At 64.6% G+C, this 228,353-nt stretch carries 198 protein-coding genes, 1 tRNA gene, 3 pseudogenes and 1 riboswitch (2 of these 203 cut by a window edge); of the genes and pseudogenes, 108 read left to right on the forward strand and 94 right to left on the reverse strand.

Annotation, left to right across the window (positions count from 1 at the left end):
* From P6U28_RS33475 to P6U28_RS33490, 4 genes are all read right to left on the reverse strand, one after another.
* On the reverse strand, positions 1-1,987 hold the 5' portion of the coding sequence (locus P6U28_RS33475) for a PAS-domain containing protein (protein WP_407120560.1). The gene continues 881 nt to the left of window position 1, outside the view; 1,987 of the gene's 2,868 nt are visible here — the first part of the coding sequence; it begins with the start codon at positions 1,985-1,987; its stop codon lies off the left edge, out of view.
* A 210-nt stretch (positions 1,988-2,197) separates the two neighbouring features.
* Positions 2,198-3,073: an acyl-CoA acyltransferase gene (locus tag P6U28_RS33480; protein WP_122406201.1), complete on the reverse strand. Its 876-nt coding sequence runs from the start codon at positions 3,071-3,073 to the stop codon at positions 2,198-2,200.
* 41 nt (positions 3,074-3,114) lie between these two features.
* Entirely contained in the window at positions 3,115-4,095 is a 981-nt protein-coding gene (locus P6U28_RS33485; protein WP_407120561.1) for an amino acid--[acyl-carrier-protein] ligase, read from the reverse strand.
* Positions 4,096-4,152: 57 nt separating this feature from the next.
* Positions 4,153-5,370, reverse strand: a complete 1,218-nt coding sequence (locus P6U28_RS33490; protein WP_122406199.1) for an acyl-CoA dehydrogenase family protein — start codon at positions 5,368-5,370, stop codon at positions 4,153-4,155.
* Between the two features lie 359 nt (positions 5,371-5,729).
* Here P6U28_RS33490 and P6U28_RS33495 point away from each other — a divergent pair, with 359 nt between their 5' ends.
* The 3 genes from P6U28_RS33495 to mtnA all read left to right on the forward strand — a co-directional run bounded on the left by P6U28_RS33495 (position 5,730) and on the right by mtnA (position 8,141).
* On the forward strand, positions 5,730-6,002 hold the full coding sequence (locus P6U28_RS33495; RefSeq protein WP_407120562.1) for a phosphopantetheine-binding protein: 273 nt from the start codon (positions 5,730-5,732) through the stop codon (positions 6,000-6,002).
* Positions 6,003-6,140: 138 nt separating this feature from the next.
* On the forward strand, positions 6,141-7,016 hold the full coding sequence (locus P6U28_RS33500) for an S-methyl-5'-thioadenosine phosphorylase (protein ID WP_407120563.1): 876 nt from the start codon (positions 6,141-6,143) through the stop codon (positions 7,014-7,016).
* 18 nt (positions 7,017-7,034) lie between these two features.
* Positions 7,035-8,141, forward strand: coding sequence for an S-methyl-5-thioribose-1-phosphate isomerase (mtnA, locus tag P6U28_RS33505; RefSeq protein WP_407120564.1), 1,107 nt, complete (start codon positions 7,035-7,037; stop codon positions 8,139-8,141).
* Positions 8,142-8,261: 120 nt separating this feature from the next.
* On the opposite strand, the gene P6U28_RS33510 is transcribed toward mtnA, so the two are convergent.
* On the reverse strand, positions 8,262-8,897 hold the full coding sequence (locus tag P6U28_RS33510) for an HAD-IA family hydrolase (RefSeq protein ID WP_407120565.1): 636 nt from the start codon (positions 8,895-8,897) through the stop codon (positions 8,262-8,264).
* A 109-nt stretch (positions 8,898-9,006) separates the two neighbouring features.
* Between P6U28_RS33510 and P6U28_RS33515 the strand changes: the two genes are divergently transcribed.
* Together P6U28_RS33515 and P6U28_RS33520 are read left to right on the forward strand one after the other, a co-directional pair.
* The gene (locus P6U28_RS33515) at positions 9,007-9,765 is read left to right on the forward strand and encodes a S1 family peptidase (RefSeq protein ID WP_407120566.1); all 759 of its coding nucleotides are present in this window, start codon (positions 9,007-9,009) and stop codon (positions 9,763-9,765) included.
* Positions 9,766-9,890: 125 nt separating this feature from the next.
* Positions 9,891-11,393, forward strand: coding sequence for a flavin-containing monooxygenase (locus P6U28_RS33520; RefSeq protein ID WP_407120567.1), 1,503 nt, complete (start codon positions 9,891-9,893; stop codon positions 11,391-11,393).
* A gap of 129 nt (positions 11,394-11,522) precedes the next feature.
* Here P6U28_RS33520 and P6U28_RS33525 read toward each other — a convergent pair whose 3' ends face one another.
* Positions 11,523-12,449, reverse strand: coding sequence for a response regulator (locus tag P6U28_RS33525; protein ID WP_407120568.1), 927 nt, complete (start codon positions 12,447-12,449; stop codon positions 11,523-11,525).
* Complete coding sequence (locus P6U28_RS33530) at positions 12,433-15,804, reverse strand: ATP-binding protein (RefSeq protein WP_129142286.1); 3,372 nt, start codon at positions 15,802-15,804, stop codon at positions 12,433-12,435. Before P6U28_RS33530 ends, P6U28_RS33525 begins: the two co-directional genes overlap by 17 nt.
* Before the next feature lie 169 nt (positions 15,805-15,973).
* On the opposite strand from P6U28_RS33530, the gene urtA reads away from it, so the two are divergent.
* The 8 genes from urtA to P6U28_RS33570 all read left to right on the forward strand — a co-directional run bounded on the left by urtA (position 15,974) and on the right by P6U28_RS33570 (position 24,129).
* Complete coding sequence (urtA, locus tag P6U28_RS33535) at positions 15,974-17,233, forward strand: urea ABC transporter substrate-binding protein (protein ID WP_407120569.1); 1,260 nt, start codon at positions 15,974-15,976, stop codon at positions 17,231-17,233.
* A gap of 131 nt (positions 17,234-17,364) precedes the next feature.
* Positions 17,365-18,291, forward strand: coding sequence for an urea ABC transporter permease subunit UrtB (gene urtB, locus P6U28_RS33540; protein ID WP_122406190.1), 927 nt, complete (start codon positions 17,365-17,367; stop codon positions 18,289-18,291).
* Between the two features lie 13 nt (positions 18,292-18,304).
* Positions 18,305-19,447 carry an urea ABC transporter permease subunit UrtC gene (gene urtC, locus P6U28_RS33545; RefSeq protein WP_407120570.1) on the forward strand — a complete coding sequence of 381 codons (1,143 nt, stop codon included), beginning with the start codon at positions 18,305-18,307 and terminating at the stop codon, positions 19,445-19,447.
* Positions 19,448-19,620: 173 nt separating this feature from the next.
* On the forward strand, positions 19,621-20,376 hold the full coding sequence (gene urtD, locus P6U28_RS33550; protein WP_027575221.1) for an urea ABC transporter ATP-binding protein UrtD: 756 nt from the start codon (positions 19,621-19,623) through the stop codon (positions 20,374-20,376).
* Between the two features lie 242 nt (positions 20,377-20,618).
* Positions 20,619-21,308: an urea ABC transporter ATP-binding subunit UrtE gene (gene urtE / locus P6U28_RS33555; RefSeq protein WP_122406189.1), complete on the forward strand. Its 690-nt coding sequence runs from the start codon at positions 20,619-20,621 to the stop codon at positions 21,306-21,308.
* Positions 21,309-21,337: 29 nt separating this feature from the next.
* On the forward strand, positions 21,338-22,567 hold the full coding sequence (gene fmdA, locus P6U28_RS33560) for a formamidase (protein WP_407120571.1): 1,230 nt from the start codon (positions 21,338-21,340) through the stop codon (positions 22,565-22,567).
* 104 nt (positions 22,568-22,671) lie between these two features.
* Positions 22,672-23,049 carry an FmdB family zinc ribbon protein gene (locus P6U28_RS33565; protein WP_407120572.1) on the forward strand — a complete coding sequence of 126 codons (378 nt, stop codon included), beginning with the start codon at positions 22,672-22,674 and terminating at the stop codon, positions 23,047-23,049.
* A gap of 39 nt (positions 23,050-23,088) precedes the next feature.
* Positions 23,089-24,129 carry an aliphatic amidase gene (locus tag P6U28_RS33570; RefSeq protein WP_407120573.1) on the forward strand — a complete coding sequence of 347 codons (1,041 nt, stop codon included), beginning with the start codon at positions 23,089-23,091 and terminating at the stop codon, positions 24,127-24,129.
* Between the two features lie 66 nt (positions 24,130-24,195).
* Here the strand turns inward: P6U28_RS33570 and P6U28_RS33575 are convergent, their stop codons facing one another.
* The 4 genes from P6U28_RS33575 to P6U28_RS33590 form a co-directional block, all read right to left on the reverse strand.
* A complete protein-coding gene (locus tag P6U28_RS33575) occupies positions 24,196-25,023 on the reverse strand; it encodes an MlaD family protein (RefSeq protein WP_407120574.1) in 828 nt (275 codons plus the stop codon).
* A 181-nt stretch (positions 25,024-25,204) separates the two neighbouring features.
* A complete protein-coding gene (locus tag P6U28_RS33580) occupies positions 25,205-27,421 on the reverse strand; it encodes an acetate--CoA ligase family protein (protein ID WP_407120575.1) in 2,217 nt (738 codons plus the stop codon).
* A 140-nt stretch (positions 27,422-27,561) separates the two neighbouring features.
* Positions 27,562-28,131, reverse strand: coding sequence for a class GN sortase (locus P6U28_RS33585; protein ID WP_122406184.1), 570 nt, complete (start codon positions 28,129-28,131; stop codon positions 27,562-27,564).
* Between the two features lie 129 nt (positions 28,132-28,260).
* Positions 28,261-30,525: a marine proteobacterial sortase target protein gene (locus P6U28_RS33590; protein WP_407120576.1), complete on the reverse strand. Its 2,265-nt coding sequence runs from the start codon at positions 30,523-30,525 to the stop codon at positions 28,261-28,263.
* A gap of 187 nt (positions 30,526-30,712) precedes the next feature.
* Between P6U28_RS33590 and P6U28_RS33595 the strand changes: the two genes are divergently transcribed.
* Positions 30,713-31,474, forward strand: coding sequence for a helix-turn-helix transcriptional regulator (locus tag P6U28_RS33595; RefSeq protein WP_162500514.1), 762 nt, complete (start codon positions 30,713-30,715; stop codon positions 31,472-31,474).
* Between the two features lie 183 nt (positions 31,475-31,657).
* Here P6U28_RS33595 and P6U28_RS33600 read toward each other — a convergent pair whose 3' ends face one another.
* Both P6U28_RS33600 and P6U28_RS33605 read right to left on the reverse strand, forming a co-directional pair.
* Positions 31,658-32,881, reverse strand: coding sequence for an ABC transporter substrate-binding protein (locus P6U28_RS33600; protein ID WP_407120577.1), 1,224 nt, complete (start codon positions 32,879-32,881; stop codon positions 31,658-31,660).
* 72 nt (positions 32,882-32,953) lie between these two features.
* The gene (locus P6U28_RS33605; protein ID WP_407120578.1) at positions 32,954-34,504 is read right to left on the reverse strand and encodes an acyl-CoA synthetase; all 1,551 of its coding nucleotides are present in this window, start codon (positions 34,502-34,504) and stop codon (positions 32,954-32,956) included.
* 268 nt (positions 34,505-34,772) lie between these two features.
* Here P6U28_RS33605 and P6U28_RS33610 point away from each other — a divergent pair, with 268 nt between their 5' ends.
* The 7 genes from P6U28_RS33610 (at position 34,773) to P6U28_RS33640 (ending at position 43,645) form a co-directional block, all read left to right on the forward strand.
* On the forward strand, positions 34,773-35,909 hold the full coding sequence (locus P6U28_RS33610; RefSeq protein ID WP_407120579.1) for an acyl-CoA dehydrogenase family protein: 1,137 nt from the start codon (positions 34,773-34,775) through the stop codon (positions 35,907-35,909).
* Positions 35,910-36,049: 140 nt separating this feature from the next.
* A complete protein-coding gene (locus P6U28_RS33615) occupies positions 36,050-37,213 on the forward strand; it encodes an acyl-CoA dehydrogenase family protein (RefSeq protein ID WP_407120580.1) in 1,164 nt (387 codons plus the stop codon).
* Positions 37,213-37,866, forward strand: coding sequence for a glutathione S-transferase family protein (locus tag P6U28_RS33620; protein WP_122406177.1), 654 nt, complete (start codon positions 37,213-37,215; stop codon positions 37,864-37,866). Before P6U28_RS33615 ends, P6U28_RS33620 begins: the two co-directional genes overlap by 1 nt.
* Positions 37,867-38,074: 208 nt before the next feature.
* Positions 38,075-38,875, forward strand: coding sequence for a helix-turn-helix domain-containing protein (locus P6U28_RS33625; protein WP_407120581.1), 801 nt, complete (start codon positions 38,075-38,077; stop codon positions 38,873-38,875).
* A gap of 199 nt (positions 38,876-39,074) precedes the next feature.
* Positions 39,075-39,941, forward strand: coding sequence for a 3-keto-5-aminohexanoate cleavage protein (locus tag P6U28_RS33630; protein WP_122406175.1), 867 nt, complete (start codon positions 39,075-39,077; stop codon positions 39,939-39,941).
* 114 nt (positions 39,942-40,055) lie between these two features.
* Positions 40,056-41,672, forward strand: a complete 1,617-nt coding sequence (locus P6U28_RS33635; RefSeq protein WP_407120582.1) for an acyl-CoA carboxylase subunit beta — start codon at positions 40,056-40,058, stop codon at positions 41,670-41,672.
* Positions 41,669-43,645, forward strand: coding sequence for an acetyl-CoA carboxylase biotin carboxylase subunit (locus tag P6U28_RS33640; RefSeq protein WP_407120583.1), 1,977 nt, complete (start codon positions 41,669-41,671; stop codon positions 43,643-43,645). The genes P6U28_RS33635 and P6U28_RS33640 overlap by 4 nt, the downstream gene beginning before the upstream one ends.
* 149 nt (positions 43,646-43,794) lie before the next feature.
* Here P6U28_RS33640 and P6U28_RS33645 read toward each other — a convergent pair whose 3' ends face one another.
* From P6U28_RS33645 to P6U28_RS33675, 7 genes are all read right to left on the reverse strand, one after another.
* Positions 43,795-44,781, reverse strand: a complete 987-nt coding sequence (locus tag P6U28_RS33645) for an ABC transporter ATP-binding protein (protein WP_407120584.1) — start codon at positions 44,779-44,781, stop codon at positions 43,795-43,797.
* A complete protein-coding gene (locus P6U28_RS33650; protein WP_407120585.1) occupies positions 44,778-45,785 on the reverse strand; it encodes an ABC transporter ATP-binding protein in 1,008 nt (335 codons plus the stop codon). Before P6U28_RS33650 ends, P6U28_RS33645 begins: the two co-directional genes overlap by 4 nt.
* Positions 45,785-46,678 (reverse strand): ABC transporter permease, encoded by an 894-nt coding sequence (locus tag P6U28_RS33655; RefSeq protein ID WP_122406170.1) that lies wholly within the window; start codon positions 46,676-46,678, stop codon positions 45,785-45,787. Before P6U28_RS33655 ends, P6U28_RS33650 begins: the two co-directional genes overlap by 1 nt.
* 9 nt (positions 46,679-46,687) lie before the next feature.
* Positions 46,688-47,635, reverse strand: coding sequence for an ABC transporter permease (locus P6U28_RS33660; protein ID WP_122406169.1), 948 nt, complete (start codon positions 47,633-47,635; stop codon positions 46,688-46,690).
* Positions 47,636-47,673: 38 nt separating this feature from the next.
* Positions 47,674-49,272: an ABC transporter substrate-binding protein gene (locus tag P6U28_RS33665; RefSeq protein WP_407120586.1), complete on the reverse strand. Its 1,599-nt coding sequence runs from the start codon at positions 49,270-49,272 to the stop codon at positions 47,674-47,676.
* 281 nt (positions 49,273-49,553) lie between these two features.
* Positions 49,554-51,104 (reverse strand): AMP-binding protein, encoded by a 1,551-nt coding sequence (locus P6U28_RS33670; protein WP_407120587.1) that lies wholly within the window; start codon positions 51,102-51,104, stop codon positions 49,554-49,556.
* 17 nt (positions 51,105-51,121) lie between these two features.
* Entirely contained in the window at positions 51,122-52,276 is a 1,155-nt protein-coding gene (locus P6U28_RS33675; protein ID WP_407120588.1) for an iron-containing alcohol dehydrogenase, read from the reverse strand.
* Positions 52,277-52,588: 312 nt separating this feature from the next.
* Between P6U28_RS33675 and P6U28_RS33680 the strand changes: the two genes are divergently transcribed.
* The 3 genes from P6U28_RS33680 (at position 52,589) to P6U28_RS33690 (ending at position 58,447) form a co-directional block, all read left to right on the forward strand.
* The gene (locus P6U28_RS33680) at positions 52,589-53,788 is read left to right on the forward strand and encodes an efflux RND transporter periplasmic adaptor subunit (RefSeq protein ID WP_164936711.1); all 1,200 of its coding nucleotides are present in this window, start codon (positions 52,589-52,591) and stop codon (positions 53,786-53,788) included.
* Positions 53,785-56,943, forward strand: coding sequence for an efflux RND transporter permease subunit (locus P6U28_RS33685; RefSeq protein ID WP_122406166.1), 3,159 nt, complete (start codon positions 53,785-53,787; stop codon positions 56,941-56,943). Before P6U28_RS33680 ends, P6U28_RS33685 begins: the two co-directional genes overlap by 4 nt.
* A gap of 313 nt (positions 56,944-57,256) precedes the next feature.
* On the forward strand, positions 57,257-58,447 hold the full coding sequence (locus P6U28_RS33690; protein WP_407120589.1) for an ABC transporter substrate-binding protein: 1,191 nt from the start codon (positions 57,257-57,259) through the stop codon (positions 58,445-58,447).
* A gap of 98 nt (positions 58,448-58,545) precedes the next feature.
* On the opposite strand, the gene P6U28_RS33695 is transcribed toward P6U28_RS33690, so the two are convergent.
* Genes P6U28_RS33695 through P6U28_RS33710 form a run of 4 tightly spaced genes read right to left on the reverse strand, consistent with a single transcriptional unit; the run spans position 58,546 to position 63,147 of the window.
* Positions 58,546-58,935, reverse strand: coding sequence for an MAPEG family protein (locus P6U28_RS33695; RefSeq protein WP_407120590.1), 390 nt, complete (start codon positions 58,933-58,935; stop codon positions 58,546-58,548).
* 27 nt (positions 58,936-58,962) lie between these two features.
* Entirely contained in the window at positions 58,963-60,045 is a 1,083-nt protein-coding gene (locus P6U28_RS33700; protein ID WP_407120591.1) for a lipocalin-like domain-containing protein, read from the reverse strand.
* Positions 60,035-62,497 carry an ABC transporter permease gene (locus P6U28_RS33705; protein ID WP_407120592.1) on the reverse strand — a complete coding sequence of 821 codons (2,463 nt, stop codon included), beginning with the start codon at positions 62,495-62,497 and terminating at the stop codon, positions 60,035-60,037. The genes P6U28_RS33700 and P6U28_RS33705 overlap by 11 nt, the downstream gene beginning before the upstream one ends.
* Positions 62,494-63,147 carry an ABC transporter ATP-binding protein gene (locus P6U28_RS33710; protein ID WP_122406161.1) on the reverse strand — a complete coding sequence of 218 codons (654 nt, stop codon included), beginning with the start codon at positions 63,145-63,147 and terminating at the stop codon, positions 62,494-62,496. Before P6U28_RS33710 ends, P6U28_RS33705 begins: the two co-directional genes overlap by 4 nt.
* Positions 63,148-63,290: 143 nt before the next feature.
* Between P6U28_RS33710 and P6U28_RS33715 the strand changes: the two genes are divergently transcribed.
* Together P6U28_RS33715 and P6U28_RS33720 are read left to right on the forward strand one after the other, a co-directional pair.
* Positions 63,291-64,616: an MFS transporter gene (locus P6U28_RS33715; protein WP_122406160.1), complete on the forward strand. Its 1,326-nt coding sequence runs from the start codon at positions 63,291-63,293 to the stop codon at positions 64,614-64,616.
* Between the two features lie 125 nt (positions 64,617-64,741).
* The gene (locus tag P6U28_RS33720; RefSeq protein WP_122405414.1) at positions 64,742-65,824 is read left to right on the forward strand and encodes an ISAs1 family transposase; all 1,083 of its coding nucleotides are present in this window, start codon (positions 64,742-64,744) and stop codon (positions 65,822-65,824) included.
* Positions 65,825-65,859: 35 nt separating this feature from the next.
* On the opposite strand, the gene P6U28_RS33725 is transcribed toward P6U28_RS33720, so the two are convergent.
* The 11 genes from P6U28_RS33725 to soxX all read right to left on the reverse strand — a co-directional run bounded on the left by P6U28_RS33725 (position 65,860) and on the right by soxX (position 75,157).
* The gene (locus P6U28_RS33725) at positions 65,860-67,575 is read right to left on the reverse strand and encodes an amidohydrolase family protein (protein WP_407120593.1); all 1,716 of its coding nucleotides are present in this window, start codon (positions 67,573-67,575) and stop codon (positions 65,860-65,862) included.
* Positions 67,576-67,683: 108 nt separating this feature from the next.
* Positions 67,684-68,898: an MFS transporter gene (locus P6U28_RS33730; protein ID WP_407120594.1), complete on the reverse strand. Its 1,215-nt coding sequence runs from the start codon at positions 68,896-68,898 to the stop codon at positions 67,684-67,686.
* Between the two features lie 131 nt (positions 68,899-69,029).
* Positions 69,030-69,200, reverse strand: coding sequence for a hypothetical protein (locus tag P6U28_RS33735; RefSeq protein WP_164936710.1), 171 nt, complete (start codon positions 69,198-69,200; stop codon positions 69,030-69,032).
* Positions 69,201-69,288: 88 nt separating this feature from the next.
* The gene (locus P6U28_RS33740; protein ID WP_122406156.1) at positions 69,289-70,326 is read right to left on the reverse strand and encodes an MBL fold metallo-hydrolase; all 1,038 of its coding nucleotides are present in this window, start codon (positions 70,324-70,326) and stop codon (positions 69,289-69,291) included.
* 209 nt (positions 70,327-70,535) lie between these two features.
* Positions 70,536-70,988 (reverse strand): hypothetical protein, encoded by a 453-nt coding sequence (locus tag P6U28_RS33745; protein WP_407120595.1) that lies wholly within the window; start codon positions 70,986-70,988, stop codon positions 70,536-70,538.
* The gene (soxB, locus tag P6U28_RS33750) at positions 70,985-72,736 is read right to left on the reverse strand and encodes a thiosulfohydrolase SoxB (RefSeq protein ID WP_122406154.1); all 1,752 of its coding nucleotides are present in this window, start codon (positions 72,734-72,736) and stop codon (positions 70,985-70,987) included. The genes P6U28_RS33745 and soxB overlap by 4 nt, the downstream gene beginning before the upstream one ends.
* A 54-nt stretch (positions 72,737-72,790) precedes the next feature.
* Positions 72,791-73,096, reverse strand: a complete 306-nt coding sequence (locus P6U28_RS33755; protein ID WP_407120596.1) for a hypothetical protein — start codon at positions 73,094-73,096, stop codon at positions 72,791-72,793.
* A complete protein-coding gene (gene soxA / locus P6U28_RS33760) occupies positions 73,093-73,956 on the reverse strand; it encodes a sulfur oxidation c-type cytochrome SoxA (RefSeq protein WP_162500510.1) in 864 nt (287 codons plus the stop codon). The genes P6U28_RS33755 and soxA overlap by 4 nt, the downstream gene beginning before the upstream one ends.
* Positions 73,956-74,267: a thiosulfate oxidation carrier complex protein SoxZ gene (gene soxZ, locus P6U28_RS33765; protein WP_027577526.1), complete on the reverse strand. Its 312-nt coding sequence runs from the start codon at positions 74,265-74,267 to the stop codon at positions 73,956-73,958. Before soxZ ends, soxA begins: the two co-directional genes overlap by 1 nt.
* 15 nt (positions 74,268-74,282) lie before the next feature.
* Positions 74,283-74,774 (reverse strand): thiosulfate oxidation carrier protein SoxY, encoded by a 492-nt coding sequence (soxY, locus tag P6U28_RS33770; protein WP_122406150.1) that lies wholly within the window; start codon positions 74,772-74,774, stop codon positions 74,283-74,285.
* A 26-nt stretch (positions 74,775-74,800) separates the two neighbouring features.
* Positions 74,801-75,157: a sulfur oxidation c-type cytochrome SoxX gene (gene soxX / locus P6U28_RS33775; RefSeq protein ID WP_129142385.1), complete on the reverse strand. Its 357-nt coding sequence runs from the start codon at positions 75,155-75,157 to the stop codon at positions 74,801-74,803.
* A 227-nt stretch (positions 75,158-75,384) separates the two neighbouring features.
* Between soxX and P6U28_RS33780 the strand changes: the two genes are divergently transcribed.
* Complete coding sequence (locus tag P6U28_RS33780) at positions 75,385-76,056, forward strand: DUF938 domain-containing protein (RefSeq protein WP_407120597.1); 672 nt, start codon at positions 75,385-75,387, stop codon at positions 76,054-76,056.
* Positions 76,057-76,282: 226 nt separating this feature from the next.
* On the opposite strand, the gene P6U28_RS33785 is transcribed toward P6U28_RS33780, so the two are convergent.
* Positions 76,283-78,352: a prolyl oligopeptidase family serine peptidase gene (locus tag P6U28_RS33785; RefSeq protein WP_407120598.1), complete on the reverse strand. Its 2,070-nt coding sequence runs from the start codon at positions 78,350-78,352 to the stop codon at positions 76,283-76,285.
* 185 nt (positions 78,353-78,537) lie between these two features.
* Between P6U28_RS33785 and P6U28_RS33790 the strand changes: the two genes are divergently transcribed.
* Both P6U28_RS33790 and P6U28_RS33795 read left to right on the forward strand, forming a co-directional pair.
* A complete protein-coding gene (locus P6U28_RS33790; protein ID WP_407120599.1) occupies positions 78,538-79,785 on the forward strand; it encodes an MFS transporter in 1,248 nt (415 codons plus the stop codon).
* A 125-nt stretch (positions 79,786-79,910) separates the two neighbouring features.
* Positions 79,911-81,146, forward strand: coding sequence for an MFS transporter (locus P6U28_RS33795; protein ID WP_407120600.1), 1,236 nt, complete (start codon positions 79,911-79,913; stop codon positions 81,144-81,146).
* A gap of 129 nt (positions 81,147-81,275) precedes the next feature.
* On the opposite strand, the gene P6U28_RS33800 is transcribed toward P6U28_RS33795, so the two are convergent.
* Positions 81,276-81,770, reverse strand: coding sequence for a VOC family protein (locus P6U28_RS33800; protein WP_407120601.1), 495 nt, complete (start codon positions 81,768-81,770; stop codon positions 81,276-81,278).
* An 88-nt stretch (positions 81,771-81,858) separates the two neighbouring features.
* Entirely contained in the window at positions 81,859-82,404 is a 546-nt protein-coding gene (locus tag P6U28_RS33805; RefSeq protein ID WP_122406143.1) for a carboxymuconolactone decarboxylase family protein, read from the reverse strand.
* Between the two features lie 137 nt (positions 82,405-82,541).
* Between P6U28_RS33805 and P6U28_RS33810 the strand changes: the two genes are divergently transcribed.
* On the forward strand, positions 82,542-83,741 hold the full coding sequence (locus tag P6U28_RS33810; protein ID WP_407120602.1) for an acyl-CoA dehydrogenase family protein: 1,200 nt from the start codon (positions 82,542-82,544) through the stop codon (positions 83,739-83,741).
* Positions 83,742-83,891: 150 nt separating this feature from the next.
* Entirely contained in the window at positions 83,892-85,031 is a 1,140-nt protein-coding gene (locus P6U28_RS33815) for an acyl-CoA dehydrogenase family protein (protein ID WP_407120603.1), read from the forward strand.
* 196 nt (positions 85,032-85,227) lie between these two features.
* On the opposite strand, the gene P6U28_RS33820 is transcribed toward P6U28_RS33815, so the two are convergent.
* From P6U28_RS33820 to P6U28_RS33865, 10 genes are all read right to left on the reverse strand, one after another.
* Positions 85,228-86,265, reverse strand: a complete 1,038-nt coding sequence (locus tag P6U28_RS33820) for an amino acid ABC transporter substrate-binding protein (RefSeq protein WP_407120604.1) — start codon at positions 86,263-86,265, stop codon at positions 85,228-85,230.
* A gap of 85 nt (positions 86,266-86,350) precedes the next feature.
* A complete protein-coding gene (locus tag P6U28_RS33825) occupies positions 86,351-86,944 on the reverse strand; it encodes a L,D-transpeptidase (RefSeq protein WP_407120605.1) in 594 nt (197 codons plus the stop codon).
* Positions 86,945-87,353: 409 nt separating this feature from the next.
* Positions 87,354-88,328: a hypothetical protein gene (locus tag P6U28_RS33830; protein WP_407120606.1), complete on the reverse strand. Its 975-nt coding sequence runs from the start codon at positions 88,326-88,328 to the stop codon at positions 87,354-87,356.
* Positions 88,329-88,431: 103 nt separating this feature from the next.
* The gene (locus tag P6U28_RS33835) at positions 88,432-88,995 is read right to left on the reverse strand and encodes a redoxin domain-containing protein (protein WP_407120607.1); all 564 of its coding nucleotides are present in this window, start codon (positions 88,993-88,995) and stop codon (positions 88,432-88,434) included.
* A 30-nt stretch (positions 88,996-89,025) separates the two neighbouring features.
* A complete protein-coding gene (locus P6U28_RS33840; RefSeq protein WP_407120608.1) occupies positions 89,026-89,724 on the reverse strand; it encodes a cytochrome c biogenesis CcdA family protein in 699 nt (232 codons plus the stop codon).
* A gap of 407 nt (positions 89,725-90,131) precedes the next feature.
* Positions 90,132-90,743 (reverse strand): sigma-70 family RNA polymerase sigma factor, encoded by a 612-nt coding sequence (locus P6U28_RS33845; RefSeq protein WP_122406135.1) that lies wholly within the window; start codon positions 90,741-90,743, stop codon positions 90,132-90,134.
* Positions 90,744-91,234: 491 nt separating this feature from the next.
* A complete protein-coding gene (locus P6U28_RS33850) occupies positions 91,235-91,972 on the reverse strand; it encodes a response regulator (protein ID WP_122406134.1) in 738 nt (245 codons plus the stop codon).
* A gap of 24 nt (positions 91,973-91,996) precedes the next feature.
* Entirely contained in the window at positions 91,997-93,742 is a 1,746-nt protein-coding gene (locus tag P6U28_RS33855) for a DUF3369 domain-containing protein (RefSeq protein ID WP_122406133.1), read from the reverse strand.
* Entirely contained in the window at positions 93,712-95,790 is a 2,079-nt protein-coding gene (locus tag P6U28_RS33860; protein ID WP_244607841.1) for an ATP-binding protein, read from the reverse strand. Before P6U28_RS33860 ends, P6U28_RS33855 begins: the two co-directional genes overlap by 31 nt.
* A 6-nt stretch (positions 95,791-95,796) precedes the next feature.
* The gene (locus P6U28_RS33865) at positions 95,797-96,792 is read right to left on the reverse strand and encodes a TRAP transporter substrate-binding protein (RefSeq protein ID WP_407120609.1); all 996 of its coding nucleotides are present in this window, start codon (positions 96,790-96,792) and stop codon (positions 95,797-95,799) included.
* Between the two features lie 201 nt (positions 96,793-96,993).
* Between P6U28_RS33865 and ugpB the strand changes: the two genes are divergently transcribed.
* The 10 genes from ugpB (at position 96,994) to P6U28_RS33915 (ending at position 107,980) form a co-directional block, all read left to right on the forward strand.
* Positions 96,994-98,319: a sn-glycerol-3-phosphate ABC transporter substrate-binding protein UgpB gene (gene ugpB, locus P6U28_RS33870; protein ID WP_407120610.1), complete on the forward strand. Its 1,326-nt coding sequence runs from the start codon at positions 96,994-96,996 to the stop codon at positions 98,317-98,319.
* Positions 98,320-98,416: 97 nt separating this feature from the next.
* On the forward strand, positions 98,417-99,364 hold the full coding sequence (locus P6U28_RS33875) for an aminoglycoside phosphotransferase family protein (RefSeq protein ID WP_407120611.1): 948 nt from the start codon (positions 98,417-98,419) through the stop codon (positions 99,362-99,364).
* 377 nt (positions 99,365-99,741) lie between these two features.
* Positions 99,742-101,364, forward strand: a complete 1,623-nt coding sequence (locus P6U28_RS33880; protein WP_129142245.1) for an ABC transporter substrate-binding protein — start codon at positions 99,742-99,744, stop codon at positions 101,362-101,364.
* A gap of 98 nt (positions 101,365-101,462) precedes the next feature.
* Positions 101,463-102,476, forward strand: a complete 1,014-nt coding sequence (locus tag P6U28_RS33885; RefSeq protein ID WP_122406129.1) for an ABC transporter permease — start codon at positions 101,463-101,465, stop codon at positions 102,474-102,476.
* 3 nt (positions 102,477-102,479) lie between these two features.
* Positions 102,480-103,379: an ABC transporter permease gene (locus P6U28_RS33890; protein ID WP_122406128.1), complete on the forward strand. Its 900-nt coding sequence runs from the start codon at positions 102,480-102,482 to the stop codon at positions 103,377-103,379.
* A 106-nt stretch (positions 103,380-103,485) separates the two neighbouring features.
* Positions 103,486-105,252, forward strand: coding sequence for a dipeptide ABC transporter ATP-binding protein (locus P6U28_RS33895; protein WP_407120612.1), 1,767 nt, complete (start codon positions 103,486-103,488; stop codon positions 105,250-105,252).
* A 19-nt stretch (positions 105,253-105,271) separates the two neighbouring features.
* Entirely contained in the window at positions 105,272-105,451 is a 180-nt protein-coding gene (locus tag P6U28_RS33900; RefSeq protein ID WP_407120613.1) for a DUF4089 domain-containing protein, read from the forward strand.
* A gap of 7 nt (positions 105,452-105,458) precedes the next feature.
* Positions 105,459-106,853, forward strand: a complete 1,395-nt coding sequence (locus P6U28_RS33905; protein ID WP_174221616.1) for an AtzE family amidohydrolase — start codon at positions 105,459-105,461, stop codon at positions 106,851-106,853.
* 12 nt (positions 106,854-106,865) lie between these two features.
* Positions 106,866-107,261, forward strand: a complete 396-nt coding sequence (hpxZ, locus tag P6U28_RS33910) for an oxalurate catabolism protein HpxZ (RefSeq protein ID WP_122406125.1) — start codon at positions 106,866-106,868, stop codon at positions 107,259-107,261.
* The gene (locus P6U28_RS33915; RefSeq protein ID WP_122406124.1) at positions 107,258-107,980 is read left to right on the forward strand and encodes a GntR family transcriptional regulator; all 723 of its coding nucleotides are present in this window, start codon (positions 107,258-107,260) and stop codon (positions 107,978-107,980) included. The genes hpxZ and P6U28_RS33915 overlap by 4 nt, the downstream gene beginning before the upstream one ends.
* Before the next feature lie 125 nt (positions 107,981-108,105).
* Here P6U28_RS33915 and atzF read toward each other — a convergent pair whose 3' ends face one another.
* Both atzF and P6U28_RS33925 read right to left on the reverse strand, forming a co-directional pair.
* Positions 108,106-109,911, reverse strand: a complete 1,806-nt coding sequence (atzF, locus tag P6U28_RS33920) for an allophanate hydrolase (RefSeq protein ID WP_407123136.1) — start codon at positions 109,909-109,911, stop codon at positions 108,106-108,108.
* 193 nt (positions 109,912-110,104) lie between these two features.
* On the reverse strand, positions 110,105-110,611 hold the full coding sequence (locus P6U28_RS33925; protein ID WP_407120614.1) for a MarR family winged helix-turn-helix transcriptional regulator: 507 nt from the start codon (positions 110,609-110,611) through the stop codon (positions 110,105-110,107).
* A 138-nt stretch (positions 110,612-110,749) separates the two neighbouring features.
* On the opposite strand from P6U28_RS33925, the gene P6U28_RS33930 reads away from it, so the two are divergent.
* Positions 110,750-112,606 (forward strand): feruloyl-CoA synthase, encoded by a 1,857-nt coding sequence (locus P6U28_RS33930; RefSeq protein ID WP_407120615.1) that lies wholly within the window; start codon positions 110,750-110,752, stop codon positions 112,604-112,606.
* Between the two features lie 368 nt (positions 112,607-112,974).
* Here P6U28_RS33930 and P6U28_RS33935 read toward each other — a convergent pair whose 3' ends face one another.
* Positions 112,975-113,481, reverse strand: a complete 507-nt coding sequence (locus P6U28_RS33935; protein ID WP_122406120.1) for a MarR family winged helix-turn-helix transcriptional regulator — start codon at positions 113,479-113,481, stop codon at positions 112,975-112,977.
* A gap of 83 nt (positions 113,482-113,564) precedes the next feature.
* On the opposite strand from P6U28_RS33935, the gene P6U28_RS33940 reads away from it, so the two are divergent.
* From P6U28_RS33940 to P6U28_RS33950, 3 genes are read left to right on the forward strand one after another with little or no spacing between them, the layout of a single operon-like run.
* Positions 113,565-114,773 (forward strand): cytochrome P450, encoded by a 1,209-nt coding sequence (locus P6U28_RS33940; protein WP_122406119.1) that lies wholly within the window; start codon positions 113,565-113,567, stop codon positions 114,771-114,773.
* 12 nt (positions 114,774-114,785) lie between these two features.
* Positions 114,786-115,109, forward strand: a complete 324-nt coding sequence (locus P6U28_RS33945) for a 2Fe-2S iron-sulfur cluster-binding protein (protein WP_122406118.1) — start codon at positions 114,786-114,788, stop codon at positions 115,107-115,109.
* A gap of 58 nt (positions 115,110-115,167) precedes the next feature.
* The gene (locus tag P6U28_RS33950) at positions 115,168-116,379 is read left to right on the forward strand and encodes an ABC transporter substrate-binding protein (RefSeq protein ID WP_407123137.1); all 1,212 of its coding nucleotides are present in this window, start codon (positions 115,168-115,170) and stop codon (positions 116,377-116,379) included.
* A gap of 63 nt (positions 116,380-116,442) precedes the next feature.
* Here P6U28_RS33950 and P6U28_RS33955 read toward each other — a convergent pair whose 3' ends face one another.
* Complete coding sequence (locus P6U28_RS33955; RefSeq protein ID WP_129146134.1) at positions 116,443-117,705, reverse strand: NAD(P)/FAD-dependent oxidoreductase; 1,263 nt, start codon at positions 117,703-117,705, stop codon at positions 116,443-116,445.
* Positions 117,706-118,025: 320 nt separating this feature from the next.
* Here P6U28_RS33955 and P6U28_RS33960 point away from each other — a divergent pair, with 320 nt between their 5' ends.
* Positions 118,026-119,198, forward strand: coding sequence for an ABC transporter substrate-binding protein (locus P6U28_RS33960; protein ID WP_407120616.1), 1,173 nt, complete (start codon positions 118,026-118,028; stop codon positions 119,196-119,198).
* Positions 119,199-119,509: 311 nt separating this feature from the next.
* Here the strand turns inward: P6U28_RS33960 and P6U28_RS33965 are convergent, their stop codons facing one another.
* The 9 genes from P6U28_RS33965 to P6U28_RS34005 all read right to left on the reverse strand — a co-directional run bounded on the left by P6U28_RS33965 (position 119,510) and on the right by P6U28_RS34005 (position 128,707).
* Positions 119,510-121,381 (reverse strand): bifunctional sugar phosphate isomerase/epimerase/4-hydroxyphenylpyruvate dioxygenase family protein, encoded by a 1,872-nt coding sequence (locus P6U28_RS33965; RefSeq protein WP_407120617.1) that lies wholly within the window; start codon positions 121,379-121,381, stop codon positions 119,510-119,512.
* Complete coding sequence (locus tag P6U28_RS33970; protein ID WP_122406114.1) at positions 121,378-122,115, reverse strand: ABC transporter ATP-binding protein; 738 nt, start codon at positions 122,113-122,115, stop codon at positions 121,378-121,380. Before P6U28_RS33970 ends, P6U28_RS33965 begins: the two co-directional genes overlap by 4 nt.
* 9 nt (positions 122,116-122,124) lie before the next feature.
* Positions 122,125-122,868, reverse strand: a complete 744-nt coding sequence (locus tag P6U28_RS33975; protein ID WP_122406113.1) for an ABC transporter ATP-binding protein — start codon at positions 122,866-122,868, stop codon at positions 122,125-122,127.
* Positions 122,865-123,863, reverse strand: a complete 999-nt coding sequence (locus P6U28_RS33980; protein WP_122406112.1) for a branched-chain amino acid ABC transporter permease — start codon at positions 123,861-123,863, stop codon at positions 122,865-122,867. The genes P6U28_RS33975 and P6U28_RS33980 overlap by 4 nt, the downstream gene beginning before the upstream one ends.
* Entirely contained in the window at positions 123,860-124,735 is an 876-nt protein-coding gene (locus P6U28_RS33985) for a branched-chain amino acid ABC transporter permease (RefSeq protein WP_122406111.1), read from the reverse strand. Before P6U28_RS33985 ends, P6U28_RS33980 begins: the two co-directional genes overlap by 4 nt.
* Positions 124,736-124,973: 238 nt before the next feature.
* Entirely contained in the window at positions 124,974-126,104 is a 1,131-nt protein-coding gene (locus P6U28_RS33990; RefSeq protein WP_407120618.1) for an ABC transporter substrate-binding protein, read from the reverse strand.
* A gap of 55 nt (positions 126,105-126,159) precedes the next feature.
* The gene (locus P6U28_RS33995; RefSeq protein ID WP_122406109.1) at positions 126,160-127,038 is read right to left on the reverse strand and encodes a shikimate dehydrogenase; all 879 of its coding nucleotides are present in this window, start codon (positions 127,036-127,038) and stop codon (positions 126,160-126,162) included.
* 132 nt (positions 127,039-127,170) lie between these two features.
* On the reverse strand, positions 127,171-128,109 hold the full coding sequence (locus P6U28_RS34000) for a LysR family transcriptional regulator (protein WP_122406985.1): 939 nt from the start codon (positions 128,107-128,109) through the stop codon (positions 127,171-127,173).
* A 421-nt stretch (positions 128,110-128,530) separates the two neighbouring features.
* A complete protein-coding gene (locus P6U28_RS34005; RefSeq protein ID WP_122406108.1) occupies positions 128,531-128,707 on the reverse strand; it encodes a hypothetical protein in 177 nt (58 codons plus the stop codon).
* A 173-nt stretch (positions 128,708-128,880) separates the two neighbouring features.
* Between P6U28_RS34005 and P6U28_RS34010 the strand changes: the two genes are divergently transcribed.
* The 7 genes from P6U28_RS34010 (at position 128,881) to P6U28_RS34040 (ending at position 134,315) form a co-directional block, all read left to right on the forward strand.
* Positions 128,881-129,618: a LuxR family transcriptional regulator gene (locus P6U28_RS34010; RefSeq protein WP_129145917.1), complete on the forward strand. Its 738-nt coding sequence runs from the start codon at positions 128,881-128,883 to the stop codon at positions 129,616-129,618.
* An 85-nt stretch (positions 129,619-129,703) separates the two neighbouring features.
* The gene (locus P6U28_RS34015) at positions 129,704-130,360 is read left to right on the forward strand and encodes an acyl-homoserine-lactone synthase (RefSeq protein WP_164937227.1); all 657 of its coding nucleotides are present in this window, start codon (positions 129,704-129,706) and stop codon (positions 130,358-130,360) included.
* Position 130,361: 1 nt separating this feature from the next.
* Positions 130,362-130,580: a hypothetical protein gene (locus P6U28_RS34020; RefSeq protein WP_122406105.1), complete on the forward strand. Its 219-nt coding sequence runs from the start codon at positions 130,362-130,364 to the stop codon at positions 130,578-130,580.
* A 393-nt stretch (positions 130,581-130,973) separates the two neighbouring features.
* The gene (locus tag P6U28_RS34025; protein ID WP_122406104.1) at positions 130,974-131,891 is read left to right on the forward strand and encodes a branched-chain amino acid ABC transporter permease; all 918 of its coding nucleotides are present in this window, start codon (positions 130,974-130,976) and stop codon (positions 131,889-131,891) included.
* Between the two features lie 13 nt (positions 131,892-131,904).
* The gene (locus P6U28_RS34030) at positions 131,905-132,849 is read left to right on the forward strand and encodes a branched-chain amino acid ABC transporter permease (protein ID WP_122406103.1); all 945 of its coding nucleotides are present in this window, start codon (positions 131,905-131,907) and stop codon (positions 132,847-132,849) included.
* Positions 132,842-133,609, forward strand: coding sequence for an ABC transporter ATP-binding protein (locus P6U28_RS34035; RefSeq protein ID WP_129145919.1), 768 nt, complete (start codon positions 132,842-132,844; stop codon positions 133,607-133,609). The genes P6U28_RS34030 and P6U28_RS34035 overlap by 8 nt, the downstream gene beginning before the upstream one ends.
* A complete protein-coding gene (locus P6U28_RS34040; RefSeq protein ID WP_129145920.1) occupies positions 133,602-134,315 on the forward strand; it encodes an ABC transporter ATP-binding protein in 714 nt (237 codons plus the stop codon). Before P6U28_RS34035 ends, P6U28_RS34040 begins: the two co-directional genes overlap by 8 nt.
* Positions 134,316-134,500: 185 nt before the next feature.
* Here P6U28_RS34040 and P6U28_RS34045 read toward each other — a convergent pair whose 3' ends face one another.
* The 3 genes from P6U28_RS34045 to P6U28_RS34055 all read right to left on the reverse strand — a co-directional run bounded on the left by P6U28_RS34045 (position 134,501) and on the right by P6U28_RS34055 (position 137,686).
* Positions 134,501-134,629 (reverse strand): hypothetical protein, encoded by a 129-nt coding sequence (locus P6U28_RS34045; RefSeq protein WP_283810522.1) that lies wholly within the window; start codon positions 134,627-134,629, stop codon positions 134,501-134,503.
* 116 nt (positions 134,630-134,745) lie between these two features.
* Entirely contained in the window at positions 134,746-136,182 is a 1,437-nt protein-coding gene (locus P6U28_RS34050) for a glutamine synthetase family protein (protein ID WP_129145921.1), read from the reverse strand.
* Between the two features lie 145 nt (positions 136,183-136,327).
* A complete protein-coding gene (locus P6U28_RS34055; protein WP_129145922.1) occupies positions 136,328-137,686 on the reverse strand; it encodes an aromatic ring-hydroxylating dioxygenase subunit alpha in 1,359 nt (452 codons plus the stop codon).
* A gap of 110 nt (positions 137,687-137,796) precedes the next feature.
* Between P6U28_RS34055 and P6U28_RS34060 the strand changes: the two genes are divergently transcribed.
* Both P6U28_RS34060 and P6U28_RS34065 read left to right on the forward strand, forming a co-directional pair.
* A complete protein-coding gene (locus P6U28_RS34060) occupies positions 137,797-138,582 on the forward strand; it encodes an IclR family transcriptional regulator C-terminal domain-containing protein (protein ID WP_122406098.1) in 786 nt (261 codons plus the stop codon).
* A 64-nt stretch (positions 138,583-138,646) separates the two neighbouring features.
* Complete coding sequence (locus P6U28_RS34065; RefSeq protein ID WP_122406097.1) at positions 138,647-138,979, forward strand: PRC-barrel domain-containing protein; 333 nt, start codon at positions 138,647-138,649, stop codon at positions 138,977-138,979.
* Between the two features lie 188 nt (positions 138,980-139,167).
* Here the strand turns inward: P6U28_RS34065 and P6U28_RS34070 are convergent, their stop codons facing one another.
* Together P6U28_RS34070 and P6U28_RS34075 are read right to left on the reverse strand one after the other, a co-directional pair.
* On the reverse strand, positions 139,168-139,563 hold the full coding sequence (locus P6U28_RS34070; RefSeq protein ID WP_129145923.1) for a group II truncated hemoglobin: 396 nt from the start codon (positions 139,561-139,563) through the stop codon (positions 139,168-139,170).
* A gap of 2 nt (positions 139,564-139,565) precedes the next feature.
* Positions 139,566-140,474, reverse strand: a complete 909-nt coding sequence (locus P6U28_RS34075) for a helix-turn-helix transcriptional regulator (RefSeq protein WP_129145924.1) — start codon at positions 140,472-140,474, stop codon at positions 139,566-139,568.
* 121 nt (positions 140,475-140,595) lie between these two features.
* Between P6U28_RS34075 and P6U28_RS34080 the strand changes: the two genes are divergently transcribed.
* From P6U28_RS34080 to boxB, 5 genes are all read left to right on the forward strand, one after another.
* Entirely contained in the window at positions 140,596-142,137 is a 1,542-nt protein-coding gene (locus tag P6U28_RS34080) for a benzoate-CoA ligase family protein (RefSeq protein WP_407120619.1), read from the forward strand.
* A gap of 303 nt (positions 142,138-142,440) precedes the next feature.
* A complete protein-coding gene (locus P6U28_RS34085; RefSeq protein ID WP_122405414.1) occupies positions 142,441-143,523 on the forward strand; it encodes an ISAs1 family transposase in 1,083 nt (360 codons plus the stop codon).
* A 58-nt stretch (positions 143,524-143,581) separates the two neighbouring features.
* Entirely contained in the window at positions 143,582-144,394 is an 813-nt protein-coding gene (locus tag P6U28_RS34090; protein ID WP_407120620.1) for an alpha/beta fold hydrolase, read from the forward strand.
* Positions 144,395-144,531: 137 nt separating this feature from the next.
* On the forward strand, positions 144,532-146,220 hold the full coding sequence (boxC, locus tag P6U28_RS34095; protein WP_122406094.1) for a 2,3-epoxybenzoyl-CoA dihydrolase: 1,689 nt from the start codon (positions 144,532-144,534) through the stop codon (positions 146,218-146,220).
* A 151-nt stretch (positions 146,221-146,371) separates the two neighbouring features.
* On the forward strand, positions 146,372-147,823 hold the full coding sequence (gene boxB, locus P6U28_RS34100; protein WP_407120621.1) for a benzoyl-CoA 2,3-epoxidase subunit BoxB: 1,452 nt from the start codon (positions 146,372-146,374) through the stop codon (positions 147,821-147,823).
* Between the two features lie 181 nt (positions 147,824-148,004).
* Here boxB and P6U28_RS34105 read toward each other — a convergent pair whose 3' ends face one another.
* A complete protein-coding gene (locus P6U28_RS34105; protein ID WP_407120622.1) occupies positions 148,005-148,805 on the reverse strand; it encodes an SDR family oxidoreductase in 801 nt (266 codons plus the stop codon).
* Positions 148,806-148,987: 182 nt separating this feature from the next.
* Positions 148,988-150,046 (reverse strand): polysaccharide deacetylase family protein, encoded by a 1,059-nt coding sequence (locus P6U28_RS34110; RefSeq protein ID WP_209296200.1) that lies wholly within the window; start codon positions 150,044-150,046, stop codon positions 148,988-148,990.
* A gap of 168 nt (positions 150,047-150,214) precedes the next feature.
* On the opposite strand from P6U28_RS34110, the gene P6U28_RS34115 reads away from it, so the two are divergent.
* The 10 genes from P6U28_RS34115 to phoB all read left to right on the forward strand — a co-directional run bounded on the left by P6U28_RS34115 (position 150,215) and on the right by phoB (position 160,146).
* Complete coding sequence (locus P6U28_RS34115) at positions 150,215-151,609, forward strand: OmpA family protein (protein WP_129145927.1); 1,395 nt, start codon at positions 150,215-150,217, stop codon at positions 151,607-151,609.
* Between the two features lie 2 nt (positions 151,610-151,611).
* Positions 151,612-151,914, forward strand: coding sequence for a hypothetical protein (locus tag P6U28_RS34120; protein WP_162500501.1), 303 nt, complete (start codon positions 151,612-151,614; stop codon positions 151,912-151,914).
* Positions 151,915-152,313: 399 nt separating this feature from the next.
* Positions 152,314-153,369, forward strand: coding sequence for a lysylphosphatidylglycerol synthase domain-containing protein (locus tag P6U28_RS34125; RefSeq protein ID WP_122406088.1), 1,056 nt, complete (start codon positions 152,314-152,316; stop codon positions 153,367-153,369).
* 46 nt (positions 153,370-153,415) lie between these two features.
* Entirely contained in the window at positions 153,416-154,714 is a 1,299-nt protein-coding gene (locus P6U28_RS34130; RefSeq protein WP_122406087.1) for an ATP-binding protein, read from the forward strand.
* 144 nt (positions 154,715-154,858) lie between these two features.
* A complete protein-coding gene (pstS, locus tag P6U28_RS34135) occupies positions 154,859-155,872 on the forward strand; it encodes a phosphate ABC transporter substrate-binding protein PstS (protein WP_129145928.1) in 1,014 nt (337 codons plus the stop codon).
* Positions 155,873-156,040: 168 nt separating this feature from the next.
* A complete protein-coding gene (gene pstC, locus P6U28_RS34140; protein ID WP_164937228.1) occupies positions 156,041-157,030 on the forward strand; it encodes a phosphate ABC transporter permease subunit PstC in 990 nt (329 codons plus the stop codon).
* A gap of 1 nt (position 157,031) precedes the next feature.
* Positions 157,032-157,877: a phosphate ABC transporter permease PstA gene (gene pstA, locus P6U28_RS34145; RefSeq protein WP_129145930.1), complete on the forward strand. Its 846-nt coding sequence runs from the start codon at positions 157,032-157,034 to the stop codon at positions 157,875-157,877.
* Positions 157,874-158,695 (forward strand): phosphate ABC transporter ATP-binding protein PstB, encoded by an 822-nt coding sequence (pstB, locus tag P6U28_RS34150; protein WP_122406084.1) that lies wholly within the window; start codon positions 157,874-157,876, stop codon positions 158,693-158,695. Before pstA ends, pstB begins: the two co-directional genes overlap by 4 nt.
* Positions 158,696-158,706: 11 nt before the next feature.
* A complete protein-coding gene (gene phoU, locus P6U28_RS34155) occupies positions 158,707-159,423 on the forward strand; it encodes a phosphate signaling complex protein PhoU (RefSeq protein ID WP_122406083.1) in 717 nt (238 codons plus the stop codon).
* A 15-nt stretch (positions 159,424-159,438) separates the two neighbouring features.
* Entirely contained in the window at positions 159,439-160,146 is a 708-nt protein-coding gene (gene phoB, locus P6U28_RS34160) for a phosphate regulon transcriptional regulator PhoB (protein WP_008143479.1), read from the forward strand.
* A gap of 260 nt (positions 160,147-160,406) precedes the next feature.
* Here the strand turns inward: phoB and P6U28_RS34165 are convergent, their stop codons facing one another.
* Complete coding sequence (locus tag P6U28_RS34165) at positions 160,407-160,919, reverse strand: GcrA family cell cycle regulator (RefSeq protein WP_122406082.1); 513 nt, start codon at positions 160,917-160,919, stop codon at positions 160,407-160,409.
* A gap of 461 nt (positions 160,920-161,380) precedes the next feature.
* Here P6U28_RS34165 and P6U28_RS34170 point away from each other — a divergent pair, with 461 nt between their 5' ends.
* From P6U28_RS34170 to P6U28_RS34190, 5 genes are all read left to right on the forward strand, one after another.
* The gene (locus P6U28_RS34170; protein WP_407120624.1) at positions 161,381-162,589 is read left to right on the forward strand and encodes an aspartate aminotransferase family protein; all 1,209 of its coding nucleotides are present in this window, start codon (positions 161,381-161,383) and stop codon (positions 162,587-162,589) included.
* The gene (argF, locus tag P6U28_RS34175; protein WP_122406080.1) at positions 162,589-163,512 is read left to right on the forward strand and encodes an ornithine carbamoyltransferase; all 924 of its coding nucleotides are present in this window, start codon (positions 162,589-162,591) and stop codon (positions 163,510-163,512) included. Before P6U28_RS34170 ends, argF begins: the two co-directional genes overlap by 1 nt.
* 248 nt (positions 163,513-163,760) lie before the next feature.
* A complete protein-coding gene (locus P6U28_RS34180; RefSeq protein ID WP_129145932.1) occupies positions 163,761-164,768 on the forward strand; it encodes an Hsp33 family molecular chaperone in 1,008 nt (335 codons plus the stop codon).
* Positions 164,769-165,418: 650 nt separating this feature from the next.
* Positions 165,419-166,519, forward strand: coding sequence for an IS4 family transposase (locus P6U28_RS34185; protein ID WP_407120625.1), 1,101 nt, complete (start codon positions 165,419-165,421; stop codon positions 166,517-166,519).
* Between the two features lie 385 nt (positions 166,520-166,904).
* Positions 166,905-167,864: an IS110 family transposase gene (locus P6U28_RS34190; protein WP_122406484.1), complete on the forward strand. Its 960-nt coding sequence runs from the start codon at positions 166,905-166,907 to the stop codon at positions 167,862-167,864.
* Between the two features lie 533 nt (positions 167,865-168,397).
* On the opposite strand, the gene apaG is transcribed toward P6U28_RS34190, so the two are convergent.
* Positions 168,398-168,790: a Co2+/Mg2+ efflux protein ApaG gene (apaG, locus tag P6U28_RS34195; RefSeq protein ID WP_025033430.1), complete on the reverse strand. Its 393-nt coding sequence runs from the start codon at positions 168,788-168,790 to the stop codon at positions 168,398-168,400.
* 197 nt (positions 168,791-168,987) lie between these two features.
* Between apaG and P6U28_RS34200 the strand changes: the two genes are divergently transcribed.
* Genes P6U28_RS34200 through P6U28_RS34210 form a run of 3 tightly spaced genes read left to right on the forward strand, consistent with a single transcriptional unit; the run spans position 168,988 to position 172,028 of the window.
* Positions 168,988-170,244, forward strand: a complete 1,257-nt coding sequence (locus tag P6U28_RS34200; protein WP_122406076.1) for an OpgC domain-containing protein — start codon at positions 168,988-168,990, stop codon at positions 170,242-170,244.
* Complete coding sequence (locus P6U28_RS34205; protein WP_122406075.1) at positions 170,244-171,023, forward strand: SGNH/GDSL hydrolase family protein; 780 nt, start codon at positions 170,244-170,246, stop codon at positions 171,021-171,023. The genes P6U28_RS34200 and P6U28_RS34205 overlap by 1 nt, the downstream gene beginning before the upstream one ends.
* Before the next feature lie 12 nt (positions 171,024-171,035).
* Positions 171,036-172,028 (forward strand): SGNH/GDSL hydrolase family protein, encoded by a 993-nt coding sequence (locus tag P6U28_RS34210; RefSeq protein ID WP_122406074.1) that lies wholly within the window; start codon positions 171,036-171,038, stop codon positions 172,026-172,028.
* A 115-nt stretch (positions 172,029-172,143) separates the two neighbouring features.
* On the opposite strand, the gene P6U28_RS34215 is transcribed toward P6U28_RS34210, so the two are convergent.
* Positions 172,144-173,331 carry an O-succinylhomoserine sulfhydrylase gene (locus P6U28_RS34215; protein WP_162500500.1) on the reverse strand — a complete coding sequence of 396 codons (1,188 nt, stop codon included), beginning with the start codon at positions 173,329-173,331 and terminating at the stop codon, positions 172,144-172,146.
* Positions 173,332-173,404: 73 nt separating this feature from the next.
* A riboswitch (SAM riboswitch) is annotated at positions 173,405-173,484 on the reverse strand.
* Positions 173,485-173,564: 80 nt separating this feature from the next.
* On the opposite strand from P6U28_RS34215, the gene P6U28_RS34220 reads away from it, so the two are divergent.
* The 3 genes from P6U28_RS34220 (at position 173,565) to P6U28_RS34230 (ending at position 176,955) form a co-directional block, all read left to right on the forward strand.
* Entirely contained in the window at positions 173,565-174,701 is a 1,137-nt protein-coding gene (locus P6U28_RS34220; protein WP_129146290.1) for a 2'-deoxycytidine 5'-triphosphate deaminase, read from the forward strand.
* 103 nt (positions 174,702-174,804) lie between these two features.
* Positions 174,805-175,218 carry a PAS domain S-box protein gene (locus tag P6U28_RS34225; RefSeq protein ID WP_129146289.1) on the forward strand — a complete coding sequence of 138 codons (414 nt, stop codon included), beginning with the start codon at positions 174,805-174,807 and terminating at the stop codon, positions 175,216-175,218.
* A 294-nt stretch (positions 175,219-175,512) separates the two neighbouring features.
* Positions 175,513-176,955 carry an MATE family efflux transporter gene (locus tag P6U28_RS34230; RefSeq protein WP_407120626.1) on the forward strand — a complete coding sequence of 481 codons (1,443 nt, stop codon included), beginning with the start codon at positions 175,513-175,515 and terminating at the stop codon, positions 176,953-176,955.
* Between the two features lie 21 nt (positions 176,956-176,976).
* Here P6U28_RS34230 and P6U28_RS34235 read toward each other — a convergent pair whose 3' ends face one another.
* From P6U28_RS34235 to P6U28_RS34250, 4 genes are all read right to left on the reverse strand, one after another.
* A complete protein-coding gene (locus P6U28_RS34235) occupies positions 176,977-177,378 on the reverse strand; it encodes an SRPBCC family protein (RefSeq protein ID WP_129146287.1) in 402 nt (133 codons plus the stop codon).
* Positions 177,379-177,525: 147 nt separating this feature from the next.
* Positions 177,526-177,885 (reverse strand): VOC family protein, encoded by a 360-nt coding sequence (locus P6U28_RS34240; protein WP_162500498.1) that lies wholly within the window; start codon positions 177,883-177,885, stop codon positions 177,526-177,528.
* A gap of 56 nt (positions 177,886-177,941) precedes the next feature.
* Positions 177,942-178,781: a helix-turn-helix transcriptional regulator gene (locus P6U28_RS34245; RefSeq protein WP_407120627.1), complete on the reverse strand. Its 840-nt coding sequence runs from the start codon at positions 178,779-178,781 to the stop codon at positions 177,942-177,944.
* A 9-nt stretch (positions 178,782-178,790) separates the two neighbouring features.
* Entirely contained in the window at positions 178,791-179,369 is a 579-nt protein-coding gene (locus P6U28_RS34250; protein WP_407120628.1) for a methylated-DNA--[protein]-cysteine S-methyltransferase, read from the reverse strand.
* 175 nt (positions 179,370-179,544) lie between these two features.
* Here P6U28_RS34250 and P6U28_RS34255 point away from each other — a divergent pair.
* The 11 genes from P6U28_RS34255 to P6U28_RS34305 all read left to right on the forward strand — a co-directional run bounded on the left by P6U28_RS34255 (position 179,545) and on the right by P6U28_RS34305 (position 189,784).
* A tRNA-Gly gene (locus P6U28_RS34255) sits at positions 179,545-179,618 on the forward strand.
* Positions 179,619-179,792: 174 nt separating this feature from the next.
* Positions 179,793-180,374, forward strand: a complete 582-nt coding sequence (locus P6U28_RS34260) for a helix-turn-helix domain-containing protein (protein ID WP_129145881.1) — start codon at positions 179,793-179,795, stop codon at positions 180,372-180,374.
* A gap of 17 nt (positions 180,375-180,391) precedes the next feature.
* The gene (locus tag P6U28_RS34265) at positions 180,392-180,865 is read left to right on the forward strand and encodes a GNAT family N-acetyltransferase (protein ID WP_164937225.1); all 474 of its coding nucleotides are present in this window, start codon (positions 180,392-180,394) and stop codon (positions 180,863-180,865) included.
* Between the two features lie 180 nt (positions 180,866-181,045).
* The gene (locus P6U28_RS34270) at positions 181,046-182,101 is read left to right on the forward strand and encodes a LacI family DNA-binding transcriptional regulator (protein ID WP_407120629.1); all 1,056 of its coding nucleotides are present in this window, start codon (positions 181,046-181,048) and stop codon (positions 182,099-182,101) included.
* A gap of 82 nt (positions 182,102-182,183) precedes the next feature.
* Complete coding sequence (gene xylB, locus P6U28_RS34275; protein WP_129145879.1) at positions 182,184-183,638, forward strand: xylulokinase; 1,455 nt, start codon at positions 182,184-182,186, stop codon at positions 183,636-183,638.
* Complete coding sequence (gene xylA, locus P6U28_RS34280) at positions 183,639-184,961, forward strand: xylose isomerase (RefSeq protein ID WP_407120630.1); 1,323 nt, start codon at positions 183,639-183,641, stop codon at positions 184,959-184,961.
* Positions 184,962-184,973: 12 nt separating this feature from the next.
* Positions 184,974-185,732, forward strand: coding sequence for an ATP-binding cassette domain-containing protein (locus tag P6U28_RS34285; RefSeq protein WP_407120631.1), 759 nt, complete (start codon positions 184,974-184,976; stop codon positions 185,730-185,732).
* Entirely contained in the window at positions 185,732-186,814 is a 1,083-nt protein-coding gene (locus P6U28_RS34290) for an ABC transporter permease (RefSeq protein WP_164937224.1), read from the forward strand. Before P6U28_RS34285 ends, P6U28_RS34290 begins: the two co-directional genes overlap by 1 nt.
* Before the next feature lie 93 nt (positions 186,815-186,907).
* The gene (locus tag P6U28_RS34295; protein WP_162500496.1) at positions 186,908-187,840 is read left to right on the forward strand and encodes a sugar-binding protein; all 933 of its coding nucleotides are present in this window, start codon (positions 186,908-186,910) and stop codon (positions 187,838-187,840) included.
* A gap of 105 nt (positions 187,841-187,945) precedes the next feature.
* On the forward strand, positions 187,946-188,923 hold the full coding sequence (locus P6U28_RS34300; protein WP_209295268.1) for an aldo/keto reductase: 978 nt from the start codon (positions 187,946-187,948) through the stop codon (positions 188,921-188,923).
* Between the two features lie 3 nt (positions 188,924-188,926).
* Positions 188,927-189,784: an amidohydrolase gene (locus P6U28_RS34305; protein WP_209295267.1), complete on the forward strand. Its 858-nt coding sequence runs from the start codon at positions 188,927-188,929 to the stop codon at positions 189,782-189,784.
* 216 nt (positions 189,785-190,000) lie between these two features.
* Here P6U28_RS34305 and P6U28_RS34310 read toward each other — a convergent pair whose 3' ends face one another.
* Complete coding sequence (locus tag P6U28_RS34310; protein ID WP_407120633.1) at positions 190,001-191,230, reverse strand: ABC transporter substrate-binding protein; 1,230 nt, start codon at positions 191,228-191,230, stop codon at positions 190,001-190,003.
* Positions 191,231-191,346: 116 nt separating this feature from the next.
* On the reverse strand, positions 191,347-192,273 hold the full coding sequence (locus P6U28_RS34315; RefSeq protein ID WP_129145874.1) for a class I SAM-dependent methyltransferase: 927 nt from the start codon (positions 192,271-192,273) through the stop codon (positions 191,347-191,349).
* Positions 192,274-192,469: 196 nt separating this feature from the next.
* Here P6U28_RS34315 and P6U28_RS34320 point away from each other — a divergent pair, with 196 nt between their 5' ends.
* The 5 genes from P6U28_RS34320 to P6U28_RS34340 all read left to right on the forward strand — a co-directional run bounded on the left by P6U28_RS34320 (position 192,470) and on the right by P6U28_RS34340 (position 197,769).
* On the forward strand, positions 192,470-193,507 hold the full coding sequence (locus tag P6U28_RS34320) for a ligase-associated DNA damage response exonuclease (RefSeq protein WP_129145883.1): 1,038 nt from the start codon (positions 192,470-192,472) through the stop codon (positions 193,505-193,507).
* The gene (locus P6U28_RS34325) at positions 193,504-195,165 is read left to right on the forward strand and encodes an ATP-dependent DNA ligase (protein ID WP_209295265.1); all 1,662 of its coding nucleotides are present in this window, start codon (positions 193,504-193,506) and stop codon (positions 195,163-195,165) included. The genes P6U28_RS34320 and P6U28_RS34325 overlap by 4 nt, the downstream gene beginning before the upstream one ends.
* 210 nt (positions 195,166-195,375) lie before the next feature.
* Positions 195,376-195,681: a DUF6460 domain-containing protein gene (locus P6U28_RS34330; protein WP_122406050.1), complete on the forward strand. Its 306-nt coding sequence runs from the start codon at positions 195,376-195,378 to the stop codon at positions 195,679-195,681.
* Between the two features lie 26 nt (positions 195,682-195,707).
* Positions 195,708-196,442, forward strand: coding sequence for an MBL fold metallo-hydrolase (locus P6U28_RS34335; RefSeq protein ID WP_122406049.1), 735 nt, complete (start codon positions 195,708-195,710; stop codon positions 196,440-196,442).
* A gap of 1 nt (position 196,443) precedes the next feature.
* Complete coding sequence (locus P6U28_RS34340) at positions 196,444-197,769, forward strand: MATE family efflux transporter (protein ID WP_209295263.1); 1,326 nt, start codon at positions 196,444-196,446, stop codon at positions 197,767-197,769.
* A 130-nt stretch (positions 197,770-197,899) separates the two neighbouring features.
* On the opposite strand, the gene P6U28_RS34345 is transcribed toward P6U28_RS34340, so the two are convergent.
* A complete protein-coding gene (locus P6U28_RS34345; RefSeq protein ID WP_407120634.1) occupies positions 197,900-198,997 on the reverse strand; it encodes a quinone-dependent dihydroorotate dehydrogenase in 1,098 nt (365 codons plus the stop codon).
* Positions 198,994-199,338 carry a DUF952 domain-containing protein gene (locus tag P6U28_RS34350; protein WP_122406046.1) on the reverse strand — a complete coding sequence of 115 codons (345 nt, stop codon included), beginning with the start codon at positions 199,336-199,338 and terminating at the stop codon, positions 198,994-198,996. The genes P6U28_RS34345 and P6U28_RS34350 overlap by 4 nt, the downstream gene beginning before the upstream one ends.
* A 295-nt stretch (positions 199,339-199,633) precedes the next feature.
* Between P6U28_RS34350 and P6U28_RS34355 the strand changes: the two genes are divergently transcribed.
* Entirely contained in the window at positions 199,634-200,290 is a 657-nt protein-coding gene (locus tag P6U28_RS34355; protein WP_122406045.1) for a helix-turn-helix transcriptional regulator, read from the forward strand.
* Positions 200,291-200,767: 477 nt separating this feature from the next.
* The gene (locus P6U28_RS34360) at positions 200,768-201,715 is read left to right on the forward strand and encodes a 2-dehydropantoate 2-reductase (RefSeq protein ID WP_122406044.1); all 948 of its coding nucleotides are present in this window, start codon (positions 200,768-200,770) and stop codon (positions 201,713-201,715) included.
* 111 nt (positions 201,716-201,826) lie between these two features.
* On the opposite strand, the gene P6U28_RS34365 is transcribed toward P6U28_RS34360, so the two are convergent.
* The 5 genes from P6U28_RS34365 to P6U28_RS34385 all read right to left on the reverse strand — a co-directional run bounded on the left by P6U28_RS34365 (position 201,827) and on the right by P6U28_RS34385 (position 206,191).
* The gene (locus P6U28_RS34365; RefSeq protein ID WP_407120635.1) at positions 201,827-203,470 is read right to left on the reverse strand and encodes a lysine--tRNA ligase; all 1,644 of its coding nucleotides are present in this window, start codon (positions 203,468-203,470) and stop codon (positions 201,827-201,829) included.
* 184 nt (positions 203,471-203,654) lie between these two features.
* A complete protein-coding gene (locus tag P6U28_RS34370; protein WP_407120636.1) occupies positions 203,655-204,587 on the reverse strand; it encodes a transporter substrate-binding domain-containing protein in 933 nt (310 codons plus the stop codon).
* Positions 204,588-204,749: 162 nt separating this feature from the next.
* The gene (locus tag P6U28_RS34375) at positions 204,750-205,340 is read right to left on the reverse strand and encodes an SCO family protein (protein WP_122406043.1); all 591 of its coding nucleotides are present in this window, start codon (positions 205,338-205,340) and stop codon (positions 204,750-204,752) included.
* 24 nt (positions 205,341-205,364) lie between these two features.
* On the reverse strand, positions 205,365-205,559 hold the full coding sequence (locus P6U28_RS34380; RefSeq protein ID WP_122406042.1) for a hypothetical protein: 195 nt from the start codon (positions 205,557-205,559) through the stop codon (positions 205,365-205,367).
* Positions 205,560-205,669: 110 nt separating this feature from the next.
* The gene (locus tag P6U28_RS34385; RefSeq protein WP_162500495.1) at positions 205,670-206,191 is read right to left on the reverse strand and encodes a hypothetical protein; all 522 of its coding nucleotides are present in this window, start codon (positions 206,189-206,191) and stop codon (positions 205,670-205,672) included.
* 265 nt (positions 206,192-206,456) lie between these two features.
* Between P6U28_RS34385 and P6U28_RS34390 the strand changes: the two are divergent.
* A pseudogene (locus P6U28_RS34390) lies at positions 206,457-208,104 on the forward strand (FAD-binding dehydrogenase).
* Between the two features lie 37 nt (positions 208,105-208,141).
* Here P6U28_RS34390 and P6U28_RS34395 read toward each other — a convergent pair.
* The 4 genes from P6U28_RS34395 to P6U28_RS34410 form a co-directional block, all read right to left on the reverse strand.
* Complete coding sequence (locus P6U28_RS34395; RefSeq protein WP_122406040.1) at positions 208,142-208,447, reverse strand: hypothetical protein; 306 nt, start codon at positions 208,445-208,447, stop codon at positions 208,142-208,144.
* 44 nt (positions 208,448-208,491) lie between these two features.
* Positions 208,492-210,597, reverse strand: a complete 2,106-nt coding sequence (locus tag P6U28_RS34400; RefSeq protein ID WP_407120637.1) for a methyl-accepting chemotaxis protein — start codon at positions 210,595-210,597, stop codon at positions 208,492-208,494.
* A gap of 210 nt (positions 210,598-210,807) precedes the next feature.
* Positions 210,808-211,095: a hypothetical protein gene (locus P6U28_RS34405; RefSeq protein ID WP_407120638.1), complete on the reverse strand. Its 288-nt coding sequence runs from the start codon at positions 211,093-211,095 to the stop codon at positions 210,808-210,810.
* The gene (locus P6U28_RS34410) at positions 211,092-212,096 is read right to left on the reverse strand and encodes a PAS domain-containing protein (protein ID WP_407120639.1); all 1,005 of its coding nucleotides are present in this window, start codon (positions 212,094-212,096) and stop codon (positions 211,092-211,094) included. The genes P6U28_RS34405 and P6U28_RS34410 overlap by 4 nt, the downstream gene beginning before the upstream one ends.
* A 206-nt stretch (positions 212,097-212,302) precedes the next feature.
* Here P6U28_RS34410 and P6U28_RS34415 point away from each other — a divergent pair, with 206 nt between their 5' ends.
* From P6U28_RS34415 to P6U28_RS34440, 6 genes are all read left to right on the forward strand, one after another.
* Positions 212,303-213,226 carry a PHB depolymerase family esterase gene (locus P6U28_RS34415; RefSeq protein ID WP_129145882.1) on the forward strand — a complete coding sequence of 308 codons (924 nt, stop codon included), beginning with the start codon at positions 212,303-212,305 and terminating at the stop codon, positions 213,224-213,226.
* A gap of 96 nt (positions 213,227-213,322) precedes the next feature.
* Positions 213,323-213,673, forward strand: coding sequence for a RidA family protein (locus P6U28_RS34420; RefSeq protein ID WP_027575148.1), 351 nt, complete (start codon positions 213,323-213,325; stop codon positions 213,671-213,673).
* A gap of 111 nt (positions 213,674-213,784) precedes the next feature.
* Positions 213,785-214,150 (forward strand): nuclear transport factor 2 family protein, encoded by a 366-nt coding sequence (locus P6U28_RS34425; protein ID WP_407120640.1) that lies wholly within the window; start codon positions 213,785-213,787, stop codon positions 214,148-214,150.
* Positions 214,151-214,226: 76 nt separating this feature from the next.
* Positions 214,227-216,803, forward strand: coding sequence for a ligase-associated DNA damage response DEXH box helicase (locus P6U28_RS34430; RefSeq protein ID WP_407120641.1), 2,577 nt, complete (start codon positions 214,227-214,229; stop codon positions 216,801-216,803).
* A gap of 154 nt (positions 216,804-216,957) precedes the next feature.
* On the forward strand, positions 216,958-217,656 hold the full coding sequence (gene pdeM / locus P6U28_RS34435; protein WP_407120642.1) for a ligase-associated DNA damage response endonuclease PdeM: 699 nt from the start codon (positions 216,958-216,960) through the stop codon (positions 217,654-217,656).
* 118 nt (positions 217,657-217,774) lie between these two features.
* Positions 217,775-218,206: a hypothetical protein gene (locus tag P6U28_RS34440; RefSeq protein WP_122406034.1), complete on the forward strand. Its 432-nt coding sequence runs from the start codon at positions 217,775-217,777 to the stop codon at positions 218,204-218,206.
* A 119-nt stretch (positions 218,207-218,325) separates the two neighbouring features.
* Here the strand turns inward: P6U28_RS34440 and P6U28_RS34445 are convergent, their stop codons facing one another.
* Both P6U28_RS34445 and pyrE read right to left on the reverse strand, forming a co-directional pair.
* Positions 218,326-219,108: a DUF2865 domain-containing protein gene (locus P6U28_RS34445; protein ID WP_407120643.1), complete on the reverse strand. Its 783-nt coding sequence runs from the start codon at positions 219,106-219,108 to the stop codon at positions 218,326-218,328.
* A gap of 247 nt (positions 219,109-219,355) precedes the next feature.
* Positions 219,356-219,919: an orotate phosphoribosyltransferase gene (pyrE, locus tag P6U28_RS34450; protein ID WP_027575142.1), complete on the reverse strand. Its 564-nt coding sequence runs from the start codon at positions 219,917-219,919 to the stop codon at positions 219,356-219,358.
* Between the two features lie 171 nt (positions 219,920-220,090).
* Between pyrE and P6U28_RS34455 the strand changes: the two genes are divergently transcribed.
* Entirely contained in the window at positions 220,091-220,717 is a 627-nt protein-coding gene (locus tag P6U28_RS34455; RefSeq protein WP_129146441.1) for a glutathione S-transferase family protein, read from the forward strand.
* Positions 220,718-220,885: 168 nt separating this feature from the next.
* Here P6U28_RS34455 and P6U28_RS34460 read toward each other — a convergent pair.
* The 4 genes and pseudogenes from P6U28_RS34460 to P6U28_RS34475 all read right to left on the reverse strand — a co-directional run.
* Positions 220,886-221,967: pseudogene (locus tag P6U28_RS34460) on the reverse strand (ISAs1 family transposase).
* Between the two features lie 115 nt (positions 221,968-222,082).
* Positions 222,083-222,718 (reverse strand): LysE family translocator, encoded by a 636-nt coding sequence (locus P6U28_RS34465; RefSeq protein ID WP_407120644.1) that lies wholly within the window; start codon positions 222,716-222,718, stop codon positions 222,083-222,085.
* A 214-nt stretch (positions 222,719-222,932) separates the two neighbouring features.
* Positions 222,933-226,037, reverse strand: coding sequence for a DNA polymerase I (polA, locus tag P6U28_RS34470; RefSeq protein WP_407120645.1), 3,105 nt, complete (start codon positions 226,035-226,037; stop codon positions 222,933-222,935).
* A 201-nt stretch (positions 226,038-226,238) separates the two neighbouring features.
* Positions 226,239-227,297, reverse strand: a pseudogene (locus tag P6U28_RS34475) (acyltransferase family protein); the annotation flags it as partial.
* 193 nt (positions 227,298-227,490) lie between these two features.
* On the opposite strand from P6U28_RS34475, the gene P6U28_RS34480 reads away from it, so the two are divergent.
* Positions 227,491-228,353, forward strand: partial view of a UDP-glucose dehydrogenase family protein gene (locus P6U28_RS34480; RefSeq protein ID WP_407120646.1) — the 5' portion only. It continues 454 nt past the right edge of the window; 863 of the gene's 1,317 nt are visible here — the first part of the coding sequence; its start codon is at positions 227,491-227,493; its stop codon lies off the right edge, out of view.

Here is a 228,353-nt window from a genome sequence, read left to right on the forward strand (position 1 = left end):
CGAGCCCGTGGTCGGGTGCAATCGCGATGCCGACGGAGACGCCGACATGGATCGGCTGGCTTTCCAGCGGCGGGGGATGACCGATGATGTCGACCAGGCGACGGGCGAGCTCCTCAGCCGATTGCGGTTGCGGCCCACGCTGGAGCACGGCGAATTCGTCACCGCCGAGCCGCGCGACGGTGTCGTGTTCGCCGACATTCTCCTTGAGGCGCGCCGCGACCCAGCGCAGCAGGCGATCGCCTGCGGCGTGGCCGAGGCGGTCGTTGACGGTCTTGAAATTGTCCAGGTCGAAGCACAGCACGGCCATGGCGCCGCCGGCGATCGCAACCTGGTTCAGTCCCTCGCCCATCTTCTCGTGAAACAGCGTGCGGTTGGGCAGGTCGGTGAGCGAATCGTGCCGCGCCATGTGCGCCACCCGGGCCTGGGCCTTGTGACGCTCGGTGACGTCCTCGTAGGTGACGACCCAGCCGCCATGCTCCATCCGCTTGTGATTGAGCTTGATGATGCGGCCGTCGCTCAAATGGCGGTGCAGCGTGTGCTCGCCCTCGCGCAGCCTCTCGACATAGTCGGCATAGAGCTTGGCGCCGGTCGTGCTCGGATGATTGCCGAGCTCGCAGCTGTGCTCCATGATCTCCCGCATCGAGACGCCGGGCTTCACCATCTCCGGCGACAGTCCGTACATCTCGATATAACGGCGATTGCAGACGATCACGCGCAGGCTCGCATCGAGCATGCACAGGCCCTGGCTCATGTTGTTCAGTGCGGCATCGAAGCGGCGATATTGTTCGCGCAGCTGCTCGATCGCACGCTCGCGCTCGGTAATGTCCTCATAGGTGGCGACGAAGCCGCCCTCGCGGAGCGCGCAATAGCGGACCGAGATCACGGTGCCGTTGGACATGTGCCGGCGGATCGGCGAGGCGTCCCGCTTTTCGATCCTGCTCCTGGCGACTTCCACCAGCTGCTGCGGAGTGCATTCGGAAGAGAATGCGCCGCTCCCCATCGAGCGCTCGATCAGCTCGGAGAGGTGTGTGCCGGGCCTGGTCTCGTCCAGCGACAGAAGGTAGATCTTGCGGTAGGTGGTGTTGCAGACGCGAAGGCGCATGTCGCTGTCGAAGAAGGCGAGCCCGTGCGCCATGTTCTCCAGCGCCGCGTCGAGCATGACATTCTGCTGCCGCAGCGTCTCCTCGTATTGCAGGCGCTCGGTGACGTCTTCGTGCACCGTCACCCAGCCGCCGTCGGGCAGGAACCGGGAGACGGCCTGCACCATTCGTCCGTCATAGCGCATCACCAGCAGCGTTTTCGCCCGCCGCGTGCGTACGTCCTCCAGCCTGGCGTCATGGAATTTATCGGGTGAGGTGCCTGGCAGATTGCCGCGCGACATCCAGTGCTCGATCACCGCAGAATGCGAGGCCCCCGGCTTCACGATTCCGGGATCGAGGTTATAGAGCCGCAGGACGCGATCGTTGCAGACGACGACGCGACTTTCAGCGTCATACATGATGAGGCCGTGCGACATGTTGGCGAGCGCGTGCTGGCTGCGCTCGGTCTGGACGCGCAATTCCGCCTCGAGTCGGGCGAGGCGAGTGACATCGTCGCAGATCGTCATCCAGCCGCCGCCGGGAAGCGGCTTGAGCGCGAGTGCCATGACGAGCCCGCTGGCAAGCCGCTGCTCGGTGCGGAACGGCTTGCCCGCGGAGATCTGGTCGATCCGCGCCGAGTACAGCGCGTCGAGCTCGTCCGCCGGGAAGTTGCCGCGCGAAGCGCTATGCGCAAGCACCTCACGATAGCTGGTGCCGATCCGCACGATCTCGGCCGACATGTCGAACAGGCTGAGGTAGCGCTGGTTCACCAGCACGATCCGGTTGTCGGCATCATAGACGCAGACGCCCTGCTCCATGTGGTCGAGCGCAAGCTGGCTCAGCGCGACCAGGGCCTCCGGGCCCTGCTCGCTGCGTGCACCAGGCTCGTTGTCGCGGGTCGACATCATGGGGTCGGCGGGACCTCGGCAGGCCAAAGACTTAACGCAACCTATTTCGGCCGCCGAGGGTAGCGAAGAGCCCGGAAAATTCCCTTAATCGCAGTAGTTTACGGAGGGTGACTGACGCTGGAGAGCGTGTCCTCATTGCAGAGGTGCCTGCGAGAGTTAGTCGTGAGGGCGCAACATATCAGGTGTCCGGCGTATGGGCTGAGCGTTCCTCTACGGCCCGTACAACACGAGCTCCGTGTCCGTGAGATCGCCGAGCTGTGGCCGGTGCGGGCCCTTGAAGTATTTGCGGCCGCGCCGCTCGGTATGAATGCCGACGAGGCCGGGAATCGGCTCATTGGAATCGACGGCCACCGAAATCTTGCCGAGCCGCAGCAGCAACCGGCCGATGCGGCCGGCGCATTCGGCATATTCGGCGGCACTCCGGCAATAGATCAGCTTCATCGCCGGCGGTGCGATGAAACCGCGGCGCATCCGCACCGGTTGCAGGATGAAGGGGAACGTTCCCTTCGGCGTGCGGCAGACGAGGCTGAGGCAATTGTAGCGCGCATGCCGCGTCAGGAGCTCGGTCTCCATTTCCGAAAGCCCCTCGATCTCCTTGGCATGCGGCGCGATGACCTCGATCTCGCTCCAGCGCGGCGCACGCGCCAGCGCAGGGACCGAGAAGAATATGCCGCGGCAATAGGCGCGAAAGCCCTGCGTCTCGATGATCGGCCAGGTCCATGGCGCCGGACTGATGTTGAAATAAGTGACGTCCTTGTGCCGCTGGGCGATCTTGGTCAGCAGCGGGGCGTAGTTGCGATAGGCCGGGTCGACATACCAGCTCGACAAATTGCACCGGATGGCGGTCTCTTCGCCGATCTTCCGCGCGGTATAGATCAAGAGCAGCACGCCGACCGGCGTGCCGTCGTCGTCGAGCATGTAGCCAAAGCGCGGATAACCGTCCGGCACGGGTCGGAAGGCCTGCCGGCGCAGGCCCTGAATCCAGTATTCGCGTGAGCGGCCGACGAAGCCGCGCGTCAGCAAGTCCGCGACCTTGTCGACGTCGGACTCGGTGATTTCGCGGCATCGAACCTTGGTATGGATCACACTCGTCTTGCCCGTAGAAATGGTCGGCCTCGTGAGTTGCGTTAGCGCCAGCCTTCGCCGTGGGCGCCTGCCGCAACATGCGGCTGCAGGCCCAGGACGTCCCGTACCTTGGCGGGCCAGGCTGAAAGATCGGTGCCGTGGGTGTGGAACATGGCGACGGCGAGGCGATCCATGCCGAAGGCAACGCAGCCGGTATGGGCCGGCTCGCCATTGGCGTCCTGGATTCCCCAGGTCGTGCCGAAATGCTCGCGATGATAGTTGAAGCTCATGCAGGCAGTCGGCTGTTCCTCCGAGCGCAGCGGAATGAGGAGCTCGAACTTGAGCTGTTGCTGCTTCTGGCTCACCGCCTTCATCTGGCCGACCCGGCCGAAGAACGGATCGCTGGCATAGTCGACGCGGAAGGTGAGGCCGAGGTCGCGGGCGATGGCCTGCGCGCGCACCATCCAGCGCTCGCGGAAATCGGCGACGTCGTCGGGCGTGCCGATGCAGACATATTCGCGCATCCGGAACGATTGCAGCCGATCGAGATGTTTCGACGGCTCACGGCGGAAGCAGTCGGCGGCGACGTCGAAGCGCAGGCCGCCCTTCGGCAATTGGCCACGGCTCGCCGCGATCGGGTAGACGGGATAGCAGGCGGCCGGAGACAGCACGAGGTCGGCGGGCGACAGTGACGTCGTCCAGTCGCCGCCGGCATCGAAGCGGCTGACCGCGGCGTTGATCTCGCGCTCGGTGCCATGCAGGCCGCAGACGCAGCCGAGCAGGTTCGGGAAGCTCTTGAGATAGCCGGATTTTTCCAGCTGCGCGCGGCTCATCACCGGCGGGAAGCGCATCACTTCGGTACCGGCTTCGCGATGGCTGGTGATCAACCCGGCGAGCTTCTCGACGATGCCCTCATAGAGCGCGGTGCGGGCATAGACGCCATCGGCGCCCATGCGGTGGAACAGCTTGTCGGCGAGATGATCGAGCGGATCGATCACTTGCGGCGCAGTATCGGGCGAATTGGGGAGGACGGCAATATTCATGGGATCGATGTCCTGCTATCTCGAAATTGTTCTTGTTGGTCTGGTCGCGAAGGCACGTCAGTCATGAAGGCTCGATGGCACCCCGCTCATCAGCGTCGAGGTGGCGGCGTTGGCCAGAATGCGGTCGTTGTTGATCATGATCGGCGACGACAGCACGTCGCGGAGGTGCCGGCCCATGGTGAACTCGCCGTCGTTGCGGTAGCCGGAAAGGCCCGCGGTGCGCATAGCATGCATCACGGTCTCGACCGCGAGCTCGGAGGCCTGCACCTTCAGCAGCGTGATGGAGGACTGGAAGTCGAGCGAGCCGAGCGCCCGCTCGTCATGCTCGGCGCTGGCGAAGGCGTCGATGTTGGCGGCAATCAGCGCGCGCAGCTTGGCCAGCGACATCTTGGCGGCGGTGAAATGCGCCGCGGCCGGGGGCATCTGGCCGCCGGAAGAGCGCGCAGCCTTACGGATGAAAGCCTGCGCGCGGGTCACGGCCGCAGCGGCAATGCCGGCCCAGGCCGACGACCAGCACAGATGCGCGAACGGCGTCATGGTCTGGGCGTGGATCTTGTCATAGGATTCCGGAAAGACGCGGTCGGCGGGGCAGTCGACCCTCAGCTCGAACCCGGTCGAGCAGGTGCCGCGCATGCCGAGCGTTTCCCAGCCGAGCGTCCGCTTCAGCGAATAGTCGTCCTTGGCGAGAGCCAGCAGCACCTGGTCGGAGGCGGCGGCATCGGTGGCGCGGCGGGCGATGGTGACGAGGCCGTCGGCTTCGGCACCATAGGAGATCACGGTGGCGTCGCGCACGAGCGAGACGGTGTCGCCGGCATGGTCGACCGCGGCAGCGCTGGCGCGGATGTTGCCGCCATTCTGGCCCTCGGTAGTGGAAGAGGCGAGCAGCCACTGGTCGCGGGCGACCCGGCGCATCATGGTCTCCATCCAGGGAATGCCATGGCCGTGCCTGACGACGCAGGCGACCTTGGTCTGGTGCATCGCGTAGATCATCGCCGTCGAAGCGCAGGCGCGCCCGAGCGTGTAGCAGATGTCGGTGACGTCATAGATCGAGGCGCCGAAGCCGCCGAACTCGACCGGAACCATCACGCCGAGCAGCTTTTGCTCGCGTGCGACGTCGAAAGCCTTGTGCGGGAAGCGGGCGTCGCGATCGACGCCGTCTGCGTCGGCTGCGGCCGCTGCGGCGGTCCGCGCGGCACGCTCGATCAGGGAGGGACCCTGCTCGAGAAATCCGGTCTGCATCTCGTCGACAGTGAGGACTGCTTCACGCACGTTCATACTCGTCCGCCTCCGGTTTGCCGTTCGAGATCGCCGGCATCATTCGCGATGCCGCTTGAAGCGATCCTCCGGCCATCTTTGCTTGTGAGACGAGGCTACGGATTTAATTCAAATTCGTCGATGAAATAGAGGGTAAACAAAACCCAATTCCGAACGAACAGTTAAGGTCCGGTTGTTTGCATCACCTGATTTTCCAGCATCGTGTTAGGATTCCGGAAGAAGCCTGAATTTCGGACAATCTGAGTCATCGTTTACTAAGAAGCGCGAAGTATTGCTGCCGCCCATTGCAGGACCGGCAGACCGTGCCCATCGTGGCCGGCAGTCCGATCCGCCTCCGATAGACAGATGGGAATTTGCCGATGCAGGCCTCCGATACCGATTTGCGCAACCGCATCATCAAGCTGGTGAAGGGCATCCTCGAACAGAACTCGCTTGCCGCTGACGTCACGCCACAGGCGAAGCTCGTCGATATCGGCCTGACCTCGATGGACATGGTCAATCTGATGCTCGGCGTCGAGGCCGAGTTCGATTTCACCATCCCGCAGTCCGAGATCACGCCGGAGAATTTCCTGTCGGTCGAGACGCTGGAGCGGATGGTCGCGACCCAGCTGCAGCCGGCAACGGCGGCTTAAGTCGAGCGCACGGCTCCTTCCACGGCGTCGTCCGCGCTCCTCACGCGACCGCCGTCACCCCTCCACCCCCGTTCCAAATCCGCCGCAAAACTGGCATAGCTTAACCATGTCACATTTGGTGGACAGGGTGGAGCAGGCATGACGCGGGCGGTATTGGGTATCATCGGGGGCTCGGGCATCTACGACCTGCCGGGCCTCGAGGGTGCTCGCGAAGAGGTGATCAAGAGCCCTTGGGGCGAGCCCTCTGCGCCCCTGCGGCGTGGCTCCATCGCCGGCCTGCCGGTGGTGTTCCTGCCGCGGCATGACAGGGGTCACCGGCTCTCCCCCTCCGACATCAACTACCGTGCCAACATCGACGTGCTGAAGCGCGCCGGCGTCACGGACTTGATCTCGCTGTCGGCCTGCGGCTCCTTCAAAGAGGAACTTCCGCCGGGCACCTTCGTTCTCGTCGACCAGTTCGTCGACCGCACCCACAAGCGCGAGAGCTCGTTCTTCGGCCGCGGCTGCGTCGCGCATGTATCGATGGCACACCCGGTCTCGCCGCGGCTGCGCATCCATCTTGCCGCGGCGGCTGAGGCCGAGGGCATCGCGATCGCGCGCGGCGGCACCTATGTCTGCATGGAAGGGCCGCAATTCTCCACTTACGCGGAAAGCATGACCTACAAGACGCTCGGCTATTCCGTGATCGGCATGACCAACATGCCCGAGGCGAAGCTCGCGCGTGAGGCGGAGATTTGTTACGCCACCGTCGCAATGGTGACGGATTTCGACTGCTGGCATCCCGATCATGACGCCGTCACCGTTCAGGACATCATCCGCGTGCTGAACTCGAACGCCGACAAGGCGAAGGCGCTGGTGGCGCGGCTAGCCAAGGATTTCCCGCGCGAGCACGAGCCGTGCCCGATCGGTTCGGACCGCGCGCTCGACACCGCGCTGATCACGGCGCCCGAGGCGCGCGATCCCGAGCTTCTGAAGAAGCTCGACGCGGTGGCAGGACGCGTGCTGCGGGCGTGATACGAAAGGCAGAATGCCATGAAGGTCGACGGCAAGCATTTCCGCAGCATCTGGCGCGAGCGTGACGGCTGGTCGGTCGGTGCGATCGACCAGCGCCGGCTGCCGCATGAATTCGTCATTGCGAGGCTGACGGCGTGTGAAGACGCGGCAGTTGCCATTCGTGACATGCTGGTGCGCGGCGCGCCGCTGATCGGCGCCACCGCCGCTTACGGCATGGCGCTCGCCATGCGCGAGGATGCCTCGGATGAGGGCCTGAAGCGCGCTTATGACACGCTCGTCGTGGCGCGGCCCACCGCGATCAATCTGAAATGGGCCCTGGACGAGATGCGCGCGGCGCTCGCGCCGATCGATCCGGTGGAACGGGCGGAAGCGGCCTATGCGCGCGCCGATGAGATCGTCGAGCAGGACGTCGAGATCAACCGTGGCATCGCCGGCAACGGTCTGAAGTTGATCGAGGCGATCGCGGCGAAGAAGCCGGGCGAAGTGGTCAACGTGCTGACCCATTGCAACGCCGGCTGGCTCGCTACCGTCGATTGGGGCACGGCGACGGCGCCGATCTATCTTGCACATGAGCGCGGCATCAAGGTCCATGTCTGGGTCGACGAGACCCGGCCGCGCAACCAGGGCGCCTCGCTCACGGCCTGGGAGCTCGGCCATCACGGCGTGCCGCACACGGTGATCCCGGACAATACCGGCGGACACCTGATGCAGCACGGTATGGTCGATCTCGCCATTGTCGGCACCGACCGCGTCGCCGCCAATGGCGACGTCTGCAACAAGATCGGCACCTATCTCAAGGCGCTTGCCGCGCATGACAATGGCGTGCCCTTCTACGTCGCGCTGCCGTCGCCGACGATCGACTTCGCCGTCCATGACGGCATCCGTGACATTCCGATCGAGCAGCGCAGTGGCGTTGAAGTCACCGACATGACCGGCCGCACCGCAGACGGAAGGCTGGAGACGGTACGCATCGTGCCGGAGAACTCGTCGGTCGCGAATTACGCCTTCGACGTGACCCCGGCGCGGCTTGTCACCGGCCTGATTACCGAGCGCGGTGTGCTGAAGCCGGATCGTGACTCGCTGGCCGCAGCGTTCCCGGAGCGGATCGCGGCTGCGGCGGAGTAGATTTGGTTGGTCGATATCTCGCCACCGCCGTCATCGCGAGCGTAGCGAAGCAATCCAGAATCTTTCCGCGGAGACAGCCCGGATTGCTTCGCTGCGCTCGCAGGGACGGAGTATGACGCGCTATCTCAGCTTCAGCCCCGTCGCCTTCTCGAGATCCGCGATCGCCTGCGCCCCACTCGTCACCTTGATCGTCGTCATGCCCATTTCGCGCGCTGGCTTCAAATTCACGCCGAGATCGTCGAGATAGACGCAATTGTTCGGATCGACCTTCAGCGTCTCGACCATCATCCGGTAGATGCGCGGGTCAGGCTTGCGTAGGCCGATCTTGGCGGATTCGATGACGTGGTCGAACAGCACCATCACCTCGGCGATGTAAAGTGAGCGTCCGGTCATGCTGCCAATTGCGTTAGCCGGCAAATTGTTGGTGATGCAGCCGGTCTTGAATTGTGCCTTGATCCGCTTCAACGCCTCGACCATCTCCGGCCGCAGATCGCCCTGGAGCAGCGGCAGCACGTCGCGTCCGCGCACTTCTGCGCCAAGCGCGCGGGACTCCTCGGCGAACAAGTGATCGAAGGTTTCGATATCGACCTCGGCCCGCTCGAACCTGGCCCAGGCGTTCTCCAGGTGATTGGCTGCGTTCGTGCGCCGGATGATGTCGGCGGGCAGGCCACGTTCGGTCTCGAACCGCGTGAACGCCTCGAATGGTGAGCTCGTCAGCACGCCGCCAAAATCAAAGACCACAGCCTCGATCGCCAATGTCCTGCCCTCGTCAATTCCTTTCCAAGAGGGCTAGCATGCGTTATCGGCAAGAGCCAGTCCGAAGCTGTCCCCCTCCTCACCGATGCTGACGCCAAAGCGTGTTCCCATGAAGAAGCTTGCCACGTTCATCACAGCGGCGCTGCTGCTCGCCACACCCGCCCACGCCATCGTCGGTGGCGGCACGCCGCAAGCCGACGGCATTGCGCGCGCCATCGTTACCATCGTCGGCTCGCGCGGCAATTTCTGCACCGGCAGCCTGATCGCGCCAAAAGTAGTGTTGACGGTGGCCCACTGCGTGCAGCCCGGCGCCGACTACAAGATCGTCGAGCGTAGCGCCGATGGTCAGCCGCAATTGCTGAATGTCCGTACCGTCGCGATCCATCCGAATTTCAACATGCAGGCGATGCAGGCGCATCGCGCCACCGCCGACGTGGCGCTGCTGCAACTGGATATTCCACTCAAGGGAAAATCCACGGTGACCGTCGGCATGCCGACGATTCCAATCCAGGTCGGCAGCCGCTTCGTGATCGCCGGTATTGGCGTCACGGTGCGGGGCGACGGCAAGAGCGGCGGCACGACGCGCGTTGCCGGCCTCGTTACGACCGGCCAGCCCGGCACGCTCCAGATTCGCCTGGTCGATCCCGTAACCAACGGTGTTCGCGACGGAATTGGCGCCTGCACCGGCGATTCCGGCGGCCCCGTGTTCGAGGACAAGCCGAATGGTCCCGTGCTCGTCGGTCTCATCAGCTGGTCGACAGGGCCGAACGGCGCCGCAGGTTGCGGCGGATTGACCGGCGTGACGCCGCTGACGCTCTATCGCGACTGGATTTTGCAGACCGCGCGGAGCTGGGGTGCGGCGCTGTGATTTGACCTCGACTTGATCTATGTCATTTTGAAGCGGAAGCGCGATGGGCGACCATGCCCGTCGCGGAGGAAACGGGTCGCCCGATCAAAGGCGGCCACAAAAACAAGCAAGGCATAGAAGCAACAATGAATGTCGCTGTTCGCAGTCACGCCACCACCAAGCAGGCCTCGGAACATTTCGACGTGCTGATCGTCGGCGCCGGCATCTCCGGCATCGGCAGCGCCTATCATATCGAAAAGCAGCTGCCGGGTACGAGCTACGTCATCCTCGAAACGCAGGCGACGTTCGGCGGCACCTGGAGCACGCATCGCTATCCCGGCATCCGCTCGGACAGCGACCTCCACACCTTCGGCTACAGCTTCAAGCCCTGGGTTGGCCCGCCCATCGCGACCGCCGAGGAGATTCTCTCCTACATGAAAGAGGTGATCGACGACAACGATATCGCCCGTCACATCCGCTACAAGCACAAGATCAATTCCGCGAGCTGGTCGAGCGAGCAGAATCTCTGGACCATCGAGGCGACGACCACCGATACGGGCGAGGCAAAGACCTTTACCGCAAACTTCCTCTGGATGTGCCAGGGCTATTACCGCCATTCGGAGGGCTATACGCCGGAATGGAAGGGAATGGACCGCTTCAAGGGTCGCATCGTCCATCCCCAGACCTGGCCGGATGATATCGATCTCGCGGGCAAGAAGGTGGTTGTGATCGGCTCGGGCGCGACCGCGGCGACGCTGGTGCCGAACATCGCGGACAGTTGCGCGCACGTCACCATGCTGCAGCGCTCGCCAACCTATTTCCGCCTTGGCCGCAACGCCATCGAGATCGCGGAAGAGCTGCGCCGGCTTCAGGTTGACGAAACCTGGATCCATGAGATCGTGCGGCGGAAGATCTTGTTCGAGCAGGATGCGTTTACGAAGCTCTGCGTGTCCAAGCCTGAGCAGGTCAAGAAGGAGCTGATCGGCCAGATCAGCGCAGTCCTCGGTCCCGACTACGACGTCGAGACCCACTTCACGCCAAGATACCGGCCGTGGCGGCAGCGCATCGCCTTCGTGCCGGATGCCGATCTGTTCAAGGGCATCGCCAGCGGCAAGGCTTCGGTCGTGACCGACGAGATCGAATGCTTCGTCGAGAACGGCGTCCAGCTCAAATCGGGCAAGCTGCTGGAGGCCGATATCATCATCACCGCGACCGGCTTCAATCTTGCCGCGCTCGGCGACATCGCCTTCGAGATCGACGGCAAGCCGCTTGCCTTCGGCGACACCGTCACCTATCGCGGCATGATGTTCACGGGCGTGCCGAACATGGTCTGGGTGTTCGGCTACTTCCGCGCCAGCTGGACGCTGCGCGTCGACCTCGTCGCCGATTTCGTCTGTCGGCTGCTCGGACACATGAAGGCCAAGGGCAAGAAGAAGGTCGAGGTGAGGCTGCGTCCCGAAGACCACAACATGCCGATCCTGCCCTGGATCGATCCGGAAAACTTCAACCCCGGCTACATGATGCGCAACATGAACCTGCTGCCCAAGCGCGGCGACAAGCCGGAATGGCAGCACAGCCAGGATTACTGGACCGAGAAGGACGAGATCCCGAAGACGGACCTGGATGATAAGGCGTTTGTTTACGGGTGAGGTCGTTCGTAGGCGTGGGGTGAGGGCGGCGACGCTAACCCCACACCCAACTGTCGTCCCGGGGCGCGAAGCGAGCCCGGGCGACACCGTTTACTGGGGTAGCGGCGTTCCAACTCAGTCGCAGCACACTCACGAATTCCGTCGCGTCGCATTCGCGGCAATCGCCGCAGCCGCGGTCCGGTTCTCCACGCCGAGCTTGGAGTAGATCTGCTCCAGATGCTTGTCGACCGTGCGCGGGCTGAGGCCCAAGATTTGCGCGATGTCGCGGTTGGTCTTGCCCTTGCTGAGCCAGGCCAGCACCTCTCCCTCCCGCGTGGTGAGGCCGAGCTCGCTGGTGAATTCGGGGGGCAGCGCGGTGCCGGACTCCCTGGAGAGCCGCAGCAGGAACTCGTTCGGCGCGGTCTCGCCCATGTAGAAGAGCCGAAGTTTCGGATTGTCGGGCAAGGAAGCTCCTTGAGACTTCGAGCTGCCCTTGGCTTTGGCCTGCTCCAGCCATTGCAGCAGCGATGGCGGCAGGATGAAGTCCTCGGCCTGTGCGCCCTGATGATCCGACAGCAGCTTCTGCGCCTGCGGCGTCGCCCAGAGCACGGTGCCCTGGCGATTGACGGCGAATAGGAAGCGGCCGGAGACGTCGAGTGCGGCGCGTGCGCTCTGGGTCAGCCGGGCATTGCCGAGATGGACGCGGATGCGCGCCAGCATCTCCTCGATCACGATCGGCTTGGTCACGTAGTCGACGCCGCCGGCTTCCAGTCCACGAACGATGTGCTCGGTCTCCGCAAGACCTGTCATGAAGATCACAGGGACGTTGGCGAGACCCGCATCGCGCTTGAGCCGGCGGCAGGTCTCGAAGCCGTCGATGCCCGGCATCACGGCATCGAGCAGCACGATGTCGGGCGTGATCTGATCGATGATGCGCATCGCCGCGGCGCCGTCGAGCGCCACCATCACCGTCATGCCGGCGCCGTCGAGCGCGTCGGTGAGCAGCCGCAGCGTCTCCGGGGAATCATCGACAACGAGCGCGACGTCGCGCTTCTTTGGTTCAATGCTCATAAGCATGCAACGTCTTCAATGTAGCCATGTACTGGTCGAGATCGAAGCGATCGACCAGCGACCGCATCTGCGCGACGAAGTCGGCATGTTCAGGATGCTCGCTGCCGATCTCGTCCAGCTTCAACTGGATGCCCTTGACGTAGCCGATCTGGCCTAGCCCGATCAGCGCCTCGATGTGCCGCAGCGGCGGCTTTGATCCGGTCTCGGGATGCCAGAACGGCACCGCGACCTCGTCCGAATCGTATTGCCATTCGAGCTTCAGGAGCTGGCGGATCGTCTCCAGCAGCCGCGGGATGTCGATCGGCTTCATCAGGTAGCCGTCATGGAAGGGTTGTGCAAGCGGCGCACCGTGGGCCTCGATCGCGCTTGCCGACACCATCAGGATGCGCGCTTGGTGATGTCCGTTCGCGCGCAGGGCCTCGGCGACAGCCCAGCCGTCCATGGCAGGCATCGAGATATCGAGCAGGAATAGATCGGGCCGGCAATGCTGTGCCAGCGCCAGGCAGCCCGCGCCGTCGGGTGCGCTTAGCAGGATGAAGCCGAGCGGTGTCAGCACCTCGCGCAGGAGGTCGCGATGCACGGGATCATCGTCGGTGACGAGGATGGTCTTGCGCGCGCCGTGATAGCCGGAGACCGGCGCCTCCACTGGCGCGATGCGCTGGGGATTGGCGACCTCCGAGAGCAGGATCTTGACCTTGAACGTTGAGCCGGTGCCGACCGTGCTCGTAACCTTGATATCGCCGCCCATCACGCCGGCAAGGAGGCGACTGATGGTCAGGCCGAGGCCGGTGCCGGTCTGCGGCTGCGCGACGCCGAGCGCGCCGCGTTCGAACGGCGCGAAGATGCGCTCGAGATCGTCGCCCTGGATGCCGGGGCCGGTGTCGATCACCTCGAACTCGGCAACGGGGCTGCGATAGTGCACGACGAACTGCACGCTGCCGGTCTGGGTGAATTTTATGGCATTGGAAAGCAAATTGATCAGCACCTGGCGCAGCCGCTTCTCGTCGGCATAGACGACGACCGGCAGATGCGCCGGCCGCCTGAACACGAAGTCGATGCCTTTGGCGGCAGCCTGGAGACGGAACATGCCGACGAGCTGGTCCAGGAATTCGCTCAAGCGCACCTCGTCGCGCGACAGATATAGCCGCCCCGCCTCGATCTTGGAGATGTCCAGGATACCGTCGATCAGGCCGGACAGGTGATCGGCGCTGCGGCGGACGACGCGGACCTGGTCGCGCGGCTTCGGGCCCAGCGTCGTATCCTGCTCGAGCAGCTGGGCATAGCCGCTGATCGCATTCAGCGGCGAGCGCAGCTCGTGGCTCAGGCCCACCACGTAGCGGCTCTTGGCCAGATTGGCGGATTCGGCGACCTCCTTAGCACGCTGCAGTTCGGCGTCGGTGCGCTTGTGCGCGTCGATCTCCTGGATCAGCAGCGCAGTCTGACGCCGCGTCTCGGCCTCGGCGGCGCGGCGGCTCTGCTGCGCCAGCACGAACAGCCAGGCCACCACGCCGATGATGATGCTGAGCGAGAAGAATACCTTCCACAGCACGTTCGAGACCAGCATGTTTTCACCATGCACGCTGGCCGAGGTCTGGAGATAGATCAGTCCGAGCACCAGCGCGACGAGGCCGGCGGAGACCACGAAGACGCCGATATAGTGGCCGAACTGCGAGTTGATCCGCGCATAGATCGGCTGCGGCAGAATTCTGCCGAGTGCGTCGGCGAACTGCACTTGCGCACGCCCGTGTGGCTTGCAGAGATCGTGGCAGCGGGCGTCGAGCGAGCAGCACAGCGAGCAGATCGGGCCGGCATAGGCGGGGCAGGAGGTGGTGTCTTCAGGCTCGAAGCTGTGCTCGCAGATACAGCACTGGATCGCCTCGATATTGGCCCAGCTTCTCTTCGGTTTGCGCGCGATATAGAATTTTCCGTCCGTCAGCCAGGCGATCACAGGCGCGGTGACGAAGGCGACCGTGAGCGCGACGAAGGCGGCGAGCGCCTTCATGGTCGGGCCGAACAGGCCGTAGAACGCCGCGATCGAGACGATGATCGCGAGCGTCATCGCGCCGACACCGACCGGATTGATGTCGTAGAGATGCGCCCGCTTGAATTCCATCTGCGGCGGACGCAGGCCGAGCGGCTTGTTGACCACGAGGTCCGACACCAGCGCGCCAACCCAGGCGATCGCGACGTTGGAGTAGAGCGCCAGCGTCTGCTCCAGCGCCTTGTAGACGCCGATCTCCATCAGAAGCAGCGCCACCATCACGTTGAACACCAGCCAGACCACGCGGCCGGGATGGCTATGGGTCAGGCGCGAGAAGAAATTCGACCAGGCGATCGAACCCGCATAGGCGTTGGTGACGTTGATCTTGATCTGCGACAGGATCACGAAGATGCCGGTCAGGGCCAGTACGAGGTCCGGCTCGGACAGCACGTAGCGAAAGGCGACGAGATACATATGCGCGGGCTCGGCGGCCTCTTCGGCCGGCACGCCATGACTCAGTGCAAAGAACGCGAGGAACGAGCCGGCCAGGAGCTTCAGCGCGCCGAGCACGATCCAGCCCGGCCCCGCGCTCATCAGCGCGATCCACCACGATGCCCTGGAGGCGCGGCGGTCGCGCGGCAGAAACCTGAGGAAATCGACCTGCTCGCCGATCTGCGCCACCAGCGAGAACACCACGGAGGATGCCACGCCGAACAGCAACAGGTCGAAATGCCCGTTGAGGTCGCCGTGTTCACCGGAAAACTTGCGCCATTCCGTGAACGAGTGGGGATTGGCCCAGGCGATCGCGACAAAGGGCAGGATGTGCAGGATGATCCAGAGCGGCTGCGTCCAGAGCTGGAAGCGGCTGATCAGTGTGATGCCGTAGGTTACGAGCGGGATGATCGCCACCGCGCTGATGAGGTAGCCGATCGGGCGCGGAATGCCCAAGCACATCTCCAGTGCGGTCGCCAGGATCACCGCCTCCACCGCGAAGAAGATGAAAGTAAAGGACGCGTAGATCAGCGACGTCACGGTCGAGCCGATATAGCCGAAGCCGGCGCCGCGGGTGAGGAGGTCGATGTCGATGCCGCATTTGGCGGCATGATAGGCAATCGGCACGCCGCAGCAGAAGATGATGGCGGAGACGACGAGGATCGCGGCCGCGGCGTTGGTGACGCCGTAATTCAGCGTGATGGTGCCGCCGATCGCCTCCAGCACCAGGAAGGAGATCGCGCCGATTGCGGTGTTGGCGACGCGGGCGGCAGACCACCGCCGCGCGCTCTTGGCGGTGAAGCGCAGCGCGTAGTCTTCCAGCGTCTGGTTGGCGACCCATTGGTTGTACTGGCGCCTGACGCGGTCTATTCGCTGCCGCCCTGCCACCTAACCCTACTCCCGATACGGACCCGGACCCCTCGCAAATTCCGTACCAAAAGCCTACGTCGGCATTTTGCGGTGCAGTATACGCGATCTTGCGTATGCTTGGGCTGCATAAATTCGAGCCATCCTCACGGGCACCAATCGCGTGTTCTCGAACAAAAGTGGGGTGCTCATGTCAGACGAAGCAAACAAGGGCCTGTTGTCGCCGCTGCGGCGCAAATTGTTGATGGGAATGGCGGCCGTGCCGGCCATCACGATGCTGCCGCGGGCGTCCTTTGCGCAGGCGCCGGCGACCTCGGCGGTCAACACCACGGGTCTGGCAGTTACCGACACCGAAGTGACGGTTGGCATCCTGCATTCGGCGACCGGCACCATGGCGATCTCCGAGACCGGCTCGATCCAGGCCGAAAAGCTCGCGATCGAGCAGATCAACGCGGCGGGCGGCGTGCTCGGCCGCAAGATCAAGTTCATCCAGGAGGACGGCGCATCGGACTGGCCGACTTTCGCCGAGAAGGCGAAGAAGCTGCTTGTGAACGACAAGGTTGCGGCCATCATGGGCTGCTGGACCTCGGCCTCCCGCAAGGCGGTGCTGCCGGTGGTCGAGCAGTATAACGGCATGCTCTACTACCCGACCTTCTACGAAGGCCTCGAGCAATCCAAGAACGTGATCTACACCGGCCAGGAAGCGACCCAGCAGATTCTCGCCGGCCTGAACTGGATCGCCAAGGAGAAGGGCGCCAAGTCGTTCTTCTTCATCGGCTCGGACTACATCTGGCCGCGCACCTCCAACAAGATCGCCCGCAAGCACGTCGAGAACGTGCTCAAGGGCAAGGTCGTCGGCGAGGAATACTATGCGCTCGGCTCGACCCAGTTCAACTCGGTCATCAACAAGATCAAGCTGACCAAGCCCGACGTGATCTTCACCGACGTCGTCGGCGGCTCCAACGTCGCCTTCTACAAGCAGCTCAAGGCGGCCGGCGTCGATCTCGCCAAGCAGCCGCTGCTCACGATTTCGGTGACCGAGGATGAGATCGACGGCATCGGCGGTGAGAACATCGCGGGCGCCTATGCCTGCATGAAGTACTTCCAGTCCCTCGACAATCCCAACAACAAGGCTTTCGTGTCGGTGTTCAAGAAGATGTGGGGCGAGAAGACCGTGATCGGAGACGTCACCCAGGCTGCCTATCTCGGCCCATGGCTGTGGAAGCTGACGGTCGAGAAGGCCGGCTCCTTCGACGTCGACAAGATCGCCGCTGCCTCGCCGGGCGTCGAGTTCAAGGGAGCTCCGGAAGGCTACGTGCGCGTCCACGAGAATCATCACCTCTGGTCGAAGACCCGGGTGGGACGCGCCAAGCTCGATGGCCAGTTCGAGCTGATCTACGAGACCGCCGATCTCGTCGAGCCGGATCCGTTCCCCAAGGGCTATCAGTAAGAGCCGCGGCGTTCGCCGCACTTTCCCCCAAGGCAAAACCGCTCCCTGGCGTGGACCGCAAGTCCATGCCTCAAGCCCCCGCGTCGCGAATCTGCTCGCGACGCGGGACCCTTTCCCGACGGAGGACATAGATGTTCGGCGACTATTCGATTGGCGACCTCGGCTCGATCTTCGTCATGCAGGGGTTTGCCGGACTGATCCTGTTCTCCGTCTACGTTCTGATGGCGCTCGGGCTCGCGATCATCTTCGGCCAGATGGGCGTCATCAACATGGCCCACGGCGAGTTCATGATCCTCGGGGCCTACGTCACCTGGATGACGTCAAATCTCTTCCAGACCTATTTGCCGAGTCTGTTCAGTGGTTACTTCTTCCTCGCCATGATCCTCGCTTTTCTCGCCTCCGGTGCGTTGGGGATGGTGGTGGAATGGGTGCTGATACGGCACCTCTACAAGCGCCCGCTCGATACGCTGCTTGCGACCTGGGGCCTCAGCCTGATGCTGCAGCAGGCCTATCGCTCCGTTTTCGGCGCGCGCGAGGTGGGTGTCGAGCTGCCGCAATGGATGCTCGGCTCGCTGCACGTGACCGACAGCATCGAGGTGCCGATCAACGGCGTCTTCGTGATGGGGCTCACGGTGCTGATCACCATCTCCGTCGCCTACGTTCTCTACATGTCGCGCTGGGGCCGCCAGGTGCGCGCGGTCGTGCAGAACCGCGTCATGGCCGGTGCAGTCGGCATCAACACCGAGAAGGTCGATCGCTTCACGTTCGGCCTCGGCTGCGGCATCGCGGGCGTCGCCGGCAGCGCCTTCACCATGATCGGCTCGACCGGGCCGACGTCGGGGCAGCTCTACATCGTCGATACGTTCCTGGTCGTCGTGTTCGGCGGCGCGGCGAGCCTGCTCGGCACCATCGCTTCGGCCTTCTCGATCTCGCAGACGCAATCCACCCTCGAGTTCTTCATGTCGGGCTCGATGGCCAAGGTGCTGACGCTGCTCGCGGTCGTCGGCATCCTGATGCTGCGCCCGCAGGGTCTCTTCGCCCTCAAGGTCCGGAAATAACGAGAGGCAAGTCATGATCATCAACTCACGCTTCTTCAACCGATCCGAGCTCATGGGCTTCATTGCCTTGGCCGCCGTGTTGTTCGTGATCCTGCCCCTGACGCTGGACGTGTTCCGCCTCAACCTGGTCGCAAAATACCTGACCTACGCCTTTGTCGCGATCGGTCTCGTGCTGTGCTGGGGATATGGCGGCATCTTGAGCCTGGGGCAGGGCGTGTTCTTCGGCCTCGGCGGCTATTGCATGGCGATGTTCCTCAAGCTCGAGGCCTCGAGCGTCGAGAACACCAAGATCCAGTCGACGCCCGGCATTCCCGATTTCATGGACTGGAATCAGATCACGGCGCTGCCGTTCTTCTGGCAGCCGTTTCACAGCCTGACCTTCACCATCCTCGCCATCATCCTGGTGCCCGGCCTGTTCGCCCTGATCATCGGCACCGCGATGTTCAAGCGCCGCGTCGGCGGCACCTATTTCGCGATCATCACCCAGGCCGTCGCCGCCATCCTCACCATCCTGATCGTGGGTCAACAGGGCTATACCGGCGGCATCAACGGCATGACCGATCTGCGCACGCTCAAGGGCTGGGACATCCGGCCCGACCACGCCAAGATCATCCTGTACTTCGTCGAGGTGGTGCTGCTGTTCGCCTGCATCGGCATCGCGCAATTCATCCGCCTGACCAAGCTCGGCCGCATTCTGGTGGCGATGCGCGAACAGGAGGACCGCGTCCGCTTCTCCGGCTACAGCGTCGCCAATTTCAAGATCTTTGCCTTCTGCATGGCTGCGATCTTCGCCGCGATCGGCGGCGCCATGTTCGCGCTCAATGTCGGCTTCATGTCGCCGTCCTTCGTCGGCATCGTGCCATCGATCGAGATGGTGATCTACACCGCCGTCGGCGGGCGGATGTCGATCTTCGGCGCGATCTGGGGCGCCATCCTGGTGAATTTCGCCAAGACCAGCCTGTCGGAATCTTTTCCGCAACTCTGGCTGTTCGGCCTCGGCGCGCTGTTCATCGCCGTCGTTCTCGCCTTCCCGAACGGTCTGTCCGGGCTCTGGGCCGATTACGTGCAGCCGCGCATCGATCAGCTGTTCGGCTCGCGCAGGGCGAAGGCGGGCTGGAACGACAACTCCGTCGCCGACGGCGCGCCGGCAGAGTGAGGAGGTAGATCATGCTCATCGGTCATCCCGATGCCGATGCCACGCTGGCAGTGAGGAGGTAGATCATGCTCATCGGTCATCCCGATGCCGATGCCACGCTGGCAGTGAGGAGGTAGATCATGCTCATCGGTCATCCCGATGCCGATGCCACCCTGGCAGTGAGGAGGTAGATCATGCTCATCGGTCATCAGCCCAAGGAATTCCTGCTCGCGGTTTCCGGACTGACCGTCTCGTTCGACGGCTTCAAGGCAGTCAACGATCTCTCCTTCTACGTCGAGGAGAACGAGATCCGCGTCATCATCGGTCCCAACGGGGCGGGCAAGACCACTGTGCTTGACCTGATCTGCGGCAAGACCAAGGCAACGTCGGGTTCAATTCAGTTTCGTGGCAAGGAGCTCACGAAAATGAGAGAAAACGAGATCGTGCAGACCGGTGTCGGGCGCAAGTTCCAGACGCCGTCGGTGTTCGAGGACCTCACCGTTTTCGAGAATCTCGAGATCTCGTTTCCGCGCGGCCGCACCGTGTTCGGCTCGCTGACCTTTCAGCGTGATCAGCTGGTGAAGGACCGGGTCGAAGAGGTCGCGGAGATGATCTTCCTGAAGGACAAGCTCAATACCTATGCCGACGAGCTCAGCCATGGCCAGAAGCAGTGGCTCGAGATCGGCATGCTGCTGATCCAGGATCCGGACCTGTTGATGCTCGACGAGCCCGTCGCCGGCATGAGCGTGTCCGAACGCGCCAAGACCGCCGAGCTGCTCAACCGCATCATCAAGAATCGCTCGGTGCTGGTGATCGAGCACGACATGAAATTCGTCGAAGACATCGCCCACAAGGTCACCGTGCTGCACCAGGGCCAGATCCTCTCGGAGGGGACGATGGAGAAGGTGAAGAACGATCCCAAGGTCGTTGAAGTCTATCTGGGACACTGACGATGGCGAGTAAGGGCCAAGCACGCGGGGCGATCTCCGTCCACCTCTCCCACAGGGAGAGGTCGAATGGCGCAGCCATTCGGGTGAGGGGCTTCGCTCCCTCGATGGACCTGCGCCCCCTCACCCGGCGCTACGCCAAGGCCGAAGCTTCGCTTCGGCGTTTTGAAGCATGGCCGCGAAGAGCGGCCTATGCCTCTCCCCGTCGGGCAGAGGTGAAGAAGCACCGAGTCTAGGAGCCAACGATGCTGGCAATTTCAGATCTTCACGTCGCCTACGGCCAGAGCGAGGTGCTGCACGGGCTCAACGTCAAGGTCGCGCCGAACGAGATCGTCGCGATCATGGGCCGCAACGGCATGGGCAAGACCACGCTGATGAAATCGCTGATGGGCATCCTGCCGGCCAAAAGCGGTTCGGTGACCATGGATGGCGCCGAGCTCGGCGGTCTCAAGAGCTACGAGCGCGTCGCCAAGGGCCTCGCCTATGTGCCGCAGGGTCGCATGATCTTCTCCACCATGACGGTGAAGGAGAACATCGAGACCGGCCTCGTCGTCTGCGGCGGCTCCGAGGTGCCAAGCGACATCTACGAATTGTTTCCGGTGCTGCTGGAGATGAAGGGCCGCCGCGGCGGCAATCTCTCCGGCGGCCAGCAGCAGCAGCTCGCGATCGCGCGCGCGCTTGCGACCAAGCCGAAGGTGCTGCTGCTGGATGAACCGACCGAGGGCATCCAGCCGTCGATCATCAAGGAGATGGCGCGCACGCTCAAGCGCATCCGCGACGAGAAGGGGCTCTCGATCGTGGTGTCCGAGCAGGTCCTGAGCTTCGCGCTCGATATCGCCGACCGCGTGCTGGTGATCGAGAACGGCGAGATCGTGCGCGACGATCCGTGCGACGCCGTCGATGCCGCGCAGGTCTCGAAATATCTGTCCGTCTAACCAACCGCAAGTAGAAGGGGAGCATCTCGATGCCAGAGACACTGATCAAGGTCGATCTCACCAAATCGGCCTATGAAAACGACATGGTGCACAACCGCTGGCACCCCGACATTCCGATCGTGGCCTGGGTCAATCCCGGCGACGACTTCATCATCGAGACCTATGATTGGACCGGCGGCTTCATCAAGAACAACGATTCCGCCGACGACGTGCGCGACATCGACCTGTCGATCGTGCACTTCCTCTCCGGCCCGATCGGCGTCAAGGGCGCCGAGCCCGGCGATCTCCTTGTCGTCGACCTGCTCGACGTCGGCCCGCTCAAGGAGAGCCTTTGGGGCTTCAACGGCTTCTTCTCCAAGCAGAACGGCGGCGGATTCCTCACCGACCACTTCCCGCTGGCGCAGAAGTCGATCTGGGACATCAAGGGCCTCTACACCTCCTCGCGCCATGTGCCAGGCGTAAATTTTGCTGGCCTGATCCATCCCGGCCTGATCGGCTGTCTGCCCGATCCGAAGATGCTCGAGACCTGGAACAAGCGCGAGGCCGAGCTGATCTCGACCAATCCGACCCGCGTGCCCGGTTTGGCTAACCCGCCGTTCGCGGCGACCGCCCATGGCGGCCGTGCCAAGGGTGACGTCAAGGCCAAGATCGGATCGGAAGGTGCGCGCACTGTGCCGCCGCGCGAGCATGGCGGCAATTGCGACATCAAGGATCTCTCCCGCGGTTCGAAGATCTATTTCCCGGTCTACGTGCCCGGCGCAGGTCTTTCGATGGGCGACCTGCACTTCAGCCAGGGCGACGGCGAGATCACCTTCTGCGGCGCCATCGAGATGGCCGGCTGGCTGCACCTGAAGGTCGAGGTGATCAAGGACGGCATGTCGAAATACGGCATCAAGAACCCGATCTTCAAGCCGTCGCCGATCACGCCCAACTACAAAGACTATCTGATCTTCGAAGGCATCTCGGTGGATGAAGCCGGCAAGCAGCATTATCTCGACGTTCACATCGCCTACCGCCAGGCCTGCCTCAACGCGATCGAATACCTGAAGAAGTTCGGCTACTCCGGCGCCCAGGCCTATTCGATCCTCGGCACCGCGCCGTGCCAGGGCCACATCTCCGGCGTGGTCGACGTGCCCAACGCCTGCGCCACGCTATGGCTGCCGACCGAGATCTTCGACTTCGACGTGATGCCGTCGGCGGCCGGGCCCATCAAGCACATCACTGGCGACATCCAGATGCCGATCTCGCCGGACAAATGATGCCGCGCTCCCTCTCCCCGTTCTTGCGGGGAGAGGGTCGGGATGAGGGCTGCCTTCGCATGAGCGCAGCAGCGAGCTCCGTTGAACACGTTAGGGATGATGCGATGCCCGTCTATGAATATCTCTGTGACGACTGCGGACCTTTCAAGGACCTCCGCCCGATGGCGGAATGCGATGATCCGCAAAGCTGCCCGCATTGCGAGAGCATGGCCCCGCGGGTGATCCTGACGGCGCCGAACTTCTTCTGCATGCCCGCGGAGAAGCGCAAGGCGCATGCCGTCAACGAGCGCAGCACGCACGCACCGCAGACGCTGGCGCAATACAGGGCCTCGCACGGCCCCGGCTGCGGCTGCTGCTCGTCGGGCAAGACGGTGAAGGACAAGAGCCCGACGGACAGGAAAAAGCCGGCGCGGCTGATGACCCAGACCAGGAGCGGCGCCAAGGGCTTTCCGACCGCGCGGCCCTGGATGATCAGCCACTAACCCCACGCCTCACGCCAATAAAAGACAGGAGCGCTCAACATGCTTCACGGCGACATTTCCAGCAGCAACGACACGGTCGGTGTCGCGGTGGTCAACTACAAGATGCCGCGCCTGCACACCAAGGCCGAGGTGCTCGATAACGCCCGCAAGATCGCCGACATGATCGTCGGCATGAAGGTCGGCCTGCCCGGCATGGATCTCGTGATCTTTCCGGAATATTCCACGCAAGGAATCATGTACGACTCCAAGGAGATGTACGAGACCGCGTCCGTGGTGCCGGGCGAGGAAACCGCGATCTTCGCCGAGGCCTGCCGCAAGGCCAAGGTGTGGGGTGTATTCTCGCTCACCGGCGAGCGCCACGAGGAGCATCCGCACAAGGCGCCCTACAACACCCTGATCCTGATGAACGACAAGGGCGAGATCGTGCAGAAGTACCGCAAGATCATGCCCTGGGTGCCGATCGAAGGCTGGTATCCCGGCAATTGCACCTATGTCTCCGAGGGTCCGAAAGGCCTCAAGGTCAGCCTGATCATCTGCGACGATGGCAATTATCCGGAGATCTGGCGCGACTGCGCTATGAAGGGCGCCGAGCTGATCGTGCGCTGCCAGGGCTATATGTATCCGGCCAAGGAGCAGCAGGTCATGATCTCGAAGGCGATGGCGTGGGCCAACAACGTCTATGTCGCGGTCGCCAATGCTGCCGGCTTCGACGGCGTCTATTCCTATTTCGGCCACTCCGCGATCATCGGCTTCGACGGTCGTACGCTCGGCGAGTGCGGCGAGGAGGATTATGGCATCCAGTACGCCCAGCTGTCGAAACATCTGATCCGCGACGCGCGCCGCAACGGCCAGTCGCAAAACCATCTCTACAAGCTGGTCCACCGCGGCTACACCGGCATGATCAATTCCGGCGACAGCCCGCGCGGTGTCGCGGCGTGCCCGTATGACTTCTACAAGAATTGGATTAGGGATCCCGAAGGCACGCGGGACATGGTCGAGGCGATGACCCGCTCGACGCCGGGGACGGACGAGTGCCCGATCGAAGGCATCCCGAATGGAGCGTCCCCGAGCAATTACTGAGTCAGTGCTGGTGCACGTCACCCGCTCGTGACGCCGAAAAGGAACTCGTGCACCACGTGTCGGAGATTACCGCTTCTGCTCCGTGGGTCTGCGCGGTGGGCGCGGGGCCGTAGCTGCCGGCACGCCGCTCATCTTGTTGGCGGCCTCGCTGACGTCGAGCAGCGAGCGGCGGATGTCTTCGAGGTAGGTCGCCGACTTCTTCTTCATGGTGCCGGCAAGCTCGTGCAGCTCCCTGATTCTCTCGAACAGCTCGTCGGCCTTGCCGTCGACGAAGCCCGGCACCACGCCCTCGATCTTTGCGACCGCCTTGTCGAATCCCGCAAAGGCGCTGTCGACCTTGGCCATGACCGAATCGATCTGAGCAGCCTTGCTCCTGAGATCGGCGGTGGTGGTCTCGAACGTACGCAGGCCCTCCTTGATCGCGGGGGCGTTGTTCACGATGGCACGGTCGACGCTGTGCAGGGTTTCGACGATGGATTCGGCATCGCTGAGATCAGCGGTCAGCACGGGGATGCCGTCTGCGTCGAGCGGCACCGGCGGCGCAGAGGGGGCGCCGCCGATCAGTGAGATGGCAGCAATGCCGGTGAGGCCCTGGAACTCGATGCCTGCCACGGTGTCCTTGCGGATCGGCGCGGTGTTGTCGAGCGCGACGAGCGCCACGATCCTGCGGGGATTATCCAGCTTGATCGACAGGATCTGGCCGGCGGGCACGCCGTCGAAATTGACCGGCCCACCGCGGCGCAGTCCGCTGGCGGAGCCGCCTTCGAACACCACGCGCAACTGGCTGCGGCTCTGGATCGTGCGCCATTTCTGCACGCCGAGCAGGCCGCCGAACGCCACGGCGATCGCCGCCAGCGTCGCCGTTCCGATCACAAGATTGCTCGCGCGTGCCATGCAGGAGCGATTCTACGGCCAAACCGGGGAAGTTGGAAGGAGCCCGCAATGGTACATCGGGCGGGTTAACGACTTGTCCGCCGAAGCGCGAGGAGCGAAGCCGAAATCGTGATCCGCTAACGCCGCGTGTGTGGATGGACCTGATTGGCGGATCACGCTGCCGCTAACCCGACCGCCCCCTTCAGTGCCCGGCCGCGCGTCTTGCCGCGGCGTTGTTGAGCACGATCAGCGCATCGACCGCGACGCCCGTCCTGGTGTTGATCAGGAACGGGTTGATGTCGACCGAGGCGATCCGGTCGCCGGCATCCGCGATCAAATTGGACAGCCCGACCAGCGCCTTCACCGCCGACGCCTCATGCAAAGCCGGCCTGCCGCGATAGCCGCGCATCTTGATCCCGGCCTTGGTGCGGCCGATCAGCAGCCGCGCCTCGGCCTCATCCAGCGGCGCGCCGGCGAGCGCGACGTCCTTCATCAGCTCGATGTCGATGCCACCGGTGCCGAACAGCACCACCGGCCCCATCTCGGCATCGAGCGAAGCGCCGACCACGAGCTCGAGCTCGGCCTTGACCTGCTGTGCGATCAGGATGCCATCGAGTTTCGGCTTGCCCTTCAGCTTCTTGACCCGTGCGGTGATGTCGGCGAACGCCTTCTTCACCTCGGCCGCGCTGTTGAGATCCAGCACCACACCGCCGATGTCGGACTTGTGCAGGATCTCTGCACTGACGACCTTTGCCACGACCGGAAATCCGATCTGCGTGGCAATCGTCGCGGCTTCCGCCGCGGTCTGTGCGATCGCCTCCTTCGAGATCGGGATGCCGTAGACCTTCAGCAGCTTCTTCGAGGCGACCTCGTCGAGTGCGGCGCCAGTCGCCGATCTCAATGCCTTCTCCAGCACGGCACGCGCGGCGGGTTTAGAGCTGGAGACGATGTCGGGCACCTCCTTGCGCAACTTCGCGTAGTCGAGCAGCGACTTGATCGCGGTCACCGCGCGGTCCATGCCCTGCATGACCGCAAGATGGGGCAGGGATTTGCGCAGGCTCTTGGTGAATGCGGTGAAGCCGATCGACATCGCACTGACATAGATCACGGGCTTTGCGGCCCGGCTCGCCATCTCGTTGACGATGCGCAAATTCCGCTCGCGCAGCTCGTGCGGCACCTTCGGCAGCTCGGCATCGATGATGACGATGTCGATATCGGGATCGTCGATCATCAGCTTGATCGATTTCATGTAGACGGAGGGATCGACGACGGCGGCAAAGCCGGCGTCGAGCGGATTGCCGACGATCGAGCCCGGCCCGAGCATTTTTGCCAGCTCCGAGCTGACATGCGGGCTTAGCGGCGCGAAGTTCAGGCCTTCCTTGTAGAAGGCGTCGATCAGCATGCCGCGTTTGCCGCCGGACAGCGTCACGGCCGCGAGCCGGTCACCTTTCGGCACGGCAGAATGAACGAAACATTCGGTGGTCTCGATCAGCTCGTCGAGGCCCCCAACCCTGATCACGCCTTCGCGTGTGGCGATCGCGTCAAACGTCTCGATCGAGCCCGCCAGCGCGCCGGTATGGGCCATCGCCGCGGCGCGGCCACCCTCTGATACCCCGAGCTTGAGCGCGATCACGGGCTTGCTGGCGGCGCGCGCCGCCTTGCAGGCATCGCGGAACGCCCTGGTGTTGCGCACGCCTTCGAGGTAGACCACGATCACCCTGATGCTCGGATCCTCGGCGAAATAGCGCATGAGGTCGGGCGTCTCGAGTCCGGCCTCGTTGCCTGTCGTCACCATGTAGCCGACCCCGACGCCGCGATCCTCCAGCGCCTGGCGGATCGCCATGACGATGGCGCCGGATTGGCCTGCGATCGCCACCGCGCCTTGCTCCATGGTGACGATGCGGTCGTCGATATTGGTGAAGAGCTTCTCGCCGGCGCTCAAGTTGCCGAGGCAGTTCGGGCCGGTGACGGCGAGGCCCGTCTCGCGGATCGCGGCCTGCAATTCGGCGGCGAGCCTCTGGCTTTCGTCATCCTGCAGCTCGCTGAAGCCTGAGGTGACGATGGTGGCCGAGCGCGCGCCCGCCGCGGCAGCATCGCGGATCACCTGCACGGCGAAGCGCGCCGGTACCAGCACCAGGACGTGGTCGGGCTTTTCCGGAAGGCTCGCGAAATCCTTGTAGCAGGTAACGCCCCAGATGATCTCGCGTTTGGCGTTGACCGGATAGAGCCCGCCCTCGAAGCCGTATTTGACCAGATTGTTCCAGATGCGCTCGGCATAATTGCCGGGCTTATCGGTCGCGCCCACCAACACGATGTTGTGCGGGTGCAGCATTGCGTGGATTCCCTTGACGATGTCGCTGGCATCTGGCGGCGGAGACCATACGCGGGACGCGGACGCAGCAGACACACGGGCTTCCATGGCGTGACCTCACCTGTTGTTGTTCTTTGGTGGCGCGTCACTCTGTTCTATGGCGAGTCCTTCGGAGTGGCAACCGTGTGGCTGGTATGCCGTGTGGTGGAATGAAGTGCGCATCGGTGTGTGTCAGTCCGATCGGCGATCTATCTGTCGGCTCCAATCAATGTCGCATGCAGGACGTAGCGTTCGGGACCAGAGGTCACGGCGTCGAACGGCCAGCAGGTCGCGAGGACAAGCCCGAAACCTTGTGCCGCGGCGTCGATACCCGATGCATCGAAGCGGACCACGGCCGACGAATCCGCGCGATAGCGAAAATGTCGACCGTCGCTGCGCGTGACGTCGATGACGTCACCCATGGCAACATTCCGCAGGAAGCGGAAATGAGTGTCGCGATGCGCGGCATAGACAGCAGTTCCGCGTTCGCCAGCATCAGCCGTGTGCTGGACATGGCCGGGCCCGAAAGCAAGCGCCTGTCCGCTCGCGCCTTCCAGCACGATGGCGCTGGCGCCGATCCGCTTGACCTCGATGCGCGCCACCGGCCAGGTGTCGGCCCACGACCATGGCTTCACCGCCTGGCCCGTCGCAATGCTCCTGTCGAATGCCTGCTCCAGCAACACCTGCGCCAACCACGCCTTGGCATGGATATAGGCGCCGTCGCCGAACAGGATGAGGCCGATCAGCGCCAATAGCAGGGGAGAGATGAGGCGGGGCATTGTGTTTCGTCTCCCGTCATTGCTTCGTCGCTTCGCTCCTCGCAATGACGATCAAAAAAGGCGCGCGCGGCCGTTGTACGGGACGGGCAGCCGCGCGCGCTAACAGAGGAGTTCGGGGATGCTCCTCTCTCAAGCGGCGTCGGTGAGCAAGGACCGGCGCCGTTTGAACACGAACAGGGTCAGGGCGAGCACGATCAGGATCAGGCCTGCAATCATCTTCAGCTCGGCCGAGGTTGCAGTCTTGGGCAGGCGGATCGCATCGGGTGCGGCGGGTGTCGGCCGTCGTGCCGCCGGCTGATCGCGCGCATCGGCATGACGTTCGCGCAGCTGCGTCGGCGTCGGATGCGGCCGTTCGCCGAACACTTTCTCGAAGTCCCAGCCGGCCGGAAGATTGATCGGCAGGTCGCTGAGCTTGAGCGGTTCGCCCTCAGGACGGCTCGGTGTCTCGTCGACCGCGACGAGGCTGGTCAGTCGCGTGACGATCTGATGATCGAGCGCCAGCGCCAGGATCGCCTTGTCGGCTTCCTCTGGCGTCATCTCGCGCAAGGTGCGCGCCACTTCGGCATCGCTGATCTTGCGCTTGGCCCAGAGCTTTGACAGGCCCTTGCCCTCGGCGGCGTTTTGCAGCGGCAGCGTCACCGACCACGGACGGTCGCCGACGCGGCCCTTGATCTCGAGCGAGCCCGCGAGCTTGTCGAGCCTGGCCGCCAGCACCAAGGGCTCGTCGCGATAGACGTCCGGAATGATCGCCGGGGTGACGTCGGCTTTGGTGTCGGAGAATTTTGCGCTGAGACCGGTCACCGCCGGATTTTCCAGCTTGGCGAAGAGGCCGCGCATGCGCTCCTCCACCTGCTCGACGGAGCCGATATGGGTGAAGGCACCGCGGCCGAGCTCGGCGGCACGGGTCATCAGATAGGTGTTGGGCGCCGACCCGATGCCGACCATGAACACGCGCGAGCGACCGCGCATCGTCGTGATCGCATCGAATAGTTGCTGTTCGTTGCCGATCGCGCCGTCGGTCAGGAACACGACCTGGCGAACCATATTGGTATCGCCGAGCTCGTCGGTCAGCGCCGCGCGCATCGCCGGCACCATCTCGGTGCCGCCGCGCGCCTGCAACGCGCCGACGAACGAGGTCGCCTCGCCGACATGGGTGGCATCCGCCGGCACGGAGGCCGGAAACAGCACGTCCATGGTGTCGTCGAAGCGGATCACGTTGAACCGATCATTCGGCTGCAGGCGGCGGAGCGCATAGAGCAGGCTCGCCTTCGCCTGGACGATGGAGGTGCCACCCATCGAACCGGAATTGTCGATCACGAACACGACCTCGCGCGGCAGCGGCTTCTGCGTCGCCTGCTCGGCGCTCGGCGGGGTGACGAAGGCGAGCACGTAGTCGGCATCGCCGACATGCTCGCGGAACAGGCCGACCGACGGTGCCTTCTCCGGGGTCGGCTTCCAGGTCAGCTCGAAATCGCGGTCGGCAGGGACAGCGCCATCAGCAAGCGTGACGATGCGCGTCGTGTTGTCCGGGCTCTCGATCTTAACGTTATGATGGTGGCTCTTGACCTCGCCGAGCGCAAAGCCGGCGTTCAGGCGCACCGTGATGCTGGTCGGGTTGACCGGCGCGTTCCTGGCAGGATCCAGCACCGGCGGCGAGATGCGGTCGCGATCCGGCACGGGATCCGATGTCGTCGCGCCCCAGCCCGAGCCGTCCTTGCGGAAGTCGACGCTCTGCACGATCGGCGCTGGATTGTAGCGCGGAGCGACCAACAGCGGCAGGCGCAGCGAATACTCATTGCCGGATTGATGCACCGGCTCCTGATATTCGATCTGCACCAGCACGGTCTCGCCGGGGCCGATATTGGCGACCGAGTTGGTGAAGATGTTGGGCCGCTCCTGCTCGGTCAGCGCGGCCTTCCGGCCGGCGCGGCGCGCCTCCTCGTAGATCACGCGCGCCTGCTGCCGCTCCTTGATGTCGCCGACGATGACGCGGTCGCCGACCACCATCTTGAGCGTGTCGACGGCGCCATCGGTCGCGAGCGGATAGACATAGGTGGCTTCGACACAATCCTTGGTCGGGTTGCGAAACACCTGGGTGACGCGCGCGCGCAGCGTCGGGCCCGATACCGTGATATCGAGGTCCGTGCCAAGGCGGATCGCCTCGGCATAGGCGCCGTCTTCCTTCAGCAGCAGGCTGCCGGATCTCGCGTCGCCGGGCTGGAGCAGGCCGGCCTGTTCGGTCGTTGCCGACCAGCTCGTCCCGAAGCTCACCAGCAGCGCCAGGACGGCGACCAGCATCACTGCGATGCTCTGTGCGAGAAGGAACAGTCCGACCTTGATGAGCCGGCTCAACAGGGGGTGTTCGTCGCTCTCCGCCGTGTCGTAGGTGTCCATTTGGCTTGCTCCCGAAGCGTGTTTGCTGGCTCTCAACATCCGCCGGCAGGGCACCTTTTCGCGAGCAGAATGATCGGCAATGTTCCGCCCCGGCCGGCCCGGACTTGCTTCCGCCGGGGTGGCCATGTGCGGTTTTGTGCTGCTTTGTCCGCCCTGCTAGGATGGGACTCTCAAGGCAGGGTTGACGATGCAGACGCAGGCCGACAAGCAGCTTTCAGACGAGCAGAGCCGCGAGATCGCGGAAACCATTCGCGAGGAGCTGGCCAGACGCCGGATCTCCCGGCAGGCGCTGGCGGAGCAGGCCAAGCTTAGTCTGTCGACGCTGGAGAAAGTTTTAGGCGGCCGCCGGCCGTTCACGCTGGCAACGACGGTCCGTCTGGAGCAAGCGCTGGGCGTGTCCTTGCGCAAGAACGCCGTCGTCGTGACGCCTCCCGCCGAAAACGATGTCGCGCCCGACAGCCTCGGCTCCTATGCGCATCGCGCCGTCACCTGGCTCGAGGACGTCTACGTCACCCTGCGGCCCTCCTTCGGCGACAAGGATGCGATCTTCGCCTATCGCACCGAGATCGTCTGGGAGCCGAAGGTCTCGTCGCTGGTCTTCCGCGAGGGCGATCGGACCGATGCCGCCTATGAGCACACCGGCGAGGTCGCCGTGCCCCATCAGTCCGGCTTCATCTACCTCGTCATCATCAAGCACGGCCAGCATCGCGTGATCACGGTGTCGCGCCCGACGGTTTCCGGCGAGATGTACGGCATCATCTCGACGCTCCGCGCCGGCCCCGGCTCGCAGTTGACGCCGATCGCTGCACCCATCGCCTATGTACCGATCAGGAACGTTGCGAAGCCGTCCCTCGGGCGGGTCGCGTCCGGCGATGCCAACTATGAGCTGTACCGAAAGCACCTGCGCCGCACGGTGGATGAGCCGTTCGCGCTGTTCCTGCCGGCATAACCTCGCCTCGACCTCGCTCACTTGAAAAGATAGCGGCCTTTTCGGCCGCTATCTGGCAGGGGGCGTATTCAACCGGTCCGGACTAAAGCGCGATGAGATTTGGATGAATCGTCATCGCGCTTTAGCTTGTTGTTTACGCATGATCTTTCCGGAAAACCGCTTCGCACTTTTCCGGATCATGCTTTAGCCTCCGATTTCGGCGCTGATGATGTCGCCGAATAGCTCCCATTGACCAGCCTTGAACCGGATCATCTTGAGCTGCTCGATCGGCGCGAAGTCGTTGGCGCTGGTATTGATCTTGATGCCCGGGATGAGCGTATCGGGCGCAAAGTCCTTCAGGTTCGCGGCCTGCTTCATCACGTTCTCCCGCGTCAGATTGTCCCCGCACTGCTTCAAGGTCTGCACCAGGGTCTGAGCAGCGGCATAGCCGTAGACGAGATTGGTGTCGGAGACGTTGGCGCCCGGCATGTACTTGTCGATGAAGGCGAGGAATTTCTTCATGCCTTCATCATCCTTCCATTGCGGGTCTGATGCGTCCTTCAGATAGGTCGCCGACAGCACGCCTTCCGACGCGTCGAGCCCCGCGGGTTTCATCACCGCGCCGATCGAGATCGACACGTCGGTCATCACGTGCATCGGCTTCCATTCGAGCTCGGCGATCTTCTTGATCGCCTGTGCCGCGAATTTCGGCGTCGAGATGTTGACGAACACGTTGGCGCCGGTGCCCTTCAGCTTGACGATGTGGGAATCGATCGAGGGCTCGGTGGTCTCATAGCTCTCCTCCGCCACGATCAGCGAAGATGCCTTCTCGCCAAAGATCTCCTTGATGCCGGCGACGTAGTCCTTGCCGAAATCGTCGTTGGCATAGAAGATGGCGACCTTGGCATCCGGCTTCGCCTGCAGGATATATTTCGCGAAGATCCGCGCCTCGACCCGATAGCTCGGCTGGAAGCCCATGGTCCAGGGAAAGTTCTTCGGGTCGTTCCATTTGCTGGCGCCGGTGGCGAGGAAGAGCTGCGGCACCTTCTTGGCATTCTGATATTTCTGCACGGCGGTCTGGGTCGGCGTGCCCAGCGCGTTGAACACCAGGAACACCTCGTCACTCTCGATCAGCTTGCGGACCTGCTCCACGGTCTTGGGCGGCGAATAGCCGTCATCGTAGGAGATCCAGTTGATCTTGCGGCCGTTGATGCCGCCCTGGTCGTTGATCATCTTGAAATAAGCTTCCTCGGTCTTGCCGATGACGCCGTAGGCGGAAGCAGGGCCCGAATAGGCCTCGACATTGCCGATCTTGATCTCGGTGTCGCTGGCACCGGTGTCGTACTTCTTCTGCGCAGAGGCGCTCTGAACCGAGAGCAAGGTCAGGGCCGTCGCCGCGGCGAGTAAGGCGATTTTCTTGTTCTTCATGGAAATACCTTCGCTTTTGTGGGGTGGGGCAGGCACTTCAAAAAAGAAAAGCGCTCGTGAGGGGCGCTTCTTTCAGGCGTTGGCGACTTTCTTGTCGACTTCGGAAGTCATCGAGAACTGCTTGCGCAAGGTCGGCTTGTGGATCTTGCCGGTGGCGTTGCGCGGCAGCGCATCGACGAAGCGGATCTGGCGCGGGCATTTGAAGCGCGCCAGATTGGCCGCACAATGCGCAAAGACGTCGGCCTCGGTCAGCTTCTGGCCGGGCTTGAGCGCGACGATGGCAAGGCCCACCTCGCCCCATTGCACGTCGGGAATACCGATCACGGCGGCTTCCGCGATCGCGGTGAGCTGGTGCAGGACGTTCTCGACCTCAGCCGGATAGACGTTCTCGCCGCCCGAGATGTACATGTCCTTCCAGCGGTCGACGATGTAGTAAAAACCCTCATCGTCGACGCGCGTGGCATCGCCCGTATGCAGCCAGCCATCGGTGAAGGATGTCTTGTTCGCCTCCGGCCTGTTCCAGTAGCCCGGCGTGATGTTCGGCCCCCGGACCCAGAGCTCGCCAAGCTCGCCGACATCGGCGTCGCTGCCATCGGGGCGGACGACGCGCACCTCGGTGTGCAGTACCGGCTTGCCGGCGGAGCCGGCCTTGCGCGCCGCATCCTCTCGGTCGAGCACCAGCACGGCCGGCGAGGTCTCGGTCATGCCATAGCCCTGCTGCAGCGCGACGCCGCGTGCCTCCCAGACTTTCAACAACGGCACCGGCATCGGTGCGCCGCCGACACCGCCGACGATCAGCCGGCTGAGATCGGTAGTCGCGAAGGCCGGATGCTGCGCCATGAACTGATAGATCGCGGGCACGCCGAAGAACACGTTGATGCCCTGCGCGGGATCGTTGATTAGGCCGAGCGCCGTGCCGGGATCGAATGCGCGCATGATCATCACGGTCCCGCCTGCGTGCAGGACCGGATTGGTGTAGCAATTCAGGCCGCCGGTGTGGAACAACGGCAGCACGGTGAGCAGCACCGAGGACGGACCGATGCAGGCGGGGCCGCCGAGATTGACGCAATTCCAGAACGTCATGCCATGGGTGATGGTCGCGCCCTTCGGATGTCCGGTCGTGCCCGAGGTGTACATGATGGTCGAGATATCATCGAGCGTGACCTCCTCGGCGCGGCCCAGCGGCTTTGCGGCGGCGATGCCGGCCTCATAGGTGCCGCCCGGACCAAGCAGCAGGTTCGTCGTAACCCCGCAAAGCTTCGCCACGCTCTGCGCGGTCTCGGCCAGATCAATATCGTGGATCATCACCTTCGGCGCGCAATCGCCGGTGATGAACTGAAGCTCGGGAACGGTGAGGCGGGTGTTCAGCGGCACGAAGATGGCACCCAACCGGCCACAAGCGAACTGCACCTCCAGCGTATCGGTCGTGTTTAACGCCAGCACTGCGACGCGATCGCCGCGCGAGACGTTGAGCGTGTGGCGCAGGAACGAGGCGAGGCGCGAGACACGGGCATCCAGCTGCGAATAGGTGAAGCGTCGCTCGCTCGCGAGATCGATGAGCGCGACCTTGTTCGGCGCGCGGCGTCCATGATGGGCGATCCAGTCGTAGTAACGAATGGCCAAGAATTCCTCCCTCGGGCGGTCTTGTGCGCCCTCTTTTCTTTGTTGCCCATGCACCATGCCCGGCGTGGCCCTGGGGGCCAGCCGGAGTCTGTGCAGCAACTTTTTTGCGCCAGAGTTGGCCTGCGAGCGGCGAAAATCGTCTTGCGTTGAGTGGCTAGGTTGCTGCCTTGCCCGGAGCGCCGGCTCCAGTCAGCCACTCCGCGCAAGTGAGCTGCCAAGGTTCCGGCCATGGTTGTCGGGACGATTCCCTCCACTAGGCACCTGTGCGATGAAGAGTCCGTTCTATACCGCCGAGCATGACGCCTTCCGCGGCGTCATGCGCCGCTTCGTCGAGAAGGAGATCACGCCCTTCGCCCACGAGTGGGACGAGGCCGGCGAATTCCCGCGCGCGCTCTACCACAAAGCGGCCGAGATCGGTCTGTTGGGGCTCGGATTTCCCGAGGAATATGGCGGGATCGCCGCCGACCAGTTCATGAAGATCGTGGCCAGCCAAGAGCTGGCGCAAGCCGGCGCCGGCGGTATCAGCGCCAGCTTGATGAGCCATACGATTGGATCGCCGCCGATCGCGCGTGCGGCGCGGCCCGAGGTGAAGGCACGTGTGCTGCCGCAGGTGCTGTCAGGCGAGAAGATCTCCGCGCTTGCGATCACCGAGCCGGGCGGCGGCTCGGACGTTGCAAACCTCCGGACGCGGGCGCGCCGCGACGGCGATCACTACGTCGTGAGCGGCGAGAAGACGTTCATCACCTCCGGGATGCGCGCCGATTACCTGACTGTTGCCGTGCGCACCGGCGGCGAGGGCGCCGGCGGCGTCAGCCTGCTCCTGATCGAGGGCGACACGCCCGGCCTGTCGCGGGCGAAGCTGAAGAAGATGGGCTGGTGGGCCTCCGACACCGCGACCTTGCATTTCGACGAATGCCGCGTACCGGCCGAGAACCTGATCGGCGAGGAGGGGCACGGCTTCAAGATCATCATGCAGAATTTCAACAGCGAGCGCATGGGCATGGCGGCGAGCTGCACCGCCTTCGCGCGTGTCTGCCTCGACGAGGCGATCGCCTATGCCAAGGAGCGCAACACCTTCGGCAAGCCGCTCGCGCAGCACCAGGTCATCAGGCACAAGATCGTCGACATGGCGCAGAAGGTCGCCGCTTCCCAAGCGATGCTGGAAATGCTGGCCTGGCGGCTCGAGCAGGGCGAAAGCCCGGTCGCCGAAATCTGCATGATGAAGAACCAGGCGACGCAGACCATGGCGTTCTGCGCCTCCGAGGCCGTGCAGATCTTCGGCGGCGCCGGCTTCATGCGCGGCATCAAGGCCGAGCGCATCTACCGCGAGGTCAAGGTCAACGCCATCGGCGGCGGCACCGAGGAGATCATGAAGGATCTGGCGTCGAGGCAGATGGGGTTATGACGCTCACCGTCATTCCGGGGCGACGCGAAGCGTCGAACTATGGTGCGCTCTTGCGCACCTGCGAATCTCGATCTTGTAGGACCTAGTCTCTGGATTCCGGGTTCGCGCTTCGCGCGCCCCGGAATGACAAAGGGGAAAGAATGCTATTCACCGCCGACCACGACGACATCCGCCGTTCCCTGCAAAAATTCATCGCGAACGAGATCAATCCTCATGTCGACGAATGGGAGAAGGCCGACATCTTCCCGGCGCACGAGCTGTTCAAGAAGATGGGTAGCCTCGGCTTCCTCGGCCTGAACAAGCCGGTCGAGTTCGGCGGTTCCGGCCTCGACTACTCCTACGCCCTGATGATGGCCGAGGAGCTCGGCGCCATCACCTGCGGCGGCGTGCCGATGGCGATCGGGGTGCAGACCGATATGGCGACGCCCGCGCTGGCGCGGTTCGGCTCGGACGAGGTGCGGCGCGAGTTTCTGGCGGCGTCGATCTCGGGCGATTTCGTCGCCTGCATCGGCGTTTCCGAGCCGGGCGCCGGCTCCGACGTCGCCTCGATCAAGACTCAGGCGCGTTCCGACGGCGACGATTACGTCATCAATGGCGGCAAGATGTGGATCACCAACGGCACGCAGGCCGACTGGATCTGCCTGCTCGCTAACACCGGCGACGGGCCGGTTCACCGCAACAAGTCTCTGATCTGCGTCCCCATGAAGAGCAAGGGCGTCACTGTCGCGCGAAAGCTCGACAAGATGGGCATGCGCTCGTCCGACACCGCGCAGATCTTCTTCGATAATGTCCGCGTGCCCAAGCGCAACCGGATCGGTGAGGAGGGCAAAGGCTTCACCTACCAGATGATCCAGTTCCAGGAGGAGCGGCTCTGGGGTGCCGCGGCCTGCCTGAAGGCGCACGAATACATCATCGATCAGACCATAGAGTACACCCGCAATCGCCAGGCTTTCGGCAAGTCGATCCTCGACAACCAGGTCGTCCATTTCAAGCTTGCGGAGATGCAGACCGAGGTCGACCTGCTGCGCGCGCTGATCTATCGCGCGGGCGAGCAGCTGGTCGCGGGCGAGGACGTGACGCGGCTCGCGACCATGGCCAAGCTGAAGGCTGGCCGGCTCGGCCGCGAGCTCACCGACGCCTGCTTGCAATATTGGGGCGGAATGGGCTTTACCAACGAGACGCCGGTCAGCCGCGCCTATCGCGACAGCCGCCTGACCTCGATCGGCGGTGGTGCCGACGAGGTCATGCTGATGGTCCTGTGCAAGATGATGGGCACGCTGCCCGGCAGCAAAGGAAGTGCTTGATGATCACACTCTACCACTGCGACGCCGCGCGCTCGTTCCGCCCGCTCTGGATGCTGGAGGAGATGGGGCTGCCCTATGAATTGAAGATGCTGCCGTTCCCGCCGCGGGTGTTCGCCAAGGATTATCTTGCGCTCAATCCGCTCGGGACCATCCCCTTCCTGATCGACGGCGAGACGCGGATGACCGAATCCTCCGGCATCTGCCATTATCTCGGCATCACATACGGCCCGACGCCGCTGATGGTGGGACCGGAAGATCCCGCCTATGGCACGTTCCTGAACTGGATGTATTTCAGCGACGCCACGTTAACCTTCCCGCAAACGCTGGTGCTCAGATACACCCAACTCGAACCGGAGGAGCGCCGCAACCCGCAGGTCGCCACCGATTACGCAAAATGGTTCCTGGGCAGACTGCGCGCGGTCGAGGCCGCCACGGCCAATGCCGAAAACTTGTGCGCGGGCCGCTTCACTGCCGCTGACATTGTCATCGGTTATGCGCTGCGCCTCGCCGACAGCATCGGTCTCGCCAAGGATTTTGGGCCAAATGTCGCGGCCTATTGGGCGCGCCTGCAGCAGCGCGACGGCTTCAGGCGCGCGGTTGCTGCTGAGCAAAAGGCCGGAAACGAGCAGAATGTTGCACCACGCGTGCGTTGAGATTGTCGTTCCGGGGCGATGCGAAGCATCGAACTCCGGTGCGCCGTTGCGCCTGAGAATCCTCGAGGTTCCGGGTTCGGTCCAATGGACCGCCCCGGAACGACGGCGCTGTTTCCATGACAGCGCTATCCTATCGTGACAGCGCCCAAATTTCCGCTAAGGTGACCTCCGTCCGCAGCGGCCAGAGAGCCGCGCGAGGAGGACCCCAATGGAAGATAAAGGTCGCGAATCCGACCATCTGATGCTGATCACGCCGGAGCGGGTATTCTATGCCGGCCTACTGGGCCGCCCCCGCAAGAGGACGCCTGGCTGCTGCCACGTCTATGTGGCGGTGAAGGGCAATCTGCACCTGACGATCGACGACGTCCTCGCCACCGGCGAACTGCTCGTCACCCTGCCGAACCAGCGGCATTCCATTGCCAGCGACTACCGCACCGTGATCAGCGTGACCCTCGAGCCGGAAAGCATGCCGGATGGCGTGATCGAGGCTTTGGCCGCACGGCTGACCGGACCCGATCGGGCCGGTTATGCCCGCAAGATCCTTGCCGCCTACGCGTTGCTGCGCCGGCGCCGCTACGGCGACATCACCACCGCCGAATTCGACGAGATGTGCTTTGGCGAAGCGTTGCCGCGCCGCGTGCTCGATCCGCGTGTGATGCGCGCCGTCGCCCGCATCGAGCGCTTCTCCGGCGAGCCGGTGACGGCGGATACCTGCGCAGCCGAAGCAGGCCTCTCCGCCTCGCGCTTCCTGCATCTGTTCAAGGAGGAGACCGGCATCTCGTTCCGCTCGTTCCGTGCCTGGAAGCGTGCGCGGCATCTGCTGCACTTCGCCAACCAGGACCTCAACCTCGCCCATCTCGCGCAGGACATCGGCTATCCCGACAGCACCCATTTCAGCCATTCGATCCGCCGCTTCTACGGCCTGAAGCCGCGCGCGATCTTCGTCGGCTCGCGCGACCTCGCGATCTACCGCAGCACCGAGACGGTGCGGATGGCGGAGGCAAGCTAGCGCTGCTCTCGTAGGATGGGCAAAGCGGAAGCATGCCCATCATCTTTTCCAAACACCGAAATGTGGTGGGCACGGCGCAAGAGCGCCTTTGCCCGCCCTGCGAGTCCTCGTTTTTTCCAGCTTCTCCGCGCAAGAAGCCGCATGTCGCGCGTCACATGATCGCAACCGTTGAATTCCCAACGTGCGAGACACTTTTGGCATGAGCGACAAGGCCGTCATCACCTGCGCGCTGAACGGCGTGCTCACCGATCCGAAGCAGCACAACGTGCCCGTGACGCCCGAACAGATGGCGCGCGAGGCCAAGGCTGCCTTCGAGGCCGGCGCGTCCATCATGCATATCCATCTGCGCCAGCAGGCGCCGGGCAAGGGACATCTGCCGTCCTGGGAGGTCGCGGTCAGCAAGGAGATTCAGCATGCGATCCGCGAGGCCTGTCCCGGCGTCATCATCAACCACACCTCGGGCGTATCAGGGCCGAACTACTCCGGCGCGCTCGACTGTATCCGTGAGACAAAACCGGAGATCGCCGCCTGCAACGCCGGTTCGCTGAACTATCTGAAGGTGAAGGCCGACAACACCTGGGCCTGGCCGCCGATGATGTTCGACAACGCGGTCGAGAAGGTGAAGGACTATCTCGACGTCATGAACGCGGTCGGGACCATCCCCGAGTTCGAATGTTTCGACGTTGGTATTGTCCGCTGTGTCGGCATGTACACCCAGGTCGGCATGTACAAGGGCCCGCTCGAATATAATTTCGTGATGGGTGTGGCGTCCGGTATGCCTGCCGATCCCGAGTTGCTGCCGATCCTGATCAAGCTGAAGCACCCTGAGGCGCATTGGCAGGTCACCGCCATCGGCCGCGAAGAGATCTGGCCGCTGCATCAGCGCTGCGCCGAGCTCGGCGGTCACTTGCGCACCGGGCTGGAAGACACCTTCTATCTCGCCGACGGCAAGAAGGTGACGTCGAACGGTCAGCTCATCGAAGCGGTCGCCGCCTGTGCGCGGCGCGCCGGCCGCGATATCGCCAGCCCGGCCGAGGCGCGGAAGATCTTTGGGACGAACAGGTAGGTATCGCCTCACCCGTCATTGCGAGCGAAGCGAAGCAATCCAGAATCTCTCCGTGGAAATAGTCTGGATTTGCTTCGTCGCTTCGCTCCTCGCAATGACGAGCAGGATAGAGTCATGTCCATTCTCGAAAACACCATTTCCCCCGGCGGCGCCGCCTACCTCGCCAACCGCGACGGCATGCTTGCGCTGATCGACCGCATGCGCGCGCTGGAACAGCGCACTCGGGCCGCATCGGCTGCAGCGAAGGACCGCTTCCACAAGCGCGGCCAGTTGCTGCCGCGCGAGCGCGTCGCGCTGGTGCTCGATCCCGGTGCGCCCTTCATCGAGCTGTCGACACTCGCCGGCTACATGTTCGACGTGCCGGATCCCAACAAGAGCGTGCCCGGCGGCGGCGTCATCGCCGGCATCGGCTTCGTCTCGGGCATCCGCTGCATGGTCAGCGCCAGTGATTCCGGCATCGACGCCGGCGCGCTGCAGCCTTACGGCCTCGACAAGACACTGCGGGTGCAGGAGCTCGCGCTGGAGAACAAGCTGCCTTATGTCCAGCTCGTCGAAAGTGCCGGCGCCAATCTGCTGCGCTACCGCGTCGAGGATTTTGTCCGCGGCGGCAACATCTTTCGCAATCTGGCACGGCTGTCGGCGGCAGGGCTGCCGGTCGTCACCGTCACGCACGGCTCCTCCACCGCGGGCGGTGCCTATCAGACCGGCCTATCCGATTACATCGTCATGGTGCGTGGCCGTACCCGTGCCTTCCTTGCCGGGCCACCGCTGCTGAAAGCCGCGACCGGCGAGATCGCGACCGAGGAGGAGCTCGGCGGCGCCGAGATGCATACGCAAATCTCCGGCCTCGGCGATTATCTCGCCGAGGACGACCGCGATGCCTTGCGCATTGCCCGCGAGATCATGGCGGCGATGGAATGGGAGCGGCCGGGCAGGGCGGCTCCAGAGTTCAAGCCGCCGCGCTACGATCAGGACGAGCTGCTCGGCATCATGCCGATGGACCACAAGCGGCCGGTCGACATGAAGCAGGTGATCGCCCGCATCGTCGACGATTCCGATTTCACCGAGATGGCGCCGAATTATGGCCCGGCTACGGTCTGCGGCCACGCCCGCATCGGGGGGCAGGCGATCGGCATCATCACCAACAACGGGCCGCTCGATCCCGCCGGTGCCAACAAGGCGACGCATTTCATCCAGGCCTGCTGCCAGACCCGCACGCCGCTGCTCTATCTCAACAACACCACCGGCTACATGGTGGGCAGATCTTATGAAGAAGCCGGCATGATCAAGCACGGCTCGAAGATGATCCAGGCCGTGACCTCGGCGACGGTGCCGCAGATCACCATCTATTGCGGCGCCTCGTTCGGCGCCGGCAATTACGGCATGTGCGGCCGCGGTTTCCATCCGCGCTTCTGCTTTTCCTGGCCCAATGCCAAGACCGCAGTGATGGGCGGCGAGCAGGCCGCCGAAACCATGGCGATCGTGACGGAAGCCGCCGCAGCCCGGCGCGGCAAGCCGATCGAAAAGGACAGGCTCGACGCCATGAAGGCCGAGATCATCGGCGTGTTCGACGGCCAGATGGACGTGTTCTCGACCAGCGCGCGCGTGCTCGACGACGGTGTGATCGATCCGCGCGATACCCGCGCGGTATTGTCGGAGGTGCTCGCGGTCTGCCGCGAAGGCGACGCACGCACGCCCCAGCGCATGCAATTCTCGGTGGCCCGCCCATGAGGAACGGATCAGTGCTGCACCGCCCGTTCTTCAAGGTTTTGGTCGCCAATCGCGGCGAGATCGCATTGCGCGTGATGCGCAGTGCGCGGCGCTTGGGCTTGAGCGTCGTCGCGGTCTACTCGGATGCCGATCGCGATGCCCTCCACGTGCACCAGGCCGACCAGGCCGTGCGCATCGGTGAAGCCTTGCCGGTGCAATCCTATCTCAACATCCCCGCGATCATTGCCGCGGCGAAGGCGAGCGGCGCCGATGCCGTTCACCCCGGCTACGGCTTCCTCGCCGAGAACGAGGAGTTCGCGCGCGCCTGCAAGGATGCCGGCCTCGTCTTCATCGGCCCTTCGCCGCAGGCGATCGAGGCGATGGGCAACAAGGCCGGCGCCAAGGAGATCATGAAGAAGGCCGGCGTACCCATCGTCCCCGGCTATCAGGGCACTGAGCAGGGCGACGAAGTCATGCTCGCGGAAGCCGGAAAGATCGGCTTCCCTGTGATGATCAAGGCGGTCGCGGGTGGCGGCGGCCGCGGCATGCGGCTAGTCACCGATGCGGCCTCGTTTCCCGATGCGCTGCGCAGTGCGCGTTCCGAGGCGAAGGCGGCGTTCGGCGATCCCACCGTGATCCTCGAACGCGCCATCCAGAATCCCCGACACATCGAGATCCAGGTGTTCGGCGACAGCCACGGCAATGCGATCCATCTCGGCGAGCGCGACTGCTCGGTGCAGCGTCGCCACCAGAAGCTGATCGAGGAGGCGCCGTCTCCCGCCGTCACGCCCGAGCTGCGCGCGAAGATGGGCGACGTCGCTGTCGCCGCGGTGAAGGCGTTGCGCTACGAGGGCGCCGGCACGCTGGAGTTTCTGCTCGATGCACGCGGCGAGTTCTATTTCATGGAGATGAATACGCGCCTGCAGGTCGAGCATCCCGTGACCGAGGCGATCACCCGGCTCGATCTCGTCGAACTGCAGCTGCGCATCGCGCGCGGCGAGCCGTTGCCCGTGAAGCAGCAGGACATCCGCTTCGAAGGCCATGCCATCGAGGTCCGCCTCTGCTCGGAAGATGCCGCGCAAGATTTCATGCCGCAGTCCGGCCGCATGGCGCGCTGGCAGGTGCCCGACGGTATCCGTGTCGAGCACGCGCTTCAATCGGGCTCGGAGATTCCACCGTTCTACGATTCCATGATCGCCAAGGTGATCAGCCACGGCACCACGCGCGAGGAGGCGAGGGGGCGGCTGATCGTCGGCCTGGAGCAGCTCACCGCGTTTGGCGTGACCACCAACCAGGCGTTCCTGATGTCCTGCCTGCGTCATCCCGGCTTCGCCAAAGGCGAGGCGACGACGGCCTTCATCAGTGCGCATCGCGACGAGCTGCTGACAGCGCGCGCGAACGCGGCATTCGACGTGGCGCTGGCGGGCCTGCTGCTCTACGTCACCAACCCACGCGCGCCGTCGCGGCAGGGCGGGCGGAGTCTCGCGGCCACCTTTCCGCTGCCGGCGAAAATCGAGATCGCCGGCGAGAGATACGAGCTCGAAGTCACGCGCGAGCGCGATGGCAGCTACAGTGTCGTCGTCGATGGACGTCAGGACAGGTTCGAGATCGATCAGCTCGATCCCGATTCCATCCGCTTCCGCCACGACGGCGTGATGGACGGCGCAAGATTCCTGCGCGATGGCGATCGCCTCTACGTCCAGCACCGCGGCATCCCGCTGGCGATCACCGATCTCACCCTCGCCGCGCCGAAGGCGGCCGCAGCCAATGGCGGCGATGGCAAGGTCCGCGCGGCCATGAACGGCCGCGTCGTCGCCGTGCTGGTCAAGCCCGGCGACCGCGTCACCGCGGGCCAGCCGGTGTTGACCCTGGAAGCGATGAAGATGGAGCACGTCCACAAGGCCGGCATCGACGGCGTCGTCGCCGCGATCGACGTCACCGAGGGTGAGCAGGTGACCACGGGCAGGATCGTGGTGGAGATCGAGGCGGGCTGATGCCAAGCTCGTCATTGCGAGCGTAGCGACGCAATCCAGAATCCCTCCGCGGTAACGGTCTGGATTTGCTTCGCTGCGCTCACAATGACGATGGGGCGAGATGCTGCCTCAAACTCCGCTCTGACAAGGGGCGGGGGACGACAGTGGAGCTATTGGCTCCGACCCGTCCCCTCGTTCAGCAAGCACGCCACCTGATGCCCGTCGCCCGCGTCGACCAGCGCCGGCCGCTCCGTCTTGCACCGCTCCATCGCAAACCGGCAGCGGGTGTGAAACGCGCAGCCGGAGGGCGGGTTGACCGGGCTGGGCACATCGCCATCGACCAGCGGCGTGAGCTTTTTCGCTAGCGGGTTGGCGATCGGCACCGAGGCGAGCAGGGCCTGCGTGTAGGGATGCCTGGGATTGCGGAACAGCTCGTCCTTGTCGGCGATCTCGACGATGCGGCCGAGATACATCACGGCGACGCGGTGGCTGATATGCGCCACCACGGCAAGATCGTGCGCAATGAAGAGATAGGAGAAACCGTGCTGGCGCTGCAGGTCGATCAGGAGATTGATCACCTGCGCCTGGATCGAGACGTCGAGCGCGGAGACCGGCTCGTCGCAGACGATCAGGCGCGGCTCGAGCGCGAGCGCGCGTGCGATGCAGATGCGCTGGCGCTGGCCGCCGGAGAATTGATGCGGGAAATTGCGCATCTGGTCGGGCCGCAACCCCACCTGCTCGAACAGCCTTGCGACCCGTGTCTCCAGCGCCTTGCCGCTCGCAAGCCCGTGCACGGCCAGCGGCTCCCCGACGATATCGCCTGCAGTCATGCGCGGATTGAGCGAGGCGAACGGGTCCTGGAACACGATCTGCATCGAGCGGCGATGCGGACGCAGCGCGGTCTTCGATAGATGGGTGATGTCCTCGCCGTCGAGGCGGATCTGGCCAGAGGTCGGCTCGACCAGCCGCAGCACGCTGCGCGCCACCGTGGACTTGCCGCAGCCGGATTCGCCGACGAGACCCAGCGTCTCGCCGATTCCAAGCGCGAACGAGACGCCGTCGACGGCATGCACGGTGCCGACTTGCCGCCGCAGCACGCCGGCGCGCACGGGGTAGTGCTTTTTGAGATCGGTGACTTCGAGCAGCGTCGCGGTCATGCCACCTCCGCGACTTCTTCCGCGCGCCAGCAGGCGGCGAGATGGCCGCCACCCCAGTCCGCCAAGGGTGGATATTCGGCCTCGCAACGTTTGATGGCGAGCTTGCAGCGCGGCGCGAAAGCGCAGCCCTTCGGCAGCCGCACCAGCGATGGCACCGTGCCGGGAATTTCGTTCAGCCGCGCCTGCGCAGGGACACCGGATGCGGGGACGGCCGGGATCGAGGCCATCAGCCCGCGCGTATAGGGATGCTTCGGCGAGGCGAACAGCGCTTCGACACTGGCCTCCTCAACCTTTCGCCCGGCATACATCACGATCACGCGCTGCGCGGTCTGCGCAACGACGCCGAGATCGTGCGTGATCAGCACGAGGCCGGTGCCGAGCTCCTTCTGGAGGTCGAGCATCAGCGCCAGGATCTGCGCCTGGATGGTGACGTCGAGCGCGGTGGTCGGCTCGTCCGCGATCAGCAGCGCCGGCCGGCACGCCAGCGCCATCGCGATCATCGCCCTCTGGCGCATCCCGCCGGAGAGCTGGTGCGGATACTCCCGCGAGCGCCGCGCCGGCTCGGGGATGCGCACCAGCCGCAGCATCTCGACCGCGATGTTCTGGGCCTCTTTCGCCGAGATGTTCCGGTGCAGCCGCACGGCTTCGACGATCTGGTCGCCGATCCGCATCACCGGATTGAGCGAGGTCATCGGCTCCTGGAAGATCATGGAGATGCGGTTGCCCCTGACCCTGCGCATCTGCGTTTCATCCAGCGCCAGCAGGTCGGTGCCTTCGAGCGAGACGGAGCCTCCGACGATGCGGCCGGGCGGATCGGGCACGAGCCGCATCAGCGAGAGCGCGGTCACGCTCTTGCCGCAGCCGGACTCGCCGACGATCGCCAGCGTCTCGCCGCGCTTCACGCTGAAGGAGAGATCGTCGACGGCCTTGAAGAGGCCGGAGTTGGTGAAGAACACCGTCTTCAGGTTCTTCACCTCGAGCACGAGATCGGATTTGTCCGCCATCAGCCGCGCTGCCTCGGATCCAGGATGTCGCGCAGGGCATCACCGAACAGATTGGCGCCGAATACGGCGAGGCTGATCGCGATGCCTGGGAAGATCACGAGCCACGGCGCGGTGCGGACATATTCGGCGGCGGATTCGGAGAGCATGCGCCCCCATGACGGATAGGGTTCGGGAATGCCGAGGCCCAGGAAGGACAGCGAGGCTTCGGTGAGGATGGTCGAGCCGAGCTGCGCCGTCGCCAGCACGATCAGCGGCGCCAGCGTGTTCGGCAGCACGTGGCGCAGCGCGATCCGCATCTCGCTCATCCCGATCGACTTTGCGGCTTCGACGAAGGGCTGCTCGCGCAGCGCCAGCGTGTTGGCGCGGATGACGCGCGCGACCGTCGGGATCAGCGGAATGGCGATGGCGATGATCACATTGGGCAGCGAGGGGCCGAGCGCCGCCGTCATGACCAGGGCCAGCACCAGCAGCGGCAGAGCCTGGAGAACGTCGGAGACGCGCTGGAACACGAGATCGACCCAGCCCGAGAGATAGCCCGAGGTGAGGCCGACGATCACGCCGATGGTGCCGCCGAGCGCGGTCGAACCGAGCCCGACCGCGAGCGAGATCCGCGCGCCGTGAATGATGCGGCTGAACACGTCGCGGCCGAAGGAATCGGTGCCCATCCAGTGCGCCAGGCTCGGGCGGGCCAGCGCGCGGGCCGAATCGACCGTCAGGGGATCGTAGCGTGCGATGAAGTCGGCGAAGATTGCCGTCAGCACGAACACCGTCATGATAACGAGCCCGGCCGCGCCCAGCACATGCCGCTGCGCCATGAACAGCACGCGCCGCCAGCCGCCGGTTGCATGCGCGCCGGCCCGCCTCAGTTCGAGATCATAGTCGATCGCGGCCAAGCTGATCTCCTATTCCGAGTACCGGATCCGCGGGTCGAACACCGCATAGAGCATGTCGACGGTGAAGTTCGCGAACACCACCACGACGGCGATGAACATCACGAGGTTCTGCACGATCGGATAATCGCGCCAGCGGATCGCCTCCACCAGGAATCGCGCGACACCGGGGATATTGAACACGGTCTCGGTGACGATCAGGCCGCCGATCAGGAACGCCGCCTCGATGCCGATCACGGTGATCACGGGCAGGATCGCGTTCTTGAGCGCGTGGTGATAGTTCACGGCCGCATCGGAGGCGCCCTTGGCGCGCGCGGTGCGGATATAGTCCTGCCGCAGCACCTCCAGCATCGAGGAGCGCGTGATGCGCATGGTCAGTGCCGCGCTGCGGAAGCCGACGGCGGCGGCCGGCACGGCATAGGTCGCGAACGCCTCGAGCCAGGTCTTCGGATTCGGGTTGAAGATCGGCATCTGGCCGAACATCGCCACCGACGCGGTGAGGATCAGAAGGCCGAGCCAGAACGAGGGCAGCGACAAGCCGCTGAGGCTGACGACGCGCAGCGCGTAGTCGAGCTTTGTGCCCTGCTTCACGGCACTGATGACGCCGAGCGGAATGCCGATGGATGCCGAGAACAGCAGCGCCAGCCCGGCGAGCCGCGCGGTGATCGGGATCCGTGGCAGGATCTCCTGAAGCGCCGGCTTTTCGGAGACATAGGAGTAGCCGAGATCGCCGCGCAGCAAGCCGCCGATCCAGTGCAGATACTGCGCAACCAATGGCTGGTCGATGCCGAGCTGTTTCTCGAGCTCGGCCTTGTCGGCCGGATCGACATAGCCGGCGGCGGCGAACAGGATATCGACGATGTTGCCGGGCACAATGCGCAGCAGGAAGAAGATGACGACCGAGATCCCGAACAGGGTCACGAGCATCAGGAACAGGCGCCGCACCAGATAGGCAAACATCACGTGCCTCCGTCGAGCCGCTGATCTTTAGCCTGACGCTACTTGTCGAGCCACACATCCTCGTAGCGGAAGCCGTTGTAGGAGCTGTTCGACATGATCGTGACGCCCTTGACATAGGGCTGCCAGCAGGTGCCGGCCCGTGCATGGAAGATGATCGGGCGGGCGACATCCTCCTGCAGCTTCTTGTCGATATCCCACACCAGTGGCTTGCGCTTGCTGACGTCGGTCTCTTGCGACTGCACGTCGAACAGCTTCTCGATCTCCTTGTTGCAGTAATTGGTGTAGTTCCGTTCCGAGCCGCAGGAATAGTTCTCGTAGAACGATTGGTCGGGATCGTCGACGGAACTGCCGGTCAGATTGAGGCCGAGCATGTAGTCCTTGCGCGCGACTTTCGGAAACCAGTTTGCGGTTTCCACGACATCGAGCTCGCCGTCGATATAGATGCTCTTGAGCTGGTCGATCAGGATCACCGCGGGGTCGCGATATTCCGCGAGATTGCGCGTCGAGACCTTCACCGCGAGATGCTTGTCCGGACCGTAGCCCGCCTTCTGCATCAGTTTCTTGGCTTCCTCGCGGTTCGCGTTGACGTCGGGCCCATAGCCCGGAATGGTCTGGAGCTTGTCCTTGGGCATGCCCCAGATGCCCTGCGGTGGCGGCAGCATGGTGCCGCCGATGTCGGCCTGGCCCTCGAACAGAATGTCGACGAACGCCTTGCGGTCGAGCGCAAGCGCCATCGCCCGGCGGATATCGATGTTGTCGAACGGAGGCGAGGTCGAATTGACGATGATGTTGGTGGAAACGTTGGTTGGCTCGACGACGCAGGTCGCGTTCGGCGCCTGCGACTTGATGTCCTTCAGCAGCGGGATCGTGATGTGCGTCGGAAAGGTCATGTCGAACTTGCCGGCGACGAAAGCGAGGATCGCGGTCGAGCGGTTCGTGATGATCGTGTACTCGATGCCGTCGAGATAAGGCAGGCCCTTCTTCCAGTAGTCCGGATTTCGCGTCAGCTTGATCGATTCATTGGCCTTGAACTCGACGAATTTGAACGGTCCGGTTCCGATCGGATGAGTGCGCATCTCCGCCGGCGAGACGTGACAGGGGTAGATCGGCGTGTAACCGGACGCGAGCATCGCCAGCAGCGAGGGTTGCGGCCGCTTCAGGTCGAAGGAAATCTCGAAATCGCCGCTCGTGGTGACCTCGTTGACTTCGCTGTACCAGGCCTTGCGCGGATTCTGCCGCAGCTTCTGCTGCGATTTGCCCATCAGGAGATCGAAGGTGCATTTAACGTCGGCCGACGTGAATGGCTTGCCGTCATGCCATTTCACGCCCTGGCGCAGTTTGAACGTCAGCTTCCTGTTGTCGCTGCTCCAGGACCAGCTTTCGGCGAGCTCCGGCCGGAGCGTATCAGGACTGTTCTGCGCGATGTGCTGATCGTAGATGACGAGGTTGTTGAACACGCCCATGAACGGCACGTTGACCGAGTAGGTCGCGCCCTCGAGGATGGATGCGTTGGCCGGACTGTCGCGGTGATACATCCGCAGGATACCGCCCTGCTTGGGCTCGCCGGCGCGCGTGGCGGTCGAGGCCGTCAGCACAGATAGCGCCGCCATTGCGGCGAGCGCCCACACGCTCCGCATGCTCATCCTCCCTGGACCTCGGCCTTTTGCGACCTGTTTGTCAGACGATAGCGAGGCAGATGGAGCGAGGCAACGGGCAAGGCTCTTTGCGGCCTTGGCAATTTGGATGACGTAAGGCCGCAGGCTTCTTCACACTTTCACAATGTGCGAGTGCAGGTGCGAAGTAGCGGTTCCCGCGCTGACGTTATGTGCAGTCCTATCCCCATGCTCCGCCGTCCTCCCGGATCGGCGCGCGCTTGAGGCGCGCTTCTCCGGGACGACAGTGGAGCTTGCGGCGCCCCTCACACGATCCGCGACGCCTTGTTCCCCCAGTACCGGTCCCTGAGCAGCCGCTTGTACAGCTTGCCCGTCGGCAGCCGCGGCAGTTCCTTCTCGAAATCGACTGAGCGCGGCACCTTCTGTCGCGACAACGATTTTGCACAGAACGCGATCAGCTCTTCGGCGAGAGCCGGCCCCGGCACCACGCCCGGCATCGGCTGCACCACCGCCTTCACCTCTTCGCCGAGATCGGCATTGGGCACGCCGAACACCGCGGCGTCGGCGACCTTCGCGTGGGTGATCAGCAGGTTCTCGCATTCCTGCGGATAGATGTTCACCCCGCCGGAGATGATCATGAAGGTCGCGCGATCGGTGAGGTAGAGGAAGCCGTCCTTGTCGACATAGCCGACGTCGCCAACCGTGCTCATGCTGCCGTCGGCCGAGCGCGCCTCCCTGGTTTTCTCGGGATCGTTGAAATATTCGAACGGCGAGGCGGTCTTGAACCAGACCTGGCCCGGGGTGCCGACCGGGCACTCCCGCATGTTCTCGTCGAGAATGTGGAGGTCGCCGAGCAGCACCTTGCCGACGGTGCCGCGATGAGCGAGCCATTCCTCGCTGTTGCAGGCGGTGAAGCCGAGGCCCTCGGTGGCGCCGTAATATTCGTGGATGATCGGTCCCCACCATTTGATCATGTCGTCCTTGACCAGGGCCGGGCAGGGCGCCGCGGCGTGGATCGCGATCTCCAGCGAGGACAGGTCGTAGCGGCCACGCACCTCCTCCGGCAATTTCAGCATGCGCGAGAACATCGTCGGCACCAGCTGCGTGTGGGTGATGCCCCATTGCTCGACGAGCTGGAGGTAACGTTCTGGATCGAAACTCTCCATGACGATGACGGTCCCGCCCATGCGGATCGTGAGGTTCACTGCGGCCTGCGGCGCGGAGTGATAGAGCGGCGCCGGCGACAGATAGACCATGCCCTCGCGGTAGTGCCAAAGCTTGGTCAGAAAATCGAACAGCGGCAGATTGTGCTTCGGCGGCTCTTCCGGAAGGGGCCGTAAAATGCCCTTCGGCCGTCCGGTCGTACCGGATGAATAGAGCATGGCGGTACCGAGCCATTCATCCGCGATCGGTGTTGTCGGCATGTCCGCGGTCACGTCCGCAAGTCCGACGATACGTTCGCTCTCGCCCGGACCATCGGCGACGATGCAGAGCTTGACGTCGGGGCAGGCCTGAATCGCCTCACGCGCGATTGCGAGCTTGGCCAGCGACGTGATCAAAATCTTCGACTGGCTGTTGACGAGGAGATAGGCGAGTTCGCCCGGCGTCAGGAAGGAGTTGATGCAGGTGTAGTAGAGCCCGGAGCGCTCACCCGCGCCGCAGGCCTCCAGGTAGCGCGAATTGTTCTCCATGAAGATCGAGTAGTGATTGAGCCGCTTCAAGCCGTGCTTGCGGAACAGATGCGCCAGGCGATTGCTGCGTGCCTCGAGCTCGCGATAGGTGACGGTCTCGCCCGTCGCCGCCATGATGAATGCGGGCTGCAGCGGGCGCAGGCGGGCGTGGCGACCAGTGTACATCTATCCTCCGGCTTGGATCATGCGGCGAGAAGCAGGATTTCTTTGATGTCGGCGGGCCCTGTGATCTTGCGCGGGTTGCGCGGAATCCAGTTCGTTCGCATGGCCTGTTCGGCGATTGTCTCGAAATGCTCCGGCAAGACGCGCATCTCGGCGAGGCTGCGCGGCATTCCGAGTGAGCGGATGAAGGCATCGAGCACGTCGGCGGCATCGCGGCCGGGATAGCCCATCGCGGCGGCGACGATCACCTGGCGCTCGGCATTGTCGCGCGCGTTCCAGCGCATCACCGCCGGCAGCATGATGCAGGAGGTGTAGCCGTGCGGCACGCCGAAGGCGGCCCCCAGCACGTAGCCGATACCGTGGCTCGCACCCATCGGCACACCCGCTGCGAGCGCGCCCATCGACAGCCAGGTTCCGATCTGCGCATCCATGCGGGCGTCGAGATCGGCAGGGTCCGCCTTCACCCGCGGCAGTGCATCGGCGAGCATGGCAAGGCCCTTGACCGATTGCGCGTCGGCATAAGGGTGGGTCTCGCGCGAGCAGATCGCTTCGACGCAATGGTCGACGGCGCGGATGCCGGTCGACAGGAACAGCCATTCCGGCGTGTGCACGGTCATGCGTGGGTCGAGGATGGTCGCGCGCGGCACCATGAGCGGATGCCGCAGCATCTGCTTCACGTTGCTGCTGCGGTCGGTGACGCCGGCAATCGATGAGAACTCGCCGCCGGCGATGGTGGTCGGCACGCTGATCTGGCGCACTGTCGGCGCGTTCATCTCGGGTGCGACGCCCTTGTGCACGCGGATTCGTTCGATGCCGTCGATGTCGTCAATGTCGTTGGCAAGACAGAGCTGCACCGCCTTGGCGCCGTCGGTGATCGAGCCGCCGCCGACGGTGACGATCAGGTCGGCGCCCGCCTCACGCGCTGCATTGGTTGCCGCGATCACCGCCTCGCGCGGCGTGTGCGCCGGCATGGCGTCGAACAGGCCGGCACAGCGCTCGCCGAGCGCGTCCTTGATTTTCGTGATCTCGCCGGTCTGACGGTTCAGCGTCCCTGAGACCATCAGGAAGGCGCGGCGGGTTCCCAGCCGGTCCATCTGCGCGACGATCGCGCCGGCCGCAGGATGGCCGAACACGACCTCTTCGATCGCGCCAAAAACGACACGTCCCTGGTGCACGCCCGTCCTCCCCGGACAATTCGTCTTGTTTTGTAAGGGACAGTCTAGCCGAGCCCGCCGCGTCCGTCATGCGCGAACACGCTGGCGGCTCCTTCTCCCTCTCCCCGCACGCGGCCGCACGCGGGGAGAGGCGAAGAATGCTGCGCGTGCGCGACCACCCCTTCCTCTGTCAACCCACCAACCGGCCAGGGCATCTGGCCGGGCATTGTGCGTGCAGTGGTCTTGAAGAGTTCATCTTTGCCACCCATGTTGTGGCCCCCGCAGGTGGAGGCGTACCCTGCTTTTTCCGCGGCTTTTATGCGAGGACCTGGGATGAGCGGACCGGACGGAAGCGAGCAGTTTGTCAAAAAGCACGATTTCGTTCAGCTCAGCGCCATTGCCGGGCTTCTCACCGCAGCCTTCGCCCTCGCCGGCTGCGACAAGCCGGCATCGCAGGCAGCTGCCCCGCCGCCTCCGCCGGTGACGGTGGCCCAGCCTGTCAAGCGCACCGTCACCGATTGGGACGAGTTCACCGGGCGCTTCGAGGCGGTCGAGGAGGTGCAGGTGCGCCCGCGCGTCGGCGGCTTCGTCAATTCCGTCGAATTCCAGGACGGCGCCATCGTGCGTCAGGGCGACCTGCTCTACGTGATCGACCCGCGTCCGTTCGAGGCGGTGGCCGCGCAGGCGGACGGCCAGCTCTCCGACGCTCGCGCCAAGGTAGAGCTTGCCAAGCGCGAGCTCGATCGCGGCCTCAACCTGGTGCAGACCAGCGCGGTCTCCGAGCAGGTCGTCGACCAGCGCCGCCAGGCCTTGCAAGCCGCGCACGCTGCCGAAGTGCAGGCCGAAGGTGCGCTGAAGGCCGCCAAGCTCAACATCGAGTTCACGCATGTGACCGCGCCGCTCACCGGCCGCGTCAGCCGCCATCTCGTCAGCCCGGGCAATCTCGTGCAGGGCAGCGACAACGGCGCCTCGACACTGCTGACCTCGATCGTGACGCTCGATCCAATCTACATCTATTTCGACATGGATGAAGCGACCTACATCAAATACAGCAAGCTGTGGTTCGAAGGAAGGCGCCCGAGCTCGCGCGACACCGCGAACCCGGTGCAGGTGACGCTCGCCGGCGAGACCAAGCCCTCGCATGAAGGCACCATCAACTTCCTCGACAACCGCCTCGATGTCTCCACCGGCACGCTGCGCAGCCGCGCCGTCATCAAGAACACCGATCTGTCGATCCTGCCGGGTCAGTTCGGCCGCGTCCGCCTGATCGGCAGCGCGCCCTACGAGGCGTTGCTGATCCCCGATGTCGCTGTTGCAACCGACCAGTCCCGCAAGATGGTGTTCGTGGTCAAGCCTGATGACACGGTGGAAGCGCGCCCCGTGGTGCTGGGACCGCTCGACGACGGCCTGCGCGTGATCCGCGAAGGGCTGAAGGCTGATGACCGCGTCATCGTCAACGGCATCCAGCGCGCCCGCGTCGGCGCCAAGGTCGCTCCCCAGACCGCGCAAGCTCCGGCCGGTGGCAAGTCATGAATCTCGGCCGTCTCTCCATCAACCAGCCCATTTTGGCGATGGTGCTGTCGATCGTGCTCTTGATCGTCGGCGCGCTCGCCTACACGACGCTGCCGGTCTCCGAATATCCGCAAGTGGTGCCGCCGACCGTCGTCGTCACCACGCAATATCCCGGCGCCTCGGCGCAGACCGTGTCCGATACCGTCGCCGCTCCCATCGAGCAGGAGATCAACGGTGTCGAGGACATGCTGTATCTCTACAGCCAGGCGACCTCGAACGGCCAGCTCACCATCACCGTCACCTTCAAGCTCGGCACCGACCTCGACAAGGCGCAGGTGTTGGTGCAGAACCGTGTCGCGATCGCGCAGCCGCGACTGCCCGAGGAGGTCCAGCGCAACGGCGTCACCACGCGCAAGAACTCGCCCGACATCCTGATGGTCGTATTCATGCTGTCGCCCGACGACACGTTCGACCAGCTCTACATCTCCAATTATGCGTTGCTCCAGGTTCGCGACCAGCTTTTGCGCATCGACGGTGTCGGCGACATCCAGATCTTCGGCGCGCGCGATTATTCGATGCGGCTGTGGCTCGACCCTGATCGAATCGCAAATCTCGGCCTGACCTCGACCGAGGTGCTGGCGGCCATCCGCGCCCAGAACGTGCAGATTGCGGGCGGACAGATCGCCGAGCCGCCTATCGTTGACCGCGCCTTCCAGCCGAACCTCGTCTTCACGGGACGGCTGAAGGACCAGAAGCAGTTCGAGGACATCCTGATCAAGGCCGGTTCCGACGGGCGAACGGTGCGGCTGCGCGACGTCGCACGCATCGAGCTCGGCGCGCTGGCCTATTCCACCAACAGCTTCCTGCTGCGCAAATCGGCGGTCGCCATGCTGGTGACGCAGCGGCCCGGGTCGAATGCGCTCGCGACGGCGAAGCACATCTCCGACACCATGACGAAGCTGAAGGAGAGCTTCCCGAAGGGTCTCGACTATAATATCGGCTACAATCCGACCGAGTTCATCGCCCAGTCGGTTCATGAGCTGATCAAGACGATCTACGAGGCGATGCTGCTCGTGGTCGTCGTGGTGCTGGTGTTCCTGCAGGGATGGCGGCCCGCGATCATTCCGATCATCGCGATCCCGGTCTCGCTGGTCGGCACCTTCGCGGTGATGGCGGCGCTTGGATTCTCCATCAACAATCTGACCCTGTTCGGCCTCGTGCTCGCGGTCGGCATTGTGGTCGACGACGCCATCGTGGTGGTCGAGAATGTCGAACGCCATCTCGAGCACGGCCTGAGCCGGCGCGATGCGGCGCTGAAGACCATGGAGGAGGTTGGCGGCGCGCTGGTTTCGATCGCGCTGGTGCTGTGCGCGGTGTTCGTCCCGACCGCGTTCCTCGGCGGCATCTCAGGGCAGTTCTTCCAGCAGTTCGCCGTCACCATTGCCGTTGCGACCGCGATCTCCTGCTTCTGCTCGCTGACGTTGTCACCGGCGCTGGCCTCGCAGATCCTCACCCCGCATGAAGAGAAGCGGCCGCCGGCGGCCTGGAACGTCATCGCGCGGGCATGGGGCGCCTTCACCGGCCTGTTCAACCGAGTGTTCGACCGGCTCTCGCATGGCTATGCCGGCCTCGCCAATTTCGTGATCCGGCATTCGGTGGTGATGCTCCTGATCTATGTGGTGCTGATCGGCAGCGCCGGCTGGCTGATCGTGACCACGCCGCAGGGCTTCATCCCGGCGCAGGACCGCGGCTACGTCATCGTATCGGTGCAATTGCCGGGCGCGGCCTCGCTGGCGCGCACCACGGAAATCGTGCGCGAGATCGAGCGCATCTCACTGGATACGCCCGGCATCGTCCGCGTCGCTGCCTTCGCCGGCTTCTCCGGCGCCACGCGTACGCAGGCCGGCAATGCGGCGGCTCTGTTCCCGGTGTTCGATGAGCCGGAGGTGCGGCTGAAGAAGGGGCTGTCCGCGAACGCCATCACGGCCGAGCTGCGCAAGCGTCTGTCCGCGATCCAAGGTGCATTCATCATCGTGATTCCGCCGCCGGCCGTGCCCGGCATCGGCACCGGCGGCGGCTTCACCATCCGCGTTCAGGACCGCCAGGGTCGAGGGCCGGAAATGCTCGCAGCCGCGACCGACGAGCTGGTTGCTGCCGCGCGCAAGGCGCCGACCCTGACCTCGGTGTTCTCGCCGTTCACGGCGAACACGCCGCAGCTCTTCGTCGACATCGATCGCACCAAGGCGCAGAAGCTGGGCGTGCCCATCGCCAACATCAACGACACCATCCAGACCTATTTCGGATCGACCTATGTCAACGACTTCAACCTGTTCGGCCGCACCTATCACGTCACCGCGCAGGCCGATTTCCCGTTCCGAAAGGAACCGAGTGACCTTGCGCGCCTGCGCACGCGCAATGCTTCCGGCGACATGGTGATGCTCGGCAGCGTGGTCGAGTTCAAGGACGTCTCTGGTCCCGACCGCGTCGCGCGCTACAATCTCTATGCGGCGTCCGAGCTCCAGGGTGAGCCGGCGCCGGGCGTAAGCTCGACCACCGCGCTCAATACCATCAAGAAGCTCGCCGACGACACCCTGCCGAGCGGCTTCACCTTCGAATGGACGGACCTGTCCTATCAGCAGGTCACTGGCGGAAATGCCGGTCTCTACGTCTTTCCGATCTGCGTGCTGTTCGTCTATCTCGTGCTCGCCGCGCAATATGGCAGCTGGACGCTGCCGTTCGCGGTGATCCTGATCGTGCCGATGTGCCTGCTCGCCGCCACCATCGGCGTGCGTATCATGGGCCAGGACGTCAACATCCTCACCCAGATCGGTTTCGTCGTGCTGGTGGGATTGGCGGCAAAGAACGCGATCCTGATCGTCGAATTTGCGCGCGACATCGAGCTCGAAGGCAAGCCACGGCTCGAGGCGGTGATCGAAGCCTGCCGCCTGCGCTTGCGGCCGATCCTGATGACCTCCTTCGCCTTCATCCTCGGCGTGCTGCCGCTGGTGATCTCGACCGGCTCCGGCTCGGAGATGCGGCAGGCCGTGGGCGTTGCCGTGTTCTTCGGCATGCTCGGCGTCACCCTGTTCGGGCTTCTGTTCACGCCGATCTTCTATGTCGTGGTGCGGAACCTAGCGGAAGGACGGCGCGACAAGAAGCCGGAGGTGGTAGCCTGACGTCGGCCTTTAGCCAATGGTGCATCCTCGATCACGGTGTCGTCCCGGACAAGCGCGAGCGGCGCATATCCGGGACCCATACCCCCAGGGAGTGGTTGTGGGCGCGAGGCGGTAACCACGAGTCTTCGTCAAACTGGATCCTGTGGCTATGGGCCCTGGATCAGCGCTCCGCTTCGTTGCGCTTGTCGGGGACGACATCGATTTTGCGGCGCGCCCTTCATACTAACGACCAACATGCAATGGATGGGCAGGCGTGGGGTTCTTCACTACTATCCGCGCGATTTCACAACAGAAGACTGTCGGGAGATAACATATGAAATCAGCACTTTTGGCGGCCGCTGCGTCTGCCTTGTTGTTGGCGGTGCCGGCCTCCGCGCAAGGCGTCAAGATCGGCATCCTCAATGACCAGTCCGGCGTCTATGCCGATTACGGCGGAAAATGGTCGGTCGAAGCGGCCAAGATGGCGATCGAGGACTTCGGCGGCGAGGTGCTCGGCCATAAGATCGAGCTCGTCACCGCCGACCACCAGAACAAGCCGGATCTGGCGACCTCGATCGCGCGTCGCTGGTACGACGTCGAGAACGTCGACATGATCACGGAGCTGACGACTTCATCGGTCGCGCTTGCGATCCACGAGCTCTCCAAGGAAAAGAAGAAGATCGACATCGTCGTCGGCGCCGCGACCTCGCGGCTGACGGGCGATGCCTGCCAGCCCTACGGCTTCCACTGGGCCTATGACACCCGCGCGCTCGCGGTCGGCACCGGTGGTGCGCTGACGAAAGCCGGCGGCGACACCTGGTTCTTCCTCACCGCCGACTACGCCTTCGGTTATGCGCTGGAGAAGGACACCAGCGAGATCGTCACCGCCAACGGCGGCAAGGTGCTCGGCTCGGTGCGCGTGCCGCTCAATTCGTCGGACTTCTCCTCGTTCCTGCTGCAGGCGCAGAGCTCGAAGGCGAAGATCGTGGGCCTTGCCAATGCCGGCCTCGACACCACCAACTCGATCAAGCAGGCGTCCGAGTTCGGCATCGTCTCCGGCGGCCAGAAGCTCGCGGGCCTGTTGATGACGCTCGCCGAGGTCAACGGCCTCGGGCTTCAGGCCGCGCAAGGCCTGGTGCTGACCGAAGGCTATTACTGGGATCTCAACGACAAGGCCCGCAATCTCGGCGAACGCTTCTTCAAGCGCACCGGGCGGATGCCGAGCATGATCCACTCCGGCACCTATTCGGCGACGCTGAGCTACCTGAAGGCCGTCAAGGCCGCCGGCACCAAGGATCCGGATGCCGTCGCCAAGAAGCTGAAGGAGCTTCCGGTCGACGACGACTTTGCGCAGGGCGGCAAGGTGCTCGAGAACGGCCGCATGGTCCACGACATGTATCTGTTCGAGGTCAAGAAGCCCTCGGAATCGAAGAAGCCCTGGGATTACTACAAGCTGCTGGCCACCGTCCCCGGCGACAAGGCCTTCTTCACCGCGAAGGAAAGCGGCTGCCCGCTGACGAAGTGAAGCTCTCGTGTCCCGGACGCGCAGCAGCGCAAGACGCTGCTGCGCGGAGCCGGAATCCACGCCTTTCCGGCCATGGAGGCCTGACTGGGTCCCGTGCTTCACTTCACCAGCCGCAACACCACCGCCCCGATCGCCCCAACCCATAGCGCAATGGCAGCAAGCGCCTGGATCGCAAAGCCCGGGCCGCGTTTTGCGGCGGCCTGCGAATAGCCGATGAAATAGATGACGCGGCCGACGATCCAGACCGCGCCGAGTCCGGCTGCGATGGCGTCGCTGATGTAGATCGCGAACAGCCAGAGCGCGGGCAGGAGAATGGGCATCCATTCCAACGTGTTCATCTGGATGCGGAAGGCCCGTTCGAAATCCGGATGGCCCGACATCGCCGGTACCTTGACGCCGGTCTTGTCGCGCGAGCGCGAGACGTTGATGGCGGTGAAGAAATAAAACGCGATCGCCAGCAGGGTGACGAGGGCGGTGAGATGATACATCGCTGGTTCCTTCGAGGAGATCGCGCCTCAATATCCGGTCAGCTCGAGATAGCCAACGCCGTCATGTGTCCCGGCAAGGCTGATCGGTCCTTCCCAGTATGAAAATCCGGTCCCCATCCAGGCCCCGGGATTGAGCGGCTTGCAAAGGATCGAGAATGATCGCGAGGGAATTGCGATCTGCCATTCCACCGGCAACTTGCGCCCCGCAACGTCCGCGGTGGCCTTCGGCATCATCTGGATGTCGCCGCCCGCGATCATCTGCGTGTTGCCGCCGGCGCTGATCCAGTTGCCGAACGGATAATCCTTGCCGTCCTTCTGCCGCAGCCGGTACAGCATCAGCTTGTCGCCGGATGAAAGATGCAGCGAGAGCCAGTCCCAGCCGGTCTGGTCGGCATCGAGCGGCTGGCTGCTCCATTCCCTGTCCATCCAGGCCTGGCCCGAGACATCGACCGCCTTGTCGTCGATGGCGAGCGTGCCGCGCGCGCGATAGAACGGCTGGCTGTAATAGTAGGACGCCTGCCCGCGCTCCGACTTGCGGCTGTAGCCGCCATCCCCCTGCAACACCACTGGGCGCTCGGCTTCGAGCGTCAGCGCATAGCTGAAATCGGTGCCGGAGGCCCTCAGCGTCGACGGCGCCAAGGTGCGATCGTCGGTGCGCTCGAGACTCTTCATCTCCCAATCGTCGATCCAGGCATCGAACGGTTTGGCCGTCACGCCGGCCTGCCCGACGCCGCCGCGCGAAAATGTTTCGGCGAAGCGGTGAGTGTCGGCGCGTGTCACCGCGGCATGCGCCATCCACACCTGTTGATTGGCCCAGCCTTCGCGTTGCGGGCCCGGCTGCGCCGCCTGGCGGAACAGCGTCCATTGCAGACCACAGGCGGCGCCGCTGCTGTCTGTGAGGTTGGCCGTGAGATACCACCACTCGATGCGAAACTCCGGATGCGGCCCGTGATCGGCGGGGAAGGTGAATGTCCTTCCCGGCGTCACCTTCGCGAAGCCGTCGGCGGTCTCGCCGAGTCCGGCATAGCCTTGCGCGCCTGCGCGACGCGCGAGAGCGAGGGCGGCAATGCCGCCGGCGAATGTACGCCGCGAGATTGCTTCAGCGCTCATTGGCAAACACCTTGACGAGATTCGCCGGCTGCATCCGCGCCAGCCGCACCATCGGCAGCAGCGCCGCAAACAGCGAGGCCAGCAGCGCGACCGCGACCAGCTCGATCAGCTGCAGTGGAAACACATGGAACGGCAGCCGCCAGCCAAATGCTTTCACGTTCACGATTTCGATCAGGCACCACGCCACCAACAGGCCGAGCGGCACGGCCAGCACCGCCGTGAACAGCGCGACCGACAGCGTCTGGGTCAACTCGATCGCGGCCAAGCGCGGCCGCGTCAGGCCGATCGCCCACAGCGGCGCGAGCTGCGGCAGGCGGGAATTCGCCAGCGTCAAAAGGCTGGTGAGCAGCGCGATGCCGGCGACGCCGAGCGTGAACGCGTTCAGCGCCGACGTCACCGCAAAGGTGCGGTTGAAGATGCGGATCGATTCCGCCCTCACCGTCGCCTGGTCGGCGACGCTGCGATCGTCGAGCGCGAACTCCTTCTGCAGGGCCGCGATCAGGGCGGGGATGTTCTCCTTCGCGACGATGAGGCCGATCCGCGTCTGCGGCGTCTGCGGGAACTGCCGGATAAGTGCGGCGACATTCACCGTGAGCTGCCCCTTGGGGTTGCCGTAATCGGCATAGATGCCGACGATGTCGAGCTCCCAGCTCCCGCCCGGCGCCGGCACCTCGACGACGTCACCGATCCGCACATTCAGCCGGCGGCTCAATTGCTCGCTGATGAAGGCGGCATTCCCGGGCACCAGCTGCGTCCAGGCGCGCGGCGCAGTTTCCAAGAGGGGCCAGCGCTCGCGATACAGCGCGTGATCGGGCAGGCCAAGCAACTCCACCGATTGGCCCTGGATTTGCGCCTCGGCGCGTCCGCCCGAGAGGATCGCCTGAACATCGCTGCGATCCTTCAGCCAATTGCGGATCGCGACGGCTTGCGCATTGTCGGACGCGCTGATGTAGACGTCGGCGGCGAGCCGCCCGTTGAGCCAGCCGATGAAGGTGCGGCTGAACGTCTCCACCATGGTGGACACCCCGACATTGACCGCGAGCGCGAGCAGCAGCGCCATCAGCGCGAGCGACAATCCGGAAAGCTGTTGCCGGCTGTCGGCCCAGAACCACAGCGCAAGCGGGCCTCGCGCAACGCGCTGGCCGGCGAGCAGGATGATGTCGAGGAAGGCCGGCAGGATCAGCGCCGCACCCAACATCAGCGCCGCAAGCACGCCGAACCCTGCGATCAGCGACTGTCCGTAGTGGAGCAGCAGCAGTGCGACCGCGAACACGGCGCAGGCCGCACAGCTCTGCAGGACCAGCCAGCGGCGTTGCCGCTGTTGCCAGGCGCGCGGCTGCGCGGTCGCCAGCACCGGCATCCTGATCGCCTTGATCAGGCTGGTGGCGGCCGCAACAAGTGCGCCGGCAACGCTGATGCCGATGCCGGCAACCCACCATTCGGGTCGCAGGCTGAGCTGTCCCGGAATCCGTGCGCCATAGAGCCCGCGCAGCGAGGCGGCGACATCGGGCAACAATGCGGCTGCGATGACATAGCCGCAAACGAGCCCGATCAGGCCTGCGACCAGCGCCAGTGCCACCAGCTCGATCACCAGCACCGTGTTGACCAGCCGCGCCGAGGCGCCGCAGGCCCGCAAGGTCCGCAGCATCGGCAACCGCTGCTCGAAGGCGAGGCCGACGGCCGAGTTGACGATGAACAGGCCGACGAAGAACGACAGCAGGCCGAACGCCGTCAGATTGAGATGGAAGCTGTCGGTGAGACGCTCCAGCTCCGTCTCGGCGGTCGGCTCGATCAACTGCAACCGCTCGCCAACGAGGCTCGCGAGCGGCGCCGGCTTGCCTTTCGGCTTGCCGATCAGCAGCCGCGATATCTGGTCCGGCTTGTTCAGCAATCGCTGTGCCACGCCGATATCGACCACCAGCACGTCGGGCGCGAGCTGCGGCTGTACGCGTAGCGGCGGCAGCTTTGCGCCGCTGCTGATCGGCGGTGACGCGCCTTCGGTTTCCTGCAAGTCGCTCAACGTCTCCCGTGCCACCAAGGTCTGGCCGGGCGGTGCCACAAAGCTGCTCAGATCCGAGGCGCCGAGGCGCGGCGCGTTGCCGACAGCGACTGGCAGCGTCACCGGCTCGATCCCGAGCAGCCGCACCGAGCGTCCGTTGATCTGGATCCTGCCCTCCAGCGCCGGTGACACCGGCCACCCGGCGCGGCGCAGCTTTACGAACAGCTCTTGCGGAAAGGTTGCCGCATTGGGAGCGACCAGCATCGCGGTGCGCACGCCGCCGAACGTCGCCGCCGCGCGGTCATAGGCGCTGCGGGCCTGCTGGTTGATGGCCTGCACGCCGCTCCACAGCGCGGTCGCCGCGATCAGTCCGATCAGCAGAGTCGCGAACTGCATCCCGTGCCGCCGCCAATGGCTCAGGAGCACCGCCAGCACCCACAGCGCGCGCCTCATGCGATTCGTCCTGCATGCAAGGTGAGATGACGGTCGAGCGTCGCGGCCAGATGCAGGCTGTGCGTCACCATCAGGAAGCCGCAGCCGGTGCGCGCCACGAGGTCGCGCGTCAGCGCCAGCACGTCCTCGGCGGTGGCTTCATCGAGGTTGCCGGTCGGCTCGTCCGCCAGCAGCAGCGAGGGCTTTGTCGCCAGCGCCCGGCCGATCGCGACCCGCTGCTGCTGGCCGCCTGATATTTGCTCTGGATAGCGTTTGAGCAGGCTGCCGAGTCCGAGCCGCTCGACAAGCTCCTTGGTCCAGGCTGCATCGTGACGCCCGGCGATCCGCGCCTGGAAGGCGAGATTGTCCGCCACCGAGAGGCTCGGGATCAGGTTGAATTGCTGAAAAACCAGGCCGATGCGGTCGCGCCGCAAGCTGGCACGTCCCGCATCCGACAGCTTGGTGACCTCGATCTCCTCCAGCCGGATCGTGCCGCCATCGGCGGCATCGAGTCCCGCGATCAGGTGCAACAAGGTGCTCTTGCCGCTGCCGGACTCGCCGGTCAGCGCGACGCGTTCGCCAGCCTTGAGGTCGAGATCGACGCCGCGCAGCACATGGACCGGCTCGCCGGCCGCGGAGAAGGTCTTGGAAAGATTTCGGATGCTCAGCACGATGAATGGCGCCGGACGGAATTAACGGAATTGCTGCGTAGCACACCTGCCGGGGAAATGCTGGTTGCGTTGGTCTCGAAGCCGTTGTTAGCTTCCAAGATGGCCAAATCAAAAAAGTGCCAAAAAGACATACGGGGAGATTCATGAGCGCTCAGGGAACGCCGGCGGCGGCGGGCAAGACGACGAGGACGCCAAAGGGCGCCTGGACCATCACCTTTCTCCTGTTCCTCTTCATGCTGGTGAACTTCGCCGACAAGATCGTCGTGGGTCTTGCCGGCGTGCCGATCATGACTGATCTGAAGCTCACGCCGGAGCAATTCGGCCTGCTCGGCTCCTCCTTCTTCTTCTTGTTCTCGATCGCCGCCATCGTGGTCGGCTTCATCGTCAACAAGGTGCCGACGCGCTGGGTGCTGTTGTCGCTCGCGGTGGTCTGGGCGCTGGCGCAATTTCCGATGGTCGGCACCGTCTCGTTCACCACGCTCCTGATCTGCCGCATCGTGCTGGGCGCCGGCGAAGGCCCGGCCTTCTCGGTCGCCGCGCACGCGATCTACAAATGGTTCCCCGACGAGAAGCGCACGCTGCCGACCGCGATCCTGTCGCAGGGTTCGGCGTTCGGCGTCATCCTCGCGGTGCCGGCGCTGAACTGGATCATCGTCAACCATTCCTGGCACTATGCCTTCGGCGCGCTCGGTGTGGTCGGCCTGATCTGGGTTGCGGCCTGGCTCGCGCTCGGCAAGGAAGGGCCGCTGGAGGACACGCAAACCTCGGCCGTGACCGAACCGAAGATCCCCTATTTGCAGCTGCTCACCTCGCGCACCTTCATCGGATGCGTCGCCGCAACCTTCGGCGCCTATTGGGCGCTGTCGCTCGGCCTGACCTGGTTCACGCCGTTCATCGTCAAGGGGCTCGGCTTCTCGCAGAGCCAGGCTGGCTTCATATCGATCCTGCCCTGGGTGTTCGGCGCCACCATCGTCATTCTCACCGGCTGGATCTCGCAGGTGATGATGGCGCGCGGTTACAACACCCGCGTGGCGCGCGGCGTTCTCGGCTCGGTGCCGCTGGTGATCGGCGGGCTCATCCTGGCGATGATGCCGCATGTCCAGGGCGCGGGCCTCCAGATCGCGCTGCTCGTGGTCGGCTCGGGCCTGTGTGGGGCGATCTATGTGGTCTGCCCGCCCATGCTCGGCGAGTTCACCCCGACGTCGCAGCGCGGCGCGATTCTCGCGATCTACGGTGCGCTCTATACGCTTGCCGGCATCATCGCCCCGGCCGTGATGGGGACGGTGATCCAGCGTGCCGGCAGCACGATCGACGGCTACATGACCGGCTTCACCATCAATGCCGTGATCATGGTCTGCTCCGGTCTGCTCGGTCTTCTGCTGCTCTGGCCCAACACCGAGCGCGCCAGGCTGACGCGCGCCGCCGCTGCGCAGGCCAACGCGCTGAAGGGCGCGGTATCGCCGACGTAATAGTAGGTGCTGTTTTTTACCCTCCCCCTCCAGGGTAGGGGAATCGCATATGGTGCTGGCAGGGTGTTGCCAAGCGGTTGGAACTGGATTCTTTGGGTGTCTCTCGATTCCAGAGGGAGACCTGAATGCGCAAGCTCAAGCGCCTGTTTCGACCGCTCAAGGACCCGCGCGCCAGCAACACCCGACATGATCTTGTGGAGATCCTCGTCATCGCCTTGGCGGCGACGCTGGCTGGCGCCAAGACCTGCACCGAGTTCGAGTTCTTTGGCCAAGGCCGCGAGGAGCTGTTGCGGCGCTTCCTGGAGCTCAGGCACGGCATTCCGAGCCACGATACGTTCAGCAACGTCTTCCGTGCGCTGGATCCGAAGGGGCTGGAAGCGGTTTTGCGCAAATTCAGCAAGGGCTTCGGCATCAAGGGGGTGGTCAGCATCGACGGCAAGGCGCTGCGCGGGGCCTACACGCGGGGCCGGCAGGCCACGCCGCTGCATATGGTCAATGTCTGGGCCGCAGGCACTCGCATGGCGCTGGCTCAGAGAAAGGCTCCCAACCGCAACGAGGTTGCCGGGGCTCTCGAAGTTCTCGCGCTGCTCGATCTGGACGGGGCTCTTGTCACCGCCGACGCCTTGCATTGCCGGCCCGATACCGCGCAGGCCATCCTCGATCGGAAGGGGCACTACGTGTTAGCCATCAAGAGTAACCGTGGCCGGCTCTTCAAGGCCGCCAAGACGTTGGTCGATACAGCCCGAAAGCCCGCGCGAGCGAGTCAACGAAGAGCCACTGCCCACGGTCGCGCCGAGCGCCGGCAGGCCATCGTCGCGCCGGCTCCTCAGTTGGCGAAGCAATACGACTTCCCCGCTATCGCCGCAGTCGGTCGCATCGACAGCTGGCGCGCAAACTCTGGCAAGACCGCCAAGCATACGGTCCGATACTTCCTCGCCTCGCGCCTGCTGTCGGCCAAAAAGCTGCTCGAGGTCGTGCGTGCTCACTGGAGCATCGAGAACAACCTGCACTGGGTTCTCGACGTTCTGTTCGACGAAGATGCCTGCCGCAGCCGCAAAGATCACGCCGCCGAAAATCTCGCCCTCATCCGCAAGCTGGCCATCAATACCCTGCAGGCAACGCCCGGTCCTGCCCGCATCAGCCACAAAATGCTCCAAGCCAGATGGAATAATGACTTCCTTCTCTCCGCCCTCGCCCATATGCGATAGCCCTACCCTCCAGGGGAGGGTAGCGGCAGCCACCGCTACTGCACCCCCTGCGCGCCCCGGATCAATTTCCCCGGCCGGCGCCCGGTGGCCTTGCCGTGTCGCCGCGTCACCACGCCCGACACGATGGTCGCCTCATAGCCGTCGACATCCTGCAACAGCCGCCGCCCGCCGACCGGCAGGTCGTAATGCACCTTCGGCGGATGCAGATGCAGGCGGTCGTAGTCGATCACGTTGACGTCGGCTTTATAGCCCGGAGCAATAAGTCCGCGATCGGCGAGGCCGACCGACAACGCGGTCTTGCGCGACTGCGCCGCGACCACGAACGGGATCGTGAGCTTCTCGCCGCGCTTGCGGTCGCGCGTCCAGTGCGTCAGCAGATAAGTCGGAAAGCTCGCATCGCAGATGATGCCGCAATGCGCGCCGCCGTCGGACAGACCCGGCACCGATTGCGGGTCGAGCAGCATCTCGCGCGTCGCGTCGAGATTGCCGTCGGAATAGTTGAGGAAGGGCACGTAGAGCATGCCGCGCCCTTCGTCCGACAGCATCGCGTCATAGGCTAGCTCCTCCGGCTGACGCCCCTGTTTGCGCGCCTGCGGTCCCAGCGCGTTCTCCGGCGGCTGCTCGTAGTCGGGGGGATCGCCGAGCAGGAACATCTTGTCGTAGTTGGGCCGGAAGAACAGCGGATCGTCGGTCGCGGTCGCCGTCTCGCCCAGGATCGCCTTGCGCACATCCGGCTGGCGCAGCCGCGCCAAACGCTCCTGCAGCGGCAGATGCGCGATCGCCTTGTAGCTCGGATGGGTCAGGAACGGATTGCGCGACAGCTCGAGCCCGAGCAGCAGGCCGACCGGGCGTGCCGCGATCTGCGCGGTGATGGAGAGGCCGCGCTTGGCCGCGGCATTGATCTCATCCAGCGTCTGGCGCCAGCGCTGCGGCGCCTTGTCGTTCTGCGTGATCGAGAATGAGATCGCGCACTTGGTGACGTCCGCCACCCGCAGCATCATCGGCAGGTCCTCGTGGATGGTGGAGAGGTCGAGCACGAACTGCAGCACGCTGCGCCCCTGCCGATGCATCGCATCGGCAATCGCGGTGAGCTCGTCCTCGCCGGCCTTCAGCGTCGGCGTGAAGTCGCCGGTCGATGTGCGGTGGTTGAGCGTGCGCGAGGTCGAGAATCCGAGCGCGCCCGAGCGCACCGCCTCGCCCGCGAGCTTCGCCATCGCCGCATTGTCCTCCGCGGTCGAGGGATCCCGGCGCGCGCCGCGTTCGCCCATGACATAGACCCGCAGCGCGGCATGCGGCAGCTGCGCGCCGACGTCGATGTCGAAATCGCGCTTGGCGAGCCAGTCCATGTAGTCCGGAAAGCTCTCCCACGCCCAGGGAATGCCGGCGCTCAGCACCGGCTCCGGAATGTCCTCGACGCCCTCCATGAGCTGGATCAGGCGGGTGTGGTCATCAGGCTTGCACGGCGCAAAGCCGACGCCGCAATTGCCCATGATCGCGGTGGTGACGCCGTTCTGCGAAGACGGCGTGAGGTCCTGGCTCCAGGTGACCTGGCCGTCGTAGTGGGTGTGCACGTCGACGAAGCCCGGCGTCACGAGCTTTCCGCGTGCATCGATCTCTTCGCGGCCCTTGGCGGAAATCTTCCCGACCTCGCTGATTCTCCCGCCGCTGATGGCGACGTCAGCCTCGAACAACTCGCCGCCGTGGCCATCCGCGACGGTGCCGCCGCGGATCACGAGATCAGCATTGCTCATGATGTTTCTTCCCGTCTTGTCGTTTGTTGTTTTCGAAATTCTCTCCACTCGTCGTCCCGGACAAGCGCGCCCTCAGGCGCGCGCCGATCCCGTAACCAGCCGCTTTCGCTACTCACGAACCGCCTTCGCCGGCTTCCGTTCCGTGAACGGCGACAGCACCACCGTCGCCACCATGAAAATCACGGACGCCCCGAACACCCAGTGCGGCGCGCTTTGATCCATGATCCAGCCGAACAGCAGCGGGCTGACGATGCCGCCGAGATTGAATCCGGTCGAGACGATGCCGAAGGCGCGGCCCGCGGCGCCCGCGGGCGCCGCATTGCGCACCAGCATGTCGCGCGACGGCGCGATCACGCCGGAGAGGAAGCCTGCGATTGCCATCGTGGCAGTCAGGGCCCAGCCCGGCAGCGTCACCAGCGCGATCAGCAGCACGATGGCCGCATTCGCGGCAAAGCAGGCCGCCGCGACATAGCCGTGACGTTCGGTGTGATCGGCGAGAAAGCCGCCGGCGAGCACGCCCGCGGCACTGGCGGCGAGGAACGCGGTCAGTGCGACATTGGCGATCGAATAAGACGTGCCGTATCCGCTCATCAGCGCCACCACGCCGAAATTGTTGATGCCGGCGACCGACAGGCTGAGCAGCATGAACAGCGCGGTCAGCGTGATCAGCGCCGGCGTGATCACCGCCTGCTTCGGCGCGCTCTCGCCACCCGGCTTTGTCTTGTGCGCGCCGGCCTCGGGAATGCCCATGGCGATCAGCAGCACCGCCACCACGATGGCGATCGCGCCCGACGCGACCAGCGCGCCGACGCCGCCCCACAGCGTGACCAGCGCGGCGACGATCGCCGGCGTCACCGCGCCACCGAGATAGCCGGCAAAGGTGTGCACCGAGAAGGCGCGCCCCATCCGCGCCTCGTCCATGTGCTCGGCCAGAATGGCGTAATCGGCGGGATGATAGACGCTGTTGGCGAGGCCCAGCAGCACGGCGCAGGCGATCAGCGCGAAGTAGCTGAGGTGCAAGCCGAGCAGGATCAGCGCGCAGCCGCCGAGGGTCAGCCCGATCAGCAAGATCTTGCGCGCGCCAAAATGGTCGACGAGATAGCCCGTCGGCGCCTGAGTGAGGCCCGAAACGACGGCGAGCGCGGTCAGCGAGAAGCCGAGCTCGACATAGCCGACGCCGAGCTTCTCCTTCAGGAACGGAAACAGCATCGGCAGGACCAGCAAATGAAAATGGCTGACCCAGTGCGCGATCGAGATTCCGGTCAGCGTGCGCAGCGCACTGTCCGCCTTGCCTTGCTGCGGTGCGGCGAGAACGTCGACCATTGCAGTTCCGTTTCACTCCCGATGGACGCGCAAACTATCGGGGAGGGCGGTTATTTGTCCATGAACGCAGGCGCATGGCAGGTAGTGCGGGCGGGGGAGTGAGGGGCGTCGGTGGAGTGTGGCGCTACCCCTCACAACGGCTCGTCGTCAGGGCCATATCGATCGCGCTTTGGCGTTGCGATGTCGCCGTCTTCGTATTCGTCGTCGTCGCTCTCGCGCCGGCGCGAGGGCTTCTTTGCCTTGTCTTGCGCCTGCTTCGGCGGCGCGCTCGGCTTGGCGGTCGTATTCCCGGTCTTGGCCATGGCTGGTCCCGGATGGTGATGCTGCATCCGAATCTATCCGCCAGATATGTGCGGTTGCTGACTTAACTCAAGGCCCGCGACGAGGCCGTCACTGCACCACCGGCCCGCCCGCCTTCTTCCAGGCATCGATGCCGCCGGCGATATGGGCGGTGTTGAGAAGTCCCGCTTCCTTCGCGGCCGCCACCGCCATCGCAGAGCGTTCGCCGAAGGCGCAGAAGAACACCACGCGGCGTCCCGTCGCGGCCGCGACCTCGCGCAGCATGCCGCCGGGCTTCAGGCTCTCCTCGACCGACGGGTAGGGCGTGTGCAGCGCACCTTCGAGCATGCCGTGCTTCAGCCGCTCGTTGGTCTCGCGCAAGTCCACCAGCAGGATGTCGGGCCGGCCGAGGCTGCGGATCGCCTCGATTGCGCTGAGCGCGCGGCCCTCCTTCTCCAGCTCCTCCTGATGCAGGCCGACATGCATGTTGGCGGGGACCGCCACGTCCATCATCTTCGGATTGGGCAGCTTCAGGTTCGCCATCAGCTCGATATATTCGTCGACCGAACGCACCTGGAGCCGCGGGTTGTAGCGCTTCTCCTCGCCGATGGTGGAGACGGTGTCGCCCTTGTAGTCATGCGCGGGGAACACCATCGTCTCGTCCGGCAGCTTGAGCAGGCGGTTGAAGATCGAATCGTATTGGGCGCGCGACGAGCCGTTCTGGAAATCGGTGCGGCCGGTGCCGCGGATCAGCAGCGTATCGCCGGTGAAGACGCGGTCGCCCATCAGATATGAGTAGGAATCGTCGGTGTGGCCCGGCGTGTACATCACGTCGAGCGACAGGCCCTCGATCGTCAGCTTGTCGCCGTCGGCCACCCGCATCGCCACCACGTCGGCCTTGGTCTGGTCGCCCATCACTGTCATGCAATGGGTGCGATCGCGCAGCTCGCCGAGGCCGGTGACGTGGTCGGCATGCAGATGGGTGTCGACCGCCTTGACCAGCTTGAGGTCGAGCTCGCGCAGCAATTGGCAGTAGCGGTCGACCTTCTCCAGCACAGGATCGAGAATGAGCGCCTCGCCGCCGGGGCGGCTGGCGAGCAGATAGCTATAGGTGCCTGAAACGCTGTCGAAGAGCTGGCGGAAGATCATGGCAGAGACCCCGGCGTGGAACTGGTTTCCAAAGATTCTACTACGCTCCGGGTCGAAAAGAGAAGTAATTCACTGCACTGGCGGTAATAGTGGAAAATTGCTATCGCACGGCCTAGCCCGTCATCCGCGGCGGCTCGCAGAGCCGAACCCGGAATATCGAGATTCCGGGTTCGATGCTTCGCATCGCCCCCGGAATGACAGGTAGGGACCTACGGCCGCACCACCGTATACCCATTCTCCGCCAGGAACAGGATCTGCCCAACCCCGACCTGCACCGGCGTGGCCGCTTGGATGAACTCCGGCCGCTTGCCCGTCTCCCGCGCGATCGTATCCACCGTGTTGAGGCAGATGTCGAAGCGCACGCCCTGCGCGATCAGGCTCTCGACCTGCTTGCGCCGCTCACTGCCGGCAAGAAGCAGGTCGATGCCGGGACCGAATGCCACCACCTCGATCGCGATCTTGTCGGGATCGTAGGCCTTGAGCAGATTGTTGGCGACGCTCAGCACCAGCGCCTGCTTCTTCGCATCGCCGTCGGAGAGTTGTAGCACGACCTTGTGCTCGGCGAACGGCTTGTCCTGCAGCGGGATCTGTTGCGCAAGAGCGGGCGGGGCCCAGGCGAGCAGTGCCAGCATCATTGCGGATAAGAGCTGCGACCGCATCATCCCTGTCCTGCAATGCCTGGATTGCCCTCGACGCCTTTCAAGGTCACACCGGAGCCGAGTCGCTCCTGCAACATCCGCCCCGAGCGCAGATATTTGCCGAGGACGTCCCACACCGGGGCGCCTTGCTGGCCATTGACCGACGCCCAGCCCGCGACCTTGTAGCGGTGGCCGGCGCTGAGCGCCCTGCCGTCGCCAAGCTTCAGCTCCGAGATGCGGCTACCGATCGCAGCGTCCGGCGTGCAGGTGTAGCTGAGCCCGCCGGCGCGCACCATGTCGCCGCCCTGCTGGTAATAGGGATCGGCGTTGAAGAGGTTGTCGCAGACGTCTTCCAGCATGTCCTTGATCTGAGCCCCCGTCATATCCTGCACATAGGTCTCGGGGTAGGTGATCGCGGTCTCCGCCAGCACATCCTCCATGGTCAGCGCCTGGCCCGACAGCGCGGTGACGCCCCAGCGGAAGCCCGGCGACAGCGCGATCTCGGCATCGAGCTCGGTGCGCAGCGCGGCGCAGATCAGTTCGTCCATGGGTCCGGAGAAATTACCGCGGCGGTAGAGCAGGCGATCCGGCGTTGCGATCTTCTCCGACCAGTCGCTCACATGCGGCGCCCGCAGCCGGCCGATCAGCTCGGCCATTCCAGGATCGGGCTTCAGCAACTCGGAATAGACAGGCAGCAGATGATAGTGGATGTCGCTGACCTTGCCCTTGTCGAGTGCAAGATCGAGCACGGCCAAAAATTTCCCGTTGGAGCCGGCATTGGTGACGAGCGTGGTGCCGGCCGCATTCTTCACCGCAATCGGCTGCGGTACGGCATCATGGGTGTGGCCGCCGAGGATGACGTCGATGCCGGTGACGCGGCTCGCGAGCTTGAGGTCGACATCCATGCCGTTGTGCGACAGCAGAATGACGGCGTCGACCTTGTCGGTGCCGCGCAAGGCATCGACATGCTTCTGCAACTCCTCCTCGCGGATGCCGAAGCTCCAATCCGGCGTGAATCTCTTGGGATGCGCGATCGGAACGTAGGGGAAGGCTTGGCCGACGATCGCGACGCGATGCCCGCCGATTTCCTTGATCATCGAAGGCTTGAACACGCGTCCCGTGGCCTTGTCGAAGGCGGGGGCGTCGTTGAACGCGGCTTCCTCGGTCAGGAACACGTTCTGCGCCAGGAATTCGCCCTTGAAGCGCTCGAGATTGTCGCGCAGCGCCTGCTCGCCATAGGTGAATTCCCAATGCCCGGTCATCGCCTCGATGCCGAGCAGATTGGCGACCTCGACCATGTCGCGGCCCTGCATCAGGTTGGCGAGGCCCGTGCCCTGCCAGAGATCGCCGCCGTCGACGAGCATCGAACGCTTCTCGCCGACATCGGCGCGCAAGCGATCGACCAGCGTCTTCAGATGGGCGAAGCCGCCGAGCTTGCCGAACCGGCCTGCGGACTTTTCGAATTCGATGCAGGTGAAGGCATAGGCATCCGCGCTGTCGGGGCGGATGCCGAACCGCTCCAGGAAGGCGCGGCCGACCAGATGCGGCGGCCGTCCCGCCATCTCGCCGATGCCGATATTGACGCTGGGCTCGCGGAAATAGACCGGATTGAGCTGCGCATGCGTGTCGGTGAGGTGCAGGATCCGCGCATTGCCGAACCGCTCGACGTCGTAGATGCTGGCGGCTTCAGTGCCACGGGCCAGCCGGGGCAGGCCGAGCGTTGCGGCCGCAAGGCCTGCACTCTTCAGGAAGTCGCGGCGGCGGATCGCCATTCAGAAATTCTCCGCGCCTCTCGTGATCGCTGGATTGTTCCACTCGGGAGCAGTCTAGCGGATTTCCATCGCCTTCCAGGCTTCTTTTTCGGTCTTCGCCTGGAAGATGGAGGCCTGCGCCAGCGCCTCGGCCTCCTTGGCTGCGGCGACAGCACGGTCGAAATCGCCGCCGTCGGCAGCCTTCTTCGCTGCCGCCAGCGCAGAGACGGTCACGGTCCACTGATTGCGCAAGCCGGCCGCCTCCTTGGAGGCGGCTTCGGCGGCGGCATAGGCCGCCTTGTAATCCGCCTCATCTGCCGCGCGCGCGGATGGCGCAAAGCTGAGCGTGAGCAGCATGGCGAGAGCAAGTGACCGCTTCATGGCCGTGCTCCCGGGCCTGAGATCGGCAATCCGTTGGCGACGTAGGACAGAAAATATTCGACGTCGCGATATTCATCCGATTGCGGCTCCAGCGGAACCGCGCGGGTCTGACTGTTGCAGGTGACGAAGCGGCGGCTGGTGGTGCCCATGCCGCTCCATTCCGAGCGGTAGATCGGCATCGCGTTGAGGATGCCGAGCGCCGGTGCCAGGGTCTCGGCGCGGATACGTTCGCCCGGGCTCTGCACATGGCAGCTCGCGCATGAGAAATTCATCTGGCCGCGCCGCGTGTAGAAATAGCGCTTGCCGTTCTCGAACGCCGCAAGGGCACGCGGATCATCGGGTATCTTGATGTCCATCGGTTTGCCGCGCGAAGTGTACGCCATATAGGCGGTGAGCGAGGCCATCTCGTCCTTGACGTAGGAATAGGGTGCCTCGCCATTGGCTTCGCGGCAGCGGTTGAGCGCGAGCTCGAGCGTGATGACCTTGCCTTCCTTGGTGTCGAAGTACGGATAATTCTGGCGGATGCCGATGCCGCCGTTCGGGAAGCAGTCGGCGTAGGTCTTGCCGTTCTTGAACGGGGTCGAGAACATCTCCTTGCCGGCATCGAGCGCGAACTCGTAAGGCGGGAATTCTTCCTTCTCCTGCCACTGCCGCTTCATGTCCTCGTTCATCGAATAAGGACCGTTGACGAAATCCTCGTGCTTCACGTCCGGAAACTTCTGGAAGAAGAAGTTCTGGAACGCCTTGGCGTCGGCAACGGGGTCGACCTTGTCGGCCGCGACGACGCGCGTTGCGGCGAAAGCAAGCGCCGCGAGTGCGACGAATGCCGAGCCGAGCAGAATCGTAGCGCGCTGTTTCATCACGCGATCTTCGCGGTGGTCGTGTCGGAGCCACCCTTGTTGTCGGTCCAGGAGATCTTGAGCTCGTCGCCCTTCTTGGCGCCCTTGAAGCTGAACTTGACGTAGGGGTCCTTGGAAACCGCAGTGCCCCAATTGGCGACGAAGACGTCCTTGCCGTTACACTCGAACTTCAGCTCCTGGATGAAATGCGCGGGGATCAGCTCGCCCTTGGAATCCTTGACCAGGCCCGTGTCCATGGGGTGCTGGATCAGCGCCTGCACCTCGGTGATGTCGCCGTTGGACGTTGCGCGTACGCGAATGCTTGATGCCATGTCGAACTGCCTCGCTTAACCGCCGCAACCGCCGACGGTGACCTTGACCTCTTTGGTCGCGCTGTAGAGCTTGCCGTCGGCTTCCACGATCGCCACCAATTTGGTGGTCCTGGCCATCTTCAGCCGGTTGGCGACGGCAGGGATCGTGCCATCGGGAATCTTGTAACTTGCCGCGAGCGCGAACGGGTTCTCGGCCACGAAGAAGGAGATCGAGGTCACCTTGTCCAGCGTCGTCGTCACCGAGATCGGCACGACGCCGCCGTTCTCCGCGATCTCGGGCGCATCCAGCTTGACCTTGTCCGACGGTGTGGCGGTCTTGCCGTAGAGCACCTTGATCGCGTCCGCCTCGCTCTTCTGCCTGAAGGCCTCTTCCGGATATTTGTCGTTCGCCGCCGCACGCGCGGGCGCCGCGCCGAACGGCAGATTGCCGAGGCCGAGCAGCGCGACGGAGGCTGCGCCCTGAAGGATCAGGCGCCGCGTCGGATGAGGGCCGGTGGTCGTGGTCATCTCAAATCTCCTGGGCGGCCGGCCCGTTACAGGGTCTGCAGGAAATCAACGATCGCGTTGATTTCCTGTTCGGTCAAAATCCGGTTCCGGCCGAACGGCGGCATCATGGTTTGCGGATTGCGCTTGGTCTCGTCGAAGATGATCGCAACCAGCTCGTTGCGATCGGGGTATTTGGCCTTAATGTCCTTCAGCTCCGGCCCGATCGTTCCGGGCAGGTCGCCGCCTTTGATGACGTGACAGGTCAGGCAATTGCCCTTGCCGCGGTCGAAAGCGAGTTTCTGGCCCTCAGTCACGGTGGATTGTGCCCCCGCCGGGGCCACGGCCGCGCCGGCGAGGAGGGCCAGCGCAACAAGCAGGGCGGGCTTGCAAGGAAAGACGGTCAAGGCTTCGTCCCGAGCGTTATGTCGATGATCTCGTTTGCGGAATTGTTCAAAAGCACAAAGGGCATCGCCTGACAATCAAGACTATGCAGGCGGCAAAATGGGATTAATATCCCCCGCATTGCAACCGTTGAGATAGTTCATTCATCACATCGTCTGGGATTGGCAAATTATTCTCGGGCGTTTGCCCCTAGGGCCGTGTTCTGTTTCACATTTTCTGGGGACGTCATTTGGCTGAATACGTCGTTGAATTTGGCAGGGACGGCGGACGGGTCGAGCCGGATGGCCGGCTCGATGCGCCGGCTTTCCATCGCAATCACGAACCGATCTGGGCGGCGCTGGAAAAGCATCTTGCCGGCACGACCGGCGACGTTGTGGAACTCGGCAGTGGAACCGGCCAGCACGTGGTTCATTTCGCCCGCCACACACCCGGCCTGATCTGGTGGCCGAGCGACCTCAACCAGCGCCACCTCAAGAGCATCGAAGCCTGGCGCGTGCATGCGGGCCTGCCGAACATCCGCTCACCCCTGCGGATCGACCTCACCGATCCCGACTGGTGCCCGGAGATGAAAAGCGGGCAGGGACCGACCAGCCTCGCAGCCGTGTTCTGCGCCAACGTCATCCACATCGCGCCCTGGGCCGTGGCCGAAGGCCTGTTCGCCGGCGCCGGCCGCTATCTGCGCCCCGACGGCAAGCTGTTCCTCTACGGCCCCTTCAAGCGCGACGGCAAGCACACTGCGATCAGCAATGCGGTGTTCGACACCTCCTTGCGCGAAGGCAATCCCGACTGGGGCGTGCGCGACATCAGCGACGTCGAGAAGTTGGCGAACGCGGTGGCCCTTCGCCTGGTCGAGACGATCGAGATGCCCGCGAACAATCTGACGCTGGTGTTTTCGCGCTAAGCCGCGACGGCGGTGCGCTCCCTCCCCCGCTCGCTCGCGGGTGAGGGCGGAGGAAAGGGTGACTCCGCAACGGGATACTCCCTAGAGCAGAAAACCCTCACCCGCCCTGCGGGGACGATGCTTCGCATCGCCCGAGCACGCTGATCTGTCCCGCAAACCAATCGGGAGAGGTGGACGGCCCGCTGGACTTGCGTCGGTCAAATCAGTCGGTCAAATCAAGAGGCTGTCACGCCGCGCCATCCCTCCATCCGATCCTCTCCTTCAAGAACCGGAAGCCGAGCACCTCGAAGCTCGCGCGCTCCTTGTTGTCCTTGCCGTAGCCGTGGCCGCCGGCTGCCGGCTCGTAGAACCAGGCCTCATAGCCCATCGCCTGGAGCTTTGCCGCCATCTTGCGGGCATGGCCGGGATGAACGCGGTCATCGCGCCGCGTTGTGGCGATCAGGATCGGCGGATAGGCCTGGCCGGCCTTCACGTTGTGATAGGCCGAGTAGGTCTTCAGCCATTCCCACTCCTCCGCCTTGTCGGGATCGCCATATTCCGCGATCCAGCTCGCGCCGGCGAGCAACTTCGTGTAGCGGCGCATGTCGATCAGCGGGATGGTGCAGAACAGCGCGCCGAAGCGCTCAGGGTACCGCACCAGCATGTTGGTGATGAGGATGCCGCCGTTGGATCCGCCCTGCGCGGCGATGCGCTTCGCACTCGTCACGCCGCGGCGCACGAGATCGGCGGCCACGGCCGCGAAATCATCGTGCGAGAGCTTCTTGCCGGCGAGCCGGCCGGCATCGTGCCAGCGCGTGCCGAACTCGCCGCCGCCGCGCAGATTCGCCTGCACCGTCGTGCCGCCGCGCTCCAGCCATAGCCTGCCGAGCGAAGCGTTGTAATACGGCTTCACGGCAAGTCCGAAGCCGCCATAGGCGCTCATATAGACCGGCGCATCCCCGGTCTCCGCAGCGGGGCCGGTCTGGACATAGGGAATGCGCTCGCCGTCGACGGAGATCGCCTCGTGCTGGGTCACCACGAGACCGTCGGCATTGAATGTCTTCGGCGCCTGCTTCAGCACAACAGGGCTTGCGACGCCGCGTTCGAGCAGCAGCAGCGAGGGCGGCGTGAGCGGGTCCTGCACATTGGCGAGCAGGTCGCCGTTGCTCTCGGATGCATGCCGATCGAGCGGCCAGACATCGACGACGCCGATCTCGGGCAGACCGGGAAGCGTCTCGCGGCTCCAGCCCGCAGCCGATGGCGTGCAGATCTCGAAGCACGGCTTGAGCTCGTCGAGAATAGATAGCACCAGCTTGCCGGCGGCCCAGAACAAGCCTTGTAGCGCGCGCCGCGGTGCGGGCTCGAACAGCACCGCGAAATCGCGACTGCCGGCCAGGAAGGCCGAGAGCGAGATGCCGAGCACGGTGTCGGTGGCATAGGTCCGGCCTCCGATGGTCCAGTCCTTGCGCAGCTTCATCGCGAACCAGTCGCGATGCGCCTGCATCCAGATCCCGGTCGGCAGATCGAGCTTCGTCATGTTACCGGCCGCATCGCGCAGCCATATGCCATAGTTGAAGAAGTCGATCTGGTCGACGATCCACACCCGTGGCGCCGCACCGGTGTCGTCGGCTACACCGGAGATCGCCATGTGATCAGCGGTGGTCTCGATGATCACCTCGGCCTGATCGACCGGCTGACCTCGCCGCCACAGGCGGACGGTCCGAGAGTATCCCGAGCTCGTCGCCATGCTCTCGCCATGGGCGCTCGACAGCAGCAGCGTGTCGGAATCGAGCCAGTCGACGCCGCCCTTCGCTTCCGGCAATGCAAAGCCGTTCGTCACGAAACTCTTCGTGGTGAGGTCGAACTCCCGCAAGGTAACGGCGTCACTGCCGCCGCGCGACAGGCTGAGGATCGCCCGCGAGCTTCCCGGCATCGTGACGATGGAGCTCAGCAGCCAGTCTTCACCTTCGCTTCTCGCGAGCTGGTCGATGTCCAGCATGGTGTCCCATGCCGGATCGGCTTTGCGAAATTCCGCCAGCGAAGTCCGCCGCCACAGGCCGCGTGGGTTGGCGGCATCCTTCCAGAGATTGTGCAGATCGGAGCCGCGCCGGCTGACATAGGGGATGTTGTCGGGACGATCATAGATCGCCGCGAGAATGTCGCGGTCGCGCGCGAAGGCCGCGCCGCCGAACGCGGCGAGCGTGAGTTGATTCTGCCGCTCGACGAAATCGAGCGCCTGTCTGCCTTCGATCTCTTCCAGCCACAGCCAGGGATCGTCCTCGGGAGCGCTGAGCGTGGGCCTGTCGTCGACGGTCATGAACGAAACTCCAACAAGTCGCCGCGGATAGGATTTGATCGAGCGCAAGCCGTCAAGAGCGCGGTCCGCTATCATCCCACCGATTGCGTCAGCGGCATGGCCCGCGTCCGTTTGCGCCGGTTGCCCGCCCTTGCGCGTCCCTCCATAGTGCCGGGAATCAACAGAGCCCTTGGGCGGAAATGCCGATGCTTGATGTGACCGCTGCCGACGAGATTGCCGACGACGCGCGCGTGCGCAGCAATGTGGTGCGCCTTGCCGCGGCGCAGGCGCTGACCGGCGCCAACTCGGCCGTGATCTTCGCCACCGGCGCGATCGTCGGCGCCACGCTCGCCCCGGACATCTCGTTCGCGACCGTGCCGATCTCGATGTATGTGGTCGGGCTTGCCGCCGGCACGCTGCCGACCGGCGCGATCTCGCGCCGCTTCGGCCGCCGCGTGGCCTTCGTCATCGGCACGGGCCTCGGCACGCTCACGGGCCTTGCCGGCTCGTTCGCCATCCTGCACGGCTCCTTCGCGCTGTTTTGCCTCGCGACCTTCCTCGGCGGCCTCTACGGTGCCGTGGCGCAGTCCTATCGCTTCGCCGCCGCCGATGGCGCCAGCACGGCCTACCGCCCCAAGGCAGTGTCCTGGGTGATGGCCGGCGGCGTGTTCGCCGGCGTGCTTGGTCCGCAGCTCGTGCAATGGACCATGGACGTCTGGCAGCCCTATCTGTTCGCCTTCAGCTTCCTGGTGCAGGCCGCGGTGGCGCTGGTCGCCACGGGCATCGTCGCCGGCGTCGATATGCCAAAACCCGGGCCGGCCGATCTGCATGGCGGGCGGCCGCTGCTCACGATCGTGAGCCAGCCGCGCTTCGTCGCGGCGGCGCTGTGCGGCGTCATCTCCTATCCCATGATGAATCTGGTGATGACCTCGGCGCCGCTCGCCATGAAGCTGTGCGGCTTGTCCGTCTCCGATTCCAATTTCGGCATTCAATGGCACATCGTCGCCATGTACGGGCCGAGCTTCTTCACCGGTGCGCTGATCGCCCGCTTCGGTGCGCCTGTGATCGTGGCCGCCGGCCTGCTGCTGGAAGCCGGCGCCGCCGGCATCGGCCTCTCCGGCCTCACTGCGATGCATTTCTGGGCGACGCTGATCGTGCTCGGCATCGGGTGGAATTTCTCCTTCATCGGCGCCTCCGCGCTGGTGCTGGAGACGCATCGGCCGCAGGAGCGCAACAAGGTGCAGGCCTTCAACGATTTCCTGGTGTTCGGCATGATGGCGATCGGCTCGTTCTCTTCGGGCCAGCTGCTCGCCAATTACGGCTGGTCGGCCGTGAACATGGTGGTGTTCCCGCCGGTCGTGCTCGGGCTTATCGTGCTCTCGCTGGTCTCCTGGGCCCGCCGCCGCAAGGCGCGGTTGGACGCAGCCATGGGTGAGTTTCCGGATGCGGTGTGAACTGGCAGGAGGTTGTCAGCAGCGCCGATGGTTCGAGCTGCGTCGAAGTGATTTTCTGAAGCGAGCTATTAATTGAATGCGTCATGGCCGGCTTGTCCCGGCCATCCACGTCGTGGGCGCCGCGCATGCTCGACAATTCTCAACAGCCTCGAACCGACGAATCCTTCCTCCGCTACGAAGGCTGGCGCATCGTCGCCGTGTGCTTCCTGCTCGCGACCTTCGGCTGGGGGCTCGGCTTCTACGGCCAGAGCGTCTACGTCGCCGAGCTCCAGCGCGCCCGCGGCTGGCCGACCTCGCTGATCTCCGCAGGGACGACGTTCTTCTATCTGTTCGGCGCGCTGCTGGTGGTGTTCGTCGGCGAAGCCGTGCGGAAATACGGCCCGCGCCTCTGCCTGATTGCCGGCACGCTGGCGATGGCGGCGGCTGCGGTTGCGATCGGCGCGGTGCGCGAGCCCTGGCAGCTGTACCTCGCCAATGCCGTGCTCGCCTTCGGCTGGGCCGGCACCAGTCTCGCCATGATCACCAACACGATCAGCCTGTGGTTCGACGACAAGCGCGGCATGGCGATCAGCCTGGCGCTGAACGGCGCCAGTTTTGGCGGCATCGCCGGCGTGCCCTTGCTGGTGAGCTTGATCGGTCAACTCGGTTTCGCCAGTGCGATGTATGCCGCCGCGGGCGCCATGCTGATGCTGCTCGTGCCGGTGATCCTGCTCGCCGTTGGTTCGCCGCCGGGTCATCATGGCGGGCTCGCGGCAGGGAAAGAGATGCCGCAGTCCTCGACGGAGATCCGCAAGGCTGCGCTGCGCGACATCAGTTTCCTCACCGTCACGATCGCCTTTGCGCTGGTGCTGTTCGCGCAAGTCGGCTTCATCGTGCACCTGATCTCGTTCCTCGATCCCGTGATCGGCCGCGAGCGCGCTGCGGTTGCACTAGCCGTGCTGACCGCGATGGCGGTGGTCGGCCGCGTGCTGTTCTCGCTGGTGATCGACCGCCTCAACCAGCGCCTTGCCTCGGCGCTGTCGTTCCTGAGTCAGGCGGCGGCGCTGTGCGCCGTCATCAACCTGCACAATGATTATGTGCTGATCGCCGCCTGCGCGGTGTTCGGCTTCTCCGTCGGCAATCTCATCACGCTGCCATCGCTGATCGTGCAGCAGGAGTTCGACACCGCCTCGTTCGGCGTGCTGATCAGCCTCAACACCGCGATCAACCAGGTCACCTACGCCTTCGGCCCCGGCGTGGTCGGAGCCTTGCGTGATTGGTCCGGTGGCTACACGCTGCCGTTCTATCTCTGCTTCGTGCTGGAGGTGGCGGCTGCGGCGCTGATCTTGGTGCGGGGTAAGCCGAGAGCGAAGCTCACGTAGGGCGCGACGGCCGTTCAACAATCTCCGTCATTGCGAGGAGCCCTGGCGACGAAGCAATCCAGGCCGTCTCGGCGGTGACAGTCTGGATTGCTTCGCCGCGCTCGCAATGACGCGTGGAGGGAGCGCAGGTCACCCCTCTCGCTGCCTCAGCAAATCCTCCACATCCAGCCGCTTGGTGACCATCGCGAGCTTCCCATCCGGCCCGAACGGCCATTGCTCCCTGGGCTTGTCCCAATACAGCTCCACCCCGTTCTGATCCGGATCGCGCAAGTACAGCGCCTCGCTGACGCCGTGGTCGCTGGCGCCGTCCAGCGCAATGCCGGCCGTCAGCACCCGGTGCAGCGCATCCGCCAGCGCAGGCCGGGTCGGATAGAGAATCGCGGTGTGATAGAGCCCCGTCGTGCCCGGCGGTGGCGGCGAGCCGCCCTTGCTCTCCCAGGTGTTGAGCCCGATGTGATGATGATAGCCGCCCGCCGAGATGAAGGCCGCGCCGGAGCCCATGCGCTGCATCAGCTCGAAGCCGAGCACGCCGCAATAGAGGCCGAGCGCGCGATCGAGGTCGGCGACCTTGAGATGAACGTGGCCGATCCTGGTGCCGGCATGGATGGCTTGGTTCTGCGGCATGTGAATGCTCCGTTGAAAACATGCACATAAGGCGGGCTCCTAGATGGTGCTACCGCCGATCCCGAAACCCAGCGTTTCCGGATCAGAACTAAGCCAGCTCCGACACCTCACCGTCGGGCAGGCCGAACTCGAACGTGTTCAGCGTCATCGACACCAGCGTGTAATAGCCGCACAGCCCGATCACCTCGACGACGCCGCGCTCGCCGAGCAGCTTCACCGCCGCGTCGTAGAGTCCCTTCTCGACGCCGTGCCCCTCATGCAGCGACTTCGCGACGTCGTAGATCATCTGTCCCTGGGGATCGTCGAAATCAGGCGTGCGGCGGTCGCGGATGGCGTCGATGATGTCGGGGTTCAGCCCGCCCGCGAGCGCGAGGCGCTTGTGCGCGTACCATTCGTAATGCGCGGTCCAGTGCCGCGCCGTCACCAGGATCGCGATCTCCGAAAGCTTGGCGGGGAAGATCGTGTCGAAGCGCAGCACCTCGCCCAGCCGCGTGGCGTGACGGGCCATCTCCGGACTGTTGAGCCAGGCCATCATCGGCGCCGGCGGCTTGCCGCGCTTGCCGGCAATCGACTCGTCATAGGTCTGCCGCTGGCTCTCGTTCATTTCGCCAGGCGAAAGAAGCTTCAGGCGCATTGTCGTTTCCTCTTTGTTTTCAAGCCGCCATGCCCTCGACTATAGCGGAATGCACGCCTGCGGAAGTGGTTGAATTCCACGGTGCGATGGCCCAGAGTCGCGCACAACAAGTCGATTTTTGAGTGATGGAAACGACCATGAGCGAAACTGAATCCGCCGAACTCGAACGATTTCGCAACGAGACGCGCGCCTGGCTGGAAGCCAACTGCCCGCCGGAGATGCGCAAGCCTGCCACGTCGGATGCCGACGTGTTCTGGGGCGGGCGCAATGCAAAATTCTCGTCCGAGCCGCAGCGCATCTGGTTCGAGCGCATGCGCGACAAGGGCTGGACCGTGCCTGATTGGCCGAAGGAGTACGGCGGCGGTGGCCTCAGAGCCGCCGAGCACAAGGTGCTGCGCGCCGAGATGGCGCGGATCGGTGCCCGCCCGCCGCTGTCGAGCTTCGGCATCTGGATGCTCGGGCCGGCGCTCCTGAAATATGGCAATGACGCGCAGAAGAAGGAGCACCTGCCGAAGATTGCCGCGGGCGAGATCCGCTGGTGCCAGGGCTATTCCGAGCCGAATGCCGGCTCCGATCTCGCCTCGCTCCAGACCCGGGCCGAGAGCGACGGCGACGACTTCATCATCAACGGGCAGAAGATCTGGACGTCCTATGCCAACTACGCCGACTGGATCTTCTGCCTGGTCCGCACCGATCCCACGGCCAAGAAGCACGACGGCATCAGCTTCATCCTGTTCGACATGACCTCGAAGGGCGTCTCGACCAAGCCGATCCTGTTGATCTCCGGCTACTCGCCGTTCTGCGAGACCTTCTTCGACAATGTCCGCGTGCCGAAGTCGCACGTGGTCGGCATAGTCAACCGCGGCTGGGACGTCGCGAAATATCTGCTCCAGCACGAGCGCGCGATGATCTCAGGCATGGGCGAGCGCGGCGTCGGGCGGCCGCTCGGCCAGATCGCGGCCGACTCGGTCGGCACCGATGGCCAAGGCAGGCTCGACGACGCCATGCTGCGCGGCCAGATCGCGCGCTTCGATGTCGATGAGGCCGCGCTCGCGGCCTGCGCCGAGCGCGCGGTCGATCTCGCCAAGGCCGGGCAGGCGCATCCGGCGTTCTCCTCGGCGATGAAATATTACGGCACCGAGCTCAACAAGCGCCGCTACGAGATCCTGATGTCGGCCGGCGGCGTCGATGCGCTGGAATGGGAGAGCGAGCGCTCCAAGCAGGGCGCGCGCCCGCGCGCCTGGCTGCGCACCAAGGCCAACTCGATCGAAGGCGGCACGTCCGAGGTCATGCTCGGCATCGTCGCCAAGCGCATCCTGGATCTGCCGGGGGCCTAATTCCACCGTCGTTCCGGGGCGGTCCGCAGGACCGAACCCGGAACCTCGAGATTCTCCGGAGCGCAATTGCGCTCCGTGGTTTGCGTCCTCGACCGCCCCGGAACGACAGCAACAATTACACATTCCGCCAAACGCTAGAGAACTTTGCACATGGCCCTCGTCCTCACCGAAGAACAATCGATGCTCCGCGACAGCGCGCGCGGGCTCATCAGCGACAAGGCGCCGGTGTCGCATCTGCGCCACTTGCGCGACAGCAAGGACCCCATCGGGTTCTCCAAGGAGTTTTGGCACTCCTTCGCCGAGATGGGTTTTGCCGGCCTGCTCGTGCCGGAAGAATTCGGCGGCAGCGGCCTCGGCTATGTCGAAGCCGGCGTCGTGATGGAGGAGATCGGCCGCACCCTGATGCCGTCGCCCTTCCTCGCCACCAGCGTGGTCGCGGCCTCGGCGCTCAATCGCGGCGGCAATGCCGCGCAGAAATCGGAATATCTGCCGAAGATCGCCAGCGGCTCGCTGCTCGCGACGCTCGCGATCGACGAGGGCGCCAAGCATCGCCCGCTCCAGACCAGCCTTCAGGCCGTGCGCGCCGGCAACGGCTTCAAGCTCTCGGGCGCCAAGGCTCTGGTGGTCGATGGCCATGTCGCCGACCTCCTCATCGTTGCCGCGCGCACCGCGGGTAGCGCCGGCGAGCGCGAAGGGTTGACGCTGTTCCTGGTCGATCCCAAGGCCAAAGGCGTCGCGATCGAGCGCACCATCATGGTCGATGCGCACAACGCGGCGCGGATCGAATTCGCCAATGTCGAGGTCAATGCCGACAGCGTGCTCGGCGAGATCGATCAGGGCTCGGCCCTGCTCGATGGCGTGCTCGATATCGGCCGTGGCGCGGTCGCCTCCGAGATGGTCGGCCTCAGCGATGAAGTATTTCACCGCACCGTCGAGTACCTCAAGAGCCGAAAGCAGTTTGGCAAGCTGATCGGCGAATTCCAGGCGCTGCAGCACCGCGCCGCCGAACTCTATGTCGACATCGAGATCACCCGCGCCGCGGTGATGAAGGCACTGCAGGCATTGGACGCTGACGTTGCGAAAGCCACTTCAGCCGTCGCCGTGGCAAAAGCCCGCGCCGGCACCACCGCAACGCGCGCGGTGCAGGAAGGGGTGCAGATGCACGGCGGCATGGGCATGACCGACCAGTTCGACATCGGCTTCTTCATGAAGCGCGCAAGGGTGTGCGAGGAACTGTTCGGCGATGCGAACTACCACACCGAGCAGCTGGCGCGCGCGCGGGGGTATTGAGACAGTCGGATGTGAGGCGCGAGCGCGTGCCTCACGTGCAGGTGGTGGATAGCGCTTGCCCTGAGCCGTCATGGCCGGGCTTGTCCCGGCCATCCACGTTCTTTGGTGCCTCGGAAACGTGGATGCCCGGAACGAGCCCGGGCATGACGATTGAGAGGCCAGCCTTCGCTCGCAATGACAGTGGCGAGTCCGCCCCTTACCTCATCGGCGGTGCGTACTGCACCCCGCCCGCATTCCAAAGCTGGTTCATGCCGCGCGGGATCTTCAGCTTGGACTTCTCGCCGATATTGCGCTCGTACATCTCGCCGTAATTGCCGACATGACGGATGATGCGCGCGGCCCAGTCCTTGGTGAGGCCGAGCTGCTCGCCGTAATTGCCCTCGGTGCCGACCAGGCGCATCACTTCCGGCTTCTTCGACTTCAGGGCCTCGTCGATGTTCTCCGAGGTGACCCCGAGTTCCTCGGCGTTGATCATCGCATACAGCGTCCACTTCACGATCATCATCCAATCGTCGTCACGCTGGCGCACGACGGGGGCGAGCGGCTCCTTCGAGATCATGTCCGGCAGGATCATGTGCTCGCCGGGCTTGGACAGGTTGAGCCTGAGCGCGTAGAGCTGCGAGACGTCGGCGCTGAACGTGTCGCACTTGCCGGTGTCGTAGGCCTTCACCACGTCGGCGAGGTTTTCGAGCTTCACCTCTTCGTATTTCATGTTGTTGGCGCGGAAGTAATCGGCAACGTTGAGTGCGGTCGTGGTGCCGGCCTGCACGCAGACCTTGCTGCCGCTCAGATCCAGCGACGTCTCCTTGTTGCGCGAGCGGGGCAGCATGAAGCCCGCGCCGTCGTAATAGGCGACGGCGGGGAAGTAGAGGTCGTAGTCGAGCTCGCGCGCCATGCTCCAGGTCGAGTTGCGCGAGAGGATGTCCACCTTCCGGCTCTGCAATTCCTTGAAGCGCTCGCTGGCGTCGAGCGGAATGAACTTCGCCTTGCCCGGGTCGTTGAAGATCGCCGCGGCGACCGCGCGGCAGAAATCGACGTCGAAGCCGGTCCAGTTGCCTTTGTCGTCGGGGATCGAGAAGCCCGGCAGGCCCTTGTTGACGCCGCACAGCACCTCGCCGCGGCGAACAGTCCGCTTCAGGGTGCGGGTGTCGTAGAATTCATAGATGATGGCGAGGACGCCGACCAGCACGGCGACCGCGAGCCCGATCAGCAGGCCGCCTCGAAAAGTGCGCATGATGTCTCTCTCGAAATAATCGGGAAAAGGAAATTGGAGGAGGGGGCGGAGCATGACCGGAGCGATCATGCTCGAACCGTAGCCCTTAAAGCTCGGGCTTCTGCCGGATCACGACCTTGGTTCCGACAGGGACGCGATCGTAGAGGTCGGCGACGTCGTTGTTGACGAGACGGAAGCAGCCCGAGGACACCTTGGTGCCGATCGTGTCGGGACGGTTGGTGCCGTGGATGCGGTAGACCGTAGTGCCCAGATACATGGCGCGGGCGCCCAGCGGATTGCCGGGACCACCGGCCATGAAGCGCGGCAAATAGGGCTGGCGCTGGATCATCTCCGGCGGCGGCGTCCAGTCCGGCCACTCCTTCTTGTTGGTGATGGTCACCAGCCCTTGCCACTGAAAGCCATCGCGGCCGACGCCGATGCCATAGCGGATCGCGCGCCCGCCGGGCTGCACCAGATAGAGGTGCCGTTCGGCGGTCGAGACGATGATGGTGCCCGGTGCTTCCGTGGTGCGGAAGTAGACCACCTGCTTCTGCCATTCCGGATCAAGCTGGTAGGAATCGTCCGCGATCAGGCCCGGCTCGTCGCCGTGGTCCGGCTGCTGGGCGAAGGCGTGCGGCGTGGACAGGACCAGTCCGATCGCAGCCATGAAAATCCCGGTCAGGCGACGAAAATCCGACATTTCAAGCTCTCCCCGCTGCCACAGTGCAAATCATTCGGAACCATCAAACCTGAGGGGCAAGTTCATGGCAAGTTGATGACGCGCTGTCCTGCCATGTCGCGAGAATGGTTTGGTTTTTTGACGGGGCCGGAGCAATGCCACAAACGGGGGATGGCGCGAAAAGCAGTGCCCGCGGTATCCGCGCCGGGTGGGGCAGCCGAAATGCATTCGCAGATGCCGTCACCCGGACTTCCACGTTCTTCGTGCGGCGGGTCAAGGCGTGGATGGCCGGGACGAGCCCGGCCATGACGATGCCGAGGCAGTCGGCCCTAAAGCGCAATGAGATTTGGATGAATCGTCATCGCGCTTTAGCTTGTTGTTTACGCATGATCTTTCCGGAAAACCGCTTCGCACTTTTCCGGATCATGCTTTAGATCTTATTGCTCTCCGCCGCGATCCCCAGCCGCCGCACGATCTCCGTTCCCACAGCGCGGGCCTCGATCCGGGAGCCGATCCGCGGGCTGCGAAACCGCCGTCCCGAGCGCAGGCGGATCGTCACGATGCAATGTTCGTCCTCGGACCGCCCGCGGCGCTCCACGGTGATCGTCTTCACGTCATGCCCCTCGATATGGTCCGCACGCGGCGTGCCGTCGCCCCACAGGCGCTCGACGCGGATGTCGCCCTCGCGGATGATCCAGAACGCGCCAGTGACGAGGTTGGCGTAGCGATGCACGGCGAACGCCGCAATCACGCCGAGCGGCAGCAGCAGGATATCGACATGGGTGGGCGGCCATCCGCGCCAGAGCTTGTAGGCGTAGGGCACGGCGGACAACGCGACGGCGACCAGCGACGCGATCCTGATGTCGCGTGCGGAAAACGCCTCCAGCGGCTCGCCGAGATGCATCTCGGGATTGCTGGCATCGAGCGGATTGACGGGCTCCTCGACATTGGGAACCTCGAACTGCGCGGCGATCCGGGCGACGGTGTCGCGAACATGGGTGACGTCGGCGATCGGCGGAGACGTCAGGCGTTCTCCGGAGGCCAGCGTGAAGACGAGTTGAAAGCGGGCCTTCACTCTCTTGCTGCCGGGGACCTGCAACCCCGTGATGTCGTCTTTGGCCACGATGCGCGTGCGCAGCTTTCCGAACGGACTTTGCCGCCCGATCAGGATCTCGTTCGGCGTGATGATCCACACCACGGCCGGCGCCAGCATGATGCCGACGACGAATCCCGCGCCGACCAGGAGCGCGACCACCGAGATGAAGATCTCCAGAATGTCCTGGGTGAACAGGCCCGGCGTGAAGCAGAGTGCGACGGCGACCGCAAAGCCGGACATGACCAGCCGCTGCGCGATCGAAGAGCCTTCACGAAGGCGAATGTCGCTATGGCTGGGCGTGTCGTCCATTGCTGGCGGCTGATTGCGTCGCTTGCGAAACTCCACGGACGGGTCCGTGGAGTCAAGCAACAAGGGCGACAACTGAAACCCGCCGCGCGCTGGCCGTGCGGCGTCAGCTATTGACGTTCAGCAGCCGTGCCACGGTGCGGTCGATCTGCTCATAGCTGCCTTCGCCGGCGTGCTGGAACACGATCTTGCCGCCCTGGTCGATGATGTATTGTGCCGGCCAGTATTGGTTGCGATAGGCGTTCCAGGTCCTGGAATCGTTGTCCTGCGCCACCGGATAGGTGATGCCGTGGCGCTTCAGCGCGGCCTGCACGTTGGCGGCCGAGCGCTCGAACGGGAATTCCGGCGTGTGCACGCCGACCACGACGAGGCCCTTGTCCTTGTACTTGGCATAGAGCTCGGTGACGTGCGGCAGCGTGTTGACGCAGTTGACGCAGCCATAGGTCCAGAAGTCGACCAGGACGACCTTGCCGCGGAGATCGGCGATGCTGAGCGGCTTCGAGTTGAACCAGTTGCTGATGCCGGTGAAGTCGGGCGCGGTCTGTTGGCTCGCGGCAGCGGTGACCATGGGTGTGGCACGCGCAGCCTCGTCGCAGATGCCGGGGATGACGGCGCCGGTGACGGTGATGCCGATCAATGCGGCGCTTACGGCGAGCAGTTTGACAGTCATGGACGAGTCCTCCGGTGAAAATGAGGGTGATCACAAGCCGATCTGGCCGGTGGGATAGAAGCCGGTGAGCCACGCCACGATCAGCGTGTCGTACTGGAAATAGGCCGCAACGGCGAAGCCGATCACGACGATTCCAAAGCCCTGTTGCAGCTGTGGCGAGATCCGCGCGAGGCTGCGCACGCGCGTCGTCGCGGCCTGTCCGCCATAGGCGATTGCCAGCATCGGGATCGCCGCGCCGATGGCGTAGGCGACCAGCAGCGTGCCGGCCCAGGCAACATCCTTCGACGTCGCCACCAGCGTCAGGATCGAGCCGAGCACCGGCCCGGCGCAGGGTGTCCAGACCAGACCCAGCGTGGTGCCGAGCACGAGCCCGCCGAGCGCGCCCTCGCGCTGCGCGCCGCTCGAACTGCCGAGAGCGAGCCAGCCATTGAGCCGGATCGACAGCCATTCGAACGGCGCGGGCCACAGCATCAACAGGCCGAAGCCGAGCAGCAGGATGGATGCGGCTTCGCGCAGCACGTTCGGATCGAAGTCGAACAGGTGCGTGATCGCGCCGAGCAGCAGTGCGACTGCGGAGAACGAAATGACGAAGCCGAGCGCGATCATCGCCGGTCGCAGATGTCCCGCGCGCCCGATCGAGGCGCCGAGCAGGATCGGCAGCACCGGCAATGTGCAGGGCGCGGCGATGGTGAGGATGCCGGCGAGGACAGCGAAGATCAGTGCGAGCATGAGGCACTCGTGGATGAGGTCACGAGGGCAGTTCGTCCGTCGCGCGTCGATCGTTACGCCGCGTCACGGCTTCGTGACGGGGGCGGAATTTGCCGAGCCCGGCATGTCCGGCCTGTCCCGGGCATCCACGTTCTTTGTCGCGCAGGAAGGCGTGGATGGCCGGGTCAAGCCCGGCCATGACGATGCGGAGGCGTCCGGGCGCCCCAAATACAAAACGACCCGGACGGGGCATCGTCCGGGTCGTTGGAGGTCTTGGGAGGTTTAACGAAACCGTATGCGAGCTTTATAGGGGGGAAGTTTTTCCGCCTGATGTTGTCGTTTGTTTCAATTGTTTCGTCGGCGGTAACGTTTCCGTGTCCCGGTAGAACCCAAGCTATGGTCCTATCCTCTTGAGATATATCTGAACTTCAGGCCGCGAAGCGATCGACGCCGGCGCCCTTGAGCAAGTCGGCCAGTTGCTTGCGGGCGTAGAACATCCGCGTCTTCACCGTGCTCTGGGGGATGCCGATGATCTGGCCGACCTCCTCCACCGACTTCTCGTGGTAGTAGACGAGATTGATGATCTCCCGATGCGCGGGCGACAGCTTCTGCACGCAGGCGCGCAGGATGGCGCTGGTGTCGCTGCGATCGAGCGAGGTCTCGGGCGTATCGTGATCGTCGGGAATCTGGCGGACGTCTTCCTGGTCGATGTCCTCGAAGCGGCGCTGGCGCATCGCGGTCAGCGCCTTGAAGCGGGCGATCGAGAGCAGCCAGGTCGACACCTGCGAGCGGCCCTGGAATTGGCCGGCGGTCCGCCACACGTCCAAAAACACCTGGCTGACCAGGTCTTCCGCCGTGGTGGCGTCGCGCACGATGCGCAGGATGAAGCGGTACACCCGCACATTATGCCGGCAATAAAGCATGTGCATGGCGGTACGGTTGCCGTCGGCGATGCTTTCGAGGAGCATGTCGTCCGAAGTCGCCTGAGCGGCAATGATGCTCTGGCTGGCCTGGGCGTTGATGGCGATGACGTTCCGCATGGACTTGGCTCCCCGTACCGCCGCAACCGAGCGGCGTTTCCTTCGGTGAAAGTGTTAATGAGCCAACGTTTCGGGACGTCTGCACGAAAAGCGGAAAATGGTTTCGTGCGCCGCCAAATTGTTTCGTCGCAAATGGGTCGACGAAACATTCGGGGCAAAAAGTCGTGGAATTTCAATATACGGGAAATACGGGGCGGAGGTTTTGATGCCGGCGCAGGCGCCGGGAACGTATTTCGGAGGATTGCGTTTGGTGGCGCGGCACCCATGCCGTGCTCGCGGAGGGGAAGCGCCGGTCCAGGGCGTTTGATCGGGTCAAAGCGGCACCGTGCGGGCGGTGGGTCTGCTGCCTGAAATGCCTGATGGAGCGTGGCGCCGATGCCATTTGCTCCGTCATTGCGAGCGCAGCGAAGCAAATCCAGAGCCTTTCCGCGGACGGACTCTGGATTGCTTTGCTGCGCTCACAATGACGGTTTGGAGCCGGCGGTGCCGCCCTACGCCTTCTCGCCCTGGGGCGAGAACAGATAGCCGCCGCCGCGGATGGTGCGAATCACGGCCGGTTTTGCCGGATCTGGCTCGATCTTGCGGCGGATGCGCATGATGCGCAGATCCACCGCGCGGTCGAAGGCTTCGGCGTCGCGCGCATTGGCGAGCTCCAACAGGCGCTCGCGCGACAGCACGCGCTTCGGATTGGCCGCGAACACCTTGAGCAGCCCGAATTCGGACGCCGTCAGCGGATGCTCGTTGCCCTCGTCGTCGCGCAAGGCCTGCGCTTCGAGATCGAGCCATTTGGTGCCGAAGCGAACCAGCTGGTCCTTGTCCGACTTCGCCGCCGACGCGTCGGGCGCTGCTGCCTTGGCCGGCCCGCTCCGCCGCAGCACCGAACGGATGCGCGCCATCAGCTCGCGCAGCTCGCACGGCTTTGCCACGTAATCGTCGGCGCCGAGTTCGAGCCCGACGACGCGGTCGATCGGGCTCGCGGTCGCCGTCAGCATGATGACAGGCACGTTGTTGCGGCTCTTGAGGTCGCGAATGATCGAGAGCCCGTCTTCCTCGGGCATGTTGAGATCGAGCACGACGAGATCGGGCATGCTGCCCTGGATCGCAGCACGCAAGCTCTTGCCGCCGTCGCACAGCGTCACGGTGAAGCCGTGCATCTTGAGATAATCGCCGACCATCTCCCGGGCCGGGGCCTCGTCGTCGACGATCATGATGTGCTGGCTTTGGGTCATGTCACTAAAATCTTGGCGCTCAAATCATGGCATTTCTGTCGCGGGCAGCGTGATGGTGAATGTCGAGCCCTGGCCGGGTCCGTCGCTGTCTGCGGTCACCTCGCCGCCATGCATGTCGATGATACGCTTTACAATCGACAACCCAAGCCCTGTCGAGCTCTCGCCGCCGGTCGGTTTTGCGGAGAGCCGCTGGAACCGGCCGAACAGGCGGCCAAGATCTTCCGGCGACAGCCCGGCACCCTCGTCGCTGACGCGGACGATGGTGTCGCTGCCCTCGTGAGTGACGGCCACGTCGATCTTGCCGCCGATCGGCGAGTATTTGATGGCGTTGCTGATGAGATTGTCGATCGCCTCGCGGATGCGGTCGGTGTCGCACATGGTGACGATGTTGGGCGGCGCGGTGACGCTGATCGCCTGCTGCTTGTTGAACGCCAGCGGCTGGTTGGCCTCGGCGACCTCCTTGACCAGCGCCGCGACGTCGACCGGCTCGCGGCGGATGGTGATGTCGAAGGCATCGGCCATCGCATCCGAGATCAGGTGATCGACCATCGTGGTCAGCCGCTTGGTGGCGTCGCGGATGTGGTCGACCTGGGCGACCACGCCGCCCATCGATGCGCCGGTCGAGATCAGCTCCTTCAGCATCTCGGTGCGGCCGAGGATGACGCCGAGCGGGTTCTTCAGGTCGTGCGCGACGGTGCCCAGAATCTCGTTCTTGAAGCCGTTGGCGCGTTGCAGCCGCAGCCATTGCGCGGAGAGGCGGCGGTTGGCCTGCATAAGCGCGCGGGTGCGCTGGGCGACGCGGTCTTCGAGCTGGGTGTTGGCGTCCTGGAGCTGCTGGTAGAGGATCACGTTGTCGAAGGCAATCGAGAGCCGGCTGGAGAAGATCTCGACCAGCGAGCGGTCTGTCTCGGACAATTCGCGCTCGGCCTGCAGCAGCACCACGACCTCGCGGCCGGATCCGGTGCGCAGATAGATCACGCTGCGGTGGTCGGCGAATTCGTTCTTGCGGCGCTGGAACGCGGCCTCCACCATCTCGCGCAGTTCGGGGTCGAGCGCCTTCGAGGATGTGGTGCCGATGAAGCGGCTGTAGCAGCCGCTGCCGGCGAGCACCGAGAGCTCCGGATCGGCGCCGCCATTGTCGCGCAGGACCAGGATGCCGGCGCAGTCGACGTTGAGCAGCGAAGCGAGCTGGGTCAGCACGCCCTCGGCGAGCCGCTGCATCGACTTGAAGTCGTACAGCGTCGAGGCGGCGTCGATGATGATCTCCAGGCCGCGCCGGGTCTGCACCATGCGCTCGAGCTGCTGATAGGAGCGTAGCGCCGCGGTCAGTGAGGTGAACAGCTTGTCGGCGGTGAGCTCGGTCTTGGCCTTGTAGTCGTTGATGTCGTACTGCACGATGACGCGCCGCTCCGGCGCCTGGCCGGGCTGGCCGGTGCGCAGGATGATGCGCACGGTCTCGTTCCGGATCTCGTTGCGGATGAACTCGACCAGCTCGAGGCCGGCGACGTCGGTCTCCATGATGACGTCGAGCAGCACGGCGGCGATGTCGCTGTGCTCGGCCATCAGCTTGCGGCCTTCCGCCGCGGAATAGGCCGACAGGATCTCCAGGCTTTGGCCGTTGAGGCTGTAATCCGAGAGAGCAAAACGCGTGCCGTCATGCACGGCCGGATCGTCGTCGATGACGGCGATCTTCCATTTTCGGGCGTTGCTGTCCTCCGACGCGGTACCGGTGTCGTCGATCAGGTGGAGGACATCGTCCTGTTCGGCCATTGAGAAGTCCCGTCACTTTCTGTGCTTTGCGCGCCGCCCTTGGCGATGCGGGGCATGATAATGCGAAAAGTCGTGCCTTGTCCCAGCTTGGATTCCAGCATCATGCGGCCGCCGAGCTGCTGGGTCACGAGGTTATAGACGATGTGCAGGCCAAGTCCCGTGCCGCCTTCATTGCGCCGGGTGGTAAAGAAAGGGTCAAAGGCCTGGCGCTGCACGTCGGGGGTCATGCCGGCCCCGTCGTCGGCGAAGCTGATCTCGATGTCCTCGGTCCCGCGCGGCCGCGCCGAGATCGCGATCGTACCGGCGCGTCCATCGGCGAAGGCGTGGTTGGCGGCGTTGAGGAACAGGTTGGTCAGGATCTGGCCGTAGGAGCCGGGATAGCCGTCGAGCAGCAGCCCCTCGGGCACGTCGACCTCCAGCGTGATCGGTGAGCGCTTCAGCACCGGGCGCAGGCTGGCGATGATCTGATCGGTGGCTTCGCTCAAGCTGAATTGCCGGCGCTCGGCATGGGAACGGTCGACGGCAACCTGCTTGAACGACTGGATCAGCTCGCCGGCACGCTGCAGGTTGGCGACGAGCTGCTGCGAGGCGTCGCGCGAGGACTGTACGAACTCTTCCAGCTGAGAGCGGCGCAGGCCGCCCTCGCCCTTGAGCTGGGCTTCGAAAATCTCGGTGCGGCGGGCAAAGCTCGACGCCACGGTCAGGCTGATGCCGATCGGGTTGTTGACCTCGTGGGCAACGCCGGCGACGAGTCCGCCGAGCGCGGCGAGCCGCTCTGCATCGATCAAATTCTGCTGTGCGGTATTGAGCTCGAGCAGCGCACTCTCGGCCTTCTCCTTCGAGGCGCGCAGCTCGTCCTCGGTCTGGCGCTTGGCGATCGCGTTCTCGCGGAACACCTCCACCGCGCGTGCCATGGCACCGACCTCGTCCCGTGCATTGGTGCCCTGCACCTCGCGGCCGAGGTCGCCGAGCGTGATCGCGCGCATCGCCGTCATGATCTGCTGCAGCGGCAGGCGGATCGACAAGGCAATCAGAACGCCGGCGGTGAGGATGATGCCGAGGAAGATGATCGCGATCGACAGCACCCGGCGGGAAATGTCCGCCAGCGTGCGGTCGAAGGTCTCCTGCGCCTTCTGCTCGCGCCGGCGCATCTTGCTCGAGAGGTCGTCGATGGCGCCGATCGCCTCGGCCTGGCTGGCGTCGATGGTGTTTCGCAGGAGCTCGGTGCGGCTCGCAAGCTGCTCGGAGAGCTTTGCGAAGCCCTCGCGCAGGGACGCGGTGCGCGCCGCGAGCTTTTGCAGCGCCATGCGCTGGAGGTCGTTGTCGGCGAGATCGATCATGACGGGGATGGTCTTCTCGATCGTCTCGGTGTTGCGGCGCGCGTCGTCGGCGGCGCCCGATGACTGCGACAGATAATAGGAATTGGCCGCCACCAGCATCGCGGTGAAGGCCTCGCGGGACTTGCCGAGCGAGGGCCAGATCAGCGCGTCGCGATGGCCGGTGGCGCCTTCGATGATGGAGTAGAGGCCCGCCATGTCCCTGGCCGGGCCCTGCACCTGCTCCTCATAGGTTTTCGCGATGGTCGCCTGCACGCTGCGCAGCTCGCCGAAGCCGTTGAGGAAGCGGTCGGTGGTGCGCTCGAGCTCCTCGACCGAGCCCGACAGCATCGGGTCCTTGGCGGCGCGGCCCGTCAGCGTGCCCAGCACCGCCTCGCGCAACAGCAGGATCTCGGCGAACAGGTCCGGGCTCGGCTGGTTGATGTAGCGGTGGATCAGGTTCTGCAGCCGCCCGGTCTCGCTTTCGAGCAGCGCCAGGATGCGATCGGATTCGCGCACCTGGCGCACGTCGTCCCAGGCCGAGCCGAGCACCTGCGCGCCGTTCCAGATCATCGCGACCAGCACCACCACCACGGCGGAGTTCAGCGCCGCGATCGACAGGATGCGCCAGCGGATCGGCACCGCCCGCAGCACGCCGACGAGGCGCGCGCGCAGCTGCCCGATCGGGCCGGGCGGCCTGTCCGCGTGTTCCTGATGTCCAAGCGCAGCCAACAGGCCTCACTCCACCTTGCGAATGCGTTCGATCAGTGCGGCCGCCGCCGGATCGCGCGCGGCCTTGGCATAGATCGGAGCCATCGCCTCCTCGAACGGCTTGCGGTCGATATCCCTGATGATGGTCACGCCGGCGTCCTGTGCCTTGCGCTGCGACTGCTCCTCGAGGTCGCGCCACTTCTCGCGCATGAACCGGCTGGAGCGCTGCGCGGCCTCCTTGAAGACGGTCTGCTCCTCCGTCGAAAGGCTCTTCCAGGCCTTCAGCGAGATCACCAGCACCTCGGGGCTCATCGTGTGCTCGGTGAGCGTGTAGTAGCCGGCATGCCTGTAATGATCCGTCGTCACGAAGGATGGCCAGTTGTTCTCGGCGCCGTCGATCAGATGGTTGGCAAGTCCGGTGAGCACCTGCCCGTAGGGCATCTCGACCGGTTCGGCGCCAAGCGAGCGGATCATCTGGCTCATCAACTCCGACTGCTGCACCCGGATCCGCAGGCCCCGGAGGTCGGTGATGCTCCGGACCGGGCGGACGCCGTTGTAGATCGACCGCGCACCCGAATCGTAGAATGCGAGCCCGACGAAGCCGTAGGGCTCGAAGCTGCCGAGGATCTCGTTGCCAATAGGCCCGTCCAGCACCTCCCGCATGTGCTCGATGGACCGGAACAGGAACGGCATGGCGAGCACGTTCATCGCCGGGACGAAATTGCCGATCAGCGCCACGTTGGTCCGGTTGAGGTCGATCGCGCCGGCCCGGGTCTGCTCGATGGTCTCCTTTTCCTCGCCGAGCTGACGGGAGTGGAACACCTTGATCTCGTGCCGGCCCTTGGTGCGCTCGGCGATCAGCGCGCCCATGTAGCGCAGCGCCTGGACGGTCGGGTAGTCCTCGGCCTGGGTATCGGCGGCGCGAAATTCGCGCGCAACGGCGTCCGTCGCCCAGGCGACGAGCAGAAGCGCGACGAAGATCACCCCGGTCCGCGAGAGTTCGGCACGGCTCAGCACTGGCACACTCAACCCCTCAGAGATGGAGTCTATGGCGGAAGGAAAAGGTTCAATACAATCTAGCAGATGGTCAAGGGAAGGCCATCCCGCCGGGGGGCCACGGCTCGATTGTGCGGCGCGGTCGGCGCTCATTCCCGGTTGAAACCGCAGAGGCCGCGCCTTAAGCAGGGCAGCCGCCTTTCGTCGTGCGACACGGGAAAAGCCATCGTGACGTCAGCATCGCGCCTTTTGCAGGTCCTCGCCGCCGTCGCGGCTCTCTCGCTGGCCGCCCCGGCGCGCGCCGCCACCGACATCGCGTTGTGGCACGCCATGTCCGGCGAGCTCGGCCGGCAACTGGACAAGCTCGCCGCCGACTTCAACGCCTCGCAGTCCGATTACCGCATCGTGCCTGCTTACAAGGGCAACTACACCGAGACGGTGACGGCCGCGATCTTCGCCTTCCGCTCGCGCAGCCAGCCTGCGATCGTCCAGGTCAACGAGGTCGCCACTGCGACCATGACTGCGGCCAAGGGCGCGGTCTATCCCGTGTTCCGCCTGATGCGGGACCAGGGCGAGCCGTTCTCGCTGGGTGATTACCTGCCCGCGGTCTCCGGCTATTACACCGATGCGGGCGGCAATCTGTTGTCCTTCCCGTTCAATTCCTCGACGCCGATCCTCTATTACAACAAGACCATGTTCCGCGACGCCGGCCTCGATCCGGAGGCGCCGCCGAAGACCTGGCCGGAATTGGGCGCGGCCGCGAAGCGCCTGCGCGATCGCGGTGCGCCTTGCGGCTTCACCACGTCCTGGCCATCGTGGATTCACGTCGAGAATTTCTCCGCCTTCCACAATCTGCCCGTGGCGACGCGGGCGAACGGCTTTGCCGGGCTGGACGCGGAATTGACCATCAACAATCCGACTCTCGTGCATCACATCGCGGCGCTCGCCGAGTGGCAGAAGACGAAGCTGTTCGACTATAGCGGGCGCGGACAAGCGGCCGAGCCGCGTTTCCAGAACGGCGAATGCGGCATCTTCATCGGCTCCTCGGCGACGCGCGCCGACATCAAGGCGAACTCGAAATTCGAGATCGGCTACGGCATGATGCCGTATTGGCCTGATGTGAAGGGCGCGCCGCAGAACTCGATCATCGGTGGCGCCACGCTGTGGGTGCTGCGCGATCGTCCGCGCGAGGAATACAAGGGCGTGGCGCGATTCTTCGCTTATCTGTCGCAACCCGGCGTGCAGGCCGCCTGGCACCAGAACACCGGCTATCTCCCTGTGACCCGCGCTGCCTTCGAGCTGACTCGCGCTCAAGGATTCTACGAGCGCAATCCGGGCTCGGCGATCTCGTTCGAGCAGATCACGCTCAATCCGCCGACGGAGAACTCCAAGGGCACCCGGCTCGGCTCCTTCGTCCTGATCCGCGGCGCGATCGAGGACGAACTCGAGCAGGCCTTCGCCGGCCACAAGAGCGCCCAAGCCGCGCTGGATTCCGCCGTCGAGCGCGGCAATAAGCTCTTGCGCCAGTTCGAGCGCGCGAGTCCGGAACGGTAGCTATGACCTGAGAAGCGAAGCTTGGCATTGGCGCAGGATCTTTCCATCGCGTCATGGCCGGGCTTGTCCCCGCCATCTCAAACGCATCAAGCTCGCAATGTCGATGACTCTCCCTCACTTCGCCGACGCGGAAAGCTTTCGCGCCTTTCGTTCCGCTACTTCACGATGGCTGCCAATCGCGCTCGACATCGCGCGCAGCCACGAGCTCGATGCCGGCTCGCCGCATGTGTTCGCGACCGGCACCAATCTCGTGGTCGGGCTCGCTGACAAGCTGATCCTGAAAATCTTTCCGCCGCTGCTCCGTGCGCAATTCCTCTCCGAGCGCGCCTCGCTGACGCAGCTCGCCGGCCGGCTGTCCCTGCCGATCCCTGAGATCGTCGCCGAAGGGACGCGCGACGGCTGGCCGTACATCATCATCACGCGCCTTGCCGGCACGCTCGGCTCGGAGGTGTGGCCTTCACTGCCGGAAGATCAGAGGGAACGCCTGCTGCGCCAGATCGGCGAGACCATCGCCGCCGTGCAGCGTGCCCCGCTTGGGGAGCTCGCGCATATCGAGCCGCGCTGGGACGCGTTCATGCGCTCCCAGATGCAGGGCTGCCGCGCGCGGCACGCCCGTCTCGGCCTCGCACCAAAATTCCTCGCCGGCCTCGACGACTTCCTGCGCGATGCCGCAAAGCTCATTCCGATGGATGCACCGCCGGTGATCCTGATCGGCGAATACATCCCGGAGAATTTCCTGCTCGCCTGCAATGACGGTCAATGGTCGCTCAAAGGCCTGTTCGATTTCGGCGACGTGCTCGCAGGATGGCGCGACTACGACTTGCTCGGCCCCAGCGCCTTCATGGCGGCGGGCCGTCCGGGCCGGGTGAAGAGCCTGCTCGAAGGCTTCGGCTACGCGAAGCTGGATTTCGAGTTGAAGCGGCGCCTGATGGCCCTGATGCTGCTGCACCGCGCCAGCGACCTCAACCGCCACATCTGTATCGCGGGCTGGCAGGACAAAGCCAATGACCTGGCCGAGCTTCAGGACCTGATCTGGCCGGGGTGAGCGCTCCGTCATTGTGAGCGCAGCGAAGCAAATCCAGATCGTCTCCTCGGAAAGATTCTGGATTTGCTTCGTCCCAAGGGCTCCTCGCAATGGCGAGTTTGGTGCGCGAGTCCGGATCCAGTCGAGGCTGCGGCCCGCGGCATGAAATGTGTGCGGAGGTGGCGACAAATCGGGCCCTTGACTTCGTCTGCTTATTTTATGGTCAAAATCATCTCTTTGTATGCAAAGAGTGGGGCTCCTCAAAACTGCCCAGTGGGCCGAATTCGGATAATCCCATTACAGATCAATCGTTTAGGTGCGATGTAAGCTTCCGTTAAGCTCTGGCACGAACCTTGCGAATCCGGTTCCAACCAAAAACGTTGTGTTGGAGCGATTTCATGAAGCGCCGCGATTTCCTCAAGTCCGTTTCCGGATTGGCCGCTGGCGCGGCGCTTCCGGCCGTGCCGTCAGTGATCTCCTCCGCCTATGCCGATGCCCGCTCGGAGACGCTGCTGATCGTCTCGGAAGGCGGCCCCAACAATCTCGACATCCACGGCGTCGGCACCAACGTGCCCGGCTATGAGGTGTCCTGGAATTGCTACGACCGCCTGATCAGCCACGAGATGAAGAGCGGCCCAGGCGGCGTGCCCTATTACGACCGCGACAAGTTCAAGGGCGAGCTGGCCGAAGACTTCAGGATCGACGACATGTCGGTCACCTTCAAGCTGCGCAAGAACGCCAAATTCCACGACGGCACGCCCGTCACCGCCAAGGACGTGAAGTGGTCGCTCGACCGCGCCGTCAGCGTCGGCGGCTTCCCGACCTTCCAGATGAGCGCGGGCTCTCTCACGAAGCCGGAGCAGTTCGTCGTCATCGACGACCATACCGTACGCGTCGACTTCCTGAAGAAGGACAAGCTCACCATTCCCGATCTCGCCGTCATCGTGCCCTGCATCGTCAACTCCGAGCTGGTGAAGAAGAATGCCAGCGAGAAGGATCCCTGGGGTCTGGAATTCACCAAGCAGCAGACCGCGGGCTCCGGCGCCTACAAGGTCACGAAATGGACCGCCGGCACCGAAGTGATCATGGAGCGCAACGACGATTGGGTGTGCGGTCCGCTGCCGAAGATCAAGCGCGTGATCTGGCGCATGGTGCCGCAGGCCGGCAACCGCCGTGCGCTCTTGGAGCGCGGCGACGCCGACATTTCCTACGAACTGCCGAACAAGGATTTTCAGGAGATGAAGGCGAACGGCAAGCTCAACGTCGTCTCGCTGCCGTTCTCCAACGGCATCCAGTATATCGGCATGAACGTCACCAAGCCGCCGTTCGATAATCCAAAAGTCCGCCAGGCGGTCGCCTACGCGCTGCCCTATCAGAAGATCATGGACGCGGTGATGTTTGGCCTCGCCAACCCGATGTTCGGTGCGCCCAAGGACAAGCCCACCGAGGTCGCCTGGCCGCAGCCGCACAAGTACAACACCGACATGGACAAGGCGAAGGCGCTGCTGGCCGAGGCCGGCTACGCCAACGGCTTCGAGACCACGATCTCGTTCGACCTGAATTTTGCGGGCGTCAACGAGCCGCTCTGCGTGCTGGTGCAGGAGAGCCTTGCGCAGATCGGCATCAAGGCCACCATCAACAAGGTGCCCGGTGCCAACTGGCGCACCGAGCTCAACAAGAAGGAGATGCCGCTCTTCACCAACGTGTTCTCGGGCTGGCTCGATTATCCCGAGTACTTCTTCTACTGGTGCTATCACGGCAACAATTCCGTCTTCAACACCATGAGCTACAAGTCGGCGGAGATGGACAAGTTCATCGACGGCGCACGCACGGCCGCCGCCACCGGCGACAAGGCGGCCTATGATGCCGACGTGAAGGGCTTCATCGATCTCGCCTACACCGACGTTCCGCGCATCCCGCTGTACCAACCCTTCGTCAACGTCGCCATGCAGAAGAACGTCAGTGGTTACCAGTATTGGTTCCACCGGAGACTGGATTATCGCGCGCTGGCGAAGGGGTGAGAGGACATGCTCGCGCGCAACATGGCCGCGATGCTAGCCGTATTTCGGAGTGAGGCGGAGCACGCCGCGCGATCTCATTTCCTCGCTGGGAGATCGTCATGCTGACCATGATCGGCAAGCGCCTGATGTTCGCGATTCCCTCCTTGATCGGCGTCGTCATCGTCACCTTTCTGCTGACGCGTGCGCTGCCCGGTGATCCCGCCGCCTATTTCGCCGGTCCCGCCGCGACCAAGGAAGCGGTCGAGCAGATCCGCAAGAAGCTAGGCCTCGACAAGCCGCTGATCGAGCAGTTCTTCCGCTATACCAACGACCTCGCCCATGGCGATTTCGGCAACTCGCTGACCACGGGCCAGCCGGTCGCCACCGAGATCCGCAACCGCCTGCCGGCCTCCGCCGAGCTGACGCTGCTCGGCCTCATCGTCTCCATTGCGATAGCCATCCCGCTCGGCGTGCTGGCGGCGACACGACCGGGATCATGGATTGACCATCTCTGTCGTGTCACGACGACGGCCGGCGTGTCGCTGCCGGTGTTCTTCACCGGCCTCGTGCTGGTCTATGTCTTCTATTTCCGGCTCGGCTGGTCGCCGGCGCCGCTCGGCCGCCTCGACGTGTTCTACAGCGCGCCGCCGACGGTGACGGGCTTCTATCTGATCGACACTTTGCTGGCCCGCGATGTCGAGGCGTTCCGCTCGGCGCTGAGCCAGCTCATCCTGCCGGCGACGACGCTCGCGATCTTCTCGCTGGCGCCGATCGCGCGCATGACCCGCGCCTCGATGCTGGCGGTGCTCGCATCCGAATTCGTCCGCACGGCGCGCGCGAGCGGCCTGTCGCCGGCAACCGTCATCGTCACCTACGCCTTCCGCAACGCCATGCTCCCGGTGATCACTACGCTCAGCATGGTGTTCTCGTTCCTGCTCGGCGCCAACGTGCTGGTGGAGAAGGTGTTCGCCTGGCCCGGCATCGGCTCCTACGCCGTGGAAGCGCTGATCTCGTCGGACTTCGCGCCGGTACAGGGTTTCGTGCTGACCATGGCGGTCATGTACGTGCTGCTCAATCTCGTCATCGACATCCTGTACGGCGTGATCGATCCGCGCGTGCGGCTGGAGGGCTAAACCATGAGCTCCGTTGCGCCTGCTGTTGAACCCGTGGGTCCCGCACGAACGTCGGGGTTTGCCGCCGTCCTCGAACAAACCCGCTACGTCCTGGGCGAGAACAAGGTCACCGGCTTCGCCTTCGCGCTACTGATCCTGATCCTCACCGCCGCGATCTTCGGTCCCTATGTCGTGCCGTACGATCCGCTCGCGTCCGATACTGCTGCGGCGCTGAAGCCGCCATCGGCCGCGCACTGGTTCGGCACCGACCAATTGGGCCGCGATATTTTCAGCCGAGTCATCGTGGCGACACGGCTCGACACGTTCATCGCGATCGCCTCCGTCGCGCTGGTGTTCCTGATGGGCGGCCTTGCCGGCATCGCGGCCGGCTATTTCGGCGGCTGGACCGATCGCATCGTCGGCCGCATCGCCGACACCATCATGGCCTTCCCGCTGTTCGTGCTCGCCATGGGCATCGTCGCCGCGCTCGGCAACACGGTGCAGAACATCATCCTGGCGACCGCGATCGTCAACTTCCCGCTCTATGCCCGCGTCGCGCGCGCCGAAGCCAATGTCCGCCGCAATGCCGGGTTCGTGCAGGCCGCGCGTCTCTCCGGCAACGGCGAGCTCCGCATCCTGCTGGTGCATATCCTGCCGAACATCATGCCGATCATGATCGTGCAGATGTCGCTGACCATGGGCTACGCCATCCTCAATGCCGCTGGCCTCTCCTTCATCGGCCTCGGCGTCCGCCCGCCGACCGCCGAATGGGGCATCATGGTCGCCGAAGGCGCCGGCTTCATGGTCTCAGGCGAATGGTGGATCGCGCTCTTCCCCGGCCTTGCCCTGATGATCGCCGTGTTCTGCTTCAACCTTCTCGGCGACGGCCTGCGCGACATCGTCGACCCCCAGCGGAGGACGTGATGGTTGCTCCACGTCCAAAATCCTCATTAAAATTCCCTAACGATTTCAATGGAGTGTCTACTGTGCATGGGGTTGTTTTCGACCTTTTGAGTGTCGCGAGCCGCCCATGACCGCCCAGCCCCTGCTCGACGTCCAGGACCTCACGGTCGAATTCACCACCCGCCGCGGCATCGTCAAGGCGGTGCAGCACGTCAACATCTCCGTCGCCAAGGGCGAGACGCTGGCCATCGTCGGCGAGTCCGGCTCCGGCAAGTCGGTGACCTCCTACGCTGTGATGCGCATCCTCGATCGCGCCGGCAAGATCGCCGAGGGCTCGGTGATGTTCTCCGGCATCGACGTCAAGGCCGCGACCGAGAACCAGATGCGCGATTTGCGCGGCCGCGAAGTCTCGATGATCTTCCAGAACCCCCGCGCGGCACTGAACCCGATCCGCAAAGTCGGCGACCAGATCGAGGACGTCTTGCGCACTCATGTGCAGCAGGCCCAGGTTGCCGATCACGGCGAGAAGGCCATCGAGGCGCTGGAGCAAGTCAAGATCGCCCGCCCGCGCGAGCGCTACCATGCCTATCCGTTCGAACTGTCGGGAGGCATGTGCCAGCGCGTCGTCATCGCCCTCGCGCTCGCCTGCAACCCGCAGCTGCTGATCGCGGACGAGCCGACGACGGGGCTCGATGTCACCACCCAGAAGGCGGTGATGGACCTGATCGTCGAGCTGACCAAACGCCGCGCGATGTCGACCATCCTGATCACCCACGATCTCGGCCTCGCCGCCGCCTATTGCGACCGCGTCGTGGTGATGGAGAAGGGCCGCGTCGTCGAGACCGCCAAAGCCGCCGACATCTTTGCGAACCCGCAGCACCCCTATACAAAAAGGTTGATGCGCGCGACGCCGCGGCTCGGGGTGTCCTTGCGGGATCTGCTGCCGGAAGAGGAGGGCACGGCCGTCGTGGCCGGGCTTGACCCGGCCATCCATCACACGTCGCAAGATTCATCCCAGTCGATGGACCCCCGGGTCAGCCCCGGGAGCGACGAGACAAAGCCGCTCCTCGTCATCGAAAAGCTCGTCAAGGAGTATCCCCGCCAGGGCGCGACCGCCGTGCTCGGAAAGCTGTTCGGCCGCAAGCCGCCGGTGGAGCCGGACGTATTCCGCGCCGTCGACGGCATCAGCTTCTCGATCGGGCATGGCGAAAGCGTCGGCCTCGTCGGCGAATCCGGCTGCGGCAAATCGACCACATCGATGATGGTGATGCGCCTCCTGGACCAGACCTCCGGCCTGATCCAGTTCGACGGCGAGGACATCTCCGCCATCGCGCCATCAGCCTTCGCCCGGCTGCCGCAGCGCAGCCGGATCCAGATGGTGTTCCAGGATCCCACCGACAGCCTCAACCCGCGATTCACCGCCGCGCGCGCCATCGCCGATCCGATCATGCAGCTCGGCGACATCAAGGGCCGCGACGCGCTGCGAGCCCGCTGCGAGGAGCTCGCCACCATGGTCGGCCTGCCGCACAATCTGCTCGATCGGTTTCCGCACCAATTGTCCGGCGGCCAGAAGGCCCGCGTCGGCATCGCCCGCGCCATTGCCCTGCATCCGAAGCTCGTCATCCTGGACGAGCCGACGGCGGCGCTGGACGTCTCGGTGCAGGCCGTGGTGCTCAATCTGCTGCAGGACCTCAAGGCGCGGCTAGGTATGAGCTATCTGTTCGTCTCTCATGATTTGAATGTGGTGCGCTTGTTGTGCGATCGTGTCATTGTCATGCGGACGGGACGGATCGTCGAGGAGGGCTCTTCCGAGCAGGTGCTCAGCGATCCCAAGGACGACTACACCAAGGAGCTGCTGACGGCGATCCCGCATCCGCCGTTGCCGGCGCACTGAGAGACTGTTTGGGAGCGTGATGGCCGAACCCCTGGACGACTATATCGACGCCGTATCGAAAGCGCTGGCGCTGCCGGTCGAGGAGGCCTTCAGACCCGCGGTGCGCGCCAATCTCGAAGTCTCGCTGCGGCTTGCCCGCCTCGTCGATGAATTCACGCTGCCGGACGAGACCGAGCCGGCGCCGATCTTCACCCCCTGATGCCGCCATGACCGCCAAGCCAGAGATGAATGCTGCCGACATCGCGAAAGCGGTGGCCGGCGGCCAATTGTCCGCGCTCGCCGCCACCGAAGCCGCGCTCGCGCGCATCAAGCAGCACGACGGCATTCTCAATTCCTTCACCGACGTCACCGCCGAACGTGCCCGTGCGAAAGCGCGCGCGATCGACGCGGACATCGCCTCGGCCAAGCAAGTCGGCCCGCTCGCCGGCGTGCCCTTCGCGGTGAAGAACCTGTTCGACGTAGCCGGTCTGCCAACGCGCGCCGGCTCGAAGATCAACCGCGACCTCGCGCCGGCCAAGCGCGACGCCACGCTGATCGAACGAATGGAGGCGGCCGGCGCTGTCCTGGTCGGCGCGCTCAACATGGGCGAATACGCCTACGACTTCACCGGCGAGAACATCCACGACGGCCCCTCGCGCAATCCGCATGACACCACACGGATGAGCGGCGGCTCGTCGGGCGGCTCGGGCAGCGCCGTCGGCGGCGCGCTGGTGCCGATCGCGCTCGGCTCCGACACCAATGGCTCGATCCGCGTGCCCTCGTCCTTCTGCGGCATCTTCGGCCTGAAACCGACCTATGGCCGGCTGTCGCGGGCACGCTCGTTTCCGTTCGTGGCGAGCCTCGATCATCTCGGCCCGTTCGCGCGCTGTGTCGCCGACCTCGCGCTCGCCTATGACGTGATGCAGGGGCCGGACGCTGACGACGGCGCCTGCACCACGCGCGGCGTCGAGCCGGTCACGGCGCTGCTCGGCCAGCCCATTTCGGGCCTGCGCGTCGCTATCGCCGGCGGACATTTCCAGAAGAACGTGTTTCCGGAAGCCGTCGAAGCCGTCAGCCGTGTCGCCAAGGCGCTTGGCGCAACGCAAGTGGTCGATATCCCCGAAGCTTCCCGCGCCCGTGCCGCCGCCTATGTCATCACCACCACCGAAGGCGCTTCGCTGCATCTCGATCGGCTGCGCCAGCGCCCGAACGATTTCGATCCGGCCGTGCGCGACCGGCTGATCGCGGGCGCCATGGTGCCGGCAGCGCTGGTCGACCGCGCGCAAAAATTCCGCCGCTGGTATCGCGCGCAGCTCGCCGAGATCTTTGCGTCGGTCGACGTGCTGATTGCGCCCGCAACGCCCTGCACCCCGCCGAAACTCGGACAGGTGAACTTCAATCTCGACGGCGTCGAGTTGCCGGTGCGCGCCAATATCGGCATCCACACCCAGCCGATCTCCTTCATCGGCCTGCCCGTGGTGGCCGTGCCGGTGCCGCTCGAGCCGCTGCCGATCGGCGTGCAGATCATCGCCGCCCCCTGGCGCGAGGACATCGCGCTGCGCGTCGCGCACGCATTGGAAAAGATGGGCGTCGTCGCTGCGCCCGCGCCAAGGGGACTTTGAGAGGATTCTGAGATGGAGATCGATCTCCCCGAGGTGATCGCGGAAGTCAAAGCCGCGTTCGAGCGCTATGAGCAGGCCCTCGTCAGCAACGACGTCGCCGTGCTCGGCGAGCTGTTCCGCAACGACCCGCGCACCTTGCGCTACGGCATGGGCGAGAACCTCTATGGCTATGAGGCGATCTCCGGCTTCCGCGCCGCGCGCTCGCCGGTCGGGCTCAATCGTCGCACGGCAAAGACGGTGATCACGAGCTACGGCCGCGACACGGCCGTGGCGTCCACCTTGTTCTATCGCGACACGGCGCCCGGCAAGGTCGGCCGGCAGATGCAGACGTGGATACGTTTCCCGGAGGGCTGGCGCGTCGTCGCCGCTCATGTCAGCATCATCGACGAGCCGAAAGAGACCGTATGACGCTTGACGATTTTCCGCAGGGGACACTGCCGGGCGAGCCGGTGGTGCCCCGCGTCGACCGTCCCTCGCCGTCGGTGCAGAAGGTCACGCGCGCCGAGGAGCTGCGTCTTCAGCTTGCGGACGAGATCGTGCGCGGAACCCTGGCACCCGGTGCGCCGCTGGACGAGACCGACATCGCGCGGCGCTTCAGCGTTTCGCGCACCCCAGTGCGCGAGGCGCTGCGCCAATTGGTCGCGAGCGGCCTGGTCGAGGCGCGGCCGCATCGCGGCGCGGTGGTGGCGCAGCCGTCGATCGAGCGGCTGAAGAGCATGTTCGAGGCGATGGCCGAGCTCGAGGCGCTGTGCGCCGGCCTTGCCGCCGAGCGCATGTCCCCTGCCGAGCGGCATGCGCTCGAGGCCGTCCACGAAGAGCTGCGGCTCTTGAGCTACGCCGGCAATCCCGAGCGCTTTCACGAGGTCAACGAGCGCTTCCACAACACGATCTATTCCGGCTCGCAGAACGGCTACATCGCCGAGATCACGCTGGCGACGCGCGTGCGCGTGCAGCCGTTCCGCCGCGCCCAGTTCCGCAATCTCGGCCGTCTCGCCAAATCGCAGGCCGAGCACGACCGCGTCGTCGTCGCCATCATGCGCGGCGACAAGCAGGGCGCCGCGGCCGCGATGCGCGCGCATATCGAGCTGGTGCGCGGGGAGTACGAGATCTACGCGGTGTCGGTGTAGCCGGACCCGCGTCCCGGACGCGGTGCAGTGCCGTAGGGTGGGCAAAGGCGCAAAGCGCCGTACCCACCGTCTTTCCTATTTGATGGTGATGGTGGGCACGCTTCGCTTTGCCCACCCCACAGGACTCACCCTCTCGCGGCTTCCGCCATATACTTCCGCCATCCCCCATATGCGGTGATATCCCGCGCCTCGCCCAGCACTTCCGGCTCGACGAGAAAGCCCTTCACGCTGCGGCCATCGGCAAGCCGGATCGTGCCGACCGCCATCGGTGCGGGAATCGCGTTGACGAACTTGCCGAACGCCGCCGCAGACAGTGACCAGATCTCCAGCTCGATCGACGCACCTTTGCCGGCTGCGACGCGCAGCAGGCCCGGCTTCGGCGGCGTGGTGTTGAGCGCATAGAGTTTGTAGTCCGGCGCGGTCTTTGTCGCCTCCATCAGCTTCCCGCTCAACGCCTTCAACTCGCCGTTCAGCGCCATGCCGGACAGATGCGCCCCGACCACCGCGATCGGAATCTCGTCGATGCCTTCGGCGGGCAGCGGCGCGAGCGCGGGCTGCGCGACGCCCTTTGCGCCAACTGCCAGTTTCGTATCCGCATGGAACACGCGGCCGATGCTAGCCAGCATCGCATCGTGTCCGGCGGGCGCGAGCAGCGTGATGCCGAACGGAATGCCATCACTGCGCATCGCAGCCGGCACGGCGAGACCGCAGAGATCGAGCAGGTTGACGAAATTGGTGTAGGTGCCGAGCCGGCTGTTGAGCTCGATCGGATTGGCGAGCACCTGCGCGGTGGTGTAGGCCGTCGGCGCCGTCGGCAGCACCAGCGCGTCGATGTTCGCAAACGTGCGCTCGGCAATCTTGCGCAGCCCTTGCAGGCGATAGAGCGCGGAGAAGGTCTCCGCCGCCGTCAGTCGCGCGCCGGCCGCCGTGATCTCGCGGGTGACGGGGTGGATCGCATCGGGTGCGGAAGCGAGCAGGTCTTTGATCACGAGATAGCGCTCGGCGACCCACGGCCCCTCATAGAGCAGCCGCGCCGTCTCGTAGAACGGCTCGAGGTCGAACTCGACCAGCACCGCGCCAAGCGCGGTCCAGCGCTTCAGCGCATCGCCGTAAGCGGCTTCCGCCTTCTTGTCTCCGAAGAAGATCAGCTGCCCGTTGCGCGGCACGCCGAGGCGCAAATTGGCGGGGAATTGCGTGAGCGGGCCCAGCGGCCGCTCGCGCGAGAATGGATCGGCCCGGTCCGGGCCGGCCATCACCGACAGTGCGAGCGCGGCATCGTCCACCGTCAGTGCGAACACCGAAATGCAATCGAGCGTGCGGCAGGCCGGCACCAGGCCAGCGGTCGAGATCATGCCGAGGCTCGGCTTCAGCCCGACGATGTTGTTGAGCATCGCCGGCACGCGGCCAGAGCCGGCGGTGTCGGTGCCGAGCGACAGCGGTACGAGCCCGGCGCCGACGGCGGTGGCCGAGCCCGAGCTCGACCCGCCGGGAATCAGATCCTCGCGGATCGAATTCCGGGGAATGCCGTAGGGCGAACGGCCGCCGACGAGGCCGGTCGCGAACTGGTCGAGATTGGTCTTGCCGATGATGATGGCGCCTGCGGCGCGCAGGCGCTCCACCGCAGTCGAATCGTGTGCCGGCGTGTAGGAGAAAGCCGGGCAGGCTGCAGTCGTGGGAAAGCCCAGCGCGTCGATATTGTCCTTCACCGCGACCGGCACGCCGTAGAGCGGCAGGCTGGCCGCGTCCTTCGTGGCGAGCTTTTCGGCCTCCGTGATCGCATCCTTCTCGTCGCGCAGGCTGATGAACACGGCGGGATCGTTGTGGTCGCGGATGCGCTGATAGGTCCGCGCGATCGTCTGTGCCGGCGTCAGCGTCCCCGCGCGATGCGCGGCCACAATCGCGGCGATCGTTTCAGGCTGCTGAGCCCCCATGGCGTCCAACTCCGGCATTTCGTCTTCGCCTGGAGTGAAGCAAGCGATGTGCCATTGTGTACATTATCCGGGCAGGGCGATTGCTCCGGATATTATCGTGCGATCAGTGGCTTGGGGAATATTTCGGCAGGCGCATGGGCCGTCGCATCGGCGACCTGTGACGTGCATCTGCCCAAATCATGGGCAGCCGACATCAGGTGAAGCCGGCGAGGATCCGGAGCAGGTGCGCCCGGTTCTCCTTGCCGATCTTCGCCTCGACGTGCCGCTCGTGCTCGGCCGCGAGCCGCTTGAACTTCGTCAGCGCCGTCTCGCCCTGCGCGGTCAGATGCAAGGCATGGGAGCGCCGGTCCTCCTTCGATTTGATCCGCTTCACCAGCTTGCGCTGCTCGAGGCTGTCGAGCAGATGCACCAGCCGGGCGCGCTCGATGCCGAGGCGCTTTGCCACCGCCATCTGTGACAAGCCCGGATTGGCGCCGATCACCGTCAGCACCGAATATTGCGTCGGCCTGATGTCGACCTCGCCGAGCGTCTTGATGAAGTCCTGAAAGATCCAGATCTGGAAGCGTCGCACCGCATAGCCGGCGTGCCCGACCAGTGCGTCGAGGCCAATGTCGCCGGCGGCTTCGCGAGGCGCTGCGCCGTTGCCGGCGCGCCTGCGCGGGGAGGGGCGGGTGTCGGCCCGGGCTGCATTGGCTGTCACGTCGGTGTCTCCTGTCGCGCAATCCTAATGCCTCGAAGCGCCGAGAGGAAGAATGTTGTTGACGACAACAATTGCCGTGCCCAACATTATGGCCAAAGCGGCCCGAAACGAGGCTGCGGCCCGCCGCGGAGGAAACACATGACAGTTGCCCCAGATGGTGACGTTGCAGGCCTGTTCGCAACGCCAAGGACCGTCGCAGAGCTTCGCGCCGACGGCAGCATCGTGCTGCGATCGCCGGATCCGTTGCGCGCTGCTGCGCGCTGCGTGGGCGATTGGCTGGAGCAATGGGCGCGGCAAACGCCGGATGCGATCTTCCTGGCCGAGCGCGGCAGCGTCGAAGCGCCCTGGACCACCGTCACCTATGCGCAGGCGCTGCGGAACGTGCGCGCCGCCGCGTCCTGGATCCTCGCGCAGGGCCTCAGCGCCGAGCGGCCGCTCGCGATCCTCTCCGACAACAGCATCGACCATGCGCTGCTCGCGCTCGCCGCTCAGCATGTCGGCGTGCCCTCGGCCGCGATCTCACCGGCCTATTCGCTGATGTCGAAAGATTTTGACAAGCTCAAGAGCATGATCGCGCTGCTCGAGCCGGGCGCGATCTACGTCTCGGCGACCAAGCCGTTCGCGGCAGCGCTGGCAGCCATCAAGCCGCTGCACCAAGCGCAGATCATCAGCGGCAATGCTGCTGATGCCGACGCGCTGGCCTTCCGCACCGTTGCCGCAACGCCCGAGACGCCTGCCGTTGCAACAGCCTTCGCCGCGGTGACGCCTGATACGATCGCAAAATTCCTGTTCACCTCAGGCTCGACCGGCACGCCCAAGGCGGTCATCAACACCCAGCGCATGCTGACCTCCAGCCAGCAAGCCAAGGCGCAGACCTGGACCTTCCTCGAAGAGAGCCGCGGCAATCTCGTCATTCTCGACTGGCTGCCCTGGAGCCACACCTTCGGTGCCAACCACAATTTCAACCTCGTGCTGCGCAATGGCGGCTCGCTCTATATCGACGGCGGCAAGCCTGCGCCCGGTCTGTTCGCGACGTCACTTGCGAACCTCAGAAGCGTGATGCCGACGGTCTATTTCAACGTGCCGCGCGGATTCGACATGCTGATCGCGGCGCTGCGCAGCGACGAGGAATTGCGCCGCCGCTTCTTCGGCGAGGTGAAATTCGCCTTCTACGCCGGCGCCGCGCTGCCGCAGAATCTGTGGGATGCGCTCGAAGAGCTCTCGCTCAAGACTGTCGGCCGCACGCTGCCGATGGTCTCGGCCTGGGGCTCGACGGAGACCTCCCCGCTCGCCACCGATTGCCATTTCCTCGCCGAGCGGTCCGGCAATATCGGCGTGCCAATTCCCGGCACCGAACTGAAGCTCGTTAGGTCAGGCGACAAGCTGGAGGTGCGCGTGCGCGGCCCCAATGTCACGCCGGGCTATTGGAAGGCGCCGGAACTGACCAGGCAGGCCTTCGACGAAGAGGGTTTCTATCTGATCGGCGATGCGGTGAAGCTCGCGGATAGCGCGCGGCCGGAGCGCGGCCTGTTCTTCGACGGTCGCGTCGCCGAGGACTTCAAGCTCAATTCCGGCACCTGGGTCAGCGTCGGCACTCTCCGCGTTGCCGGGATCGCCGCGCTGGCGCCGCTCGCGCAGGACATCGTCGTGTCGGGCCACGGCGGCGATGAGGTGCGCTTCCTGGTGTTCCCGAACGTCGCGGCCTGCCGCGCGCATGCCGGGCTGCCCGAGACGGCTGATGTGAACGAAGTGTTGGCGCACGACAAGGTCGGGGGTGCGATCGCGCAGGGTCTGGCGCGGCTGAAACAGCAGAGTGGCAACTCCTCCGGCCACGCCACGCGCGCGCTGCTGCTCGCGGAGCCGCCCTCGGTCGATGGCGGCGAGATCACCGACAAGGGCTACATCAACCAGCGCGCCGTGCTGACGCGGCGTGCGGAGGCGTTGGCGCGGTTGAACGATGATGCGTCGGGGGAATGGATCGGCCGCGCCGGCTAATGCAGTTGCCGCGCATACGCCCCGGACGCAGCGCAGCACGCAAGTGATGCGCTGCTGAGCCGGGGCCCATTCTTTGCGGGCGTCGCTAAATCTGGATCCCGGATTTGTGTCGCGTCATCGCGCCGCGTCCGGGACACGAGAGCGAGACGCTGAGCCCACCGAACTAAGCCAGCCATCCTGTCGTAATATCTGCCGAATCTTTTGTTGCCTAAGCAACTAATTTATGCGAACCGTTCCAGGGGCGGACGACGGCAGACGAACTGCCGCGGCCGATCTCGGAGGAAACAATGTTCGGCAGGATTGGTGCCGCGAACATACGTGGGCGCATGCCTGAAAGTGCCGGCACGACGCAGCCTCGGCGCTGCGTGTCAGGTGTGGCTGCTGTCCGTCACCGCGCCGAGATTCTCGTGCAGCCGGCGCAGCAGGTCGATCAGAACCTCGCGCTCGTCCTTGCTGAGGCAGGACAGCAGCCGCCGCTCGCGCTCGAGCGCGGCGACGATCACCTTGTCATGGGTGGCGCGGCCTTTCGCCGTCAGCGCGATCGAATGGGTGCGGCCGTCGTTCGGATCGGTGCGGATCGACACCAGTCCGCGTTTCTCGAGGCCGGCCAGTGTCCGGCTCACCGGCCCCTTGTCGAAACCGATGACGTGGCAGATGCGCGAGGCGGGAATGCCCGGCTCGAGCGCCAGCAGCGACATGATCCGCCATTCCGTGACGTTGACGCCGAACTGCTTCTGATAGAACGCGGTCGCGCTGTTCGAGAGCTTGTTGGCGATGAAGGTGATGAACGCGGGCACGTAACGCTCGAGGTCGAGCGTCGGCCCCGCATCACTGGGGGCGAGCTTTTGGCGAACTCTGGTCGAGGACGGCGGCATATCGGTTTTCTGACTCGCGGCGGGCCCGAAGACCTAAGGGCATGCGCCGCCCTTTCACAAGGTCAAAATGAGGGAGGTCTTTCATGACCGCATCCGGCTCCGTTGGATCAGGTGTCCCGCATCTCGACGTCGACCCCTTCGACATGAAGTTTTTCGCCGACCCCTATCCCACCCATGAGCTGCTGCGGGAAGCCGGCCCGGTGGTCTATCTCGACAAATGGAAGGTGTACGGCGTTGCGCGCTATGCCGAGGTCCATGCCGTCTTGAACGATCCCGCAACCTTCTGCTCCAGCCGCGGCGTCGGGCTGTCCGATTTCAAGAAGGAGACGCCATGGCGGCCGCCGAGCCTGATTCTGGAAGCCGATCCGCCCGCGCACACCCGCACCCGCGCCGTGCTGTCGAAAGTGCTGTCACCGACAGTGATGAAGCAGGTGCGCGACCGGTTTGCCGCGGCGGCGGAGGAGCGGGTGGATGCGCTGATCGAAAAAAGCAGCTTTGATGCGATCACCGATCTCGCCGAGGCCTACCCGCTGTCGATCTTTCCGGATGCACTTGGCCTGAAGCCCGAAGGCCGCGAGCATCTCATTCCCTATGCGAGCGTCGTGTTCAACGCGTTCGGTCCGCCGAACCGGCTCCGCCAGGAGGCAATCGAACGCTCGACGCCGCACCAGGCCTATGTCGCCGAGCAGTGCCAGCGCGAGAACCTTGCGCCCGGTGGCTTCGGCGCCTGCATCCATGCGCAGGTCGACGAGGGCGCCATCACCGCGACCGAGGCACCGCTATTGGTGCGCTCGCTGCTCTCGGCCGGTCTCGACACCACCGTCAACGGCATCGGGGCCGCGGTCTATTGCCTCGCGCGCTTTCCCGATCAATGGCAGCGCCTGCGCAATGATCTCTCGCTGGCGCGCGGCGCCTTCGAGGAGGCCGTGCGGTTCGAGAGCCCGGTGCAGACCTTCTTCCGCACCACGACGCGCGAGGTCGAGCTGTCAGGCGCGAGGATCGGCGAGGGCGAGAAAGTGCTGATGTTCCTCGCCGCGGCCAATCGCGATCCCAGGCGCTGGGACAGGCCCGACAGCTACGACATCACCCGCCGCGCCTCCGGCCATGTCGGGTTCGGCTCGGGCATTCACATGTGCGTCGGCCAGCTCGTGGCACGCCTTGAAGGCGAGGTGATGCTGACGGCGCTGGCGCGCCGCATCGCGAAGATCGAGATCACGGGCGAGCCGAAGCGCCGCTTCAACAACACGCTGCGTGGGCTCGACAGCCTGCCTGTCACCATCACCCCGGCCTGACGAGGAGCTTTGATGCCCGCCATCACCTTCATCCATCCCGACGGCAAGTCCATCCGCATCGAGACCGTAGGCGGCGAGAGCGCCATGCAGGCCGCGACCCGTCACGGCCTCGACGGCATCCTGGCCGAATGCGGCGGCAACGCCATGTGTGCGACCTGCCACGTCTATGTCGACGAGGCCTGGCTCGTGCGCCTGCCTGCAATGGCTGACGATGAGGATGCGCTGCTCGACGGCACCGCCGCCGAGCGGCTGCCGAACAGCCGGCTGTCCTGCCAGATCGACATCACGCCCGAGCTCGACGGGCTGGTGCTGAGGATGCCGGAGCGGCAGGTCTGAATCTCGGAACGTGCCGGCAACGACCGGCGCGACAATACATCAAACAGGGGAGGGAATGATGAAGCATCTGAAGTTGACTCTCGCGCTGGCTGCGAGCCTGGCGACCGGCGCGGCGAATGCCGAGATCTCGGACAACGTGGTGCGCATCGGCGTGCTCAACGATATCTCCGGCATCTTCCAGGACACCAACGGCATGGGCTCGGTCGAGGCCGCGCGCATGGCGGCGGAGGATTTCAACGGCCGGGCTAAGGGCATCAAGGTCGAGATCGTCTATGCCGACCACCAGAACAAGGCCGATGTCGGCAATGCCATCGCGCGCAAATGGCTCGACATCGAGGGCGTCGATGCCATCGTCGACGTGCCGAACTCGGCCGTCGGGCTCTCCATCAACGCGCTGTTGCGCGACAGCCGCATGACGTTCCTGGCGTCCTCGACGGCGAGCTCGGATCTCACCGGCAAGGCCTGTTCGCCGAACACCATCCAATGGGTCAACGATGCCTGGGCGACCGGCAACACCACGGCGGCCGCCATGATGTCGCGAGGCGGCAAGGAGTGGTATTTCCTCACGGTCGACTACGCCCTCGGCAAGGGTATCGAGGCGGAGGCGCAGAAATACATCGAAGGACACGGCGGCAAGGTGCTCGGCTCGTCAAAACATCCGCTCGGCACCTCCGACTTCGCGTCCTTCCTGTTGCAGGCGCAGAGCTCGAAGGCGCAGGTGATCGGATTGGCCAATGCCGGCGGCGACACCATCAACGCGGTGAAGCAGGCCGCCGAGTTCGGGCTCCAGCAGAGCGGGCAGAAGCTCGTGGCCTTCCTGCTCTTCATCAACGACATCCACGGCATGGGCATCAAGGTCGCGCAAGGCCTCCAGCTGATGGAAGCCTTCTACTGGGACATGAACGACGACACGCGCGCGTTTGCGAAACGCTTCGCAGCCCGCGCCGGCATGAACGGCAAGATGCCGAGCGGCAATCAGGCCGGCGTCTACGCCTCCACGCTCGCTTATCTCAATGCCGTCGCCGCCACCGGCAGCGACAACGCCAAGAATGTCGTGCCCGAGATGAAGAAGTTCAAAGGCAAGGACAAGCTGTTCGGCGACACCACGATCCGCCAGGACGGCCGCGTCGTGCATCCGATGTACCTGTTCGAGGTGAAGAAGCCGGAAGAGTCGAAATATCCGTACGATTATTACAAGCTGGTCTCGACCATTCCGGCGGACCAGGCGTTCCGTCCGCTGGCGGAGGGCGGGTGCGAGCTGGTGAAGTGAATGTAGCCAGGAGCGCGATCTTCCTTCATCCTCCCCCTCCTGGGAAGGGTAGGAGAAACGTCCCTACACCACCTTGCTAGATCCCTGCGTGATCAGCCGCGCCGCGCGCTGATCGCGCGCGTAGATCCAGAGCCAGCTGAGGGCGACGCTGAGGCGGTGGCGGAGGCCGATCAGGAAGTAGATGTGGGCGATGCCCCAGATCCACCACGCGATGGTGCCGCGCAATTTGATCTTGCCGAAGTCGATCACCGCGAGCCGCTTGCCGATCTGCGCGAGGCTGCCGGCGTGCTTGTAGCGGAACGGGCCCGCCGATGTGCCGCGCAGCCGCGCCTTGATGGTCTCGGCGACATGACGGCCCTGCTGCTTGGCCGCCGGCGCGATACCCGGCACCGGCTTGCCGTCCCAGGCGTTGATGGTGACGGTATCGCCGATCGCAAAGATCTCGGGATGGCCGGGAATGCTGAGGTCGGGCTCCACCAGCACGCGCCCGGCGCGATCGCTGGCTGCGCCCAGCCATTCGGCCGCGGGCGAGGCGCGCACGCCGGCGGCCCAGATCCGTGTCTTTGCCTCGAGCAGCTTGCCGCCGAACACGACGCCTTCACGATTGATCTCGGTGACGGCCTGGCCGAGCACGACCTCGACGCCGATCTTTTCCAGCGAGGCCTGCGCGTAAGCCGAGAGGTCGTCGGGAAAGCCGGCGAGCACACGCGGGCCGGCTTCGATCAGAACGACGCGTGCCTTCGTCGTGTCGATGTTGCGGAAATCGGCAGGCAAAGTGTGGTGCGCCATTTCGGCGATGGTGCCGGCGAGCTCGACCCCGGTCGGGCCGGCGCCGACGATGACGAAGGTCAGCCGCGCCGCGCGCCGCTTCGGATCGGTCTCGCGCTCGGCGCGCTCGAATGCCACCAGGATGTGCCGGCGCAGCGTGGTCGCATCCTCCAGCGTCTTCAGGCCAGGCGCCCATACCTCCCACTCGTCATGGCCGAAATAGGCGTGCCGCGCGCCGGTGGCGAGCACCAGCGTGTCATAGGGTACCTCGCTGCCATCGTCGATCAGAACGCGGCGCCGCTCGGCATCGACGCCGCTCACCGTCGCGAACAGCGTCGTCACCTCGCGCCGGTCGCGCATGAGATGGCGGATCGGCCAGGCGATCTCGCTGGTCGCGAGCGATGCGGTCGCGACCTGGTAGAGCAGCGGCTGGAACAGATGATGATTGCGGCGGTCGATCAGCGTGATCTCGACCGGTGCGCCCGCAAGGCGGTAGGTCGTCTCCAGCCCGCCGAAGCCGGCGCCGACGATGACAACGCGGTGGGGAGTGGCGGCCATGATGCACCTCGAATCTCGCTGCTGCTCACCTGCATTTAAGTGCGGATCGGGCGTCGTGGTCCAATAGTCGTCATCAATCGTCGCATAGGCCTGATGTATCGATCTGGCGCGAAAAAGCGCCGCAGCCTCCGGGCCGGCCTTGGGCGGCCTTGGCCGAAGTGAGTAGAATTATATTTCTTGCCATCGCAGATTAGGGCGAAATATGGTGCAGGAGCCGCCGCTGAGCCGTTGGCGGCTCGATGGATTTTGCGTTCAATAGAGACAGGCCCGGGGCGGCGATCACCCCGTTTCCGGGACCGATAATAAGGAGGGGAGTGGTTATGAGAAGGGCATTTTGGCTGGCGGGCGCAGCGGCGCTGGTGCTGGCAAATCAGGCGTTCGCCGGCGACACTATCAAGATCGGTTTCGTCTCGACCTTCAGCGGCCCGACCGCCGTGATCGGCAACGACATGCGCAACTCCTTCGAGCTCGCGCTCGACCATCTCGGCCGCAAGATGGACGGCAAGCCGGTCGAGGTGATCTACGAGGATGACGGGCAGAAGCCCGACGTCGGCAAGCAGAAAACCGAGAAGCTGGTGCAGTCCGACAAGGTCGACTTCATCGTCGGCTATATCTGGTCGAACGTGTTGTTGGCCTCGCTCAAGACCGCGGTCGATTCGAAGACCTTCCTGATCTCGGCCAATGCCGGTCCGTCGCAGCTCGCGGGCGAGCTGTGCTCGCCTTACGTGTTCTCGACCTCCTGGCAGAACGACCAGACCCCGCAGGCGGTCGGCACTTATATGAACCAGAAGGGCGTCAAGTCGGTGTTCCTGATCGGCCCGAACTACGCCGCCGGCAAGGACATGCTGGCCGGCGTCAAGAGCACCTTCAAAGGTCAGGTCGTGGGTGAGGAATACACGGTGTGGCCGAGCCAGCTCGATTTCTCCGCCGAGCTCTCCAAGGCGCGCGCCTCCGGAGCCGAGTCGATCTTCGCATTCTACCCCGGTGCCGCCGGCGTGCAATTCCTCAATCAATATGCGCAGGCCGGGCTGAAGAGCACGATGCCACTCTACACCGCCTTCACCATCGACGAGCTCTCGCTGCCGCTCCAGAAGGAGAACGCACTCGGGGTGCCCGGCGCGCAGCAATGGGTCAACGACCTCCCCAACGAGCAGAACAAGCGCTTCGTCGCCGACTACCGCAAGAAGTACACCGGACTGCGTCCGACCTTCTACGGCGCGCAGTCCTATGACGCTGCGAACCTGATCAACAGCGCCGTCGTTGCCGTGAAGGGCGACACCTCAAAGAAGGACGAGATGAGGGCCGAGATGGAGAAGGTGAACTTCAAGTCGGTGCGCGGCTCATTCAAATACGGCAACAACCACATCCCGATCCAGAATTTCTATCTGCAGGACGTGGTCAAGGATTCCGAGGGCCAGCTCGCGCTGAAGACCGTCGCCACCATCGTGGAGAACGACCAGGATCGCTTCCACGACAAGTGCAAGATGAAGTGAGCTGACGCTTCTTCCTCTCTCCGCTTGCGGGGAGAGGGCTGGGGTGAGCGGAGTCTCCGCGGGGACCGAGTCGGTTGGAGTCCTCGACAGTTCAACATGGTCATTGCGAGCGCAGCGAAGCAATCCAGAGTCTTTCCGCGGAGGGATTCTGGATTGCTTCGCTGCGCTCGCAATGACGTGCTGAGAGACCGTCGTTCCAGCGGATATCCGTCTCGCCGAAGCTCCCCCTCACCCGGAATTCAAGCTGCGCTCGAATTCCGGCCTCTCCCCGCAAGCGGGGAGAGGGAAGAGCCTGCAAGGGCAGAGGGTCATCATACCCGCGGCATGCTGGCGGGCCGCACCTCGCGCGCCTGCGCTGCGAGCCTGATGCCGGCGTTGGCTGCGCCAAAACCCTGATAATTCCTGCGCTCGACGATCTCGAAGAAGAACCGCTCGTCGAAAATGTGGGTGTAGACCTGGAAGAACTCGCCGTCGCCCTCGCGGTCGTAGAGGATGTGGTTGGCGCGCAGCTGCGCCATCAGTTCGGGCGCGAGGTCGTATTTGGCTTCGATATCGTCGTAGTAGTTGTCAGGAATATCCAGGAAGTCCGCGCCGCGTTGGCGCATCGCGGCGACGGTGGCAAAAATGTCTTGGCACGAGAAGGCGACGTGCTGCACGCCCGAGCCGAAGAACTCGGAGATGAAGCGCGCCGGCAGCGTGCGGTTGGCGGAGGAGCCGTTGAGCACGAAGCGCAGGCTCTGGTCGGCGTTGATGATGGCCTGGCTCTGTACGAGCCCCCTGGGGTCGGCGAGCTCCATCTGCGGCAGGCGTTTCAGGTCGAGGATTCCGGTGTAGAACAGCCGCCAGGACAGCATCTCATCGTAAGGCATCGATTGCGCGATGTGATCGACCGCCAGCAGTGCGTCACCACTGGCATCGCTCGTCACAGGCTCGAAATCGGTGTCCCAGTTCTTGCCGGCCTGATCGAGGAAGTAGAGCAGGCTGCCGCCGACGCCATGGATCGCGGGGATCTCCAGCTCGCCTGGTCCGACCGGCTGGTAGAAGGTGCGCGCCTTCAGTGCTTCGGCGCGCTGCATGGCGCGGCCGGCATTGTCGACGTCGAGCGCGATGGCGCAGACGCCGGGACCGTGCGTGACGTAGTGAGAATGCGCAAAACCGTCGGTCTCGCAATTGATGACGAGCTCGACCTTGCCCTGCGACCAGCGCTCTACCGCTTTGCTGCGATGCTGGCCGGTCTTGCGGAAGCCGAGCTGCGAAAACAGGCGGGCAAGCTCGCCGGCCTTGGTCTCGTTGAGGGCGAACTCGACGAAGCCGGTGCCGCGGCTCTTCGCCTTCGGTGCCAGCGGCTCGCGGCCAAGCTTCGGCCAATCCGGTGCGAGCTGGTCCTCCAGCAGGATCAGCGAGCGCAGACCGTCGACCGCGGTCTGTGCCGCCGACCCGGCGCGGAACTGGTCGTTGAAGATTTCCAGCGACAGTGGCCCGGCATAGCCGGTCGCCGCGATCGCGGCCATGAACTCGCCGACCGGCAGGTCACCCTGGCCGGGGAAGGAGCGGAAGTGTCGGCTCCACGACAGGATGTCAAGCTCGAGCTTCGGTGCGTCGGCAAGCTGCACCAGAAAGATCTTGTCACCGGGAATCGAGGCCATCGCACGGGTCGGAAAGCCAGGGGCCAGCGCATGAAAGCTGTCGAGGATGATGCCGATCGCGGGATGATCGGCGCGCCGCACGATCTCCCAGGCATCGCGATAGTCGTTGACGTGGCGCCCCCAGGCCAGCGCTTCGTAGCCGACGCGCAAACCCCGCTTGGCCGCACGCTCGCCGAGCTCGCGAAAATCTTCCGCGGCGCGGTCGATGCCGCCGAGCGAGCTGGGGGAGACATTGGAACAGATCAGCAGCAGGTCGGTGCCGAGCTCCTGCATCAGGTCGAACTTGCGCTCGGCACGGGCGAAGTTGCGCGCACGCTGTGGCTCCGGCATGCCTTCGAAGTCGCGAAACGGCTGGAAGGCGCAGATCTCGAGGTTGAGGTCGCGGCAGAGCTTTGCGATGTCGCGCGGACCCGCGCCGAAGGACAGCAGATCGTTCTCGAAGATCTCGACCGTGTCGAAACCTGCGGCCGCAATGGCGCGGAGCTTCTCGTCGAGGCTGCCTGAGAGGGAGACGGTGGCGATCGAGCGTTTGTTCATGCTGCATTGTCCTCCATGGCACCCCCGAGAAAGAGTTGCCCGATGCGGGGATCGTTCAGGATGCGCTCCGCCTTGTCGGCCATGCGGGTCTGGCCGAGTTCGAGCACGATGCCGATGTCGGAGATCTCCAGCGCTGAACGCGCGTTCTGCTCGATCATCAGGATGGTGACGCCGCGGTCGCGCAAGCTCTTGAGGATGCCAAAAGTCTGCTGCACCATCAGCGGCGACAGGCCGATCGAAGGCTCGTCGATCAGCACGAGCTTTGGCTCGAGCAGCAGCGAGCGCGCGATCTCGAGCTGCTTCTGCTCGCCGCCTGACAGCGTGGAGGCCTGCTGTGCCGACTTGCGGCGCAGCGCGGGAAACAGGTCGAGCGCCTTCTCGATCCGCTGGGGCAGATCCAGCCCCTTCTCGGCAGCGACGCCGCCGAGCTCGATATTGTGGCGCACCGACAGCTCGGGAAAGATGTTGCGGCCCTGCGGCACGTAGCAGATGCCGGCATTGAGCAGGGCGCGCTGGCTCAGATTGGTGACGTCGCGGCCTGCAAAGCTGATCTTGCCTTCGCGCAGCTTCAGGAGGCCGAAGATTGCTTTGAATACGGTCGATTTGCCGGCGCCGTTCGGGCCGATGATCGTTGTGATCGTGGCTGGAGGAACGGCGAAGGTGGTGCCGTTCAAGATCGTCATCTTGCCGTAGCCGCCGACGAGATTGCGGACCGAGAGGATCGGGTCGCTCATCACTCGCTCCTAATGTCCGAGATAGGCTTCGATCACGGCGGGGTTCCTGCGAACCTCCTCGGGCCGGCCCATCGCCAGCACCTTGCCTTCCGCCATCACCATCACGCGCGAGCACAGCGACATCACGAACTCCATGTTGTGCTCGATCACGACGAAGGTGGCATTCTTCTCGCGGTTGATCGCGACCAGACGCTCCTTCAGGTCAGCCAGCATCGATGGGTTGACGCCGCCGGCGGGCTCGTCGAGCAGCACCAGGCGAGGCCCGCCCATGAAGGCCATGGCGGCGTCGAGCAGCTTCTGCTGGCCATAGGAGAGGCCGCCGGCAGGCTCGTCGGCGAGATGGTCGAGCTTGAAGAAGCCGATCATCTGGTTGGCGGCGTCAGTCAGTCCGGCGTCGGAGCGGCCGACCAGGCGCGAGGCCATGTTGCCCTGGTGCTCCTGTCCGGCGAGGATCAGGTTCTCGCGCACCGAGAGCTTTGGGAACACCTGCAACAGCTGGAAGGTGCGGCTGACCCCGAGCTTGTTGAGCTCGGAGGGACGCAATCCCGTGACCAGCTTGCCATCGAGCTTCACCTCGCCGCCCGATGGCGTGAGCTGGCCGAGGATGCAATTGAACAGCGTGGACTTGCCGCAGCCGTTCGGACCGATCAGGCCGAGGATCTCGCCCTCGCGGACATCGAACGAGACGCCGTTGACTGCGTGGATGCCGCCAAAGCTCTTCTTGACGTCGGTGACTTCGAGGACCGCACTCATTGCACCGTCTCCAGGCGGGATTTTGCGACGGCGCGCAGCGCCGACGCCGCCTTGGTGCGGCGTTCGGCGAGATAGCGGTCGAGGATTCCCAGAATGCCGGTCGGGGACCAGATCAGCAGCAGCATCACGGCCACCGCGTAGAGCATCAGGTAATAACCTTCCGTGAAGCGCAGCCATTCCGGCAGCAGCACCGCGATCATCGCCCCCAGGAACGGACCGAAATAGAAGCCCGCGCCCCCGACGATCACCATCATCAACAGATCAAGCGAGAGCGACAGGTTGAAGGGAACGGGGTCGATATATTGCGTCAGCGGCGCGTAGAGCGCGCCGGCGACGCCGCCGAGCGCCGAGCCGATCGCGAACGCCATCAGCGTATAGCGGCGCGTGTCGACACCGAGCGATTGTGCGCGCAGCGGATTTTCGCGCAGCGCCATGAAGGCGCGCCCCCACGGCGAGCGGATCAGCCACCAAACCGCGAGCGACACGATCGCGAGCGAGCCGAGGCAGACATAATAGAACGGCAGCGGCTTGTTGGTCGCGAGCCCGAGGATGTGCGGACGCGGAATGTTGGAGATGCCGTAGATGCCGCCGGTGAGCCAGCTCTCGTTGCGGAACACCAGGAAAGCGAGGGTAGAGAAGGCCAGTGTGACGAAGGCGAGATAGTGGTGCTGCACGCGCAGCGCGGGATAGCCGAGCACCCAGCCGATCGCGAAGCTCAAGGCAATCGCAACCAGGATCGCGGCCGGCAGCGGCCAGCCATGCGTCGTCATGATCGCGGCGGCATAGGCGCCGATGCCGACGAACGCTCCCTGGGCCAGCGAGACCTGGCCGGCATAGCCCAGCGTGAGGTTGAGGCCCATCGCGGCGATGCTCATCACCGCCCACTGGCTCAGGATGAACAGGCCGTAGCGGTTGAAGTTCATGGGGACGATGATCAACGCGGCGATGACGGCAAGGCCGAGCGCGATCTTCAACGGTTTGGCGAAGCCGCTCATACCGTGCGCTCCTCGGCGCGGCCGAGCAAGCCCTGCGGCCGGAACAGGATCACGGCGATCAGGAAGATCATCGGCACGGCGGCACGGTACTGCGTTGAGACATAGGTCGCCGCGAGATTGTCGAGCACGCCGATCAGAAGGCCGCCGGCGATCGCGCCGCGTACCTGGTTGAAGCCGCCGACGATCGCCGCAATGAAGGCCGCCTGGCCCAGCACCTCACCGGACGAGAACTTTGCAAGGTAGATCGGTGTGATCAGCAGCGAGGCCAGCGCCACCAGGAAGGCGTTGATCAGGAAGGTCAACAGGATCATGCGCTCGACCGGCACGCCGATGATGCGCGCCACCGTCGGGTTCTGTGCCGCCGCTTGCATCTGATGCCCGAGCGAGGTTCGGTTCAGCAAGGTGGTCAGGCCCAGGACGGCGAGAATGGCGACAACGAGCACGCCGAGGCTCTGCAGCGAGACGGCGTGACCGAGGATGGAGATGTCGCCGGTCGGCACGATCGAGGGAAACGGCGAAGCCTCGGCGCTGAAGAACTGCTTCACCGCTTCCTTGATCCCGATCGCGAGCGCCATGGTCGCAATCGCCAGCGGCAGCACGCCGTGGCGCATCATCGGATCGACCAGCAGCAGCTTGAAGGCGAGGCCGAGCAGGATCATCGACAGGAGGATGCCGAGGATGATCGCGAGCCAGAACGGCGCGCCGACATGCATCGCGGCCAGCATCAGGAACGCCGGCAGCATCACGAACTCGCCTTGCGCGAAATTGATGGTCTGCGAGGTCTGCCACAGCAGCGTGAACCCGACCGCGACCAGCGCATAGATCGCGCCGGTGGCTAACCCTGCGACCAGTAGATCGAATAGGTTGGACATTTTCCCCTCTCTCCACTCCCTCGCTCCGCTCTTCCTTCTCCCTCTCCCCGTTCTTACCGGGAGAGGGCAGGGGTGAGGGGTCTCTCTCCGCGAATTCAATTGTCACCGTGACTGCGGCAGCACCCCTTACTCCACCCTCTCCCGGCGAAGAGCGGGGAAAGGGAGAGGAGAGATCTCTCCCCGCATCCGCCTTCGTGAAGCTTCGGCGAGACAGGCGCGGGGAGAGGCGAAGATTCCCTCACTTCAACTTCGGCAGCACCTGCTTCACGACCTGCTTGCCTTCGACCACCTCCACCAAGAAGCTCTGGCGATCGATGTCGCCGTTCTGGTCGAAGGTGACGTCCATCAGGATGCCCGGCTCGTCCGCGGCCTTAATGGTGAGGCCGTGCAACGTGTCGGCAAACTTCTTCGGGTCGACCTTGCCCATCTTCTCGGTGGTGGCCTTCACCATGTAGACGGCGAGGTAGCCCTTCAGGCCGTTATGATCGGGGACGTAATTGTACTTCTTGGAGAACCTCTCGCGGAACGCCTTGACCAGATCGACCGGCGCATCCGTGGTGAGGCCGACATGGCCACGCGCGCCGTTGGCCGCATCGCCGGCGAGCTCGATCACCTTCTGGCCGATCAGCGTGGTCTCGCCCATCAGCGGCGCGGTGACGCCCTGGCGCTTCAGCTCTTTGAGGATGCGCGCGCTCTCTTCCTCGTTGAGATAGACGAAGACGGCGTCTGGGTTCGCAGCCTTGATCTTGCCGACATCGGCGGCGAAGTCGGCCTGACCCGCCTCGGTGGAGAGGTCGGCGACGACCTTGGAGCCGAGCCGATCGAGCTCCTTGACCACGACGTCGCGGCCGCCGCGGCCGAAATCGTTGTTGACCCAGACCACCGCGACCGTCTTCGCCTTCATCTCGTCTTGGATGTACTTTGCGACCTTCGGCATCGAGGATTGCTGGCCGAACGAGGTGCGGAACAGGAACTTGTTGCCGGCTTGCGTCAGCTCGGCGGCTTCACCGCCCATGATCTGCGCGATGCCCGCCTCGGCCGCGAGCGGCGCGGTCACTTTCACCGAGCCGGAATAGCCGGGCCCGAGCAGCACATAGGGCTCGGCGTCGAGGGCCTTCTGCACCTGGGCGCGGGCGACGCCCGGGTTGGACTGCGAGTCGGCGTGGGTCACCTCCAGCTTGCGACCGAGCACGCCGCCCTTGGCGTTGATCTCCTCGATCGCGAGGTCGATGCCGTTCTTCCAATTGGTGCCGACGGTGGCGCCGCCGCCGGAGAGTTCGGCGACGTCGGCGAGCTTGATCGCCTGAGCAAGGGCGCTCGTTGCCGTCATGGCGGTGAGCAGCGCGCCCACCAATAGCGTTGATTTCATCGTCCTCTCCTCCCGTTTCAAATCTCGCGAGCAGCCTTGTGCCGGCCGCTTCGCCTCAAGCTGCCTGATAGGCCGCGCTGCGCGCAGCCATTGCGGCATCAAAAGCTTCTCCCATGACATCGGTGGATGGGACAAGGCCGGTGAACAGTTCGAATGCGTCGGCGGCCTGATAGATCGCAAGCTCGCGCCCGGTCATGATCCGGGCGCCTTTCTCTCGCGCCGCGGCCAGCAGCGGCGTGATCAGCGGCGAATAGACGGCGTCCGCGACCCACAGGTCCGGCCTGAGCAGTGCCGCCGGCACCGGCATGTCACGGCTCGGCAACATGCCGACTGGCGTGCCGTTGACGAGACCGGTTGCGCCATCGAGCGCATCCTCGACGCTTCCAGCCACCCTCGCGCCGCTCTGTCTGGCAAGCAGCGAGGCGAGTTTCTCCGCGCGTGCCGGCTCGCTGTCGAAAATGCGGATGTCGGCCACTTTCAGGCTCGCGAGCGCAAAGGCGATCGCCTTGCCGACGCCGCCGGCGCCGATCACGGCGACGGCGTTGCCGGACGGGGCCAGCAACGGCGCCACGGCCCGCGCAAAGCCGGTGGTGTCGGTGTTGTGCCCGGTCAGCCGGCCATCCCTGACCACGACGGTGTTGACCGCCCCCATGCTGGCCGCGCCCGGCGCCAGCGCGTCGAGCAGCGGGACCACTGCTTCCTTGTAAGGGTAAGTGACGTTGACGCCGGCAAAGCCGAGCCGCCTTACGCCTTCGAGCATCAGGCGCAGCTCGGCCGCGTCGGCGCCGGCGACCTCGATGAGCTGGTAATGGCCGCGCAGGCCAAGCGCCTCGGCGGCGCGCTCGTGCATGGCGGGGGACGCGGAATGCGCGATCGGGGCGCCGATCAGGCCTGTGAGAAGCTTCTTGCTGGCGGCGTATCCGCGCTTCGACATGGTTCCCTATCGTCTCGTTGGGAGCGTCCGGTCCCGGCCATTAGCGGGGAAACCTGCGCAATTCCAGCTGCGACGATAGTCTTTCCCCCGCCTAACACAATTACCCTTTTATCCGACAAACCGAACATGATGTTATTTCTTTCGCCCGCGTGCCAGGGTGCCCTTGCCATTGCCACGGGACGGCTCGACCGCGCGCATCTCGGTGCGCAGGGCTTCGATGAAGTACTCCGCATGCAGCGACAGCGGCGTGCCGCGCTTGACTGCGATGTAGGTGTCGAACCGCGTCGGCTCGGTGATCTTCAGAAGCTCGATCCCGGGATAGCCGCCATGGGCGACCGTGAACTGGTCGATGATGGCGATGCCGAGCCCCGCCTTCACCAGCGCGCAGACCGTGGTGCCGAAGCGCGCACGGATGGTGATGTTGTAGTCGAGCCGGTTGCGCGCGAAGATCTCGGCCATGATCCGGCCGTAAGGGTCGTTGGGATCGATGCCGATCAGCGGATAGCGGGTGATCTCGGCGGCGGAAACCTGCTTGCGGCCGGCGAGCTCGTGACCCGCCGGCACGATGCAATAGAGCTCGCCCGAGGCAAGCGGCATGAAGTCGAGCCCGGAATGCTCCAGCCGGTAGCTCATCGCCACGCACTCGCCGCGGCCGAGCATCAGGTAGTCGATGGCCTCCTCGAGCTTGAGGATGTTGATGTCGATGCCGAGATCGGGATAGCGGCGGCGGACACGCTCGATGGCGCGCGGCACCATTACCTGTGAGATGCTCGGCACCGAGCCGATGCGCAGCTCCGAGAGGCCGCCGCGGCCGATCTTGGAGATGATCTCGGAGAGGTCGTCGACCTTCTTATAGACGCCGTTGATCTGCTCGAAGATGTTCTCGGCTTCCGGCGTCGGGAAGTAGCGCCCGTTCTGGCGCTGAAAGAAGCGGATGCCGAGCGACCGCTCGGTGTATTTGACGAGGCGGCTGATCCCGGGCGCCGAGACGTTGAGCAGCTTTGCCGCACCGCCGATGGTGCCCGTCACCATCACGGCACGGATCACTTCAACCTGGCGCAGCGTCATCATGGCGTTGAAATGTCCCTGGCATCGACAAGAGATCGTGGCGGCGATCATCTCACGAGAAATGCGATGTCATCCAGCGGCAAGTGTGTGCGATGTGGACGGAGGCTGGCGGGCTGCCCTACCCTCCCCTGGAGGGGGAGGGTCGATCGCGCGCAGCGCGAGCGGGGTGGGGTGATCTCTCCACTCGGGCACTGTTCGTCGCGGAGGGACCGTCACCCCACCCCGTCTCATATTTCGCTGCGCTCAATATGAGCCGACCCTCCCCCTCCAGGGACCCTCCAGGGGAGGGTAAGAGCGACGCTGACTCGTGGCTGACGATGGCGGAGTAATTTCCCGGTCAAAGCGTTTCGACCGAAATCCGCGCGTTCAGATGGAGAGGCGTCCTCCTGGCGCGATCTGTTGCTCTTTCTGTTGCAACGGCGCTCTAGCTCGCCGGCCCTTCCGGCAACACGCTCTCGGCTAGCTCCGCGCGCTCGCTTTGCAGCACCTCGCGCGCAAACTCGATGATCTTCTGCTTGTTGGCCGTTTCGCGGACGGCAAAAAACACGCGGTTCAATTCCAGGCCGAGCACGCTGTTGAGGGCGATGTCCTCGTCTTCCATCGTGGTTTTCCCGCTTCGGACGCGTTCAGGTGTAACTGGACCTCACTTCCTCCACAAGTAGATTAAATCTTCGCAGCAGACGGAACACCGGCAAACTACGGAGCAGCGAAATTGGGGCAGCCCCCAAATACATGTACATGCTATATGGGAGGCCAGGGTCAGGAAACGCACTGATGTCTGCCGCAGATGCCGTGGATTATGGCCGGGAGGCGCTCGACTTCATCGAGGGGCTTAGCGCCTACACGAAGATTCCGGACGCCGTGGATGCGCTCTCGACCGCCTTCGCTCGGTACGGATTCGAACACATCATCGTAACGGGCCTGCCCAATCCCGATCAGCGCTTCTCCCAGATGGTGCTCGCCAAGAAGTGGCCGGCGGAGTGGTTCAGCCTCTACACCCAAAAGAGCTACGATCGCGTCGATCCCGTGATCCGCAAATGCCGGCAGACGGTGAACCCTTTCGAGTGGTCTGAAGCGCCGTATGATCCGGAGCTAGAGCCGGGCGCGGTGGAGGTGATGCGGCGCGCCGCCGATTTCCGCATGTCGCGCGGCTTCGTGGTGCCGATCCACGGCTTGACCGGTTATGAGGCCGGCGTCTCGCTCGGTGGCGTCCATCTCGATCTCAACGCCCGCAGCAAGCCGGCGTTGCATCTGATCGCGATGTACGGCTTTGATCACATTCGCCGTCTGCTTGATCCGGCGCCGCATCCGTCGACCCGGCTCACCCCCCGCGAGCGCGAGGTGCTCGCCTGGGCCTCCCAAGGCAAGTCCGCCTGGGAGATCGGCGAGATCCTCAACATCACGCAACGCACGGCGGAAGAGCACCTTGCAACTGCCGCGCGCAAGCTCGGCGCCGTCAACCGGACGCATGCGGTCGCAATCGCGATCCGCCACAGAATCATCACTCCTTGAAATCGTCGCCTACTGGGAAATTTCCCAATAGTCGGCTTTGCCTTTTTCGCTGAGGCTTCCCCCATTTCGAGCCATGGGGGAGTTCATGATTCATGTGATTTCTGCCGTCAATCGGCACCTCTACGAGGGTGTCCTGGAACAGCATTTTCGGGTCCGTCACGAGATCTTTGTCGAGGAGCGGAATTGGGAGGCACTGCGCAAGCCCGACGGTCGCGAGATCGATACCTACGACAATGAGGACGCGGTCTACCTGCTGGCTCTCGAAAGTGGCCGGGTGCTCGGCGGCTCCCGCCTGTATCCGACCACCAAGCCGACGATGATGGGCGAGGTCTTCCCGCATCTCGCCGCGGTGCGCGGTTGCCCATCGGACCCGCTGGTCTGGGAGTGGTCGCGCTTCTTCGTTTCGCGCGAGCGCCGCGACGGCGTGTTCAATCTGCAATTGATGGCGGCAGCGCAGGAGTTCTGTCTCGATCAGGGCCTCGAGCGGCTCTGTCTCGTCATGGAGACCTGGTGGCTACCGCGCTTCCATGACATCGGATTCGTCGTGACGCCGCTGGGATTACCGGCGCTGGTCGAGAATTCCTGGACCATGGCCGCAACGATCGATATTCGGCAGGAGTCGCTTGATATCGTGCGTGACCGTATCGGGATGACGAGCGTCGTCCAGCAGGACGGTCCGCGTATCGACTGCATCGCCCGTGCCAACCTCTGCGGCTTCGCCGCGCAACGAAAGAGCGCCTGAGATGTCGAACATGATGCGGGACAGCCAGATCATGGCGCAAACGAAGGACGAGAACCTCTGCTACATGTCCGACATGGCGCTCGAGCTGGCGCAGATGGCGGACGATTCTGGATTGGCGACGCTCGCCTATCTGTTCCGGATGGCAGCGCTGGAGGCCTCGACGGCCAACAGCGTGCTCGCCGAGCCCGACGACCTCCCCCGGCAGATGACGTCGCACTAAAGCATGATCCGGAAAAGTGCGAAGCGGTTTTCCGGAAAGATCATGCGTAAACAACAAGCTAAAGCGCGATGACGATTCATCCAATTCTCATCGCGCTTTAGACTTCCCTGCCTTCCGACGAACTTGCACCCTTTCTTCGGTCCGCCGGCGAGAGGGTGTTGGTCTGGGTGCGGCAGGTTGCCCCAGCCGGCACGGCAGCATTCTTGCACGATCGATTTCGATCGCATGCATCGGCATGCAACAAAGTGCATGTTTGGTGTCGAATCGCTCTTGCCTCGGAACGATACTGCCATTACCCATTTTTCGGCCTTGAAGAGGCAGGGGGAGCTCTTTCACTGATGGCGACCGTGTTCGAACATCGGCGCGACGCTGCGCGCGCCTGAAAGAGTCTTGATGCTGCTCGTCGTCGAACAGTTCTTGAACGGATTGCAGTTCGGCCTGCTGCTGTTCCTGCTCGCCGCAGGCCTGACGCTGGTGTTCGGGATCATGGATCTCGTCAACCTCGCGCACGGCTCGCTCTACATGATGGGCGCGTACTTTGCCGCGACCTTTGCGGCCTGGACCGGCAGCTTCGTGCTCGGCGCGCTGATGGCGTTAGGGGCTACGCTGGTACTCGGTATCGTGCTGGAGGTGACGGCGCTGCGGCATCTTTATGGCCGCGATCATCTCGACCATGTGCTCGCAACCTTCGGCCTGATCCTGTTCTTCAACGAGGCCGTGCGGCTGATCTGGGGCCCGGCAGGCCTGGCGCTGCCTTTGCCCGCCTGGCTCACGGTGCCGGTGCCGATCCTGCCCGGCATTCACTATCCGGCCTATCGCCTCGCCATCATCGTGGTGGCGCTGCTGGTTGCGCTGCTGCTCTATCTCGGCGTGATGCGTACCCGCATCGGCATGCTGATCCGTGCCGGCGCCTCCAACCGCGAGATGATCGGCGCGCTCGGCATCAACATCAAGTTGCTCTACACGCTGGTGTTCGGCTTGGGGGCCGCGCTCGCGGGCCTCGCCGGCCTGATGCAGGCGCCGATCCTCACCGTGCAGATCGGCATGGGTGAGAACATCCTGATCCTCGCCTTCGTCATCATCGTGATCGGCGGCATCGGCTCGATCCGCGGCGCGTTCCTCGCCGCGATCTTCGTCGGCATGATCGACACGCTCGGCCGTGCCTTCCTGCCGAACTTGTTGCGCCAGGTGCTGAGCGGCGCCGCCGCCTCCACCGCCGCGCCGGCGCTGTCCTCCATGCTGATCTATCTCTTGATGGCGATCGTGCTGGTGGTGCGGCCGGAGGGGCTGTTTCCGGCCCATCGCAGATGAAGAGCTTGCGTCGATGAAAGGTCTGAGCGTGAGCAAGGCCGTCACGGCCCTGATGCTGGCGGGCCTCGTGCTGCTGCCGCTCTATTCGTCTCTGTCCGGCAACATCTTCATCCTGACGCTGTTCACCCGCATCGTCATCCTGGCGCTGGCGGCGGCGAGCCTCAACCTCATCATGGGCTTTGGCGGCATGATGAGCTTTGGTCATGCCGCCTATCTCGGCATCGGCGGCTACGCCGTCGGCATGCTTGCGCAGGAAGGCGTGGGTTCCGGCTTCATTCAGTTTCCGGTGGCGCTCGCGGCCTCCGCGATCTATGCGCTCGTGATCGGCGCGCTCTCTTTGCGCACCCGCGGCGTCTATTTCATCATGATCACGCTCGCCTTCGCGCAGATGGCCTATTACGTCGCCTCGGGGCTGGCGCGCTACGGTGGTGATGACGGCCTGACCATCTACAAGCGCAGCGACTTCTCGGGGCTGATCGACCTGTCGAACCGCACGCAGTTCTATTATCTCTGCCTCGCCTGCCTGTTCGGCGTCATCTTCCTGATCTGGCGCATCGTCAATTCGCGCTTCGGCCTCGTCGTGCAGGGCCTGCGCTCCAACGAGCAGCGCATGCAGGCGATCGGCTTTCCGGCCAAGCGCTACCAGCTGGTCTGCTTCGTCATATCAGGCACGATGTGCGGCCTTGCCGGCGCGCTGCTCGCCAACAACACCGATTTCGTCAGCCCGGCCGTGATGTACTGGACGCGTTCCGGCGACCTCATGGTGATGGTGATCCTGGGCGGCATGGGAACGCTGTTCGGCCCTGTGATGGGCGCGGTGGTCTATCTGCTGCTGGAAGAGTTCCTGTCGCAGATCACCGAATATTGGGCGCTGATCATGGGTCCGCTGTTGCTGCTCATCGTTCTGTTCGGCCGCGGCGGCATCATGGGCGTGCTCGGGAGGGCTGGCCGTGGCTGAACCCCTGCTCCGCGTCGAAAAGCTGGTGCGCCGCTTCGGCGGCATCATCGCGACCGACAACGTCTCGCTCGAGGTCGCCAGCGGCGAGCTGCATGCCATCATCGGTCCGAACGGCGCCGGCAAGACCACGCTGATCAGCCAGCTCACCGGGCATCTCGCGCCGCATTCCGGCAGCGTCTCGCTGGCCGGGCGCGACATCACCTATTTGCCGGCCTATCGCCGCTGCGCGCTCGGCCTTGCGCGCTCGTTCCAGATCACTTCGCTGCTGCTCGACTTCACCGCGGCGGACAATGTCGCGCTCGCAGCGCAGGCGCATGCCGGCACCTCGTTCCGCTTCTTCGCCAATGCGCGCAAGGAGACGGGCCTGCGCGATGCCGCCCATGCCGCGCTCGACCGCGTCGGTCTCGCCCATCGCGCCGATGTGCTGGTGTCGAAGCTCAGCCATGGCGAGCGGCGCCAGATCGAGCTTGCGGTCGCGCTCGCCAGCAAGCCGAAATTGCTACTGCTCGACGAGCCCATGGCCGGCCTCGGCGTCACCGAATCCCAAGGCATGGTCAAACTGCTCCAGGAGCTGCGCAAAGAAGTCTCGATCGTGCTGGTCGAGCACGACATGCCGGCGGTGTTCGCGCTCGCCGACCGCATCTCGGTGCTGGTCTATGGCCGCGTCATCGCCTCCGGCGATCCGGCCGCGATCCGCCAGAACGAGGACGTCAAGCGCGCCTATCTCGGCGATCAGCATGTGGTGACGCATCATGGCTGACACGCTGCTCGAGGTCGACGGCATCGAGACCTGCTACGGGCTCTCCCAGGTGCTGTTCGGCCTGTCGCTGTCGATCAAGCCGGGCGAGATGGTCTCGCTGATGGGCCGCAACGGCATGGGCAAGACCACGACCATCCGCTCCATCATGGGACTGACCCCGGCACGCGCCGGGACCATTCGCTTCGCGGGCGCCGAAGTGCGGCAGCTTCCGTCCTACAGAATTGCCAAGCTCGGCGTCGGCCTCGTTCCCGAGGGACGTCAGATCTTCCCGAACCTCACCGTGCGCGAAAACCTCGTCGCCGCCGCGGCTGATCGTTTCGGCAGCAGCAATCCCTGGACGCTCGCCGCGATCTACGTGCTGTTCCCGCGCCTGGCCGAACGCGCCGCCAACATGGGAAACCAGCTTTCCGGCGGCGAGCAGCAGATGCTCGCGATCGGCCGCGCGCTGATGACCAACCCGAAGCTTCTGATTCTGGACGAAGCGACCGAGGGCCTCGCGCCCCTGATCCGCGAGGAGATCTGGAATTGCCTGTCGCTGCTCAAGAACCGGGGACAGTCGATCCTGGTCGTCGACAAGAACGTCGACCATCTCGCCCGCATCTGCGATCGCCACTACATCATCGAGCGCGGCAGAACCGTATGGAGCGGCACATCGAACGAGCTGATGGCCGCGCCGGATTTGCAGCACAAATATCTGGGGATTTGAGGCGCCGCTCTCTCCCCGTCATTGCGAGCGCAGCGAAGCAATCCAGATTGCCGCTGCGGAAAGATTCTGGATTGCTTCGCTTCGCTCGCAATGGCACAGGAAAGGGCGGTGCGCCCTTGCCAACAAATCCCGTGGCGGTGCAGCTCGTGGATCACGCGAGCCTCGATCGACGCACTCAGTGGCGGCTAACGCGCCAGCCGATGCGTGCCGATCTCGATCAGGGTGGCCCTGCAGGACAGGCGATAGATCAGGCTGAACAATTGATCCCACATGATCGAACTCCGCTGTTGATCATGGAGCGGCAGTCTAGGCATGGTGTCTTTCCGCCGTTTTTCGAGCGAGACGGAAAATGGCTTCGTCGGACCGCTGCGGGATGTCGTCGGAACAGGGGAGACGAAGTCGTCTCACGGAAGCGTGAGGCGGATCGTCCTCAAAACATCTCGAAATATTCGCGATGCTCCCAGTCGGTCACTTCAGACAGGAAGCGATCGATCTCGGCGTTCTTGATGTGGGCGTAATAGTCGACAAATTCAGCCCCGAGCTTCTCGCGGAAGAACGGGTCGTCCTTCAGCGCGGCGACTGCATCGCGCAAGCTTTTCGGCAATGGCGGCGCTTTGGTCTCGTAGGGCGTGTCGGCCGAGGGGCCGGGATCGAGCTTGCGGTCGACGCCGTCGAGGCCTGAGAGAATCTGCGAGGCCATGTAGAGATAGGGATTGGCGGCGGGCTCGCCGATGCGGTTCTCCAGGCGCGTTGCGGCATCGCCGGCGCCTCCGAGCACGCGGATCATCACGCCGCGATTGTCGCGGCCCCAGATCGCGCGGTCCGGGGCCAGCGAATAGGACCGATAGCGCTTGTAGCCGTTGATGGTCGGGGTCGTGAACACGGTCGATGCGCGCGCGTGGTCGAGCAGGCCGGCGAGATAGGCCCGGCCGAACGCGCTGAGCGGCTCGCCCTCCGCATTCGCCATGAATTGGTTCTCGCCGCTCGTGCGCGAGACGATCGACTGATGCAGGTGCCAGCCGCTGGCGAACACGTTCGGCAGTTTTGGGCGGCACATGAAGGTGGCGTGATAGCCATGGCGTCGCGCGATCTGCTTCACGGCAGAGCGGAACAGCACCATGTTGTCGGCGGGCTCCAGCCCTTTCCTCGGCTGGAAGGTGAACTCGCACTGGCTGGGTCCGAACTCGACCTCGACCGAGCGCAAGGGCAGCCCAAGCGCGACGATGTCACGCCGCAAGATCTCCAGCACCGGCTCCATCTGATCGAAGCGCTGCTCGGTGAGATATTGATAGCCGTGGCTGAGCAGGCTCACCGATGGCGGTGTGCCCGGCTGGCCGGCATCCTCCGCGCGCATGTGCGGATCGTCGAGCCTGAAGATGTGGAATTCCACTTCGAGGCCCGCGATGAAGTCGTAACCACGCGTGCCGAGCTCATCGAGCACGCTCTTGTAGAGCCGGCGGGTTGCGAACGGCACTGGGCGGCCGTCGTTGAAATAGAGGTCGCACAGCACCCAGCCCGTCGCCGGGGCCCATGGCAGCACGCGAAACGTGGTGGGATCGGCGACCATCAGCACATCGGCCGCGCCCTCCATCTCCTTCATGCCGAAGCCGCCGCCTGACGTGAACACCGGAAACACCGTGCGGTGCGAGGTGTCCTTGGCGAGCATCGTCGTGGTGATGGAGCAGCCGCTTTCGAGCGAGGCGATCGCCTCGGCGGCGACGACGGTCTTGCCGCGCAAAATGCCGTGCTGGTCGGGGAAGGCGAGGCGGATGACCTCGAGGTTCTTTTCCTCGGCGATACGGCGCATGCGCGTTGCCGCATCTTTCTGCTCATCCGACCACAGCGCATGGCGCGCGACGAAAGTCACTTTGCTACTCCTTCAGTCGTGAGGCGCGAAGCATGCGCCACATTCTCCGTCAGTGCGAGGAGCTCTTGCGACGAAGCAATCCAGCAATGCGCCGGCGGTGACAGACTGGATTGCTTCGCTTGGCTCGCAATGACGAGGATAGACGTCACTCCGCCGCCGTCAGCCGATGCACCTTGCCTTCGATCTCCTTCGGCACCGGCGCCGTCCAGGGCGCGCCGCGGCGGCGCTTGACGTCGACTTCCATCCAGTAGGTCTCCCAGCCCCGCGTCGGCCCGATGCCGTCCATCGTCGCCGGTCCCTGGATGCTGCGTGCGTTGGCCTCGTCCAGGAACAGCATCGGCTTCTCGCCGTTCTGGACCTTCTCGATCTCCTGCCGCAGCAGGCGGCGATACTGCACGATCGCCTTGTCGGACTGTCCGAGATGCTCCTTGGTGCGGTCCTGAATCGCGCCCATCGATTCCACCGCCCATTGGTCGTGCACGTTGATGTCGTTGCCCATGCCGGTATAGGTCGCGGTCTGCTGCTCGTGCGGATCGAAACCGTAATCGTTGCTGCGGTTCTTGCGCGATTTGTAGTCGGGCAGCTCATAGAGCTCGAGCCGCTGGTCGCGCATTTTCTTCTTGTCGACCGGGTTCGTGTAGCTGGTGAAGATCGCGTACCAGTAGCAGTTCTCGTCATCGACGGGCACGTGCCACTGCGTGATCGTCATCTCCGTGCTCATGGGGATGACGAAGCCGTGCGGGAACAGCTGGTTGGTGACGCGCACATGCGTCCGCTCCGCGTCGATCTCGCGCAGCGCGATCAGCCGCAGGCCATATTCGGTGTGCTCGACATTGATGATCGGGCGGTCGTATTCGCGCAGGATCTTCGTCATCGGCAGGTCGGAGCCGGCCGAGGCGCCGCGGAATTGCTTGCCGTAGGCGGTCGAGGTGTCCTCGTCCTCGAAGAAGCGGTGCAGGTAGGAGGCGTGGGCGGGATCGATGCCGACCTCCAGCGCCTGCAGCCAGTTGCAGGCCATGTGCCCCTTGAACGCGAACGTATGGCTGCCCGGCGCGATGAAGCAGTCGATCTCCGGGAATGCGGGCGGCGCACCCTCGCCGAGATAAGCCCAGAGGATGCCGCTCTTCTCCACCACGGGATAGGAGCGCTGGCGGATGTTCTGGCAGAGTTTTGAATCCTTCGGCTCGGCCGGCGTCTCGATGCACTGGCCGGTGGCGTCGAACAGCCAGCCATGGAAAGCACAGCGCAGGCCGCCATGCTCCAAACGCCCGAAGGCGAGGTCGGCGCCGCGATGCGCGCAGTGGCGGTCGATCAGCCCATAGCGTCCGCTCTCGTCGCGAAACAGCACCAGGTTCTCGCCGAGCAGCCTGACGGGACGGATCGGCCGCGCGCCTTCCAGCTCATCCACCAGCGCCGCCGGCTGCCAGTAGCTCCGCATCAGCTTGCCGCAGGGGTCCTTCGGCCCGGTGCGGGTGATCAGGTCGTTCTGCTCCTGGCTCATCATGGCGCGTGTATCCTTGTGGAGGGCGATTGTTCGCCTATTGAACGAATGGGCGAATTATGCCATGCCTTGGAGCGGCAGCAAGCACTATTTTGCAGGATTATCCCGAAGCCATGCCCAAGCTGAAGCGCAGCGAGAGCGACGAGCGCGCGACGGACTTCGTCGAGGCCCTCGATCGCGGCCTGCGGCTGCTGCAGTGCTTCGGCACCACGGCCGGCCCGATGACGCTGAGCGATCTCGCCCGCGCCGCCGATCTGCCGCGCGCCACCGCACGGCGCATGCTGTTCACGCTTCAGCGCGGCGGTTACGTCTCCGGCGATGGCAAGTTGTTCTCGCTGACTCCGCATGTGCTGACGTTGGCCGCATCATATTTGCGCTCGAGCCAGATCATTGCCGTACTTCAACCCGTGCTCGACCGCATCGCGACCGCGGCGCAGGAAATCTCCTCGCTGGCGGTGCTCGATGGTGACGATGTCGTGTTCATCGCCCGCGGCGGCCCGACGCGGGTGTTCTCGGGCGGATTGGAGATCGGCTATCGCCTGCCGGCCTTCTGCACCTCGGTCGGCCGCGCCATGCTGGGGCAGTTCGGCGATACCGATCTCGCCGCGCGCCTGAATGCGATGAAGCGCGAGGCGCTGACGCCGCAGACGGTGACCGACCCGAAGGTGCTGCTCGCGCGCATCACAGCCGACCGCGCGCAGGGTTATTCGCTGGTCGACCGCGAGGCCGAGCCGCATTTCCGCTCGATCTCGGTCCCCGTCCGCCGCTACGACGGCGTGATCGTCGCGGCCATCAACATGGGCGCGCATGTCGATCGCGTGCCGGCGCAGGAACTGATCGACCGCTTCCTGCCGCTGTTGCGGGAAGGCGCCGAGGCCGTGCGCTCGCAGCTTCTGTAGTTCCTCCCTCGCCTCGAAACCGGTGCTATAATCGTCGCCAGCACAAGAGAACAGGGAGGAGCCCATGCACCATACCATGGTTCCCAGTGATCGCGTGGAGCACGTTGCCGTCTACGGACGCGACGGCACGAAGCTCGGCACGATCGAACGGCTGATGCTCGACAAGATGAGCGGAATGGTCGCCTATGCCGTGATCAAGACCGGCGGGCTGCTCGGCACCCATCATCATTATCCGCTGCAGTGGAGCGCGCTGAAATACGATCCGGGACGGCAGGCGTTCCAGATCGACTCGACGCTGGAGGAGCTCAGCAGCGGCCCGTGCGAGTTCGACGGCGAGGCGTTCGACTGGGGCGACCGCTCGCGGCCGTATCCGCATCCGCATTACTGGTCGGTCTAAAGCGCGATGAGATTTGGATGAATCGTCATCGCGCTTTAGCTTGTTGTTTACGCATGATCTTTCCGGAAAACCGCTTCGCACTTTTCCGGATCATGCTTTAGCGGCGTCGGTCGTATTGTAGCCCAGGTGAGCGAAGCGATACCCGGGAAGCTAAGACCCCGGACGTCGCTTCGCTCACCCAGGCTACGTCACGGCCGGTTGCGCATCCAATTGGCAAGACCGGACAGCGCCTGATCGAGATCGCGCCGCGCCGCGCTGTCTGTCACCGCTTCTTCCAGCGCGCCGCGCATGCAGAGCATCCACGCGTCGCGCTCGGCATCGCCGATGGCGAAACCGAAATGGCGCTGGCGCAGCCTCGGATGCCCCTTCTCGACGGAGTAAAGCCGCGGGCCGCCTGTCCATTCGGTGAGATAGCGTTTCAGCACGTCCCTGATCAGGCCGAGATCGGCCGCATGCATGGCGCGGATCACCTGCGCCTCCGGCAGCGTGTCCATGCGGTCGTAGAAGCGGTCGACCAGACGATCGATCGTGGCGCTGCCGCCGATCCGCTCGAACATGGAAATTGTGACGTCAGTGTCGGTCATCTCTACAGCGCCACGCTGCGCAGCCCGAAGCTGCGGGCTTCCTTCTGCAGCACCGGCCGCACCGCATCGATCAGCCTTGCTGCGGCGTCATCCACCGACAATCCTGCCGTATCCACCACCGCGGTTGCGCGCGAATAGAGCGGCTCGCGGCTGAGCAGGATGTTGCGCAGCTCCGCCATCGCCGAGCGATCATCCGCCATCGGGCGCAGGTCGCCCTGGCGGCGCACGCGCGCCATGTGCTCTTGGGGCTCGGCCTTCAGCCAGATCGTGTAGAACGAGGTCAGGACCTGGTCGAAGGTCAAAGGCTCCGAGACGATGCCGCCGCCGGTCGCCAGCACCATCAGCTCGTTGCGCGCGAGCAGCTGCTGCAGCGCCGCCTGCTCCATGCGGCGAAAGCCTTCCTGGCCGTAGAGCGCGATGATCTCGGCGACCGAGAGCCCGTTCTGCTGCTCGACCTCCTTGTTGAGCTCGACGAAGCTCCAGCCGATCTTCTTCGCCAGCATCCTGCCGAGTGTGGACTTGCCGGCGCCGCGCAAGCCGATCAGCGCGATGCCGCAGAATGGCGCGCGCCGCGGCGCGGAGGCGCTGCCGCCGGCGAGCAGATCTTTTGCTTGCGCGATCTGCGTCGGCGTCGCCTTGCGCAGGAGGTCGCGAAACATCTGCCAGTCCGGCGTCGGATCGGCCGAGGGGAGCAGGTCTTCGAGGTGTGCGCCCATCGCGTCGGAGACGCGGCGCAGCAGCACGATGGAGACGTTGCCCTTGCCGCTTTCGAGCTGCGCAATGTAGCGCTCCGAAATCCCAGATACCTTGGCGAGCACTTTGCGCGACATGCCGCGCAGTGCGCGCATGGTGCGTACGCGCTGGCCGAGCTGTTCGAGGAAGCGGGATTCGGCGTCGGGACTTTCGGTCATGAGCCTTCTTTACAGGTGTCCTGCGGCGCGTTTTAATGAAACATAGTGCCTGCTGGCATTGACAGCAAGCCGTCGTGATGTCTTTCTATGAATTATAATTCTAAATTCGGGGGAGATGTCCGTGAGCGAGGGATCCTATAACGCGGTGACCTGGCTGCTCGACCGAAACGTCGAGGAGGGCCGCGGCAGCAAGCTTGCCTTCGACGACACCGTCTCGCGGCTCACCTATGGCGAGCTCCAGCAACAAACCCGGCGCGCCGCCAACATGCTGCGCCGGCTCGGCGTCCGCCGCGAGGAGCGCGTGGCGATGATCATGCTCGATACGGTCGATTTCCCGATCGTGTTCCTGGGCGCGATCCGCGCCGGCATCGTGCCGGTGCCGCTCAACGCGCTGCTGACCGCGGACCAATACGCCTACATCCTCGCTGACTGCCGCGCGCGGGTGCTGTTCGTGTCCGAAGCGCTCTATCCCGTCATCAAGGACGTGGTCGGCCGCATGCCCGATCTCGAGCATGTCGTGGTCTCCGGCGCCAAGCAGAACGGCCACAAGCAGCTCGCCGAGGAGCTCTCAGGCGAGAGCGATCAGTTCACCACCGCCGCGACGCATGCGGACGAACCGGCTTTCTGGCTGTACTCGTCCGGCTCGACCGGCATGCCCAAGGGCGTGCGCCATCTGCATTCGAATTTGCAGGCGACGGCGGACACCTATGCGAAACAGGTGCTCGGCATCCGCGAAAGCGACGTGTGTCTCTCCGCGGCAAAACTGTTCTTCGCCTATGGCCTCGGCAATGCGCTGACCTTCCCGATGTCGGTCGGCGCCAGCGTGATCCTCAACAGCGAGCGGCCGACGCCGGCGCGCATGTTCGACCTGATGAACCGCTACAACCCGTCCATCTTCTACGGCGTGCCGACCCTGTTCGCGGCCATGCTCAACGACGAGACCGTGAAGGCCGAGCGTGGCGGCAAGGCCCTGCGCGTCTGCACCTCCGCCGGCGAGGCGCTGCCGGAATCCGTCGGCATCAGCTGGAAGGCGCGCTTCGGCGTCGATATCCTCGACGGCGTCGGCTCGACCGAGCTGCTGCACATCTTCCTGTCGAATGCGCCCGGCGACATCAAATACGGCACGTCAGGTAAGCCGGTGCCGGGCTATGCGGTGCGGCTCGTCAACGAGGCCGGCCAGGACGTCGCCGACGGCGAGGTCGGCGAATTGCTGGTCGATGCGCCTTCCGCTGGCGAGGGTTATTGGAATCAGCGCCATAAGAGCCGCCGCACATTTGAAGGGCCGTGGACCCGCACCGGCGACAAATATGTTCGTGACGCGGATGGCCGCTACACCTTCTGCGGCCGCGCCGACGACATGTTCAAGGTCTCCGGCATCTGGGTCTCGCCTTTCGAGGTCGAGAGCGCGCTGATCACGCATCCGGCGGTGCTGGAAGCGGCCGTCGTGCCCGAGGCCGATCCGGAAGGCCTGCTGAAGCCGAAGGCCTTCGTCGTGCTGCGACCGGGCGCGACGACGACGGACTTGCAGGAGATGCTCAAGGAGCACGTCAAGCAGAAGATCGGCCCGTGGAAATATCCGCGCTGGATCGAAGTGGTGGACTCGCTGCCGAAGACCGCGACCGGAAAGATCCAGCGATTCAAGCTGCGGGAAGGGGCACATTGAGTGAGTTGGCGGCGAACGCGCTCGCTTACCCTCCCCTGGAGGGGTCCGGGACGAGCGTAGCTCGCCCGTGGGTCGGCACGCGATCGAGCGTAGCGAGACGCGTGACAGGGTGGCGTGATCTCTCAACGGGCACCGCACCCGCGGAGAGGCTGTCACCCCACCCCGCTTCACATCTCGCTGCGCTCGCTGTGAATCGACCCTCCCCCTCCAGGGTAGGGGAATCGCATATGGTGCTGGCAGGGTGTTGCCAAGCGGTTGGAACTGGATTCTTTGGGTGTCTCTCGATTCCAGAGGGAGACCTGAATGCGCAAGCTCAAGCGCCTGTTTCGACCGCTCAAGGACCCGCGCGCCAGCAACACCCGACATGATCTTGTGGAGATCCTCGTCATCGCCTTGGCGGCGACGCTGGCTGGCGCCAAGACCTGCACCGAGTTCGAGTTCTTTGGCCAAGGCCGCGAGGAGCTGTTGCGGCGCTTCCTGGAGCTCAGGCACGGCATTCCGAGCCACGATACGTTCAGCAACGTCTTCCGTGCGCTGGATCCGAAGGGGCTGGAAGCGGTTTTGCGCAAATTCAGCAAGGGCTTCGGCATCAAGGGGGTGGTCAGCATCGACGGCAAGGCGCTGCGCGGGGCCTACACGCGGGGCCGGCAGGCCACGCCGCTGCATATGGTCAATGTCTGGGCCGCAGGCACTCGCATGGCGCTGGCTCAGAGAAAGGCTCCCAACCGCAACGAGGTTGCCGGGGCTCTCGAAGTTCTCGCGCTGCTCGATCTGGACGGGGCTCTTGTCACCGCCGACGCCTTGCATTGCCGGCCCGATACCGCGCAGGCCATCCTCGATCGGAAGGGGCACTACGTGTTAGCCATCAAGAGTAACCGTGGCCGGCTCTTCAAGGCCGCCAAGACGTTGGTCGATACAGCCCGAAAGCCCGCGCGAGCGAGTCAACGAAGAGCCACTGCCCACGGTCGCGCCGAGCGCCGGCAGGCCATCGTCGCGCCGGCTCCTCAGTTGGCGAAGCAATACGACTTCCCCGCTATCGCCGCAGTCGGTCGCATCGACAGCTGGCGCGCAAACTCTGGCAAGACCGCCAAGCATACGGTCCGATACTTCCTCGCCTCGCGCCTGCTGTCGGCCAAAAAGCTGCTCGAGGTCGTGCGTGCTCACTGGAGCATCGAGAACAACCTGCACTGGGTTCTCGACGTTCTGTTCGACGAAGATGCCTGCCGCAGCCGCAAAGATCACGCCGCCGAAAATCTCGCCCTCATCCGCAAGCTGGCCATCAATACCCTGCAGGCAACGCCCGGTCCTGCCCGCATCAGCCACAAAATGCTCCAAGCCAGATGGAATAATGACTTCCTTCTCTCCGCCCTCGCCCATATGCGATAGCCCTACCCTCCAGGGGAGGGTGGGCATCTCGGTATTGGCTAGGAATGGGAATTCGACCATGACCAACCTCACCCCCACCGGCTTCCTCAGCATCGATGGCGCCAGCCTCGAATACAAATGGCTTGCGCCGCAATCGTCTGACGCCCCCACCATCGTCATGCTGCATGAAGGCCTCGGGTCGGCAGGCCTCTGGGGCGATTTCCCGGAGAAGCTGCAGCAGGCGACCGGCGCTGGCATCTTCGTTTACTCACGCGCCGGTTACGGGCAGTCCAGTCCGATCGCGTTGCCGCGGCCGCTCGACTACATGCAGCGCGAGGCGCTGGACGTGCTGCCGAAGCTGCTCGATGCGATCGGATTCAAGCGCGGCCTCCTGCTCGGCCATTCCGACGGTGCTTCGATCGCCACCATCTATGCCGGGGCGCATCAGGATCATCGCCTGAGCGGTCTGGTGCTGATCGCTCCGCATTTCATCGTCGAGGACATCTCGATCAAGTCCATTGCCGCGATCAAGTCGACGTTCGAGACCACGGATCTCAAGACCAAGCTGGCGCGCTGGCACAAGGACGTCGACAACGCCTTCTACGGCTGGAACGGCGCCTGGCTCGATCCAAAATTCCGCGATTGGGATATCTCCGAATATCTCGCCTATATCCGCGTACCCGTCATGGTCGTGCAGGGCGTCGACGACCAATACGGGACCTTGCGCCAAGCCGAGATCGCGCAGGAGGAATGTTATTGCCCGGTCGACCTGACGATCATTGCGGGCGCAGCGCATTCCCCGCATCGCGAGGTGCCCGGGCCCACGCTCGACGCGATCGCGCAGTTCGCAAGGGCGGCCTTGCGGGATGATCCGGGACTTCAGGCGGCGTGAAGCGCATCTGGGGGTGTCGCGTCAGATGAAGCAAAGTGCATATAAGGCCTAGATTCGGTCTAGACTTGTCCGATAAGATGCATTATTGTGCATCTAACGCTCAAACCAAAACCCATAATCAAGCTCAGGGATGACCAATGGCCGGGGAAGATCGGCGCCTCGCAGGCGGCGCGACGTTCATCGATTTCCAGACCGAACCGTCCCGCTACAAGCACTGGAAGCTCACGGTCGATGGCGACGTCGCGACGCTGACCATGGACGTCGACGAAAATGGCGGCCTGTTCGAGGGCTACCTGCTCAAGCTCAATTCCTACGACCTCGGCGTCGACATCGAGCTTGCGGACGCGATCCAGCGCCTGCGCTTCGAGCATCCCGGGGTGAAGGTCGTCATCATGCGCTCGGCCAAGAACCGCGTGTTCTGTGCCGGCGCCAACATCCGCATGCTCGCGGGCTCGACGCACGCCCACAAGGTCAACTTCTGCAAGTTCACCAACGAGACCCGTAACGGCATGGAAGACTCCTCGGAGAATTCCGGCCAGCGCTTCATCACGGTGGTGAACGGCTCGGCCGCCGGCGGCGGCTATGAGCTGGCGCTTGCGACCGACCACATCATCCTCGCCGATGACGGCTCGTCGGCTGTCGCGCTGCCCGAAGTGCCGCTGCTCGCGGTGCTGCCCGGCACCGGCGGCCTCACTCGCGTGGTCGACAAGCGCAAGGTGCGCCGCGACCACGCCGATGTCTTCTGCACCATCGAGGAAGGCGTGAAAGGCAAGCGCGCCGTGCAGTGGCGCCTCGTCGACGAGATCGCGCCGAACTCGAAGCTGGAAGCCAGGATCGCCGAGCGCGCCAGGGAATTTGCGGCCGCTTCGAAACGCACCGGCAGCGGCAAGGGCATTGCGCTGACGCCGCTCAAGCGCATCATCGACGACAACAGCATCCGTTACGGCTTCGTCACCGTCGACATCGATCGCACTGCTCGCATCGCGACCATCTCGATCAAGGCACCGGAGACCGCGCCGCCGGCCGACATCGACGCCATGATGGCGCAGGGGGCTTCGTTCTGGCCGCTCCAGGTCGCGCGCGAGCTCGATGACGCGATTCTGCATCTGCGCATCAACGAGCTCGAGATCGCCATGCTGGTGTTCAAGAGCCATGGCGACCGCGCCCATGTGCTCGCTTGCGATGCCTTCCTCGAAGCCAACAAGGCGCACTGGCTGGTCAACGAGATCAGGCACTACTGGAAGCGCGTGCTGAAGCGCATCGACGTCACCTCGCGTACGCTGGTGACGCTGGTCGAGCCCGGCTCCTGCTTTGCCGGCACGCTCGCCGAGCTCGTCTTCGCCGCCGACCGCTCCTACATGCTGATCGGCACGCGCCAGGGCGACAACCGCCCGCCGCCGTCGATCGAGCTCTCGGCGATGAACTTCGGTCCCTATCCGATGAGCCATGGGCTGACGCGGCTTCAATCACGCTTCCAGGCCGATCCGTCCGATGTGGAGCGCGCGGAAGCAACGCTCGGCACCGCGCTCGACGCCGAGCAGGCGGAAGAGCTCGGCCTCGTCACCTTCGCGCTCGACGACATCGACTGGGATGACGAGGTCCGCGTCTTCCTCGAGGAGCGCGCCAGCTTCTCGCCCGACAGTCTCACCGGCATGGAAGCGAGCCTCCGCTTCGTCGGTCCCGAGACGATGGAATCGAAAATCTTCGCGCGCCTCACCGCCTGGCAGAACTGGATCTTCCAGCGCCCCAACGCGGTCGGCGAGGAAGGCGCGCTGCGCCGCTACGGCAGCGGGCAGAAGCCGAAATTCGATATGACGCGGGTTTGATGACTTTCACTGCGTCATGGCCGGGCAGAAGCGCGAAGCGCGTCTTTGCACAAATGTCCCGGCCATCCACGTCCTTGGCTCAAAGAAGCAAGAACGTGGATGCCCGGCACAAGGCCGGGCATGACGGGAAGAGATCGCAAGGAGCACGGCCATGAACATGAACATCATGAACGTCGACTACTCGACCAAGATTCCCAACAACGTGAACCTCGCCGAAGACCGCCAGGTGCTCAAGGCGCTGGAAGGCTGGCATCCCGGTTACATGGACTGGTGGAGCGACATGGGCCCTGAGGGCTTCCAGGAATCGCTGGTCTATTTGCGCACGGCCTATTCGGTCGATCCGCGCGGCTGGGCCAAGTTCGACTACGTGCGCATGCCCGAATATCGCTGGGGCATTCTTCTTGCTCCGCAGGAAGAGAATCGCGTCGTTCCGTTCGGCGAGCATTATGGCGAGCCGGCCTGGCAGGAAGTCCCGGGCGAGCATCGCGCCATGCTGCGCCGCCTGATCGTGATCCAGGGCGACACCGAGCCCGCCTCCGTCGAGCAGCAGCGCCATCTCGGCAAGACCGCGCCCTCGCTCTACGACATGCGCAATTTGTTCCAGGTCAATGTCGAGGAAGGCCGCCATCTCTGGGCGATGGTCTACCTGCTGCAAAAGTATTTCGGCCGCGACGGACGTGAAGAAGCGGATGATCTGCTGCGCCGCCGCTCGGGCGATGCCGATGCACCGCGCATGCTGGGCGCCTTCAACGAGGCGACGCCGGACTGGCTGTCCTTCTTCATGTTCACCTATTTCACCGACCGCGACGGCAAGATGCAGCTGCACTCGCTGGCGCAGTCGGGCTTCGATCCCTTGTCGCGCACCTGCCGCTTCATGCTGACGGAAGAGGCGCATCACATGTTCGTCGGCGAGACCGGCATCACCCGCGTCGTGCAGCGCACCTGCGATGCGATGAAGCAAGCCGGCATCAGCGATCCCACCGACATCGCCAAGGTGCGCGCGCTCGGCGTGATCGATCTGCCGACCATCCAGAAGAAGCTGAACCTGCACTACACGCTGTCGCTCGACCTGTTCGGCTCGGAGGTCTCGACCAACGCGGCCAACGCCTTCAACGCCGGCATCAAGGGCCGCTATCACGAGACCCAGATCGACGACGATCACCAGCTCAAGAATTCCACCTATCCGGTGCTCAAGCTGATCAATGGCGAGGCCAAGCTGGTCGACGAGCCGGCGCTGACCACGCTCAACATGCGCCTGCGCGACGATTACACCCAGGATTGCATCAAGGGCATGCTGCGCTGGAACAAGGTGATCTCGACCGCGGGCTACGACTTCAAGCTGACGCTGCCCAACGTCGCCTTCCATCGCCACATCGGCGAGTTCAAAGACGTGCACGCGACGCCCGACGGCATCTTGATCGACGAGGCCACCTGGGCGAAGCGTCGGGATGAATGGCTGCCCTCGGCGAGCGACGGCGACTTCATCACCTCCCTGATGCAGCCCGTCACCGAGATCGGCCAGTTCGCCTCCTGGATCTCGCCGCCCAAGGTCGGCATCGACAACAAGCCCGGCGATTTCGAGTACGTGAAGATCGAGTCGTAACGGCCGCTCGCGAGACGCGTCCGTCGCGCCATACGAAGACTGTCATCACCCGCAAAAGCCGGTGATCCAGTACTCCGCGGCAGCAGTGATTGAGCCGACAGGCCGCGGCGTACTGGATGCCCCGCCTTCGCGGGGCATGACAGCGAGTGTAAGGCGCGGCCTTTGCCGAAGTCCTTGCCGCTTACCCTGCGATCTCCAGCCCTGCGTTCGCGTACACCACTCCGCCGTCGACCGCGATGGTGTTGCCGACCACATAATCGCCGGCGCGCGAGGCGAGATAGATCGCGACGCCGGCCATGTCCTCGACGCTGCCGATCCGCCGCGCCGGAATGCGCTTTGCGACCTCGTCGGCATGGTCGCGCGCGGCGCGGTTCATGTCGGACTTGAACGCGCCCGGCGCGATCGCGGTGACGTTGATGTTGTCCTTGATCAGCTTCGTCGCCATGCGCCGAGTCAGATGGATCACGGCCGCCTTGCTGGCAGCGTAGGAATACGTCTCGCTCGGATTGACGAAGATGCCATCGACGGAGGCGATGTTGATCACCTTCGCCGGCCGCTCCGCGCTCGCGGCCGCGCGGAGCGGCTTCGCCAGCGCCTTGGTCAGGAAGAACAGCGACTTGACGTTGAGGTCCATGACCTTGTCCCAGCCGCTTTCGGGGAATTCGTCGAACTCCGCGCCCCAGGCGGCGCCGGCATTGTTGACGAGAATGTCGAGCTTCGGCTCCAGCCTGATGATTTCGCCGGCGAGCCTGTTGCAGCCTTCGACGGTGGAGATGTCGATCGGCAGCGCGATGCATTCGCCGTCATATTGCGCCGTGAGCTCTTGTGCGGTCGCCTCGCACGGGCCGGCCTTGCGCGCGGTGATGTAGACCTTTGCCGCGCCGGCGCTGAGGAATCCCGCCGCGATCATCTTGCCGATGCCGCGCGAGCCGCCGGTCACCAGCGCGACACGGCCTTTGAGCGAGAACAGATCGTTGAACATGGTACCTCCCTTGGTTGGCGCTCGTTGTGAGCGGGGCCGGGAGGGGAGTCAAGGAAGGGCCACCAACTCCGCCCTCATCCCGAAGGAGCGCGTCAGCGCGTCTCGAAGGATGCGGGCGGCCCATCCTTCGAGACGCGCTCCTTCGGAGCGCCCTCAGGATGAGGTCTGAGTATGCGGACGAATCAAGCCGCCGCGATCCGGCGAAAGCCGTTCCACATCGCGGTCGCGGCGCCCGAGGTCAGCACCGGCAGGATCCGCGTGTCCTGGTAGTTGCCATTGAGTGAGACGCGGGGCAGCGCGGTCATGTGGCCGGCATTCTCCGCGAACAGCATGCCGGGCCGCGTCGTCACCGCGGTCTTGAAGCCGGCGGATGCGGCAAGGGCGAATTCGCGCGTCCCCGCGGCGTCGCGGTCGCCATAGGGATAAGCGAGATGCAACACGGGGCGCTCCAGCGCCTGCTCGATCCGCGCGCGGCTCACGGCCATCTCCTGCGCGGCGATGTCTTCCGCCTGCTTGGCGAGGTTGCAATGGCTGACGCTATGCGCGCCGATCGTGACCAGCGGATCGGCGGCAAATGTCTTCACCTCGGCCCAGGACAGGCACAGGCTGCGGCACAGCGCTGCCATGTCGACGTCGTATGTCGTGCACAGCGCCCCGATCTCGCGCGCCAGGTCGTGCTCGCCCGGCAGCGCACGCAGCCAGTCGTGCAGGCGGTCGAACGCCGCCTGCTTCGCCGCAATCGTCGTCGCATCGAGCCGCAGCGCGGAATGGCCAATTTTGACCTCGATCTGCTCGGCTTTGGCGATCACGGCCTCCAGTGCTGTCCACCACAATCGTCCGGTGCCCTCGGCAAAATCGCTCGCGACATAGACCGCCAGCGGCGCGTCAAATTCGCGCAGCACCGGCAATGCGTAGTCCAGATTGTCGCGATAGCCGTCGTCGAGGGTGAAGGCGGCGAAGCGGCGGTCGAACCGGCCCTGCACCAGCCGCTCATGCAGTTCGTCCATGCTGACGATATCGATGTCGCGCGAGCGCAAATGGCGCAGCGTCGCACGGAGGAATTCGGGGGTGACTTCGAGATGCCTGTTCGGCTGGAACGCGGCCTCACGGGCCGGCCGCACATGGTGCAGCATGAATATGGCGCCGATGCCCGACAAAAGCGGGCGCAGCAGGTGGTGTGCCCCGCTGAAATAGAGTGCTCCCAGCCCGGCGCGGATGACGTTGTTACGCAATTGTTTCATGACCGGCTGGGGGGGGGACTCTGGCATTCCGGTTTCAACTTACGGAAGAACCCTTGAAGAAAAAGTTATTCCGATTGTCCGGCCGGGGCCTTCGGTACGGCACCATTTCCGGTTTGACAGCCTGCCAAGGGTTTGTTTTGTCTCCGTTTCCAGAGTTCGGGTCGTCGAATGCAGAAGCTTTTCAGTTGGGCCAGCAAATGGTGGCCGGGGCTGATCCCCCTGGCCGTCATGTGGGGATTTGCGGCCTGGAATAATACCTTACCGGTCGAGGCCGATCTTTCGGCCCGCAGTTCGGCTGCGCTGAAGGATACCGTTCTGGACAAGACCCGGATCGCGGTCGATGGCCGCGACGTCAGCCTTGCCGCGGATGCCTTTTCCGAGGAGGGTCGCCGCGACGCCGTGATGGCGGTCGAAACCGTCCCGGGCGTGCGGCTGGTCGACGACCGGACGCGCCTTGTTCCCGAGGCCAAGCCCTTCGTCTGGAACGCCGAGCGCGACGTGGTGCGGGTGACGCTGTCGGGCTCCGCGCCCTTGCCGTCGATGAAGGCGCGGCTGACCGAGGCTGCCCGCAAGGAGGTCGGCGGCGTCGAGGTGGCCGACCAGATGGGGCTGGCCCGCGGCGCGCCGCCTCGGTTCGAGGCCGCCGCGATGCTGTTGCTGGATCAGATCGGCAAGCTCAAGGACGGCAAGATCACGATCACGGACACCAAGGTCAATCTGTCGGGCATGGCGCGCGAGCTCGGCGGCCGCGAATCGATCGCAGCGGCGCTGAAGAACCTGCCGGAGGGTTTTTCGATTGCCGCCAACGAGATCAAGGCGCCGCCCTATATCTTCCAGGCCTACAAGGATCCGGTGGCAGCGACGGTGACGCTGACCGGCTACGTTCCGGACAACAACGTCCACGCGGCGATCGCCACCAGCGCGTCGCGAAAGTTCTTCACCGAGAAGGTCGTCGACAATCTCAAGGCCAGCATCGGCGCACCCGGCGCCTTCAGCACGGCAGTCGTCGCAGCGCTCGGCGCGCTGTCGCGGCTGTCGACCGGCACGCTCGTCGTCTCCGACCGCGAGGTGAAGCTGTCGGGCGATGCGCTCTACGAAGGAGCCGCCAACGACATCCGCGCAGGCCTCGGCAAGGACTTCCCGAAAAACTGGCAGTACAAGCCGGAGATCACCGTGAAGCCGGCGGCAGGCCCTGTCGACGGCACCGTGTGCCAGCAATTGTTCTCGGAACTCCTGACCAAGGGCAAGATCCGCTTCGCGACCAAGCGCGCGGAGATCGATCCTGACTCGGCCGGCATCCTCGATCGTCTCATCGAGACCGCGCTGCGCTGCCCCACCACCAATATCGAGGTCGTCGGACACACCGACGCCGACGGCGAGGACTCCTTCAACCAGGCGCTCTCGGAAAAGCGCGCGCAGGCGGTGATCGATTATCTGGTCAAGGCCGGCCTGCCCGCCAGCCGCTTCACCGCGGTCGGCCATGGCAGCACGCAGCCCGTCGCCGGCAACGACACCGATGAAGGCAAGGCGCAGAACCGCCGCATCGAATTTCTGGTGAGGTGACGATGCCTTATCTCGTCTCGTTCCATCTGGGCTGGCTGATCGGCTCGCTGCTGCTGGGCTTTTGCATGGGCTGGATCTCGGTGGTCCAGCGCGGCAACGGCACCTCGAAGGTGACGGCGCGCTGGCTCGCGGCGCTGGTTGCGGGCCTGGTCGCTGCCTCATTCACCCATGTGGTCCCCGGCCGTTTCGGCTACTGGCTCGATCTCGGGCTGGTCTTGTTCGCCTGCTACCTCGTCGGCTGCACCATCGGCGCCTGGTTGCGCGACCGGGTGGTCTCGCGCACCGTGCCGCCGGCCACTCCGTGATGTTGCCGTGCACCCTGACGTGACCAGCCGCGTCGATCATCCTCTTCAGCGGGCGGGCGTGCCCCATAGATTGACGTCGGCTTAACTCGTGACGGAACATTGCGCGGCCGAAATCATCAAAACTTCATGGCGTCTGCGCAAGATTGCCATGGAGATTCGCGTCGAGCCTTGCCGCCGAAAGCGCCAAGCCGTGCCCCAGGAGCCGTAACCCTGCCTAAAATATTGAAGGCACGTGTTTTTGTTCGAATTGGCGAATTCCACTTCGCCCGAAAACGCGCTAGTGGAGGGGGAGGGGGCATGCGCGATGCCGGAGCCGGCGGTGAAGGGCCGCCGCGTGCCTGTGCGTCGTTCGCCTGTTCTCCGGCCGTCCTGGCCGCTGAAGCGTTGTTCGAGGTCTAGATGCTGGAACCCATACGCAGGGCGATGACGTTTCTGCGCCAGAAGCAAATCCTGCATAAGCTTGGAGTTGTGATCAGCATCGCGGTCATCGGTATCGCTTGCTATGTGCTCTATCACATGCTGAGGGGCATCGATTTCAACGAGGTCCTCGAGGCGATCAAGAGCACCGAGCCGAGGCAGATCGCGATGGCGGCGCTGTTCGTCGCCGCGGGCTATTTCACCCTGACCTTCTACGACCTGTTCGCGGTGCGCGCGATCGGCCATGCCCATGTGCCCTATCGCATCAACGCGCTCGCGGCCTTCACCAGCTATTCGATCGGCCACAATGTCGGCGCGTCCGTCTTCACCGGCGGCGCGGTGCGCTACCGCATCTATTCGGCCTATGGGCTGAACGCGATCGACGTCGCAAAAATCTGCTTCCTCGCCGGCCTGACCTTCTGGCTGGGCAATGCCGCCGTGCTCGGCCTCGGCATCTCCTACCATCCGGAGGCCGCCGCCTCGATCGACCAGCTGCCGCCCTGGCTGAACCGGACGCTGGCGCTGATGATCATCGTCGCCCTGGTCGGCTACGTGGTCTGGGTCTGGACCCAGCCGCGGGTGGTCGGCCGCGGCCCGTGGACCGTGGTGCTGCCGGGCGGGCCGCTGACGCTGCTCCAGATCGTGATCGGCATCGTCGATCTCGGTTTCTGCGCGCTGGCGATGTACGTGCTGGTCCCGGACGAGCCCAATCTCGGTTTCGTCGTGGTCGCGGTGATCTTCGTCTCGGCGACCCTGCTCGGCTTCGCCAGCCATTCGCCCGGCGGCCTCGGCGTGTTCGATGCCGCCATGCTGGTCGGCCTCTGGCAGATGGACCGGGAGGAGCTGCTCGGCGGCATGCTGTTGTTCCGCGTCCTCTATTATCTGTCTCCCTTCGTCTTATCTGTAATCTTGCTGACGTTTCGAGAAGTTATCATCGGCGCGCGATCGAAGCGCCTGCAACAGGCGGCGCTCAAGCTGGACCCCGGCCCGGCGCCTGAAGCCGCCTATGTGAGAGAGCGCAGCGACAGCGGCGCCTGAACGGTGCCAAGTCCTTAGGACAAGTCCTCCAGGAGAAGCCCGTCCCGTGGCGATCGATGCCCCATCTTCTCCCTCCGCCCAGCCCTGGTCCGATCGGCTGCGGCACTCGACCATCATCCTGATCGCCGCGGCGCTGGCGCTGTCCGTCGTGGTCTCGCTCGGCGAATTGTCGGCGCTGCACGCCGCAATCGTGTTCCTCTGCATCGCGGCGGCTGCCCTGATCCCGTGGCGGCTGCACGATCCTGCCGCTTCCCGCGACGACGTCAGCCGCATCAACCCGGTCGAGAGCGCGGCGGTGGCCGCCGTGGTCGCCGGCATGCCCGATCCGGCGGTGCTGCTCGACCGCGCCGGCCGCGTCATCCACCTCAACGCCGCCGCCGCCCAGCTCGCGCCGGCGCTGCGCCGGAACGAGCTCGCCCAGTTCGCGCTGCGCTCGCCGGAGATCATCACGGCGCTGCGCGAGGCGATCGCGACCACGGAGCCGCGGCGCGCGACCTATCTCGACCATGTTCCGGTCGATCGATGGATGGAGCTCATGATCACGCCGGTGCCAGTGCCGACCAGCTTCGGGGGCGCCGACAAGTGCATGCTGATGACCTTCCACGATCAGACGCCGCTGCGCCGGGTCGAGGAAATGCGCGCCGACTTCGTCGCCAATGCCAGCCACGAGCTGCGCACGCCGCTAGCCGCGCTGTCGGGCTTCATCGACACGCTGCAGGGCCAGGCCAAGGACGATCCGAAGGCGCGGGAACGCTTCCTCGGCATCATGCACAACCAGGCCACCCGCATGGCGCGCTTGATCGACGATCTCCTGTCGTTGTCGCGGGTCGAGTTGTCGGCCCATGTCCGCCCCGACACCCTGGTCGATCTCGTGCCGATCATCCGCCAGGTCGCCGACGGGCTCGAGCCGCTGGCACGTGAGCGCCAGGTCGAGGTCGAGATCCATCTGCCGGAGCCGCCGGTGATGATCGCGGGCGACCGCGAGGAGCTACTCCGCCTGTTCGAGAACCTGATCGAGAACGCGCTCAAATACGGGGCCTCGGGCGGACGCGTCATCGTGTCGCTGACATCAAGCGCGGCCGCTGACGGAGGTCAGGAAATCCGCGTCATGGTCCGCGATTTCGGCCCGGGCATTGCGCCGGAGCACCTGCCGCGGTTGACCGAGCGCTTCTACCGGGTCGACGTCGGCGACAGCCGCTCGCAAGGCGGCACCGGGCTCGGATTATCGCTGGTGAAACATATTCTTAACCGCCACCGCGGCCGGCTTCTGATCGAAAGCGTGCCCAGGCAGGGCGCCACTTTCACGGCCTGTTTTCCCCAGGCTAGGACTTCGGTGCAGGCCTGAAATTCTAGCGATTTCAAACGCTTGATTGTGTCATCCAACTGTCACGAAACCTTCGTAAAAGCACAGCCGACCGTTCCTAAAGGGGCGGTGCGGGGAGCGCGATCGGGCGCGGATGGCGCTTCGCTCCCCTGTATGGAGACCAGCATGAATTTCCTCAAAACGGTCGTCGCTGCCGGCTTGGTCGCCGCATCGACGACGGCAGCCTTTGCGGCCGATATCACCGGTGCCGGCGCGACGTTCCCGTTCCCGATCTATTCGAAATGGGCTGACGCCTACAAAAAAGAGACCGGCAACGGTCTGAACTACCAGTCGATCGGCTCGGGCGGCGGCATCAAGCAGATCCAGGCCAAGACCGTGACCTTCGGCGCCAGCGACGCGCCGCTCAAGGCCGAGCAGCTCGAGAAGGACGGCCTCGTCCAGTGGCCGATGGTGATGGGCGCCATCGTTCCCGTCGTCAACATCGAGGGCGTGAAGCCCGGCGAGATGGTGTTCGATGGCGAAATCCTGGCCAATATCTATCTCGGCAAGATCACCAAGTGGGACGACGCCGCGATCAAGAAGCTCAATCCGAACGTGAAGCTGCCGTCGGAGCCGATCACCGTGGTCCGCCGCTCGGACGGCTCGGGCACCACCTTCAACTTCACCAACTATCTCTCCAAGGCCAGCGCGGATTGGAAGAGCAAGGTCGGCGAGGGCACCGCGGTCGAGTGGCCGGTCGGCGTCGGCGCCAAAGGCAACGAAGGCGTGTCGGGCAACATCAGCCAGACCAAGAACTCGATCGGCTATGTCGAGTATGCCTATGCCAAGCAGAACAAGCTGACCTACACCGGTCTCGTCAACAAGGCCGGCAAGCCGGTGCAGCCGACCGTCGAAGCCTTCCAGGCGGCCGCCTCCAACGCCGACTGGGCCAAGGCGCCCGGCTACTACGTCATCCTGACCGATCAGCCCGGCGACAAGTCCTGGCCGATCACCGCAGCGACCTTCATCCTCATGCACAAGGAAGCCACCGACAAGGCGGCCTCGCAGGAAGCCATCAAGTTCTTCCGCTGGGCGTTCAAGAACGGCGACAAGGCGGCCGAGGAGCTCGACTACATCCCGATGCCGGACAGCGTCGTCCAGCTGATCGAGAAGACCTGGGCTGCCGAGATCAAGAGCTGAGGCTCTCCTCTCGCGTCCCGGACGCGGTGCAGCACGCAAGTGCTGCTCCGCAGAGCCGGGACCCACAAGAACTGGGCCCTGGACGCGGCGCGGCACTTCGCACCGCGTCCGGGGCACGAGACCCAATAAAACGTGTATTCTTTGGTACAGGGGATCGGCGTGGCAGAGATGGCCGTTCAGAGCGATGTAATCGACGACGCCGGACCGTATGACCGCGCCAAGGCCTTGAGCGCGTTCAAGCTCGGCGACGTCACCTTCTACTGGATCACGCGGTTGTCCGCCATCTCGGTGCTGCTGATCCTCGGCGGCATCATCATCTCGCTGATCGTCGGTGCGTTCCCGGCGATGAAGGAATACGGCATCTCCTTCCTGTGGACGCAGCGCTGGGCGCCGTCGGCCGATCCGCCCGTGCTCGGCGCGCTCGGGCCGATGTACGGTACGCTCGTCACCTCCTTCATCGCGATGCTGATCGCGATTCCCGTCGGTCTCGGCATTGCCATCTTCCTCACCGAGCTCTGCCCGCAATGGCTGCGCCGCCCGATCGGCATGGCGGTCGAGCTGCTCGCCGGCATTCCCTCGATCATCTACGGCATGTGGGGCTTCTTCGTGCTGGGCCCGTTCCTGGCCAACACCTTCCAGCCCTTCATGATCCGGGTGTTCGACGGTGTTCCCGTGCTGGGCGCGATCTTCGCAGGTCCTCCGTCCTATCTCAGCCTGTTCAACGCCGCGCTGATCCTCGCCATCATGGTGCTGCCTTTCATCACCTCGATCTCGGTCGACGTGTTCAAGACTGTGCCGCCGGTCTTGAAGGAAGCCGCCTATGGCGTCGGCTGCACCACCTGGGAAGTCGTCCGCAGCGTCGTGATCCCCTACACCCGCGTCGGCATCATCGGCGGCGTCATGCTGGCGCTGGGCCGCGCGCTCGGCGAGACCATGGCGGTGACCTTCATCATCGGCAACTCGTTCCGGATCTCCTCGTCGATCTTCGCCCCGGGCACCACGATCTCGGCAGCGATCGCCTCCGAGTTCGCCGAGAGCGACGGCCTGCATCAGTCCGGCCTGATCCTGCTCGGCTTGCTCCTGTTCGTGCTGACGTTCTTCGTGCTCGCGGCCGCGCGGCTGATGCTGCTGCGTCTGGAAAAGAAGGCGGGGAAGTGACATGAATCCGATCTATTCACGCCGCCGCCGCAAGGACATCGTCATCCGCGGGCTCTGCATCGGCGCCGCCGCCTTCGGTGTCACCTGGCTCGCGCTGATCCTGATCACGCTGCTCTACAACGGTCTGGCCGGCCTGAACCTGCAGGTCTTCACCGAGAATACGCCGCCGCCGGGCTCGACCGAGGGCGGCCTGCTCAACGCCATCGTCGGCTCGCTGATCATGACCGTGCTCGGCGTCGGCATCGGCGCGCCGCTCGGCCTGTTCGCCGGCACCTATCTTGCCGAATACGGCCGCAACGACAAGCTGACCTCGGTCATCCGCTTCATCAACGACATCCTCTTGTCGGCGCCCTCGATCATCATCGGCCTGTTCATCTACGGCGCGGTGGTGGTGCCGATGCGCGGCTTCTCGGCGATCGCAGGCAGCCTCGCGCTCGCCGTCATCGTGATCCCGGTCGTGGTGCGAACCACGGAAGACATGTTGCTGCTGGTGCCGAACCCGCTGCGCGAAGCCGCCAGCGCACTGGGCCTGCCGCGCTCGCTGGTGATCAAGCGGATCGCCTATCGCGCCGCGCGCTCCGGCCTCATCACCGGCGTGCTGCTCGCCACGGCCCGCGTCGCCGGCGAGACCGCGCCGCTGTTGTTCACTGCGCTGTCGAACCAGTTCTTCAGCCTTGGCCTGAACAAGACGATGGCCAACCTGCCGGTCACCATCAACAACTTCGTGCAGAGCCCCTACGCCTACTGGAAGCAGCTCGCCTGGAGCGGCGCGCTGCTGATCACCCTGACCGTGCTTGCCCTGAACATTGGCGCGCGCATCATCGGCGCCGAGAGGACTGCAAAATGAGTGAAATGTCTGTTTCCGTGAGCGCGCCGACCGTTCATCCCGGCTCGCAGCTGCTGCCCGAGGCGCCCGCCAAGGTCACCGCGCGCAACCTGAATTTCTACTACGGCGAGCACCACGCGCTGAAGAACATCAACCTGGCGCTCGGCACCAACCGTGTCACGGCGTTCATCGGCCCGTCTGGGTGCGGCAAGTCGACCCTGCTGCGCATCTTCAACAGGATGTACGATCTCTATCCGGGCCAGCGCGCCACCGGCCAGCTGCTGCTCGACCACACCAACATCCTCGACCCCAAGCTGGATCTCAACCTGCTGCGGGCGCGGGTCGGCATGGTGTTCCAGAAGCCGACACCCTTCCCGATGACGATCTACGAGAACATCGCCTTCGGCATTCGTCTGTATGAGAAGATCTCGAAGTCTGAGATGGATGACCGCGTCGAGAAGGCGCTGCGCGGCGGCGCGCTGTGGAACGAGGTCAAGGACAAGCTCAATGCCTCCGGCCTGTCGCTCTCCGGCGGCCAGCAGCAGCGCCTCTGCATCGCCCGCACAGTCGCAGTGCGGCCCGAGGTGATCCTGTTCGACGAGCCCTGCTCGGCGCTCGACCCGATCTCGACCGCCAAGGTCGAGGAGCTGATCCAGGAACTGTCCGAGAACTACACGATCGCGATCGTCACCCACAACATGCAGCAGGCGGCGCGTGTCTCCGACAAGACCGCCTTCATGTATCTCGGCGAGTTGATCGAGTTCGACGACACCAGCAAGATATTCACGTCGCCGAGCGACCGGCGCACGCAGGATTACATTACCGGCCGGTTCGGCTGAGGAGACGGAACATGGGTTCTGAACATACCGCAAAGGCCTTCGACACCGACCTCCAGGAGCTCACCCGCCTGGTCGCCGAGATGGGCGGCATCGCCGAGCGCATGATCGTCGATTCCGTCGACGCGCTGATCCGTCGCGACGTCACGCTCGGGCAGCGCGTCGTCACCACCGATGCCGAGCTCGACGCGCTGCAGAAACGCATCGAGGAGCGCGCCGTGCTCACCATCGCCCGCCGCCAGCCGATGGCGGTGGATCTGCGCGAGATCGTCGGCGCCATGCGCGTCGCGACCGATCTGGAGCGCATCGGCGACCTCGCCAAGAACATGGGCAAGCGCGTCGCCGCGCTGGAGACGGATTTCCATCCGCTCAAGCTGTTCCGCGGCCTGGAACACATGACCGATCTCGTGCAGCAGCAGGTCAAGTCGGTGCTGGACGCCTATGCCGCGCACGATCTGCCGGCGGCGATGGCGGTGTGGAAGGGCGACGAGGAGGTCGACGCCATCTGCACCTCGCTGTTCCGCGAACTCCTCACCTATATGATGGAGGACCCGCGCAACATCTCGTTCTGCATCCACCTGATGTTCTGCGCCAAGAACATCGAGCGGATCGGCGATCACGCCACCAACATCGCCGAGACCGTGTTCTACATGATCGAGGGCCAGGCGATCACCGACAAGCGGCCGAAGGGCGACATGACGACCTTCGCCACGACGGTGCCGAATACCTAAGGGAGCGACGACAACATGGGCGCACGCATTATGGTGGTTGAGGACGAGGAAGCTCTCACCGAGCTTCTCCGCTACAACCTCGAAGGCGACGGCTATGACGTCGAGACGGTGATGCGCGGCGATGACGCCGACACCCGCCTCAAGGAGCACATTCCCGATCTGATCGTGCTCGACTGGATGCTGCCGGGCCTGTCAGGCATCGAGCTGTGCCGGCGGCTTCGTACCCGTCCCGAGACCAAGCAGCTGCCGATCATCATGCTCACGGCGCGCGGCGAGGAAAGCGAGCGGGTGCGTGGACTTGCGACCGGTGCCGACGACTACATCGTCAAGCCGTTCTCGGTGCCGGAGCTGCTCGCGCGCGTGAAGGGCCTCTTGCGGCGCGCGAGCCCCGAGCGGCTCGCCACCGTGCTCGCCTATGGCGATATCGAGCTCGATCGCGACAAGCGCCGCGTAGCGCGTTCGGGCCGGCCGATCGATCTCGGCCCGACCGAATATCGCCTCTTGGAGTTCTTCCTGGAGCATCCCGGCCGCGTGTTCTCGCGCGAGCAGCTGCTCGACAGTGTCTGGGGCCGCGACATCTACATCGACGAGCGCACCGTCGACGTCCATATCGGCCGCCTGCGCAAGCTGCTCAATCTAGGCCGCGAGCAGGACCCGATCCGCACCGTTCGCGGCGCCGGCTATGCGCTGGACGATCGTTTCGCGAAGGCAGAGCAGACGTAAGGTTTGCTGGCGTTGCTTTAGCGGGCTGCTGCCATAGCCTCAGTGTCGTCCCGGACAGGCGCGCGCAGATTCGGGACCCATAACGACAGGACGTGATTGTTTTGCGAAAGGGTAACTCGGAGTCCCCGTAACCACGTCTTGCGGTGGCTATTGGTCCCGGATCTGCGCGCGCTTGTGGCGCGCTTGCCGGGACGACTTCGGGTATGTTGAGCCGTCAGCGTGTGACGGCGCCGTCTTTGCAATCAGCTAGATCAACAAACTCACCGCGTGCCCGGCTTCGCCGGCGCGCGGCGGCGATCCGCTGTGGGTTGATAGGCCACGCGCGAATGCTGCGCGCAGTAGGGCAGGCCGGAGAGCGCCTTGCCGCCGCAGAAGAAGAAATCCGGGCTCGAGGGATCGCCGACCGGCCAGTGGCAGGTCGCCTCGTTCAATTCCAGCAGCGACAGCCGCTGGCTCATCGGCACCACGTTGTCGTAGGTGACAGGTTCGGCCTCCACCTCGACCTCGAAGGCCTGCGCCAGCGCGGTGTTGCCGCGTGCGACGGGGCGGGTCACCCGCATCATGTGCTGCGCGGGCCGTGCCTTGCGCGGCCGGGGCGCTGCCGATGAAGGGCTCTTGGCGCGGCCGGACAGACCGAGCCGATGCACTTTGCCGATCACGGCATTGCGGGTCACATTGCCGAGCTCCGCCGCGATCTGGCTGGCCGAAAGTCCGGCCTCCCAGAGCTTTTTCAGCTGCTCGACGCGATCATCGGACCAGGTCAAAACCGTCATTGCACCCTTTCCCTCGCTGCGCGCCTGCCAACCTCTGGCCTTCGCAGCGAATGCCTAAAGCCTTGAAAAACCCGTGCCGCCCGAATCCCTTAAGGCTCGCCGGGCGCGCTCAAGGACGCCCGAACGTTTACGCCGGTACATGAGGACTCTTGGGATCAGAACCGCTGCACGAGATGTCGTATCTGACAGTCCAAACGCTACAATATGGCGTGACTCCCGCGCAAGAGTCCGCCGACTCGCTTCCACATGTTCCGTGGTGAAAACCCCGCAAAATCGGCACCGCAAGACTACGGATTCAGCGTTTCGCGAGGCTTTCCGGGCGGCATTGACACCCGTCTTGCCAGGCATAAGATAGTCTCACGTGCCGCCCTTAAAAGGCGGCACGTTTCGTTTTCCGGGGCCGGTCGATGGTGCGTTGCGCAATGCACGTCTCACACCGTCCGCAACATTCAAGTGACGTCATGACTGACAGCGCCGCGCCGCATTTGCTTCCCGTTTTCGCCAGGGCCGACCTCGGTTTCGAGCGCGGCGAAGGCTGCTGGCTGATCGCGGCCAATGGCGACCGCTATCTCGATTTCACCTCGGGCGTGGCGGTGAATGCGCTCGGCCATGTCCATCCCGCGCTGGTCAAGGCGTTGCAGGAGCAGGCGACGAAGCTCTGGCACATGTCGAACCTGTTCCAGAGCCCGGACGGCGAGAAGCTCGCGGCGCGTCTGTGCAAGGAAAGCTTCGCGGACTTCGTGTTCTTCTGCAATTCCGGCGCCGAGGCACTGGAAGGCGTGATCAAGCTGGTGCGCCATCATCACTTCTCCGACGGACATCCGGATCGCTACCGCATCATCACCTTCGAGGGCGCCTTCCACGGCCGCACGCTGGCGACGCTCGCCGCCACCGGATCTGCAAAATATCTCGAGGGCTTCGGTCCGCCGATGGACGGGTTCGACCAAGTGCCACATGGCGACCTCGACGCCGTGAGGAAGGCGATCGGCCCGCACACCGCCGGCATCCTGATCGAGCCGATCCAGGGCGAGGGTGGCGTTCGTTCTGCGCCTCCCGGCTTTCTGAAGGCGCTGCGCGAGCTCTGCAACGAGCACGGCATATTGCTCGCCTTCGATGAGGTGCAGACCGGCATGGGCCGCACCGGCGATCTCTTCGCCTATCGGCGCACCGGCGTCACGCCCGACGTGATGTCGCTCGCCAAGGCGCTCGGCGGCGGCTTCCCGATCGGCGCGGTGCTGGCGACCGCGGAGGCGGCCGCTGGCATGGGGCCCGGCTCGCACGGCTCGACCTTCGGCGGCAATCCGCTCGCGATCTCGGCTGCGAACGCCGTGCTCGACGTCATGCTCAAGCCCGGCTTCTTCGACCACGTGCAGAAGATGTCGCTGCTGCTCAAGCAGAAGCTCGCCTCCGTGATCGACCGTCATCCCGATGTCGTCAGCGAGGTGCGCGGCGAGGGCCTCCTGATCGGCATCAAGGCCGTGGTGCCCTCGGGCGATCTCGTCGCAGCGCTGCGCGGCGAAAAACTGCTCACGGTCGGGGCTGGCGACAATGTCGTGCGCTTCCTGCCACCCTTGATCGTCACCGAGGCGGAGATCGAGGACAGCGTCGGACGGTTGGAGCGCGCCTGCGCTGCGATCTCGTCCAGTCAGACCAAGCGGGTGGCAAGTTGATGAGCAAGTCGCCGAAGCACTTTCTGGATATCAACGAGCTGCCGCTGTCGGAGCTCAAGAGCATGCTCGCCGCCTCTTCCGCCATGAAGGCGAAGCAGAAGGCGCATCAGCCGGTGAGACCGCTCGAAGGCAAGACGCTGGCGATGATTTTCGAGCGTCCCTCGACCCGCACCCGCGTCTCGTTCGACGTCGGCATGCGCCAGCTCGGCGGCGAGGCGATCATGCTCACCGGCGCCGAGATGCAGCTCGGCCGCGGCGAGACCATCGCCGACACCGCGCGCGTGCTGTCGCGCTATGTCGACGCCATCATGATCCGCATCCTCAATCACGATGCGCTGCTGGAGCTTGCGGCCAACGCCACCGTGCCCGTCATCAACGGCCTGACGCGGCGCTCGCATCCGTGCCAGGTGATGGCCGACCTCATGACTTATGAGGAGCATCGCGGCCCGATCGAGGGCAAGACCGTGGCCTGGACCGGCGACGACAACAACGTGCTGGCGTCCTGGGCCCATGCCGCCGAGCGTTTCAAATTCCAGCTCAACGTCGCAACGCCTCCGGAGCTCGCGCCGAAAAAGGCGATGCGCGACTGGATCAAGGCGACTGGCGCGCCGATCGTGCTCGGCAACGATCCGGAAGCCGCGGTGCGCGGCGCCGATTGCGTCGTCACCGACACCTGGGTGTCGATGGGCGACAAGGAGGGTGAGCACCGCCACAACGTTCTCAAGCCCTACCAGGTCAATGCCAAGCTGATGTCGCTCGCCAAGCCCGACGCGCTGTTCATGCACTGCCTGCCCGCCCATCGCGGCGAGGAGGTCACCGACGAGGTGATCGATGGCCCGCAATCGGTCGTGTTCGACGAGGCCGAAAACCGCCTGCACGCGCAGAAAGGCATTCTGGCCTGGTGCTTCGACGCGGTGAAGTAGCGGGGGTTGGCGTTTCGCCGGCCGCAAATACTATTCGTCGTCCCGGACAAGCGCAGCGCCCGACGACGCGCAGCGTTGTCTAGAGCGGAGCCCCGATCCGCGAGGACTCGGAGTTCTCGGCTCGCGCTATCATCCAATCCTGTGGTTATGGATGCCGGATCTGCGCTTGCGCTTGCCCGGGACGACACTGAGTTTGGGGCGCTTCACCCCCCTTCCATTTCCCACTCTCTGACCCCAGATAAAGCGCCATGGTTTCCCAATCCCCTGACATTAAAACCGGGCCTGAAGGCCCGGTTCGCGCACCATCGGCGGTTCCAATCGACGACGCCGTGCTGCCTTACGAGGTCGACGCGCTCGACGTGCGCGGGCGTCTGGTGCGGCTTGGTCCGACGCTGGACGACATTCTCACCAAGCACGACTATCCGGCGCCGGTCGGCAAGCTGCTCGGCGAGGCCATCGTGCTGACGACGCTGCTCGGCTCGGCGCTCAAATTCGAGGGCCGCTTCATTCTTCAGGCCCAGACCGACGGCCCGGTGTCGTTCCTGGTGGTGGACTACAAGTCGCCGGACCATCTGCGCGCCTATGCCCGCTTCGATGCCTCGCGCTTGGGCACGGCGAAGGATTCCGGCGCGCTGCTCGGCCGCGGCCATCTCGCCATGACCATCGACCAGGGCCCCGACATGAGTCGTTACCAGGGGCTGGTCGCGCTCGACGGCGGCAGCCTGGAAGACGCTGCCCACGAATATTTCCTGCGTTCCGAGCAGATCCCGACGCGCGTGCGCCTCGCGGTCGGCGAGGAGTGGCGCAGTAGCGACGGCGGCAAGCATCGCTGGCGCGCCGGCGGCATGCTGATGCAGTTTCTGCCCAAGGCGCCGGAGCGCGCACGTCAGGCCGATCTGCATCCCGGCGATGCGCCCGAAGGCACCGAGGCGCACAGCGTCACTGAGGACGACGCTTGGGTCGAGGCGCGCTCGCTGATCGAGACCGTCGAGGACGTCGAGCTGATCGATCCCGAGCTCTCGGGCGAGCGGCTGCTGTTCCGCCTCTTCCACGAGCGCGGCGTGCGCGTGTTCAATCCGCAGGTTCTCGATGCGCGGTGCTCCTGCTCGCGAGATGCGGTCGCCTCGATGCTCAAGAGCTTCTCGCCCGACGACCGCGCCGCCATGGTCAAGGACGACAAGGTCGTCGTCACCTGCGAGTTCTGCTCGTCGGTGTACCAGTTCACGCCGCACGAGGCGGGCGTGGGGGGCGCGTAGACGGCGTCCGTAGCCCGTAGCCTGTGTCGCCCTCTGTCAATCCCGTCGCGCAAAGATATTCCGCTTTACCGAAATTCGGATTTGGCGTATGTGTCGCCCATCCCGGCTCATTCTCGAGGGGCGATCATGAGGTCGTCATTGTCGCGAGCCGGGCTTGCGGTGGACGCAGCAGCGTCGTGTACGAGATGTCAAGGGCAGGGCGGATTGCTCTCCGTGAGCCCGAGGCTTCGTGCGGACGAGCGGCGCTGTCAGGTTCGTCGCGTCAGCATTTCGGTGGCAACGTGCACAACGCCGTCGAACCCTGTGGCGCCAACGAACCGTGCGTACGGCAAAACCGTGTGGTCCTGGCCGTCGTTGCTACGGTCAAGCTCTTGCGGAGGCGGCAGTCGCGTCAACCGGCGCGGTGCTGGTGAATTCCGTGAGCGCGAGGGAGGCCAGAAGGAATTCGGCTCCCAGGAGAGCGCGGTATAAGCCGTCCGACCATCGCGCAGGGAAGGCCGAGTGATTGGCTCCACCTGTATGCTGCTGTGCAGTCTTTTTGCGCGATCCTTTCGCGCAGCAGACCGCGGGTGCGAGGTCAGCACCCGGTCTTCCCCATAGGCGTTAAGTTTGTTCTTGAGTGTTGGAATCACACGTGATTCCAAGGCGGGATGGCAGACGAATCGCTTCTGAACGAGGACTGGGCGAGAGTGGTTACGCAGCTCGGCGGGGCTGCGCAGCTTGAAATAAGTGCGCGCCAGACGAAGGCTTTCGTGCGGCGGCGCCAAATTCCAGATGCGGTGGCGTTACTTCGGCTGATGCTGGCCTATTGTCTGGGTGAAAGAGGGTTGAGATCGACAGCCGCGTGGGCCGCTTCTGTTGGCCTTGCCGACCTCAGCAGCGTGGCGTTGTTCTATCGCCTGCGTCAATGTGGCGATTGGTTTGCAGTGCTGGTGGAGGGCTTGCTCGCTGCGGCAGCCCCGAAAGCGAGCCGAGGCCGCCTGATCCGCATTATCGATGCGACGACAGTGCCTCAGGCAGGACCGGCTGCGCGCAGGAACAGTGAGCTTTGGCGCGTTCATAGTGCATTCGATCTGCCATATGAGCGCTTTGGTCACTTCGAGCTGACAGATCAGCAAGAAGGCGAAACGTTTGACCGGATACCGGTGGTCAAGAACGAGATCCGCATTGCTGACCGCGCTTATCTACAACCTGACCGCATCGCCGCTGTGCGCGACGCCGGGGCAGACGTTTTGATCCGAGCGGGCTGGAAGAACGCACGTTGGCTTGATGCCAAAGGCCTTCCGTTCGATCTGATGGCCCAATTGCGTGCGCCGAAGGCGCACGGACTGATCGATCGGAGGATTTGGATCAAACGCAAGGACGGTGCGCCTCTGGCTATGCGTCTGGTCGCAGTCAAGAAGCCCGCCGGTGCAGTCGCGGCTTCGCGCCGTAAAGCCCGGCGCGACGCACAAGACGAAAACCGCGTCATCTCCAAAGAAACTCTGGAAGCCGCGGATTGGGTCATTCTGGTCACGTCGCTCGCGCGGGACGAGTTCTCCACCAAGGATGTACTCGCGCTCTATCGACTGCGATGGCGCATCGAACTTGGCTTCAAGCGACTGAAGAGTCTGATTGGTCTCAAGACGCCACCTGGAACCGATCCGCGCTCCGCCAAGCCCTACTTGCTGGCACACCTCTTGATCATCCTGCTGCTCGAGCCGCTTGCCCGCGACTTCGAGGACTCTCCCCGCTGGACGCAGGCCGCCTGACGGCACCTGGCGCTTGGCGTGTTTTGCAACAACTCGTTGCATCCTTGCTACAAGCGATCATTCCACAACCAACCATCCGTTGCTTTCGCCGCAGAAAGCGAGCGCTTGGGCGGCACCTGCGCGAGCCTCCTCGAAAACGTCCGTATCAATCGATGCTCGCGCTACCTTAACGCCTATGCGGTCTTCCCTGCGCCCTTGTGTCCCCGAAATCTGCCAGAATGTGGCAACGGGCGGTTGGATCAGAACCGCCCGTTGCCGGAACTGAGCCCGTTGCGCCCAAAGGCGACAGAGCCTGCTAAAGAGCAAGGGACAGCTCCGGTGTCTTCCTGAACCCGAACAGTTGCAAGGGCTGCGAGCCCGTACCAGGCAAGGAAGGGAGTGGATGATGACACAAGACGATCTGGTTGTCGTCGGCATCGATGTCGCTAAAGACAAGATTGATGCGTGCATTCGGACCGTAACGGAGCGGAAGACTTGCCCAACAACCGCGGCGGGGCGACGGAGCTTGATTGCATGGCTTCGCAAGCATCAGGTCGGCAAGGCAGTGATGGAGGCAAGCGGCGGCTACGAGCGGGTATGGGCCAAGGCGTTGCGCCAAGCAGGGCTGGAAGTACGGATCGTCGATCCCAAACGGGTTCGCCACTTTGCGGAATCGGCGGGACGCCTTGCGAAAAATGACAAGATCGACGCGGAGATGATCTCCTGGTTCGCCGAGACATTCGGCGAGGCTCCCAGCCAAGTCGACAATCCCGCTCACGAGGAGATGAAGGCACTGGTGAAGGGACGCCAAGGCCTGCTTGACGTCAGGGCTCGCCTGGAAATGCAGAAGGAGCATGAGGCGCCGGCCCTTGTTCAGAAGGCTCGCGCGCGTCTTCTTAAGAAGCTGGCTGACGAAATCGCCGCGCTCGAGACCGCGATCGCGGCGACGATCAAGACAACGCCGGACTTTGCCAAACGCGCCGAGATCATCCAGAGCGTACCAGGCTTTGCTGAGGGGACCGCAATGGCGCTGCTTGGAGGACTACCGGAGCTGGGGCAGGTGAGCGACGAAGTTGCCGCCGCGTTGATGGGCGTTGCTCCTTATGACGACGATAGCGGCAAACGTCGAGGTGAACGCTGCATCAAGGGTGGCCGCCGCTGGGTGCGAAATGCCCTCTACATGCCCTGTGTCGGTGCCGCAACGCTGAACAATCCGGTGTTCAAGGCCTTCTACGAACGGCTGATTGCCAAGGGCAAGCCGCCAAAGGTCGCGATCGTCGCCTGCATGCGCAAGCTGATCATCATCCTCAACACCATGATCGCGCGCGGCGAGACGTGGGATCCGAAGAAATACAGGGTGGCCTGACGAGCGCGCCTATCTCGCGCTCGGACCTCGGCCGAGCGCATGCAAAGCCAACAGACCGGTGAGCGGACGGGGTCAAGGCCGTCAGCCGCCGCAGGCGGGGGCGCGCCAGCGCCAGCCTTGAGGCCGGCCGATCGCCGGGCTACTTCGCCACAGTTGCTCTTGGCTTTCAGAGGGGGAAGCGACGAAGCAAAGCTCGGGCGAGTTGCGCCGCGAGGACGCGAAGGCATGTCTGCAGCCACGCACACGCTGTCACCTCACACTCCGTCATTGCGAGCGCAGCGAAGCAATCCAGAATCTTTCCGCGGCGCGATTCAGGATTGCTTCGTCGCAAGGGCTCCTCGCAATGACGAGGAGGGGAGAGCGTGTACCACACGCCTCTCGCGTGCCCCGGACGCAGCGCAGCGCTCCTTCAGCGGTGCGCTGCAGAGCCGGGGCCCATGTCGCCGCACCGCGCCCTGTTGCCCGGGGTCCCGGCTCGGCGCCGCAGCGCTTCCGCGCGACAGCTTATCCGGGACGAGGTGAACGATGCGCCGTTAATTCAAAACCCGCTTGCTGTCCGGGCTGTCCAGCGAGAATGTCGGCACGTCGATCTCGAACCGCTCGCCGGTTTCGCTGACCATCTGGTAGCGGCCGGTCATGAAGCCCGAGGCGGTCGAGAGCGGCACGCCGGAGGTGTATTCGAAGCGCTCGCCGGGGGCCAGGATCGGCTGCTCGCCGACCACGCCCTCGCCCTTCACCTCCTGCTGGCGGCCGGAGGCATCGGTGATGATCCAGTGCCGCGTCTTGAGCTGCACGGTCTCCTCGCCCGAATTGGTGATGACGATGGTATAGGACCAGAAGTAGCGCGAGCGGTCGGCCGACGACTGCTCCGGAACAAAGTTCGGCTCGACGGTCACTTCGATCTGGCGGGTCACGGCGCGGTACATGGCTGCCATCATACCGAAATCCGGCCGGGGAACCAAACGCCGCGGCTGGCTTTGGCGACATCGTCCCGCCAGAATTCGAGGGGAAGGACGCTCCCCAAGCGAGACACCCTTATGTGATCCGGCTGCTTTGCGAGACGACAGCCGGACCATTAAACTCCTTCAATGTCGCGATTTGCGGAAGGGTTGTTAGGCCCCCGATGACCATTGCCGACCAAGTGACGGGATCGACGATCTCGGGAACCGCGGAAGTCAAACCCGCAGAGGCCAAGCCGCGCGCCGCCGCGCCGGCCATCACGCTGCCCGCCGTCGGCGAGCGCGAGCTCCGGCTCGATCTGTTCCGCGGCCTGGCGCTGTGGCTGATCTTCATCGACCATCTGCCGACGAGCCTGCTCACCTGGTTCACCATCCGCAATTACGGCTTCAGCGACGCCACCGAGATCTTCATCTTCATCTCGGGCTATACCGCTGCCTTCGTCTACGGCAGGGCGATGTTGGAGGGCGGATTCGTCATCGCCACCGCGCGCATCCTGCGCCGGGTCTGGCAGATCTATGTCGCCCACGTCTTCCTGTTCACGATCTTCCTCGCCGAAATCTCCTACGTGGCGACCAGATTCGAGAACCCGCTCTACACCGAAGAGATGGGCATCATGGACTTCCTCAAGCAGCCCGACGTCACCATCGTGCAGGCGCTGCTCTTGCGCTTCCGCCCCGTCAACATGGACGTGCTGCCGCTTTATATCGTGCTGATGCTGGCGCTACCCTTGATCCTGTGGTCGATGAAGTGGAAGCCAGACGTCACGCTCGGCCTCTCGGTGGTGCTCTATGCCGTGACGTGGGAATACGACCTCTACTTCTCGGCCTATCCGAACGGCTTCTGGGCCTTCAATCCCCTGGCATGGCAATTGCTCTTCGTCTTCGGTGCATGGTGCGCGCTCGGAGGTGCGCGCCGCATGTCGCGTATCCTGGCCTCGCCGGTGACCATGTGGATCTCGATCGCCTATCTCGTCGCGGCGTTCTACGTGACGCTGACCTGGTACGTGCCGCAGCTCTCACAGTTCATGCCGAAGCGTATCGAGCAGTGGATGTATCCGATCGACAAGACCGACCTCGACGTGCTGCGCTTCACGCATTTCCTGGCGCTCGCCGCGCTCACCGTGCGCTTCCTGCCCCGGGATTGGCCGGGCTTGAAATCGCGCTGGCTGCGACCATTGATTCTATGTGGTCAGCATTCCCTCGAGATCTTCTGTCTCGGGGTGTTCCTGGCCTTCGCCGGCCATTTCATTCTCGCCGAAGTCTCCGGCGGCGCAGCCATGCATGCGCTGATTAGTCTCTCCGGGATCCTGATCATGTGGGGCGTGGCCTGGGTGATTTCGTGGTACAAGCGCGTGGCTGACAAGAGCGGTGCGAAAACCAAAAACGCCGTCGGCAACGCCGATCTGGCGGGAGGGGGCTGATGAAGGCGAAGGTTCTCCTGAGCCTGATCCTGCTATGCGGTGGCCTCGCCGCGCCTGTGGCGCGTGCGGGCGATGCTGCGCCTGTCGCTTCCCATGCGCCCGCAGCCTGCGAATTGCCGCCCTATCTGCTGACCAGCGAAAGCCAGCTGCCCAAGGTCGCCGACGCCGTCAAGGCCGGCAAGCCGCTCGACATCCTGGTCATCGGCAGCCGCTCGACCACGATTCCGTCGTCGGAGAGCAGCTCATACCCGGCGCGCATGGAGGCGATCCTCAAGGAGAAGCTGCCACCGTCCGAGGTCGTGCACGTCTCCGTAGAAATACAGAGCAAGAAGACGGCAGAGGAGACCGCCTCCACTTTCGTTAAGCTGCTGGAAGCAAGAAAGCCTACTTTGGTGATCTGGCAGACCGGGACCGTGGATGCTATTCGATCCATCGATCCCGATGAATTTCGTAGCGCGGTGACCGACGGGGTTGTTGCGCTGCAAAAGACAGGGGCTGACGTCGTCTTGATGAATTTGCAGTACAGCCCGCGCACCGAAACCATGATCTCGGCGCAGCCTTTTCTCGATAATATGCGCGTGGTGGCGCAGGAGCACGACATCCCGCTGTTCGATCGTTTCGCGATCATGCGGCAGTGGAATGATCAGGGCCAGTTCGACCTGTTCAGCCCGTCCCACGGGCCTGAGCTAGCGAAGCAGGTCCATGATTGCCTTGGCCGGGCGTTGGCACAATTCGTGATCGACGCCGCTCATCTGGAGCCGGCCCAGCAGCAGAATTGAGGTCTAGCGTTAATGAGTTCTCTCCGCCCTTTTTGCCTGACGTCATGGCTGGCCGCGCCCGCAGCCGCAGTGCTGTTGTTGCTGACGCCGGCCTCGCAGTCACGTGCACAATCGCAGTCCGCACAGGCGACACCCGCACCCGCGCAGCCGGCTGATCCCGCGTCCGCTTCGCCTTCCCAGACCACCGTCGCCGCAAGGTCGTCCGAGCAGCGCGGCGTCACGTCGCGCGCCATCGACAAGGTGAAGGAGGTCGCAAAGTCTGCCGCCGACATCTTCAGCCGCGTGCCCTGCCTGCCGCCGAAGGGCGGCTCGAAGGCCATGGGCTCGCTGCCGCATGTCGCAAGCAAGCTCGTCGCCGGCCAGCCCGTCGTCATCGTCGCGTTCGGCTCGTCGTCGACCGCGGGATTCGGCGCGAGCTCGCCGGAATTCAATTATCCGAACCGTCTCGCCGCGCAGCTGCGCCGGCATTATCCGACCGCCGACATCACCGTCGTCAATGCCGGCGTCGGCGGCGAGGATGCACCGGAGATGATGAAACGCCTGCAGACGCAGGTGATCGACGTGCATCCGGATCTGGTGATCTGGCAGGTCGGCACCAACGCCGTGCTGCGCAATCTCGATCCGGCCGAGACCGCAAAGATAGTCGAGGACGGCATCAGCCGCATTCAGGCCGCCGGTGGCGCCGACATCGTGCTGGTCGATCCGCAATATTCGCCGGCCATCAACCAGCGTAAGGAGAGCGCCGGCAAGATGGTGAAGCTGCTCGGCAAGGTCGCCGAGCTCCGTCACGTCGGCATCTTCCCGCGCTTCGAGGTGATGCGCGACTGGCACGAGAACCAATCGATCCCGGTCGAGAGCTTCGTGATCGCCGACGGCCTGCACATGAACGATTGGGGCTACGCCTGCTTCGCCCAGCTGCTCGGCGATGACATCATTCGTTCGGTCGGCCAGATCAGGATCGGTGTGAACGTGCCCGCGGACGTGAGGACGTACCGGCCGATGTAGGCACGCTGCCGTAGGCTGAGCAAAGGCGCACCGCGCCGTGCCCACCATCTCGTCATTGTAGTCGAGAATGGTGGGCACGCTTCGCTTTGCCCATCCTACGAGACCTTCGCTTCCCTCACGCCTTCTCCAGCGCCGCCGTCAAATCCTCGATCAGATCGTCCGCATGCTCCAGCCCCGCGGAGAAGCGGATGAAACCCTCGCTGATGCCGAGCGCGGCGCGGTCTTCCGGCTTCAGGCGTTGATGCGTCGTGGTCGCCGGATGCGTGACGAGGCTCTTGGCATCGCCGAGATTGTTGGAGATCTTCGCAAGCTTCAGCTCGTTGAGCACGCGGAACGCCGCCTGCTTGCCGCCCTTGACCTCGAAGCCGACCAGCGTCGAGCCGCCACGCATCTGCTTTCTCACCAGCGCCGCCTGCGGATGATCGGCGCGGCCGGGATAGACCAGCCGCGAGATCTTGGGATGGCTTGCCAGCACCTCGGCGATACGCGCCGCCGTGTCGGTCTGCGCGCGCACGCGCACGCCCAGCGTCTCCAGGCCCTTGAGCAGGACCCAGGCGTTGAACGGCGATATCGAGGGGCCGGTCTGGCGCATGAAATTGTGGATGTGCTCGGCGATGAAGGCTTCCGAGGACAGGATGATGCCGCCGAGGCACCGGCCCTGGCCGTCGATATGCTTGGTCGCGGAATAGACGACGACGTCGGCTCCCAGCGCGAGCGGGCTCTGCCAGATCGGGGTCGCGAACACGTTGTCGACCACGAGCCGCGCGCCGCCCTTGTGCGCGATCTCGGCGATCGCGGGAATGTCGAGCACGTCCAGCGTCGGGTTGGTCGGGCTCTCCAGGAAGAACGTCTTGGTGTTGGGCTTCAATGCGCGCTGCCACTGGTCGAGATCGAGCCCGTCGACCAGCGTGGTCTCGATGCCGTAGCGCGGCAACAGGTCCTGGATGACATAAAGGCACGAGCCGAACAGGGCGCGCGAAGCGACCACGTGATCGCCGGCCTTCAGTGGCGCCAGGATCGCGGTCGTCACCGCCGCCATGCCGGTCGCCGCCGAACGCGCGGCCTCGGCGCCTTCGAGCTCGATCATGCGACGCTCGAACATCGCGATGGTCGGGTTGGAGTAGCGCGAATAGATGAAGCCGGGATCCTCGCCCTTGAACCGCGCCTCGCACTCCTCCGCGCTGGCGTAGACATAGCCTTGCGTCAGGAACAGCGCCTCCGATGTCTCACCATATTGCGAGCGCAGCGTCCCGGAATGGACCAGGCGGGTTTCGGGGCGGTAGTTGGCAGGCGACTTCGACATAGGGTCCTCCGACATGACCATTGGGCGAAAATGGTCACAAAAAAACCGGCCTGGATATCTCCACTGGCCGGGATCACAGAGGTCCCCGGCCTGTTTAGCGATTTATTTAACGTGGCTGCAAGCCGGCCGGCTCAAATCACCACGGGATAAGTGATGCTCATATTCCGCAATCCCCTTTCCGTCAAGGCGTCCATCGGCTAGCCGTAAAAGGCTGGTATGTCCCGCATTTCGGGATGCGTTTGACCCCTGATGAGGACCTCCGGTTGACGTTCACGGTCGCCGCCGACGCCAATGGTATCCTGCCCGACCGCATGATCGCGGCGATGGCAGAAGAAGGCCTCATCCTGCCCGCATACGACTTCGTGGAGAGCCAGATCCAGCCGGCAAGCCTCGATCTGCGCCTTGGCGACATCGCCTATCGCGTTCGCGCCAGCTTCCTGCCGGGGCCCGGCGCCACGGTCGCGGAGCGTATCGACGAGTTGAAGCTGCACGAGTTCAGCCTCGCTGACGGCGCGGTGCTGGAGACCAACTGCGTCTACATCGTGCCGCTGCTCGAAAGCCTCGCGCTGCCGCCCGAGATCGTCGCGGCGGCGAACCCGAAGAGCTCGACCGGCCGCCTCGACGTCTTCACCCGCGTCATCGCCGACGGCACCCGCCGCTTCGACATGATCGGCGCCGGCTATCACGGTCCGCTCTACGCCGAGATCAGCCCGAAGACGTTTCCCGTGCTGGTGCGCGAAGGCTCGCGCCTCTCCCAAGTCCGCTTCCGCACCGGCGACGCCATCCTCAATGCCGACGAGCTCGACGCGTTGCATGCGGCCGAGCGCCTTGTCGACATCGACGATGCCGATCTCTCGGGCGGCGTTGCGGTCTCGGTGGATCTGTCCGGCGAGAAGGCAAATGGCTTCGTCGGCTACCGCGCCAAGCGCCACACCGGCGTCGTCGACGTCGACCGTCGCTCCGGCTATGCGGTGGAAGATTTCTGGGAGCCGATCTCGGCCCGCCCCGATGGCAGCCTGATCCTCGATCCCGGCGAGTTCTACATCCTCGCTTCCAAGGAAGCCGTGCAGGTGCCGCCCGACTACGCCGCGGAGATGGTGCCGTTCGATCCCCTGGTCGGCGAATTCCGCGTGCACTATGCCGGATTCTTCGATCCCGGCTTCGGCTATGCCGGTGCGGGCGGGCTAGGAGCGCGCGCCGTGCTGGAAGTGCGCTCGCGCGAGGTGCCGTTCATCCTCGAGCACGGCCAGATCGTCGGCCGCCTCGTCTACGAGAAGATGCTGGCGCGTCCCGACGCGATGTACGGCCAGCGCATCGGCTCCAATTACCAGGCGCAGGGCCTCAAACTATCGAAGCATTTTCGGGTGTAGCCCGATCCTGTAGCCCGGACGAGCGCAAGCGCGTTCCGAGAAGGCCTCACTTGTGGCGCGATCCCGGATTAGCTTCGCTCCATCAGGGCTACAAGGTCTCGGCATGACCGATCCATCCCAACTCGACGCAAACATCCTCAACGACGTCGCGGACGCGCTGATCTATTCCGATCGCTCCGGCACGATCATGCGCTGGAATCGCGCATCGACCGCCCTGTTCGGCTTCTCCGCCGATGAAGCGCTCGGCCAGAACCTCGATCTGATCATTCCCGAACATCTGCGCGCGGCGCACTGGAAAGGCTTCGAGGCCGCGCTCGCGAGCGGGACGATGAAGCTTGCGGGCAAACCGACGCTGACCCGCGCGCTGCACAAGAGCGGGGGCAAGCTCTACATCGAGATGACCTTCGCGCTGGTGCGGGACACTGATGGCACAGTGCGGGGATCGGTCGCCATGGCACGCGATGTCACCGAACGCGTCGAGCGCGAGCGGGCCGCCAGGCTTGCGCAAAATTCGTGATGCGGAATTGCCGGGCCGCCGTGGCAGGGCACCCTGCATAGCCGTCACCGATTGCGCGGACAGAGCCTCACCCCTCCCTCTCCCCGTAAGCCCCGTAAGAACGGGGAGAGGGAGACGAGAGAGCCGAATTCCATTCATCGAAATGCGCTCCCGCAAGGCACGCCTGCGCCCTGCGCAGGAGGAATCGGCAATCGCCGTGCTAACAAGCCCCTGCCGCGCCCTGCGCGCGAAGAAATTGATTGGCACACCTGTTCATTGCCGCGCCGCAAATGGCGCTCGCGCCCGGGAGAGGACATGTCCGACATCGCCGAGATTCCGGTCGATGATCACGAGCGCCCGCTGCCGCCGCCTCCGCGGCAGGTCAAGAGCGCGCTGACCGACGGGCCGATCCTGCGCACGCTGCTCTCCCTCGCCTGGCCGAACGTGATCGGCCTGTCGGCCGGCATCTGCGTGGTGATTGCCGAGACCTCCTATGTGGGCCGGCTCGGCGTCGAGGCGCTGGCGGCGATGGCGCTGGTGTTTCCGACAGTGATCCTGACCATGACGATGTCCGGCGGCGCGATGGGCGGCGCTGTGGCGTCCGCCATCGCACGTGCGCTCGGCGCCGGCGACCGTGAGCGTGCCGGCACGCTCGCCGTGCATGCGATGCTGATCGGCATCAGCTTCGGTCTCGTCTTCATGCTGGGCATGCTGATCTTCGGGCCCAGGCTGCTCGAAATGTTCGGCGGCCGCGGCAATGTGCTGGCGCATGCGATCGCCTACACGCAGGTGTTTTTCGGCGGCGCTGTGCTGCCCTGGCTGCTCAACACCATGGCGGGCATCTTGCGCGGCACCGGCAACATGAAGCTGCCGTCATTCCTGATCCTCAACTCCGCGGCCTGGCAGATCGTGCTCGGCGGCACGCTCGGCCTCGGGCTTGGCCCGGTGCCGCAGCTCGGCATGCGCGGCGTCGCGGCCGGCGCGCTGATTGCCTACACCATGAACATCTGCATCATGGGCTGGTACCTGTTCTCCGGCCGCGCGCGGGTCGCGCCGAAGCTTCGAGGCCTTCGTATCCAACGGGCGATGTTCTTCGACATCCTGAAGGTCGGCGCCATCGCCTGCTTCTCGCCGCTGCAATCGGTGCTGACGATCTCGATCTTCACCCACATGCTGGCGAAGTTCGGCACCGCGATCCTCGCCGGTTACGGCATCGGCGCGCGGCTCGAATTCCTGCTGACCTCGATCGCTTTCTCGTTCGGCATCGCCTGTGTGCCGATGGTCGGCATGGCGATCGGCGCCGGCCGCATCGCGCGGGCCCGGCGCATCGCCTGGATCGCCAGTGCTGCCGCTTTCGCCGCGGTCGGCGCGCCGGCGTGCCTCGTTGCGATCTTCCCAGATCTCTGGGTCAACATCTTCACCGACAGCGTGGCCGTGCGCGCGGCAAGCCATCAATATCTCTCGACGGTCGGGCCGTTCTACGCGTTTTTTGGACTTGCCACGACAATGTATTTCTCCTCGCAAGGCGCGGCCAAGGTGATCGGGCCGGTGCTGGCGCAGACGGCACGGCTGATCTACATCGCAGGCGTCGGCTGGTGGCTGTCGACGCACGACGCCAGCGCGCAAAGCTTTTTCTGGCTGGCCGCGAGCTCGATGGTCGTGCTCGGCCTGCTGTCGTGCTCCAGCGTGGTGCTGACGCGCTGGGGGCCACGCGCGACCAAAGCTGCGATCAGGCCGGCGCTTTCGGCTGCCGACTAGCGTTGTGACGGCGATGGGGGGCTAGGCCGCCGCAGCTGGAAATGCCCTTTGCATGGCGGCCACGGCCTCCTTCGTCTGCCCCTGAACGTAAGGCGCGAGCTCGTTCGGCAGCATGTCGATGATCCAGACGAGGCGGCACCTCGATTCGCCGTCGGCAATGACCTGCACCGAGGCGCTGTAATGCTTCAGCCGCTCGTTGTTGATCGCATAGACGAGACGCTGCCGCGCATCGTCGCAATCGACCAGCAACTCGCGCGCCACGGAGCCGTTGGCGAAGCTGACGATGCGCGCATCGCCGTCGAGCGTGCACGCCGTAACGAAGCCCGGCACCAGCCGGTGATGCAGCGCGCCGAAATCGCGCACCGCGTCCCAGACGTCGCGCGCGGAGGCGGGGAGGGGAATGTCGTTGTGGATGGAGGCCATGAAAAGCGTCCTTGATTTCGAAAGGTCGTTGCCGCAAACACCGTCATTGCGAGCACAGCGAAGCAAATCCAGTGATATTTCCGCAGAGACAGTCTGGATTGCTTCGTCGCAAGAGCTCCTCGCAATGACGAAGCAATTGGCTAGAGCTCACACACAAACCGCCTCGACATTATTTCCGTCGGGATCGATCAAAAACGCCGCATAATAGGTCGGGCCATAATCCCTGCGCGGCCCGGCGCCGCCATTGTCACGGCCGCCGCTCTTCAGCCCCTCGCTGTGGAACGCCTTGACCGCGTCGTGGTCCTTGGCGCGAAACGCGATATGCGCACCATCGGCCTTCCGTCCCTTGTTCAGGTGCAGCCACAGCGCTGGCTCGCCCTTCGGCCCGAACCCGGCATAGCCGTCGCCACTGGAACAGACGACGTAACCGAGCGGCGCCAGCACTGCGGTGTAGAAGCGCGTGGCGGCGTCGAGGTCGGCAACGCGCAATCCGATGTGGTCGTACATGATCATCTCCATTGTAGAAGCGTGCCGCGAATGGCACGCGCCGGAGACGACCCTAGTCAGTTGAGGGCAAGCTGCTCTTGGAGAATCTTGCGCTGCCCCTTCGAGGCCTGCCGGAACTTGGTTGGCGACACGCCGGCGGCGCGATGGAAGGTGCGGACGAAATTGGAGAGATCGCCGAAGCCGACGTCATAGGCGATGTCGGTGACGGCGGTGTCGTCGTCGGCAAGCTTGCGCGCGGCGTGCCGCAACCGCGAGCGCACCAGATATTGATGCGGGGTGACGCCGAGCACGCTCGAGAACAGCCGCAGGAAATGAAACGGGCTGAGGCCGGCCTGCTTTGCTGCCTGTTCGAGGTCGAGCTCGGCATGCGAGTTGTCGTCGATCCACAGCGCGGCCTCCACCGCGCGGCGGCGGTCACGCGCAGTCGGCGTGGCCGGCTTGCGGGCCTTGCCGGAGACGACGTCGACAAAACGGCCGGCGAGGATCTGGCCGATCTCGTCGAGGCCGAGGTCGCTGTTGCCATCTGCTGCCGTCTGGGCCAGCTCGCCCAGCACCATCAGTTCGGGCAGCGGCGGTGTCGCGCCGATCTGCCAGGTCTCGCGCCGTCCCCCGAGGGCATCGACCAGGTCCTCGCTGAAGAAGAAGCCGAGGCAGACGTCGCCGCTGACATGCTCATGCGTGCAGGTGTATTCCTCGCCGGGCGCGCCGATCAGCAACGAGCCCGCCACCAGCTCGAAGAAGCCGGCGCGGCAATGGCAGCCGAAGCTGCCAGAGCGCACATAGGCGATGGAATGGCCGGTGCGGCATTCCGCAAACGGCGTGTCGTCCGGTCCCGCATCGCAGCGAAACTCGGAGACCGTCATCGATGGCGTCGTCAGCAGCGCGGTCGCGTCCATCCCGCCTATCTAGGCAGCAGCGCGCGGCGGAGCAACCGGCAGCAGCACCTCGAACAGCGTCTTGCTGGCGACGGGATGGGCGCCTTCGAGCGCCAGCAGCCGTCGCTTGGAGATCACGCCGCCATAGGGCGAGAGCCGGCCGGTGTAATTGCCGGCCTCCAGCACCCGGTGGCAAGGCACGATCAGCATGAAGGGATTATTCGCGATCGCCTGCGCCACCGAGTGCGCCGCGCCGGAGGCGCCCAGCGCCTTGGCCACCTCGTGATAGGTACGCGTTTCTCCGCGTGGAATGGTGCAGGCGAACTCGTAGACCCGCCGGTTGAAGCCGGGCAGCCCGCCGGCATCCAGGCTGACGTCGGAGAAATCAGGATCACTGCCGCGCAGCAGGCCTTTGATGCCCTCGATCGCAAGCTCGGCGTTCTCGGACGGGCGCTGCTCGCGCGCCTCGGGATGGACCTGGAAGATCCGGCGGCGTGTGTCGATCTCCCGCGCCTCCGGCAATTGCACGGCGACCACGCCGCTGCTGCTCCAAATGATGCCGCAGCGCCCCAGCGCCGTGTCGAATATCGCGTACGCGCGCCCCACCATGCACACGCCCCACTCAGTGCACGTTTTCTCCCCCGACAGATCGATCATAACACCGCCACAATGCGGCGCACCTGGAATCTTACCAGGACGTTAACAACCGTCCGGGCGGACGCGCCAAACCGCTTGGCGGGAGGCGCCGTCTCGGCTAATCAGGAGCGGCGCAAGGCGCGCATCCGCGGGCGTAGTTCAATGGTAGAACGGCAGCTTCCCAAGCTGCATACGAGGGTTCGATTCCCTTCGCCCGCTCCAATGTTTCACCGATCGTGATCTCAAGCCGGGCTCGATTGCTTCGGATTTCGCCCGCTGGTGCGAGATTCCAATATATTAGCCCCCCATTTGCCGGCGTTCGACCTTTCGCGCGCTAAGCTCCGTCGTCTTCGCGCGTACGGTCCTGGCGCCGGGGCGTTATGCGAAGAGGAGGTCATGGACCAGCAGAAACTCGACCGCGCGATCGGTCGCCGCCTGAAGACGCTGCGGACGCAGGCGGGGATGACCCTGAACGAACTCGCGGGCCGCTCCGGCGTCAGCCGGGCCATGATCGGGCGGGTGGAGCGGGCGCAGAGCAGTGCGACGGCGGCGCTGCTCGGAAGGCTCTGCGCCGCGCTCGACGTGTCGCTGAGCGATGTCGTCGCGCTGGCCGAGAAGCCACCGGAGCGGCTGGTGCGGTTCGCCGACCAGCCGCACTGGCGCGATCCCGAGAGCGGCTATCGCAGGCGGCATGCCTCGCCGACCGATGCGGCAAGCGGCATCGAGATCATCGTCGTCGACCTGCCGGCTGGCGCGCGGGTGCCGTACAGCCCCTGGGGCCGCAACGCCTTCACCCAGCAGCTGTTGATGCTGGAGGGCGTCATCGCCGTGCATATCGATGCCAAGGCGGTGCGGCTGCGGGAGGGCGATTGCCTGGATTTCGACGTGATGCGCGCCGTGATCTTCGAGAACGAAACCAAGCAGGACGCGCGCTACATCATCATCACGCGGCGCGGCGCCTCCTATGGCAAGATGTGAGACAGGAGATCCTGATGATGCAGATCCGCACCGGCGACACCCATGATCCGCGCGTCATCGCGCTGCTCGATCATCACGTTGCGGCCGCGCGGGCGCAGACCGCGCCGGGCAGCGCCCATGCGCTCGATCTCGCGGGGCTTCGCGCGCCCGAGATCGCGTTCTGGACCGGCTGGGATGGCGAGACGCTGGTCGCCACCGGTGCGTTGAAGACGCTCTCGGCTGACCACGGCGAGGTGAAGTCGATGCACACGCTTCAGACAACGCGGCGACGCGGCTTCGGCGGCCAGATGCTCCGCCACATCGTGACTGAGGCTCGTGCACGCGGCATCAGGCGTCTCAGCCTCGAGACCGGCTCCTGGGACTATTTCAAGCCGGCGCACGCGCTCTATCAGGCGCACGGCTTCATCGCCTGCGGCCCGTTCGACGGCTATGTCGAGGATCCCAACAGTCTGTTCCTGACGCTTGACCTGTCGGTGCCGGCGCGCCGGTAGATCAGGAGCGCGTCTCCTCGATCTCGTCGAGTGCGCGCTCGGGGGCGATGTCCCGGGCGGCTTCCTCCAGATCGCGGGCCCGGTCGAGGAGCTGTTCCTCGAGTTGGCGGCGACCGGGGATGGCCGGTGCTCGGTCAAAATGAGTTGCGCACCTCAAAACACCTCTGCTAGCCTTCAGCCATGGCCGAGACTCTCACCCCGTCTGCGCTGACGCTGAAGGACATCGCCCGCGAGGCCGGCGTCAGTCTCGCGACAGTTGACCGCGTCCTGCACAACAGGCCGGGGGTGCGCCCGGATACGGTCCGCCGCGTCAAGGAAGCCATTGAGCGCAATTCGTTCCAGCCGCATGTGGCCGCCGCCGAGCTCGCCCGCGGCCGCGCCCGCCGCTTCGCCTTCGTGATGCCGTCGGGGCCGAACCCGTTCATGCAGCAGATCGAAGCCTATCTCGGCGAGATGGCGGCCTGGCTCTCGGCCCGCCGCCTCAGCGTCGAGATGGTCCCGACCGACGTGTTCGATCCTTCCGTGCTCGCCGCTTCGCTGGAGGCGCTGTCGGGCGCATATGACGGCGTTGCCGTGGTGGCGCTGGACCATCCCGGTGTCCGCGCCGCGATCAACGACCTCGTCGATGCCGGTGCCAAGGTGGTGACGCTGGTTTCCGACGTGCCGTCCTCGCGCCGCCACCATTATGTCGGGATCGACAACATCGCTGCGGGCCGCACCGCCGGCGCGCTGATCGGGCGCCTGGTCGGCGGGCGGTCCGGCAAGGTCGCGATCGTCGCGGGCTCGCAGGGCCTGCGCGACCACGCCGAGCGCATCTTCGGCTTCAACCAGGTGATGGCGTCTGAATTCCCCGGCCTCGACGTGCTGCCGGTGCTGGAAGGGCGCGACGAGGACGACCGCTCGGAACAGCTGCTGGCACAGCTGCTCGGCAGGCATGCCGACATCGTCGGCCTTTATAACGTCGGCGCCGGCACGCAGGGCGTTGCCAAAGCGCTGAACGACAGGGCGTTGAACGAGGCTGGTCGCGACAAGCTGGTGTTCGTCGGGCACGACGTCACCGCGTTGACGCGCCGATTGCTGCTGCAGGGCGTGATGGACGCCGCGATCTCGCAGAACCCCGGACATGAGGCGCGCGCCGCCGTGCGCGTGCTGCTGGCGCTCGCCCGCGGCGAGCCGATCTTGCGCGAACAGGAGAAGATCAGGATCGAAATCGTGATGCGGGACAATCTGCCTTAGCGGCAGGTGGATTTCGAAAAGGCCCGCTGCGGGGCAAGGCGACGCAAGATCGCGCGCCGCAGCATGCGAAAGGGAGGGTGACGTGTATCTCGGAATCGACATCGGCACATCCGGTGTGAAAGCGGTGCTCGTGAGCGAAGCCGGCGCGGTTGTCGCGACGGCGCCGCGCGAGCTTGCGCTGTCGCACCCCGCGCCGCTGTGGTCCGAGCAGGACCCCGATGCCTGGGTCGATGCGACGATCGGCGCAATCGACGATCTCGCCGCGCGCCATTCGCGCGAGGTTGCGCAGGTTCGCGGCATCGGGCTGTCAGGTCAGATGCACGGCGCGACGCTGCTTGGCGAGGACGGCCAGCCGCTGCGTCCGGCCATCCTCTGGAATGACGGTCGCTCGCAGGCCGAATGCGCAGCTCTGGAGCGGCGCTGTCCCTCGCTGCATGCGATCGCCGGCAATCTCGCGATGCCGGGCTTCACCGCGCCGAAGCTGCTGTGGGTGGCACGGCATGAGCCGGAGATATTCGACCGCATGGCAAAGGTGCTGCTGCCGAAAGCCTATGTGCGCTATCGCCTTACCGGCGAGATGGTCGAGGATATGTCGGATGCTGCCGGCACGCTGTGGCTCGACGTCGGCCTGCGCCGCTGGTCCGCGTTGCTGCTGCATGCCACCGGGCTCGACCTGCACCACATGCCCCGCCTCGTCGAGGGCAGCGCGGCGAGCGCATTGCTCGCGCCGGACTACGCGCGGCGCTGGGGCATGACCGGGAATGTCGTGGTCGCGGGCGGCGCCGGCGATAATGCGGCCAGCGCGATCGGACTCGGCGCCATTGCGCCGGGCGATGCTTTCCTGTCGCTGGGAACGTCGGGTGTCCTGTTCCGCGTCACCGATCGCTTCGCCGCCGCGCCGACATCGGCCGTGCATGCTTTCTGTCACGCGCTGCCCGGCCTGTGGCATCAGATGGGCGTGATGCTGTCGGCGGCGGCTTCGCTCGCGTGGCTGTCTGGCGTGATGGAGACGCCGGCCACAACGCTATTGGCGCCGCTCGGCGAGCGCGTCGATGCCCCGAGCCCGATCAAATTCCTGCCCTATCTCGATGGCGAGCGCACGCCGCACAACGATGCCGCCGCCAGCGGCGCCTTCATCGGCTTGCGCGGCGCGACCGGCCGGAGCCAGATCGTGCAGGCCGTGCTGGAAGGCGTCGCCTTTGCCGCGCGCGACAATCTGGCGGCGCTGAGCGCAGCGAGCGGGCGGATTGCCGAGGTCGATCTCGTCGGCGGCGGCTCGCGCTCGCCGCTGTGGGCGCAGATCTGCGCCGACGTGCTCGGCATTCCCGTCCACCGGGTCGAGGAAGGCGAGGTCGGCGCCGCGCTCGGCGCCGCGCGGCTCGGCCGGCTCGCCGTAACCGGCGAAGATCCCGCGGACGTCTGCACCCGTCCGCGGCGGCTTGCGAGCTTCACGCCCCGTGCATCTGTAACAGCGGCCTATGACGAGGCCTATCGTCGCTGGCGCGCGCTTTATCCCGCATTGAAGGAGCCTGTTTAAGTGAACCTGTCAGCCAAATTCTTCGATGCAAGCGCACCCATAGCCTTCGCTGGCAAGGATGCGGAAAGCGCGCCCGCCTTCCGCTGGTACGACAAGGATCGCCTCGTGCATGGTCGCAAGCTCGAGGATCATTTGCGCTTTGCGGTCTGTTACTGGCATTCGTTCTGCTGGCCCGGCGGCGATCCCTTCGGCGGTGAGACCTTTTTGCGGCCCTGGCACCACGGCACCGATCCGATGGCGATGGCGCGGGCCAAGGCCGATATCGCCTTCGAGCTGTTCCGCCTGCTGGACGTACCCTTCTTCACCTTCCACGACGTCGACGCCGCGCCGGAAGGCGCTTCGCTCAGCGAGTCCGTTGCCAATCTCAACGCGATCGCCGATATCTTCGAAGCGAAGATGGCCGCGGCAAAGGTCCGCCTGCTCTGGGGTACCGCGAACCTGTTCACGCATCGCCGTTACATGGCGGGCGCAGCGACCAATCCGGACCCCGACATCTTCACCTATGCCGCCGGCCAGGTCCGGGCCGCACTGGAGGTGACGCACCGGCTCGGCGGCCAGAACTATGTGTTGTGGGGCGGACGTGAGGGCTACGAGACGCTGCTCAACACCGATCTCGAGCGCGAGCTCGACCAGCTCGGCCGTTTCGTCTCGCTCGTCGTCGAGCACAAGCACAAGATCGGTTTCAAGGGCCCAATCCTGATCGAGCCGAAGCCGAAGGAGTCGACCAAGCATCAATATGATTTCGACGTCGCCACCTGCTACGGCTTTCTCGAACGTTTCGATCTCCTCAACGATGTCAAGCTCAACATCGAGCAGAACCACGCCATCCTCGCCGGCCACTCCATCCATCATGAGGTCGCGCTGGCCGAGGCGCTCGGCGTGTTCGGCTCGCTCGACATCAACCGCGGCGACGATCTGCTCGGCTGGGACACCGACCAGTTTGCGATGAACGTGCCGGAACTCGCCTTGGTGTTCCACGAGATCCTGAACCGCGGCGGCTTCACCACGGGCGGGCTCAACTTCGACGCCAAGATCCGCCGCCAGTCGATCGACCCCGATGATCTCATCCACGCCCATGTCGGCTCGATGGATGCCTGCGCGCGTGCCTTCCTCGCCGCCGCCGACATGCTCGACGCCGGCGTGCTCACCACACCGCTTGCCAGGCGCTATGAGGGCTGGGCTGGGCCTGAGGGCAGGGCCATTCTCGGCGGTCAGCGTTCGCTCGCCGATCTCGCCGACCGTGCGATGTCTCCCGGCTTCGATCCGCAGCCCCGCTCCGGCCGGCAGGAATATCTGGAATCCCTGGTCAACCGCTATGTCTGAGGAAGGCCGCTGATGACGAGAGCTGACGCGACACCGGTCCTCGAACTCACCGGCATCGGTAAGGAGTTCGGCGCGATCCGCGCGCTGCACGGCGTCGACATGCAGGTGTTCCCCGGCGAGGTGGTCGGCCTGATGGGCGACAATGGCGCCGGCAAGTCGACGCTGGTCAAGATCATCGCCGGCAATTTCCGCCCCACTCACGGCGAGATCCGCTTTGCGGGCAGCGCGGTCCACTTCAACCGGCCGGTCGATGCCCGCGCCGTCGGCATCGAGGTCGTCTACCAGGATCTCGCGCTCGCCGACAATCTGACCGCCGCCGCCAACGTCTTCCTCGGCCGCGAGCTGAAGCGCAAGTTCGGACCCATCGCGCTGCTCGACCACAAGGCGATGGCGGCGCGGGCACTGGAGCTGTTCGGCGAACTGCGCTCCGAGACGCGCCCCGACGATCTCGTCAAGCAGATGTCGGGCGGCCAGCGCCAGGCGGTCGCGATCGCGCGGACACGGCTCTCCAACGCGCGGCTGGTGATGATGGACGAGCCGACCGCGGCGATCTCGGTGCGCCAGGTCGAGCAGGTGCTCGGCCTAATCCACCGGCTGAAGGAGCAGGGGGTCGCCGTCATGCTGATCTCGCACCGCATGCCCGACGTGTTCGCGGTCTGCGATCGCGTCGTCGTCATGCGCCGCGGCGAGAAGCGGGCCGACAAGCCGATCCACGAGACCTCACCGGAGGAAGTCACCGCCCTCATCACCGGCGCGAAGGAGGCGGCGTGATGGCCGTGCCCTTGGAATCACCGATCAGTTTCACCAATGTCGGCCGGATCAGATGGTGGCAGCGCGGCATCTTCGCCTCCCAGACCGGCTATGTCCTGATCGCGCTGGCGGTGCTGCTGGTGATCATGCATTTCGCCAGCCCCTATTTCTTCACCGAAGGCAACATGCAGAACGTGGCGAAGAATTTTTCCTTCATCGCCATCGCCACGCTCGGCGTCACCTTCGTGATCATCACCGGCGGCATCGACCTCTCAGTCGGCTCGATGATGTGCTTCTCCGCCATGATCACCTCGATGGTCATGACCGAGCTGTCGACGCCCGGCGGGCTCGGCGCCTCGCTGTTCGTGCACATGGCCGCCGACGGCAAGACGGTGGTCGCTAACGTACCCGGGCTGATCCTGTTGATCTCCGTGGCTGCGGGCCTCGGCGTTGCGCTGATTGCGGGTCTCGTCAACGGCTTCTGCACCGCCGTGCTGGGCCTGTCGCCCTTCGTCACCACGCTCGGCATGCTCTCGATCGTGCGCGGGCTCGGCTATGTCGTTTCCAATGGTCGCGGCAGTTTTCCGGGCGGCCCGGACGCCGACTACTTCTACGGGCTCACCTCGGGCGACGTGCTCGGCGTGCCCATGCCCTTCATCTATCTCGTGATCCTCGCGCTGGCGATGGCGGTGGTGCTCCATCACACCTCGTTCGGCCGCCATGTCTTCGCGCTCGGCGGCAACGAGAAGGCGGCGGAGCTCACCGGCATTCCGGTCGTACGGGTGAAGATCGAGGTCTATGTGATCTGCGCGCTCGCCGCGGGCTTGCAGGGCATCATCATCTCCGGTTGGCTGGGATCGGCGCCGGCCAACATGGCGACGTCCTACGAGCTCAACGTGATCGCTGCGGCCGTGATCGGCGGCGCCAACCTTGCCGGCGGCATCGGCGGCCCACTTGGCGCCATCGTCGGCTGCGTGCTGCTGGAAGTGATCCGCAACGGTCTCGTGCTGGCACAGGTCTCCTCCTACTGGCAGCAGACGCTGGTGGGCGTGATCATCATTCTGGCCGTGCTGGTCGACCGGATCCGTTCGCGGATGAGCTGACGTCATGTCATCCCGGGAAGGCAACCAAATGCCGCCTGTCCGCTTCCCGGGCACTTTCGAGGGGATGGGCACCAAACGAGGGTGGAGGAGATAATGAGGAAACTTCTGCTTGCGGGTATCGCCGTTGCGCTGATGGCGACGCCGGCATTTGCTGCGAACTACCGCTTCGTCATCGTGCCCAAGGCGATGAACAATCCGTTCTTCGACTTCGCGCGCGATGGCTGCCAGAAGCGCGCCAAGGAGCTCGGCAACATCGAGTGCATCTACAAGGGACCGGTGGAGCATGAGCCGGCGACGCAGGCCCAGATCATCCAGGACTTCATCACCCAGAAGGTCGACGGCCTCGCGATCTCGGTCGCCGACGTCGCGGCCATGACCAAGTCGATCGAGGCGGCAACCGCCGCCGGCATTCCTGTCATCACCTTTGATGCGGATGCCCCAGGCTCCAAGCGGATCGCCTATATCGGCACCAACAACAAGGAGTTCGGCTTGGCCCTCGGCAAGCAACTGCTGAAGATGCGGCCCGACGGTGGAAAGTACGCCATGGTCTCCGGTGGTCCCGGCGCCAAGAACCTCGCCGAGCGCGTCGAGGGCGTTCGCGAGGCGCTGAAGGGTTCGAAATGGACCGAAGTCGCGGGTTCCCCGACGTTCTGCAACGACGATCCGGCGCTGGCGGTCCAGCAGATGACGGACATGCGCACGGCAACGCCCGACCTCGCCGCGATCGTTCCCATCGGCGGCTGGCCGATGTTCGCCCCCGAAGGCTTCAAGGCCTTCGCTTCCCGCAACAAGAAGGACATCGATTCCGGCAAGTTCACGCTGGTCGTCGCCGACACGCTGAAGATGCAGCTCGAGCTGTTGCGTGACGGCTATGCCAATGCGCTGGTCGGCCAGCGTCCGTTCGAGATGGGCGAGAAGGCGATGGACACGCTGCTCGCGATCAAGAAGGGCGAGAAGGTGCCGGAGATCGTCTACACCGGCCTCGACCTCGTGACCAAGGACAATGTCGCGCAGATGCTGAAGTAGGAGCTCCGCCAGCCCCGTGCTCCTGCGTGCCTCCCCCGCTTGCGGTTCCCGCGAGCGGGGGAGATGATTTGGCGGTTGGAAGAAGACTCCTGGAAGGCAATGGGAATGAAAAGGTCACGGCTCGGCGCTCTCGATGTCACCTCGATCGGCCTCGGTTCCGCCCCGCTCGGCGGATTGTTCGCACCAGTCAGTGACGCCGACGCGGAGGCAACGATCGCGCGCGCCTGGTCTGCCGGCGTCCGCTTTTTCGATACCGCGCCGCTCTACGGGTTCGGCCTCGCGGAGCGGCGGCTCGGTGGATTCCTGCGGCAACAGAAGCGGGACACCTACGCCATCTCGACAAAAGTCGGCCGTCTGCTGCGCGCGCCCGATGATGGCGCCGCCGAGGATGAGCACTACAAGGGCACGCCGCGCGAGCGGCCGGTGTTCGATTTCAGCCATGACGGCGTGATGCGATCGGTTGAGGAGAGCCTGGAGCGGCTTGGGCTCGACCGCGTCGATGTCCTGCTGGTGCATGATCCCGACGACCACTATGACGAGGCCGTCGCCGGTGCCTTCCGCGCGCTGCAGCGCCTGCGCAGTGAGGGCACAGTCAAGGCGATCGGCGCCGGCATGAACCAATCGGAGATGCTGGTTCGCTTCGCCGAGGTCGTGCCGGTCGACTGCTTCCTGCTCGCCGGGCGCTACACGCTGCTCGATCAGGGCGCGCTGGAGACGCTGTTTCCGCTCTGCCAGGCCAGGAACATCGGCATCCTGCTCGGCGGCATCTACAACAGCGGCATTTTGGCCAATCCGCGAACTGGCGCGAAGTTCAACTATCAGGATGCCGATGCGGCGCTCGTCGCGCGTGCGCTGGAACTCGATGAACTCTGCCGCAGGCACGGCACGGAGCTGAAAGCCGCCGCGCTGCAGTTCTGCATGGCGCATCCGGCGGTGACGGTCGCCGTGCTGGGGGCGCGCAACGCCGCGGAAGTCGCCGACAACATCGCGATGTCGGAGAGGGCGGTGCCCGCCGCGTTCTGGCAGGAGTTGCGTGCACGAAAGCTCGTCGATGCGCGGGCGCCACTTCCCGGCGGGACGTAGGACATGATCATCGACGGCCACCAGCATTTCTGGGATCCGGCGCGCGCCGATTATCCGTGGATGGCGGCGGACGAGCTGGCGCCGATCCGTCGCGCTTTCGGTCCTGCCGATCTCGCGCCATTGCTGAAAGCAAACGGCGTCGACGCGAGCATCGTGGTGCAGTGCCGCTCCGCGCTGGAGGAGACCGAGGAATTCTTGCGCATCGCGCATGTGACGCCGTCTGTGGTTGGTGTCGTCGGCTGGGCCGATCTGACCGATGGCGACCTCGGCGAAACGCTCGACGGGCTGCGCGCCTTGCCGGGCGGCGGCAAGCTGGTCGGTATCCGCCACCAGGTCCACGACGAGACCGATCCCGACTGGCTGCTCCGCGAGGACGTCCAGCGCGGCCTCACGGCCGTATTCGCCCGCGAGCTCGCTTACGATTTCCTCGTTCGTGCCCGCGAGCTGCCGGCGGCGATCGCAACCGCGCAGGCCTTTCCGCACGCGCGCTTCGTGCTCGACCACGCCGCCAAGCCACCGATTGCGGACGGTGGAAGCGACGAATGGGCCGACCGCATTGCCGCGTTAGCTGCTTGCGGCAATGTCTGGTGCAAGATCTCAGGGCTCGCGACCGAAGCGGTCTGGAGTGACTGGGATGCGGAACGGCTGTTTCCGTTCGTCGAGCACGCCGCAAAATGTTTCGGTGAGGACAGGCTGATCTTCGGCTCCGACTGGCCGGTGTGCCTGCTTGCGGGAAGCTATGGCGAGATCAAGACCGCGCTGGAGGCCTGCCTGGCGAGGCTTGGCCCGCAGGTGCGGGACAAGGCGTTTGGCGTGAATGCGGCGCGGGCATATCGGCTGGTCTCGCGCGTTAGCGCCTGAGCGCGCGCCTCATCCTTCGAGACGGCGCTGACGCGCCTCCTCAGGATGAGGCTAAGCGGCATCCGTGTCCCTGAAGCAACCACCGCGCACTCCGTTCCTCATCCTGAGGAGCCCGCCCAAAGCGGGCGTCTCGAAGGATGGCCGCAGGGAATCCTATCTCAAATATGATCGCCCTGCGGGGAACGAGGAGGTAAGGGGCAGCGGAATTCGCCGACCCTACTCCGACATCGGCTTGTCGGAGATATCCCAGTCCTTGCCGGTGAAGGTGGAGATGAACAGCGTCTTCATCGGCGTGTAGTTCTCGGGCGTGTAGCTGTAGGTGACGCCATCGAGGAAATAGGGCGAGTGGAAACCCGCGAGCGTCGATGCCTGCTTCAGCACGTTGGCGCGGGTGAGCTCGTCGCCGCAGCGGCGCAGGATCTCGCCTATGGTCACGGCTTGGCCGTAGCCGGCGAAGGCGATGGTATTGTCGGGGTCGATGCTCGGCAGGTACTTCTTGCGCAGCTCTTCGAACGCCATCACGTCAGGGTCCTTCTCCCATTTCGGCAGGCCGACCTCCTTGTTGTAGCGGATGGCGACGATGCCGGTGCAGTTCTCCAGCCCCGCGGCATTGAGGATCGAGCGTCCAGTCGAGCCGGCCGACAACAATTGCAGTGGCTTCCAGCCGAGCTCGGCGACTTTACGAATCGACTGCGACGACGCCTTGCCGGTGGAGATGTTGTAGAAGACGTCGGCGCCCGATTTCGAGAGATTGATGAGCTGGGAATCGACGGTCGGATCGGTGAGATCGTAGGTCTGCTCCATGATCACCTGCGCGGTGCCGCCGTCATCGGCCAACACCTTCTTGAACGGCCCCAGGAAGTCGCGGCCGAAATCGTCGTTCTGGTAGAGGATGCCGATCTTCGCATTCGGCTTCACGCTGACGACGTGCCGGGCCAGGATGCGCGCCTCGGTCGGATAGAGCGGCAGGCCCGCCATCGTCCATTTGAACTCTTTCGGATTGTTCCACTTCGAGGCGCCGGTGTTGAGCAACAGCTGCGGCACGCCCTTGGAGTTCAGGTATTTGTGCACGGCGGTCTGCGGTGCGGTGCCGAGCGAGCCGTAGAGCGCCAGCACCTCCTCCTGCTCGACCAGCCGCCGCGTCGCCTCGACGCATTTCGGCGCGCTGTAGGCATCGTCCATGGTGAGAAACTTGACCTTGCGTCCGTTGATGCCGCCCTTCTCGTTCAGCATCTGGAAATAGGCCTCGCCGATGCGGCCGAGCACGCCGTAGAGCGAGCCGGGGCCGGAATGCGGCACAGTCTGCCCGATCTTGATCTCGGTGTCGCTGGCGCCCGCGTCGTATTTCTTCTCCGCAGCCCAGACGTAAGGCGCCGGCAATGCGGATGCGGCGATGGTGGCGAGCGCAGCGGCGCTGAAATCGCGCCGCGATGGATTCTTCGTCATTATTTGTTTCTCCCTAGCGAGCGCATTGTGCTGGCATCGCAGCTCGGCTCGCAAGTGGGAAGTCGCAGCTTTGCGACGCAATGACGCTCGAAATCGCTAGGCGCCAGCGCCTAGACTCAAGTTTTCTCGGCAACGACGACGAGGCCGCGCACCGGCTCGTTGTTCTCGTTGCGCGGCGAGGCCGGCTCCAAAGTCAGCAGCTTGAGATCCGCCTTGGCGATGGCACCGCGCACATATTCCGCGGAATGGGCATAGCGCAGGCCTTCGCCAAGCACGACGCCACTGCCGTCATGCGTCTCCAGTGTGAAGGCGAGCACGCCGCCTGACACGAGCACGCGCCTGGCCTCGCTCAGCACCGGTGCGAGATCGGAGAGATAGACGAACGCATCCGCGGCGACGACGAGGTTCGCGCTTGCGTCGGCCTTGCCGCGCAGCCCCTCGATCATGTCGGCGACTTCGAGCTCGGCATAGAGGTTCGTCGCGCGCGCCTCCTTGATCATGCCGGGCGACAGGTCGATGCCGATGAAATGGTCGACCTGCTTGGCGAACGCGGCGGCCGCAAGACCCGTGCCGCAGCCGAGATCGATGGTGCGCTTGAAGTAGGCGGGCTTTTTGGCGGCGACGCGCGCAGCCAGCACCGCCTTGAAGATCAGCGCGGGCGCGCGATAGCCGAGATCGTTGATCAGCGCGTGCTCGAAGCGCGGCGCGTATTGATCGAACAGCGCCTGCACATAGGCCTTTGGCATCTCCGCCATCTCCGCATCGCCGAGCCGCATCAGGTGCAGGCCGGCGCCGTGCTGGTCTTCGGGATCGGTTCGGCGCGCTTCACGGAAGGCCGCGATGGCCTTGTCGCGCTCGCCGAGCTGCTGACGGATCTCGCCAAGCGTGAACCAGGCCGAGGTGAAATCAGGCGCGAGCTCGATCGCCTGCTCCAGGAGATCCGCGGCGGCGGGCAGGTCGCCCTTGAGCTGCAGGTCGCGCGCGAACTCGAAACGGCGGTCGGCCATGAGATCGCCGGAGGTCAGGAACAGGCGCAGGGGCATGGAACTACTCGTCATTGCCGGGCTTGACCCGGCAATCCATCAATAAGAGAACTCTTTAGGAAGATGGATGCGCGGGTCCCGCCCTCACCAAGTGGTTTCGGCGGCTTGTACATCACCGGGCCGGCGAAGCCTAGCGGAGACGGCAAGCCCGCGCATGACCGCTCAATTTGGAGCGGCCCGTTCCTATATCACTCACATGCGTCCGCAAGACATCCTGCTGCCAACTGCTGCCGGCCTATGCTGCAAGCCCGGCGCCTTCCATATCGACCCTGTCCGTCCCGTGGAGCGGGCCGTGATCACCCACGGGCATTCCGACCATGCCCGCGCCGGCCATGGCGCGGTGCTGGCGACGCAGGAAACGCTCGATATGATGCGCCTACGTTATGGAGAGAATTTTGCCGGGTCGACCCAAGCGATCCGCTATGGCGAGGAGATCCGGCTCGGCGACGTCACCGTCAAGTTTCACCCGGCCGGCCATGTGCTGGGATCGGCGCAGGTCGCGGTGACGGCTAAGGACACCTGCGTCGTTGCCTCCGGTGACTACAAGGATGCGCCTGATCCGACCTGCACGCCCTTCGAGCTGGTGCCCTGCGACGTCTTCATCACCGAGGCGACGTTCGGGCTGCCGGTGTTCCGGCACGGCGATGCGAGCGACGAGGTGAAGAAGCTGCTCGCCTCGGTCGCATTGTTTCCGGAGCGCGCACACCTTGTCGGTGCCTATTCGCTCGGCAAGGCACAGCGGGTGATCGCGCTGCTCCGTGCGGCCGGCTATGACGCGCCGATCTACCTGCATGGCGCGATGGAGACGATCACGCATTACTATCAGAGCCGCGGCATCGAACTTGGCGAGTTGCGGCCGGCGAAGGGCGTGAAGAAGGCGGCGCTCGCCGGCACCATTACACTGGCGCCACCATCGGCAACGTCCGATCTCTGGACGCGCCGCTTTCCCGATCCCGTCACGGCGTTCGCCTCGGGCTGGATGCGCGTGCGTGCCCGGGCGCGGCAGCGCGGCGTGGAATTGCCGCTGGTGATCTCCGACCACGCCGATTGGGACGGCCTTACCGCGACCATCGCCGCAACTGGCGCCGGCGAGATCTGGGTCACCCACGGCCAGGAAGATGCGCTGGTGCATTGGTGCCAGAGCAAGGGCCTGAAAGCGCGGCCGCTCGATCTCGTCGGCTATGGCGACGAGGAGGAGAGCGAGACGCCCATTCAAGGCGAGGCCGAAGCATGAACCGCTTCGCCGAGCTGCTGGACCGCCTCGCCTACGAGCCCGGCCGCAACAACAAGCTGCGGCTGATCACCGGCTATTTCCGCGAAGTCGGCGATCCCGACCGCGGCTATGCGCTGGCGGCGCTGACCGGCGCACTCAGCTTCAAGCATGCCAAGCCTGGGCTGATCCGCGATCTGATCGCGGCGCGCGCCGATCCGGTGCTGTTCGGATTGAGTTACGACTATGTTGGCGATCTCTCGGAGACGGTGGCGCTGATGTGGCCGAAGGCCGCGCTGGCGGCACACAACAATCCGCCGCCTCCGACACTGACCGAAGTCGTCACCACACTGCGCACGCTCGGCAAGACCGAAATGCCGGCACAGCTGGCGCGCTGGCTCGACGAGCTCGACGAGACCGGCCGCTGGGCGCTGCTCAAGCTCGTCACTGGCGCGATGCGCATCGGCATCTCGGCGCGGCTGGCCAAGACCGCGGCCGCCGCGCTCGGCGACAAGGACCCGCACGATATCGAGCTGATCTGGCCCGGCCTTAGTCCCCCCTATCTCGACCTGTTCGCCTGGCTGGAGGGACGCGGCGAAAAACCCGTCAATCGCGATCCCGCGCCGTTCCGGCCCGTGATGCTCGCGCATGCGATCGAGGAAGGCGATTTCGCCGCGCTCGATCCCGCCGACTACATCGCCGAATGGAAATGGGATGGCATCCGCGTGCAGGCGGTCGCCGGCCGCGACGATCGGGGGCACATCACAGCGCGGCTCTATTCGCGCACCGGCGAGGACATCACCGGCAGCTTTCCGGATCTCGTGCCATCGCTGCACCTGCCCGGCGCCATCGATGGCGAGCTCCTGATCCTGCGCGAGGGCCGCGTGCAGAGTTTCAACGTCCTGCAACAGCGGCTCAACCGCAAGGTCGTCTCGCCGAAGCTGATCAAGGAGTTTCCGATTCACTTGCGTGCCTATGATCTGCTCGGCGACGACGAGAACGATCTGCGCGAGCTGCCTTTCGCGGAGCGGCGCGAACGGCTGGAGACCTTCGTCGCGAAGCTCGACGATCCCCGCATCGATCTGTCGCCCACCGTTCCCTTCGCAAGCTGGGACGCGCTCACCGCCGCACGTGCCAATCCCGCGAGCGCCGGTGCCGGCGAGGATGCCGACGCTATCGAGGGCGTCATGCTGAAGCGGCGCGATGCACCTTACCTGCCGGGGCGACCGAAGGGGCAGTGGTGGAAGTGGAAGCGCGATCCGCACATCATCGACGCCGTGCTGATGTATGCGCAGCGCGGCCACGGCAAGCGCTCGTCCTATTATTCCGATTACACCTTCGGCGTCTGGACCGAGACCGAGAATGGCGAGGAACTGGTCCCGGTCGGAAAAGCCTATTTCGGCTTCACCGACGAGGAGCTGCTCCAGATCGACCGCTTCGTCCGCCGCAACACCACCGAAAAATTCGGTCCCGTCCGCCACGTCGTGCACGAGGGCGACAAGGGTCTGGTGCTGGAAGTCGCTTTCGAGGGATTGCAGCGCTCGCCCAGGCACAAATCCGGCGTCGCCATGCGTTTCCCCCGCATCAGCCGCCTGCGCTGGGACAAGCCGCCGCGCGAGGCCGACCGGCTGGAGACGCTGGAGCGGATGCTGAAGGCGGAGCCGGAGGAGATTGAGATGTGAAACTGTGCCGGGACTCGTTTCTCACCCGGGCGGTTGCGCCCCCTTGTCCCGCTGCCCCGCACTCCGTCCTCATCCTATTGCCCCGCGGAGAGGTGGCCCAGCACACTGCCCGAATTAAACTCCCGTAACCCGATTGACGCCCGGTTGCGGGTTCCCCATGTGCCTCGCCGTGCCTTATAATGGGGTCGAATCCGCCTTCAGGAGTTTGTGATGGTCCAAGACGTCAGAGATTTGCCGGCCGGCCGCAGCGACGGCCTGCACCGCTTTCTCGGCGGCTCGCCGCTGACCGTCGCGTTCCGCCTGGTGCTGCTCTCGATCCTGGTCGGCGTCGTGCTGGCGGCGATCGGCTTCGACCCCTGGAACATCATCCACAGCATCCGCCTCTTGTTCCAGCGTCTCTGGGATCTCGGCTTCGATGCCGTGAACTGGCTGTGGCGCTACTTCCTGCTCGGCGCGGTCATCGTGATTCCGATCTGGCTGCTCTCGCGCGTGTTCGGCGCGCCGCGCGGCCGGTAAGGTGTGATTGAGGGAGTGCGCAGCCGATGCAACTGCGTTTCGTCGGCTGCGGTGACGCTTTCGGCTCCGGTGGCAGGCTCAATACCTGCTTCCATGTCTCGGGACGCGAAGCCAACTTCCTGATTGATTGCGGCGCGTCGGCGCTGCCGGCGCTGAAGCGGCTCGAGATCGATTGCAACGAGATCGACCTGATCCTGATCACGCATTTCCACGGCGACCATTTTGCCGGGCTGCCGTTTGTCTTGCTCGACGCGCAATTCTCACGGCGGACGCGGCCGCTGACGATCGCGGGTCCGCAAGGCATTGCGTCGCGGCTTGCCCAAGTGATGGAAGCCCTGTTCGAGCATTCCTCCAAGACCAAGCAGCGCTTCGAGCTGAACGTGGTCGAACTCGCACCCGAGCAAAGCCGAAGCTTCGGCGCCGTGACGGTGACGCCGTATCCGGTCGTGCACGGCGAATCCGGCGGTCCGTTCCTCGCCTATCGCGTCGCGGTCGAGGGCCGCACGCTCGCCTACAGCGCCGATACCGAATGGACGGAGACGCTCATTCCGCTGGCGCATGGTGCGGACCTTTTCATCGCTGAGGCCTACATGTACGAGAAGGTGGTCAAGAACCATCTCAGCCTGAAGACCTTGGAACAGCATTTGCCCGAAATCGGCGCCAAGCGGCTCGTCCTCACCCATATGAGTGACGACATGCTGACGCGTCTGGATGAAATCGAACACCTCGCCGCCGAAGACCGCATGGTGCTCGTGTTCTGACATGCACGCACCGGTTCATCCCAGGATAGGCTCCCGCCAGGTGTTCGCCATCGCGGGTCCCGCGATGGTCGCGAACCTCACGACGCCGCTGATCGGCGTGGTCTCGACCACCGCGATCGGCCGGCTCGACGATGCCGCGCTGCTCGGCGGCGTCGCGATGGCCTCCGTCATCTTCGACTGCCTGTTCTGGCTGTTCGGCTTCCTGCGCATGAGCACGCTTGCGTTCACCGCGCAGGCGCTGGGCGCCGGCGAGAGGCGCGAGCAGACCGTGATCCTGGTGCGCGGCTTCATCGTCGCGGGCCTGATCGGTGCGGCGCTGATTGCGCTGCAGCTGCCGCTGGGGGGCCTGCTGTTCGACCTGATGGGCGGCAGCGCGGGCGTGACGCAGGCTGCGAAGACCTACTTCATGATCCGGATCTGGTCTTCGCCGTTTGCCTTCGCCAATTACGTCATCCTGGGCTGGCTGGTCGGGCAGGCCCGCGCCAATCCGGCGCTCGCGCTGCAGGTCGTCATCAACCTCATCAACATGGTGGCGACGGTCCTGCTGGTGCTGGTTTACGACACCGGCATCGCCGGCGCGGCGATCGCGGCGCTGCTGTCGGAGACGACAGGCTTTGTGCTGGGCGTGATCGTCTGCCGTCGCTATGCGACCGGCGGCTTCAAAGTGCCTCGCGCAACGCTGTTCGATCGCGCCAAGCTGATGCGGCTCTTGGCGGTGAATTCCGACATCATGATCCGCACCGCGGCGCTGATCGCCGTGTTCCTGTTCTTCACCGCCAAGGGCGCGCGCGCGGGCGACGTCACGCTGGCGGCGAACTCCGTGCTCAACAATTTCCTCCTGGTCAGCGCCTTCTTTCTCGATGGCCTCGCCAATGCAGCCCAGCAGCTCTGCGGCCGCACCTTTGGCGCGCGCGATCCAAAAGGCTTTGCGGATTCGATGCGGCTGGTGCTGCTCTGGGGCCTCGGCTTTGCGCTGGTCGTCGCGGTGCTGTTTGCGCTGTTCGGGCCAGCGCTGATCAATGTCATGACGGCGAGTGAGGATGTTCGCCGCGTCGCGCGCGACTTCCTGCCGTTCATCGTGCTTGCGCCCATTCCCGGTGTGTTCGCCTTCGGCTTCGACGGCATCTATGTCGGCGCGACCTGGGCGCGCGAGATGCGCAATCTGATGCTGCTATCGCTGGCGATCTTTTTCGGCGTCTGGCTGGCGCTGCAATCGTTCGGCAATGCCGGCCTGTGGAGCGCGCTGATCGCTTTCTATGTCGCCCGCGGCGGCTTGCAGGGCGCGCGCTATCCGGCGCTCTACGGGGCGACGTTTTCGAAGATCTAGCCGTCGTGTCCCGGACGCGACGCGGCATGAAATTGACGCGACGCAGAGCCGGGACCCAGCAGGTATGGGCCCCGGCTCTGCAGCGCACCGCTGAAGGAGCGCTGCGCTGCGTCCGGGGCACGAGACCGCCTCACATCCTCGGCCAGTCTTCCGCGGTGAGTGTCGCCGCATCCGCGCCGACGATCTCGGACAGCGAATCCCGCCCCGTGCGGAGCAGAGTCGAGGTCAGGTCGCGCTTGATCTCGTCGACAAGGCCGAGACCCTTATAGACCAGCGATGAGTAGAGCTGGATCAGGCTGGCGCCGGCACGGATCTTGGTCAGCGCGGCGCCGCCCGAGTCGACGCCGCCAACGCCGATCAGCGGGAATGCGCCCTCGACGCGCACATAGGTTTCCGCGACCATCCGCGTCGACAGGCGGAACAGCGGTCGGCCGGACAGGCCACCTTGCTCCTTCGCCCGCGACTCCTCGCGCAACGTGCTCGGCCGCGCGATCGTGGTGTTCGAGACGATCATACCGTCTACCCGGCGCGAGCGCGCGACCTGCACCACGTCGTCGAGCTGGGCAAGGCTCAAATCCGGCGCGATCTTGAGCAGCACCGGCGTGTCGCCGGCCTTCTGACGCACCCGCTCGCGCGCGTCGATCACGCGTGCGAGCAGGTCGTCGAGCAGTGCGCCTTCCTGCAAATTGCGCAGGCCCGGCGTGTTCGGCGAAGAGACGTTGACGGTGAAATAGCTTGCGACCGGTGCAAAGGTCTCGATCAGCTTGACGTAGTCGGCGACGCGGTCCGGCGAATCCTTGTTGGCGCCGACATTGACGCCGACGATGCCGCCGTGCTGCGCGCGCGCCGCAAGCCGGCGCAGGGCTGCCTCCGCGCCGTCATTGTTGAAACCCATGCGGTTGATGATCGCCTCGTCGCGCTCGAGCCGGAACAGCCGCGGCCGCGGATTGCCTTCTTGCGGTTTCGGCGTCACCGAGCCGATCTCTACGAAGCCAAATCCGAGCCGCAGCAGCGCGTCCGGTACCTCGGCGCTCTTGTCGAAGCCCGCGGCCATGCCGATCGGATTGGGAAAGTTCAGCCCGAAGGCGCGCACCGCGAGCTTGGGATCGTCGGCACGCGGCTTGACCGGTGGCAGGAAGCGCAGGCCCTGGATCGCCAGGCGATGCGCGTCCTCGGGATCGAGCCAGCGCAGCACCGGCAGCGAAAAGGCGTCGAACGCGCGGATCACGGGGCGAGCTCCGGAACATCGTGACCACCGTCGGAGCGCATGTTGAGGTTCAACACCGCGATCACCGCGCCGAGATCGAGCTCGCCATAGAGATGCGGAAAGAGCTCGTCGTTGCGCGAACGTTCCCAGCGCAGCTCGCTGCCCAGCGCATCGCCATCGACCTCGACCAGGAACAGCGCGCGCTGTCCGAAATAGTGCTTGCGCAGGGTTTCGGGAACCTGGGCGGCGGTCGAGAAATGGATGAACCCGTCGCGCGCGTCATCCGCGCTGCCGCGGTAGACGCCCTGCCGTTCCGCCTCGCGCCAGGCCGAGGCCGGACAGATTTTGTAGATCTTGACCACCGCTTACGCAGCCTTGTTTGTTCTTTGAGTCTTCTGGGTTTTTTCGTCTCTCGCGGGTCTTCGAACCCCGGGCGCGACCGTAAAGGCCGGCCCTTCCGAACTCAAGACCTAGAGCCTTTTCCGGTCCGATGAAATCGGAAACGGCGCTCTGGATTCCTGTTTTGACGCGTTTTCGTGACGCGAACCGATAGCCATTTCGATTGAAAACGCTTTCGCCCGCTGCCCCTTGCGCGAAAAACGGAAAACCGGTTGATTTGAGGACAGTTTTCCTGAGTTGCGACGGGCTGGACCTTCCATGGTCAGACAGGCCAAAGCGCAGAGGATGCTGACTCACGGCGAGATCTGGGCCGCGCTGGATCAGCTGGCGGCGCGCGCCGGATTGTCGCCGTCCGGCCTCGCCAAGCGTGCGGGGCTCGATCCCACCACCTTCAACAGGTCCAAGCGCATTACCGCTGACGGCCGCGAGCGCTGGCCTTCGACCGAATCGATCGCAAAGGCGCTGGCCGCCGCCGACGCTTCGATCGACAGCTTTGCGAAATTGATTGAGGACGACCGCGCGGGCGACGGCCGTTCGGTGCCGCTGCTCGGCCTCGCGCAGGCCGGAACGAGCGGCGCTTTCGACGAGGCCGGCCTTCCATCCGGCAGGGGCTGGACCGAAATCGCGCTTCCCACCTCCGAGGACCGCCACACGTTTGCACTGGAGATTTCCGGCCATGCACTTGCGCCTGTCTATCGCGACGGCGACATCGTCCTGGTCTCACCCGGCGCGCCGATCCGCAAAGGCGATCGCGTGGTGGTGAGGAGCAAAGCGGGTGAGATGACGGTCGCGACGCTGAAGCGCCGCACCACAAAGGCGCTGGAGCTCGAGCCGCTCGATGGGACGCAGGCCGATCGCACGATGGCGGCCGGCGATGTCGCGTGGATCGCGCGCATCCTGTGGGCAAGCCAGTGATTGTTTCCCGCCGACGTCGTGATCAGGCGACGACATCAGCCAGGCCGCGTTTTGTCTGCCGCGACCTTGCGACTCACTGCCGCTCTCGCACAGGTTGCGCCCCCTATTGCCGACCAAATTCGTCTCGAGGGGGAAGATGATGAGTCACCGTCACGCATTGAAGGCCCGATCAGCTGGAAAATGGCGAGCCCTGCGTGGCGGGCGAGCTGGTCAAGCGCGGTTGGCCTTACCCCGCACGCCTATCTCGTGCACATCGGGCTCAACGCGGCTTGCCGTCTCCTGAAACACGGTCGTTCGCTGGCGGACAGCGCGCGGCGGCGGGATTTTGCGATCAGGCCGCACTCAACAAGCACTTCAGGCGCTGCTACGGCATCACGCCCCTGCGGTTTGGACAGGCCGCGCGGGCTGGCTGACGCCGCAATTTCAGCAAATACTCCCAGGGAACATACATTTTAAGCGATGCCTGGAGGTTCCGCGATGTCCACGATCGATCATGCCGCAACGACCGGGCGCCGCCGGGTCGCCGTCGTCGGCCTGGGCAGCATTGGCGGCGTCATCGCCGGCGCGCTCGATGCGACCGGCCGGCACGACGTCACCGCCTGCGTCAGACGCGGGATTGCGCGGCTGGTGGTGGAACGTCCCGACCGCACGATCGAAGCGCGGCCACGTATATTGACGGATCCGGCACAGGCCGACATCCATGACTGGGTGCTGCTGTGCACCAAGGCGCAGGATACCGCCTCGAGCTCGCCCTGGCTGCAGCGGCTCTGCGGCGCCAGCACGCATGTCGCGGTCCTGCAGAACGGCATGGGCCACACCGAACGGCTTGCGCCATTCGTCGGAGCGGCGACCGTCGTGCCGACCATCGTCTATTACAATGGTGAGCGGCTTGCGCCCGACCGCGTGCGCTACCGCCGCGCCAGCGACCATGATTTTGCGGTGAGCGATGATGCCGGTGGCCGTGCCTTCGTGGAATTGCTCGAAGGCACGGGAATGCAGATCCTGGTCAGCCCCGACTTCAAGACGATGGCCTGGCGCAAGCTGCTGCTCAACGCGATCGCCAATCCGATCACCGCGCTCACGCTGCAGCGCCAGGGCGTGTTCAGGCGCGAGGACATGGGCTCGCTGGTGCTCTCCGCCCTGGAAGAAGCCGCCGCGGTCGCGCGCGCCGACGGCGCCCGGCTCGCAGACGACGAAGCCTTGAAGCTGCGGGCAATGCTGATGACGTTCCCGCCCGATGCCGGCACCTCGATGTATTTCGACCGGCTGGCGGGGCGGCGCTCGGAGGTGGACGCGCTCACCGGCGCGGTGGTCGCGGCCGGCGAGCGCCACCAGATCGCAACGCCGCTCTGCCGCGTGCTGCTGACCTTGATGCGCGCGGCCGATGCCGCGCCGATCCCTGGGCTGATGGAGAAAGCGAAGTGACCTCACCATCGAAACCGAGACTTCCGGCATTCGATCCGGACGACGTGAGCGAGAGCAATTTCACGAGCTATCCCGAGATGCACCGGATCATGCCGTAGAAGCAGGCCGCATCTACGCGCTCCGCGCCAGCGCGCCGTCGATCATGTTCACCGCGTTCTGCACGCCGTACACGGCGACGAAGGAGCCGAAGCGCGGGCCCTTCTCCTGGCCGAGCAGCACCTGGTAGAGCATGTTGAACCAGTCGAGCGTGACGCCCGGGCGGCCGTCCTTGCCCTTCTTGATCTGATCGAGGAACGGCTCGCGGCGGCCGATCTCATAGACGACGTTCTGGATGTCCTCGGCCGTGGCGTCCTGCGGCAATTGCGATAGCGCATCGCGCAGATCCTGCAATGCCGCGCGCTCGGTCTCGGTTGGTTCGCGGAACTGTTTCGTCGGCGCGACGAAGTCGCGGTAGTAGTTGATGGCATAGCCGACCATCGCATCCAGCTTCGGATGCGTCTGCGGCGTCACGCCGGGACGATAGCGGCCGATGAAACCCCACAGCGTCTCGGCGTTCTCCGCGTTCGACGACGACACCAAGGTGAGCAGCAGCTGGAAGGTGACGGGCATGTCGCCCTTCGGCGGCTTGCCGTTGTGGATGTGCCAGACCGGATTGCCGAGCTGCTGCTTGCCGTCCTGCTTCGGAAAGCCATCGAGGAACTGCTGGTAGTCGTCGACATTGCGCGGGATGACGTCGAAATACAGCCGCTTGGCCGCCTTCGGCTCGCGATACATGAACAGCGACAGCGATTCCGGCGAGGCGTAGCGCAGCCATTCGTCGATGGTGAGGCCATTGCCCTTCGACTTCGAGATCTTCTGGCCCTTCTCGTCGAGGAAGAGCTCGTAGTTGAAGCCCTCGGGCGGCGTGCCGCCGAGCGCCTTCGCGATGGCGCCGGAGAGCTTCACGGAATCGATGAGATCCTTGCCGGCCATCTCATAGTCGACGCCGAGCGCGACCCAGCGCATCGCCCAGTCGGCCTTCCACTGACATTTGACGTTGCCGCCGGTGACGGTCGTCTCGACTTCCTCGTTTGTGTCTGGATCGACATAGGTCACGGTGCCGGCCGCGACGTCGCGGCGGATCATCGGCACCTGCAGCACGACGCTCGTGGTCTTGCTGATCGGCAGGAACGGGGAGTACGTCGCGCGGCGGTCCGGCCCCAGCGTCGGCAGGATGATCGCCATGATCTTGTCGTAAGCAGCGAGCATCTTCAGCAGCGTCGCATCGAAGCGGCCGGACGTGTAGTAGTCGGTCGAGCTCGCGAACTCGTAGTCGAAGCCGAAATGATCGAGGAAGGCGCGCAAGCGCGCGTTATTGTGCGCGCCGAACGACGGGTACTCGTTGGAGAACGGATCCGGCACCCGCGTCAGCGGCTTGCCGAGATGCTCCGCCAGCATCTCCTTGTTGGGGACGTTGTCGGGCACTTTCCGAAATCCATCCATGTCGTCGGAGAATGCCAAGAGGCGCGTCTTGATCTTGTCCTCGGTCAACACCCGGAAGGCATGGCGCACCATCGAGGTGCGCGCGACCTCACCGAACGTGCCGATATGCGGCAGGCCCGACGGGCCGTAGCCGGTCTCGAACAGCACCTCGTCCTTCGGGCTTTTCTTCAGCCGCGCGACAATGGCCTTCGCCTGCTCGAACGGCCAGGCGTTGGACTGTTCGGCGAGCGCACGCAGGTCGCTCGGGTTCGCGGCAAGATCGATAACGGACATCAGGGGCCTCCGGGCCGCGGAAAATAGCGATTTCCGGGCAGAATGCAATTTTGTGGGCGGTGTAGCCTCTTGCACCGTCATTGCGAGCGAAGCGAAGCAATCCAGAATCTTTCCGCGGAAACAGTCTGGATTTGCTTCGTCGCAAAGGCTCCTCGCAATGACGGCGGAGAGATCAGCGAAGAAACTAGAACGGGCTCACCGAGAAATACCGCAGCCACAGATCGGTGTAGCGGCCTTTTTCCCAGACGCGGAACATCGCCCAGTTCAAGGCCTGGCGCAGCACGTCGTTGCCCTTGCGCACGGCGATGCCGATGCCTTCGCCGAAGAAACGGCTCTCGACGAAGGGGCCGCCGGAAAAGGCACAGCAATCGCCGGAATCGGTGCCGTTGATCCAGAACGCCAGCGAGATGGCGTCGCCGAAGATGAAATCGACCTCGCCTCTTCGTAAAGCTGCGCGCATCGCGTCGTCACCGGGATAGGCATGCAGCTCGGCATCGGTGAACATCGCCTTGAGATAGGCCTCGTGCGCGGAGCCGGCGATGACGCCGACCTTCTTGCCCTCGAGATATTCGGGCCGGATCTCCGGCATCACCGCATCCTTGCGCGAGACGAAGCGCGCCGGCACCCGGTAATAGGGATCGGTGAAGTCGACGCGGGCGCGCAGCTGCGGGCTCACCGCCATCGAGGCGATGATGGCGTCGCCCCGGTTGGAGGTGAGCGCATCGACCAGCGTCTCGAAACGCCGCATCTGCACCGTGCAGGTGACCTTGATCTCCTCGCACAGGCTGCGGGCGAGATCGACATTGAAGCCGGCCGGATTGCCGTCCGCGCCGGTGAAGTTGAACGGCGGATAGTCGGTCTCGGTCAGGAAGCGGATCACGGTCAGGCGCGACAGGTCCGGCCGCTCCGGTCGCCGACGTGGGTCCCAGAAGCCGGGCACGGCCTGCGGGGCTGCTTGGGGGGCGGCCTGAGGGGGGGTCTGTGGCGCTGCCGGAGGCCGCTTGGCTGGCGTCTGGGCCTCGGCAGGCTGGGCTGCGAGCAGGCACGCGGCGGCGGCCAACCCCATCAGCAAGCCACGGGCAGATTTGAACGATTTCGCCTGTTGCGATGAAGCCATCGACCGGAAAGCAATGAATTTCGTTGGGATCGGAGGGCCTTATAGACCATTCGGCTGCGAAGGCGAGTGCCGATTGTGGGCTCGGTAAAGGTCTCTTGGTCGTCATGCCCGGGCTTGTCCCGGGCATGACGATGAAGAAGCAGCTGCGGTTGGATCAGGCCCTCAGAGATACCGCTTCAAATCAGCTGCCGCCTCTTCCGGCGTTCGCTTCAGATTGAACGGCGAGACGAAGCGGCCGTCGCGATCCATCAGGTAGACCAGCGCAGTGTGGTCCATGGTGTAGTCGCCGTCCTTGGTCGGGACCTTCTTGGCATAAACCCGGTAGGAGGTGATCACCTTGGCTGTCTCGGCAGGATCGCCGGACAGCCCCTCGAGGTGGGGATCGAAGCTCGACAGATAATCCTTCATCGTCGCCGGCGTGTCGCGCTCGGGATCGACCGAGATGAAGACGGCATTGACCTTATCGGCGTCCTTGCCCATCGCCCGCAGCACTTCCGAGATCTCGAACAGCGAGGTTGGGCAGACGTCGGGGCAATGGGTGTAGCCGAAGAAGATCAGGGTCGGCTTGCCCTTGAGGCTCTTGTCCGTAACGGCTTTGCCGTTCTGGTCGGTCAGCTGGAACGGGCCGCCGATCGCGGCCGGCTGCGCCACCTTGCTGACCCCGCCCATGGCCCAGAACATGATCAGGAGCCCGGCAATGAGGCTTGCGGCAAAGGCAGTCGCGATCACCAGCGGACGGGTGGCGGGGCTCATGGGTGAAAAACTTCCTGTCGCAGGTCAGAAGCAGGCGGCAAAGCCGGTCCTGAGCATTTCGAAGAATACCTGGCTGCCATAGTGGAACCAGAGCGCCAGCGCGCCAATCAGGACGAGACCGCCGATTGCCGCGCCGGCCCACAGCAGCACGGATGACATCCGGCCGGCAGTGGGCGAATTGTCCGATAGTGGATGCGCGGGATGTAGTGGTTGAGCCATGACAACGATCGGGACGAAGGTCCCGGTTCCCAGGCTTTCAGATAGGCCTTGCGCCGCCTGCCGGCAAGACGCTGTCAGCGGCGCAAAGGGACGCCGTCATGCTGCGACGATCAGTGGAGGAACTGGCCCCGAGCGGATTCGAGTTGCTCCGCTTGTGGGAGCGACCGGCGCGACGGCTTGGCCGTCGAGGCCTGCGCATCCAGATAACAGGGCCGGTACATGGCCTCGAGCTGCTTGCCCCTCAGGAAGAGCATGCGTGGGGTAAGCCCGCCCCGCTGGCCGATCCAGCGCCTCACCTGCGAGGGATACATCGCATAGAGCATCTGGGTTGCTTCAGGATTGGTGACGGCGCGGCCGTTGGCGCCGAAATCCCAGGCGGCGTGGAAGCCAAGCGTCGCATGCGAGGTCACGCAGATCCGGTTGTGTGGGATGGCGCCGAGGACGATGGTGCAGGCGGAAGCGCAGAGGCCGTCGATGATGACGGTCTCGCCTGATTGCCTGAGATCCTGGTATCTATCGACGTAGGTTCCAATTCGGCCGCCGCGGTCATCAGCGATCCGAACCACCGCGTGAGAAGCCCCCATGCCCGCGATCAAGAGAACCGCCGCAAGCAATCCCGTCAGAAACTTCATTGTCCCCCGCCCCAGTCGTATTCGAATCTGCGTGTCAGGTGGTGATGCACAGCTAGCGTCTGTTGTAACCAAGGTTTTGTCTAGGCAGGCCGCCCGGCGCAAAACAAATTCAAATCCAGTGTTGCGTCCGCGCTGCACTCCGCCTGTCTCTATCCCAAAGTGGAACACGTTAACGAGGTCTTACGCGCCATACCCTTGATCTCAGTTACAACCGCTGGCTTCAATCCGGGCAATTACAGGGGGGAACTCATGGAAGGGGAAACACATGGCTGAAGAAACCGACATCATCGTGGTCGGCGCGGGACTGTCGGGGCTCGTTGCCGCCACCGAAATCGCCGACGCGGGCAAGCGCGTGATCGTCGTCGACCAGGAAGGCGAGCAATCGCTCGGCGGTCAGGCGTTCTGGTCGTTCGGCGGATTGTTCCTGGTCGATTCGCCGGAGCAGCGCCGGCTCGGCATCAAGGACTCGTTTGAGCTCGCGATGCAGGACTGGCTCGGCACCGCCGGCTTCGACCGCGACGAGGATTTCTGGCCGCGCCAATGGGCCGAGGCCTATGTGGCGTTCGCGGCCGGCGAGAAGCGCGGCTGGCTGCGCGCGATGGGCCACCGCATCTTCCCCGTGGTCGGCTGGGCCGAGCGCGGCGGCTACGACGCGATGGGCCACGGCAATTCGGTACCGCGCTTTCACGTCACCTGGGGAACCGGGCCCGGCATCGTCGAGCCGTTCGAGCGCCGCGCACGTGAGGCGATGAAGAGTGGCCGGTTGATTTTCAGGTTCCGCCATCGCGTCGATGCGCTGTCCGTCACCAATGGTACCGTGGATGGCGTCAGTGGCGCCGTGCTCGCGCCAGACGATGTCGAGCGCGGAAAGAGTTCCTCGCGCAACATCGTCGGCCAGTTTGCGCTGAAGGCGCAGGCCGTGATCGTCGCCTCCGGCGGCATCGGCGGCAATCACGAGCTGGTGCGGCAGAATTGGCCGAAGCGGCTCGGCGATCCCCCGAAGTTCATGATCTCTGGCGTGCCCGAGCATGTCGACGGCCGCATGATCGGCATCACCGAAAAGACCGGCGCGCGGCTGATCAACCGCGACCGCATGTGGCACTATGTCGAGGGCATCCAGAACTGGTCGCCGATCTGGCCGCGCCACGGCATCCGCATCCTGCCAGGTCCCTCGTCGATGTGGTTCGACGCGACCGGTACCCGATTGCCGGCGCCGCTGTTCCCGGGCTCCGACACGCTCGGCCAGCTCAAATACATCATGTCGACGGGTTATGATTATTCCTGGTTCATTCTGACTCAGAGCATCATCAAGAAGGAATTTGCGCTGTCGGGCTCGGAGCAGAACCCGGACCTGACCGGTAAGAGCTGGCGCATGACGCTGCGCCGCGCCACCAACAAGGGCGCGCCAGCGCCGGTGGAGGCGTTCAAAAGCCGTGGTGTCGACTTCATCGTACGGGACAAGCTCGAGGACCTTGTTGCGCCATGAACGCAGCGATCTGCTCAAGCTCGAGCACATCAAAATGCAGATCGAGGCGCGCGACCGCGAGATCGCCAATCCTTACGTCAAGGATGCGCAGGTCATGAACATCCATAATGCGCGGCGCTACGTCGGAGACAAGTTGATCCGCACCGCCTCGCCGCATCGCATCCTGGATCCCGCGCAGGGGCCGCTGATCGCGGTGAAGCTCAACATCCTCACCCGCAAGACGCTGGGCGGCTTCGAGACCGATCTCGACTCCCGCGTGTTTGGGGAAGAGGGCAGGGTCATTCCGGGCCTCTACGCCGTCGGCGAAGCCGCCGGCTTCGGTGGTGGCGGCGTGCATGGCTATCGCTCGCTCGAGGGCACTTTCCTCGGCGGCTGCCTGTTCTCCGGGCGCAATGCAGGCCGTGCCGCCGCCAAGGCGGTGGGGTGACCGACAAGGCTGGCCGGTGCACGGTGGCGCACCGGCCTCAGCCGCGGCGAACCATCTCCTGCAACAGGCGTTCGGTCAGCGAGAGCTGATCGAGCCGCAGAGACAACAGCTCGTTCAGCTCGGCCATGTGGGCTCGAAGTCGCTCGGCCTCCTCCGGCCTGTCATCGAGATTTCGGATAAGGTCGCCGAGCGCCCCGAGACATTGCTGCATCGTCACGATGGCTTGCCGCAGCGAATCGCAGTCTCTCATGATGTCGGCGACCAGGCTGGTTTGGCGAAGCGGCAACGCGATGACGTTATCGACCGCCCCCGCTAGCGCTTCTTGCGTGTTTCGATCGGCCATCGCGTTCCCTCATGCATCATGGGCGGGGTCTTGGTCTCTTCGGGTCAGGCCGCGCGAACCGTGGTCAGGAACTGCTCGACCTCGGAGTGCAATCGTGCGCTGTCCCTCGACAGCATTTGCGCAGAGGCAAGCACCTGGGTCGAAGCCGAACCAGTCTCCGCTGCCCCGTGCTTCACATCGCCGATGTTGGCTGCGACCTGGTTGGTACCTTGCGCCGCCTGCTGGATATTGCGGGCAATCTCCTGCGTCGCCGCTCCCTGCTCTTCGACTGCCGATGCGATCGCCGAAGAAATCTCCGAGATCCTGCCGATTGTTCCGCTGATCTCCTTGATCGCGACCACCGACTCCTGGGTGGCGGCTTGAATGTCGGCGATCTGATGACCGATCTCTCCGGTCGCCTTCGCTGTCTGCTCGGCCAGCGCCTTGACCTCGGACGCAACCACAGCAAAGCCGCGCCCCGCTTCGCCGGCTCGCGCCGCTTCGATCGTGGCGTTCAGAGCGAGCAGATTGGTCTGCCCGGCAATCGTGTTGATGAGTTCGACGACGTCGCCGATGCGGGTGGCCGCCTGCGACAGCTTGTTGACCCGATCATTGGTCCTCTGCGCCTGCTCCACCGCCGCGCCGGCAATTCTGGCGGCGTCCTGCACCTGGCGGCTGATTTCGGTCACTGACGAGCTCATCTCTTCGGTGGCGGAGGCAACCGATTGAACGTTGGTCGAGGCTTCCTCGGAGGCGGCAGAGACGACGCTCGACAGCTCCTGGGTGCTGTCCGCTGCCTTGCTCAGGGTCCGGGCCGCCGCTTCGAGCTCCGTCGCCGAGGACGACAGCGTGTTCACGATGTCGCCGACCGCGTCTTCGAACTGACCCGCGAGCCTGTGCATGTCGGCCTTGCGCTGAGCGGCAGCGCGAGCCTCCATTTGTGCCTGCTCGGCACGCAGACGGTCGGCCTCGATCATGTTGTCTTTGAACACCTGGACCGCATTGGCCATCTCGCCGACCTCGTCGGTGCGGCCCACGCAGGGAACGTTCGTGGAGGTGTCGCCGCCGGCGAGCTTGCCCATGGCAAAGGTCATCCCCCGGATCGGCGCGGCGATTGAGCGGGACGTGAACAATGCGATTGTCCCGCCAAGGCCGACTCCCGCTGCCAACAGCGTCCACAAGACCAGCTTCAGCAGCGAGATGCTCTCCTGCACGCCCAGCGTCTCCTCGGCGAGCATCCGTTTCTGATCGGACTTGATGCCTCCCGAGCGGGTGCCATCGACGCCCTTGGGTCCGTCGAGCAGGTCGAGAATCCTTGCGGCGCGCGGCGCGGCTTCGGTCACCAGCAGATGAACCGGCGCGTTCCAGTCCGGGGACTCGCGAAGCGCGAAGATCCTTTCATGGAGGGGCGCGAACTCGCTTTTCGTCTTTGCGATCCTATCGAAGGACGCCTGCTGCGAGGCGGTGAGCAGATCCTTACGCGCATTGACTCCGGCATAGCCTTTCTCAAAGGCTTCCCATGGCCTCACGAATTTATCCTTGTCGGTCTTTTCGCCCGAAAGCAGGTACATCCGGAGCTGAGCCGTGGCAGCGGCAAAATTGCCCCGCGCATCGGCCATTGCCTTGAGCAATTTCTTCCGTTCCGGCGTCGCTTCCTGTGCCTCCTCCTGATCGATCATCTTCGTGATCTCGGAGAAGATCACGTCTGCGCGCGGGCTGGCCTCGATGACCATGAGCTTGGTCGCGGGATAGGCATCAGGGGTGAAAGCGATCGCTTCGGCCTTGTCCTGCGCCGTGCGAAATTCGGCGAGCAACAGCTTGGCCTGCTCCCACTTCTGCCGGTTCTCCGGATTGGTGAACTGCGCCGCCTGCTCGTCGAATGCGGCTACTGTCCTATCCATTTCCTTCCACATCGACGCGCGATCGAGCTTGCCTTGCGGATTCCCACTGAGCAAATAGCCGCGCAAGGTGGCGAGCGTCGAATAGAGGTTGCCGATCAGCTCGGTACTCGCCAGCGCGACGGGCGTGCGCAGATTCGTCATGCGATTGACCGTCGTGGAAATGCGCCCGACTTCGAATACGGTGTAGCCGACGGAAAGTGCGATGATGGCACAGACTGCAGCAAATCCGGCGATCAACCGGCCACCGATACGCAATCTGAAATAGGACACTGGCAAACACTCCGAAGTTATGGGCTTCAGGACTAAAGACGTCGCATGAAAATTCCCGCGCGAACGTTGCCGCAGACGGGCACGATCGTTTGACGTGACCGGATTGGGCGATACCCCATCGTGCCGCGCATTGGCGTGCTCGGCTGGCAATGATCCCGGACAGATCGAAGCGCGCCGCTCGAGCAATCCGGACGATGATGCAGCGCCCCGCTACCCCGCTACTACCGTCAGTTTCACGTCCGTTCGATTCTGACTTGGACGTGTGCCGACAAGGTGACCAAAATTGCTTATTGCGGCATTAAGAAAAATTTGTTCGCAAGCTCTCTCAACGCACAAAAATTGCGCGCTACTTCCGCAGCCGGAATCAAAACGCTGGGCTTGCCGGCTTTTTGCGTCTCCATCGACAGAGCGCTGCGCCACCATCAAAACAGGTGCGAAGCATCTCATTCGGCCTGCGCAAATATCGATCGCCACCGCGATCGGCGGCGTGACGATCATCTTGGCCTCACGCCAGGTTTTCCGGCTCCGAAGATGAACTCGATGCCCGCGGACGAGAGCGTGTCGCGAAGGCTCGTCAATGTCTCGTCGGGCAGCCGCAAGAGACCGTTCTGCTCCTCAAGCCGGCGAATCACGGCGGCAGAAATCCCGGTTCGCGCGGCGAGCTGTTTCACCGACCAGTTCAGCATGCCGCGGGCCGCGCGCAATTGCGCACCGGTCAACCTCGACGTCGAGACGTGCTGGGCCGAGAGCCGTCCCTCGTGCACGTCCGTGGAGATTCCCAACCACTCCCGAATACCGCCATCCGCGTCCGGGACCGGCACAGCCCTGCAATGGTACCAGCGGTAGGAGCCGTCGGACTGGCGCAGTCGATGCTCGACATCGTAGGGCTGTCCCGTTTCGGCGGCGGCCGCCCAGATCCGCAAGGCCGTTTCGCGCTCCTCTTCGGGAAGCAGGTCGAGCCAGCCTTTGCCGAAAAACCGGTGTGCGTCCGGCTGGTTCTCCGCGTTCAAAAGCGCGGTAATCCGGCCGTCCTGGCTGCCGACCCACAGCAGTCCGCCTGCGACCTGCGTCAGCGCCGCGTAGCGATCCGCATCCATCTTGAGAGGCTGCAGCGATCTGCGATGTTCGGTGATGTCGATGGCAACGCCGACCACGCATTCCGGCTCGCCGGCTGAGTTCAAAAAAGTCTCGGACTGGATGCGGAGCCAGCGCAGCGCACGATTCGGCCGGATGATGCGAAACTCGCCGTCGAGCAAAGACCGGTCGAACGCGAATCCGCGTGGATCGCGCTGCGGACGGCGATCCTCCGGATGAATTCGTCTCTCGATTTCCGCATAGCTGGGCGCGACGGTATGGGGATCGAGTCCCAGCAGGCCGTAAAAGCCACGCGACCACTGCATCCGGCCTTCAGCATCGCAGTGCCAGACGCCGGTCCCAAATTTTTCTTCAAAAAGACGAAGTATCTCCGAAGGGTCGAGGTAGCTCTCCAGGTGGCGCAATTCAGCCCCCCGTCGTGAAAATTAAGTCTCAACTAATAATTGCAGTCTATATTACATCGCTCGTTCACGCAGCTCAATTCGCGATTGCTGCATAATATTTGTGCCATCAGGCGGTATATACATGTGGTCGACGTTCACGCCGAAATCTTGAACTTGGTTGGCGTCGAACCGGCTAAACGCCATCGATGATACCGATCATGGCCTGGATGATACGACGCGCCTTGCACGTTGCCCTGTTCTGGTTGGCGGTGATCTGCTGCTTCTCTCCTGCATGGGCGGACACCGTCGATGTTAACGGCGTGAAGCGCTCCTACACCGCGCAATTGCCGGCGAAAAAGCCCGCACCGCTGGTGATCGTGCTGCATGGTAAGACGCAGCGTGGCGCCGACATGGTCGCGCGGACGGCCTGGCCGCAGCTTGCCAGGCGCGAGGGTCTGGCCGTTGTCTTTCCGGACGGACTCAATCACGCTTGGGCCGATGCGAGGACCAAGGCGGGGCCCGCGCTGCGCGGCCCACCCGAGGGCACCGACGACGTCGCGTTCATCACAAAACTCGTCGAGAAGCTGGTGGCCGACGGCACGGCCGACCCGAAGCGCGTTTATGTCACCGGCATCTCCAATGGCGGCGCCATGGCAATGACGCTCGCTTGCGCCCGGGCCGATCTGTTCGCGGCCGCTGCGAGCGTGATCATGAATCTCACCGATGAGGCTGCCGTCACCTGCCATCCGTCGCGGCCGCTGCCGATGCTGCTCATGAACGGCACGGCCGACCCGCTGGTGCCCTACGAGGGCGGACACGGATCGAGCTATTTTGCCGCGGACGGGTTCTGGTCGACCGAGGAGACGCTGGCGTTCTGGCGCAGGCTCAATGGCTGCGAGACCGATGATGCCGGGGTGACCGACCTGCCCGACAGGGCGCCCGCAGACCAGTCCACAGTGACACGGATCAGCTCGCGCTGTCCGACTGGGCACGACGTCGTGCTCTATCGCATCAACCATGGCGGCCACCGCATGCCCGGCTTTGCTCCGGATGCCCGCTTCCCGAAGGTCGCCAGGAGCCTGCTCGGACCGCAAAACGGCGACATCGACGGCGCCGAAACGATCTGGACGTTCTTCAGTCAGTTTCCGTGAACGACGCATGCGTGCCAGGCAATGCATGCGTGTCAGGGGTGGCTCGCCGCAAATCGCTGGGCTAGACAGGGCCGCCATTCCACCAGGAGATCCCCAATGAGCATTCAGCGTTTTGAAACCGGCCCGCGCATGAGCCAGGTCGTCGTGCACGGCAACACCGTCTATCTCGCCGGCGTCGTCGCCAACAAGGCGGCCGGCGAAAGCGTCACGAAGCAAACCCAGGACATCCTGGCGACCATCGACGGCCACCTCGCCAAGGCCGGCACCGACAAATCGAAGCTGCTGTCGGCCACGATCTACATCACCGACATGAAGACCTTCGGCGAGATGAACGCGGTGTGGGACGCCTGGGTGTCGCCCGGCAACACCCCCGCGCGCGCCACCGTCGAGGCCAAGCTGGCGGCCCCGCAATACACGGTCGAGATCATGGTGACCGCGGCGAAGTGATATCGCGAGAACTTCACGCGCGTTGATGACCTCCGAGGTAATCGATCAACGCGCGTGAACCTTCGATAGTCGGGTCAGCCGGACAATACGGCGCCATCGAAGGAGCACATCATGACTGATCCCAACACCATCGCCTGCCGCTATATCGAGCTCTGGAACGAACGCACGGCAGGTCGTCGCCGCGAGCTGCTCAGCGAAAGCTGGACGACGGATGCGCGCTATGTCGATCCCGTGATGAAGGGCGACGGCCGCGACGGCATCGAGGCGCTGATCGCCGGCGTGCAGCAGCGCTTTCCCGATTTCAAATTCAAGCTGATCGGCGAGCCCGACGGCTACGGCGACCACATCCGCTTCTCGTGGGGACTTGGTCCTGACGGCGCCGACAGCCCGATCAAAGGCACCGATTTTGCCGTGCTGAGGGACGGGCGCATCAGCAGCGTGACCGGATTTCTGGACCAGGTGCCGACCGGGGCGTGAGACCTCTGGCCCTTCTCGCGCAGGCGGGAAGGGCCACCCCTCGACGAATCCGCTCCTGCGGCTTACCTGTCATGCCGTGCCGCCCCGTATCCTCCAAACATCGGCCGAGCCGGCCGCGCTGCTGCCGGATCGCTTCCAGGCGTGGTTCGCAGCCCGCGGCTGGTCGCCGCGCGCGCATCAATTGGCGCTGCTGGAGAAGGCGCGCGACGACCGTTCGGCGCTCTTGATTGCGCCGACTGGCGCCGGCAAGACGCTTGCGGGGTTTCTGCCGACGCTGGTGGAGCTTTCGGCGCAGCCCGCGACACGAGATGCGGGCGCGAAGAAGAGTCTCGTCTCCACCGGGCGCAACGTGCAGCGCAGCGGTGGCCTGCACACCCTGTACATCTCGCCGCTGAAGGCGCTCGCCGTCGACATCGCGCGCAATTTGGAGCGGCCGATCGCGGAGATGGCGCTGCCGATCAAGGTCGAGACCCGCACCGGCGACACGCCGGTGTCGCGGCGCCAGCGGCAGCGGCGCTATCCGCCGGACGTGTTGCTGACGACGCCCGAGCAGCTCGCGCTGCTGCTCTCCTCCGACGACGCACCGTTCCTGTTTTCCTCCCTGAAGCGCATCGTGCTCGACGAGCTGCATGCGCTGGTGACGTCCAAGCGCGGCGATCTGCTCTCGCTCGGGCTGGCGCGACTGTGGCGCCTCGCGCCGCAAATGCGCGCGATCGGCCTGTCGGCAACCGTAGCTGAGCCGGAGCAGTTCGCGCGCTTCCTGGTGCCGCAGCCCGAAGGCCGGGAAGTCGCCGCCGATATCGTCATGGCCGGCGGTGCCGCGCCGCCCGTGGTCGAGATGCTCGATACGCGCGAGCGGCTGCCCTGGGCCGGCCACAGCGCGCGCCACGCGCTCCCCGAGATCTACGAGCTGATCAAGGCCAACAAGACCACGCTGGTCTTCGTCAACACCCGCAGCCAGGCCGAGATGCTGTTCCAGCATCTCTGGAGCATGAACGACGATGGCCTTGCCATCGCGCTGCATCACGGCTCGCTCGACGTCGCGCAGCGCCGCAAGGTCGAGGACGCCATGTCGGCGGGTCGACTGCGCGGCGTGGTCTGCACCTCCTCGCTCGATCTCGGCGTCGACTGGGGCGACGTCGATCTGGTGGTCAATATCGGCGCGCCCAAGGGCTCTTCGCGCCTGATGCAGCGCATCGGCCGCGCCAATCATCGCCTCGACGAAGCCTCCCGCGCCGTGCTGGTGCCGGCCAACCGCTTCGAGGTGCTGGAATGCCGCGTCGCCATCGATGCGATCGCCGAGAATGCGCAGGACACGCCGCCCTTGCGCAAGGGTGCACTGGACGTGCTGGCTCAGCACGTGCTCGGCTGCGCCTGCGGCGAGCCGTTCTTTTCCGACGAGCTCTACGACGAAGTGCGCACCGCCGCGCCTTACGCCGATCTGTCGCGGCAGGATTTCGACGACGTCGTCGATTTCGTCGCCTCCGGCGGCTACGCGCTGAAGACCTATGAGCGCTTCGCCCGCATCAAGCAGGACAAGGAAGGCCGCTGGCGCGTCGCCAATCCCAGGGTGCGGCAGAGCTACAGGCTGAATGTCGGCACCATCGTCGAGGACGACATGCTGAAGGTGCGCCTGGTGCGCTCCCGCGGCGGCGGTACGGGCTCGACCGGCGTGATCGCGCGCGGCGGCAGGCTGCTCGGTGAGATCGAGGAGGCCTTCATCGAGGGCCTCAGCCCCGGCGACACCTTCGTGTTCTCAGGCGAAGTGGTGCGCTACGAGACGCTGGTCGAGGATCAGGTCTATGTCTCGCGTGCGCACGACAAGGATCCGAAAGTGCCCTCCTATATGGGCGGCAAATTCCCGCTGTCGACCTATCTCGCCGAGCGCGTCCGCCGCCTGCTCGATGATGGCCGCGCATGGGGCGGCTTGCCGGAGCAGGTGCGCGATTGGCTGTCGCTGCAGAAGGATGTTTCGCGCGTGCCGGCAGTGCGCGAGCTCCTGGTCGAGAGCTTTCCGCGCGCCAACAAGCACTATCTCGTCTGCTATCCTTTCGAAGGCCGCCTCGCGCACCAGACCCTCGGCATGCTGCTGACGCGGCGGCTGGAGCGCGCCCGCGCGCGGCCGCTCGGCTTCGTCGCCAACGAATATGCGGTGGCGATCTGGGGACTTGGCGACCTCTCCTTCATGATCCGCAACAATCGGATCGACCTCAATGCGCTGTTCGCCCCCGACATGCTCGGCGACGATCTCGAAGCCTGGCTCGCCGAATCCGCGCTGATGAAGCGCACGTTCCGCAATTGCGCGATCATCTCCGGCCTGATCGCGCGGCGCCACACCGGCGAAGAGAAAAGCCGCCGCCAGGTGCTGTTCTCGACCGATCTCGTCTATGACGTGCTGCGCAAGCACCAGGCCGATCACGTCCTGCTCCGAGCCGCACGCGCCGATGCCGCCACGGGCCTGCTCGACCTGCGCCGCCTCGGCGACATGCTGATACGCATCCAGGGCCGCATCACGCACCGGGAACTCGACCACGTCTCTCCGCTGGCGGTCCCCGTGATGCTGGAAATCGGCCGCGAGTCAGTCTATGGCGAGGCTGCAGACGAATTGTTGGCGGAAGCCGCCGACGAACTCGTTAAGGAAGCGATGTCGTAGAGAATTTGCCGGTGAGGCGCGCAATCCCATCCACATCGTCATGCCCGGGCTTGACCCGGGCATCCACGTCTTTGCTGCCGCGGCAAGAACGTGGATGGCCGGGCCTTCGCCGCGCCGAAGCGGCTTCGGCGGCGCAGGCGGGACAAGCCCGGCCATGACGGAGCATGTTGCGCTATCGATTACTTCGACAGGCAGACTGGATGTCGCCGGCATCGCACTCCACACCGATCTCTCCGGGGCGCTGTTCTGGGAAGAGCAGCGCCTGCTGGTCGTCTCCGACCTGCATCTGGAGAAGGGTTCGAGCTTCGCGACGCGCGGCGTGCTGCTGCCGCCTTACGATACCATCGCAACGCTCGGCCGGCTCGCTGCTGTCATCTCCCGCCATGATCCACGTATCGTCATCGCGCTTGGCGACAGCTTTCACGACCGCACCGCGCATGAGCGGCTGTCGGCGGAGGACCGCGACGCCGTCGCCGCACTCCAGACCGGCCGCGACTGGATCTGGATCTCGGGTAATCATGATCCCATGCTGCCGCGCGATCTCGGCGGCACCGTCGCCGGCGAGGTTGCGGTCGGGCCCATCACGTTTCGCCACGAGCCGACCGGGGCGGCCGGCGAGATCGCCGGCCATCTGCATCCCAAGGCGCGCGTCTCCGCGCGCGGCCGCTCGATGGAGCGCCGCTGCTTCGCCAGCGACGGGATGCGTGCCGTGATGCCGGCTTTCGGCGCCTATGCCGGCGGCCTCAGCATCCGCGACGCCGCCTTCGCCAGGATCTTTCCGGAGAACGGCTTTGTCGCCCATCTCCTCGGCGACCGCCGCGTCCACGCCATTGCGGCCTCGCGCTGCTATTGAGGAATGGGTCGCGTCCCGGAACAAATTAAGAACACTTTAGCAAGTCTTTGATATATCATTGTGATTCGGCGCATGGCCGACACAATATCTAGCGTCTGTCCGACTTTGCGAGGACTACATGTCCACCATTGCCTTCGACCAGTTTGCCCTCACCCGGATCGCCGATTTCGCGCGCTCGCTGTCGCGGCTGCATCAGGCGGCACGGCGTTACGCCGTCGATGACGACCAGTTCGATCGCGAGTTCAACGCGGTGTGCCAGTCGATCTGGGGCTACACCATCGACGACATCAGCGACGATCTGTTCTCGACCGAGGACCATCTGTTTCTCGACACGCTGGACGAGGCGCATGCCCGCATCTTCGCGGCCGAGCAGGGTTACGACCTCATAGGCGAAGCGGGCATGCTGACCGATTGGTGGGGCTTTTGCTGGATGATCCTGGCCGAGAAGCGCGGCCTCCTGACGCCGGAAAACCGCGCCGCTGCGCGGGCGGCGATCGAGGAGAAATATCTGGCAGCACCGAACGTGATCGGGGTGATCATCGGGAGATAGTGCCGCAAACTCCGTCATTGCGAGCGCAGCGAAGCAACCCAGAATCTCTCCGCGAAGGGATCCTGGATTTGCTTCGTCGCAAGCGCTCCTCGCAATGTCGGCTCGGATGCAGGTGAGGGCTAATCCAGCCCCGCCCGCTTCCCCGGCTTCTGCGCCGTCGTCTTCGGCACCGACACATCCGGCAGCGCCTCGCGCACGATCTCGGTTGACGTCGGCGCATCTGCCGACACCGTGTCGGCCCGCACCGGCGCCACCTTCATCTCGCCGAGGCGCGCGCGGACCTGGGCCGTGAGGCCGGGGTAGGAGGCAACCGGGGTGAAGTCCGCGGCTTGGTCGTTGCCGACGCGGATGCCGGTGTAGGCCACGAGGCCGTCGGTGGTAGCGATCACGTCGCCGGCCTTCAGCGATGAATCCAGCGCGAGATCGACCGGGGCGAGGCCGGCGGGCTCGCGGCCGTTGCAGGTGCAGTCGGCGCGCAGCGCCTTGCGATAGGCGAACGCGTTCTCGCTGTCGGCGTAGCGCTCGCCGGCCTGCGAATAGGCGCCATCGATCGACGAGCCGAAATAGATCTTGGTCGGGCTGGCGGGACAGAACGCCTGACACATCTGTGCGGGCGAGGCGAGGCCGCGCATCAGCGGAAAATATTTTCCGTCGCAACTGCGCACGCAGAAGGCCGGGCCCGAGCCGCCGGCCGCGGCCGCGCGGGTCGGCGGCACATATTGCGGGGTCGCCGCATTCTGCTGGCCGGTGAAGGGGTCGGTGTAGGAACTCGCTTGCTGCGGCACCTCGCGCTGCGGCCGCTGCTGCTGCATTCCGCCGAAGAGGAAGTCGAACAGGCCTTCGGCCGAAACCGGGGCCGGAGCCGCAAGCAGTGGCGCGGCCAGGATGGCGGCCACAGGCATCGCGCGACGCCGCCGGCGCGCATGGGACGAGATTGTACGCAACCGCCTACTCCACCCGACGCTACTGACCGGCTGGAACCCTACGGGTCTCAGCACATGATTCACCATAAAGTGGGATGGTAAATGAGCCGTTGAGCAGAGGCGGTTTCAAGTCGAGGTGGTGACCTCTTTAAGGCCGGGCACAGCTTCCGACGGATGGTCGCTTCCTGGCTACACCCGGGCAAGAAGGCGGAGGAGATTTCGTCACCTAGGCCTTCAAGAACTCCGAGGCCTTGTACAGCGAGCGGAACGGCAAGCCGGCCGCACCGAACGTGTCGGTGGCGCCTTCCTCGCGGTCGACCATGGTCAGCACCAGCACCACATTGGCGCCGGTCTCGCGCACGGATTCCACCGCCTTCATCGCCGAACCGCCGGTCGTGGTGACGTCCTCGACGATCACCACGCGCTTGCCCGCCAGCGTCTCACCTTTGGGCAGGCCTTCGATGGCGAGCTTGGCGCCGTGCTCCTTCGGCTTTTTGCGCACGAAGAACGCCGCGATCGGATGCCCCTTGATCCAGGAGATCTGCGCCAGCGCGCCGGCGAGCGGCACCGCGCCCATCTCGAGCCCGCCGATGAAATCGAGCTGGTCGTCCTTCAGCGCCTCATAGGTCAACTCGGCCAGCAGCGTCGCGCCCTCGGGGTCGAGCATGGTCGGCTTGAGGTTGAAATAGAAATCGCTCTTGCGGCCCGACGCGAGCGTCACCTCGCCGCGGCCGAAGGAGCGCCGGCGGATGATTTCGAACAGGCGGGCGCGGGAGGCGGATTTCGACACGGCGGTCCCTCGAACAGCGTCTTTGGTGGAGGCGGAATTTATCCGCGACGGCCGCGACATTCCAGAGGGGGCGTCTCCCGTCAACAGGGATCGGCCATCCCGGTCCGCCGGTTGTGAGGGCGCAACCTTCTGGAGTAGTTGAGGGCAAGCCTCTTGGGGAAGGAAACGGGAATGACGATCGAGCTCTACACCTGGAACACGCCGAACGGCCGCAAGATCTCGGTCGCGCTGGAGGAGATGGGGCTCCCCTACAAGGTGATCCCGGTGAACATCACCAAGGGCGAGCAGATGGCGCCCGAGTTCCTCAAGCTCTCTCCCAACAACAAGATCCCCGCGATCGTCGACCCCGAGGGGCCCGACGGCAAGCCGGTCAGCATCTTCGAATCCGGCGCCATCCTGCTTTATCTCGGCGAAAAGACCGGAAAATTCCTGCCGAAATCGCTTAGCCAGCGGATCCCCGTCTACGAATGGCTGATGTGGCAGATGGGTGGCTTCGGCCCGATGCCGGGCCAGGTGCACCATTTCATCGCATTGGAGAATGAGCAGGATCGCGCCTACGGCCTGAAGCGCTTCATGGCGGAGACGCGCCGGCTCTATGGGGTGCTGGACCGCCGCCTGGCCGGTCGCGACTTCGTAGCGGGCGATCTCTCGGTTGCCGATTTTGCCATCCTGGGCTGGGCCTGGCGTCATCCTCGCCACAAGGTTGATCTGGCCGACTTCCCCAACGTCGAGCGCTGGTACGACGCTCTGATGGCCCGGCCGGGAGTGAAGCGCGGCATGGACGCGAAGCTGGATTGAGCTGCCGCTTACCCTCCCCTGGAGGGGGAGGGTCGATCGCGCGCAGCGCGAGCAGGGTGGGGTGATCTCTCCACTCGGGTACTGTTGGCTGGGGAGGGACCTTCACCCCACCCCGCTACGCATTGCGCTTCGCTACATGCGTAGCGACCCTCCCCCTCCAGGGTAGGGCTATCGCATATGGGCGAGGGCGGAGAGAAGGAATCATTATTCCATCTGGCTTGGAGCATTTTGTGGCTGATGCGGGCAGGACCGGGCGTTGCCTGCAGGGTATTGATGGCCAGCTTGCGGATGAGGGCGAGATTTTCGGCGGCGTGATCTTTGCGGCTGCGGCAGGCATCTTCGTCGAACAGAACGTCGAGAACCCAGTGCAGGTTGTTCTCGATGCTCCAGTGGGCACGCACGACCTCGAGCAGCTTTTTGGCCGACAGCAGGCGCGAGGCGAGGAAGTATCGGACCGTATGCTTGGCGGTCTTGCCAGAGTTTGCGCGCCAGCTGTCGATGCGACCGACTGCGGCGATAGCGGGGAAGTCGTATTGCTTCGCCAACTGAGGAGCCGGCGCGACGATGGCCTGCCGGCGCTCGGCGCGACCGTGGGCAGTGGCTCTTCGTTGACTCGCTCGCGCGGGCTTTCGGGCTGTATCGACCAACGTCTTGGCGGCCTTGAAGAGCCGGCCACGGTTACTCTTGATGGCCAACACGTAGTGCCCCTTCCGATCGCGGATGGCCTGCGCGGTATCGGGCCGGCAATGCAAGGCGTCGGCGGTGACAAGAGCCCCGTCCAGATCGAGCAGCGCGAGAACTTCGAGAGCCCCGGCAACCTCGTTGCGGTTGGGAGCCTTTCTCTGAGCCAGCGCCATGCGAGTGCCTGCGGCCCAGACATTGACCATATGCAGCGGCGTGGCCTGCCGGCCCCGCGTGTAGGCCCCGCGCAGCGCCTTGCCGTCGATGCTGACCACCCCCTTGATGCCGAAGCTCTTGCTGAACTTGCGCAAAACCGCTTCCAGCCCCTTCGGGTCCAGCGCACGGAAGACGTTGCTGAACGTATCGTGGCTCGGAATGCCGTGCCTGAGCTCCAGGAAGCGCCGCAACAGCTCCTCGCGGCCTTGGCCAAAGAACTCGAACTCGGTGCAGGTCTTGGCGCCAGCCAGCGTCGCCGCCAAGGCGATGACGAGGATCTCCACAAGATCATGTCGGGTGTTGCTGGCGCGCGGGTCCTTGAGCGATCGAAACAGGCGCTTGAGCTTGCGCATTCAGGTCTCCCTCTGGAATCGAGAGACACCCAAAGAATCCAGTTCCAACCGCTTGGCAACACCCTGCCAGCACCATATGCGATTCCCCTACCCCTCCAGGGGAGGGTAAGAGAGCTCACACCTTCTTCGCTTCCACCGCCATCCGCACCGCGAGCCCGGCCAGCACCGTTCCCATCAGCCAGCGCTGCACCAGCATCCAGCTCGGCCGGTTCGCCAGGAACAGCGCGATCGATCCGGCCGCGAGCGCGATCATCGCATTGACGCTGACGCTGATCGCGATCTGGATCGCGCCCAGCACCACCGATTGCGTCAGCACGCTGCCGGAGGCGGGATCGATGAACTGCGGCAGCAATGCCAGATACAGCATCGCGATTTTCGGATTGAGCAGGTTGGTGACGAATCCCATCGCGAACAATTTGCGCGGGCTGTCGATCGCGAGCTTCCTCACCTGGAATGGCGAACGCCCGCCCGGCTTCACCGCCTGCCAGGCGAGCCACAGCAGGTATCCGGCACCGGCAAAGCGCAGCGCGTCATAGGCGAAGGGAATGGCGAGCAGCAGCGCCGTGATGCCGAACGCCGCGCACAGCATGTAGAACACGAAGCCGAGCGCGACGCCGCCGAGCGAGACGATACCGGCCGCGGGCCCTTGCGTGATCGAGCGCGAGATCAAATAGATCATGTTCGGTCCCGGCGTGAGCACGAGGCCGAGGCAGACGAGGGCAAAGCCGAGCAGGGCGGAGGCGTGGGGCATGGTGAACCAGTGCGGGAGATGCACGGTTCTAATATGCGAGGCCTTGCCGGGCCATCGCGCAATTGCTCGGAGGACAATTCAGATTCCGTGTCCCGGACGCGGCGCAGCGTGAAAGTTGCGCCGTAGAGCGGGGACCCAGTTGGTGCGGCGTGGCCCCCGGATCAGCAGCGCACCACGCGGAAGGGCGTTGTGCAGCATCCGGCGAAAGCAGCAATCAATGCGCCTCGTCCCAGTTGTTCGCCGCGCGTGCATCGACATGCAGCGGCACTGACAGCAGCACGGCCGGGAACGGCGCGTCCTGCATGACCTTCTGCACGACGGGGAGCGTCGCCTCGACCTCGTCGTCGGGCACCTCGAAGATCAGTTCGTCATGCACCTGGAGCAGCATCTGCGCGGAGAGCTGCTTCTCGGCGAGTGCATCCTCGACGCGCGTCATGGCGCGGCGGATGATGTCGGCGGCGGTGCCCTGGAGCCGGGCGTTGATCGCGGCGCGCTCGTTGAAGGCGCGCACCGAGGCGTTCGAGGCCTTGATATCGGGGTAGTGGCACTTGCGGCCGAACAGCGTGGTGACGTAGCCGTGGCTCCGGCAGAAATCGCGCGTCTCGTCCATGTAGGCGCGGATGCCCGGGAAGCGCTCGAAATATTTCTTGATGTAGGCGGACGCCTCCTCGCGCGCGATGCCGAGCTGGTTGGCAAGGCCGAAGGCGGAGATGCCGTAGATGATGCCGAAATTGATCGCCTTGGCGCGGCGGCGGATCTCGCTCGGCATGCCCTTGATCGGCACGCCGAACATCTCCGAGGCCGTCATCGCGTGAATGTCGAGCCCATCGCGAAACGCCTGTTTCAGCACGGGAATGTCGGCGATCTCGGCGAGCAGGCGCAGCTCGATCTGCGAATAGTCGGCGGACACCAGCTTGTGCCCGGGTGTCGCGACGAAGGCGCGGCGGATCTTGCGGCCATCCTCGGTGCGCACCGGAATGTTCTGCAGGTTCGGCTCGTTCGACGACAATCGCCCCGTCGTGGTCGCGGCCAGCGCGTAGGTCGTGTGCACGCGATGCGTCTGCGGATTGACATAGGTCGGCAGCGCGTCGGTGTAGGTCGATTTCAGCTTGGAGACCTGGCGCCACTCCAAAATCTTCTTCGGGAAGTCGTGGCCCTGCTCAGCGAGTTCATCGAGCACCTGGGCGGTGGTCGACCACGCGCCGGTCTTGGTCTTGGTGCCGCCGGGCAGTCCCATCTTGCCGAACAGGATGTCACCGATCTGCTTGGGGCTGCCGACATTGACCGGCTCGCCTGCGATCTCCTGGATCTCGGCCTCGACCCGCGCCGCCGTCTGGGCGAAGTCGCCGGAGAGGCGCGACAAGACCTGGCGGTCGATCGAGATGCCGCGCCGCTCCATGCGTGCGAGCACCGATACCAGCGGCCGTTCCAGGGTCTCGTAGACCGCGCTCATGCGCTCGGCGACGAGGCGCGGCTTCAGCACGCGCCAGACGCGCAGGGCGACGTCGGCGGCTTCCGCCGACAGTGGTGCGGCCTTGTCGATCGGTACCTGGTCGAAGGTGATCCTGCCCTTGCCGCTGCCGAGCAGCTCGTTTTCCTTCAGCATGGCATGGCCGAACCAGCGCTCGGACAGCGATTCCAGGGCATGCGAGCCGCGGCCGGCATCGAGCACGTAGGAGATCAACAGCGCATCGTCGATGTTGCGCAGGGCGATGCCGTGCTGCGCCAGCATCACTGCGGTGAACTTGACGTCGAAGCCGATCTTGAGAATGCCGGCTGATTCCAGCACCGGCCGCAGCGCTTGCAGCGCGTCGTCATGCTTGACCTGGTCCGGCGCGAGGCCGGCATCGAACAGGCCGGCGCCGCCGCCGGACTGCTTGTGCGCCAGCGGCACGTAGCAGGCCTCGTTCGGCGCCAGTGCCAGCGCGATGCCGCAAAGATCGGCCTGCATCGGATCAATCGAGTTGGCTCTCGTCTCGATCGCGACATGGCCGGCATCGTGGATGCGCGCGATGAAGGCGTCGAGCTCCTTCAGCGTCTTGATGGTCTGGTATTTGCCGCGATCGACCGGAAGCTTGCGCAGCGCCTCTTCGCGCGCGGCGGCGAGCGAGATCGGCGCACCCTTCGGGCTCGCAGCCTTGTCCTCCTTGCCCGCCGACTTGTTGCGCTCGACCGGCGCGGTCTGCGCCGGCGTGCTGCTCCCCGGCACGGGCACGACGTCCGAGGGCGGCAGCGGCGAGAATACGCTCGCGCCCTTTGCGTAGCCGGGATCGGCATCGACGTTGGCAGGATCGATCTGCGAATATTCGGCGACACGTCGCGTCAGCGTCGTGAACTCCATCGCCTTCAGGAACGCGATCAGCTTGCGCGCGTCGGGCTCGTGGACGGCGAGATCGTCCAGCGGCACCTCGAGATCGACTTTGTCGTCGAGCAGCACGAGCTGCCGCGAGATGCGCGCCTTCTCTGCGTTCTCGAGCAGCGCCTCGCGCCGCTTGGGCTGCTTGATCTCGCCGGCGCGGAACAACAATTGGTCGAGGTCGCCATACTCGATGATCAGCTGCGCCGCGGTCTTGACGCCGATGCCGGGCACGCCGGGCACATTGTCGGTGGAATCGCCGGCAAGAGCCTGCACCTCGACCACCTTGTTCGGCGGCACGCCGAACTTTTCGATCACCTCGGGGATGCCGATGCGGCGGTCCTTCATGGTGTCGTACATGGTGACGCAATCAGTGACGAGCTGCATCAGATCCTTGTCGGACGACACGATGGTGGCGCTGGCGCCGCGCTCGCAGGCCTGTCGCACATAGGTCGCAATGAGATCGTCGGCCTCGAAGCCGACCTGCTCCAGGCACGGCAGGTCGAAGGCGCGCACTGCCTCGCGGATCAGCGCGAATTGCGGGATCAGATCGTCAGGCGCGGGCGGCCGGTGCGCCTTGTAATCCGGATAGATCTTGTTGCGGAAGGTGATCTCCGACTTGTCGAAGACGATGGCAAGATGCGTCGGCCGGTTGTCTTCCGGCATCTCGCGCAAGAGCTTCCACAGCATGTTGCAGAAGCCGAGCACGGCATTGACCTGGAGACCGTCGGACTTGCGGTTCAGCGGCGGCAGCGCGTGATAGGCGCGGAAGATGTAGGAGGAACCGTCGACCAGGAAGACGTGGTCGCCCTTGCCGGCCGCCTTGGCCGCGACCGGTTTGGCAGCAGTGTTGGCAGCAGTGTTGGCAGCAGTCTTGGCAGCCGCGGGTTTGGTGTCGGCCGCAGCCTTGGGCGCGGCCTTGGTGTCAGCTTTGGCAGTGGTCTTCGGGGCTGTTTTGGGCATGGCCGCAATGTATGAATTTTTGCGGGCTTTGACAGCCTTGGGAGGCGGATTTTTGGGGCGCTATCCCCACTGTCGTTCCCCCATGCTCCGCTGTCATTCCCAGCGAAGGCGGGGAATCCAGTACGCCGCGGCCTATCGGTCGATAACAGCTGCCTCTGGAATACTGGGTCGCCCGGTCAAGCCGGGCGACGACAGCGTGCCCGCCTGCAACATCGGTCCCGCCTTCCTCGACGCGATCCAGAATACATCCGGCCGCTCGAACAGGAAGCGCGCGTTGAGGCGCAGCGCCACCTGCCAGATCGCCAGCGCTCCGAGCACGCCGGCGATGGTGACCACCAGCGACACCGTACCGATGTCGGCAATGACGCAGGTGCGCAGCAGCAGCGTTCGTGTCGCCGCCATCGGCAGGAAGAAGGCGAGATAGATCACGATCGAATGCTCGCCGCAGAAGCGGAGGAAGTTGAGCCACTGCACCCGCGCAAGCAGCGTGCCCGTGGTGATGATGGCGCAGGCGCCGGCAAAGCCGAGCACGAGCGAGACGAGCATCCATTCGCTGGCGCCCCATGCGACCAGGCCGGCATTGACCAGCCCCCAGGTCGCGAGCGCCGCGAGCGCAAGCACGGGACGAGTCCGCGCGCGATCCGACAGGGCGAACACGTAGGGTGCGAACAGATAACCTGAATAGAAATAGACGGAGCGCGCGCAGAACTCGTCGATGACGGTCCAGCCGGTGGTGATCCGTGCGGTCTCCAGCGCCGCGGCAACGAGCCAGATCGCGAGCGGCGGGACTTTGCGTGTCAGTTTCGTGACGACGAAGAAGATCGGCAACAGATAGATGAACCACAGCGTGCCGAACGGCTCGATGAAGGATTCGAGGTACAGCAGGCCGACCGCGCGCCAGCCGGTCTCCGCGGCAAAAGCCGGCGCCTTGAAGCCGAACTGGATTGTCACCCAGACGACATAAAAATAGGCGAAATGCACCACCTTGCGGTCGAGATAGGTTCGCCAATCCCGATCAATCACCAGAGACAGGAACAAGCCCGAGATCAGGAAGAAATCCGGCATCCGGAACGGCTTTGCAAAGGCCACGGCGACATGCATGAAACCGGTCTGCCCGGCGGCGAGCTCGACCCCCAGCACCGAATGCATCATCACGACCATGACGATGCAGATGCCCTTGGCATAGTCGACCCAGTCGACGCGCGGGGCCGAAGGCGCCTTGGAAAGCCCGGCCGCCGCGATTGTGCCCGATCGTGCCATGATGTCCCTTTTCGAGGCGCGTTCCGCCCGTCCCTGTGTGGGCGTGGGGCAGTTTGGAGCCCAGTGGTTTCCGACTTCTTTACCGGTTCAAATCGCGGGCCGGTTTTTGCATGCGGACTGTTCCATGACCTCGAGAAAATGCTAAACCGCCTCGAATTGGGCTTTCGTTAACCAAGCTGGAACAGGATTTTTCATGCGGATTGCGATGATCGGCACGGGCTATGTGGGATTGGTATCCGGCGCCTGCTTTGCGGATTTCGGCCACGACGTCACCTGTGTCGACAAGGACGAGAAGAAGATCGCCGCGCTCCATCGCGGCGAGATCCCGATCTACGAGCCGGGGCTCGACGAGCTGGTCGCGAACAATGTCAAGGCCAAGCGGCTGGATTTCACCACCGACCTTTCCAAGCCGGTTGCCGATGCCGATGCCGTGTTCATCGCGGTCGGTACGCCCTCGCGCCGCGGCGATGGGCACGCTGACCTTTCCTACGTCTACGCCGCCGCCCGTGAGATCGCGCAATCGCTGACCGGCTTCACCGTGGTGGTGACGAAATCGACCGTGCCGGTCGGCACCGGCGACGAGGTCGAGCGCATCATCCGCGAAGCCAACCCTGCGGCCGATGTGGTTGTCGCCTCCAATCCCGAATTCCTGCGCGAGGGCGCGGCGATCCGCGATTTCAAGTTCCCCGACCGCATCGTGGTCGGCACCTCCGACGAGCGCGGCCGCAAGGTGATGGGCGACATCTATCGCCCGCTGTCGCTGAACCAGGCGCCGCTGATGTTCACCGCGCGCCGCACCGCCGAGATGATCAAATACGCCGCCAACGCGTTCCTGGCGACCAAGATCACCTTCATCAACGAGATCGCCGATCTCTCCGAAAAGGCCGGCGCCAACGTCCAGGAGGTCGCGCGCGGCATTGGTCTCGACAATCGCATCGGCACCAAGTTCCTGCATGCCGGCCCCGGCTTCGGCGGCTCGTGCTTCCCGAAGGACACCAAGGCCTTGATCAAGATCGCGCAGGATTACGATGTCTCCTTGCGCATCGTCGAATCGGT

This window comes from Bradyrhizobium sp. STM 3561 (assembly GCF_045571455.1).
Classification (GTDB): Bacteria; Pseudomonadota; Alphaproteobacteria; order Rhizobiales; family Xanthobacteraceae; genus Bradyrhizobium; species Bradyrhizobium vignae.

Excerpts from the sequence above, each read along its gene's own strand:
- P6U28_RS33485 (WP_407120561.1), bottom strand. The coding sequence starts at position 4,095 with ATGAATATTGCCGTCCTCCCCAATTCGCCCGATACTGCGCCGCAAGTG.
- P6U28_RS33490 (WP_122406199.1), bottom strand. The coding sequence starts at position 5,370 with ATGAACGTGCGTGAAGCAGTCCTCACTGTCGACGAGATGCAGACCGGA.
- P6U28_RS33495 (WP_407120562.1), top strand. The coding sequence starts at position 5,730 with ATGCAGGCCTCCGATACCGATTTGCGCAACCGCATCATCAAGCTGGTG.
- P6U28_RS33500 (WP_407120563.1), top strand. The coding sequence starts at position 6,141 with ATGACGCGGGCGGTATTGGGTATCATCGGGGGCTCGGGCATCTACGAC.
- mtnA (WP_407120564.1), top strand. The coding sequence starts at position 7,035 with ATGAAGGTCGACGGCAAGCATTTCCGCAGCATCTGGCGCGAGCGTGAC.
- P6U28_RS33515 (WP_407120566.1), top strand. The coding sequence starts at position 9,007 with ATGAAGAAGCTTGCCACGTTCATCACAGCGGCGCTGCTGCTCGCCACA.
- P6U28_RS33520 (WP_407120567.1), top strand. The coding sequence starts at position 9,891 with ATGAATGTCGCTGTTCGCAGTCACGCCACCACCAAGCAGGCCTCGGAA.
- P6U28_RS33525 (WP_407120568.1), bottom strand. The coding sequence starts at position 12,449 with ATGCTTATGAGCATTGAACCAAAGAAGCGCGACGTCGCGCTCGTTGTC.
- urtA (WP_407120569.1), top strand. The coding sequence starts at position 15,974 with ATGTCAGACGAAGCAAACAAGGGCCTGTTGTCGCCGCTGCGGCGCAAA.
- urtB (WP_122406190.1), top strand. The coding sequence starts at position 17,365 with ATGTTCGGCGACTATTCGATTGGCGACCTCGGCTCGATCTTCGTCATG.
- urtC (WP_407120570.1), top strand. The coding sequence starts at position 18,305 with ATGATCATCAACTCACGCTTCTTCAACCGATCCGAGCTCATGGGCTTC.
- urtD (WP_027575221.1), top strand. The coding sequence starts at position 19,621 with ATGCTCATCGGTCATCAGCCCAAGGAATTCCTGCTCGCGGTTTCCGGA.
- urtE (WP_122406189.1), top strand. The coding sequence starts at position 20,619 with ATGCTGGCAATTTCAGATCTTCACGTCGCCTACGGCCAGAGCGAGGTG.
- fmdA (WP_407120571.1), top strand. The coding sequence starts at position 21,338 with ATGCCAGAGACACTGATCAAGGTCGATCTCACCAAATCGGCCTATGAA.
- P6U28_RS33565 (WP_407120572.1), top strand. The coding sequence starts at position 22,672 with ATGCCCGTCTATGAATATCTCTGTGACGACTGCGGACCTTTCAAGGAC.
- P6U28_RS33570 (WP_407120573.1), top strand. The coding sequence starts at position 23,089 with ATGCTTCACGGCGACATTTCCAGCAGCAACGACACGGTCGGTGTCGCG.
- P6U28_RS33575 (WP_407120574.1), bottom strand. The coding sequence starts at position 25,023 with ATGGCACGCGCGAGCAATCTTGTGATCGGAACGGCGACGCTGGCGGCG.
- P6U28_RS33580 (WP_407120575.1), bottom strand. The coding sequence starts at position 27,421 with ATGGAAGCCCGTGTGTCTGCTGCGTCCGCGTCCCGCGTATGGTCTCCG.
- P6U28_RS33585 (WP_122406184.1), bottom strand. The coding sequence starts at position 28,131 with ATGCCCCGCCTCATCTCTCCCCTGCTATTGGCGCTGATCGGCCTCATC.
- P6U28_RS33590 (WP_407120576.1), bottom strand. The coding sequence starts at position 30,525 with ATGGACACCTACGACACGGCGGAGAGCGACGAACACCCCCTGTTGAGC.
- P6U28_RS33595 (WP_162500514.1), top strand. The coding sequence starts at position 30,713 with ATGCAGACGCAGGCCGACAAGCAGCTTTCAGACGAGCAGAGCCGCGAG.
- P6U28_RS33600 (WP_407120577.1), bottom strand. The coding sequence starts at position 32,881 with ATGAAGAACAAGAAAATCGCCTTACTCGCCGCGGCGACGGCCCTGACC.
- P6U28_RS33610 (WP_407120579.1), top strand. The coding sequence starts at position 34,773 with ATGAAGAGTCCGTTCTATACCGCCGAGCATGACGCCTTCCGCGGCGTC.
- P6U28_RS33615 (WP_407120580.1), top strand. The coding sequence starts at position 36,050 with ATGCTATTCACCGCCGACCACGACGACATCCGCCGTTCCCTGCAAAAA.
- P6U28_RS33620 (WP_122406177.1), top strand. The coding sequence starts at position 37,213 with ATGATCACACTCTACCACTGCGACGCCGCGCGCTCGTTCCGCCCGCTC.
- P6U28_RS33625 (WP_407120581.1), top strand. The coding sequence starts at position 38,075 with ATGGAAGATAAAGGTCGCGAATCCGACCATCTGATGCTGATCACGCCG.
- P6U28_RS33630 (WP_122406175.1), top strand. The coding sequence starts at position 39,075 with ATGAGCGACAAGGCCGTCATCACCTGCGCGCTGAACGGCGTGCTCACC.
- P6U28_RS33635 (WP_407120582.1), top strand. The coding sequence starts at position 40,056 with ATGTCCATTCTCGAAAACACCATTTCCCCCGGCGGCGCCGCCTACCTC.
- P6U28_RS33640 (WP_407120583.1), top strand. The coding sequence starts at position 41,669 with ATGAGGAACGGATCAGTGCTGCACCGCCCGTTCTTCAAGGTTTTGGTC.
- P6U28_RS33645 (WP_407120584.1), bottom strand. The coding sequence starts at position 44,781 with ATGACCGCGACGCTGCTCGAAGTCACCGATCTCAAAAAGCACTACCCC.
- P6U28_RS33650 (WP_407120585.1), bottom strand. The coding sequence starts at position 45,785 with ATGGCGGACAAATCCGATCTCGTGCTCGAGGTGAAGAACCTGAAGACG.
- P6U28_RS33660 (WP_122406169.1), bottom strand. The coding sequence starts at position 47,635 with ATGTTTGCCTATCTGGTGCGGCGCCTGTTCCTGATGCTCGTGACCCTG.
- P6U28_RS33665 (WP_407120586.1), bottom strand. The coding sequence starts at position 49,272 with ATGCGGAGCGTGTGGGCGCTCGCCGCAATGGCGGCGCTATCTGTGCTG.
- P6U28_RS33670 (WP_407120587.1), bottom strand. The coding sequence starts at position 51,104 with ATGTACACTGGTCGCCACGCCCGCCTGCGCCCGCTGCAGCCCGCATTC.
- P6U28_RS33680 (WP_164936711.1), top strand. The coding sequence starts at position 52,589 with ATGAGCGGACCGGACGGAAGCGAGCAGTTTGTCAAAAAGCACGATTTC.
- P6U28_RS33685 (WP_122406166.1), top strand. The coding sequence starts at position 53,785 with ATGAATCTCGGCCGTCTCTCCATCAACCAGCCCATTTTGGCGATGGTG.
- P6U28_RS33690 (WP_407120589.1), top strand. The coding sequence starts at position 57,257 with ATGAAATCAGCACTTTTGGCGGCCGCTGCGTCTGCCTTGTTGTTGGCG.
- P6U28_RS33695 (WP_407120590.1), bottom strand. The coding sequence starts at position 58,935 with ATGTATCATCTCACCGCCCTCGTCACCCTGCTGGCGATCGCGTTTTAT.
- P6U28_RS33700 (WP_407120591.1), bottom strand. The coding sequence starts at position 60,045 with ATGAGCGCTGAAGCAATCTCGCGGCGTACATTCGCCGGCGGCATTGCC.
- P6U28_RS33705 (WP_407120592.1), bottom strand. The coding sequence starts at position 62,497 with ATGAGGCGCGCGCTGTGGGTGCTGGCGGTGCTCCTGAGCCATTGGCGG.
- P6U28_RS33715 (WP_122406160.1), top strand. The coding sequence starts at position 63,291 with ATGAGCGCTCAGGGAACGCCGGCGGCGGCGGGCAAGACGACGAGGACG.
- P6U28_RS33720 (WP_122405414.1), top strand. The coding sequence starts at position 64,742 with ATGCGCAAGCTCAAGCGCCTGTTTCGACCGCTCAAGGACCCGCGCGCC.
- P6U28_RS33725 (WP_407120593.1), bottom strand. The coding sequence starts at position 67,575 with ATGAGCAATGCTGATCTCGTGATCCGCGGCGGCACCGTCGCGGATGGC.
- P6U28_RS33730 (WP_407120594.1), bottom strand. The coding sequence starts at position 68,898 with ATGGTCGACGTTCTCGCCGCACCGCAGCAAGGCAAGGCGGACAGTGCG.
- P6U28_RS33735 (WP_164936710.1), bottom strand. The coding sequence starts at position 69,200 with ATGGCCAAGACCGGGAATACGACCGCCAAGCCGAGCGCGCCGCCGAAG.
- P6U28_RS33740 (WP_122406156.1), bottom strand. The coding sequence starts at position 70,326 with ATGATCTTCCGCCAGCTCTTCGACAGCGTTTCAGGCACCTATAGCTAT.
- P6U28_RS33745 (WP_407120595.1), bottom strand. The coding sequence starts at position 70,988 with ATGATGCGGTCGCAGCTCTTATCCGCAATGATGCTGGCACTGCTCGCC.
- soxB (WP_122406154.1), bottom strand. The coding sequence starts at position 72,736 with ATGGCGATCCGCCGCCGCGACTTCCTGAAGAGTGCAGGCCTTGCGGCC.
- P6U28_RS33755 (WP_407120596.1), bottom strand. The coding sequence starts at position 73,096 with ATGAAGCGGTCACTTGCTCTCGCCATGCTGCTCACGCTCAGCTTTGCG.
- soxA (WP_162500510.1), bottom strand. The coding sequence starts at position 73,956 with ATGAAACAGCGCGCTACGATTCTGCTCGGCTCGGCATTCGTCGCACTC.
- soxZ (WP_027577526.1), bottom strand. The coding sequence starts at position 74,267 with ATGGCATCAAGCATTCGCGTACGCGCAACGTCCAACGGCGACATCACC.
- soxY (WP_122406150.1), bottom strand. The coding sequence starts at position 74,774 with ATGACCACGACCACCGGCCCTCATCCGACGCGGCGCCTGATCCTTCAG.
- P6U28_RS33785 (WP_407120598.1), bottom strand. The coding sequence starts at position 78,352 with ATGACCGTCGACGACAGGCCCACGCTCAGCGCTCCCGAGGACGATCCC.
- P6U28_RS33790 (WP_407120599.1), top strand. The coding sequence starts at position 78,538 with ATGCTTGATGTGACCGCTGCCGACGAGATTGCCGACGACGCGCGCGTG.
- P6U28_RS33795 (WP_407120600.1), top strand. The coding sequence starts at position 79,911 with ATGCTCGACAATTCTCAACAGCCTCGAACCGACGAATCCTTCCTCCGC.
- P6U28_RS33800 (WP_407120601.1), bottom strand. The coding sequence starts at position 81,770 with ATGCCGCAGAACCAAGCCATCCATGCCGGCACCAGGATCGGCCACGTT.
- P6U28_RS33805 (WP_122406143.1), bottom strand. The coding sequence starts at position 82,404 with ATGCGCCTGAAGCTTCTTTCGCCTGGCGAAATGAACGAGAGCCAGCGG.
- P6U28_RS33810 (WP_407120602.1), top strand. The coding sequence starts at position 82,542 with ATGAGCGAAACTGAATCCGCCGAACTCGAACGATTTCGCAACGAGACG.
- P6U28_RS33815 (WP_407120603.1), top strand. The coding sequence starts at position 83,892 with ATGGCCCTCGTCCTCACCGAAGAACAATCGATGCTCCGCGACAGCGCG.
- P6U28_RS33820 (WP_407120604.1), bottom strand. The coding sequence starts at position 86,265 with ATGCGCACTTTTCGAGGCGGCCTGCTGATCGGGCTCGCGGTCGCCGTG.
- P6U28_RS33825 (WP_407120605.1), bottom strand. The coding sequence starts at position 86,944 with ATGTCGGATTTTCGTCGCCTGACCGGGATTTTCATGGCTGCGATCGGA.
- P6U28_RS33830 (WP_407120606.1), bottom strand. The coding sequence starts at position 88,328 with ATGGACGACACGCCCAGCCATAGCGACATTCGCCTTCGTGAAGGCTCT.
- P6U28_RS33835 (WP_407120607.1), bottom strand. The coding sequence starts at position 88,995 with ATGACTGTCAAACTGCTCGCCGTAAGCGCCGCATTGATCGGCATCACC.
- P6U28_RS33840 (WP_407120608.1), bottom strand. The coding sequence starts at position 89,724 with ATGCTCGCACTGATCTTCGCTGTCCTCGCCGGCATCCTCACCATCGCC.
- P6U28_RS33845 (WP_122406135.1), bottom strand. The coding sequence starts at position 90,743 with ATGCGGAACGTCATCGCCATCAACGCCCAGGCCAGCCAGAGCATCATT.
- P6U28_RS33850 (WP_122406134.1), bottom strand. The coding sequence starts at position 91,972 with ATGACCCAAAGCCAGCACATCATGATCGTCGACGACGAGGCCCCGGCC.
- P6U28_RS33855 (WP_122406133.1), bottom strand. The coding sequence starts at position 93,742 with ATGGCCGAACAGGACGATGTCCTCCACCTGATCGACGACACCGGTACC.
- P6U28_RS33875 (WP_407120611.1), top strand. The coding sequence starts at position 98,417 with ATGTCGATGACTCTCCCTCACTTCGCCGACGCGGAAAGCTTTCGCGCC.
- P6U28_RS33880 (WP_129142245.1), top strand. The coding sequence starts at position 99,742 with ATGAAGCGCCGCGATTTCCTCAAGTCCGTTTCCGGATTGGCCGCTGGC.
- P6U28_RS33885 (WP_122406129.1), top strand. The coding sequence starts at position 101,463 with ATGCTGACCATGATCGGCAAGCGCCTGATGTTCGCGATTCCCTCCTTG.
- P6U28_RS33890 (WP_122406128.1), top strand. The coding sequence starts at position 102,480 with ATGAGCTCCGTTGCGCCTGCTGTTGAACCCGTGGGTCCCGCACGAACG.
- P6U28_RS33895 (WP_407120612.1), top strand. The coding sequence starts at position 103,486 with ATGACCGCCCAGCCCCTGCTCGACGTCCAGGACCTCACGGTCGAATTC.
- P6U28_RS33900 (WP_407120613.1), top strand. The coding sequence starts at position 105,272 with ATGGCCGAACCCCTGGACGACTATATCGACGCCGTATCGAAAGCGCTG.
- P6U28_RS33905 (WP_174221616.1), top strand. The coding sequence starts at position 105,459 with ATGACCGCCAAGCCAGAGATGAATGCTGCCGACATCGCGAAAGCGGTG.
- hpxZ (WP_122406125.1), top strand. The coding sequence starts at position 106,866 with ATGGAGATCGATCTCCCCGAGGTGATCGCGGAAGTCAAAGCCGCGTTC.
- P6U28_RS33915 (WP_122406124.1), top strand. The coding sequence starts at position 107,258 with ATGACGCTTGACGATTTTCCGCAGGGGACACTGCCGGGCGAGCCGGTG.
- atzF (WP_407123136.1), bottom strand. The coding sequence starts at position 109,911 with ATGGGGGCTCAGCAGCCTGAAACGATCGCCGCGATTGTGGCCGCGCAT.
- P6U28_RS33930 (WP_407120615.1), top strand. The coding sequence starts at position 110,750 with ATGACAGTTGCCCCAGATGGTGACGTTGCAGGCCTGTTCGCAACGCCA.
- P6U28_RS33935 (WP_122406120.1), bottom strand. The coding sequence starts at position 113,481 with ATGCCGCCGTCCTCGACCAGAGTTCGCCAAAAGCTCGCCCCCAGTGAT.
- P6U28_RS33940 (WP_122406119.1), top strand. The coding sequence starts at position 113,565 with ATGACCGCATCCGGCTCCGTTGGATCAGGTGTCCCGCATCTCGACGTC.
- P6U28_RS33945 (WP_122406118.1), top strand. The coding sequence starts at position 114,786 with ATGCCCGCCATCACCTTCATCCATCCCGACGGCAAGTCCATCCGCATC.
- P6U28_RS33950 (WP_407123137.1), top strand. The coding sequence starts at position 115,168 with ATGAAGCATCTGAAGTTGACTCTCGCGCTGGCTGCGAGCCTGGCGACC.
- P6U28_RS33955 (WP_129146134.1), bottom strand. The coding sequence starts at position 117,705 with ATGGCCGCCACTCCCCACCGCGTTGTCATCGTCGGCGCCGGCTTCGGC.
- P6U28_RS33960 (WP_407120616.1), top strand. The coding sequence starts at position 118,026 with ATGAGAAGGGCATTTTGGCTGGCGGGCGCAGCGGCGCTGGTGCTGGCA.
- P6U28_RS33965 (WP_407120617.1), bottom strand. The coding sequence starts at position 121,381 with ATGAACAAACGCTCGATCGCCACCGTCTCCCTCTCAGGCAGCCTCGAC.
- P6U28_RS33970 (WP_122406114.1), bottom strand. The coding sequence starts at position 122,115 with ATGAGCGACCCGATCCTCTCGGTCCGCAATCTCGTCGGCGGCTACGGC.
- P6U28_RS33975 (WP_122406113.1), bottom strand. The coding sequence starts at position 122,868 with ATGAGTGCGGTCCTCGAAGTCACCGACGTCAAGAAGAGCTTTGGCGGC.
- P6U28_RS33980 (WP_122406112.1), bottom strand. The coding sequence starts at position 123,863 with ATGAGCGGCTTCGCCAAACCGTTGAAGATCGCGCTCGGCCTTGCCGTC.
- P6U28_RS33985 (WP_122406111.1), bottom strand. The coding sequence starts at position 124,735 with ATGTCCAACCTATTCGATCTACTGGTCGCAGGGTTAGCCACCGGCGCG.
- P6U28_RS33990 (WP_407120618.1), bottom strand. The coding sequence starts at position 126,104 with ATGAAATCAACGCTATTGGTGGGCGCGCTGCTCACCGCCATGACGGCA.
- P6U28_RS33995 (WP_122406109.1), bottom strand. The coding sequence starts at position 127,038 with ATGTCGAAGCGCGGATACGCCGCCAGCAAGAAGCTTCTCACAGGCCTG.
- P6U28_RS34000 (WP_122406985.1), bottom strand. The coding sequence starts at position 128,109 with ATGATGACGCTGCGCCAGGTTGAAGTGATCCGTGCCGTGATGGTGACG.
- P6U28_RS34005 (WP_122406108.1), bottom strand. The coding sequence starts at position 128,707 with ATGGAAGACGAGGACATCGCCCTCAACAGCGTGCTCGGCCTGGAATTG.
- P6U28_RS34010 (WP_129145917.1), top strand. The coding sequence starts at position 128,881 with ATGTCTGCCGCAGATGCCGTGGATTATGGCCGGGAGGCGCTCGACTTC.
- P6U28_RS34015 (WP_164937227.1), top strand. The coding sequence starts at position 129,704 with ATGATTCATGTGATTTCTGCCGTCAATCGGCACCTCTACGAGGGTGTC.
- P6U28_RS34020 (WP_122406105.1), top strand. The coding sequence starts at position 130,362 with ATGTCGAACATGATGCGGGACAGCCAGATCATGGCGCAAACGAAGGAC.
- P6U28_RS34025 (WP_122406104.1), top strand. The coding sequence starts at position 130,974 with ATGCTGCTCGTCGTCGAACAGTTCTTGAACGGATTGCAGTTCGGCCTG.
- P6U28_RS34030 (WP_122406103.1), top strand. The coding sequence starts at position 131,905 with ATGAAAGGTCTGAGCGTGAGCAAGGCCGTCACGGCCCTGATGCTGGCG.
- P6U28_RS34040 (WP_129145920.1), top strand. The coding sequence starts at position 133,602 with ATGGCTGACACGCTGCTCGAGGTCGACGGCATCGAGACCTGCTACGGG.
- P6U28_RS34045 (WP_283810522.1), bottom strand. The coding sequence starts at position 134,629 with ATGCCTAGACTGCCGCTCCATGATCAACAGCGGAGTTCGATCATGTGG.
- P6U28_RS34055 (WP_129145922.1), bottom strand. The coding sequence starts at position 137,686 with ATGATGAGCCAGGAGCAGAACGACCTGATCACCCGCACCGGGCCGAAG.
- P6U28_RS34060 (WP_122406098.1), top strand. The coding sequence starts at position 137,797 with ATGCCCAAGCTGAAGCGCAGCGAGAGCGACGAGCGCGCGACGGACTTC.
- P6U28_RS34065 (WP_122406097.1), top strand. The coding sequence starts at position 138,647 with ATGCACCATACCATGGTTCCCAGTGATCGCGTGGAGCACGTTGCCGTC.
- P6U28_RS34070 (WP_129145923.1), bottom strand. The coding sequence starts at position 139,563 with ATGACCGACACTGACGTCACAATTTCCATGTTCGAGCGGATCGGCGGC.
- P6U28_RS34075 (WP_129145924.1), bottom strand. The coding sequence starts at position 140,474 with ATGACCGAAAGTCCCGACGCCGAATCCCGCTTCCTCGAACAGCTCGGC.
- P6U28_RS34085 (WP_122405414.1), top strand. The coding sequence starts at position 142,441 with ATGCGCAAGCTCAAGCGCCTGTTTCGACCGCTCAAGGACCCGCGCGCC.
- P6U28_RS34090 (WP_407120620.1), top strand. The coding sequence starts at position 143,582 with ATGACCAACCTCACCCCCACCGGCTTCCTCAGCATCGATGGCGCCAGC.
- boxC (WP_122406094.1), top strand. The coding sequence starts at position 144,532 with ATGGCCGGGGAAGATCGGCGCCTCGCAGGCGGCGCGACGTTCATCGAT.
- boxB (WP_407120621.1), top strand. The coding sequence starts at position 146,372 with ATGAACATGAACATCATGAACGTCGACTACTCGACCAAGATTCCCAAC.
- P6U28_RS34105 (WP_407120622.1), bottom strand. The coding sequence starts at position 148,805 with ATGTTCAACGATCTGTTCTCGCTCAAAGGCCGTGTCGCGCTGGTGACC.
- P6U28_RS34110 (WP_209296200.1), bottom strand. The coding sequence starts at position 150,046 with ATGAAACAATTGCGTAACAACGTCATCCGCGCCGGGCTGGGAGCACTC.
- P6U28_RS34115 (WP_129145927.1), top strand. The coding sequence starts at position 150,215 with ATGCAGAAGCTTTTCAGTTGGGCCAGCAAATGGTGGCCGGGGCTGATC.
- P6U28_RS34120 (WP_162500501.1), top strand. The coding sequence starts at position 151,612 with ATGCCTTATCTCGTCTCGTTCCATCTGGGCTGGCTGATCGGCTCGCTG.
- P6U28_RS34125 (WP_122406088.1), top strand. The coding sequence starts at position 152,314 with ATGCTGGAACCCATACGCAGGGCGATGACGTTTCTGCGCCAGAAGCAA.
- pstS (WP_129145928.1), top strand. The coding sequence starts at position 154,859 with ATGAATTTCCTCAAAACGGTCGTCGCTGCCGGCTTGGTCGCCGCATCG.
- pstC (WP_164937228.1), top strand. The coding sequence starts at position 156,041 with ATGGCCGTTCAGAGCGATGTAATCGACGACGCCGGACCGTATGACCGC.
- pstA (WP_129145930.1), top strand. The coding sequence starts at position 157,032 with ATGAATCCGATCTATTCACGCCGCCGCCGCAAGGACATCGTCATCCGC.
- pstB (WP_122406084.1), top strand. The coding sequence starts at position 157,874 with ATGAGTGAAATGTCTGTTTCCGTGAGCGCGCCGACCGTTCATCCCGGC.
- phoU (WP_122406083.1), top strand. The coding sequence starts at position 158,707 with ATGGGTTCTGAACATACCGCAAAGGCCTTCGACACCGACCTCCAGGAG.
- phoB (WP_008143479.1), top strand. The coding sequence starts at position 159,439 with ATGGGCGCACGCATTATGGTGGTTGAGGACGAGGAAGCTCTCACCGAG.
- P6U28_RS34165 (WP_122406082.1), bottom strand. The coding sequence starts at position 160,919 with ATGACGGTTTTGACCTGGTCCGATGATCGCGTCGAGCAGCTGAAAAAG.
- P6U28_RS34170 (WP_407120624.1), top strand. The coding sequence starts at position 161,381 with ATGACTGACAGCGCCGCGCCGCATTTGCTTCCCGTTTTCGCCAGGGCC.
- argF (WP_122406080.1), top strand. The coding sequence starts at position 162,589 with ATGAGCAAGTCGCCGAAGCACTTTCTGGATATCAACGAGCTGCCGCTG.
- P6U28_RS34180 (WP_129145932.1), top strand. The coding sequence starts at position 163,761 with ATGGTTTCCCAATCCCCTGACATTAAAACCGGGCCTGAAGGCCCGGTT.
- P6U28_RS34185 (WP_407120625.1), top strand. The coding sequence starts at position 165,419 with ATGGCAGACGAATCGCTTCTGAACGAGGACTGGGCGAGAGTGGTTACG.
- P6U28_RS34190 (WP_122406484.1), top strand. The coding sequence starts at position 166,905 with ATGACACAAGACGATCTGGTTGTCGTCGGCATCGATGTCGCTAAAGAC.
- apaG (WP_025033430.1), bottom strand. The coding sequence starts at position 168,790 with ATGTACCGCGCCGTGACCCGCCAGATCGAAGTGACCGTCGAGCCGAAC.
- P6U28_RS34200 (WP_122406076.1), top strand. The coding sequence starts at position 168,988 with ATGACCATTGCCGACCAAGTGACGGGATCGACGATCTCGGGAACCGCG.
- P6U28_RS34205 (WP_122406075.1), top strand. The coding sequence starts at position 170,244 with ATGAAGGCGAAGGTTCTCCTGAGCCTGATCCTGCTATGCGGTGGCCTC.
- P6U28_RS34210 (WP_122406074.1), top strand. The coding sequence starts at position 171,036 with ATGAGTTCTCTCCGCCCTTTTTGCCTGACGTCATGGCTGGCCGCGCCC.
- P6U28_RS34215 (WP_162500500.1), bottom strand. The coding sequence starts at position 173,331 with ATGTCGAAGTCGCCTGCCAACTACCGCCCCGAAACCCGCCTGGTCCAT.
- P6U28_RS34220 (WP_129146290.1), top strand. The coding sequence starts at position 173,565 with ATGCGTTTGACCCCTGATGAGGACCTCCGGTTGACGTTCACGGTCGCC.
- P6U28_RS34225 (WP_129146289.1), top strand. The coding sequence starts at position 174,805 with ATGACCGATCCATCCCAACTCGACGCAAACATCCTCAACGACGTCGCG.
- P6U28_RS34230 (WP_407120626.1), top strand. The coding sequence starts at position 175,513 with ATGTCCGACATCGCCGAGATTCCGGTCGATGATCACGAGCGCCCGCTG.
- P6U28_RS34235 (WP_129146287.1), bottom strand. The coding sequence starts at position 177,378 with ATGGCCTCCATCCACAACGACATTCCCCTCCCCGCCTCCGCGCGCGAC.
- P6U28_RS34240 (WP_162500498.1), bottom strand. The coding sequence starts at position 177,885 with ATGTACGACCACATCGGATTGCGCGTTGCCGACCTCGACGCCGCCACG.
- P6U28_RS34245 (WP_407120627.1), bottom strand. The coding sequence starts at position 178,781 with ATGGACGCGACCGCGCTGCTGACGACGCCATCGATGACGGTCTCCGAG.
- P6U28_RS34250 (WP_407120628.1), bottom strand. The coding sequence starts at position 179,369 with ATGGTGGGGCGCGCGTACGCGATATTCGACACGGCGCTGGGGCGCTGC.
- P6U28_RS34260 (WP_129145881.1), top strand. The coding sequence starts at position 179,793 with ATGGACCAGCAGAAACTCGACCGCGCGATCGGTCGCCGCCTGAAGACG.
- P6U28_RS34265 (WP_164937225.1), top strand. The coding sequence starts at position 180,392 with ATGCAGATCCGCACCGGCGACACCCATGATCCGCGCGTCATCGCGCTG.
- P6U28_RS34270 (WP_407120629.1), top strand. The coding sequence starts at position 181,046 with ATGGCCGAGACTCTCACCCCGTCTGCGCTGACGCTGAAGGACATCGCC.
- P6U28_RS34285 (WP_407120631.1), top strand. The coding sequence starts at position 184,974 with ATGACGAGAGCTGACGCGACACCGGTCCTCGAACTCACCGGCATCGGT.
- P6U28_RS34290 (WP_164937224.1), top strand. The coding sequence starts at position 185,732 with ATGGCCGTGCCCTTGGAATCACCGATCAGTTTCACCAATGTCGGCCGG.
- P6U28_RS34295 (WP_162500496.1), top strand. The coding sequence starts at position 186,908 with ATGAGGAAACTTCTGCTTGCGGGTATCGCCGTTGCGCTGATGGCGACG.
- P6U28_RS34300 (WP_209295268.1), top strand. The coding sequence starts at position 187,946 with ATGAAAAGGTCACGGCTCGGCGCTCTCGATGTCACCTCGATCGGCCTC.
- P6U28_RS34305 (WP_209295267.1), top strand. The coding sequence starts at position 188,927 with ATGATCATCGACGGCCACCAGCATTTCTGGGATCCGGCGCGCGCCGAT.
- P6U28_RS34310 (WP_407120633.1), bottom strand. The coding sequence starts at position 191,230 with ATGACGAAGAATCCATCGCGGCGCGATTTCAGCGCCGCTGCGCTCGCC.
- P6U28_RS34315 (WP_129145874.1), bottom strand. The coding sequence starts at position 192,273 with ATGCCCCTGCGCCTGTTCCTGACCTCCGGCGATCTCATGGCCGACCGC.
- P6U28_RS34320 (WP_129145883.1), top strand. The coding sequence starts at position 192,470 with ATGCGTCCGCAAGACATCCTGCTGCCAACTGCTGCCGGCCTATGCTGC.
- P6U28_RS34325 (WP_209295265.1), top strand. The coding sequence starts at position 193,504 with ATGAACCGCTTCGCCGAGCTGCTGGACCGCCTCGCCTACGAGCCCGGC.
- P6U28_RS34330 (WP_122406050.1), top strand. The coding sequence starts at position 195,376 with ATGGTCCAAGACGTCAGAGATTTGCCGGCCGGCCGCAGCGACGGCCTG.
- P6U28_RS34335 (WP_122406049.1), top strand. The coding sequence starts at position 195,708 with ATGCAACTGCGTTTCGTCGGCTGCGGTGACGCTTTCGGCTCCGGTGGC.
- P6U28_RS34340 (WP_209295263.1), top strand. The coding sequence starts at position 196,444 with ATGCACGCACCGGTTCATCCCAGGATAGGCTCCCGCCAGGTGTTCGCC.
- P6U28_RS34355 (WP_122406045.1), top strand. The coding sequence starts at position 199,634 with ATGGTCAGACAGGCCAAAGCGCAGAGGATGCTGACTCACGGCGAGATC.
- P6U28_RS34360 (WP_122406044.1), top strand. The coding sequence starts at position 200,768 with ATGTCCACGATCGATCATGCCGCAACGACCGGGCGCCGCCGGGTCGCC.
- P6U28_RS34365 (WP_407120635.1), bottom strand. The coding sequence starts at position 203,470 with ATGTCCGTTATCGATCTTGCCGCGAACCCGAGCGACCTGCGTGCGCTC.
- P6U28_RS34370 (WP_407120636.1), bottom strand. The coding sequence starts at position 204,587 with ATGGCTTCATCGCAACAGGCGAAATCGTTCAAATCTGCCCGTGGCTTG.
- P6U28_RS34375 (WP_122406043.1), bottom strand. The coding sequence starts at position 205,340 with ATGAGCCCCGCCACCCGTCCGCTGGTGATCGCGACTGCCTTTGCCGCA.
- P6U28_RS34380 (WP_122406042.1), bottom strand. The coding sequence starts at position 205,559 with ATGGCTCAACCACTACATCCCGCGCATCCACTATCGGACAATTCGCCC.
- P6U28_RS34385 (WP_162500495.1), bottom strand. The coding sequence starts at position 206,191 with ATGAAGTTTCTGACGGGATTGCTTGCGGCGGTTCTCTTGATCGCGGGC.
- P6U28_RS34395 (WP_122406040.1), bottom strand. The coding sequence starts at position 208,447 with ATGGCCGATCGAAACACGCAAGAAGCGCTAGCGGGGGCGGTCGATAAC.
- P6U28_RS34405 (WP_407120638.1), bottom strand. The coding sequence starts at position 211,095 with ATGATCGTCACGCCGCCGATCGCGGTGGCGATCGATATTTGCGCAGGC.
- P6U28_RS34415 (WP_129145882.1), top strand. The coding sequence starts at position 212,303 with ATGATACGACGCGCCTTGCACGTTGCCCTGTTCTGGTTGGCGGTGATC.
- P6U28_RS34420 (WP_027575148.1), top strand. The coding sequence starts at position 213,323 with ATGAGCATTCAGCGTTTTGAAACCGGCCCGCGCATGAGCCAGGTCGTC.
- P6U28_RS34425 (WP_407120640.1), top strand. The coding sequence starts at position 213,785 with ATGACTGATCCCAACACCATCGCCTGCCGCTATATCGAGCTCTGGAAC.
- pdeM (WP_407120642.1), top strand. The coding sequence starts at position 216,958 with ATGACGGAGCATGTTGCGCTATCGATTACTTCGACAGGCAGACTGGAT.
- P6U28_RS34440 (WP_122406034.1), top strand. The coding sequence starts at position 217,775 with ATGTCCACCATTGCCTTCGACCAGTTTGCCCTCACCCGGATCGCCGAT.
- P6U28_RS34445 (WP_407120643.1), bottom strand. The coding sequence starts at position 219,108 with ATGCCTGTGGCCGCCATCCTGGCCGCGCCACTGCTTGCGGCTCCGGCC.
- P6U28_RS34455 (WP_129146441.1), top strand. The coding sequence starts at position 220,091 with ATGACGATCGAGCTCTACACCTGGAACACGCCGAACGGCCGCAAGATC.
- P6U28_RS34465 (WP_407120644.1), bottom strand. The coding sequence starts at position 222,718 with ATGCCCCACGCCTCCGCCCTGCTCGGCTTTGCCCTCGTCTGCCTCGGC.
- polA (WP_407120645.1), bottom strand. The coding sequence starts at position 226,037 with ATGCCCAAAACAGCCCCGAAGACCACTGCCAAAGCTGACACCAAGGCC.